General features: G+C 66.6%; 201 protein-coding genes, 2 tRNA genes and 6 pseudogenes. 118 read left to right on the top strand and 91 right to left on the bottom strand.

Going from position 1 to position 204548, the window contains the following annotated elements:
* The first annotated feature begins 116 nt into the window (after positions 1-116).
* Entirely contained in the window at positions 117-1565 is a 1449-nt protein-coding gene (cofH, locus tag C463_RS05915; RefSeq protein ID WP_008441963.1) for a 7,8-didemethyl-8-hydroxy-5-deazariboflavin synthase subunit CofH, read from the top strand.
* A 134-nt stretch (positions 1566-1699) separates the two neighbouring features.
* A complete protein-coding gene (locus C463_RS05910; RefSeq protein WP_008441954.1) occupies positions 1700-2011 on the top strand; it encodes a DUF2250 domain-containing protein in 312 nt (103 codons plus the stop codon).
* 19 nt (positions 2012-2030) lie between these two features.
* Here the strand turns inward: C463_RS05910 and hmgA are convergent, their stop codons facing one another.
* Together hmgA and C463_RS05900 are read right to left on the bottom strand one after the other, a co-directional pair.
* A complete protein-coding gene (gene hmgA / locus C463_RS05905) occupies positions 2031-3254 on the bottom strand; it encodes a hydroxymethylglutaryl-CoA reductase (NADPH) (RefSeq protein WP_008441953.1) in 1224 nt (407 codons plus the stop codon).
* Between the two features lie 103 nt (positions 3255-3357).
* Positions 3358-3831 (bottom strand): GNAT family N-acetyltransferase, encoded by a 474-nt coding sequence (locus C463_RS05900; protein ID WP_008441952.1) that lies wholly within the window; start codon positions 3829-3831, stop codon positions 3358-3360.
* 177 nt (positions 3832-4008) lie between these two features.
* Between C463_RS05900 and C463_RS05895 the strand changes: the two genes are divergently transcribed.
* The 4 genes from C463_RS05895 to C463_RS05880 all read left to right on the top strand — a co-directional run bounded on the left by C463_RS05895 (position 4009) and on the right by C463_RS05880 (position 7477).
* Entirely contained in the window at positions 4009-4821 is an 813-nt protein-coding gene (locus tag C463_RS05895; protein ID WP_008441951.1) for a DUF502 domain-containing protein, read from the top strand.
* Positions 4818-5261 (top strand): archease, encoded by a 444-nt coding sequence (locus tag C463_RS05890; protein WP_008441950.1) that lies wholly within the window; start codon positions 4818-4820, stop codon positions 5259-5261. Before C463_RS05895 ends, C463_RS05890 begins: the two co-directional genes overlap by 4 nt.
* A 67-nt stretch (positions 5262-5328) precedes the next feature.
* Positions 5329-5871 (top strand): hypothetical protein, encoded by a 543-nt coding sequence (locus C463_RS05885; RefSeq protein ID WP_008441949.1) that lies wholly within the window; start codon positions 5329-5331, stop codon positions 5869-5871.
* Between the two features lie 97 nt (positions 5872-5968).
* Positions 5969-7477: an RtcB family protein gene (locus tag C463_RS05880; RefSeq protein ID WP_008441948.1), complete on the top strand. Its 1509-nt coding sequence runs from the start codon at positions 5969-5971 to the stop codon at positions 7475-7477.
* 45 nt (positions 7478-7522) lie between these two features.
* On the opposite strand, the gene C463_RS05875 is transcribed toward C463_RS05880, so the two are convergent.
* The 3 genes from C463_RS05875 to C463_RS05865 form a co-directional block, all read right to left on the bottom strand.
* Entirely contained in the window at positions 7523-7834 is a 312-nt protein-coding gene (locus tag C463_RS05875) for an MTH1187 family thiamine-binding protein (RefSeq protein WP_008441947.1), read from the bottom strand.
* Between the two features lie 555 nt (positions 7835-8389).
* Positions 8390-9325, bottom strand: coding sequence for an alpha/beta hydrolase (locus C463_RS05870; protein WP_008441946.1), 936 nt, complete (start codon positions 9323-9325; stop codon positions 8390-8392).
* Positions 9322-9738, bottom strand: coding sequence for a hypothetical protein (locus tag C463_RS05865; protein ID WP_008441945.1), 417 nt, complete (start codon positions 9736-9738; stop codon positions 9322-9324). The genes C463_RS05870 and C463_RS05865 overlap by 4 nt, the downstream gene beginning before the upstream one ends.
* 234 nt (positions 9739-9972) lie before the next feature.
* On the opposite strand from C463_RS05865, the gene C463_RS05860 reads away from it, so the two are divergent.
* The 3 genes from C463_RS05860 (at position 9973) to C463_RS05850 (ending at position 13255) form a co-directional block, all read left to right on the top strand.
* Complete coding sequence (locus tag C463_RS05860) at positions 9973-11169, top strand: DUF4013 domain-containing protein (protein WP_008441944.1); 1197 nt, start codon at positions 9973-9975, stop codon at positions 11167-11169.
* 25 nt (positions 11170-11194) lie between these two features.
* The gene (locus tag C463_RS05855) at positions 11195-12262 is read left to right on the top strand and encodes an mRNA surveillance protein pelota (protein ID WP_008441943.1); all 1068 of its coding nucleotides are present in this window, start codon (positions 11195-11197) and stop codon (positions 12260-12262) included.
* Positions 12263-12679: 417 nt separating this feature from the next.
* Positions 12680-13255: a hypothetical protein gene (locus C463_RS05850; RefSeq protein WP_008441942.1), complete on the top strand. Its 576-nt coding sequence runs from the start codon at positions 12680-12682 to the stop codon at positions 13253-13255.
* Positions 13256-13271: 16 nt separating this feature from the next.
* On the opposite strand, the gene C463_RS05845 is transcribed toward C463_RS05850, so the two are convergent.
* Both C463_RS05845 and infB read right to left on the bottom strand, forming a co-directional pair.
* Complete coding sequence (locus C463_RS05845) at positions 13272-13460, bottom strand: hypothetical protein (protein ID WP_008441941.1); 189 nt, start codon at positions 13458-13460, stop codon at positions 13272-13274.
* A gap of 49 nt (positions 13461-13509) precedes the next feature.
* The gene (infB, locus tag C463_RS05840) at positions 13510-15303 is read right to left on the bottom strand and encodes a translation initiation factor IF-2 (protein ID WP_008441940.1); all 1794 of its coding nucleotides are present in this window, start codon (positions 15301-15303) and stop codon (positions 13510-13512) included.
* A 194-nt stretch (positions 15304-15497) separates the two neighbouring features.
* Between infB and C463_RS05835 the strand changes: the two genes are divergently transcribed.
* The 3 genes from C463_RS05835 (at position 15498) to C463_RS05825 (ending at position 17419) form a co-directional block, all read left to right on the top strand.
* The gene (locus C463_RS05835) at positions 15498-15743 is read left to right on the top strand and encodes a PRC-barrel domain-containing protein (RefSeq protein ID WP_008441939.1); all 246 of its coding nucleotides are present in this window, start codon (positions 15498-15500) and stop codon (positions 15741-15743) included.
* Positions 15743-16201, top strand: a complete 459-nt coding sequence (locus C463_RS05830; RefSeq protein WP_008441938.1) for an NOB1 family endonuclease — start codon at positions 15743-15745, stop codon at positions 16199-16201. The genes C463_RS05835 and C463_RS05830 overlap by 1 nt, the downstream gene beginning before the upstream one ends.
* A 117-nt stretch (positions 16202-16318) precedes the next feature.
* On the top strand, positions 16319-17419 hold the full coding sequence (locus C463_RS05825) for a DUF2891 domain-containing protein (RefSeq protein ID WP_008441936.1): 1101 nt from the start codon (positions 16319-16321) through the stop codon (positions 17417-17419).
* Here C463_RS05825 and uppS read toward each other — a convergent pair.
* The gene (gene uppS / locus C463_RS05820; protein ID WP_008441934.1) at positions 17416-18411 is read right to left on the bottom strand and encodes a polyprenyl diphosphate synthase; all 996 of its coding nucleotides are present in this window, start codon (positions 18409-18411) and stop codon (positions 17416-17418) included. The two genes, C463_RS05825 and uppS, sit on opposite strands and share 4 nt — an antisense overlap.
* Positions 18412-18472: 61 nt before the next feature.
* Here uppS and lwrS point away from each other — a divergent pair, with 61 nt between their 5' ends.
* The 4 genes from lwrS to C463_RS05800 all read left to right on the top strand — a co-directional run bounded on the left by lwrS (position 18473) and on the right by C463_RS05800 (position 20555).
* Positions 18473-18856: an LWR-salt protein gene (gene lwrS, locus C463_RS05815; protein ID WP_008441933.1), complete on the top strand. Its 384-nt coding sequence runs from the start codon at positions 18473-18475 to the stop codon at positions 18854-18856.
* A gap of 102 nt (positions 18857-18958) precedes the next feature.
* Positions 18959-19612, top strand: a complete 654-nt coding sequence (locus C463_RS05810) for an HAD family hydrolase (RefSeq protein WP_008441932.1) — start codon at positions 18959-18961, stop codon at positions 19610-19612.
* A gap of 34 nt (positions 19613-19646) precedes the next feature.
* Entirely contained in the window at positions 19647-20033 is a 387-nt protein-coding gene (locus C463_RS05805) for a PadR family transcriptional regulator (protein WP_008441931.1), read from the top strand.
* Positions 20034-20057: 24 nt separating this feature from the next.
* Positions 20058-20555: a CopG family ribbon-helix-helix protein gene (locus tag C463_RS05800; RefSeq protein WP_049905589.1), complete on the top strand. Its 498-nt coding sequence runs from the start codon at positions 20058-20060 to the stop codon at positions 20553-20555.
* Here the strand turns inward: C463_RS05800 and C463_RS05795 are convergent.
* Entirely contained in the window at positions 20552-22789 is a 2238-nt protein-coding gene (locus C463_RS05795) for an AAA family ATPase (RefSeq protein ID WP_008441929.1), read from the bottom strand. The genes C463_RS05800 and C463_RS05795 overlap by 4 nt on opposite strands.
* Positions 22790-23283: 494 nt before the next feature.
* Here C463_RS05795 and endA point away from each other — a divergent pair, with 494 nt between their 5' ends.
* Positions 23284-24468 carry a tRNA-intron lyase gene (gene endA, locus C463_RS05790; RefSeq protein ID WP_008441928.1) on the top strand — a complete coding sequence of 395 codons (1185 nt, stop codon included), beginning with the start codon at positions 23284-23286 and terminating at the stop codon, positions 24466-24468.
* Position 24469: 1 nt separating this feature from the next.
* On the opposite strand, the gene C463_RS05785 is transcribed toward endA, so the two are convergent.
* Positions 24470-24961, bottom strand: a complete 492-nt coding sequence (locus C463_RS05785) for a hypothetical protein (RefSeq protein WP_049905604.1) — start codon at positions 24959-24961, stop codon at positions 24470-24472.
* A gap of 130 nt (positions 24962-25091) precedes the next feature.
* On the opposite strand from C463_RS05785, the gene C463_RS05780 reads away from it, so the two are divergent.
* The gene (locus tag C463_RS05780) at positions 25092-25694 is read left to right on the top strand and encodes a hypothetical protein (protein WP_008441926.1); all 603 of its coding nucleotides are present in this window, start codon (positions 25092-25094) and stop codon (positions 25692-25694) included.
* A 26-nt stretch (positions 25695-25720) separates the two neighbouring features.
* On the opposite strand, the gene serS is transcribed toward C463_RS05780, so the two are convergent.
* From serS to C463_RS05765, 3 genes are all read right to left on the bottom strand, one after another.
* On the bottom strand, positions 25721-27091 hold the full coding sequence (gene serS, locus C463_RS05775) for a serine--tRNA ligase (RefSeq protein WP_008441924.1): 1371 nt from the start codon (positions 27089-27091) through the stop codon (positions 25721-25723).
* Between the two features lie 91 nt (positions 27092-27182).
* On the bottom strand, positions 27183-27422 hold the full coding sequence (locus tag C463_RS05770) for a hypothetical protein (RefSeq protein ID WP_008441922.1): 240 nt from the start codon (positions 27420-27422) through the stop codon (positions 27183-27185).
* Positions 27423-27512: 90 nt separating this feature from the next.
* Positions 27513-28082, bottom strand: coding sequence for a hypothetical protein (locus C463_RS05765; RefSeq protein WP_008441920.1), 570 nt, complete (start codon positions 28080-28082; stop codon positions 27513-27515).
* Positions 28083-28218: 136 nt separating this feature from the next.
* On the opposite strand from C463_RS05765, the gene C463_RS05760 reads away from it, so the two are divergent.
* The 5 genes from C463_RS05760 to yciH all read left to right on the top strand — a co-directional run bounded on the left by C463_RS05760 (position 28219) and on the right by yciH (position 34597).
* Positions 28219-29550 carry a dihydroorotase gene (locus C463_RS05760; RefSeq protein ID WP_008441919.1) on the top strand — a complete coding sequence of 444 codons (1332 nt, stop codon included), beginning with the start codon at positions 28219-28221 and terminating at the stop codon, positions 29548-29550.
* A 176-nt stretch (positions 29551-29726) separates the two neighbouring features.
* Positions 29727-30767, top strand: coding sequence for an AAA family ATPase (locus C463_RS05755; RefSeq protein WP_008441916.1), 1041 nt, complete (start codon positions 29727-29729; stop codon positions 30765-30767).
* A gap of 31 nt (positions 30768-30798) precedes the next feature.
* Entirely contained in the window at positions 30799-31959 is a 1161-nt protein-coding gene (locus C463_RS05750) for a DUF58 domain-containing protein (RefSeq protein WP_049905602.1), read from the top strand.
* Positions 31956-34250, top strand: coding sequence for a transglutaminase family protein (locus C463_RS05745; RefSeq protein WP_008441914.1), 2295 nt, complete (start codon positions 31956-31958; stop codon positions 34248-34250). Before C463_RS05750 ends, C463_RS05745 begins: the two co-directional genes overlap by 4 nt.
* Positions 34251-34303: 53 nt before the next feature.
* Positions 34304-34597: a stress response translation initiation inhibitor YciH gene (yciH, locus tag C463_RS05740; protein WP_004596695.1), complete on the top strand. Its 294-nt coding sequence runs from the start codon at positions 34304-34306 to the stop codon at positions 34595-34597.
* Between the two features lie 95 nt (positions 34598-34692).
* Here yciH and C463_RS05735 read toward each other — a convergent pair whose 3' ends face one another.
* Entirely contained in the window at positions 34693-35526 is an 834-nt protein-coding gene (locus tag C463_RS05735; RefSeq protein WP_008441913.1) for a geranylgeranylglycerol-phosphate geranylgeranyltransferase, read from the bottom strand.
* A 123-nt stretch (positions 35527-35649) separates the two neighbouring features.
* Between C463_RS05735 and C463_RS05730 the strand changes: the two genes are divergently transcribed.
* The 3 genes from C463_RS05730 (at position 35650) to C463_RS18965 (ending at position 37649) form a co-directional block, all read left to right on the top strand.
* Positions 35650-36699: a cell division FtsA domain-containing protein gene (locus C463_RS05730; RefSeq protein WP_008441912.1), complete on the top strand. Its 1050-nt coding sequence runs from the start codon at positions 35650-35652 to the stop codon at positions 36697-36699.
* Positions 36700-36811: 112 nt separating this feature from the next.
* Positions 36812-37432, top strand: coding sequence for a helix-turn-helix domain-containing protein (locus tag C463_RS05725; RefSeq protein ID WP_008441911.1), 621 nt, complete (start codon positions 36812-36814; stop codon positions 37430-37432).
* A gap of 55 nt (positions 37433-37487) precedes the next feature.
* The gene (locus tag C463_RS18965; RefSeq protein WP_158294456.1) at positions 37488-37649 is read left to right on the top strand and encodes a hypothetical protein; all 162 of its coding nucleotides are present in this window, start codon (positions 37488-37490) and stop codon (positions 37647-37649) included.
* A gap of 21 nt (positions 37650-37670) precedes the next feature.
* Here the strand turns inward: C463_RS18965 and C463_RS05720 are convergent, their stop codons facing one another.
* The 3 genes from C463_RS05720 to fer form a co-directional block, all read right to left on the bottom strand.
* Complete coding sequence (locus tag C463_RS05720) at positions 37671-38906, bottom strand: TIGR04347 family pseudo-SAM/SPASM protein (RefSeq protein ID WP_008441910.1); 1236 nt, start codon at positions 38904-38906, stop codon at positions 37671-37673.
* Positions 38903-39325, bottom strand: a complete 423-nt coding sequence (locus tag C463_RS05715) for an Htur_1727 family rSAM-partnered candidate RiPP (protein WP_008441908.1) — start codon at positions 39323-39325, stop codon at positions 38903-38905. Before C463_RS05715 ends, C463_RS05720 begins: the two co-directional genes overlap by 4 nt.
* A gap of 219 nt (positions 39326-39544) precedes the next feature.
* On the bottom strand, positions 39545-39934 hold the full coding sequence (gene fer / locus C463_RS05710; RefSeq protein ID WP_008441896.1) for a ferredoxin Fer: 390 nt from the start codon (positions 39932-39934) through the stop codon (positions 39545-39547).
* Between the two features lie 252 nt (positions 39935-40186).
* On the opposite strand from fer, the gene C463_RS05705 reads away from it, so the two are divergent.
* From C463_RS05705 to C463_RS17515, 9 genes are all read left to right on the top strand, one after another.
* Positions 40187-41056, top strand: coding sequence for a CheF family chemotaxis protein (locus tag C463_RS05705; RefSeq protein WP_008441877.1), 870 nt, complete (start codon positions 40187-40189; stop codon positions 41054-41056).
* 83 nt (positions 41057-41139) lie between these two features.
* The gene (locus C463_RS05700) at positions 41140-42057 is read left to right on the top strand and encodes a hypothetical protein (protein WP_008441859.1); all 918 of its coding nucleotides are present in this window, start codon (positions 41140-41142) and stop codon (positions 42055-42057) included.
* A gap of 257 nt (positions 42058-42314) precedes the next feature.
* Positions 42315-42710, top strand: coding sequence for a CopG family ribbon-helix-helix protein (locus C463_RS05695; RefSeq protein ID WP_008441858.1), 396 nt, complete (start codon positions 42315-42317; stop codon positions 42708-42710).
* A 64-nt stretch (positions 42711-42774) separates the two neighbouring features.
* Positions 42775-43041 carry an AbrB/MazE/SpoVT family DNA-binding domain-containing protein gene (locus C463_RS05690; protein ID WP_008441857.1) on the top strand — a complete coding sequence of 89 codons (267 nt, stop codon included), beginning with the start codon at positions 42775-42777 and terminating at the stop codon, positions 43039-43041.
* Positions 43042-43044: 3 nt separating this feature from the next.
* Positions 43045-43398 (top strand): type II toxin-antitoxin system PemK/MazF family toxin, encoded by a 354-nt coding sequence (locus C463_RS05685; protein WP_008441855.1) that lies wholly within the window; start codon positions 43045-43047, stop codon positions 43396-43398.
* 179 nt (positions 43399-43577) lie between these two features.
* The gene (locus C463_RS18525; protein ID WP_152422377.1) at positions 43578-44603 is read left to right on the top strand and encodes a hypothetical protein; all 1026 of its coding nucleotides are present in this window, start codon (positions 43578-43580) and stop codon (positions 44601-44603) included.
* A 103-nt stretch (positions 44604-44706) separates the two neighbouring features.
* Positions 44707-45261: a hypothetical protein gene (locus tag C463_RS18520; RefSeq protein WP_152422376.1), complete on the top strand. Its 555-nt coding sequence runs from the start codon at positions 44707-44709 to the stop codon at positions 45259-45261.
* 682 nt (positions 45262-45943) lie between these two features.
* Complete coding sequence (locus C463_RS18515) at positions 45944-46423, top strand: hypothetical protein (RefSeq protein ID WP_152422375.1); 480 nt, start codon at positions 45944-45946, stop codon at positions 46421-46423.
* 256 nt (positions 46424-46679) lie between these two features.
* Positions 46680-47339: an HNH endonuclease signature motif containing protein gene (locus tag C463_RS17515; RefSeq protein WP_080510776.1), complete on the top strand. Its 660-nt coding sequence runs from the start codon at positions 46680-46682 to the stop codon at positions 47337-47339.
* A 339-nt stretch (positions 47340-47678) separates the two neighbouring features.
* Here C463_RS17515 and C463_RS18510 read toward each other — a convergent pair whose 3' ends face one another.
* Positions 47679-50207, bottom strand: a complete 2529-nt coding sequence (locus C463_RS18510) for a hypothetical protein (protein ID WP_152422374.1) — start codon at positions 50205-50207, stop codon at positions 47679-47681.
* 945 nt (positions 50208-51152) lie between these two features.
* On the opposite strand from C463_RS18510, the gene C463_RS05675 reads away from it, so the two are divergent.
* Positions 51153-51734, top strand: a complete 582-nt coding sequence (locus tag C463_RS05675) for a hypothetical protein (protein ID WP_049905587.1) — start codon at positions 51153-51155, stop codon at positions 51732-51734.
* A gap of 6 nt (positions 51735-51740) precedes the next feature.
* Here the strand turns inward: C463_RS05675 and C463_RS05670 are convergent, their stop codons facing one another.
* From C463_RS05670 to C463_RS19440, 4 genes are all read right to left on the bottom strand, one after another.
* Complete coding sequence (locus tag C463_RS05670; protein WP_204365869.1) at positions 51741-53468, bottom strand: DUF262 domain-containing protein; 1728 nt, start codon at positions 53466-53468, stop codon at positions 51741-51743.
* 115 nt (positions 53469-53583) lie between these two features.
* The gene (locus C463_RS19570) at positions 53584-53889 is read right to left on the bottom strand and encodes a hypothetical protein (protein WP_239638854.1); all 306 of its coding nucleotides are present in this window, start codon (positions 53887-53889) and stop codon (positions 53584-53586) included.
* A gap of 195 nt (positions 53890-54084) precedes the next feature.
* A complete protein-coding gene (locus tag C463_RS05665; protein WP_049905585.1) occupies positions 54085-54624 on the bottom strand; it encodes a DUF7342 family protein in 540 nt (179 codons plus the stop codon).
* A 210-nt stretch (positions 54625-54834) separates the two neighbouring features.
* Positions 54835-56121, bottom strand: a complete 1287-nt coding sequence (locus C463_RS19440) for an HNH endonuclease (protein ID WP_204365868.1) — start codon at positions 56119-56121, stop codon at positions 54835-54837.
* A 281-nt stretch (positions 56122-56402) separates the two neighbouring features.
* Here C463_RS19440 and C463_RS18500 point away from each other — a divergent pair, with 281 nt between their 5' ends.
* Together C463_RS18500 and C463_RS05660 are read left to right on the top strand one after the other, a co-directional pair.
* Positions 56403-56648 carry a hypothetical protein gene (locus C463_RS18500; RefSeq protein ID WP_152422373.1) on the top strand — a complete coding sequence of 82 codons (246 nt, stop codon included), beginning with the start codon at positions 56403-56405 and terminating at the stop codon, positions 56646-56648.
* A gap of 165 nt (positions 56649-56813) precedes the next feature.
* On the top strand, positions 56814-57443 hold the full coding sequence (locus C463_RS05660; protein ID WP_049905583.1) for a site-specific integrase: 630 nt from the start codon (positions 56814-56816) through the stop codon (positions 57441-57443).
* Positions 57444-57570: 127 nt separating this feature from the next.
* Here the strand turns inward: C463_RS05660 and C463_RS05655 are convergent, their stop codons facing one another.
* Both C463_RS05655 and C463_RS18495 read right to left on the bottom strand, forming a co-directional pair.
* Positions 57571-58002, bottom strand: coding sequence for a helix-turn-helix transcriptional regulator (locus C463_RS05655; RefSeq protein WP_008441848.1), 432 nt, complete (start codon positions 58000-58002; stop codon positions 57571-57573).
* Positions 58003-58399: 397 nt separating this feature from the next.
* On the bottom strand, positions 58400-59206 hold the full coding sequence (locus C463_RS18495; RefSeq protein WP_152422372.1) for a hypothetical protein: 807 nt from the start codon (positions 59204-59206) through the stop codon (positions 58400-58402).
* A gap of 909 nt (positions 59207-60115) precedes the next feature.
* Between C463_RS18495 and C463_RS05650 the strand changes: the two genes are divergently transcribed.
* From C463_RS05650 to C463_RS05635, 4 genes are read left to right on the top strand one after another with little or no spacing between them, the layout of a single operon-like run.
* The gene (locus C463_RS05650) at positions 60116-63481 is read left to right on the top strand and encodes an ATP-binding protein (protein WP_239638853.1); all 3366 of its coding nucleotides are present in this window, start codon (positions 60116-60118) and stop codon (positions 63479-63481) included.
* Positions 63478-64113 (top strand): DUF7680 family protein, encoded by a 636-nt coding sequence (locus C463_RS05645; protein WP_008441842.1) that lies wholly within the window; start codon positions 63478-63480, stop codon positions 64111-64113. Before C463_RS05650 ends, C463_RS05645 begins: the two co-directional genes overlap by 4 nt.
* A gap of 4 nt (positions 64114-64117) precedes the next feature.
* Positions 64118-66967 (top strand): DUF1156 domain-containing protein, encoded by a 2850-nt coding sequence (locus C463_RS17500; protein ID WP_080510773.1) that lies wholly within the window; start codon positions 64118-64120, stop codon positions 66965-66967.
* 6 nt (positions 66968-66973) lie between these two features.
* Positions 66974-70606: a DEAD/DEAH box helicase gene (locus C463_RS05635; protein ID WP_008441839.1), complete on the top strand. Its 3633-nt coding sequence runs from the start codon at positions 66974-66976 to the stop codon at positions 70604-70606.
* On the opposite strand, the gene C463_RS18490 is transcribed toward C463_RS05635, so the two are convergent.
* Positions 70595-71209: a hypothetical protein gene (locus C463_RS18490; RefSeq protein WP_152422371.1), complete on the bottom strand. Its 615-nt coding sequence runs from the start codon at positions 71207-71209 to the stop codon at positions 70595-70597. The two genes, C463_RS05635 and C463_RS18490, sit on opposite strands and share 12 nt — an antisense overlap.
* A 1405-nt stretch (positions 71210-72614) precedes the next feature.
* Between C463_RS18490 and C463_RS05620 the strand changes: the two genes are divergently transcribed.
* Together C463_RS05620 and C463_RS17495 are read left to right on the top strand one after the other, a co-directional pair.
* Positions 72615-74015, top strand: a complete 1401-nt coding sequence (locus C463_RS05620; RefSeq protein WP_152422370.1) for a hypothetical protein — start codon at positions 72615-72617, stop codon at positions 74013-74015.
* 2 nt (positions 74016-74017) lie between these two features.
* Positions 74018-75769 carry a UvrD-helicase domain-containing protein gene (locus C463_RS17495; RefSeq protein ID WP_080510772.1) on the top strand — a complete coding sequence of 584 codons (1752 nt, stop codon included), beginning with the start codon at positions 74018-74020 and terminating at the stop codon, positions 75767-75769.
* Between the two features lie 90 nt (positions 75770-75859).
* Here C463_RS17495 and C463_RS19370 read toward each other — a convergent pair whose 3' ends face one another.
* The gene (locus tag C463_RS19370; RefSeq protein ID WP_193365858.1) at positions 75860-76723 is read right to left on the bottom strand and encodes a hypothetical protein; all 864 of its coding nucleotides are present in this window, start codon (positions 76721-76723) and stop codon (positions 75860-75862) included.
* A gap of 926 nt (positions 76724-77649) precedes the next feature.
* On the opposite strand from C463_RS19370, the gene C463_RS18485 reads away from it, so the two are divergent.
* The 6 genes from C463_RS18485 (at position 77650) to C463_RS18475 (ending at position 81239) form a co-directional block, all read left to right on the top strand.
* Positions 77650-77958, top strand: coding sequence for a hypothetical protein (locus C463_RS18485; RefSeq protein WP_152422369.1), 309 nt, complete (start codon positions 77650-77652; stop codon positions 77956-77958).
* Between the two features lie 95 nt (positions 77959-78053).
* Entirely contained in the window at positions 78054-78479 is a 426-nt protein-coding gene (locus tag C463_RS05610) for a hypothetical protein (RefSeq protein WP_008441829.1), read from the top strand.
* The gene (locus C463_RS05605) at positions 78476-79000 is read left to right on the top strand and encodes a hypothetical protein (protein ID WP_008441826.1); all 525 of its coding nucleotides are present in this window, start codon (positions 78476-78478) and stop codon (positions 78998-79000) included. Before C463_RS05610 ends, C463_RS05605 begins: the two co-directional genes overlap by 4 nt.
* Positions 78993-80132: a tyrosine-type recombinase/integrase gene (locus tag C463_RS17485; protein ID WP_080510771.1), complete on the top strand. Its 1140-nt coding sequence runs from the start codon at positions 78993-78995 to the stop codon at positions 80130-80132. The genes C463_RS05605 and C463_RS17485 overlap by 8 nt, the downstream gene beginning before the upstream one ends.
* 108 nt (positions 80133-80240) lie before the next feature.
* Positions 80241-80882 (top strand): hypothetical protein, encoded by a 642-nt coding sequence (locus tag C463_RS18480; RefSeq protein WP_152422368.1) that lies wholly within the window; start codon positions 80241-80243, stop codon positions 80880-80882.
* Positions 80883-81029: 147 nt separating this feature from the next.
* Positions 81030-81239, top strand: coding sequence for a hypothetical protein (locus tag C463_RS18475; RefSeq protein ID WP_152422367.1), 210 nt, complete (start codon positions 81030-81032; stop codon positions 81237-81239).
* Positions 81240-81338: 99 nt separating this feature from the next.
* Here the strand turns inward: C463_RS18475 and C463_RS05600 are convergent, their stop codons facing one another.
* The 5 genes from C463_RS05600 to C463_RS05580 all read right to left on the bottom strand — a co-directional run bounded on the left by C463_RS05600 (position 81339) and on the right by C463_RS05580 (position 85185).
* On the bottom strand, positions 81339-81641 hold the full coding sequence (locus C463_RS05600) for a chorismate mutase (RefSeq protein ID WP_008441822.1): 303 nt from the start codon (positions 81639-81641) through the stop codon (positions 81339-81341).
* Between the two features lie 31 nt (positions 81642-81672).
* Complete coding sequence (locus tag C463_RS05595) at positions 81673-82599, bottom strand: shikimate kinase (protein WP_008441819.1); 927 nt, start codon at positions 82597-82599, stop codon at positions 81673-81675.
* An 89-nt stretch (positions 82600-82688) separates the two neighbouring features.
* On the bottom strand, positions 82689-83345 hold the full coding sequence (locus C463_RS05590) for a hypothetical protein (protein WP_008441817.1): 657 nt from the start codon (positions 83343-83345) through the stop codon (positions 82689-82691).
* Positions 83342-83803, bottom strand: coding sequence for a hypothetical protein (locus tag C463_RS05585; protein WP_008441815.1), 462 nt, complete (start codon positions 83801-83803; stop codon positions 83342-83344). Before C463_RS05585 ends, C463_RS05590 begins: the two co-directional genes overlap by 4 nt.
* On the bottom strand, positions 83800-85185 hold the full coding sequence (locus C463_RS05580; RefSeq protein WP_008441813.1) for a hypothetical protein: 1386 nt from the start codon (positions 85183-85185) through the stop codon (positions 83800-83802). The genes C463_RS05585 and C463_RS05580 overlap by 4 nt, the downstream gene beginning before the upstream one ends.
* 183 nt (positions 85186-85368) lie before the next feature.
* On the opposite strand from C463_RS05580, the gene C463_RS05575 reads away from it, so the two are divergent.
* The 4 genes and pseudogenes from C463_RS05575 (at position 85369) to C463_RS05560 (ending at position 86665) form a co-directional block, all read left to right on the top strand.
* On the top strand, positions 85369-85827 hold the full coding sequence (locus tag C463_RS05575; RefSeq protein WP_008441811.1) for a DUF5796 family protein: 459 nt from the start codon (positions 85369-85371) through the stop codon (positions 85825-85827).
* A gap of 25 nt (positions 85828-85852) precedes the next feature.
* A pseudogene (locus tag C463_RS05570) lies at positions 85853-86086 on the top strand (DUF7508 domain-containing protein); the annotation flags it as partial.
* A 67-nt stretch (positions 86087-86153) separates the two neighbouring features.
* Positions 86154-86525 carry a ferredoxin gene (locus C463_RS05565; protein WP_008441808.1) on the top strand — a complete coding sequence of 124 codons (372 nt, stop codon included), beginning with the start codon at positions 86154-86156 and terminating at the stop codon, positions 86523-86525.
* Positions 86526-86580: 55 nt separating this feature from the next.
* Positions 86581-86665, top strand: a tRNA-Leu gene (locus C463_RS05560).
* Between the two features lie 319 nt (positions 86666-86984).
* Here the strand turns inward: C463_RS05560 and C463_RS05555 are convergent.
* The 5 genes from C463_RS05555 to C463_RS05535 form a co-directional block, all read right to left on the bottom strand.
* Positions 86985-87494 carry a hypothetical protein gene (locus tag C463_RS05555; RefSeq protein ID WP_049905570.1) on the bottom strand — a complete coding sequence of 170 codons (510 nt, stop codon included), beginning with the start codon at positions 87492-87494 and terminating at the stop codon, positions 86985-86987.
* A gap of 66 nt (positions 87495-87560) precedes the next feature.
* Positions 87561-88004, bottom strand: a complete 444-nt coding sequence (locus tag C463_RS05550; protein ID WP_008441806.1) for a CBS domain-containing protein — start codon at positions 88002-88004, stop codon at positions 87561-87563.
* A gap of 43 nt (positions 88005-88047) precedes the next feature.
* On the bottom strand, positions 88048-88959 hold the full coding sequence (locus C463_RS05545; protein ID WP_008441805.1) for a 1,4-dihydroxy-2-naphthoyl-CoA synthase: 912 nt from the start codon (positions 88957-88959) through the stop codon (positions 88048-88050).
* A gap of 279 nt (positions 88960-89238) precedes the next feature.
* Positions 89239-89478 (bottom strand): hypothetical protein, encoded by a 240-nt coding sequence (locus C463_RS05540; protein WP_049905569.1) that lies wholly within the window; start codon positions 89476-89478, stop codon positions 89239-89241.
* 107 nt (positions 89479-89585) lie between these two features.
* Positions 89586-90359 (bottom strand): GTP cyclohydrolase III, encoded by a 774-nt coding sequence (locus tag C463_RS05535; protein WP_049905600.1) that lies wholly within the window; start codon positions 90357-90359, stop codon positions 89586-89588.
* A 214-nt stretch (positions 90360-90573) separates the two neighbouring features.
* On the opposite strand from C463_RS05535, the gene C463_RS05530 reads away from it, so the two are divergent.
* From C463_RS05530 to C463_RS05505, 6 genes are all read left to right on the top strand, one after another.
* Complete coding sequence (locus tag C463_RS05530) at positions 90574-91353, top strand: HAD-IIA family hydrolase (protein WP_008441800.1); 780 nt, start codon at positions 90574-90576, stop codon at positions 91351-91353.
* A gap of 275 nt (positions 91354-91628) precedes the next feature.
* Positions 91629-92963, top strand: coding sequence for a DUF92 domain-containing protein (locus C463_RS05525; protein WP_008441798.1), 1335 nt, complete (start codon positions 91629-91631; stop codon positions 92961-92963).
* Positions 92964-93416: a GNAT family N-acetyltransferase gene (locus C463_RS05520; protein WP_008441797.1), complete on the top strand. Its 453-nt coding sequence runs from the start codon at positions 92964-92966 to the stop codon at positions 93414-93416.
* A gap of 74 nt (positions 93417-93490) precedes the next feature.
* The gene (hisI, locus tag C463_RS05515; RefSeq protein ID WP_008441796.1) at positions 93491-93874 is read left to right on the top strand and encodes a phosphoribosyl-AMP cyclohydrolase; all 384 of its coding nucleotides are present in this window, start codon (positions 93491-93493) and stop codon (positions 93872-93874) included.
* A 2-nt stretch (positions 93875-93876) separates the two neighbouring features.
* The gene (locus tag C463_RS05510) at positions 93877-95034 is read left to right on the top strand and encodes a DUF7118 family protein (protein WP_008441795.1); all 1158 of its coding nucleotides are present in this window, start codon (positions 93877-93879) and stop codon (positions 95032-95034) included.
* 79 nt (positions 95035-95113) lie between these two features.
* Complete coding sequence (locus tag C463_RS05505; protein WP_008441794.1) at positions 95114-95512, top strand: hypothetical protein; 399 nt, start codon at positions 95114-95116, stop codon at positions 95510-95512.
* 54 nt (positions 95513-95566) lie between these two features.
* Here the strand turns inward: C463_RS05505 and C463_RS19155 are convergent, their stop codons facing one another.
* On the bottom strand, positions 95567-95734 hold the full coding sequence (locus tag C463_RS19155; protein ID WP_008441793.1) for a hypothetical protein: 168 nt from the start codon (positions 95732-95734) through the stop codon (positions 95567-95569).
* Positions 95735-95777: 43 nt separating this feature from the next.
* Positions 95778-96329: a hypothetical protein gene (locus C463_RS05500; RefSeq protein ID WP_008441792.1), complete on the bottom strand. Its 552-nt coding sequence runs from the start codon at positions 96327-96329 to the stop codon at positions 95778-95780.
* A gap of 148 nt (positions 96330-96477) precedes the next feature.
* Here C463_RS05500 and C463_RS05495 point away from each other — a divergent pair, with 148 nt between their 5' ends.
* The gene (locus C463_RS05495; protein ID WP_008441791.1) at positions 96478-99195 is read left to right on the top strand and encodes an AAA domain-containing protein; all 2718 of its coding nucleotides are present in this window, start codon (positions 96478-96480) and stop codon (positions 99193-99195) included.
* 36 nt (positions 99196-99231) lie between these two features.
* Here C463_RS05495 and C463_RS05490 read toward each other — a convergent pair whose 3' ends face one another.
* On the bottom strand, positions 99232-99936 hold the full coding sequence (locus C463_RS05490) for a DUF47 domain-containing protein (protein WP_008441789.1): 705 nt from the start codon (positions 99934-99936) through the stop codon (positions 99232-99234).
* Positions 99937-100033: 97 nt separating this feature from the next.
* On the bottom strand, positions 100034-101074 hold the full coding sequence (locus C463_RS05485) for a phosphoribosylaminoimidazolesuccinocarboxamide synthase (RefSeq protein ID WP_008441787.1): 1041 nt from the start codon (positions 101072-101074) through the stop codon (positions 100034-100036).
* A gap of 179 nt (positions 101075-101253) precedes the next feature.
* Here C463_RS05485 and C463_RS05480 point away from each other — a divergent pair, with 179 nt between their 5' ends.
* Positions 101254-101943, top strand: a complete 690-nt coding sequence (locus C463_RS05480; RefSeq protein WP_008441785.1) for a tRNA (cytidine(56)-2'-O)-methyltransferase — start codon at positions 101254-101256, stop codon at positions 101941-101943.
* A 15-nt stretch (positions 101944-101958) separates the two neighbouring features.
* Here the strand turns inward: C463_RS05480 and C463_RS05475 are convergent, their stop codons facing one another.
* On the bottom strand, positions 101959-103449 hold the full coding sequence (locus C463_RS05475; RefSeq protein WP_008441782.1) for an ATPase domain-containing protein: 1491 nt from the start codon (positions 103447-103449) through the stop codon (positions 101959-101961).
* A 74-nt stretch (positions 103450-103523) separates the two neighbouring features.
* Between C463_RS05475 and C463_RS05470 the strand changes: the two genes are divergently transcribed.
* Entirely contained in the window at positions 103524-105047 is a 1524-nt protein-coding gene (locus tag C463_RS05470) for a PAS domain-containing protein (protein WP_008441781.1), read from the top strand.
* A 27-nt stretch (positions 105048-105074) separates the two neighbouring features.
* On the opposite strand, the gene C463_RS05465 is transcribed toward C463_RS05470, so the two are convergent.
* Complete coding sequence (locus C463_RS05465) at positions 105075-106040, bottom strand: hypothetical protein (RefSeq protein WP_008441780.1); 966 nt, start codon at positions 106038-106040, stop codon at positions 105075-105077.
* 148 nt (positions 106041-106188) lie between these two features.
* Here C463_RS05465 and C463_RS05460 point away from each other — a divergent pair, with 148 nt between their 5' ends.
* The 6 genes from C463_RS05460 to C463_RS05435 all read left to right on the top strand — a co-directional run bounded on the left by C463_RS05460 (position 106189) and on the right by C463_RS05435 (position 111035).
* Positions 106189-106713: a transcription factor TFIIE subunit alpha gene (locus C463_RS05460; RefSeq protein ID WP_008441779.1), complete on the top strand. Its 525-nt coding sequence runs from the start codon at positions 106189-106191 to the stop codon at positions 106711-106713.
* On the top strand, positions 106713-107408 hold the full coding sequence (locus tag C463_RS05455; protein ID WP_008441778.1) for a DUF2110 family protein: 696 nt from the start codon (positions 106713-106715) through the stop codon (positions 107406-107408). The genes C463_RS05460 and C463_RS05455 overlap by 1 nt, the downstream gene beginning before the upstream one ends.
* Positions 107409-107420: 12 nt before the next feature.
* Positions 107421-108203: a DUF5803 family protein gene (locus C463_RS05450; RefSeq protein WP_008441777.1), complete on the top strand. Its 783-nt coding sequence runs from the start codon at positions 107421-107423 to the stop codon at positions 108201-108203.
* A gap of 78 nt (positions 108204-108281) precedes the next feature.
* Positions 108282-108980: a competence/damage-inducible protein A gene (locus tag C463_RS05445; RefSeq protein ID WP_008441776.1), complete on the top strand. Its 699-nt coding sequence runs from the start codon at positions 108282-108284 to the stop codon at positions 108978-108980.
* 256 nt (positions 108981-109236) lie between these two features.
* On the top strand, positions 109237-110391 hold the full coding sequence (locus C463_RS05440; protein ID WP_008441775.1) for an ATP-NAD kinase family protein: 1155 nt from the start codon (positions 109237-109239) through the stop codon (positions 110389-110391).
* A 77-nt stretch (positions 110392-110468) separates the two neighbouring features.
* Positions 110469-111035: a maltose acetyltransferase domain-containing protein gene (locus tag C463_RS05435; protein WP_008441774.1), complete on the top strand. Its 567-nt coding sequence runs from the start codon at positions 110469-110471 to the stop codon at positions 111033-111035.
* Positions 111036-111054: 19 nt separating this feature from the next.
* Here C463_RS05435 and prs read toward each other — a convergent pair whose 3' ends face one another.
* Complete coding sequence (gene prs / locus C463_RS05430) at positions 111055-111915, bottom strand: ribose-phosphate diphosphokinase (RefSeq protein WP_008441772.1); 861 nt, start codon at positions 111913-111915, stop codon at positions 111055-111057.
* Positions 111916-112074: 159 nt separating this feature from the next.
* On the opposite strand from prs, the gene C463_RS05425 reads away from it, so the two are divergent.
* Positions 112075-112731 (top strand): HVO_0476 family zinc finger protein, encoded by a 657-nt coding sequence (locus C463_RS05425; RefSeq protein WP_008441771.1) that lies wholly within the window; start codon positions 112075-112077, stop codon positions 112729-112731.
* A 61-nt stretch (positions 112732-112792) separates the two neighbouring features.
* On the opposite strand, the gene C463_RS05420 is transcribed toward C463_RS05425, so the two are convergent.
* Together C463_RS05420 and C463_RS05415 are read right to left on the bottom strand one after the other, a co-directional pair.
* Positions 112793-113107 (bottom strand): hypothetical protein, encoded by a 315-nt coding sequence (locus C463_RS05420; protein WP_008441770.1) that lies wholly within the window; start codon positions 113105-113107, stop codon positions 112793-112795.
* A gap of 218 nt (positions 113108-113325) precedes the next feature.
* Positions 113326-113661: a DMT family transporter gene (locus C463_RS05415; RefSeq protein WP_008441769.1), complete on the bottom strand. Its 336-nt coding sequence runs from the start codon at positions 113659-113661 to the stop codon at positions 113326-113328.
* Positions 113662-113774: 113 nt separating this feature from the next.
* Here C463_RS05415 and C463_RS17480 point away from each other — a divergent pair, with 113 nt between their 5' ends.
* The 3 genes from C463_RS17480 (at position 113775) to C463_RS18465 (ending at position 116336) form a co-directional block, all read left to right on the top strand.
* The gene (locus C463_RS17480) at positions 113775-114557 is read left to right on the top strand and encodes a TrmB family transcriptional regulator (RefSeq protein WP_158294480.1); all 783 of its coding nucleotides are present in this window, start codon (positions 113775-113777) and stop codon (positions 114555-114557) included.
* Between the two features lie 376 nt (positions 114558-114933).
* A complete protein-coding gene (locus C463_RS18470) occupies positions 114934-115680 on the top strand; it encodes a hypothetical protein (RefSeq protein ID WP_137695583.1) in 747 nt (248 codons plus the stop codon).
* A gap of 260 nt (positions 115681-115940) precedes the next feature.
* On the top strand, positions 115941-116336 hold the full coding sequence (locus C463_RS18465; protein ID WP_137695584.1) for a hypothetical protein: 396 nt from the start codon (positions 115941-115943) through the stop codon (positions 116334-116336).
* A 45-nt stretch (positions 116337-116381) separates the two neighbouring features.
* Here the strand turns inward: C463_RS18465 and C463_RS20100 are convergent.
* A pseudogene (locus tag C463_RS20100) lies at positions 116382-116531 on the bottom strand (integrase); the annotation flags it as partial.
* 197 nt (positions 116532-116728) lie between these two features.
* On the opposite strand from C463_RS20100, the gene C463_RS05405 reads away from it, so the two are divergent.
* The 3 genes from C463_RS05405 (at position 116729) to C463_RS05395 (ending at position 120378) form a co-directional block, all read left to right on the top strand.
* Positions 116729-117034 carry a putative quinol monooxygenase gene (locus C463_RS05405; protein ID WP_008441767.1) on the top strand — a complete coding sequence of 102 codons (306 nt, stop codon included), beginning with the start codon at positions 116729-116731 and terminating at the stop codon, positions 117032-117034.
* 75 nt (positions 117035-117109) lie between these two features.
* Positions 117110-118768 (top strand): gamma-glutamyltransferase, encoded by a 1659-nt coding sequence (gene ggt, locus C463_RS05400; RefSeq protein WP_049905566.1) that lies wholly within the window; start codon positions 117110-117112, stop codon positions 118766-118768.
* A 209-nt stretch (positions 118769-118977) separates the two neighbouring features.
* Positions 118978-120378: an ABC transporter substrate-binding protein gene (locus tag C463_RS05395; RefSeq protein ID WP_008441765.1), complete on the top strand. Its 1401-nt coding sequence runs from the start codon at positions 118978-118980 to the stop codon at positions 120376-120378.
* Between the two features lie 139 nt (positions 120379-120517).
* On the opposite strand, the gene C463_RS05390 is transcribed toward C463_RS05395, so the two are convergent.
* From C463_RS05390 to C463_RS18960, 5 genes are all read right to left on the bottom strand, one after another.
* Positions 120518-120928 carry a DoxX family protein gene (locus C463_RS05390; RefSeq protein ID WP_008441764.1) on the bottom strand — a complete coding sequence of 137 codons (411 nt, stop codon included), beginning with the start codon at positions 120926-120928 and terminating at the stop codon, positions 120518-120520.
* An 82-nt stretch (positions 120929-121010) separates the two neighbouring features.
* A complete protein-coding gene (locus C463_RS05385; protein ID WP_008441763.1) occupies positions 121011-121838 on the bottom strand; it encodes an Nmad3 family putative nucleotide modification protein in 828 nt (275 codons plus the stop codon).
* Positions 121839-121856: 18 nt separating this feature from the next.
* A complete protein-coding gene (locus tag C463_RS05380; protein WP_049905565.1) occupies positions 121857-122450 on the bottom strand; it encodes a DJ-1/PfpI family protein in 594 nt (197 codons plus the stop codon).
* A gap of 284 nt (positions 122451-122734) precedes the next feature.
* A complete protein-coding gene (locus tag C463_RS05375; protein ID WP_008441761.1) occupies positions 122735-123673 on the bottom strand; it encodes an acyltransferase in 939 nt (312 codons plus the stop codon).
* A gap of 63 nt (positions 123674-123736) precedes the next feature.
* Positions 123737-123913, bottom strand: a complete 177-nt coding sequence (locus tag C463_RS18960) for a hypothetical protein (RefSeq protein WP_158294481.1) — start codon at positions 123911-123913, stop codon at positions 123737-123739.
* A gap of 143 nt (positions 123914-124056) precedes the next feature.
* On the opposite strand from C463_RS18960, the gene C463_RS05370 reads away from it, so the two are divergent.
* The 3 genes from C463_RS05370 to C463_RS05360 all read left to right on the top strand — a co-directional run bounded on the left by C463_RS05370 (position 124057) and on the right by C463_RS05360 (position 126410).
* Complete coding sequence (locus C463_RS05370; RefSeq protein ID WP_008441760.1) at positions 124057-125130, top strand: aldo/keto reductase; 1074 nt, start codon at positions 124057-124059, stop codon at positions 125128-125130.
* Between the two features lie 299 nt (positions 125131-125429).
* On the top strand, positions 125430-126170 hold the full coding sequence (locus C463_RS05365) for a helix-turn-helix domain-containing protein (RefSeq protein ID WP_008441759.1): 741 nt from the start codon (positions 125430-125432) through the stop codon (positions 126168-126170).
* Between the two features lie 48 nt (positions 126171-126218).
* Complete coding sequence (locus tag C463_RS05360) at positions 126219-126410, top strand: hypothetical protein (protein WP_008441758.1); 192 nt, start codon at positions 126219-126221, stop codon at positions 126408-126410.
* Positions 126411-126492: 82 nt separating this feature from the next.
* Here the strand turns inward: C463_RS05360 and C463_RS05355 are convergent, their stop codons facing one another.
* The 5 genes and pseudogenes from C463_RS05355 to C463_RS05335 all read right to left on the bottom strand — a co-directional run bounded on the left by C463_RS05355 (position 126493) and on the right by C463_RS05335 (position 130646).
* Positions 126493-127869 (bottom strand): M28 family peptidase, encoded by a 1377-nt coding sequence (locus tag C463_RS05355; protein WP_008441756.1) that lies wholly within the window; start codon positions 127867-127869, stop codon positions 126493-126495.
* A gap of 57 nt (positions 127870-127926) precedes the next feature.
* Positions 127927-128439 (bottom strand): annotated as a pseudogene (locus C463_RS05350) (DUF2270 domain-containing protein); the annotation flags it as partial.
* A pseudogene (locus tag C463_RS05345) lies at positions 128436-129817 on the bottom strand (RNA-guided endonuclease InsQ/TnpB family protein). The pseudogenes C463_RS05345 and C463_RS05350, both read right to left, overlap by 4 nt.
* A 195-nt stretch (positions 129818-130012) precedes the next feature.
* A pseudogene (locus C463_RS05340) lies at positions 130013-130213 on the bottom strand (DUF2270 domain-containing protein); the annotation flags it as partial.
* Between the two features lie 97 nt (positions 130214-130310).
* Entirely contained in the window at positions 130311-130646 is a 336-nt protein-coding gene (locus C463_RS05335; RefSeq protein WP_008441754.1) for a DUF7113 family protein, read from the bottom strand.
* A gap of 104 nt (positions 130647-130750) precedes the next feature.
* Here C463_RS05335 and C463_RS05330 point away from each other — a divergent pair, with 104 nt between their 5' ends.
* Positions 130751-132649, top strand: coding sequence for an ATP-binding protein (locus C463_RS05330; protein WP_008441751.1), 1899 nt, complete (start codon positions 130751-130753; stop codon positions 132647-132649).
* Between the two features lie 13 nt (positions 132650-132662).
* Here the strand turns inward: C463_RS05330 and C463_RS05325 are convergent, their stop codons facing one another.
* The gene (locus C463_RS05325) at positions 132663-133076 is read right to left on the bottom strand and encodes an RDD family protein (protein WP_008441748.1); all 414 of its coding nucleotides are present in this window, start codon (positions 133074-133076) and stop codon (positions 132663-132665) included.
* A gap of 144 nt (positions 133077-133220) precedes the next feature.
* On the opposite strand from C463_RS05325, the gene C463_RS05320 reads away from it, so the two are divergent.
* Positions 133221-133673 (top strand): universal stress protein, encoded by a 453-nt coding sequence (locus C463_RS05320; RefSeq protein WP_008441740.1) that lies wholly within the window; start codon positions 133221-133223, stop codon positions 133671-133673.
* Between the two features lie 28 nt (positions 133674-133701).
* Here C463_RS05320 and C463_RS05315 read toward each other — a convergent pair whose 3' ends face one another.
* From C463_RS05315 to C463_RS05295, 5 genes and pseudogenes are all read right to left on the bottom strand, one after another.
* Positions 133702-133989 (bottom strand): hypothetical protein, encoded by a 288-nt coding sequence (locus tag C463_RS05315; protein WP_008441738.1) that lies wholly within the window; start codon positions 133987-133989, stop codon positions 133702-133704.
* 142 nt (positions 133990-134131) lie between these two features.
* A complete protein-coding gene (locus C463_RS05310) occupies positions 134132-134608 on the bottom strand; it encodes a 50S ribosomal protein L11 (RefSeq protein WP_004596863.1) in 477 nt (158 codons plus the stop codon).
* A gap of 538 nt (positions 134609-135146) precedes the next feature.
* A pseudogene (locus C463_RS05305) lies at positions 135147-136523 on the bottom strand (MFS transporter).
* A complete protein-coding gene (locus C463_RS05300) occupies positions 136520-137230 on the bottom strand; it encodes a TetR/AcrR family transcriptional regulator (protein WP_008441736.1) in 711 nt (236 codons plus the stop codon). Before C463_RS05300 ends, C463_RS05305 begins: the two are co-directional and overlap by 4 nt.
* Positions 137231-137401: 171 nt before the next feature.
* Positions 137402-137596: a cold-shock protein gene (locus C463_RS05295; protein WP_004596869.1), complete on the bottom strand. Its 195-nt coding sequence runs from the start codon at positions 137594-137596 to the stop codon at positions 137402-137404.
* 186 nt (positions 137597-137782) lie between these two features.
* On the opposite strand from C463_RS05295, the gene sdhC reads away from it, so the two are divergent.
* The 6 genes from sdhC (at position 137783) to C463_RS05265 (ending at position 142613) form a co-directional block, all read left to right on the top strand.
* Positions 137783-138208, top strand: coding sequence for a succinate dehydrogenase, cytochrome b556 subunit (sdhC, locus tag C463_RS05290; RefSeq protein WP_008441734.1), 426 nt, complete (start codon positions 137783-137785; stop codon positions 138206-138208).
* Between the two features lies 1 nt (position 138209).
* Entirely contained in the window at positions 138210-138581 is a 372-nt protein-coding gene (locus tag C463_RS05285; protein ID WP_004596874.1) for a succinate dehydrogenase hydrophobic membrane anchor subunit, read from the top strand.
* Between the two features lie 7 nt (positions 138582-138588).
* Entirely contained in the window at positions 138589-139479 is an 891-nt protein-coding gene (locus tag C463_RS05280) for a succinate dehydrogenase/fumarate reductase iron-sulfur subunit (protein ID WP_008441732.1), read from the top strand.
* A 53-nt stretch (positions 139480-139532) separates the two neighbouring features.
* A complete protein-coding gene (locus C463_RS05275; protein WP_008441731.1) occupies positions 139533-141362 on the top strand; it encodes an FAD-binding protein in 1830 nt (609 codons plus the stop codon).
* Between the two features lie 302 nt (positions 141363-141664).
* On the top strand, positions 141665-141892 hold the full coding sequence (locus C463_RS05270) for a helix-turn-helix domain-containing protein (RefSeq protein WP_008441730.1): 228 nt from the start codon (positions 141665-141667) through the stop codon (positions 141890-141892).
* Between the two features lie 85 nt (positions 141893-141977).
* A complete protein-coding gene (locus C463_RS05265; RefSeq protein WP_008441729.1) occupies positions 141978-142613 on the top strand; it encodes a uracil-DNA glycosylase in 636 nt (211 codons plus the stop codon).
* 23 nt (positions 142614-142636) lie between these two features.
* Here C463_RS05265 and C463_RS05260 read toward each other — a convergent pair whose 3' ends face one another.
* Positions 142637-143839 (bottom strand): NAD-binding protein, encoded by a 1203-nt coding sequence (locus C463_RS05260; protein ID WP_008441727.1) that lies wholly within the window; start codon positions 143837-143839, stop codon positions 142637-142639.
* Between the two features lie 120 nt (positions 143840-143959).
* Between C463_RS05260 and C463_RS05255 the strand changes: the two genes are divergently transcribed.
* From C463_RS05255 to C463_RS05240, 4 genes are read left to right on the top strand one after another with little or no spacing between them, the layout of a single operon-like run.
* Entirely contained in the window at positions 143960-145228 is a 1269-nt protein-coding gene (locus C463_RS05255) for a potassium channel family protein (RefSeq protein WP_008441726.1), read from the top strand.
* 17 nt (positions 145229-145245) lie between these two features.
* Positions 145246-146616 (top strand): cation:proton antiporter regulatory subunit, encoded by a 1371-nt coding sequence (locus tag C463_RS05250; protein ID WP_049905598.1) that lies wholly within the window; start codon positions 145246-145248, stop codon positions 146614-146616.
* Between the two features lie 22 nt (positions 146617-146638).
* Positions 146639-146923: a ubiquitin-like small modifier protein 1 gene (locus C463_RS05245; RefSeq protein WP_008441723.1), complete on the top strand. Its 285-nt coding sequence runs from the start codon at positions 146639-146641 to the stop codon at positions 146921-146923.
* Between the two features lie 39 nt (positions 146924-146962).
* Positions 146963-148039, top strand: a complete 1077-nt coding sequence (locus tag C463_RS05240) for a deoxyhypusine synthase (RefSeq protein ID WP_008441720.1) — start codon at positions 146963-146965, stop codon at positions 148037-148039.
* Between the two features lie 332 nt (positions 148040-148371).
* On the opposite strand, the gene C463_RS05235 is transcribed toward C463_RS05240, so the two are convergent.
* The 5 genes from C463_RS05235 to C463_RS05215 all read right to left on the bottom strand — a co-directional run bounded on the left by C463_RS05235 (position 148372) and on the right by C463_RS05215 (position 152371).
* On the bottom strand, positions 148372-149406 hold the full coding sequence (locus C463_RS05235; protein WP_008441719.1) for an LLM class flavin-dependent oxidoreductase: 1035 nt from the start codon (positions 149404-149406) through the stop codon (positions 148372-148374).
* Between the two features lie 480 nt (positions 149407-149886).
* Positions 149887-150063 carry a 50S ribosomal protein L37e gene (locus C463_RS05230; RefSeq protein ID WP_006112801.1) on the bottom strand — a complete coding sequence of 59 codons (177 nt, stop codon included), beginning with the start codon at positions 150061-150063 and terminating at the stop codon, positions 149887-149889.
* Positions 150060-150302, bottom strand: coding sequence for an LSM domain-containing protein (locus tag C463_RS05225; RefSeq protein ID WP_049905556.1), 243 nt, complete (start codon positions 150300-150302; stop codon positions 150060-150062). The genes C463_RS05230 and C463_RS05225 overlap by 4 nt, the downstream gene beginning before the upstream one ends.
* 93 nt (positions 150303-150395) lie before the next feature.
* The gene (locus C463_RS05220) at positions 150396-151724 is read right to left on the bottom strand and encodes a twin-arginine translocation signal domain-containing protein (protein WP_008441716.1); all 1329 of its coding nucleotides are present in this window, start codon (positions 151722-151724) and stop codon (positions 150396-150398) included.
* Entirely contained in the window at positions 151721-152371 is a 651-nt protein-coding gene (locus C463_RS05215) for a hypothetical protein (RefSeq protein ID WP_008441714.1), read from the bottom strand. The genes C463_RS05220 and C463_RS05215 overlap by 4 nt, the downstream gene beginning before the upstream one ends.
* A 255-nt stretch (positions 152372-152626) precedes the next feature.
* On the opposite strand from C463_RS05215, the gene C463_RS05210 reads away from it, so the two are divergent.
* From C463_RS05210 to C463_RS05200, 3 genes are all read left to right on the top strand, one after another.
* The gene (locus tag C463_RS05210) at positions 152627-153979 is read left to right on the top strand and encodes a ribonuclease J (RefSeq protein WP_008441713.1); all 1353 of its coding nucleotides are present in this window, start codon (positions 152627-152629) and stop codon (positions 153977-153979) included.
* Positions 153976-155022 (top strand): geranylfarnesyl diphosphate synthase, encoded by a 1047-nt coding sequence (gene idsA3, locus C463_RS05205; RefSeq protein WP_008441711.1) that lies wholly within the window; start codon positions 153976-153978, stop codon positions 155020-155022. The genes C463_RS05210 and idsA3 overlap by 4 nt, the downstream gene beginning before the upstream one ends.
* Positions 155023-155124: 102 nt before the next feature.
* Positions 155125-156039 carry a DMT family transporter gene (locus tag C463_RS05200; protein WP_008441709.1) on the top strand — a complete coding sequence of 305 codons (915 nt, stop codon included), beginning with the start codon at positions 155125-155127 and terminating at the stop codon, positions 156037-156039.
* Between the two features lie 40 nt (positions 156040-156079).
* Here the strand turns inward: C463_RS05200 and C463_RS05195 are convergent, their stop codons facing one another.
* From C463_RS05195 to C463_RS05180, 4 genes are all read right to left on the bottom strand, one after another.
* Positions 156080-157156: a hypothetical protein gene (locus C463_RS05195; protein ID WP_008441708.1), complete on the bottom strand. Its 1077-nt coding sequence runs from the start codon at positions 157154-157156 to the stop codon at positions 156080-156082.
* A complete protein-coding gene (locus tag C463_RS05190; RefSeq protein WP_008441707.1) occupies positions 157153-158322 on the bottom strand; it encodes a S49 family peptidase in 1170 nt (389 codons plus the stop codon). Before C463_RS05190 ends, C463_RS05195 begins: the two co-directional genes overlap by 4 nt.
* A gap of 136 nt (positions 158323-158458) precedes the next feature.
* The gene (locus C463_RS05185; RefSeq protein WP_008441706.1) at positions 158459-159577 is read right to left on the bottom strand and encodes a hypothetical protein; all 1119 of its coding nucleotides are present in this window, start codon (positions 159575-159577) and stop codon (positions 158459-158461) included.
* An 81-nt stretch (positions 159578-159658) separates the two neighbouring features.
* Positions 159659-160126: a peroxiredoxin gene (locus C463_RS05180; RefSeq protein WP_008441705.1), complete on the bottom strand. Its 468-nt coding sequence runs from the start codon at positions 160124-160126 to the stop codon at positions 159659-159661.
* 74 nt (positions 160127-160200) lie between these two features.
* On the opposite strand from C463_RS05180, the gene C463_RS05175 reads away from it, so the two are divergent.
* On the top strand, positions 160201-162255 hold the full coding sequence (locus tag C463_RS05175; RefSeq protein ID WP_008441704.1) for a histidine kinase N-terminal 7TM domain-containing protein: 2055 nt from the start codon (positions 160201-160203) through the stop codon (positions 162253-162255).
* Between the two features lie 24 nt (positions 162256-162279).
* Here C463_RS05175 and C463_RS05170 read toward each other — a convergent pair whose 3' ends face one another.
* Positions 162280-162636 carry a CGCGG family putative rSAM-modified RiPP protein gene (locus tag C463_RS05170; protein WP_008441702.1) on the bottom strand — a complete coding sequence of 119 codons (357 nt, stop codon included), beginning with the start codon at positions 162634-162636 and terminating at the stop codon, positions 162280-162282.
* Here C463_RS05170 and C463_RS05165 point away from each other — a divergent pair.
* The 3 genes from C463_RS05165 to C463_RS05155 are packed head-to-tail and all read left to right on the top strand — an operon-like array spanning position 162635 to position 164362.
* Entirely contained in the window at positions 162635-162829 is a 195-nt protein-coding gene (locus C463_RS05165) for a hypothetical protein (protein WP_008441701.1), read from the top strand. The two genes, C463_RS05170 and C463_RS05165, sit on opposite strands and share 2 nt — an antisense overlap.
* Positions 162830-162878: 49 nt before the next feature.
* Positions 162879-163787 (top strand): type II methionyl aminopeptidase, encoded by a 909-nt coding sequence (gene map, locus C463_RS05160; protein WP_008441697.1) that lies wholly within the window; start codon positions 162879-162881, stop codon positions 163785-163787.
* On the top strand, positions 163787-164362 hold the full coding sequence (locus tag C463_RS05155; RefSeq protein WP_008441696.1) for an HIT family protein: 576 nt from the start codon (positions 163787-163789) through the stop codon (positions 164360-164362). Before map ends, C463_RS05155 begins: the two co-directional genes overlap by 1 nt.
* Positions 164363-164694: 332 nt before the next feature.
* Here the strand turns inward: C463_RS05155 and C463_RS05150 are convergent, their stop codons facing one another.
* From C463_RS05150 to C463_RS05140, 3 genes are read right to left on the bottom strand one after another with little or no spacing between them, the layout of a single operon-like run.
* A complete protein-coding gene (locus C463_RS05150; protein ID WP_008441695.1) occupies positions 164695-165447 on the bottom strand; it encodes an ABC transporter ATP-binding protein in 753 nt (250 codons plus the stop codon).
* Between the two features lie 45 nt (positions 165448-165492).
* The gene (locus C463_RS05145; protein ID WP_008441694.1) at positions 165493-166239 is read right to left on the bottom strand and encodes an ABC transporter permease; all 747 of its coding nucleotides are present in this window, start codon (positions 166237-166239) and stop codon (positions 165493-165495) included.
* 2 nt (positions 166240-166241) lie between these two features.
* Entirely contained in the window at positions 166242-167231 is a 990-nt protein-coding gene (locus C463_RS05140) for a substrate-binding domain-containing protein (protein WP_008441684.1), read from the bottom strand.
* A gap of 104 nt (positions 167232-167335) precedes the next feature.
* On the opposite strand from C463_RS05140, the gene C463_RS05135 reads away from it, so the two are divergent.
* Positions 167336-168145: a TOBE domain-containing protein gene (locus tag C463_RS05135; protein WP_008441682.1), complete on the top strand. Its 810-nt coding sequence runs from the start codon at positions 167336-167338 to the stop codon at positions 168143-168145.
* Between the two features lie 103 nt (positions 168146-168248).
* Positions 168249-169913 carry a tryptophan--tRNA ligase gene (locus C463_RS05130; protein WP_008441681.1) on the top strand — a complete coding sequence of 555 codons (1665 nt, stop codon included), beginning with the start codon at positions 168249-168251 and terminating at the stop codon, positions 169911-169913.
* 501 nt (positions 169914-170414) lie between these two features.
* Here the strand turns inward: C463_RS05130 and C463_RS05125 are convergent.
* The gene (locus tag C463_RS05125) at positions 170415-170777 is read right to left on the bottom strand and encodes a DUF5518 domain-containing protein (protein WP_008441680.1); all 363 of its coding nucleotides are present in this window, start codon (positions 170775-170777) and stop codon (positions 170415-170417) included.
* A 108-nt stretch (positions 170778-170885) separates the two neighbouring features.
* On the opposite strand from C463_RS05125, the gene C463_RS05120 reads away from it, so the two are divergent.
* Positions 170886-172928: a helicase HerA domain-containing protein gene (locus tag C463_RS05120; RefSeq protein ID WP_008441679.1), complete on the top strand. Its 2043-nt coding sequence runs from the start codon at positions 170886-170888 to the stop codon at positions 172926-172928.
* 56 nt (positions 172929-172984) lie between these two features.
* Here C463_RS05120 and C463_RS05115 read toward each other — a convergent pair whose 3' ends face one another.
* From C463_RS05115 to psmA, 4 genes are all read right to left on the bottom strand, one after another.
* The gene (locus C463_RS05115; protein WP_008441678.1) at positions 172985-173896 is read right to left on the bottom strand and encodes an acetamidase/formamidase family protein; all 912 of its coding nucleotides are present in this window, start codon (positions 173894-173896) and stop codon (positions 172985-172987) included.
* A gap of 89 nt (positions 173897-173985) precedes the next feature.
* Positions 173986-174243 carry a DUF7542 family protein gene (locus C463_RS05110; protein ID WP_008441677.1) on the bottom strand — a complete coding sequence of 86 codons (258 nt, stop codon included), beginning with the start codon at positions 174241-174243 and terminating at the stop codon, positions 173986-173988.
* A 123-nt stretch (positions 174244-174366) separates the two neighbouring features.
* Positions 174367-174771 (bottom strand): helix-turn-helix domain-containing protein, encoded by a 405-nt coding sequence (locus C463_RS05105; RefSeq protein WP_008441671.1) that lies wholly within the window; start codon positions 174769-174771, stop codon positions 174367-174369.
* A 180-nt stretch (positions 174772-174951) separates the two neighbouring features.
* Positions 174952-175755, bottom strand: a complete 804-nt coding sequence (gene psmA, locus C463_RS05100) for an archaeal proteasome endopeptidase complex subunit alpha (protein ID WP_193365857.1) — start codon at positions 175753-175755, stop codon at positions 174952-174954.
* Between the two features lie 190 nt (positions 175756-175945).
* Between psmA and C463_RS05095 the strand changes: the two genes are divergently transcribed.
* From C463_RS05095 to C463_RS05075, 5 genes are all read left to right on the top strand, one after another.
* On the top strand, positions 175946-177364 hold the full coding sequence (locus C463_RS05095; RefSeq protein WP_008441667.1) for a CARDB domain-containing protein: 1419 nt from the start codon (positions 175946-175948) through the stop codon (positions 177362-177364).
* A 20-nt stretch (positions 177365-177384) separates the two neighbouring features.
* Positions 177385-178200: an ABC transporter ATP-binding protein gene (locus tag C463_RS05090; RefSeq protein ID WP_049905595.1), complete on the top strand. Its 816-nt coding sequence runs from the start codon at positions 177385-177387 to the stop codon at positions 178198-178200.
* Positions 178197-179372, top strand: a complete 1176-nt coding sequence (locus tag C463_RS05085; protein WP_008441663.1) for an ABC transporter permease — start codon at positions 178197-178199, stop codon at positions 179370-179372. Before C463_RS05090 ends, C463_RS05085 begins: the two co-directional genes overlap by 4 nt.
* 407 nt (positions 179373-179779) lie before the next feature.
* Positions 179780-180214, top strand: coding sequence for a hypothetical protein (locus tag C463_RS05080; protein WP_008441662.1), 435 nt, complete (start codon positions 179780-179782; stop codon positions 180212-180214).
* A gap of 97 nt (positions 180215-180311) precedes the next feature.
* Entirely contained in the window at positions 180312-180776 is a 465-nt protein-coding gene (locus C463_RS05075; RefSeq protein WP_008441661.1) for a hypothetical protein, read from the top strand.
* A gap of 317 nt (positions 180777-181093) precedes the next feature.
* Here C463_RS05075 and pdxS read toward each other — a convergent pair whose 3' ends face one another.
* On the bottom strand, positions 181094-182002 hold the full coding sequence (gene pdxS / locus C463_RS05070) for a pyridoxal 5'-phosphate synthase lyase subunit PdxS (protein WP_008441660.1): 909 nt from the start codon (positions 182000-182002) through the stop codon (positions 181094-181096).
* A gap of 123 nt (positions 182003-182125) precedes the next feature.
* Positions 182126-182692 (bottom strand): DnaJ domain-containing protein, encoded by a 567-nt coding sequence (locus C463_RS05065; RefSeq protein WP_008441659.1) that lies wholly within the window; start codon positions 182690-182692, stop codon positions 182126-182128.
* 148 nt (positions 182693-182840) lie between these two features.
* Here C463_RS05065 and mutS point away from each other — a divergent pair, with 148 nt between their 5' ends.
* The 3 genes from mutS to C463_RS05050 all read left to right on the top strand — a co-directional run bounded on the left by mutS (position 182841) and on the right by C463_RS05050 (position 188147).
* Positions 182841-185747: a DNA mismatch repair protein MutS gene (mutS, locus tag C463_RS05060; RefSeq protein WP_049905554.1), complete on the top strand. Its 2907-nt coding sequence runs from the start codon at positions 182841-182843 to the stop codon at positions 185745-185747.
* Positions 185737-187545, top strand: coding sequence for a DNA mismatch repair endonuclease MutL (gene mutL, locus C463_RS05055; protein ID WP_008441657.1), 1809 nt, complete (start codon positions 185737-185739; stop codon positions 187543-187545). The genes mutS and mutL overlap by 11 nt, the downstream gene beginning before the upstream one ends.
* Before the next feature lie 83 nt (positions 187546-187628).
* A complete protein-coding gene (locus tag C463_RS05050) occupies positions 187629-188147 on the top strand; it encodes a hypothetical protein (RefSeq protein WP_008441656.1) in 519 nt (172 codons plus the stop codon).
* Between the two features lie 73 nt (positions 188148-188220).
* Here the strand turns inward: C463_RS05050 and C463_RS05045 are convergent, their stop codons facing one another.
* Together C463_RS05045 and C463_RS05040 are read right to left on the bottom strand one after the other, a co-directional pair.
* Positions 188221-189456 (bottom strand): mechanosensitive ion channel family protein, encoded by a 1236-nt coding sequence (locus C463_RS05045; RefSeq protein ID WP_008441654.1) that lies wholly within the window; start codon positions 189454-189456, stop codon positions 188221-188223.
* A gap of 106 nt (positions 189457-189562) precedes the next feature.
* Positions 189563-190900, bottom strand: a complete 1338-nt coding sequence (locus C463_RS05040) for a DUF7115 domain-containing protein (protein ID WP_049905553.1) — start codon at positions 190898-190900, stop codon at positions 189563-189565.
* Between the two features lie 191 nt (positions 190901-191091).
* Here C463_RS05040 and C463_RS05035 point away from each other — a divergent pair.
* Positions 191092-191245: transfer RNA gene (locus C463_RS05035), tRNA-Met, on the top strand.
* Between the two features lie 73 nt (positions 191246-191318).
* Here the strand turns inward: C463_RS05035 and C463_RS05030 are convergent.
* The gene (locus C463_RS05030; RefSeq protein WP_008441651.1) at positions 191319-191813 is read right to left on the bottom strand and encodes a metal-dependent hydrolase; all 495 of its coding nucleotides are present in this window, start codon (positions 191811-191813) and stop codon (positions 191319-191321) included.
* A gap of 108 nt (positions 191814-191921) precedes the next feature.
* Here C463_RS05030 and C463_RS05025 point away from each other — a divergent pair, with 108 nt between their 5' ends.
* The 3 genes from C463_RS05025 (at position 191922) to C463_RS05015 (ending at position 195519) form a co-directional block, all read left to right on the top strand.
* On the top strand, positions 191922-192422 hold the full coding sequence (locus C463_RS05025) for a CBS domain-containing protein (RefSeq protein WP_008441650.1): 501 nt from the start codon (positions 191922-191924) through the stop codon (positions 192420-192422).
* Between the two features lie 518 nt (positions 192423-192940).
* Positions 192941-194266 (top strand): 5'-deoxyadenosine deaminase, encoded by a 1326-nt coding sequence (locus C463_RS05020; protein WP_008441649.1) that lies wholly within the window; start codon positions 192941-192943, stop codon positions 194264-194266.
* 128 nt (positions 194267-194394) lie between these two features.
* A complete protein-coding gene (locus C463_RS05015; protein ID WP_008441648.1) occupies positions 194395-195519 on the top strand; it encodes a DUF4382 domain-containing protein in 1125 nt (374 codons plus the stop codon).
* Here the strand turns inward: C463_RS05015 and C463_RS05010 are convergent, their stop codons facing one another.
* The 4 genes from C463_RS05010 to hemC all read right to left on the bottom strand — a co-directional run bounded on the left by C463_RS05010 (position 195520) and on the right by hemC (position 199008).
* Complete coding sequence (locus C463_RS05010) at positions 195520-195921, bottom strand: hypothetical protein (RefSeq protein WP_008441647.1); 402 nt, start codon at positions 195919-195921, stop codon at positions 195520-195522.
* Between the two features lie 210 nt (positions 195922-196131).
* Positions 196132-196893, bottom strand: a complete 762-nt coding sequence (locus tag C463_RS05005; protein WP_008441645.1) for a uroporphyrinogen-III synthase — start codon at positions 196891-196893, stop codon at positions 196132-196134.
* A complete protein-coding gene (cobA, locus tag C463_RS05000) occupies positions 196890-197858 on the bottom strand; it encodes a uroporphyrinogen-III C-methyltransferase (RefSeq protein ID WP_008441643.1) in 969 nt (322 codons plus the stop codon). The genes C463_RS05005 and cobA overlap by 4 nt, the downstream gene beginning before the upstream one ends.
* Positions 197851-199008: a hydroxymethylbilane synthase gene (hemC, locus tag C463_RS04995; RefSeq protein WP_008441641.1), complete on the bottom strand. Its 1158-nt coding sequence runs from the start codon at positions 199006-199008 to the stop codon at positions 197851-197853. Before hemC ends, cobA begins: the two co-directional genes overlap by 8 nt.
* 186 nt (positions 199009-199194) lie before the next feature.
* Here hemC and C463_RS04990 point away from each other — a divergent pair, with 186 nt between their 5' ends.
* Complete coding sequence (locus C463_RS04990) at positions 199195-200283, top strand: beta-ribofuranosylaminobenzene 5'-phosphate synthase family protein (RefSeq protein ID WP_008441639.1); 1089 nt, start codon at positions 199195-199197, stop codon at positions 200281-200283.
* A 31-nt stretch (positions 200284-200314) separates the two neighbouring features.
* The gene (locus C463_RS04985) at positions 200315-201151 is read left to right on the top strand and encodes an RAD55 family ATPase (RefSeq protein WP_008441637.1); all 837 of its coding nucleotides are present in this window, start codon (positions 200315-200317) and stop codon (positions 201149-201151) included.
* 119 nt (positions 201152-201270) lie between these two features.
* On the opposite strand, the gene C463_RS04980 is transcribed toward C463_RS04985, so the two are convergent.
* Positions 201271-201450, bottom strand: coding sequence for a hypothetical protein (locus C463_RS04980; protein ID WP_049905551.1), 180 nt, complete (start codon positions 201448-201450; stop codon positions 201271-201273).
* A gap of 287 nt (positions 201451-201737) precedes the next feature.
* Here C463_RS04980 and C463_RS04975 point away from each other — a divergent pair, with 287 nt between their 5' ends.
* The 3 genes from C463_RS04975 (at position 201738) to C463_RS04965 (ending at position 204470) form a co-directional block, all read left to right on the top strand.
* On the top strand, positions 201738-202676 hold the full coding sequence (locus C463_RS04975; RefSeq protein ID WP_008441636.1) for a hypothetical protein: 939 nt from the start codon (positions 201738-201740) through the stop codon (positions 202674-202676).
* A complete protein-coding gene (locus C463_RS04970; RefSeq protein ID WP_008441635.1) occupies positions 202673-203284 on the top strand; it encodes a hypothetical protein in 612 nt (203 codons plus the stop codon). Before C463_RS04975 ends, C463_RS04970 begins: the two co-directional genes overlap by 4 nt.
* Positions 203285-203372: 88 nt before the next feature.
* Entirely contained in the window at positions 203373-204470 is a 1098-nt protein-coding gene (locus C463_RS04965) for a putative sulfate/molybdate transporter (RefSeq protein WP_049905549.1), read from the top strand.
* Positions 204471-204548 lie beyond the last annotated feature (78 nt).

Genomic DNA, 204548 nt, shown 5'->3' with positions numbered 1-204548 from the left:
CCGCCGGTGGCGGCCGCTCGGAGGCGCGCGCCACAGCTCTGTTCAATCGTCCAGTTACCACTCGAGGCCTGTCTCGACCCGCCCGTTTATCAGGGTGGAACCGAGAGCGTTAGGCGATGAGTTCGGGGGGCAATTCCGGCGCGAGCGGATCGAACGGCGGCGGGGACAGCGGGAGCGAGAGCGACGCGAACGAGTTCGACTTCGCAGCGCCCGCGACCGACCAGTCGTTCGAGAACGCGCTCGCGAAGGCCCGCGACGGCGTCCGGCTGACGGTCGACGACGCGACGGAACTGCTCGCCACCGGGACGGAGTCCGCGGAGATCGATCCGGTCCGCAAGGAGGCGGTGCTGGAGGCGGCCGACCGCCGCCGGCATGAGGAGGTGGGCGACGAGGTCACCTTCGTCGCCAACCTCAACAACAACGTCACCACGGCCTGCAACACCGGCTGCCTGTTCTGTAACTTCAAGGACTCCGCGCACGCGTTCGAGGCCGACAGCGACGTCGAACACGCCGGCTTCACCAAGCCCCCCGCGGAGTCGCGCGCGGTCGTCGAGGACGCCCTCGACATGGGGGTCTACGAGGTCTGCTCCGTCTCGGGGCTCCACCCCGCGTTCGCGCTGAACGAGGAACATCACGAGATCCTCGCCGCGTACGACGACCCCGCCAGCGAGGTGAACTACAAGCCGCCCGAGCGGTACGCGACCGACCCCGGCACCTACGTCGAGCAGATGGACGCGATGTCGGTGGGCGGCGTCCACCTCCACTCGATGACCCCGGAGGAGGCGTACCACGCGACCCGCGGCACCGACTGGACGTACGAGACCGCCTACAGCGAACTGGCGGCCGCGGGGCTCGACTCCGCGCCGGGCACCGCCGCCGAGATCCTCGTCGACGAGGTCCGCGACGTGATCTGCCCGGGGAAGATCCGCACCGACGACTGGGTGGCCGCGATGGAGGGCGCGGCCGCCGCCGGCCTCGACGTCACCTCGACGATGATGTACGGCCACGTCGAGACGGTCGCCCACAGGGCCGAACATCTGAAGGTCATTCGCGACCTCCAAGACCGCACGGGCGCGATCACGGAGTTCGTCCCCCTCTCTTTCATCCACCAGAACACCCCCCTCTACCGCCGCGGCGTCGTCGACTCCGGTCCCTCGCGCGCCGAGGACGAGCTCGTCGTCGCGGTCGCGCGGCTCTTCCTCGACAACGTCGACCACGTCCAAGCGTCGTGGGTGAAGTCGGGCGACGCCCACGGGCTGAAGCTGCTCAACTGCGGCGCCGACGACTTCATGGGCACCATCCTCTCGGAGGAGATCACCAGCCGCGCGGGCGGCGAGTACGGCGAGTACCGCTCGTTCGACGACTACGTCGAGATGATAACGGCGATCGGGCGGACCCCGGTCGAGCGCTCCACCGACTACCGCACGCGGCGCCGGATCGACCCCGACGACGGCCCGCACGGCCCGCGGCTCGGCCCGCGCGCAGACGGCTCGCCGATGCTCCCGGACCGCTCGTCGGACGGCGGCGACGCGGCCGGAACGTCCCCGGCCGACGCGGACGACTGAGTTCGCGTCACCGACCGATTCCGCGCCGACAGATCGGGGGGCGACCGAATACGTTCCGCGCGACCGCCGACGACTCTCATCGAGTGAGAACCCCCGGTATGCCCTTTATTGTGTCACACGTTATCACGTGTGAGATGACCGCACCCGACGCACGGCCGGCCGATCGGTCGGCGGGGAGCGACGGCGACGACCGCGGGGAGGGCCTCGACGCGCCGTCGCTCACGCGCTCCGACGAGCGGCTGTTGGCGTACCTCGACGACGTGGGGACGGACTACCCGGCGTTCGTCGCGAGCAACACGGGGTTGTACGCCGACCACGTCGAGTCGCGGCTGGACGCGCTCGGGGACGCCGGACTCGTCGAGCGGGTGACCGGCGAGGCCGCCTACCGCCTCACCGACGCGGGGCGCGAGGCGCTCCGCGACGACTGCCCGCGCTGGTCCGATTGAAAGGGAGAGGTCGCGGCGCTTATCGCCCGAGTTCCGCGTGCGCCGACGAGAGGTGGCGGGAGCCGAGCGCCGCGAGCAGCGACAGTTCGCCGGCGAGCGCGCAGACCGCGATCGACTCCGCGAGCGCGTCGGCGTTGCTTCCGGCCGGGTCGCCGCCGCCGGCGACGCCGAGGATCTCGAGGCTCGCCTGCTGTGTGGGGAGCTTCGTCCCGCCGCCGACCGTCCCCACTTCGAGGCTCGCCAGCGAGACGGAGACGTAGAGGTCGCCGTCGGCGGTCGTCTCGGCCGTGGTGATCGCGTTCGCGCCCTCCACGACCTGCGCCTCGTCCTGCCCGGTCGCGAGGAACATCGCCGCGACCGCGTTGGCGACGTGCGCGTTGAATCCGAGCGCGCCCGCCTTCGCGGAGCCGACGAGGTTCTTCCGCGTGTTGATCTCGGCGATGGCCTCCGGGGTCGTGTGGAGGCGCTCCTCGACGACCTGGCGCGGGACCGTCGCGTCCGCGACGACCGAGCGCCCGCGCCCCTCGACGGCGTTGATCGCGGCCGGCTTCTTGTCCGAACAGAGGTTGCCCGACAGCGCGACGAGCGAGGCCTCCGTCTCGGCCTCGACCACGTCGCAGGCCTCCCGGGTCGCGATGGTGGCCATGTTCATCCCCATCGCGTCCTTGGTGTCGTAGCGGAACCGGCAGAAGACGTTGTTGCCGACGACGTACGGCGTCACGTCGAGCAGTTCGCCGTGGCTCGTCGTCGACTCCGCGGCCTCGCGTAACGCGGGCACGTTGTCGCGCACCCAGTCGACGAGCGCCTCGGCCTCGGCGACGCCCGCGACCCGGAAGACGGGCGCGCGGGTCATCCCGCTCTCCGTCACGCGCGCCGTCGCGCCGCCGGCGTCGTCGACGACGGAGCAGCCGCGGTTGATCGACGCGACCAGCGCGCCCTCGGTGGTCGCCAGCGGCAGGTACCGCTCGCCCGAGGCCGCGCCGCCGTCGACGGTCACCGGCCCGGCGACGCCGATCGGGACTTGGACGCCGCCGAGGGTGTTCTCGATGTTCGAGCCGTGGACCGCCGCGGCGTCGAACGCGTACTCGCCGAGCGGGTCGAGGTCGGCGTCGGTCGCCTCCGCGACGAGCAGCCGGCGCGCGGCGGCCGCGGCGTCGGCGTCGGCGTGGTCTTCCAGCTCGTGGAAGCGGAGGTCGCCGTCGCGGACCCGGGCCGCGAGGTCCGCGGGAGTCGGTTGCGACATGCCGTCCTCTCCTCGCGGCGTGCGCTAAGTAGTGTCGGTTCCGGGACCCTCGGGGGTCGGACCCGCGGCGTTCGGAGACCGCGTCGTCCGGAAAATCGACCACCTATCGCCCGACGAATCCGGAGAGCCGCTCGCGGAGCGACTCGCCGCCCAGCTTGAGGTAGTAGGCGTCGCCGCCGTCCTCGTAGTAGTCGTCGATGCGGCGGATCACCTCGAAGCCGAGGTGTTCGTAGAAGCCGAGCGCCTGTCGGTTGGTCGTGCGGGCGTGGCAGGTGACCGACCGGTGGTTCTCCGCGACGTCGGCGATCAACCGCTCGGCGTGGCCGCGACCGCGGTGGTCGGGGTGGACGGCAAGAAAGAGGATGTAGCCGTCGCGCCGGACGGAGGCGAACGCGGCGAGACGGTCGTTCTCGACGAGCAGGTGGGCGGTCGACCGGCGGTACGCGTCGACGAAGAAGCCGCGTCGCTGTCGGAGGACCCCCTCGGCGGACCGAATTTGCTCTTTGAGCTCCCACGCGGCGGTCGCGTAGTCGGACTCGCCGGGGGGATCGGTCCGCTTCTCGACGTTGACGCTCACTGCGATGATCTAACACGTGGACGGAATATAACTCCACCGCCAGCGGGGACCGTTGCGGGCGGTTACGCCGCCAGCGAGGGGGTTACCGACCGCCGGTCTGCGGAGAGCGGGCCGTCGTCGGCAGCCGGGACAGCCGACGGAAACGATTTTGTCGCGGTCGCGCGTGGAGACGGATGAATGACCGACGAGTCGTCGGGAGTCGAGTTGCTCCGGCGGGCGTTCCTCACCGGCGTCGCCGTCATCGTCCCCGCGATCATCACGCTGGTCGTCCTCGCGTTCGCGTTCAACGCGGTGTACGACTACCTCGACGCCTTCTCGTCGGCCGTCGTCGCCGTCTCTCCGGGGGCCGGACTGCCGGTGATAAGCGCGGTCTCCCGCGAAGTCGCGATCGAGATCGCGACGCCGGTCGTGTTCGTGGCCGTCATCCTCCTTCTCGGCGCCGCCGTCGAGTCCTCGCGGTACGGCGAGCGCGCGGTCGACTACGTCGACGAGGCGGTCGAGCGCGTGCCCGGCGTCGGCTCCGTCTACCAGGGATTCCGACAGATGAGCGACGCCATGCTGGAGTCGGACGGCGGGAACTTCCGCGAGGTGGTCCTCGTGGAGTTCCCGACCGAGGATACGTACACCCTCGCGTTCGTCACGAGCGAGACGCCCGCCGTGATCGCGGACCACGCGGACAGCGAGGGCGGGGGCATGCGGACGCTGTTCATGCCGATGGCGCCGAACCCGGTGATGGGCGGCCACGTCGTCTTCGTCCCGGAGCGACAGATCGTCGACGTGGAGCTGACGGTCGACGAGGGGATCCGCGCGCTGGTCACGAGCGGCGTCGCGCTGGAGGAGGTCGCCGCCGACCTCGACGACGTCGACCCGGAGGACCTCCGCGCCGGCGCGCCGGAGCGGACCATCGACGCCCGGTTCCAGTCGGACGAACGCTCGGAGCGGGACGGAGACCCCCGCGACGAGACCGGCCGACGGAGCGGCGACCGATGACGTACGAACTCCGCGATCACACCGCGGACGTCGCCGTCGAGGCGAGGGCCGACACCCTCTCGGCGCTGTTCGCGTCGGTCGCGGACGGGCTCACGGCCGCGAGCGCGGAGTCGGTGCCGGCGGCCGGCGACCGGTTCGAGATCGAAGTCGCCGCCGAGAGCCGCGAGGCGCTGCTGTTCGACTACCTCGACCGGCTGATCTACGAGCGCGACGTTCGGGGCGTCCTCCCGGCTGACCACCGCTGCTCGGTCGTCGAACCGAGCGGGGCGGACCGGGGGAGCGACTCCGCGGACCCGGACGCGTGGCGGCTCGCGGCCAGCGCGCGCGGCGTCCCCCTCGACGCGATGGCCGCCCGGGAGATCAAGGCCGTCACCTACTCCGAGATGGCGCTCGAACGGCGCGGCGACGAGTGGTACGCGTACGTCGTCTTCGACGTGTGAGGCCGCGAGACCGCCCGCGCAGTACTCCGTGAGGAATCATTATACTTGTCGAGTTCGTTGGTAACGTATGTCATACTCAGAGCGGAGCGACGGGAGCGAGCCGACGATCGGGGAGCGGCGGTGGCGCGCGGGAGCGGTCGGCGGGGTGATCGCCGGCGCCGCGATGGGCGCCGTGTTACACTTCGGGCTCGGACTCATGCCGACGATCGGCGCGCTGGTCGGGATCGAAACGGTCCTCGCGGGGTGGGCCGTCCACCTGTTCAACAGCGCGCTGTTCGGCGGGCTGTTCGTCGCCCTCTTCGACCGCCCATTCTTCGCGGAGCTGCGCGGGGACGTCGGCGGCTGCCTCTCGCTCGGCGTGGTCCACTCCGCGCTGCTGGGCGTGCTCACCGGCGGCCTGCTGTTGCCGGCCGCCATCGCGATCGAGGGCGCGACCGCGCTGCCGGTGCCGACGCTCCCCGTTCCGGGGCTGACCGCCAGCTTCGAGTTCGGCGCGGTCATCGCGGTCGCGCACCTGCTGTACGGGCTCGTTCTGGGCCGGGTCTTCGCCGCGTTCACGCTCGCGGAAGGCGCGATCGGGTGGCTCCCGATCGACCCGGTCGACCGGTGAGATCGCGGGCGGGCGACCAGAATCGCCTCCGAGGGGACGCGCTCGCACCCGCGACCGCTGACGCAACGCCCTTGCCCCCCCGCGTCGAACGGCGGGTATGACCACGCGCGAGTTCGACGGGATCCGACTGGAGAAGGTGCGCGAACACGTCTGGGAGATCCCCCGCGAGGGCGACATGAACGTCCCCGCGCGGGTCCTCGCCAGCGAGTCGCTGCTCGAAGAGATCGGCGACGACGACTCGCTCCAGCAGCTGAAGAACGCCACCCACCTGCCCGGGATGGTCGAACCCGCGCTCTGTATGCCCGACGGCCATCAGGGGTACGGCTTCCCGGTCGGCGGCGTCGGCGCGATCGACGCCCGAACCGGCTGCATCTCGCCCGGCGCGGTCGGCTACGACATCAACTGCGGCGTCCGGATGGTGCGGACGAACCTCACCTACGACGACGTGCGCGGCCGGGAGGAGGAGCTGGTCGACGCGCTGTTCGAGGCCGTCCCGTCGGGACTCGGTGGCGGCGGCGTGATCGACGGCGACGCGGACGCGATCGAGGGCGCACTCGAACGCGGCGTCGAGTGGGCCGTCGAAGAGGGGTACGGGATCGAGAGTGACCTCGCGCGCTGCGAGGACGAGGGGCGTCGCCCCGACGCGCGCCCGGAGTACGTCTCCCAGAAGGCGATGGACCGCGGGCGCAACCAGATGGGCTCGCTCGGCTCGGGCAACCACTTCCTCGAAGTCCAGCGCGTCACCGACGTGTTCCGCGAGGACGTGGCCGACGCGTACGGCCTCGAAGAGGACGGCATCGTCGTCCTGATCCACTGCGGGAGTCGCGGGCTCGGCCACCAGACCTGTAACGACTACCTCCGCCGGATCGAGAAGGAACACGGCGACCTGCTCGCCGACCTGCCCGACAAGGAGCTGGCGGCCGCGCCCGCCGGCTCCGAGCTTGCCGAGGAGTACTACGGCGCGATGGGCGCGTGCATCAACTTCGCGTGGGTGAACCGCCAGCTGATCACCCACCAGGCGCGCGAGACGTTCGGCGAGGTGTTCGACGCCGACCCGATCGAGGACCTCGGGATGGAGCTCTTGTACGACGTGGCGCACAACATCGCGAAGAAGGAGACCCACGAGGTCGGCGTCGACGCCGACGGTCTCCCCGCCGTCGGCGACGAGGCCGTGGACCGCGCGGACCGAGAGCTGTACGTCCACCGCAAGGGCGCGACGCGGGCGTTCCCCGCCGGCAACGAGGACGTGCCCGAGACGTACCGCGACGTGGGGCAGCCGGTCATCATCCCCGGCAGCATGGGCGCGGGCTCGTACGTCCTCCGCGGCGGCGACGAGTCGATGTCGGTGTCGTTCGGCTCGACCGCGCACGGCGCCGGCCGGCTCATGAGCCGCACGCAGGCGAAACAGGAGTTCTGGGGCGGCGACGTTCAGGACGACCTCGAGGACGGCCAGCGGATCTACGTGAAGGCGCAGTCCGGCGCCACCATCGCGGAGGAGGCGCCCGGCGTCTACAAGGACATCGACGAGGTGATCCGCGTGAGCGACGAACTCGGCATCGGCGACAAGGTCGCGCGGACGTTCCCGGTCTGTAACATCAAGGGGTGAGGGCGGGCGCGGCCGGTCGCCCGGCGTGGCGGATGCCCCGCCGAGTCAGTTCTCCCGCTTCGCCTCGCGGCCCAGGTGTTCTTCGACGGCGTCGACCTTCTCCGCGGCGGTCCCGTCGCTCGTCCGCTTGTCGTCGATCTTGAGGACCGTCGAGACGCGGTCGCCGTCGACGGCGTCGTGGGCGGCCGCAGCGGCCGTGAACAGCGTCTCCGCGTCGTCGGCCTCGATGACGGTCCCCATCGGGTTGGTCTCGTAGCTCACGTCGAACTCGTCGAGCGCGGCGACGGCCTTCGCCACCTCCTCGCCCATGCTCCCCTCGATCACCGGCGCGACGCTCAGCATTGCGATGGCTGTCATGGACGTGGCTGGGAGGTGTGGTCACTTAATTCGTCGTCGGAGAACGAGACTGGTCGGGAGGGACTGGCCCCGGCTGTAGGCGGTCGCCCATCGATCGCTGCTCTCGTCACGACCGTGACCGCCGAAGCCCCAGCCGTTCGGCTATAATCCTCTGTCTGTGGATCGACGACGACGGACGCCTCCAAAGCCCCAGCCGCGAGGACTCGATGCGCTCGCTGTCGTTCGAAAGGCGCGGAGCGCCTTTCGTGATGACGAGAGAGCTTTGCTCTCTCGAACCACGCGCTTCAGTCGCTCGCTGCGCTCGCTCCCTCCAGTGCTTGCGTCGCGCGTCTTCGTCCTCGCGGCAGCGTGGCGCTACGCGCCACGGGCAGCCGGCGGCGAAGCCGCCGGCAACTGCCCCTTTGAGTCCCGCCCCGCACCGCAGCCTCACGCCTCCCCAGCCTCGTCGCTCCCTTCGGTCGCGACTCCCTCGCACGCGCTGCTCGCGGTCGCCAGCGGCGACCGCTCGCAGGCGCGCGCCACCGCAGATCGGTCAGAGCGAATCGCGTTGAGGGATTACTCCAGCGCGTCTTTGAGGAACGACAACTGGTGGCCGACCGCGCCCTCGAAGTCGTCGCCGAGTACCGAGAAGTGGTCCGCCGGCATGGTGACGACGGTCCCCCGCGAGAGTCGCTCGCCGGCGTCCGCGACCGCGTCGGCGTCGACGATGTTGTCGTCGGTGCCGGCCAAGAGCAGCGTCGGGGCGTCGACCTCGTCGAGCCGCGTCACCGGGCGGTAGCCGACGAGCCCGAGCAGCGACCGCGCCGGCGTCTCGTTGCGCCACGCCGACTCGCGGTCGACGAGGTCGATGTACTTCCGCTCTGCTCCGGGCTCGGTTATCGCCGCGCACTCCTCCGTCCCGCCGACGATGGGGACGGTGCGGCCGCGGCCGATCCGGTGGCCGAGCAGGTCGCGGAGCCCCGCGGCGCCGGAGCGGAGGAGGTACCGCCCGCCGCGCCGCACGGCGATGGCGCGCCCGTCGAGCATCGGGACGAGCCCCACGACGGCGTCGACGTCGCGGCGCTCCGCGGCGAGCGTCAGGACGTGCGCGGCCGACAGCGACGCACCCCACAGGACGAGGTCGTCGGCGGTGTCGTCGACGCGGTTCGCGCGGTCGATCGCGGCCTCGTACGCCGCTCGCTGGCGGTCGAGGTCGACCGCCTGCGAGTCGCCGTCCGACTCGCCGAACTCCGGGTGATCGAAGAGGAGGGCGGCGTAGCCTGCGTCGGCGAACCGCTCCGCGACGGCGGGGTAGCCGAAGGTCCGCCCCGCGCCGAGCCCGGGCGCCATCAGGACGACCGGGGGGTCGTCGGCGTCGCCGCCGGGGAGGTACAGCGTCCCGCGGCAGGTCGCGCCGTCGACGTCGAACGCGACCGCGCGGGTGGCAAACCGCTCGCGGGCCGGGCGCGCGAGCCGGCGCTGGGCCCGGTTGACAGGCTTGCGGCGGGTCACCGGTCGGCCTCCGGGTCGGTCTCGGGAGCGCCCGTGTCGTCGTCTCCCGGTAGATCCCCGTCACCGGGCTCGTGGCTGAGGGTCTCCAGTACCCGGGTCGAGAACTCCGTCTCGGATATCTCGTAGCTCGCGAGCGCCTCGAACCACTCGGCCTCTGCGTGCCAGGTGCCGAGGACGTCGCCGGGGGACCGCACGACCGTCCCCTCGACGCGGACGGGCTCCCACTCGTCGGCCTCGGCCTGGTCGATGAGCGCGTTGAGCGCGCGCCCGATCTCGCCGCGGTGGACCTCGCGGCCGGGGAAGGCGGTCATGTACGTCAGCTCCAGCGGGTCGCCCTCGTCGATCGACTCGACGCTGACGCCGTAGCTCCTGAGTTCCGGCTCCAGATCCGCCGTCCGCTCGTCGCCGGTCATACCCGATCCGTCGGCGGGGCGTAATAAATCGGTACCGGCACGCGACCGGGATGTCGCTGAAAGGGCGAATCGGTCGAAAGCCGCGGACGGGGGGCGACCGCCGAACGGCGGCCGCAGTTGGGTTGTCAGAGGCACACGATTGTCCCGCGCGGCCGGTCGGTTGTACTCCGTGGAGTGATATAAACGCTCGGGCCGGGTATCATTTATGCGGCTGCCGTTCCTTTGTCAATTCACATGCTCACCGCGGCCGCGACGGCGCTGACGCGAACCGACGACACCGCGGGCGTCGTCCTCGTCGGCGGGTCCGTGACCCTGTTGGGGTGGATCCTCGCGTCGCTGTGGCTCGTCGGCGTCCTCTTCGTCGACACGGCTATCGCCGTCGCGGCCCCGATCGCGCTCGCGCCGTCGCTCGTCGCGCGCGGCTACTTCGTCCGGGTGACGCGAGGCGCGATCCAGCAGGAGCGCTCCGGCGGCGCGGCCGGCGCGCCGTCGCTCGTCGACTGGGGCGAGTTGGTCAGGGACGGCGTCAAGTCCGCGGTGCTGTCCGCGGCGCTGCTGGCGCCCCTCGGTGGGGGCCTCGCCGTCGTCGGAGGGGCCATCGCCGCGCTCGTCGCCGGTCCCGTCGATCCGGGGTCGACCGCGGCCGCCGTCGAGTCCGCCCTCGGTCCGAACGGCCCGGCCGCCGTCGCGGTCGTCGCCGTCGGCCTCGTCGCCGCGCTCGTCGGCGCGTACCTCCTCGCGTTCGCGTACCTCCGCCCCGCCGCGCTCGCCGCGTTCGCCGCGTCCGGCCGGCTCAGGGACGGGCTGAACCCGCGGACGGTGGTCGGCGTCGCCGCGACCGGCCCGTACGCCACCGGGTGGACGCTGGCGGTCGGGGCGCTCGCGGTCGGTTACGCCGTCGCGGCCCCGACGGTGCCGCTGGTCGGCGGCGTCGCGCTCGCCTTCCTCGCTCGCGTCGTCGCGCACGGGCTCTACGGGCGGGGCGCGGCGGACGCTCTCACGTCGGAGGAGACGGAGAGCGAGGCGCAGGCGGCGGTCCGGACGGACCGCGACGCCGCGCGCTCCGGGAGCCGAACGGTTCGCCGCGCAGACGCGACTCGCGGCGCGGAGGCGACTCGCGGCGCCGACGCGGCCCGTGTCGCCGCCGCGACCGAGAAAGTCGAACGCGCGCGCGACGACCCCCCGGCCCCCATCGTGTCGGGCGACGGCGGGCAACCGGTCCGGAGCGAGCCGCCGGCCCCGGTGCAGGTCGGTCGCGGCGTTCCGGTCGACGAACAGGGGGACGCCGAGACCGATCTTGCCGATTCGGCCGACGCGATCGACGGGGTCGAGGCGGCCGACGCCGGCGACGACTCGGTCGACGCCCGCGACGATTCGACCGACGGCTTCGAGTGGGATCCCGCGCTCGCCGAGGCGGAAGACAAGAGTTGATACGGCCGCGAGCGAACGCCCGGGCATGCGCATCTCCGAGCGGGGGTACGGCGAGGAGGGCCGGGAACGGCTCACGCTGGTCCCCGAGAACGTCGACGACCTCTGGCACCTCGCGCACGTCCTCGAACCCGGGGACCTCGTCGAGGGCGACACCACCCGGCGGATCCAGCGGAACGACGACCAGATGCGGGACACCGGCGGGCAGCGCGAACATATCTTCGTCACCCTCCGAGTGGAGGACGTGGAGTTCGCGCGGTTCGCCAACCGGCTCCGCGTGTCGGGCGTCATCGTCGGCTGCTCGCGGGAGGATCAGCTCAACGCCCATCACACGCTCAACGTCGAGGAACACGACGAGATAACCGTCGAGAAGCATTTCAAGCCGGACCAGACCGAGCGGCTGGAGGAGGCCACGGAGGCCGCGGAGAACCCTGACGTGGCCATCGCGACCGTCGAGGAGGGCGCGGCGTACGTCCACACGGTCCAGCAGTACGGCACCGAGGAGTACGCCTCGTTCACGAAGCCGACCGGGAAAGGCGAGTTCTCGCGGCCGCGCGAAGAGCTGTTCGCGGAGCTGGGCGAGGCGCTCGCGCACCTCGACGCCGACGCCGTGATCCTCGCCGGCCCGGGGTTCACGAAGAACGACGCGCGCGACTACGTCGACGAGGAGTACCGCGACCTCTCCGACCGGATCACCACCGTCGACACCTCCGCGGCGGGCGACCGCGGCGTCCACGAGGTGCTCAAGCGCGGCGCGGTCGACGAGGTCCAGAAGGAGACCCGCATCTCGAAGGAGGCGAACCTCATCGACGACCTGACCGAGAACATCGCGAAAGGCGAGAAGGCGACGTACGGTCCGGACGACACCGCGGAGGCCGCCGAGTTCGGCGCGGTCGAGACGCTGCTCGTCGTCGACGAGCGCCTCCGCACCGAGCGCCAGGGCGACGGGGACTGGACCATCGACGTCAACGCGGTGATCGAGTCGGTCGAGCAGCAGGGCGGCGACGTGGTCGTCTTCTCCTCGGAGTTCGCCCCCGGCGAGCAGCTCGCCAACCTCGGCGGCATCGCGGCGATTCTCCGATACCGGCTTCAGTGAACGGCTGACAGCTGAAGTGCGGCGGCGCGTGCCGGCGAGGCCGCCCCGCGGCCGAGCAGCACGCGCGAGGGAGCCGGTCGCCGAAGCGGAGCGAGGCGACCGACGAGGCTGGGGAGGTGTGAGGTGCTGTGCGGGGCGGTGCGGGGTGGGACTCAAACGGGCAGCTGCGCGGCGGGCGCAGACGACGTAAGCACCGCACGGAGTGAGCAGAGCGAACGACTGAGGAGCGCAGCGAGTGTGCGCCCGCCTCGCGGCTGGGGCTTTGGAGACGGTCACCGCAGACTCGGAGGTCACGTGCAGCCGAGCGGCTGAGGCTTCGGCAGGCTCGGTCGGAAAGTCGTTCGCGGCGACAACAGTCACGTATCGCGTTCGAGAGCGGCCGTGAGCTTATCAGAGCGCGTCGCCAACGCCGGATCGATGGCGGACCGACCCGGCGGTGACGAGAGCGTCTCGACGACCGCCGAACGCGAAAGCACCGATGACACCGATGGCGATCCGACCTCGGACGCCGACCCGCTCCCCGACGGCCTCGACGACGCCGGCGTCGACGAGGCGGTGAAGCGCCGCCTCCGCGAGGCGTACCTCAACGACGAGGAGAACGCGCTGATCGTCACCCGGGTGCGCTCCGTCGGCGACCGCGTCGCCGTCGAGATGCGCCCGCCGCACGGCGACGCCACGCACACCGAGCGGTTCGACGCACCCCGCGACGGCTCGCTCCGGGAGTCCGAGGCGTTCCTCGAATTCTTGGAGGCCGCGGGCGTCTCGCCGCTCGACGTCGACGAACTCGTCGGAACTCGCGTGCCCGCGACGTACGACACAGAGACGGGCTGGCGGGTCGATCCGGAATTTCGCGGCGAGTCGGCGTCAACGGGCGAGAACCGGCTCGCGGACGCCCGAGACTGGCTGTGGGCCTACCGGGCGTGGCTGGTGGCGGGGCTGCTCGTCGGGGGCGAGTTGGTCTTCGTCGCGGTGTTGATTCTGCTCTACGCGTGAGGGTCGGCGGCGGCGCTCACTGCCCCGCCGCGTCGTCGCCGCGGTCGAGGTAGTTGTTCACGAGCATCGGGGCGACCGTGCCGACGAATATCAGCACGCCGATCAGCAGTTCCGACGAGAGGTCGGTCAACAGGAGGCCGCCGTACGCGAGCAGAAGCGCGGCGGCGACGAACCCGATGACGACCGTGTTCTCGCGGGAGACCATGCCGGACGCTCCTGTCCGGGAGATCAAAAAGGCGTCGTCGGTCGGCGCGTCACTTCCCCCAGAAGGGGTCGCGCTTGCGACGCGTCTCCAAGTAGCCCTGAAGCGCCTCGCGCTCGTCGGCCGTGATCTCCTCTTTCAGTTCCTGTTCGAGGATCTTCGCGTGCTTCTCGGGCACCTCGGTCCAGAGCGTGTCACCTTCCTCGATGTCGCGCCCGACGGTCGGCCCGTCGATGGCGATGCTGACGCGCTCGCCGGCGCGCGCCTCGTCGACGTCGTCGCCCTGCTTCTGGATGCCGGAGAGGCCGCCGACGCGCTCGAACTCGTTGCCCTCGAAGTAGCCGACGTTGCGGTTGTTCTGGAGGGTGCCGGAGATTATCTCGACGCCGACGACCGCGGGGTCGTTCTGTCGGAACGTGTGGTCGGGGAGGATGCGGAAGCGGGCGGGCCGGACGACCTTGTCCAGCACCGTCTCCTGTTGCGCGCGCTGCTTCTCCTCGACGTAGCGCTCGTAGTCCTCGACCAGCTGGTAGATGACCTCGTTCTTGAACAGCTTCACATCCGCGTTCTCCAGGTCCGACTCCGCGTTCTTGAGGAGGTCGACGTTGAAGCCGAGGATCGCCTTGTGTTCGTCCTGGTTCGCGGTCTCCGCGACCGCGATGTCGCGCGGCGCGATGTCGCCGACCTCGGCGCGGAGGATGGGGACCTCCGCCTCGCGGAGGGCGTTCGCCATCGCCTCCAGCGAGCCGAGGGTGTCGGCCTTGACGACGACGCCGTTGTCGGCCGTTTCGACCTCGATCTCGGCGAGTTCGGCCTTCACCTCTTCGACGACTTCCTCGACGGTGCGGTCGCGGACGACGCGGACCGGCGCGCCGGCCATCGCCCGATCGAGGTCGGGCGCGGCGATCTTCACGCCGGCCGCGGCGCCGATCTCACCGACCTTCTCGAACTCCTTCTCCGTGCGGATCTCCGCGAGCGGCCGCGGGCGGAGCAGCGCGCGGACCTCGGTGACGATCGGCTCGTCTTGGCCCCCGACGACGACGGTGTCGCCGTTGCGGATCACGCCGTCGTAGACGACGGTGTCGACCGTCGCGCCGAAGCCCCGCTCGTCTTTCACTTCGAGGACGGTCCCCTCGCCCGGTCCCGTCACGTCGATCGCCATCTCCTCTTTCATGAACCGCTGGGAGAGGCCCATGAGAACCGTCAGGAGGTCGGGGACGCCCTCGCCGGTGAGCGCCGACAGCGGGACGACGCCGATGTTCTTCTGGAAGTCCTGGACGCGCCAGTAGAGGTCGGCGGAGAAGCCGGCGTCGGACAACTGGCCGATGATCTCGTAGAGGTTCTCGTCGAGCATCGACTTCGCGCGCTCCGACTGCGCCTCCATGCTCTTCTGGATCGGCTCGCCGTCCTGCGGGTTCCAGCCTGGCGTCGTGTCGGCCTTGTTGGCCGCGACGACGAACGGGGTCCCGGTCCGCCGGAGGATATCTATCGCCTCCTCCGTCTGCGGCTGGAAGCCGTCGTTCACGTCGACGACGAGGACCGCGATGTCGGCGAGCGCGCCGCCGCGGGCGCGCAGCGTCGAGAAGGAGTGGTGGCCCGGCGTGTCGATGAAGAGGAGGCCCGGGAGGTCGAAGTCGGTCGGGTCGATGAGCTCGCCCGCCATCCCGGAGATGGTGTCGAGCGGGATGTCCGTCGCCCCGATGTGTTGGGTGATCGCGCCGGCCTCGCCCTCGCTGACGGCGGAGCCGCGGATCGTGTCGAGCAGGCTCGTCTTGCCGTGGTCGACGTGGCCCAGCACGGCGACGATGGGGGTTCGCAGGGTGTCCGCGTGTGTGTGGTCGGTCATATGTGATCGCCCCGAGAAGGTTATACCGTTCGTTCCGCCCGGGCGTCAGTTAAGCCTTTCAAAATGCCGCGACGAACCGCGGCGGCGGAGCCGACGCGTCCTGACCGTCGCGCGTCCGGCGGCGAGCGCGCCCGCGTCCGTCGCCCGTCCGACGCCCCGTGGCGTTTAAGACCGTCGCCCGGGACCGTGGAGGTATGGTCGACATCCTCGCGGAGAACCTGTCCGGCAAGGCGGTGATGAGTTCCGACGGCACGGAGCTCGGGGACCTGTACAACATCACGATGAACCTCCAGTCCGGGGAGCTGAACCACCTCCTCGTCAGCCCGCACGAGCAGCTCAGCCCCGAACGCGTCGACTTCGGCGTCGACGAGATGGGGCGGCTCCGCGTCCCGGTCGCGAAGGTCCAGGCGGTGAAAGACTACATCGTCGTCGCCCGCTGATGCAAGTCCTCGACTCGTCCGCGTTCATCCACGAGTACACGACCGACGAGGACGTGGTCTCCATCCCGGCGGTCCACGAGGAGCTGACCGGGGAGGTCGCCCTCCGCTTCGACGCGATGGAGGGCTCCGGGATGACCGTCCACGTCCCGGCGCCGGAGGCGGTGGATCGCGTTCGCCGCGCCGCGAAGGGGTCTGGCGACGCCGCGGAGCTGTCCGACACCGACATCCGGCTGATCGCGACCGCGCTGGAGCTTCACGGAACGCTCGTCACCGACGACTACGCGATGCAGAACGTCGCCGAGCGGCTCGACCTCCCGGTCGAGGCCATCGCCCGCGACGGCATCTCGGAGGAGCGGGAGTGGCGGTTCCAGTGCGTCGGCTGTAACCGCACGTTCGACGAGAACAAAGAGCGGTGCCCGATCTGCGGCAGCGACCTGACGCGGAAGAACCCGGCCTGACCGATTCCTCGCCGCTTTCGCCTGATCGCTTTCCACCTTTCTGCGGAAGGCGTGCCCACGCGGGGGTGATTCGCACGCCACCGACCGATTGAACAGGCGCCCCACAGACCGTCCGACATGAACGCATTCGAGGAGCTGTCGCCGGACGCGCTCCGGGCCGGCCGGGCGGACGCGCTCGACGACGCCGTCGCGACGGCGCTCGCCGCCCACCCGCTCGACGGTGTCGAGACCGAGTACCCGCACTATCAGGGGACGGTCGAGGGCCCCGAAGCCCCGCCGCGCCCCGCCGAGGACCACCCCGTCTTCTACGGCTGCTTCGACTGGCATTCGGCGGTCCACAGCCACTGGGCGCTCGTGCGCGCGCTGCGGCTCGTACCGGACCACCCGAACGAGGACGAAATCGCGGCCGGCATCGACGAGCGGCTGACGCCCGAGAACGTCGCTCGCGAGGTCGCGTACCTCGACGAGAACCCCGGGTTCGAGGAGCCGTACGGGTGGTCGTGGCTGCTCCGGCTCGTCGCCGAACTACACCTCTGGAACGACCCGCGCGCCGACGCGTGGCGCGAGGCGCTCCGCCCGCTCGAAGAGCGGGTCCGCAGCGGCACGCGGGAGTCGTTCCTCGAAATCGACCGCCCGCACCGCGTCGGCACGCACGGCAACACCGCGCTCGCGCTCGCCGGCGTCCTCGACTACGCGCGGGTCGTCGGCGACCCCGACCTCGAACGGGAGACGGAGGCGACCGCGCGCCGACTCTACGCGGACGACACCGCGGCGGTCGTCGGCGCGGAGCCGGTCGGCTGGGACTTCGTCTCACCGGCCCTCACCGAGGCCGACCTCGTGCGCCGTGTCCTCGACCCCGACCCGTTCGCGGCGTGGCTCGACGGCTTCCTCCCGGACCTGACCGCGCCGCCGCACGACGCGCTGCTGTCGCCCGTCGACGTGGAACCCGACGAGGGCGACGGCGCCGCGATACACCTGATCGGCCTCAACGTCTCCCGCGCGTGGTGTCTCGCCGGACTGGCCGACGCGCTGAACGGACGAGATGGCCCGGTCGCGGAGCGGCTCCGAGAACCCCTCGACGACGCCGCGCGCCGCCACGCGGAGGCGGGGGCAGCGGACGTGCTCACCGACGACTACGCGGGCTCGCACTGGCTCTCCTCGTTCGCGCTGTACCTGCTGACGCGGAACGAGGGCGGTATCGCCCCGGACGCGGCTTAGTCGGCGCCAGACGACTCGGGCGCGTTGTCACCCGTCCGACCGGTTGAGTCGCCGTCATCTGACCCGACCGCGTCGCCTTCCGCGATGCCGAGCGCGTCGGCGGAGAGGTCGCCGCGGTCGAGCCGCGGGACGCGCTCGCGGAGCCGGGCGGCCGCGGCGCGCGCCTCCTCGAACTCCACCTCGGCGAGTGCGCGCACCAGCGCGGCGGCCCGCTCCGCCCGGGCGCGCTGCCACGACGCCTCGCGGGACTCGTAGGTGCGGATCGCGCGCAGGAAGTCGGCCTCGGAGAACTCCGGCCAGTACGGCGCACAGAAGTAGACCGCGGCCTCGTTGCCGTTCGCGTGCCACGGGAGGAAGTTCGAGGTCCGCTCGTCGCCGCCGGTGCGGACGATCAGGTCGACGTCGCGGATCGGCCGGTCGTACAGCCGGGACTCGACCGCCTCGACGTCGACGTCCTCGGGGGCCATCTCGCCCGCGTCCACGTCGCGGGCGATGGCTCGCGCGGCGTCCAGTAGTTCGGTTCGGCCGCCGTACGCCAGCGCGACGTTGAGCGTAAAGCGGTCGTTCCCGGCGGTGCGTCGCTCGGCGTAGTCGACCGCGTCGCGGACGCGCGGCGGGAGTCGGGGCACGTCGCCGATGGCCCGGACGCGGACGCCCTGCTCGTGAACCCGGTCGGCGTCGGCGAACTCGCGGAGCTTGTGTTCCAGCAGGTCGAAGAGCGGCTCCAGCTCCTCGTCCGGGCGCTCGAAGTTCTCGGTGGAGAAGGCGTAGAGGGTGAGCTCCGAGACGCCGAGGTCGGCGCACCAGTCGAGGACCTGTTCGGTGGTGTCCGCGCCGGCGCGGTGCCCTTCGGGCGCGTCGTCGCCGCGTTTGCGGGCGTACCGCCGGTTCCCGTCTTGGATGACCGCGACGTGGTCGGGAACGTCGTCTATCTCGCGGCGGAGGTGTCGCCGGTACGCGCGTCCGGCGAGACCGCGGAGTCGCTGCCACATGGGCCGAGACCACGCCCCCGAGCGGTATACCTTTATGGATCGATCCGTCGAGGGGCGACCCATGGAGGCCGCTTACGTCTGCCGCGTCGCGGTCCGGTTCGACCCCCCGGACGCCGCCGTCGACCCCGACCGCTTCGAGGTGACGGTCGAACTCCCCGCGAGCGAGCCCGGAACCGACGGCTGGCTCTTTTTCCGCGACCGGCTGTGGCGCGGCGAGATCGGCGACGAGCCGTCGTTCCGTCGACTGGCTGCGGGGCGGTTGGGGATCGCGGACGCCCCGGGCGTCGAAGTCGCCGCCGTCGACTTCCGGGAGCTCCGCACCGACGAGGCCTACCGCGGCGCGCTGACGGACGCGATCGCCGCGGACCTCGGTCCGTTCAACGCCGACTCGGTCGACGAGGTCCTCCGCAAGTACCTCGGCTCGTCGGTCCACGTGCGTGACTGAACGAGGGCGCGGCGTCGGGCGAGCGGGCGGCTCCCGCCGGTGTGGGTCGCGGTCCCGCGGACCCACAACGCACTTGTCGGCCACCGGCGTAGAGGTGGATCCATGGCCGTCGCCGACTACGATTTCCACCTGTTCGACCTCGACGGGACGCTCGTCGACGCCGAGTGGGAGTACACCCGGACGGTGTTCGACCGCGTCGGCGACAGACTGGGTCGCGAGTTTTCGGACCGGGAGGCACGGGTCCTCTGGCACGGGCTCGGCGGCTCGCGAGCCGAGACGCTGCGCGGGATCGGCGTCGATCCCGACGCGTTCTGGCCGACGTTCCACGCGGTCGAGGACCCCGTGGCTCGCGCGGAGGCGACGTACCTCCACGAGGACGCCGCGCGCCTGCTCGACCACGTGAGCGAGGTCGGCGGGCCGACCGGACTCGTCACCCACTGTCAGGAGTTCCTCGCGGAGCCGGTCCTCGACCACGTCGACATCGGAGATCGGTTCGACGCGGTCGTCTGCTGCACCGACGAGACGGGGTGGAAGCCGGAACCGGACCCGATCGAGGCCGCGATGGGCGAACTCGGCGTCGACCCGGACCGCGGCCGCGGCTACTACGTCGGCGACGGCGAGAGCGACGTGGCGGCCGCGTGGAACGCCGGCCTCGACGCGGTCCACGTCGAGCGCGTCGGCCACGACGAGCGCGGGCGGTGCGTCCTCGGCGACCGGCGCGTGACTCGCCTCGACGAGCTGGTCGACGCGTCGTGAGCGATTTATCCCCTCTCGCGGCGACTCGCTATCCATGACGAAGTGGTTCCACAGCGGTCGGCGCCGCGACCTCTGCGCGCTGCTGTACGAGCACGGCGAGCTGCGCGCGCAGTCGGCGAAGAGCCGACTCGAATCACACTACGACGAGCGGATCGACCCCGGCTCCTTCTACGGCACCCTCTCCGCGCTCGTCGAGTCCGGCTACCTCGACCGCCGGACCGAGGGCATCGCCGACGTGTACGCGCTCACCGAGGCGGGCGAAACGGCGCTGCTCGACCACTACGCGTGGCTCGGCGAGCGGATCGAGAGCGGTGACGAAGGCGACGAGGGCGGTGACGGGCGCGAGAGGATTGACGTGGTCCAGAGCGGCGACGAGTCAGCGCACAAAGCGGAACGCGACCGCACGGATCTCAAAGATTAACAACTTCTCGGACTGAGTTAACATATAACCGTCGTCAGCGTGTCAATGCCGGAGGAGCTACTTGATCGGATCGACCAGTTCGCGGACGAACGCGGGTACACCGGCCGCAGCGAGGTCGTCCGGGAGGCTTCCCGGAACCTCCTCGGCGAGTTCGAGGACGCCAAACTGGAGGACCGCGCGCTGATGGCCGTGGTGACCGTCCTCTTCAACTACGAGACGACGAGCGTCGAGGAGCGGATGATGCGGCTGCGACACGAGCAGGAGGGGATCGTCGCCTCGAACTTCCACAGCCACGTCGGCTCACAGTACTGTATGGAACTGTTCGTGTTGGAGGGCGGCCTCGAAGAGATATCGACGTTCGTGGGGAAGGTCCGGGCGACGAAAGACACGCTCACGGTCGATTACAGCGTCACGCCGGTCGACGAGTTCGGCGCCGGCGCGCTCGGCGACGGCCACGGGGGCGGCGAGTCCGACGACGAGGCGGACGATGGCGCGCCGGTAGAAGCGAACGAGGACGACTAAGCGGTCTCAGGCCGGACGGATTCGAGCGCCGCGTCGAAGTCATCGCCGGTGACGCCGACGTCGTCGGCGTGGTCGTTGGCGGCCTCGCCGTGTTCGTCGGCGACGCGCTCGATGGCGCGCATCGCGGCCGCCCGCGTCAGCGAGGCGATCTCCGCGCCGGAGTACCCCTCCGTCTCGTCGGCGATCCGATTCAGGTCGACGCCGTCGGTCAGGGGTTTCTCGCGCGTGTGGACCTCCAAGATCTTCCGACGCGCTTCGCGGTCGGGCTCCGGCACCTCGACGTGCGTCTCCAAGCGGCCGGGACGGAGCAGCGCCGGGTCGAGCGCGTCGCGCCGGTTGGTCGCCGCGAGGACGACGAGATTCGGGTTGTCGCTGGCGCGGTCGAGTTCGGTCAGCAGCTGGGAGACGACGCGCTCGCTCACGCCGGAGCCGTCGCCGCCGGCCGCGTCGCGGTCGGTCGCGACCGCGTCGATCTCGTCGAAGAAGATGATCGCGGGCGCCGCCTGCCGGGCGCGGTCGAACAGCTCGCGGACCGCCTTCTCCGACTCGCCGACGTACCGGTCGAGCAGCTCCGGCCCCGCGACCTGAATGTAGTTGACGCCGCTCTCGCCGGCGATGGCGCGCGCGAGCAGCGTCTTCCCGGTCCCGGGCGGCCCGTACAGCAGGACCCCGGTCGGCGGGTCGGCGCCCGCCGCGTCGAAGAGGGGGCCGTACGACAGCGGCCACGTCACGGCGCGTTCGAGCTCCTCCTTCGCGTCGTCGAGGCCGCCGACGTCGGCGAAGTCGGTCGTCGGCTGCTCGGCGACGTACTCGCGCATCGCGCTCGGCTCGACGTTAGCGTGGGCGGCCTCGAAGTCCGCCTTGGCCACGGTCACGTCCTTCAGCGCCCTCGAATCCGACTCGCGGGCGCGCCGGAGGGCGGTCATCGCCGCCTCCTGCGCGAGCCCCTCGATGTCGGCGCCGACGAACCCGTGCGTCCGGCTCGCGATCCGGTCGAGGTCCACGTCGTCCGCGAGCGGCATCCGGCGCGTGTGCACGTCGAGGATCTGCCGGCGCCCCGCCTCGCCGGGGACGCCGATCTCGATCTCGCGGTCGAAGCGGCCGCCGCGTCGGAGGGCGGGGTCGATGGTGTCGACGCGGTTCGTCGCCCCGATGACGATCACGTCGCCGCGGGCGTCGAGGCCGTCCATCAGCGAGAGCAGCTGGCCGACGACGCGGTTCTCCACGTCGCCGCCGTCGTCGCGCTTGCCCGCGATCGAGTCGATCTCGTCGAAGAAGACGATCGCCGGTGCGTCCTCGCTCGCGCGCTCGAACACCTCCCGGAGGCGCTCCTCCGACTCCCCCTTGTACTTCGACATGATCTCCGGGCCGTCGACGGTGATGAACGTCGCGTCGACCTCGTTGGCGACGGCGCGGGCGATGAGCGTCTTCCCGGTCCCCGGCGGGCCGTGGAGGAGGACCCCCTTCGGCGGGTCGATGCCGAGCCGGGTGAACACCTCCGGCTCGGAGAGCGGGAGCTCGATCGTCTCCCGGACCAGCTCCAACTCCTCGTCGAGCCCGCCGATGTCCTCGTAGGTCGCGCCCGCGGTGTGTTCGGCGGGCGGGGAGTCGCCCTTCGGACGGGCGTCGTCGCCCGGCAGGTCGGTTCCCGAGTCGGGGTCGGTCGCGGGCCGGTCGGCGTCCGCGGTCGCCGACGCGTCGGCGCGGTCGCTCGCGGCCCCGACGTCGCCCTCGTACTCGACGGACACGTCGGTCGACGCCGTGATCCGGACGGTCCCCGACGGCGCCGTCCGAGCGACGACGAAGCGGAGCCCGCCCAGCCGTTCGACGTGGACGGCCTCCCCTTCGCTGACGGGGCGGTCGCGGAGTTCGCGGGAGAGCGCGCGCTCGACGACCTCGCGGCTCACGTCCACCTCGGCGAGGCGCCCGGGCGCGGCCAGCGTGACGCGGTCGGCGTCGGAGACGTCGACGGCGGCGATCGTGACGGTGTCGCCGACCTTCACGCCGGCGTTCGCGCGGGTGTCGGCGTCGATGAGGACGGAGCCGTCCGGGGCGTCGGGACCGCCCGGCCACACCTTCGCCACGGCGGTGCGCTCGCCGCGCACCTCGACCGTGTCGCCGCTGAGGAGGGCGAGTCGCTTGCGGGCCGACTCGGGGAGCCTGGCAATGCCCCGGCCCGCGTCCCGCTTCTCGGCGGCACGCACCGTGAGCCGGAGCCCTGCGGTGTCGTTCATACCCGTCGTTCTCGCCGGCGGCTCTTTATCCTTGTCCGGCGCCGTCGTGATCCGGCTCCGGTAGTGGATATCGATTCGGAACGACCGCGAGTGGAGCGGTGATTGCTTATATACGCCAACTGCGGTGGCGCGTGCCGGCGAGCGCCCGAAGGGCGCGAGTCGCACGCGCGAGGGACGCGGCGAACGCGAGCGGCGTAGCCGCGAAGTGTGAGCCGCGAGGCTGGGGAGGCATGAGGCGCGGTCGCGGAGCGGGGCGGGGACTCAAAGGGGCAGTCACGAGGGCGAAGGCGCGCGACGCAAGGACCGCAAGGAGCGAGCGAAGCGAGCGACTGAGGACCGCAGCGAGCGCACCGAGCCCTCGTGACTGGGGCTTCGGAGGCGGTCACCGCAGGGCCGTCGATCGGTGATAAACGTCCAACTGCTCGATCCGGTCCACCACAGTCCCGCGAGTACCGACCGCAACCCCCTTCCCTCGGCCGGCCGCGGTGACTGGTATGCAACCGACCGGACACCTGCGGGGCGACGCGGTCCGCGTCGGCGGGGACGCCCGCCAGCGCTTCTACGACGCCCGGGGGTACGGGCGGCCGCTCGACGGCAACGAGATCGCGCTCTCGCGGGTCGAGGCCGCGCACCTGCTGTTCCGCGGCGACCTCTCCGGGATCGAACTCGAATCCGGCTCAGACCCCGTCGGCTTCGAGCGCTTCTTCGTCGCGAGCGCGGCCGCGGCCGACCGCTTCGCGGTGCGCTTCCTCGTCTACTCGGACCTCCGCGACCGCGGCTTCTACCTCTCGCCCGCCCGCGAGCCGTGGCCGGGCGGGAGCGACGCGCCGAGCGACGCGGTCGACTTCGTCGCCTACGAGCGCGGCGAGACGCCCGACACGGGCAACGTGAAGTATCCGATCCAAGTCGTCGGCGAGCGCGAGTCGGTCGCGGCCGCGGAACTCTCCGGGCGCACCCTCGCGGTCGTCGACGAGGAGTCCGACATCACGTACTTCGCGGCCGAGGGAGGCCGCATCGACGGCGCGACCGACTACGAGCCCCCCGCCGACCTGACGGGCGTCCTCCTCGCCGACCGCGTCGTCGTCTGGGACGCTCCCGCGGACTTGTACGAGCGCGGCTTCTACGGGCGCCCGCTCACCGGACGGGCAGCCGACGTCGAGGGCGCCCTCCAGCTCTCGCTCGTCGAGGCCGCCTCGCTGGCCGCGGACGGGAGACTGTCGCTGTCGGCTTCGGTGGGGGTCGGAGACGTGGACGGGAAGACCGGTGACGCCGCGGCCCGCGTCGTCGCCCGCGGCCGCGACGTGGAGGGAGAGCGCTTCGACCGACGGCTCGCGGTGTACAAGCACCTCCGCGCGGCCGACGCGGTGCCGAAGACCGGCTTCAAGTTCGGCGCCGACTTCCGGACGTACCTCGACGTCGAGACGGTCGAGGATCTCCCGCACTCCGAACACCTCGTCCGCGTGGTGGGACCGGATCACGAGTTCTCGCCCCGCGAACTCTCGCTCGACGTGCGCCTCGCGGGCGGGGTCCGCAAGGAGATGGTGTTCGCGCTGACGGCGGTCGGGGAGGGGCACCCCGGCAACGACGCGCCGAGCGACGCCGGGGTGCCCGTTGACGGCGCCGACGCGCCCGTCGACGCCGACGTGGAGTGGCTCTCGGTCGACCGGCTGACGCCGTAACTCACTCCTCGATCGCGAAGGGAGCGACGTAGGTCCGGTCGTTCGCCCCGAGCGAGAAGACGTACTCGCCCGATCGGTGGACCACCGCGTCGCGGCGGTCCGACGCGTCCGGCGCGGTCGGGTCGTAGCGGATCTCCCACGTCTCCGTCTCGTCGGGAGCCAGCTCGATCACGGACAGGTTGTACGTTCCCGCCGGCGCGTTCGCCGCCGCTCGCCACTCGGGCGCCCCCGAGTCGGCGGCGTTGCGGAAGACGACCCACCGGTCCGGATTGACCGGGACCGGTTCGTCGCCCACGTTCGTGGCGACGACGCGGACGGTCCCGTCGTCCTGATCGAGGGAGAGCGAGAGACCGCCCGCCTGTTGGTCGGGACACACCGGATCGTCGATTCGCTCACCGTCCGGTCCTATCGCGGGACAGGCGGGTGAGCCGCCCGACAGACACCCGGCGACGACGACGAGGCAACCGACCGCGACGAGTGCGAGCCGAGACATCACCGACACGACGGCGCGCCGTTCGAAGAGGACTCCGAAGGCTACAACGATCCCTTGAATCACGGCTCCCGAGCGCGAACATCGTCGGAGAACAGGAGGTTTTTTCCGGCGGTGACGCCCTTCCCCACCCATGGACGATCCCTCCACCTTCTCGTCCGAATCGGGCGCGTACGACATCTCCACGGTCGACCTCAGCGACGACCGCTACGAGGTGAAACAGTCGATGGTTCGAGACAAGTACACCGTCCGCGACAGCGCCGGGAACGTCGTCCTCCGCGGGAAACAGAAGCTGTTCAAGCTGAAAGAGGAGTTCCCGTTCGTCACCGGCGACGACGAGGACGCCTTCTCGGTGAAGGCGGGCGGCATCATGGATGTCGCGGGCAACTACGCGATCACCGACGCGGGCACCGGCGAGGAGGTCGTCGTCTTGGACGAGGACTACTCGCTGTTCGTCGAGAACTGGACGGTCCGCGACCCCGAGACGGGGGAGGCGGTGGCGACGATTCGGTCGAAAAACAAGCTCCTCTCGACGCTCCGCCACCTCGTCGGCGCCGCGAACCTGATCCCGAACAAGTACGAGATATTCGACGCCGACGGCGGCCACGTCGGCGACATCGAGGGGGAGTTCTCGATGCGCGACGAGTACACGGTCACCATCGACGACGCGAGCGACGTGCCGAAGGAGGCGGTGATCGCGGCCGCCTGTATCCTCGACGCCTTGGAGAACAAGTAGCGGCCGCGACGGAGGGACGGCGCCGGCTACTCCCCGCCCAGTTTCGACTCGCCGACGGCGTCGTGGCCCTCGATGACCTCCGTGCCGCCCATGTACGGGCGCAGCGCCTCGGGGACGGTGACGGTGCCGTCGTCGTTCTGGTAGTACTCCAGAATTGCGACGACGATCCGCGGGACCGCGAGCCCCGAGCCGTTCAGCGTGTGGAGATACTCCGCGGACTCGTGGTGTTCCTCGCGGTACTGAATGCCGGCGCGGCGCGCCTGGAAGTCCTCGAAGTTCGAGACCGAGGAGACCTCGAGCCAGCGGCCGCCCTGCTCGGGACCCTCCTCCATGTCGTCGGCGGGCGCCCACACCTCGACGTCGTACTTCTTCGCCTGCGTGAACCCGAGGTCGCCCGTACACATCTCCAAGATGCGGTACGGGAGGTCGAGGCGGCGCAGCACCTCCTCGGCCTCGTCGACGAGCCCCTCGAAGCGCTCGTCGCTCTCCTCGGGCCGGACGAAGTTCACCATCTCCACCTTGTTGAACTGGTGGACGCGGACGATGCCGCGCGTCTCGGTGCCGTGTTCGCCGGCCTCCTGCCGGAAGTTGGGCGTGTACGCCTGATACTTGAGCGGGAGGTCCTCGCCGAGGAGGATCTCGTCGCGGTGGAGGTTCGTGACGGGAACTTCCGCGGTCGGGAGCAGCCAGAGGTCGTCGTCGTCGTACTCCTCCTCGTTGGTTCCCTCCACGCGGTAGGCGTCCTCGGTGAACTTCGGCAGCTGGCCGGTGCCCCGCATCGACGCGGAGTTGACGGGTATCGGCGGGAACACGTCCTCGTACCCCTGCTCGCGGTGGACGTCGAGCATGAACTGGATCAGCGCGTGTTCGAGGCGGGCGCCGTCGCCCTTCGCGACGTAGAACCCACCGCCGGCGACCTTCGCGCCGCGCTCGAAGTCGAGGATCTCCAGATCCTCGCCGAGGTCGTAGTGCGGCTCCACGTCGGCGGGGACGTCGCGCAGGTCGTCGAACCCCTCGCGGCGGCGCTCGACGTTCTCCGACTCGTCTTCGCCGATCGGGACCGACTCCTGCGGGATCTGCGGGAGTTCGAGCAGCGACTCCTCCAGTTCGGCTTCCAACTCGTCGGCTCGTTTCTCGATCGCTTGGAGTTCGGCCTTGAGGTCCTGAGAGCGTTCGATCGCCTCCTGGGCCGCCGCCTCCTCGCCGGCTCCTTTCAGCTCGCCGATCTTCGAGGAGACCTCGTTGCGCTCGTGGCGCAGGTCGTCGCCGCGCTGTTTCAGCTCTCGCCACTCCTCGTCGACGTCGAGTATCCGGTCGAGGTCGACGTCGACGCCCTTGTTTTCGAGCGCCTCGCGGACGACCTCGGGGTTCTCCCGGACGAACTGTCGAGACAGCATTTGTCGGGAGTTCCGCGGGGCGACCCAAAACCGTATCGGAGCGTCGTCACCGCGTGACAAGGATGCGGGCCGGGACGCGGAACCGCCGGCCTCAGGGAATGAACGCGAAGTTCGCGAACACCATGAGCAGCGCAAGCGCGGCGACGACCACGCCCATCACGCGCATCATGAGGATCCGCGTGTCGCTCGGCTCGATCGTCTGCGTCGAGCCGTCGGGCGAGCGGGTCTGCCAACTCGTCATCTTTCGCGGGAACGCCGCCATCGCCAGCGCGCCGGCGCTAACGAGGAGGGGGACGGCGACGAAGAACAGCCGGAATGGTGCGGGGAGCATGCGCGGTGGAGTCGCGACGCGAGTCAACAGAGCGTTACGGAATCGAGTGTGAGGCGGGGACGGACGCCGCTCCCGATGGCGGCCTCAGCGTCAGTACCCGCCCGGCAGCGCCATGCCGACCGCGAGCGCGACGAGCGGGACCGCGGCGACGAACGCGTACCAGAGGCCGGCGCCGCCGAGGAGGAGCCACGTCCCGACGCCGTATCCGGTCGGGTCCCAGTCGACGCCGACCCTCGGGAGACCGAGCGCGGCGACGGCGGGCCCGACGAGGCCGACGAGGACGCCGCCGAGCAGCGCCGTGAGCAGGAATCCGGAGCTCCAAGCGGGGCCCGCCTCGGCGGCGCGCGCGACGGTGAGAACGACCCCGACGAGGTACGGGACCGAGAGCCCGACCGCGACCGCGAGGTACGAGGGCAGGACCCGGCCCGCGGGCGGGAGCGCGCTGAACAGCGCTCGGAGCCGCGTCGACGCGAGGAACGGCGCGCACAGCCCTGCGGCGACGAGCCCGGGGAAGATCAGCAGCCCGACCGTCCACAGCAGTCCGACGAGCGAGTCGACGACCGCGGGAGCGGTGGAGAGCGGGACTGGCGAAGCGGTGGAGAGCGAGGCTGACGAACCGGAGGAGAGCGAGACCGATGGAGCGGGAAGGAGCGGGACCATAGGCGAGACGAGCCGCTCCGGGCGACAAACCTCTTGTGGTGCTCGGAGGGGGCCGCCGGCGACTCCGGCGACGCCGCCCCGACTCCGCGGCCGGAACCACCAGCGTTTATCCCGCTCGCCGCGACCGGCCGACAATATGCTCATCACGGGCGCGACGCTGGCCGACGGCCGGGTTCGGGACGTACGGATCGGCGACGACGGACGGATCGCCGCGGTCAGCGAGGGGCTCGGCGCCGACGCCGGCGAGCGCGTCCTCGAAGCGCGCGGGAGGCACCTCCTCCCGGGCGCGGTCGACGTCCACGTCCACTTCCGCGAGCCGGGCGGGAGCCACAAGGAGACGTGGACCTCTGGATCGGAGAGCGCGGCTGCGGGCGGCGTCACGACCGTCGTCGACCAGCCGAACACCTCGCCGCCCACCGTCGACGGCGCGGCCTTCTCGTCGAAGGCCGCGCTCGCGGCCGACTCGCTCGTCGATTACGGGATCAACGGCGGCGTGACGCCCGACTGGGACCCGGAGAGCCTCTTCGAGCGCCCGCTGTTCGCGCTCGGCGAGGTGTTCCTCGCCGACTCGACGGGCGACATGGGAATCGACGCCGACCTGTTCGCCGACGCGCTCGACGAGGCGAGCGCCCGCGACGTGCCGGTCACCGTCCACGCCGAGGACGCGACCCTGTTCGACGAGTCGGCGCTCGACGGCGACCTCGGGGGCGTCGGCACGGCCGCGACCGTCGACGCGTGGTCGGCCTACCGGACGGCGGACGCGGAGGTCGCCGCGGTCGAGCGCGCGCTCGCCGCGGCCGCGGACCGCGACGCGCGAGTCCACGTCGCGCACACCTCGACGCCGGAGGCGGTCGACGCCGTGGCGGACGCCGCCGAGGGCGGCACGGCGGCGACCTGCGAGGTGACGCCGCACCACCTCTACCTCTCCCGCGAGCGGGCGCGCTCGCTCGGCACGTTCGGGCGGATGAACCCGCCGCTCCGCTCCGAGGAGCGCCGCGAGGCGCTGTTCGCCCGCCTCGCGAAGGGCGCCGTCGACGTCGTCGCCACCGACCACGCGCCGCACACGGTCGGCGAGAAGCGGGCGGGGCTCGTCGACGCGCCGAGCGGCGTCCCCGGCGTCGAGACGCTGTACCCGCTGCTCCTCGAATCCGCACGGAAGGGGGAGCTCTCGCTCGAACGCGTCCGCGACGTCGTCGCCGCGAACCCCGCCGAGATATTCGGTCTCGACCGGAAGGGGGGGGTCGCGGAGGGGCGCGACGCCGACCTCGTCCTCGTCGACACCGCCGACCCGCGGGAGATAGAGGCCGCCGCGCTCCACAGCGCCCCCGCGTGGACCCCGTTCGAGGGGCTCCGAGGCGTCTTCCCCGAAATGACGCTCGTCCGCGGCGAGGTCGTCTACGAGCGCGACCCGGCGACCGGGGCGGCGTCGTTCGGCGAACCGGTCGGGCGGAACGTCAGGGAATCGTAGTTCCGACCGCCCCGCGAAGTCGACGCCTGACGGCGAAATCGGCCGCAACGACCGTATCACCGCCGGCGGAACGCATATGCCGTTGCTCTCCCTATCCGGGGTATATCGATGATCACGGGGAGCATTCGCACGGTCGTATCCGGACGGGGGCCCGACCCGGACGAGGCCGGCCGATCATGACTGACCCCGGGGAGTCGGGACCGGTCGGCGCCGGTCCCGCGGCGGACGCCGAGGCGGAGTCGGGCGGCGGCGAGGGGACGGGGGCGACGGACGGCACCACCGCGGCGGTCGAGCCAGAGACGCCCGCCGACGTCGCCGCGCTCGCGGCCCGGATCGTCGAAGAGGTCGAGGACGTGATCGTGGGCAAGCGCGACGCGGTCGAACACGTCCTCGTCACCGTGCTGGCTCGCGGGCACCTCCTCGTCGAGGACGTGCCGGGCGTCGGGAAGACGACGCTCGCGAAGTCGGTCGCCCGGTCGATCGACGGCTCGTTCAAGCGCGTCCAGTTCACGCCCGACCTCCTGCCCTCCGACGTCACCGGCGTCAACGTGTTCAACCGCCGCACCGACGAGTTCGACTTCCAGCCCGGCCCGGTGTTCGCCAACGTCGTCCTCGGCGACGAGATCAACCGCGCCCCGCCGAAGACGCAGTCGGCGCTGCTGGAGGCGATGGAGGAGAATCAGGTGACGACGGATGGAACCACCCGCAAACTGCCCGACCCGTTCTGCGTGATCGCGACCCAGAACGACGTGGAGCCCGGGCAGACGTACGAACTCCCGGTCGCGGAGGTCGACCGATTCACGAAGAAGATCCGGCTCGGCTATCCGGACGCGGAGGAGGAGGCCGCGATCCTCGGGCGGCTCGCCGGCGACCACCCGGTCGACTCGGTCGAGCCCGTGGCCACTATCGCGGACGTGCGGGCAGCCCGCCGGATCGTCGGCGAGATAGCGGCCTCGGAGGCGGTCCGGGAGTACGTGGCCCGGCTCGCGGTGTTCACCCGACACAACGCGAAGCTCGGGGCGAGTCCGCGCGGGAGCCTCGCGCTGATCCGCGCGTCGCAGGCCCGCGCCGCCCTCGACGGCCGCGGGTACGTGATCCCCGACGACGTCCAGGCGGAGGCGCCGAGCGTGCTCTCGCACCGCATCCGGACCGAGTCGGGCGGAACCGACGGCGCGGACGTCGTCGACGACGCGCTCGACCGAATCCGCGTGGAGTGACGACGATGACGTGGACACCACGATCACGGCGATGACCCCCGCACTCACCCGTCGGGGACGCGTCGCCGGCGTCGTCGGCCTCGTCGCGACCGCCAGCGCGCTCGCCGCCGGCGGGCGCGCGCTCGACGCCATCGTGATCCCGGTCGCCATCGCGCTCGCGGCCGGCTACGTCCAAGTGTCGCGGGCCGACGTCCCCGCCGTCCGCCACGTGACGCCCGCCGACGGGTTCGTCGGGGAGACGCGCGAGGTCCGCTTGGAGTTCGGTCCCGACGCTGTCGGGAGCGACGCCGCAGCGCCCTCGTTCCTCGCCGACGTGCGGGTCCGCGTGGACGACGGGCTCGACGGGCCGACGATGCCGATCCGGGCGGCCGTGGGCACCGAGCCGGTGTCGTACGCCGTGACGTACCGCGAGCGCGGCGAGCGGACGCTCGGCCCCGTCGATCTCACCGCGACCGACGTGTTCGGCCTCTTCGAGCGCGAGCTGCGCGTCGACGAGACCGACGCGGTGACGGTGTACCCGCCGCGCGACCCGATCCCGACGCGGTTCCGCCGCGAGCTGTACGCGGCCGACGCGGTCGACGTGAGCCGCCGGCGCGAGGAGTTCGACCGGCTCCGCGAGTACACCCGCGGCGACGCGGTCCGCGACGTCCACTGGGCGACGACCGCCAAGCGCGACGAGATCGTCGTCAAGGAGTTCGCGGCCGAGACCGCCCGGAACCGCGTGACGATCGCGGGCGGGACGGAGGCCCACAACGGCGAGGAACGGTCGGGGTTCGGCTGGGTCGACCGCGACGACGACGCGACCGCCGACCGCTCCGCGAGCGCGGCCGCGGCCGACGAGCTCGCGCGGGCGACGGCGAGCCTCGCGCTGGCGCTGCTCGACGACGGCGTCCCGGTCGACGTGCGGCTGCCCGGCGGTCGCGTCTCGGCGGCCCCGGGCGGCCGCGGCCGCCGCGAGGTGCTGGAGCTCGCGGCGCGGACCGGCCCGGGGGCGGTGACCGACGACGAGGCCGACGTGACGATCGTCGCCGACGCCGACGGCGCTCGCTTCCGGGCCGGCGATCGGTCCGTCTCGTTCGCCGACCTGCGGCGCGAGGCCGAGCGAGAGGGCTCGTCGGCTGACACCGTCGGTGACGACGGAGCGAGTCGGGGCGGAGACCCGCCGGACCGACGGGAGGTAGCGTCGCCGTGAGCCGCGACGCCCCGCTCCGGGAGCGACTCTCCCGGGCCGAATCCGACGGGACCGAATCAAACGGGACCGGCCGACGGATGGCCGACCCGGCGGTCGTCGGCGTCGCGGTCGTCGCCGCCGCGTACCTCGCCGTGTTCTTCCAGGTGACGAACGTCGTCGGCGGGACGGGGCGGACCGCGGCGGTGGTCGCGCTCGCGGGGCTCGGCGGGGTCGCGCTGGCGCGGGCCGTCGGCGAGCGGACCGCGCTGTGGCTGGCCGGACTGCTGTTCGCCGCGGGGCTCGCGGGGTACTTCCTCGCGATCCCGGCGAGCCAGCGCGCGCTGTTCACGGTGCGCAGCGTCGCCCTCGATCTCCTCGCGCTGTCGACCGGGCTCTCTGTGCTGCGGCTGGCGCTCGCGGACGTCTGGGTACTGGCGGTGGTCCCGGTGCCGACGTTTCTCGTCGGCTACTTCGCGGGGCGCGGGCGCCACGTCGCGGGCGCGACGGTCGCGGGCGCGACGCTCGGGTTCCTCGTGCTCACCGGCGACGCCGGGACGGGCGCCGCGGTCGCCGGTGTCGTCGGCCTCGCGCTCGCCGTGGGTCTCTCCACGCTCTCGACCCCGAGCCGGCGCCGCGGCCACGCGGGGACGTTCGCCGTGGTGGTCGCGGCGATGGTCGTCGCGAGCGCGACCGTCACCGTGATCCCGGCGGGCGCGGCGGCCCCGCTGGGGCTCGACCGCGGCTCGACGACGCTGGAGTCGAGCCTGAGCGGTGACGAGGAGCTGGAGGTCGTCGGCTCTACCCGGCTCTCTCCGGAGGTTCGGTACACGATCGAGAGCCCCGTCGAGCGGAACTGGCACACGGGCGCGTACGACACCTACACCGGCGACGGCTGGGTCAGGAGCGGTGAGCGGTCCGCGCTCAACGGCACGCTCTCGGGCCCGCCGGGAGCGAACGACAGCGTCGAGACGACGATCACCGCGGCGACCGAGTCGAGCGCGCTCCCGGCGCCGTGGAAGCCGGTCGCGGCCGCCGGCGGGGAGGCGGTCGAGGTCGACGAGCGCGGCAGCCTCCGGCTCGCCGAGCCGCTCGCCCCCAGCGAGACGGCGACCGTCGAGAGCCGCGTCCTCGACGCCGAGCCCGCGGCGCTCCGGAACGCCAGCACCGACTACCCGGCGGCGATCGAGGAGCGGTACACGCAGTTGCCCGAGAGCACGCCCGACCGGGTCGGCGACCGGACCGAGGAGATCGTCGCGGCGGCGGACGCGGAGTCGCCGTACGAGCGGGCGGCCGCGGTCGAGGCGTACCTCCGGTCGGAGTACGACTACTCGCTGACCGTCGAGCGGCCGGAGGGCGACGTCGCCGACGCGTTCCTCTTCGAGATGGACGCCGGCTACTGCGTCTACTTCGCGACGACGATGGCGGCGATGCTCCGGTCGCAGGGGATCCCCACGCGGATGGAGACCGGGTACACCTCGGGCGAGCAGGTCGGCGAGGACGAGTACGTCGTCCGCGGACAGAACGCCCACGCGTGGGTGTCGATCTACGTGCCGGACCACGGCTGGGTGGCGTTCGACCCGACCCCGTCCGACCCCCGCGACGAGGCGCGCGACACCCGGCTCGCGGAGGCGCGCGCCGACGGCGCCGAAGACGTCGACACGGAGGCGTCCGCGCCCGATCGGGAGGCGGAGGCCGACACGGACTCGGACCGCCCGAACTCGACCGACGACGAGTCGGGACCGAACGCGGACGGGAGCGACTCCTCCGGTCCGGCGGCGGTGGACACGAACGACACCAACGGCTCGCGCGGCGTCTCTCCCACCGACATCTCCCGCCTGGAAGGGTCGGGGACGGACGGCCTCTCGTCCAACGACGCCCCCGGGAGCCTCGGGACCGAAGACGGAGTCCCGCTCCCCGAACCGGAGACCGCGATCTACTGGCTGCTCGTCGCGGCCCTCGGCGTCGCGGGCGTCCGGCGAACGGGGCTCGCGAACCGGGCGGGCCGACGGATCGGTCCGGTGCTCCCCCGACGTCGCCGCGACCCGGCGGCGGACGCCGAGCGGGCGTTCGCCGACCTCGAACGGCTGCTCGCCGGGCGCTACCGCGAGCGACGACCCGGCGAGACGGCGCGAGACTACGTCGACGCGGTCCGGACGCTCGGCGCCGACGAGCGCGTCGATACCGTCGCGGCGGCGTACGAGCGCGCAGCGTACGCCGGGTCCGTGACGCGCGACGAGGCCGACGCGGCCCGCCGGGCCGTCCGGCGGCTCGCGCTGGAGCGACTGCCGCTCATCGGGCGGTTCGTCCGCTGATCGGGGGCTTCCCGACACTATTTAATACGGGCATCCTGTAGATTCGGGCTGTAATGTCGGAAGTCTGCTCGACGTGCGGACTGCCCCAGGAACTCTGCGTCTGCGAAGACGTCGCGAAAGAGTCCCAGCAGATCAGCATCCGCATCGACGAGCGCAGGTACGGTAAGGAGGTAACGGTCATCGAAGGATTCGACCCGAAGGACGTGGATCTGAGCTCACTCTCGTCGGATCTCAAGTCGAAGTTCGCCTGCGGCGGCACCGTCGAGGACGGCGCCATCGAACTCCAGGGGAACCACTCGGGTCGCGTGGAGGACTTCCTCCGCGACAAAGGTTTCAACGTCGCGTGACCGTCACCTGACCGTCCGCCGTCGAGCGCCGTTTCGAACCGCTTCCGCTCTCGTTTTTCTCCGAGTTGCGTCCGCGAGCGGCCGCACCGCCGGTCTCACGCCACCACGACCGCCCGCCCGACGACGAACGCCGCCGCCGCGAGGAACGTGCCGTACTTGAACCGTCGCTGCGCGGCGGCCGGGTCGGCGAAGGCCTCGTAGGTCGCGTACAGCATGACCGCGTCGGCGACCGCGACGACCGCGAGGTACGCCGCGCCGAGCGTTCCGGTGAGGTACGGTAGCGGGCTGACCGCGACGGCGACGACGAGCGCGGCCGCGCCGATCCACAGCGCCGTTCGCTCGCCGACCGCGATGGGGAGCGTCGCGAGCCCCTCCTCGCGGTCGCCGGCCACGTCCTCGACGTCTTTGATCACCTCGCGCGTGAACGTGGAGAGGCCGGCAAGCGCGGTGAGAACGAGGACCGCGTGCGGGTCGCCCACGGCGGCGCCGCCGAAGAGGAACGTCGAGCCGACGAGGTAGGCGACGAGGGCGTTGCCGAGGCCGGGCGTCCCCTTGAAGAGGCTCGTATAGGTGACGAGAGCGACGAGGTTCACCGCGGCGATACCGATCGCGAGCAGCGGGAGGGTGACCGCGGCCGCGACGGCGACGGCGAACCAGACGGTCGCGGTCGCGAGCGCGCCCCGGGGCGAGACGGCGCCCCGCGGGATCGGCCGGTCCGGGCGATTGACCGCGTCGATCTCGCGGTCGAAGTAGTCGTTGATCGCGTTGCCCGCGGCGACCGCGAAGGCTGTCGTGACGGCCGCGAGCGCGGTCGGGACGGCGGCGCCGCTCGCGCCGGCGACGAACGCGCCGGTGGCCGTGAGCACCCCGGCGGCGACGCAGTTGCCGAGGCGCGCGAGTTCGACGACGCCGCGGAGCGTGTCTCGCACGTCGTCCGCGTACTCCCGCCCGCGGGGAATAAACGGTGGGGATCGAAGATCCTCGCCAGCCCTCGCGCGGTACGCCACGGTCTGCCACGAACGTTTATCACGTGCGAAACGAAACCGGGGGGTATGGCGAAAGGCCTAGACGTCGGGACGATGAACATCCTCTCCGGGCGACAGGAGGGCGCGGAGACAGTGTTCGTACAGCAGCGCAACTCGTTCGTCGAGATCGAGTACAGCGACATGGCTGAGCAGATGCTCTCGCGCAGCGAAGTCCTCCACATCCGCAAGGACGACAAGGTGTACGTCGTCGGCGACGACGCCCTGAACTTCGCGAACATCTTCAACAAGGAGACCCGCCGGCCGATGCAACACGGCATCCTCTCCAGCGAGGAGGCGTCGGCCATCCCGATGATCAAGCTGATCACCGAGCAGGTGGTCGGCGAGCCCTCGAAGCCCAACGAGCGGCTGTTCTACTCCAGCCCCGCGGACCCGATCGACTCCGGGCTGACGACGCTGTATCACGAGAAGACGCTCGAATCGATGCTCGGCGACATGGGGTACGACCCCGAGCCGATCAACGAGGGGATGGCGGTCATCTACTCCGAACTCGCCGACAACAACTTCACCGGCCTCGGCATCTCCTTCGGCGCGGGGATGACGAACGTCTGTCTCGCCTACTACGCGGTCCCCGTCATGAAGTTCTCCATCGCCCGCGGGGGCGACTGGGTCGACGAGCAGACCTCGCAGGCGACGGGCACGCCCGTCGACAAGGTGACGAGCATCAAGGAGGACGACTTCGAACTCGACTTCCGCACCGACGTGGGCGGCGTCGAGGGCGCGCTCGCCATCTACTACGAGAACCTGCTCGACTACGTCATCGAGAACATCACCCGCGAGGTCGACGAGGAGGACGTCGAGGAGGGGCTCGACGTGCCCGTCGTCGTCACCGGCGGCACCTCCAGCCCGAACGGCTTCGAGGACCTGTTCGCCGACCACCTCGCGGACGCGAACATCCCGTTCTCGATCAGCGGCGTGCGCTCGGCCGACGAGCCGATGTACAGCGTCGCCAGCGGCGCGCTCGTCGCCGCGCGCTCCGAGGAGGGAGAGAGCGGCGGCGACTCGGGCGCCGCCGAGGAGCCCGCGGCCGAGGAGGCCGCGCCCGAGTCCGAGGACTGAGGCGACGACGCGACCGCGTCCGCCCGCCCGATTTTTCCGAACCGACCGAGCGCCGCGTCAGGTCCCGGGAATTCGCCGAAAGATAAAACCGACTCCGTCCGTAGCGGCTTCCATGTCCGACGCCGCCGGCGCCGAGGGGGACCGTCGCCTGCGGGTCGACCTCGACGTCGACCCGACCGGCGACCGCGGCTGTCCGATCGTTTCCGAGGCGGACGAGGCCGCCGAGGTGGCCGTCAACGCGGTCGGCGACGAGTGCGTCGTCGACGTGACGACGCCGGAGGGCGAGGTCCGCCGCGGGACCGGCGAGGTCGACGCGGACTGCCTCTGTCACGCGTTCGGTCGGCTCGGCTGCGTCCCGCACTTCCGGCGCGTCGAGGACGGAACGATACTCGTCACCGCGTACGTCGACGACCGGGCCGCCGTCCGCGGACTGGTCGAGGAGCTCCGCGGGGTCGTCGACCGGGTGCGGCTCGTCCGGCTCGCGGTCGTCGAGGGGCCGGACGCGACCGAGCAGGTCACCTTCGACCTCTCCGCGCTGACGCCGAAGCAGCGCCGCGGGCTCGAACTCGCGGTCGTCCGCGGCTACTTCGACGACGACCGCGACGTGCGCCTGAGCGACCTCGCCGACGAACTCGGGATCAGCAAGTCGGCGCTCTCCCAGCGGCTCCGCACGGCGCAGGCGAAGCTGGTCACCGACGTCTTCGACGGCGCGGAGCGGCCGGAGCCCTCTTGAAACCATACACCGGTAAAGCGGGACGCCGAGGGAGCGCGGGCGCCTCAATCCGGGCATGAGCGACGACGACGACCCGCCGGCCGTCGAGCCGGTCCACGACGACGCGGCTGTCGGACTCGTGCGCAACGCCATCGGCGTCGCCCGCGGCGAGGTGCCCGCGGAGCGCTTCTCGGCGAAGTACGATACCGGAGGCGTCTCGGAAGAGGAACGGGAGTGAGCGCCCGCCGGCGGGCGAGCCTCAGTCGTCCGCGGGCGCGGACCGGTCCCCGCCGTCGATCCGCGCGAGCGCCTCCTCGCCGGCGCGCTCCGACTCCGTGAGGTAGCACTTCGGGTCGGGCGCGAACGGGTCGCCGTGCGCCGAGAGCGCGCGGAGCCGCGAGCCGCCGCGACAGATGGATTGGTACGCGCAGTCGGCACAGCGCCCGGAGAGGCGTTCCTCCCGCTCGCGGAGCCCTGCGAGGAGCGGGTTCGACTCGTCGGACCAGATCGCGCCGAACGAGCGGTCCCGGACGTTTCCGGGGGAGTACCCCTGCCAGAACTGCGTGAGGTGGACGTTGCCGACCGGGTCGACGTCGGCGACGCGCTCGCCGGTCGGGTCGCCCCCGTTGCGTTCGAGGTACTGATAAATGAGCCGCGCGCGGTCTTCCCCCATCTCGCGGTCGGCGTACTCGACGAGGTGGCCCGCGTCGGCGTAGTTGCCGACGAGGAGCGTCTCTATCTCCTCGCCGCGGTCGTGGTACTCGCGGGTGAGGTCACAGAGGTCGGTGACCGCCTTCCGGGTCGCCTCGGGCGAGAGGTCGACGTCCGAGATGTCGGCGCCGCGGCCGCCGTAGTCGAGGTGGTAGAAGCAGAAGCGGTCGACGCCGACGTCGGCGAGCAGGTCGACGACGCCCGCGAGGTCGTCGACGTTGTGCTCGGTGATCGTGTACCGCAGCCCGGTCTTGAGCCCGACGTCGAGACAGGCCTCGATCCCCCGCACGGCGGCGTCGAACGCGCCCTCCTCGCCCCGGATGCGGTCGTTGCGCTCGGGGAGCCCGTCGACGGAGACGCCGGCGTACTTGAGCCCCGCCTCCTTCAGCTCGCGGGCGCGGTCGCGGGTGAGGAGGGTGCCGTTCGTCGAGAGGACCGGCCGGATCCCGCTGTCGGCGGCGTACGCGACCAGTTCGGTGAGGTCCTCGCGGACGAGCGGCTCGCCGCCGGAGAAGAGGAGGACCGGCACGCCGAACTCGGCGAGGTCGTCGATGAGCGCCTTCCCCTCCGCGGTCGACAGCTCGTTCGGGGCGCCCTCGCCGTCGGCGCCCGCGTAGCAGTGTTCGCAGTAGAGGTTACACCGCTTCGTGGTGTTCCAGACGACGACCGGGCGCTGCTGTTTCTCCTCCGTGATCTGCGATTCCTTCGAGCCGTCGGCCGCGTCGTACCGGAGCCCGTCGCTCTCGGCGTCGAGCCCGCACAGCAGCTTGCTGACGGAGATCATCGCGACCCCTCCGCGGGCGGCTCCGGGGCGTCTCCCCCGTCGTCGACCGGCGCGCTGCCGCACGCGACCGTCGGGGTCCCCTCCGTCTCCTCGTAGACGCGCGGCTCGTCGGCGCCGGCGGGTGGTTCGTCGCCCTCCGGCTCGTCGCCTCTTTCCCCGTCGCTCTCGCCCCCGTCACCCGCCAGCGACTCCGCGGAGTACCGGGACACCTCCGCGGCCGGACACACCCACACGTCGCGGGCGTACCACGCGAAGAGCTTGCTCGCCTCCTCGTGGGCGACGTCCGGCGTCGGCGCGGCGACGGTGCCGACGTGGCGGAGCGGGTCCGACTCCTCCTCGCGGACGAACACCTCGAACCGGCGACCGTCGGCCGACCGGGGCCCGTTCGCGCTCTCGCTTCGGTCCGTCTTCTCGACCATACCCCCGATACGGACGGTCCCCCGAACGGGGTTTCGCGCGTTTTCACGGCCGCGAAATTCGGCCGAACCTGTTCGGGAGACGGAGGTCGACGCGACCAGATTCCGAAGAGATGCGGGCGATCGGGAGGCTCGCCGCTACCGAATCGAGGTGAGATGCGAGGACCGTAAGCGGCGCGGTCCCGGGTGAGAACGGCTGCTACCGCGGAAAGGAGGGTCCGATCAGATGACGCGGTTCTGCAGGTAGTCGAGGTGTTTCGCGTTGTAGACGATTTTGACCTCGTCGGTGGCCGGGCTCCCGATACAGGTGAGGCGGACGTTCTTCTCCTCGACCTCCTCGTCGGAGAGGATCTGCTGCATGTCCATCTCGATGTCGCCCTCCTTCACGATGGACGCGCAGTTCGCGCAGGCGCCGGCGCGGCACGAGAAGGGCCAGTCGTAGCCCTGTGCCTCGGCGGATTCGAGGATGTACTCGCCCTGGTTCACTTCGAGGGTACCGTAGTCCTCGGCGTCGAGGTCGGCGTCGGCGGCCTCCTCGAAGAGGTTGTCGTCGTCCATCGCCCAGCCGTGGTCGTCGAGCACTTCGTAGTTGAGGTATTCTACTGTGGGCATCACCTGTTGGTTTGAAGCCCACCTCATTAGGCTTTGCTGTTCCCCACCCGACCGCTCCGAGATCGGACGCCGCCGACCGAACACGTTCGACTCGTCTCGGCGGCGACGGTGGGGTTCTGAGCCCACCGATCGCGGCCGTCGCCGCCGTCTTCGCCGCGGGGATCCGTCCGCAGCCGTTCGCGTGACAGTCGGTTATCACGACTGATACGGCGTGAGTAACAATAAATAGCGTACGGCGCACAGGTATCGTTGATGGCAGAGTCCGTCGTCGCCGACTTCGTCGGCCGCGTCCACGCGGCGAGTTTCGGAACCGACGACCCGGTGACGGGCCGCGTCCTGTTGAGCCAGCGGCGGCTGGTCATCGCGACGGACGACGGGAAGGAGACGGTCCCGCTCTCGCGCGTCTTCGACGTCGTCGTCGGGAGCGTCCCGGGCGACCTGCGCTCGTTTTTCAACGACAGCGTCACGGTCGCGTACGAGCGCGACGGGTCGCGCCGCTCGGCGCTCGTGGAGGGCGAGCCCGAGGACATGGACAAGTTCGTCAGGCTGCTGTTCACGGCCCTGCTGCGGAACGTGACGGTCACCGTCCGGCACCCGGCGAAGGTCGGCGGGCGCGTCACGGACGCGAGCGACCACCGGGCTTCGGTGTCGGTGTCGCCGGGCGAGATCCGGTTCGAGAACTGTCCGGAGCCGTTCACCGTCGACCTCTCCGCCGTGATCGACTACGAGCGCACCGACCGCACCCTCGGCGGAAAGAAGCGGCCCGCGCTCGTCTTCCGGCACGTCGAGGACGGTCGAACGGTCGAGTCGATCGCGACCGTGCCGAACGAGCGCGCGCTCAACATCCTCGGCCGGTACATCAAGATCGAGTACGACGAGGCGATGGAGGAGCTCGACTCGTTCGACCCGACCGAAGAGCAGCTGGAGATCCTCGTCTCCATCTACTCCGCGGGCGGCGAGGCGAACATCGCCGACGTGGTCACCGGCGACGTGGCGCAGACGTCGATGATCCTCGACACGCTCCGAGAGGAGAACCTCGTCGCCGACGGCGAGAGCGGGGCCGCGCTCACCCGCAAGGGACAGATGATCGTCAGCTCCTACCTCGAATCGGTGAACGCCTGACGACCGGACGCCCCGCATTCGAGCCCGACGCGACGCTCCGGCCCGGGGGAAGTTTCAAGCTCCTCTAACCGTAGGTATCTCTCATGGGAGACAGAGACCACCGCGGCGGCGAGACGCCGCTCGACGCCGTGGTCCGCGAACGCGGGATCGACGCGCCCGGCGAGGCGGGGGAGGGCGATTCGCCCGGCGGTGAGACGGCCCCGGGCGACGCCGTCGGGTCGGGACCGCGGATCGCCCGCGTGCCGGCGGACCACGACCACGACACGTTCTCGGTCGAGGGGATCGACACCGACCGCCGCGAGGGGCTGTTGGAGGCGGTCCTGCGCGACGTCGACGGCGTCAGCGACGCCTCGGCGACGCGGCGCAACGGGACGGTGGGCGTCCACCACGACCCGTCGCTGTCGCGCGGCGCGCTCCGCGAGGTACTCGAATCGTGCGGGCTCGTCGTCGCGTCCGGCGACGAGGCGTTCGAGTCGCGGCGCGCGGCGCAGTTCGCGTCGGCCCGCGTCGCGGTCGCGACCCTGTTCGGCCTGATGGTCGCGACGCCGTACATCGCGGTGCTGTACCCGACCCGCGTCGAGTGGCTGTTCTACGACCCCGTGACGGTCCAGTACCTCCAGTCGATCCTCGACTCGTCGATGACGACGCACTTCTTCATCAACCTCGGCGCGCTCTCGGGGATCGCGTTCCTCGTCGCCTGCGGGCCGGTGATCCGCCGCGCGGCCGCGGCGGTGCGGGACGGCGAGTTCACCAACGAGGTCGCGTTCGTCGGGGGCGTCGTCGCGCTGTACGGATACAGCACGCTCACCGCGTTCACGGGGCTGGAGGGCGCGGTCCACTACGACCTCGTCGCGTACGCGGTCGTCGTCGCCACGCTGTGGACGGAGTTCGGCGTTACGGACACCGCGACCGACCCCGCGTCGAGCGGCGAGCCCGTGGCGGAGGAGATCCCCGACGCCGACGCAGACGAACCGGTCGCGATGACCGGCGGCGGACGCTGACGGGACCGCGCGGCCCCGTCTCGGTGCGGTAGTTGCCTTCTCGCGTTCTTTCGATTCCGGTGACCCGCGGTCCCGTCGCGGTCCCCGGATCGCGTGGACCGCCCCGAGCAGAACCGCGACCGGGAACAGTCCGAGCAGTTCGCTTGAGAGCATCGTTGGTCGAGGACCGAGAACGGGACCGTTTACTGGTTGTTAGTACCGAACCGCGAGAATCGTCATAACGACCCTCTTGTGTCCGCGGGTCCGACGACGAGGTAATGAGAACGAGTTTCAACATCCCCGACGAGCTGATCGAGGAGTTCGACCGGGCGTGGCGAGACGAGGGGATAGCGAACCGGTCGCGGGCGGTGCGGGAGGCGATGCGGGAGTTCGTCGAGTCGCACTCGCGGCTCGAAGACACGTCCGGCGAGGTCGTCGCGCTCGTCGGCTTCGACTACCGCCACCACGACGTGATTCGGGAGCTCCACGGCGCCCAACACGAGTACCAGGACGTGATCCTCAACACGAGTCACACCCACCAGGGCGAGTGGTGTCTCGAATCACTGTTCTGCCGCGGGGACGCCGAGCGCGTCCGCGAGCTGACGTACCGACTCCGGGACTTCGACGCCGTTCGCCGGGTGAAGGTGATGCTGATCCGCGACGGCGACGAGTAGCCCACCGTCCAAGGCGGTCGTCGAGAGCGAAACGACCAAGTGTATGAATATGATATGAATACGTATGGGCCGACGCGAGGAACGGACGGTCGGGGAACGGGGACAGGTGACCCTCCCGAAGGAACTGCGCGAGAAGCTGGGTATCCGCGGCGGTGACGAAGTGCTCGTTCACGAGGAGGACGGAAAGATCACCATCGAAAAGCCCGTGAGCCGCGAGGAGGTCGCCGAGGGGTACCGGCGGCGCGCGGCGGAGTCGGAGGCCCTCGCCGAGGAGATGGCCGAGGCGTCTCGCGAGGCGAACGAGTACCTCGACGACGCACCGGAGTGGTAACCGATGGACGTTCGCCGCGGCGACGTCGTCATCGTCGACCTCGACCCGACGGAGGGGTCCGAACAGCGGGGGACGCGACCGTGTCTCGTCGTCCAGAACGACGTCGGGAACGAGAACGCGCCGACGACAATCGTCGTTCCGTTCACGACCGCGCAAAGAGGAGAGCTGTATCCGTTCGAAGTGGCCGTCTCGGCCGCGGAGTCACCGCTTCGAGAGGACTCGGTCGCGCTCTGTAGTCAGGTCCGGACGGTGTCGATCCGACACCGAATCGCGGACAATGTCGGCTCCGTTCCGGACGCTCGGCTGGAGGAAGTCGACGAGGCGCTCAGATACAGCCTCGGGCTGCGAGAGCTTTAGCGGTTCTCCCGCTGTTCGACCTTGTTCAGGTAGCTGAAATCCATAATATCTCTCTGTGAGATAATCCTCAACCTCACCGATATAAGATAACGAACGTAATGTTACATCTATTCCAACAGGGTGTATTCTAGTTGAATTATCGTTACTATCATTATTAGTGCCACTCAGTATCTGCTTGAATGCCAACACGTGTCGCAGGGGTGTTGGGGTCTTACGATTTCTTAGGTAAGTCTGTCCCGGGTATTGTTTTGATTACAGGGTTAGCTAGCCTTTTTCCGGGATTACCGACTCAACTGCTCTCACAAAGCCAAAATGGAGTAACCTTCACAGTTCTTGCGACAATCGCTCTCATCCTCGTATTTACAGGCCTTGTTGTCGGTCAGGCAGTTCACACACTTGCTGACAATGTTGAGAAAATACTCTACTGGGTAGGCAGAGAGACTTATAACCGATACTATATGGACGGATTTGTCCGTGAAGAGTTTCGAGAGAACCATCCGATATTCTATCTCATAGGCTACTGCTTCTATTGGCCTCTCAACTGGCTCATTCTACGCTGGATTCGATATGCTGTTAGATATATTGTAGAATCATTAACAAAATCACGGTGGTTTATTCGTAGATATTGGGGCATCCATGACTCGTTCAAAAGTCATCGCCGTCTATTTGAAGACGAGTTAGGGTGGTACTTTAGTGATGAAACAAAACGATTGTCCAGCTTCCCCAATATCTCATATGAACAGTTCAGTCAGTGTTGCGAAGATGAGTTTGGGATTAATTTAGGGAAATTAGAGGGCGTACCCGCTAATGCTGTTGTGACGCAGAAGGAGATTGAATATAGACAACTCTACTCAATGATTGCCTCGTTAGTCTCGACTGCAGAGCAAGGACGCGCTAATGGTTTTCAGGCACGCTACTCTTTCTGCCGTGGTATGTGGGTAGTGCTTCTATTTATGATACTAGCATATCTTCTAACTCTATTTCCTCCCATTGTTCCGGCTCCGCTTGATTACAATCCAATAGTGTTTGAACTACTGAATAGGGATGAATTGGGGGTCGTAATTGCCGTCATGAGCGTTATGGTCGTGATTTTTGTTGATGCGGCAGGAGATTACAAACGGAACTTCATCGAGTATCTTATCGCTGATTTTTGTACGGTTGTGAGGAATAGAACTGGTTTCTCTGATGATAGTGAAGATGACTAATCAAAACAAAAGAGCGATAACGCTGGGGATAGAACTATACCACAGCGGAATCCTGTAAGGATAAAATGGTGTAACACATATGCCATTCACACGACAAGTCTCTATGAGCGGGGACGAGCGGGAGACTCTAGAGACTGTAATAAAGCAATTTCTTAGTCTCTACGACGAACTTTACGAAACTCGAATCCAAAAGCTGGTTTTCTATACTGAAGTCTATACAATAACCAACTACAGCCGTCGCGTTACTAAGGCTGAATTTAAGCCATATAAATACGGTGCGTATTCGACCGATATCAAGCATACACTTGAGGAGATGGACGGCATAAACCGCAGAAACACCGTTAGGTATGGGAACAGAACTGTTGCCTACAGTTTACCCGACTTTTGTACGCCCTTAGAGTCTGATAGTCCTCGTGCGAAAATCATTCAGACAATCCATGATGCCACGAAAAATGTCTTAACTGAAGATTTAGCGCAGTTCAGTAAGGACAGTTGGCTCTTTGAAGAGACTGAATATAACCATCCGATGCAATTTGAGGAATTTCACGAGGCACTAGAACGTGATTCTGGGACAAAAGAACGACTTGAAAACCAACTTCCTGATAAGGAAGAGCTCAGCGAAGAAGAAATCGAATTACTCTGCCCAATCACCGATTAGTTCACAGTCACTTTTTCATTGACAATATGGCAATTGTTCGCTGTCAAGACCACCCACCTCGAAACACGAATTATGCGATTGCGGTGAAACCAGTTGGATACCCCGATACCGCACTCATCTGTGGTCGTGACGAGAGTGACCATGAAGAGATTGGATGGGTCTACCTTCTTCCCGAGGAGTACGAAGAGTATCAGGCGGGAAAGCGTGTATTCGGTCTTTGGGGTCCAGACTCATCGTCAAGTGCGGCCAAAGTGCGCGTAAGTGACGAGACTGTGGATGGATTGAACAAGTGGACTCAAGAGGAAGACAACTCGTCCTCTGGTCTCCAATCGCAGTCGAGTATCGACCGGTACTAAAGAATCTATTCGATTTGCAACAACGAGTAGCAGATTCTGCTATGTATCTGGAACTCTGTACTTAGTCACGGATATCTGAGTAAGACCGAGTCGGTTTGAGTCTGTATAGAGCATTATAGAATATTACAACGGTGTGTTGGAATTCTGGACCAAATAAACCACTTATTTCTACTGTATTATGTGACCACTTCCAAAATAATTGGGAATTCTAACGATATAGTTATATTCGGATGTACACTATCAAATTACACGTAACAGTCCTTGACCGGTATTAACTTCGGTTCGACTCCGAAGCAAGGTCTGCCCGAAAAGGGCGAACAATAGCAATGAGCAACAAAATTAAACCAGAAGAAGAAGATGAGGTTTCTCTCGAAACTCTTGTCGAAACTGTCTATGCCGAATTCGATTATATTGCTGAAATCCACGTTGACCACCTTCAAACAGCATCCGAAGTCACACAACTGATTATTACAGTTCATACGGGGGAAGCCGAATCTTATGAGGACTGGCTTGATGTCGCGCCAGCTTCACACGTATCATTGACAACTGATGATGGAATCACGTTCCGGGCACCATACTCAGTTTTGGCTTCTTTCTCTGGTCCCGGCCACATAAATGGCCCCGAGGGGACAACTGTCTACACGGCGAGCAATGTTCTTGGTTCGGAACCACGCGACCTCAGTGAAGGACTACGTATTCTACAACAGAAGCTAAACGGCTTTTGTCCAACTTGTGGTGAATCGAGTGAGAATCTCAGACAGCACTATCATGACCAACGAAAATGTGCTGAAGCAGAAATGAAGTAGAAACAAACGGCCCTGTTGAAACTTCCAGTCAATAACAAACCACTGAGTCGGGCTTGGAGCCCGAAGTCTCGATTTCGAACGTGATAGGAATGGTGTCACCCATATTCTTCCGCTCACTCTCGTTACTTTGTCACTCTACAACTCATCGATAGATGGGATGTTATACTGACTACAGCAAATCAGAACTTGTCACCTGATAAGAATTCCAAACGAGTTATGTTATTATACTGTGACTCAACAGGGAGAAAGACAAACTATGGAGCCCATCGATAAGTTTGGTAACGACATCTATTCGCATATCTATGATGAACTCTGTGAATACGGTGCGCGGTTGAAACAAGCGGGATATCGGGAGTCCCAGAACAAGCCGAATCTGTTCTACTTTCAGAAAACTGGCGGTGTTACGTTCTTTATGGATATGCGTGGAACACCGCAGGTGAAAATCTGGGAAGATACTCGTCCACTTTTTTATTGGAATATCGAACTTACAATGCCGAATTGGGCGAAACGGCGGATGCTGAAGAAAGAGCGCGGAAGGTTACTGGGTCACCGAGTCCCGCTTCGGCTGAGTTTCTACGCAGGGCTCGGTCAGGGATTCAGCTCTGCCGATGATGACACAATCTCAAACCCGCTAGGATGGCCCGATGGTTATTGCCGTGTCTGTGGGACTGACATGCGGGCAGACAAGAAATATTGTTCAGAAGAGTGTGAGCGTGAGTTTCTGCCGAGCCGTTTCTGCGAAGTTTGTGAGGACCGTCTCGAATGGGATGGAACTATCCGCCACCACGTGAGCTACTATCCCGAAGAGATTGTGACTGTCTGCCGGTCCTGCCATAATAAGATACACATGGACGAGTCGTTCTCTCCGGAACTTACACCTCCACAAGACGAGATTGACCGCTTCTATGACCGGTAGAGCTCAATATAGGTATCCACCAGTCGAAGTCACTAGGATTTGATGAGTTCATTTGAAATCAATCAACTCATCAGCGGTCTTTTCTAGGAAATTTCTACTCAAATACGTGTAAATAGAAGACGAACACGGACATCGGCCACTAGTTGTTCTCTTAGTTCGGCTTATTACCGTAGCAGACACTGCTACCACATCTCCTCTCACCGTCTACTGAGCCTATGTTTTCGTGGTTCTGAACAGTTATCGTGTGTTAACCGACTTCACAGCGCTATCATCCGGAGCGACCTCCTACAGATACACTATCTTTGAAATTCGTGCCAACGTGGCCGGCCTCTAAAGCGGCTATACTGGAATTATGTCCTCTTCAAGAAATTCTCGTAGTTCAGTAATATCAAGCCCGCTCTCCTCCATTTTGTCATCAATGCTCTCGAAGAGCGGCTCTACGTCATCTTTTGTAACGTGTACGAAGAATTCTTTATCAATATCTTGGTGGTACATTTTGCCCCCATTCAGGGTTTTGTAGAATTGTTCGTAGAAGAGATGAATATTATCTCGAATAGCCTCCGAATTCTCATTAAAGCCGATATGGAGTGCCAGTAAGAAGTCGGAATGCATTAACACTGGAACGCCATCCCAGCTCTGCATTCGATTGAGCTTTTTTGCCCCAACCGACCCGAAATTCCCGGGCTCTGCGTTGGTAATCACAACGAAATTTCGGAACTTTGTATTAGATTTCTGTACTTCTTCACTCTTATAAATTCGAAGAGCGTAATCGCTCAGAGTAGCTGCCTCTTTTGTTGGCATACTCAGTTCGTCAGAGGTGGTGAATTTACCATCATAAGCAAATGAACGGAAATAGTTCCGGTCACCCTTGTAGAAGAAGAGTTCCCCAAAACCATCTGGTTGGTTTCCTGTTCTCTTAGTTCCCCACTGCTCAAGGCTTGAGACTGTCTGTTTCAGGATATGAAAAGCATCTTGTTCAAATTCTTCTCCCCTATGGTCTTCAGGATTTGAACACACCTCTTGTATATGTTTGAATGCATCCACAGCATTATCTGTAATTCTCTGTTGTGTATTTCGAGCGACTCTTCCAACTTTCTGTGAAATGTAGTCATTACCCAATGAACCTTTCAGGTCCCTATCTATCATTTCACTCAAGTCTAATACTTCAGACGTAACCTCTTCAATTAGAGATTCGTCTATAACCGTTCCCGGATTCACCACCAAGACTGGCTGGATACTTTTTCGGAGATGGTCCGCGCTTCCAGAAGTAAGGTTTGAGTCTGGTGTATTTAGGAAAACACGAACAATATCGCTCCCAGCCCCTATCTGCAGGAAATCATATCCGTTACCATAGATTTTCTCTCGCTTTACCCCGTAATAGACTAGGTTTTCACTTTTCGCTTTCTCCCGAATATAGCTTCTAACTCCCTTCGTTGAAAGGTCCAACTCAAAAGAGGTATCAAATATTCTCAAATCATTTCCGCAATTCGGACAATCGTCATGTGCTCGATTATAGAAACGTTCACATCCCTCACACTGTGTTCTATTCACTTCCGTCCGATTCAGTACACTGAGGTCGTTAACAAGAGCGTCAGTCAATTCATCATCTTGGATATAGCGAGTTCCCCAATATGAAACGCCTTTCAGCATCCTCGAAATCAGGTCGGCCCGAGCCTTGGTAATCCAATGGAGGGGTATCTTCTTGTCGAGTGGAATCCCGAATACATCTTCGAATTTCTTTCTGATTCGACTGCTTTTTCGCTCAGAGCGGGTTTTAATAATGGAGTTTAAACGGAGATAACCGTTTTCCACATTTTCTTCAATAGTCACACGAACATCAACACCCTCACACCGGAACCAGAATCGCCGTATGTTTGTCAGCTCAATATTAATTATCTCCTCAGAGAGTGCCGATAGAACTGGCCTGATTTCCCGCTCAGCCGATTTCTTTGAGACAGAAATCGGTAATGACGGTTGAACGTTGGTATTTCTGAACTCCGTGTTTAGTAGTGTAATTTCCTCATCATCATCTATATCATGTCTTGCGAATTCTTTCTCAAACCGTGACCGAGACACGTTGTCTTCGTCATCAACTAAATCCGCCTCAGCAGTTAATATCGAGAATACCTCCTCAATCTTGGTCAGAAGTGTTTCCCTGATTCCCTTACTTTTGGTATCGATTGTGATTTGTTCTGCCTCAATATCGACCTCCAAGAACACGTTTCGAACGTCTCTTCTCCTTTGAGCGCCCGTCACATCTAATTTTTCAGTATCGGACGTTTGACGTGAAATGGCAAAGATTGTAGACTCTGTGAAGGATAGTTTACCCTTGTTGCTATACCTGAAATTCTGTGCTCTTGTTCCTCGTGAAAGACTTAATTGGATACCTCGGGCATTATCCTCGAACCGTTTCTCGTAGTCATCAGGAATCGTATTCCGGACATTATAGCGGGATTTGTTGTTACTGTCAAGCCATTCGCTATACAGCAGAATTTGATAGACGATGTTCTTATCGCCGTCAAGAATTCTCTCGATGACGTACCGGTATTCTGTTCCCTGCGTAACTTGTTCTCCCCTCTTATGCGCTAGCTCACGTGCTGAGAGCTGTTTATCGTTTAGAAACCGATACAGCGTGAATAGAAATACAGATTCTTTGCTCTTTTTCACCAGCTCGGAGAAAATCCCCCCTCCAGCCATATCAACACCGGCAAATTCACAGACTACATCAAGCGTATCCCTATCGATATCGCTCAGAATATTACTGAACTTATCGCTGTATGTCTCACTCCACTTGTCTTCGTATTTGGCATAGTCGGAGGGGACATTCTCAAGTAGTGAGTTAATGTCTCTCTTAACTCCGTCTGACATATGTCATCCGACATTCGCTTTATACTTATCAGTTGTGTGTGAAAATACAAGTTCTGTAGAGCACGGCCACAGCTAAACTCAAGATGAAATCCCGATAGAGTGTTACCGCTCTATACTATTTTGAGACCGAGATGTTTCCATAACCTCTCTTTGACTATTTTCCATACCTTTCCGTCGGAACCAAACTGTCGTAGTTATACTTCAACACTACCCCTTCTCTCCTATAGGTGGACATTGCTTGATACAGAACGATGAGACTCTCGTCTTTGTTAGCAGAAACCCAGAAGAGGCGGTCACAAACATACTCAATACAATACACAACGTATACCAACGGTTCCGTAAAAAAGCGAGAGCCCAATCCTTCGCGGAGCAGCGATGAGCGGCCACGGACACGACCGAGACAACCTCGACTCCCCCGAGCTCGGCTTATGCGACAACTGTGGGAAGGAATTAGATGGAGATGACGTGGTCGTAGAAGCACACTGGCACCGATATGAAGGCAGCGACCAATCTAGCGGGAACGGGTGGGTCCAATGGTGTAGAGAGTGCGTCCCGCCGGGAATTCCCAAACCTAAATGAAAATGGCCTGCGCAAACTGCGGCGACACCATCTACACCGATTTTGAGTACGTCGATGTAACAATCACACACTATATTGAAGATAGAAGAATCAACTCGAAACGAACCTCTCTCTGCCCCGACTGTGCCCCCGACCTATACCGACAACTAGGCCTTGGAGTCTAAACGACCCACATAATCGGACTGTCGTCGCTGGAGGTGTTTGACTCCCCGATAGATTCATCAGAATACCTCGACAGTTTGGATTATGCCTATTGTAACAGATTCACATATTCTTCGGGGCGCGTCAGTTATTGAGGACAGAGGACTAAAGAACGGGGGTGTCAAAGTTGAGTGCTTATCGTGTAGCTCAGAGACCGTATTGAGGATGGAAAACGTTGCAGGTTACTATTTTGACCGATGGATTTGCCACATCTGCAAAAACAATCTTGCCATCTACGAGGACGAGAAACTGCGAAATCCTATTGAGTATCTCCACCTTCCCGGGCACTGGATGAACGAGACGTATCTCGATGACTACGACGATATTCGCGTGGTTGTGGCTGAATATGATGATTTAAACCCACTCACAAAGGCGGTCTACCTCGCAAACCGAGGAGCGAAACATCAAGACGGTACATTTGGGGGATTTGACCTTGACGCCCACGACGCAATCTTAATTCTGGACAATATGGACGTGGTCGGCTATCTATCCTACTGCCCAACATCGAGTAATTCCGAGATGGTACTGCGTCAACTGTATCTCTCTAAATCACACCGAGAGCGCAGAATTGGCTCTGCTGTCGTCAAGTTCTGGTGGAAAAATATAGCTTCTGAGTGGTACGATGCTGACGAAGCTGACCGGTATTATGTTGAGCAGCCGAACGAGAATATGATACAGTTGATTTGTGCTATTGGACATGACGAAGACGGCGACGGACCTACAGCTCGCCGACACTCAGTTACGTAGCTGGTCTTAGACGTTATCCATACTCCAGACTTCGCAGATGATGTCGGCCATTTTTTCGCTTCGGTTTTTTATTTGCTCAATACGCCACTCCTCAAACTCTTCGGGGATTGCCTGTGTCATCAGGAAATCCGTATTATTCCGATAGATATTACATTTCTGTTCAAATGGATTGTCTGAGGCGGTCTGATTTAGCCGATTTTGTAGGAGGGTTAGGTTTCCAATTCGCTTCTTAAATTCATCAAACTCTTCTTCGGAACAGTTCAGGTACTTCTGCCATCCACTATACTTATCTGCGGTCCATACGCGCTGAGGTGCGATATGTTCAATATCAACGGTGGACCGGTCGCTGACTGTTTTTTCTTGTCCACCAGTTCTCATGTAGTGGTCTTCCTCAATTCGGTCAAGGATATATTTCGTGAAATTGTTATTTTTGAACTCTCTACTCACCACTCTCTCTTTGATAATGGTGTCATTTGGTGAGCGTTTCTCCGCCATCCGACGGAGATATTCGTTTGGCTCCTGTCGTTCGTCCATTAACGAACAGACTCTGGACCAGAAGCGGTCTCGACCTGTGTTTGAACCACGACCAACGATTTTGTCTCTTGTATTGAGTACCTCCAAAATATTGAGCGCCTCAAGGACATCATCTGCATCATCGTAGTCGATAACGATTTTTAGCAGAAGAGTACGAATACGGTCGTTCTTGATTTGTGTAGATTCCAGCTTTGAGTTGAGTTCCCGGAGTTTGCTTGGTTGGAAATTCTCGCTTACTTCGCAGTTGATTAGGTCGACGTAGACGTGTGACTTCTCCAGCATATCCTCAAGCATCTCTTCGACAGTCAACCCTTCTTTTTCTAATCCCTCATCCAGAAGCTCATCAACATAGTCGTAGAGTTTATTCTTCGAGACGTTATCTCGTGTTCCCGGCCGAGAGATAGACATGAGATAGTGAGAGAAGAATCTGTAGTTCTGGTTCAACTCCGGACGAACAACCGTCATAATTTCTTCCCAGAGATGCTTTACCCGGTCTTCATCGATGTCACTATTCTCGTTCGCTGCCATGAACAGCCGATTTTTCACGAGGTCAACCGCACCGAGGTCAAGTCCCTTGTCGTTGAGACTTTCAAAAAGCCGGAAGGCAGACACCTCGCTCCCGCAGTCAATCTGAACAAGATAGACGGAGTTAATCAGTGCGTCGTAGATTTCCTGAACCTTCTCGGTGGAGAGACCGTCCAGTTTAGACTGGTAGTATTCATAAGCATTCTTCAGTTCGGAGTTACTAACTAGGTCTACGTTCCCTGTAAGAATACGGTTAAAATCGTCGTTGTGAAACTTGTTGAGTCGTAACTTTTGATGTCGCTCTCCCGTTGTACGACTTTGAATCTGTAGAAATTCGTCCACTAAATCCGCGATTTCTACGTATTCTGCATCCGTTTCAAAACGGTCGCGTATGGCGCAAAGGAACAGAGAGATGGTCGTAAGCCGCTGTTGTCCGTCTACCAACTCTAACGTTTTCGGACTATTTTCCTTGTTTTCGATTACAACCATAGACCCCAAGAAGTGGTTATCTCTCTCCCGAGTTAGCGCGTATACGTCATCCCATAATTCAGACCACTGGTCTTTACCCCAAGAATACTCCCTCTGGTAATCTGGAACCCGTATCTGATGAGACCCTTCCAGAACCTCGCTGATGTCGTAATCATCAGCTCCGAGGTCAAATCCTGACTTAGCCATTATGCGGGTTGGTAGAGGCATGTACACATAAAATCTATCGAAATACCAATTAGCCGATATCTGTCGGTGTATTCGGTTGTAGAGGATTCAATAGAGTCTCATTAGCGTGTTTTTCCTACCAATCCACGCCAGTAGCCGTTCCGCTATCCCACGTTATCGCCTGAACCATATCTGGCAGTTGGTCCAAACGCGCTTCGACGACAGCCATTGGATGCTTATCAATATATTCCGCACTCTCACGGAGAGAGTCACTATCTGCTTGATTTAGTTGGAAATGGACTTCTCCGTACTCCGGATGGTCGTCATCTTGATGCCAACCAAAGAGAAGACTTCGTTCCGGCTCAATCCAGCTAATCCAGTACAAGTCGTTGTCGGTGCCGGTCTCGACATCAAAGCCGATTTCGAGTCGTACACTTTCCACTGGATAGTTGGAATCCTCTAGGAAGTCTCTCGGGTCCGATTTCGCTATGACTCGATACGACCCGGGTTCCCGATGAGTCGAAACACGAAGTTGAACAGAACTAAATTGTGAATCACTCTGGAGCCGGTTCTTGATTCGTCGATGGATTCGTTTGTTGTCAAGGCCATCTCTTTTAGCGAGAAATATCATTCAAGACTAGGCAATCGCGAGTCCTTCGTCCCCATCGGAATCAGAGAGTTGGGTTACGTCTGTGTAGAGTTGAAGTGCGTGTTTCGAGAGACGTATCTCTGTCTCCAGAGTCTCCCACGTTGAGGCAGCATTCCGAATGGCACGCATTTCCTCTGTAGAGAGGTTTTCTTCAACTAGCTTGTTGCGCAGTTCGGAAAGAGTCTCGACCTCGTATTCCTCTCGTAGTGATTCAACCTGAGCGGTATGCTCAACGAGGACCGATTCGAGTTCATCACGCGAATTCTCGTTAATGAGGTCAAGGACTTCTTCGATGAGTATCTGAACCGGGTTTGGCGCGTATTTCGTCTGACCGTCGACCGTATGTTCTTCCGCTTTGTTCTCTGCCATGAGGGTCTCCAGTTCGCTGTCGGCAGTCGCCCACGCGACATCCGCTCTGTCCGCGATGGAAGCAACGGTCTCGGGCTCATCGAGTATCTCGACAACCATACGGACTCTTTTACGACCGCTGTATTCCTCTTTCCAAGCCTCTACGTTTGGTTCGCTCATTTCTTGTCTCATCTACGCAGGAAAAACACAAATAATTTTGGCTCACTCAGATATGTGAGACAGAGTCTTTTTCCGTGATTCAAATAGTAGCAGAATCTGCTACTTACGACGATATACGATAATTGCCATAGTTGTCACGCCGAGCGCGAGCGGCTCGTCACGCAAGACCATTTCGCACGACCACAACAATACATCTATATCCTCAATCCGTTACCTCCTCGCTTCAACTTCGTGGAGGATGCGGCGCAGTCGTTTATTGTACTGCTCGCCGTCCGCTCCGTCATGGACGCGGTAATGACAGTTCGGACAAAGGGCTATTACGGTGTCTATGGTGTCAGTGCCACCATCGCTCAACTCGTTAACGTGGTGAGCGTGAAGGTACGGTTCCCCGGTCTTGCTCGTGAATGGTGCTGGCGAACCGCAGCCCTCGCAAATGCCTGCTGCCCGCGCCTTCACATATCGTTTGACCGCTGTCGACCGATTGTACTCAACAGACTCACTTGGCGCAGCTGTCGCTTCAGTGGGAACCTCCTCAACTGCGCTCGCCTGCGCCTCTCGCCGTAATTCCGGGAGGTTGAGGTCTCTTTCATCATCTAGAGCTTTGTCTTCTGAATCCGCACCAGAGGATACAGTTCCCACGTCCTTACTGGCACGTGATTTTGTACCATCTTGAGGCTCCTGTTGACTAGTTCCATCATCACCAGATTCAGTATCTGACTCCCTGATAGTAGTTTCCGCTCTCATGTTATCGTCCAAGTCGACAGCTTCTAACCCACTAGATTGATTTGCTTTTATTAGAAAATCCTCGACAGAAATCCCCGTTTCATCATCCAAAATAAACGCGTACGTACTGTTGACTTTCAGGGCAGTAACGTAGGTTTCCGCTGAGAATTTTGGAAACGGACCAAGATTGATGTGTCCTGTTCTACACTCAATGATGATGTTTCCACTATTACTAATTCGGTCTACTTCTGCGGTGAACACTTCACCCGGTTCTGGAGTCTGGTGGAATTGAAAGTCATCACAGAGCGGACACACCCACGCATCGTCTCTGTTCCGCATCACTGCCGCACAATTATTACAGAACCGGATGTCGCTTCCCCCACTGTCCACGTTGTACTGTGGTTCAAGTCCCAGCGTGGATACCATCCAACCGATATATTTCTCGTCTCTAGGTTCTTCATCACTAATTAGTGCGTTGCCACGTACCAGAACGGCAGTCACCTCGTCTCCAACAGCGGATTCTTGGATTGGACCTGCGTTGATATGCTGATACTCCGTTTCGATTATTCCGTGGCCATCATCATTGATGTGGTCAATTTTGGCCGCGAAGTACCCACTCTTCATCCTTGCTGAACTCTCGGACTCCGAACTCTCGAATTTAGAGCGGTTACACTTTGGACATTCCCACGAGCCGTCACGTTTCTTCATCAAGCTCCCACATTTGTCGCAGAACTTGGTGGAACCCTCAAATTTGACATTTCCACTGTCCGCCATAGCTGGAGAATACAAGATACAGCATCTAAACATTAAGCACGTTGTTAGACGCTATCGGTCAGAGATGGCGACAGCATAGGCATGAATATCTGGTGTGACAATCATGACTTCTTACCTAATGGAGGGTACAAGTTGTCGGCTTTGTCCCACAACTATGAAGACAAAAACGACGAACACGCCCAAACCCCCGAAGACACCGATATACACCGCCCCCAGAAACCCGACTCCGCTCACGAGGAAAGTATATAGGCACAATTCTTATAGACAATTGTACAGAAAACATGGAGAACCCATATTCAAAATCACAATTAGAAAAAGAGGAGAACCTGCTTCTCCGAAGACTCCGGGAAGTCCGCCGACAAATCGAAGCGTACGAAGAAGGAGAAGCCGTACACGTCGAAACCAACCACGAGTACCAGAAGCGCGCGAAGACAGCCGAAGAAATCGTCGAACTCTCCGGGGCAGACCCCGAGAAGATTCATGACGCTTTGAATGCCATTCGACTCCCTGAGACCTTCGAAGAATGAGCACGTCCAGTATCTTCTTCCCGGCTTCGTTCGGCGCATTCGCGGGGGTTCTGCTTGGTAGTATAGCTGGATTAGATATAATCGCTACAATCGGATTAGCAGCAATATGTGCAGTCCTCACCGTAGCCTTCAACTCGACTTTTGAAAGTGAAAACCCATCAGATTATGAGAATTGACGACAGCGGCGCGAGAACCAAAGTCTGGCTTGACGAAGAAGAAGCCGACAAAATCGTGCGCACCCTTGAGAAGCGAGAATGGGAACGAGGAATAGCTGGGATGCTAATGGCCCGCGTAGGTCTCCGGTCTGAAGAAACAACGACCGTGACACCGGACGACGTACTCCGCGCTAAAGACGGTGAGAGCTGGCTTCTCCGTGTTCAGGGAAAGAACACCAAGGGCGGCGAAAAGACGACTCGGAAAGCATGGCTACCCGACGACGTAGAAAAAGCCTTGTTCAACTTCGCCCGGGAACGCGGAATCGAAGACGACGAACCCTACCTACCATACGCGCCCCGGACAATCCAAAGCTGGATAACCAACGACCACGGGACAGAAAAGCAGGGGACAGGCGCGGCGGACGTACTCGCGAGAGATGAAGACGAAGACGACGAATGGGAACACGTGTCTTCGCACGATTTACGGCGACACTGGGCACATCTTCATTTGGTGGAAAAAGGCGTTCCCGTCCGCGTGATGATGTCCATAGGGGGCTGGTCAAGTTATTCAGCAATTGAGCCGTATCTCACTGAACCAAGTGAGAAGAACATTCTCGAATCAATGAAGGCCATACAATAATACGTAGTGAGTCCGTATCCTACCCAGTTAACTGATTAATTAATTATCTGGTTAATCGGCTAGTTAAGCCCTCTACTCACAAAATAAGCGATTATACAACAAACCCAGTAATCAAATAACGAATAGACTAATCTGAAAGTTGTTCTTCTAATTCGTTTATTCGCTCTTGATTCGAAGTCATGCGCTTATACACATTTTCCGTGATGTAGTCGTGTATCTCTTCAATCGTCTGGTTGAGCTCGTCCACCTCTTCGGCGAGTTCTACCACGTCGACAGTCGTTCGCTCTGGCGTCCTATCATGCGACAAGAGCGCTTCTGCTTCGTCGCGCATCTCGTCCGGGATGACCGCGACCTTCATTCGAGACCCGGACTGCGAAGGGATTTTCGAACGGTCAATCTCGATGAATCCATGGCGCTCCAGTTTTCGAAACTGATGTTGAAGCTGCCCCTCCGTCAAATCGGTGCGCCGCCGTATCTTCGCCGTTGAAGCGCTCCCGTCTTCTTCGATGATGGCCGAGATAAACTGCCGCGTTTCTTCGGTCTGTTTCATTCGATTCATACCAAATTATTGGTAAGACGACTGCAAAGGTGTGTGGGCGGTGAAGGCTTTCAAAGCATGCTAAGAGAGGCTTTGACGGGGTGAAATCCAAAGCCTTGGTAAGAGGCTTTGAAAGGGTTCGAACATGCCGCTCGACGGGTCTCTTGAGGACACCCCCCTCAAAAGAGAAACGAATACGCATAATTCGTTTTATGAGCAAAAGGAATAATCCTCTGAGCGATTACCCCGATACTGGGGGAGCGAGACTTCCCGGGTTCGAGAAGAGAACTCGTCTTACCAAGTGTAGAGGAGAGCGCGAGAAGGAATACCCCCTCACTCAAACGAACAAGGAATTACCTTTCTCACTATTCAACCTCCGTATTTAAAATCGCCAAGAAGAGTTTAGAAGCTAATGAGGCTAGGAGACACGGACCACTCCCGACTTAATGTAGGCAGACTCCCAGTATTTTTTCATAGGCTCTCTCACAATATAATCTTCAGCAGAAAGTTGCGGTGTAATAGCTTGAAGTTCTTTCACTGCCGGGAATTCGGACAGGTTTATTTTATCACCTTCCTCCAGTCCATCAGGAGCCATAGCATATCTTGAGTCACCTGAGGCCTTGAGTAGTTCAAAAACTGTACGTTCGGCGTCTGATAGATTTGTATTCGAATCAACTTTTAATACCAGTCGTGGCTGAGGAGACTCGCCCACGCGAACAGATTCGCATACAACGTGTAGGACAGAAGGTTGTTTAAGCAGATGTTCCTTCCTCTCCATATTCCACTCGTCAAATCGTTCTTCTTGTGGTGCTTTAATTTTCCAAAAATTGTCGACCACCTCAAATTTCTGCTCAGGGTCATAAACAATTTCAACTGGTTGTATTTTATTCAAAGTCTGCCCGTTAATAGATACTGGCGAAGAGAGATGAATGCCAGAGCTTCCGTATGATTGAAGCGGAACTGCAGTATTGTATTTTGGGACTCGAAGAATTGGTTGTGCATAGGGGCCTTCCTGTTCTAACACAAACACAACATCTTCATCTCCGATTTCTCTGGAGAAGCGATATTCCGCGTGTACCTCGGGCATTTCTTTCTCGAATCCCACAGGTAGTTCGTCATCGTTCAAAAGCCGCACATTTTGCTTCACACCATTAATTTCGATGGACCGAATCTTCGATTTCTCCTCTTCTGAGGGCGTGTGTTCGTTTTGTGTCTCTGAAGACATAGCGATATATTCATTTCACAAGTTGATATACATTCCTAGTTTTTATATTGATTAGGACAGGAATCCAGCGGCTCCTTGATAGCGTCTCTGCAAGGTAGTGTACCTGATATTGGTTTTAAAATAAACATCAGAACTGCTCTTTCAATAGAGCAGCCGTGTTTGGGCCACGCATAAAGCCGACATAACAGATTCTCCTAACATGGAATCCCTCCAGAACAGTCAGGGACCCCTCGTTAAGTACAGTATTGAGAGCACATTCTCCGAGATTTTTGGAGGAGTTTAGATGGTCAAAATTCACAAAGTCGGCGGGAATGCAAAAACTTCGTACGGAGTTTACGTAAATTCGTCCCTTGTTGACAATACTGGATGGGAGAACGGTGATTCCCTTCGCATCACTGTCGTTGACGGAGAGTTAATTCTGGTCACACACGAACAGATGCCGGTTGACCAATGGATTGAGCTCTACGACGCTGTAACCACAAATGAAACAATCGATGAGATGGACCCAGCCGACCTAATCAAATTGCGAGACTTCTCTGATGGTTCCGATGGCCGTCGACCATCTTCGGTGACTTCGCTGTCCCAACTTAGCGACTCAGGCCATCGAGTTCTCATCACTAACGCGGTAAACCGACTACAATTATCGTCGGACACCAGCATCCGACGCCGGACAAACTTGGGTGTACTCGTTCTAATTCCGGCCTCTATCGAGACAGAAGACGTAAATGAACGAGTTCGAGATATTTTGGATAAACGTGAATCACAATTGGGAAACAGCAGTAACCCTACCGAATAGATATGGCCTCTGACAAAGCCGGACCAAGACTCACGAATAGGACAACTACGGGCTGTTAGCTAGTAATACCACATCTTGTCGGCTTTTATCTTGATATTCAGCCGTTACACTAGGTGATAATACAGACGCAACTACTTACTAACCCCCCCACATTTGTGACAGTATCATCAATGGCTCCACAGATTCCCACACTCTTTGAGTCGTGTACTCCCCACGACGATGTGCTATCGGGAACACTGTCGGAAAATGAGTTCGCTGCGAAACTCTCCGACGTAGTGTTTCGACAGGATGAGGCCCCTGAAATCTATGGAAACCCGGATACCTTCTTCGAGAAGACGTATCCAACAGATGGACTACAGGACCTCCTCACTCTGCTTGCGAAACGATATGTCGGCAAAGAGCGAGACGAGTTCAGCGGAGAAGATGGGCTTCTCTCACTTGATACGGTATTCGGTGGTGGAAAAACCCACTCACAAATCGCCGCGTATCACTTCTCGCAGAACCCGGACGTAATCGACGACCTATCACAGTACATCGTCGACGACGAAGCACGTTCGCAGTTTGAAGAGGTTAAAGACGAACTGTCTGTTCGGACAGCCGTTTTCGAAGGCGGGTACGTCAGCGCGAGCAAGGCGAAATGCAACAAGGACGACCCCAGTGCTCCGAACACGCAGACGATGTGGGGCGAACTCGCGTATCAGCTAGCCGGTGCGGAAGGATACGCGATGTTTAGCGAGTACGACAACGACCGCGTTGCCCCCGGAGAGTCGGACGTAGTCGAACTCTTCGAGATGATGGACGACCCGGGACTGGTACTCATCGACGAGGTGGCACAATACTTCGAGCAGGCCGCAGCCGTCGGTGTCGAGGGGTCCACGCTAGCTGACCAGACGAACTCCTTCCTCTGGTCGCTCATGCGCGCTACGCAGAACACCGACGCAGTCACAGTAATCCTTTCAGTCTCTGCTACTGCGTTCGAGGACCGCGCACAGGTAGTCCAAGACCTCATCACCGACCTCGATGGCATCTCCGAACGCACCGAACACGCAGTTACACCTACCGATGACGACGAGGTCGCGGCAGTCCTCCGGCATCGATTGTTCGAGTCGGTCGACGACGATGTTGCATCTCGCGTGGCTGAATCGTACCAAAGCTACTACCGTGACTTCGAAGACGAACTCCCTGACAGGGTCACCAAGGCAGAATTCAAAGAGCAACTGGAACAAACGTACCCGTTCCACCCGACGCTCATCGACCTTCTGGGGAAAGAGATAGACACGCTACCCAACTTCCAGCGGACCCGGGGTGCACTCAAACTAGTCTCGCGAGCGGTCCATCACATCTGGAGCAACGAGGAGTCGAACGCGGACCGTCACTACGTCCGGACGTTCGATATGCATCCCTCGGACGACCACGTCTGGTCGACGCTTCTCGACCTCTTCGAACATATCGAGCAGGACCTTCGGACTGCCTCGAAGTCGGACATCTACACGAACGACGGCAAGGCAGCGTGCCAGTACGAAGACGACAACTGGACGCCGATGGGCCACCCGCCGATTGCGACTCACCTCGGGACGACCATCCTCTGGAAGAGTATTGTCTCCGGGGGGAACCGCGGTCGTGGTGTAACTCGTCGGAAGCTTTGGGAGATGATTCTGGAGCCGGGCGTCGAACTTGACCACTACCGTGACGCTCTGAAAAACCTGAACGAGACGGGCTCGAACCCGGATACAGAGGCATTCTTCCTCTACGAAACGGAGAACGGTCTCCTCCGGTTCAAGGGAGAGCCGAAGATTTCGAAGCTCATCACCAACGAGGCGCAGCAAATCGAGCCGGGTGTCGCTCGCAACCGTCTCGAACAGACGATTCGAGGTGCGCTTGGCGGTGGTGTCTTCGAGACTATCTACGACCCACAAGCACCCTACGAGGTCCCAGACGACTACGAAACAGTCCGTCTGTGTGTGATGGGCTTCGACGCGGTGACCGTCACGAGCGACCTCGACGAGCCTCCCGAACTCCTCCAGACGCTGGCGAACAAAACGGGGAACTCGCCGGGGGCCGAAAAGAAGCGAGTCTACCGGAACAACATCGTGTTCCTCGCTGCTGGCGAGCAGGAAACAGACGGGGCGCTTGACCATGCTCGCCGTGTCAAAGCGATGGAACGGGTTCTCAACGGCGAAGCATGGGAAGCCGAGCTCAACAGCGCTCAGCGTGATGACCTCGACGAGCGTCTCCAGAAGGAATCTGCTCTTCTCGGTGAATCGGTCCGGCAGTCCTACCGGCACCTCTACTACCCGGACTCTAGTGGGCTGTCGAACGAGACCATCGACTCCGTCAACGACAGCTCAGACCTCCACGACATCGTCTTCGAGAACCTCGAAAGCCTCGACAAGCTCATCACGCAGGACGAGGGGGCACTCGGGACGACGTGGTTCCGCAACCGTATCTGGCAGTCGGAGCCGGACTCGATGACGACGCTGGACATTCGCAAGCTCGTCGCGAAGCGGACGGACATCCGCATTCTGCTTGACCCGAGACCGCTTCGAGCCACCATCCGAGCCGTGACGACCAGCGATATGTCGACGTACGTCTTCTGGGACGACACGGTCGACGAGGGGTCCTGCTCGGAAGGAATGACCGTGAACACCGCCGAAGGTGAGAAAACGCTCTCCAAGGCCGAGCAGATGTCTACGGACCTTCCAATGTCGAGTGTCCTGATTAGCGACGACCACCACGTCTTCGGCGACGGGGAGAAGCTGCTCGCCGAACACGACCTCGACTTCCCCGAGGATACCGAGGAAGAAGGCGAAGACCAAGGCGGCTCGGAAGGCGGCAGCAGTGGTGGGACTGGTGGCACGGGCGGAGGAACGGGCGGTGGTGGGACTAGTGGTGGAGTCAGTCCGCCACAGCGTTCCGAGCTGTCGTTCAACGTCAGCACGGACTCCCCGAGTGCAATCACGGGCGCGTTCTCGGACGTGAACAGCGCTATCGACCAGAAGAAGATGAGCCTACGAGACAACTACGATGTGTCCAGCAGCGACATCGTCGTCGAGGTCGACACCATCGAAATCGAACTGGAGGGCGACCAAGTCTGGGAGCGAGCGTGGTTCATCTCGAACAAGCTCAAAGATTTAGATAGTATAGGGGAAGCAACCTCCATCGTGTTCGAGTACGTCGCACAAGGAACGGACACCTCTTCCAGCGTCTTCGAGGCTGGCTTCGAGGGGTCCGCAGCGGAGTTCGCCGACCACTTCGGAACGAATCATATTCCGGAGAGCTTCATCAGCGCTGGTGGGGACTCGGAAGGCGAGGCTGTCCTCATCATCGATACGGAGTCGATTCAGGACAACACCCGCGAGGCAACACTCGACGTGCTACAGGAGGCACTCGAAGGTCTCGGTGGGATTAACAACGTCGAGCTGGTGGTCTCTGGAGTTGTGAAAGAGGCGTCGGAGCAGAGTGAAGAGGTGAGCGCATGAGCATCGAGGCGGAGTCATTCGCCTACGGCAGCAGTATGTACGGCGGCCGGCCGACGTTCGCTTTGACGCGTCTGCTGGGTGACGACGCCGGCCTCACGCTGTACGAGCTAATTCCCGAAGACCTCGCTGACGGTCGCCAGAAGCGATTCAGTAAGGCGAACAGTAACCGGAAGCTCATGAGGGCCGGTATCACGGACGCGATTCCGGACGCACAGGAAGACTCAACTGGCGTCCTTGACTTCTCCAGCGTTGGGGCCCCCTCAGCCCGCGCACCTAACGACTGGCAGTGGAACGATTGGTGTGCCCTGAAAATCACGACTCTATCCGACAGCCGACAACAGGCCGTTCACCGACTGGTTCGCGACGTACTGAACGACAGTGGAGTTGACCCTGACTTCGTAATGCGCGGGGAGGGCTCGGCCGTGCTCTCGGAAAGTAGTGGAATTCGGCTGACAATCGCGTTTCTCGCGATGAAGCGGCTTCAGAAGTACGAGAAGCTGACTACCGTCGCCGACAGCATTGCCCGGATGAGTCTGGAAGAGTGCTACTACTGGCACGCGAAGTGTCGGTCTCCATCCAGTCCGAACGGTGTGAAGGCGCTACGAGTGCTGCTTGCCGACCATCTCGAATAATCCAATGTCCGAAAATACCAATGACGAGAGTGACGAGTTGAAGAATTTGAAAATCGAAGGGCCACTACCGACCAAAACGGTGGGGATAGAAAGCGTGAAGGAAGGCAATCCAGAATCGATGTCTCCCCACCGGCGGATATTCAAATGGTTCGCACGCCGGCCTACTGCGACGACTCGGCTTGCGATTCTCGCGTCTGTGCTTCCACCGGACGTTTCTAACGACAAGTTGCTCCGTTGGATGTGTATCGGCCCACGGACAAGTGGTGTATCGGATATCGACGATTATGTCGTCAAAAAATATGCTACGAAAGACGATAGAACGGGGTCAGTCGAGGACCACTTCGGCTACGAGTATCCGCACAAAAACGTCCCCTCAAAATCTGAGTTTGAGGAACTACACTCAACGCTTCGGGAGCACTGGGACGGACAGCTCCCAACTGTACTCGACCCGACCGCGGGCGGCGGAACGATTCCGCTGGAAGCTACTCGATACGGTCTTCCCACTATATCTAACGAGCTAAATCCGGTAGCGTGGTTGCTAAACAAGGTAATTCTCGAACATGCTCCAAAAGAGGGGTCCATTGAGTCAGATGTGCGGACGTGGATGAACGAGATTGAGAGCATCGTTCAGGAGCGTCTGGAACCATTCTTCCCGGAAAAGAACGGGGTTGAGCCGAACCAATACTTCCGGGCCTACAGTATTGACTGCCCTTCGTGTGGGAAACAGATTCCTGTATCCAATCGCTGGTGGTTCAATCAAAAGAAGGGGATTGCCAGCAGGCCACAGTATGAGGACGAAGGTCTCCAATTTGAGATTGTACACATACCAGAAGATGTCTCAAAGGACGAATTTGACCCAAGTGAGGGGACGGTAAGCGGTGGAGATATTGAGTGTCCCCATTGCGACGTGGTGACTGAGCGAGAGGATGTTGTATCGATATTCTCGAATGGAGAATTCTCTTATGAAGTCTGTGGTGTGAGATACTCTGAATCTGTACAGGGTTCACAGTATCACTCGCCGTCACAGGAAGACCGCGATGCGCTTGCGCGGGCGGCAGATAAGATAGAATCCGAGATTGACCTCGCGACCCTTCTCACCACAGACCGCTACGTTGGATTCTATGACCGTTCTGCCCCTTATGGAATTACCCAATGGAGGGACCTATACAGCCCCCGTCAACTCCTTTCTCACGCTACATATCTTGACGCATTTGATGAAATAAAGAAGGATATCTTGGACGAATATTCTCAGAACCGAGCAGAGGCTATCCTCACGCTTCTCTCGTTTATATCTATAAAACTGATAGAACGCAATTCCAGATTACAACCTATTGACATTCGTCGAGGGTCTCCCAGTAGTATGCTAGGTAATAATAACTTCTCATTCCAGTGGCATTTCTCTGAGAGCAACCTGATGAGTGGGACTTACAGTTACCAGTCTGAATCAGATAACGTATTGTCGAACTATGAGCATATCTCGGAGTATGTCTCACACCTTGAGGACCCGGATACAACGGTGCGGTGTGGAGATGCCTCAAATCTACCAATAGATGCCGAATCGATTGAGGCAATTGTCGTTGACCCCCCGTATGGAGACAATATCATCTACTCCGAGGTCGCCGATGCGTTCTATGTCTGGTTCCGCGAGTATCTGGGGGACATCTATCCTGAAGAGTTCAGCACACCAGAAACTAACAAAGAAGACGAGGCTGTTGAGAACCCCTCTTTGGTATCAGATACGGAGTCTGGCTCTAAGCGTGAAGTGGCACGGAATAAATACGAGAATAGAATGAGTGACATCTTCGGCGAGGCGTACCGAGTCCTCGAAGAGGGAGGTGTTCTCACAATTTACTTTACAGACAAGGAAATTGCTGCGTGGGACTCGCTCACTATGTCTATCATAAATTCCGGGTTCAATATAACGGCAACCCACACCATTACCAGCGAAATGCCACAGCGGATTGGTGTACAACAAGACGCTTCCGCAGATAGTACCCTTCTTCTAACTTGTAGGAAGCCTACTACTCAGCCCGACGACCGAATGCCAACCCTTTGGCGGGACATAAAGGATGAAACCAGACAGGTAGCCCGCGAGAAGGCAAGTTCCTTGCTCGAATCTGAACACAACTTGACTAAGACGGATACAATAATCAGCGCATTCGGCCCCACGTTACGAGTGTTCACGGAGAACTATCCCGTGGTCGATGATAAGGACGAGCTGGTTCGACCGCGAGAAGCGCTCCGTGAGGCAAGGACAGCAGTCACCGAGGTCCTGATACAACGGGAGCTGGCTGGGTCCCTCGACGATGTAGATTCCCTATCAACGTGGTACATTCTTTCATGGTTGGTCTATGAGCAGCAGTCAATCCCATACGATGAGGCACGACAACTTGGCCTCGGTGTTGGAGTCCAGATTGATGAGGTAAAGAGCGATACCAAAATCTGGAGCAAAAGTAGGGATGACGTGGTCTTATCTGGACATCAGGGCCGTGTACAGAGCTACTCTGAATTGGAAAGCGGGGTCAAAAGACGAGCCAGAAAGTATCCTGTTGACCCGAGAGAGCAGTCATTCGAGAATAGAATCGACGCAGTCCATGCGGCATTAGATGTATTGAGCACCAAAGGAAGCGACTTTGCATGGAACTGGTTGAAGGAACGTGACTTGCAGAATGACTCTGCTTTCAAGAGTACCATAGAAGGGTTACTACAAGTGCTGCCGGAGCAACACGATGATTACGACCTCTTGAAGAATTTAGTTTCGGGAGAAACCGGCGAGTTGCTGGAAATAAACATTGCTGTCCTTCAGAGTCCGGACGATGTGGAAAGCTCTCGGACCACTCTAGACGAGTTCTGAGCACGCATGCCTTTTCAGAATTTGAACTGGAACCGAATCTATGAGAGCAACTTTCGGGGTAATCAGACCCTTGTAGGCGACTTCTATCGCCCACTTCTCGCACATTCTGTCCAGTACGACCGTCTCGCCGGCTACCTGAGCCTCCAGAACCTCGCCGACGCGCTACAGGGAGTCGAATCCGCATTCGAATCTGATGGTGAAATCCGCATCATCGCCTCAAAGCGCCTAAGTCAAGAGAACAAACCGGTTCTCACCGACGACGCTCCCCTCTCCGAGGAAGGCGAGTCACGGCTCGCCCTCATCGCCCAAATGCTGGACGAGGGACGGCTTCAGCTAAAAATCGGGGAACCGCGGAATAACTCCGATTCGGGAATCTTCCATCCCAAGCTCGGCATCGCGACCGACGCCGACGGGAATCGAATCACGTTCGAGGGAAGCATCAATGAGACCTACAACGCGTGGTATCGCAACTACGAGCGATTCAAAGTCCACCGCTCGTGGGACGAGGTCGAGAACGAGTACGTCGAGGAGGACGTGAAGACTTTCGAGCGTCTCTGGAACGAGGAGCACGACGATGTCGAGGTCACGAATATTGACGATGCCATCGAGCGAGACATTCTCGACTGGCAGCCCGAGTCCGACGAGGAAGTCGAGGAGCACGTCGAACGCCTGAAGAAATCGAGCGAGCCGCCTGCCTCCGAGGCGACGGTTACCCGTATCGCCAACGAGCGTGAGCTCCTCCCCGGTGCGATGCACATCGCCGAGGACATCAGTTCGATTGAGCCGTGGCCTCACCAGCGTGTCATCGCAGACACGGCGGCGAGCATCTATCCCGAGAGTCTCCTCCTCTGTGACGAGGTCGGCCTCGGGAAGACTATCGAGGCCGGACTGACTCTCTCTCGACTCCTCACCATCGGTGAGGTGAGCGACGCCCTGCTTCTCGTGCCCGCTACGGTCCAGCCACAGTGGCAGGAGGAGCTGCTTGAGAAGTTCAACATCAACGCCTACTCTTACGAGTACAGCGGCGCACAGCGCGTCCTGCGGGACGCCTACGGCATCGAACACTCCCTGTCGGACTATGAGACCATCGACGCGTGGGAAGACTCGCACATCGGTGAGTTCGTCTCTGACCGGGACGAGCCGACAGTGGTACTTGCCTCGTGGCATACCGCACGGCGCTCAGGGAACATGGGGATGTTCTCACCCTCCGTTCACTGGCAGGAGGAGCATCCGGGCGACCCGCCGAAGGATAGCTTCGAGTGGGACCTGACGCTCGTCGACGAGGCTCACCACGGTCGCGAGGGAACGAATCTCTACGAGCTACTCACGGAGTTACAGAACGACACGGTGTGTAACTACGTGTTGACGGCGACGCCGATGCAGCTCGAAATTACTGAGCTATTCGACCTCCTGCGTCTCTGCGACCTCCCCGACGGGTGGAACGACCGCGAGTCGTTTGACACGTATTTCGAGATGCAGCAGGACCTCGCAGAGGCGCTTGACGAAATCGATGCGGATGGTTCAGAGACTGTCGAGGAAGTTCTCCCCGACCTCGCATCGAAGTGGACCTACGAACCGTATGAGGGACTCACCCATCTCCGTACATGGGCGGGGATGATTCAATCATTTGTACAGGAGCACGAGGACGTAGCTGAATGGGTCGAGGAGCAGGTCGATGATAGCGACTTCGGGCTGAGCGAACGTCGCCAACTAAATCGTGTGCTTGGTACTGGTAAGCTTGGTACTCGTGACTGGGAAACCAAATTCTCGAATCTCTCTGTCGACAGTCTCTATTTCCTTCTCGAACTTGGAGACGAGACGACCCCAGTCAAGTCTCGGGTATTCCGGAACACTCGGCAGACCCTCCGCATGTGTCAGAAGGCGGGCCTTCTTAACCAGAATATCCCTCGGCGGGACATCGAAACACGGTCGGTTGAACTCGGAGACGCTGAGCCACTCTATGACCGTGTAGAGTCGTACATTAGTGACGTATACGACCAGTCGAAGAAGCTCTTGGAGGGTAAAGAGAGAACTGCTCTCGGCTTTGTGATGACTACGTACCGGCAGCGCCTTACTTCGAGTCTCCATGCTATCGAGGAGTCTCTCAAACGTCGCCGAGAGAACCTCAGCTCCGAGCTTCAAGACGTATCGGGAGTTTCAGAAAGCGACCTTCAGACAGGAGATATCGCCGGTCGCGAGGAAGTGCTTCGGCGAGAATACGGCCTGCGTGTGGACCAAATCGGAGCTAACAGTCCTGCTGGTGAACGAGTCCGGCAGTTCGAACTGAGCGAATTAGAGGCCTTCATCGCGCAACTCTACGACGTTCCCGAGGACCCCAAGTTGGAGCAGTTGATGCAAGACCTGAACGAGCTCAGCGCGAAAGCCCGGGACACGGTTATTATCTTCACACAGTATTCAGACACGCTTGATGCAATCAAGCAGAAGGTCTCTCTCAGCCACCACGGTGTTGGTACGTACTCGGGCAGCGGTGGCGAGATATATGACGCTGCTGAGGACGAATGGTCCGGCGTGAGTAAGGAACGTGTGAAGCGCGAATTCACCGACCCTGACGGAGACCTCACTATTCTCGTTTGTACGGATTCGGCGAGTGAAGGGTTGAATCTCCAGACCTGTGATGCGATGATAAACTACGATATGCCTTGGAATCCTCAGGTCGTAGAACAGCGGATTGGCCGAATTGACCGTATTGGACAGAAAAACGAGAAGGTGCTCGTGTGGAACTACATCTACGACGATACCGTTGAGGAAGACATCTATGAGCGTCTTGGAGAGCGAATCAGTCTATTCGAGCAGGCAGTCGGACCCCTACGTCCGATTTTGGATGGGTTAGAGGGCGAGGTTCAGAGTGTCGCGATGGGAGAGTCGGTGAAGTCGGGAGAGGATATCGCCTCTGAAGCGGAAGAACAGTCGAAAGAGGCGGAACAGAAAGTCCGGCAAGTGGGATTGACACAGGACCTCGACGAGGTCCATGCAGAGGATATAATCGAAGAAGCCAAGCTCTACGGGTGGACGACTTCGCATCCTGACGTTGGTCGTATCGGATATCCCGACCGGCCGTTCGACCCCCTTATCGACCCAGACGTGGTAAAACGGCTCTTTACCCAGAGTCAGGTTCTCCGGAATAAGGGCTGGACGTTCGAAATGCTCGACCGCCAGCTAACCGAAGATGAAGATGCTCCGTACCAGAAACTCTACCGCCTGAACATCCCGGAAGATGCGAACCCACCAATATCTCGTGAACCTCCTGAAGACACGGTACAAGCGATATATGCTGATACAGATGAGGTGTTGGTCTCGTTCGACCCAGAGGTGTTGGAGTGGTATCCCTCCGTGGTGATTCCCCTCCCGCACCAGAAGCTGTTTGAGTACCTCCTCACGGAACTCAAAGAGGAACTTGACGGAACCATTGAAGGCGAAGTCGTCCGTGTTGCTGGACAACTGGATGAACACGGCACCAAGGTCTGGACCGAGCCATCTGCAGTCTCCGATGCCCGCGTTGCTACCTACGCGACAGAGGCGCAGCGTCGTTTGACGCTTGATGTACCTCTACCAGATGAATCCACTGGGAAACGAGAAATCGGTGACTGGCTGAAAAGGTACGAAACATTAGTCGAGTAAATCCACCGTCTTCGGGTGTGTATGCCGAACTTCGACTCGGCTGCTTCTGGATTTGAGGCTCTGGAGAGCTTCTTCCGTGTCTGGCCGACGAGCGAGGTCAAAGTTCGCGAAAACGAGACAGTACGTATCGACGTGATGGGGTAAGCCAGCTAATCGGTCAATGTCGTCAGCAATTAGATTATATCGCTTAGAATCTTCTCGGAGGTACTTCGCGTTCTTGATAAACTTGAATTCGACAGCAGTGACGAGGTCCTCAACTCTGAACTTCTTACTACCACCCTCCAGCGAGAGCTCTACCTCATCAGCGAAAAGCACGAGGTCAAGCTTCATCTGACTACTCCCGAGACCGAAATTTGTCCCACTCACCTCACAATGAGCACGGTCGATACCCGTTGTTGAGATGATTTCATCGGCGTACTCGCTATGGTCTGGAATATTCCCGCGTGCGTTTCCTGAGTCGTGATTTCCTGTGAGATGAGCGGACTGGAGCTGGTCATTAAGAATCTGTTTCAACTCGAAAGCGAGCTCTGCTTCGACAAGATAGTTTGCAGGCCTCTCCACGAAGCGCTGTTCAAGTTGTTGGATTGAGCCCTCAATATTCATACAGACCTATTCTAGATTTGGGATGATAGTTGTATGGCGTATCTCAACTTCCCGAGTCCACATGGCAGAGGTGCTCCTTTGCACTCTCTCCGCTTCTTGTGGGTATGGCTCGATATTGTCCAGAAGAACAGGATGAAAAACCGGAGCTTCAGATACAACCCTCTGGCTACTGGGTCTGTTCCGGATGTGGTCAGATTTTCGGTCAGAGGTATCGTCAAACAATCACACGGTGGAAAGACCACCTTGTTAGAGACGACAATTTTTGAGGAGTGGCCGGTCCCTTTCCGCCCACAAAGGGGGTGTAAAGGATAACTTAGCGGCGGGAGATTGCCCTCTCTACATATTGCGCGCAAGAGGGAGCTTACACCCACCTTCTGAGAGCTTTATTGAGCTTTGCCTGCCAGAGTCAATAGAACAATTTACGCCTCCGAATGGATGGATTGGAAGGCTCTGAAGCTCTGCTGGAAGGCTTCAGCTTTCCCAAAAAACCGTGAGACACCGCCGAGGTCACTTGCTTTGTGAGGCTGTAAGGCTCTCAACCAGTACACCCCCCCAATTTGCTTCTGAAGGGGGGTGGGTGTACGTCCACGCGCAATAATAGGGTGAATTGGCTCTGTTGAAATCCTCAGCGGGTGATTCATTCTGGCTCGGTGACGGTCAATACAGGGTACTAACTGACCCACTAGGATACCCTATAACTCACTTTATATATTCTTACGGCGTACACAGTGTGTTCCAAATTAGACGGAACCTCTGTCGTTTGGAACCACCAATGGTACCTCATGGTAGGGTTACCCCGGTAGTCGGGCGGGGTGGTAGCCGCCCGAAAATTCGTTTTATTGGTAGTCTTAGCGACCAGCTGGTTCAGACAATAATATAGTTTCAACAGAGCCGATGAATAGTGTATAGATTACGCTTGGACAGCGACTAACTAACAGATTCTTTACCTTGTTTGAGAAATTGGCTACTGTATGGAAAGACCACTAAACGCTCTATTTCGGCCTCTATAGGGTTGTTGTCAACCCGAATAGCTATAACCACTCGTGTCATCTGTCATAGTATGGCCGACACGTACAGTCGTGGTCTGCCGCCTGTGACGGCGGATGTGACCTTCAAGACAAAAGAAGGGGAGAGAGTCCGCCCACGCGGTCGTCTCCCTCCCCGTATCAGGGACGAGCTCTCCGGTCATGACCTAACGGTGGTTATGGAGGATGGGCCAACTGTCCAGTGGAGTATCGACAGCTATGGTCGAGGGACACTCCCTGCTGAGATTCGTGATATCGTGGAAGCGCGAACGTTTCGAATTGTCGTCAGCGGCGATTCAACGCTAAGATTCCACCCGGTTTCGGAATCTCACCGGCCTACCGAATAAGACCTCAGCTACCTGAGGAAGAAAAAGCCAGCAATGTCACCTATAGATACATCTACAGACAGTATAACTGTATCGCCGTCTCGACTCCTCACGGATGGAGGAGTTGATGAGAAGAGACAGTCGCCAGAAGATTCGCAGTCACGTTACCACCCTTCTACACAGGAGGTGGCAGATTCTTCGCAACCAGAGACTAATTCAGAGCCCTCTCACGAGCTTCGAGAGCCATCTGCCGAAGTCACTGGTACCGATGGGCAAAAAGACGAAGAAACTGATGTAGTGGCCAAGCCAGACCTCAAGGCTCACCGAATCATTTCGCTTGAAGAATTGGACCCTACTCTTGGGCTTGCTCAGCGTGTCCGTCGTGAGTCGTCAATTCTGATAGACGCCTACGAGACGCAGGAAGACCAAATTCTTGATATTAGGTATCCTGCCTACTCTGTTGGTAAAAACTTGGAGTTACAGATTATTCCGGCAGATGAGAATCCTCTCTTTGCTATCGTCGATACTAGTGAGGAAGAGATTGCCGTTTCAGAATACAAGGCATTTGACAAGGTTCGGTCGTCCGCTCAACTCAATCAATTTGTCCCCAAATGGGCTATGAGGTTAACTCCGGATGAGACAGAAGCAGCTAGGAAAGCTATTGAATCCGCATTTGCTGACGCGGTACAAGATTACGATGAGGGGAACATACAGAATTATATTGTGCCCTCCGCAGCTAGTTTCCTCAAGCAACAGACCGACTCTGTCCGTCTTATTGTTCCGACGGGTATCGAGGCCGATGATGCTGAGTATGAGGTGACGTTCAAGCCAGACCCTCGTCGAAACATCGGCGAATCTGGGTCTGTCCGCTTTGATGTGGCCTTCGCAAATGACCCCTCTGCGAGGGTCATCGCCGATGTATACTCTAACCGTCTTTCAGGCATGCTTCGTGGATTCGAGGCAGACTGGGCAGCAGAGTGGTTGTTCGATTACTGGGATGAAATGGCTCAGGAGGAAACGGTCGAGAATGAGCAGGAGCAAGCGCTCATTGAGCTGTTTTTGTCTCAAATGAGTAATCTAAAAATTGGGCCTCTGACGGAGCATGTGGCTACCGAATGGTGGAAACCGAACAACACGCGGGGAATCTACATCGAGCCTGACGACGGTGTTCCGTATGTCGTTGTTGGGGGACAGTACATCAAGAACTTCGTAGACCAGCATCGCCACGAGGTTCACAGGTCTATCTCTGACCTTCTGTTTCAGGATGGAGTTCTCGTTGAACGTCCCGGAAACAGAACTTCGGCGAACAAATTACTCTGTGCTGAGGGGTTGGATGCCAAACCTTCTGTATGGATGGTTTGTGCTTCTCGACTGGACTTCGACCCGGAGTCGCTCTCTGAGGATGGAAGAGATTGGAGTGGTGATGGTGAGCTGTCGCCGAATGTCTCAGTCTAATCATGACTACTGTAACTCGAATAATTGGAATGGCTGGTGCGGGTAAGTCGTGGGAGTGTAATCAGCGCCTTTTGAAGCTACTCAAGGCCGGTGTAATAGAGCCGAGCGACATTCTCATCACTTCGTTCAACAAGGCGAATACCTACGATATCATCACACGGTTGGAGGACCCTGATTTGATAGAGGGAGTCCAGAGATTGGACGCGCTAGTAGACGAAGGGGAATTCGATGACGACGGGATTACGGTCCGTACGTTCAACAGTATCTGCTACAATCTTGTTTACGGAGACGAGAAGTTCCAGTTCGACCGGTTGGTGGTAATGGACCGAGAGTCTGATGAAGAGGTCTTCCAGCAATTCTTTGAGGAATGTGCGCCTCAATTCGAATTCAAGTATGTGCCTCCGTCAAGGGTAGACGAGACTGCTGGCAGAGAAAGTCTCCCAGCAGCCAACCAGATTCTTCGGGCGTACAACTACCTCCGTGCGCTCGGGTATGGTAATACGCCGGAAGAATACCGGGCCTATTCGCGAATGGATGCACAGGTGGCAGCGCCTGAAAGTAGCGTAATTGAAGTGATGCAACAGTGGGACGAGTGGAAACAAGCGAATGGGATTGTCCAGCACGACGATTGTGTTCGCGGTGCAATCAAATTGGGGAAGGTTCCCTCAGGCTCGGTGCTTGTCATCGATGAATTTCAGGACCTTTCACCACTCCAGTATCGACTGTACAAGCTCTGGCGAGACAGTCAGGAGTTTGACCACGTCATCATTGCTGGTGACGAAGCACAGGCCATCTACGGATTCAGAGGAAGCACAGGACGATACCTTCGTGAGACCTACTGTGATAAATCAATAGAGTTGTCTGAGAGTTGGCGATGTGCTCCCGAAATCGTCGAAAAAGCGCAAGAAATCATCGCGGGATACGGGTACTTCGATGAGACGCTATCTTCGCATCGAGAAGACGTTGATGAAGTTGTAGACTCACTTCCGGTAGCTGGAAGAACTGCTGAAGACCTCCATCCGGTGGTTGAGAAACTGGTGGCTGACCTCCCAAGGAATAGGTCAGTGATGATTCTTGGACGTACCAACCTCGACGTACAGCGTGTCGCAAAGGCCCTGAATGACCTTGGATATCCGAACCAGCCTATTGTACCGGCGGATAGTGAACTTAAAAGTGGTCTCTGGTATTGGGAAACACCAGCTCCTGAAATTCTGCACACACTTCGTCGCTGGCTTGTAGGTGAACAACTCTATCCTCGATACGTTGAGAAATTGCTCTCGACTACAGATATCGACCATCCGTGGGTTGAACATGCTATTTCCGGGTCGCTCGTTAAGTATTCAAAAGCAGATGAAGGGTATCACGAGTATCCGGAACTACACGATGGAGCTCTGTATTCACCGGATATAATCGACGAGGTTTTTGATTCTCCGGAGTCCACAGAATCGGTTCTCAACAATATTCAGCTTGATGACACCCGACGCGAGGCTCTCCGACAAGCGCTCGATAACACGCACGATATTCGACCGGACCAAATTAGGGTGGGAACCATTCACTCTGCAAAGGGGCAAGAGAGCGCCCGTATTCTCTTGCTGGCTGGATATTCGTATCGGCAAGCACAACGGTATCGGAACAAACCGGGTGTTGAGAAGGAAGAGCGACGACTATACCATGTCGCGGTAACTCGTGCAGCTAACCAGTTGTACATCGTTACTAAGTGGAATGGATATGAACCGTGTCCAATTTTCCTCTGAGATAAGTTGTGCTAATGAGGCACCGTCTTGGACACGGTCGGGACATGATATACTGCTTCTAAGGTGTTAATAGCGAAGCTGATTCATTAACTATTCTTCTCCCCAGTATCGATTATTTCGGTTAGAAACGAGTGGTTTGTTTTCTCCAAGGGTGAATCGGTAAGCGTGGAGGCTTTCCGATTTCCACTCACGCTTTTCAGGACCATCTACAGGATATGGGACGTAGAACATCGCCTGTACTTGGTTTGATTTCTCTGTTGGCTCTGGATACCGTTGATAGACCGTCTGAATCTCGCGTCCAGATGTCTTGATATCGATGTTCAAATTTTCATAGAATCGGGTCACATCTTCCACCATTCCCACCTCAACGTAGAAACCAGCATTCCGACAGGCGACATCAGCAATACGACCGTCTCTCGGGTAGGTAGCTTCGTACTCAATTGATTCGCACCCTAACTGACTGAGGAGCCAGCCTCCAACCGCCTTCAAGTCAGCATGAGGTTCGCTTATTGCCTCGCTAGCGGCTGCATTTCTCCGGATACGTCGAAATTCGCTAGTAGGTATCGATGACATCTCAAAGGAACAGCAATCCACTGAAATGTAACCCTCAGCAACTAGATTTTTCAGACGGAGGTTTTCCCGTCGTGGAGGTCGTATCAGTTCCGGGACTTCATCTGGGTGGACCTGTGTACTCCACGAAATTACATTACTCGCCGGTCCTTTCAACTCCTCTTGTGAGATATTTAATAGCAGTTCGGCCTTCGGACCGACACGCCAAATCGACGAGTGTTCCGAGTCCCGTGTGAGCCACGAGTGCGACTCCATCTCACGTAGGGTTCTCCGCACGGTCGCTCTGGACCCTTCCTCAAATGGGAGGTCGGAAATTCTGAATTCCCCTCTCTCAGCTATCTGTTCAAGCACGATATTCCATGTCTCATCGCGTATCGTGGACATTTAATTCAGTAGTTTTAGCAACTACATACTCCAACACGGCTGATTTGTATATAATATAGAAACAATATTACAGATGGGAAAGTCTGAACTAAACCAAAGCTATCGGAGATTCTATCTATGATATGGATAATGGACGGGGAAAAGTTCTAACTGATGGGGATTTGTTCTATGACAGAATTGAAGGACAGTATTATCGATGTAGAGCTTGCCATTTGAAGACATCTGCACGCTCGATTGAAGAGATGATTCACTATCACAGATGTACCGGAAGAGAAGGTGCTAAACGAAACGACACTGGCGGTTCAGATGATATCTGATTTCTAAACAGTGTGTTATTGGTGAGATGCAAATACCTGTACGCGCTCGTTCTCCTGTAACCACTGGTACTCATGATGGGCTGCTCGGACAACATCTTGAACGGAGTCGTCTTTTCCTCCGATTACGACGACAGTAGTTCCGTCTTTTTGCAGGCGGCACTGTTTGTCCATATGCCCAATAGAGTTTCAGACCGATAAAAAGAACAAATATTACTACGGCTATGTGGGTGTGAACTAATTGTATCTGCTGTTTAAACGATGATGTGTCTTCTCAAGCGCAATTAGCCGAAAGAGAAGTACAGCCAACTCCGCTATTGCTTATTTTCTATTCGTAGCTACACTCTGAACAGCAAAATTCCGGAATTTTTTAAATGTCCAATAATATTTGCTACTGGGGAACGACATCAATACAGCAGAATACGCTCTGAGGTGAGATTGAGCATATTTCCAATACGGGTTATATAGGCTCAAACAGCGTCTGAAACTGATTTTGGGTACTTAAGGTCTTCTACTTTTGGAATGAACTCGAACTAGTATTTAACTATTGCTACTTTTGGGAAATTCAATATTTAGGTACACTTATGTTGACAATCAGCGTATTTACTGTTGATGAGTAATACAGAATCGGATGACGAAAATACGAGTCTGCCCAACTTAGATATTGAAGGCGCTACGAAGCCCGTTAGCAACTTTCTACCTACTGAAAATAGTGGTCAGACCAAGGATTCGGAGGTAAAAACAAATCAAGAAACCTGTGGCGGTTGGAAGGAACCTGTTCAGAGGTTTCGTGATGGGGACCTTGAACTTCTCACTGCAACGCTGGACAGTGATGACCTACGGAAACTCGGCGTTCCTCCGGGTGTGAATAGTGTAGAAGTCCAGATTGTGGGTGGGGTACTGCTGATTAATCCCGCATGAATAGTGGGCACGGTCATCCTGACTAATTATTCCACTAACTTCACCCGTGTAGTAACTGAAAACTATTATACAATCTAAAGCATCCTAGCCACTCTATGACGGAAAAACACCACATCGGCGTATATACTCCACAGGACCGGTACGAGATGTGGAAGCAGGAAGCCGACGAGTTGGGAATGTCAATGAGTCAGTGGGCGAACGCAATGGTCGAAGCGGGCTTGAAAAAATTCGACCGTGATATCCAACCTGAAGAATCGAAGAGCGACCTTCGAAAAAGGAACACACAGCTCTGGAACGATTATGAAAAAGTTCGCAAAGAACGCGATAAGCTAGAGACACAGTTACACCAAACTGAACGACGGGCGATAGTTGAGTTCGTGGAGGAGAATCAGGGATGTCGGTATAAGGAAATCGCTCAACACCTCGCGAAGAATCGTGGGTCACGGTTAACAAAGTTGCTTGACGCACTGGATGGCGAAGAAATCGAAATAGACGAAGAGGGCCGCGTAAACCGACTATGATTGAGACGAACTACGAGTACGCGTCAGGGTATCATGAGGGAACAATGGTTGAGCAGGATGCACGCGCGTTCTTGGGCGTCTACAAGAGTGTTGAAGCCGTATCTCAACGGTATCGGTTTGAGACATTCAAAGACGACATAGATGCGGAGAAAGAGTGGGAAGCCTTCGATGCGGCTGAGTTAGAAGGTATGTCGTATTCGACGCGGAAGTACAAGTATGAGAAGGCTTGGCGAGAGTGGCGCAGTTACTGTGATGAACACGGTGTCCATCCAGCGTTAGCCGACCCACAGGATATCGAGAATCACATCGCTGAACAGCTGGAATTAGTACCGTCACTAGGAACGGTACATACGGCTCGGTTCCGTCCACTCTACTTGTGGTACCGGTGGATGCAGTTCCACCCGGACTACGACCATCGATATAACCCGTGTGTGATGGCAGTGTTGCTCGGCGGAGCAGTATACGACGTGTGGGCGCTGCGGCTAGGAGACCGAAAGAACGTACCTGAGAGCTATGAATAAAGACATAGAGGAGATTGCATCAGCTCAGTTTGGCACAGAGGCTGACCCACTTCTGGAACTACAACCGCAGACGGAAGCTATTGAGCGAGAGTTGGGGGAGCCTATCTTCGATTACTACGAGCGCGAAATACTCGGTAACCGTCGACTCAAGGAAACCACGAAAGACCATTATCGCAGAGCGTACCGAGACTGGCAGGAATGGATGTCGGTGAATTCGACGCGACATCCGACCTTGCCGAGTGTGAAGAACGTCAAGGACTGGATTCAATATCTGTGCAGGTCAATGAATGAGGGAGTCGCACTGGACAAGGTCAATTATGTGAAGAAGGTATACGAATGGCTACAAGGTAAGCCTGCGTTCAAGCACCCAACGCACTATAATCCGTTTATCATCGCCAAGAATGAATACGAACTCCGGGAATCTGAACCAGATGATTATCCGAAGCTCGTGTTAGAGGATATTATTGAGCAAGTCAAGTCAATTAAGCATATTGGTGAGCGTGCAGCCACGGTATTCCAATTAAAGACTGGTGTGAGGTCAACAGAGCTGTCGAATATTCGGCTTGAAGAACTTCACCTCTCGAATGCAGATGTTCGGGCTCACTTCGACGGTCGGGACGGACAACGTCACGAGGCTATGGGCTCACATGACCAGTTAGAGGACTACGCAAATGCCGTGTATATCCCACCGGATGATGGTGCTGAGCATGCGGGAAACAAACGGAAGATGCCGACGGTTATTCCACTGGATGGAGAGACGCAGCGGGTACTGGTCGATTGGTTGTTGATTCGTCCAGACAACGGTGACCCACACGTATTCTTTACTCAGAAGGGGAAACCGTTAGGGCGCAATTCACTGCGACACGTATGGACAAAGCACTGGCATCCACAGTACCAGTATGGCGTGGAGGATGAGTTCCGCTCGATTAGTCCACATTATGCTCGGCACTGGTTCACGACGTGGTTCCGCGTGACAGCGAATATGCCTGAATTGTGGGTTCAATATCTTCGCGGTGATAGAACGGGGCATGAACACGGGTCAGGTCGAGCAGCGATTCATCGGTATATCCACACGTACTACGAAGACGTAGAGGATGCGTATGTGGAATCGGTGTTCAAACTCGGTATCTAGTGGGTGGCCTCGTCTGCTGTCTTGTCTATTTGACGTATAAATTAGAGACAACTATGTGGAAGAGACCAGCCGAACAAATAATGGGATAACACGGATTTGTATCCTCACATGGTATTCGGATTTTCGCAATTACAGGCACTCTCCGTGTTCACAACCCTGCTTATTGGAGGCTGGTGGACGTTCACACTTCGGACACGGACGACACATGAAAAGGTGAGAAGAGAGATGAGAACCCAATTCTGGATAAACCACTCTGTTGACCTACCATACGCACCCGGACAGCTATCACCAGAAGCAACCGATTCGAGATTGGTTGTGAAGGGGATTGAAATCAATGAGAACTACTGGTGGCTGCGAATCGGAGACAGAACGGACCCCTATATTCTCGCCGACCCTAAGGAGACTTATCAGCGGGTAAAACGACGAATTAAAGCATTTGCCGCGAAGGGACAATATTTGCTTTACCGAAATTTTGTCCCATATGCTGGAATAAAGACGGAGGTTGAGCTCCTCATTCAAACTGAACGGTGCCGAATACGAATGAATGAGACAGTTGAAGAAACCGATATAGGCACACTGTACGAGGGGCCAAGGGTAGGAGAGGCTGTGCCAGTTGTCGGTTCTGTAAATGAGCTGTGGGATGACCTATACCGCGTTCACGTCGAAACTGATGACTATGTTGAGGCGGATAAAGCGATGAGGGAGCTCGCCTCGTCAGATTTTATCGAATTGCGGCGAAATAACAGTTAGAATCATCAATAGGATATTCAGGTTCTGTTGAAAACCTTAGGAGGTGATACATTCTGACCGGGGTCTGGTCAGTACAGGAGATTCACCAATCAGTCGAGGTTGTTAGTATACCAAGTGCTTATTTCGATAAACAGAGAATATTGAGATATGGTCACAGGTCAACAGATTGGGGGGAGCCTTCTTTCTGTATTAGTATTTATTACGGTGTTCGCATTTCTTTGGCCATACCTCCCTAAAGAAGGAGTATTTGGAAGCCTCAGTTGGCAGCTTAAAGCCGCAGTTGTACTGATTAGTGGATTTCTTGTTATTGGGCCGGGACAAGTCGCTTGGGATATTCTGACAGACTCAGGGATTTAGACTTGATATCTAATGGGTCCGCGCAGTCTGCTGATTTTGCTGATTACTATTTAAACAGTATATAAACACCTGTTCTGAGAATCGCCAATTCGGCCGCGGTCAGTCGGTTTTCCTATTATGTCTTTGCTCTACCTTGTTCAACTCGATCAGCAGCCGGAAGATCGCCTTCACGAGGTTCGCGTCCACGTCGAAGCGCTCGGCGTTCTCTCCCGCGCGCTCCATCACGCGCTCCTCTTGGCCCTCGTCGGTGGTCGGGAGGTCGCGCTCGTCTTTCACGGCCGCGACCGTGTCGGCGACGTACGTTCGGCGGGCGATCAGTTCGACTATCTCGCGGTCGATGTCTTCGATCTCGTGTCGCAGTTCGTCGAGGCTCCGGTCCTCAGCGTTGGGTGTGTCGCTCATTGGTAGTGGGGTGGGTGGTGTTCGCGGACGGTCACTCGACGGCCGCGCCGTCGTTTCTGGTCGTCGTTCGCCGCAGCGTCCCGGGGCGGTCGCCCCACGCGTCGGCGACCGCGTCGAGGTCGGTCTCGGGGTCGTCGGAGTCGGCCACGGCGACGACGCTCGGACCGGTTCCCGACAGCGACACCGCGGTCGCGTGCGGCATCGCCTCGACGGCCGGGTCGGCGTCGAAGCCGAGCGCGGCCGAGAACGCCAGCCCGTTCACGGTCATCGCCTCGCCGTACCGGCCGTCGAGCGCGAGGTCGGCGACGAGGTCCGCCATCGGCGCCACGGCCTCGCAGCGCGCCACGTCGGCGTCCGCGCTGTACGCGCGCTCGGGCGGCGTCCAGACGAGGACGTCCCAGTCGACCGCCTCGCGGACGCGCAGTTCGTCGGCGTCGTTGTCGGTGACGGTGACGCCGCCGAGCATCGACGCGGTCGCGTCGTCGAAGGCGCCGGTGACGGTGACGCCGGCCTCACGGGCCGCCCGCACGCCGAGCCGGCAGGCCGCCAAGCGGGTGACGTCGACCGCGGGGTCGTCGGCGTCGTCGCCGACCGCGTCGTCACTTGCGCGGCCGCCGTCGCCGACCGCGAGCCCGAGCGCGTCGCAGGTCGCGAGGACGGTCGCGTTGGCGGCCGCGCTGGAGCTTTTCAGCCCCGCGGCCAGCGGCACGTCGCTGTCGGTCCGGACGCGGCCGCCCTCGCCGTCGCCCCAGCGCTCCGTCGCGAGCGCGACGCAGCGCTCGATCAGGTCGGTGTCGGCGTCGGCGTCCTCGGCGATCTTTCCCTCGACGCCGTCCGCCGCGGGGTCGAGTTCGACCGTCGCGCGCGTCTCGACGTCGATGCCGAACGCCGCGCCCGTGCCGGTCGCGAGCGCGTTCAACACCGTTCCGGCGCCGAGCGCCGCCGCCCGTCCCTCCATGGGTTCACGGCTCGCGAGCGCGGACAAAGAGGTAGCGATCACGGCGAGTCTCTCACGGGCGGACCGCGGTCGCGACGCCCCGCGCCGGCTCAGATCGGCTCGGCGCGCCTGACCGCCGCGTCGACCGCGTACCGGTCCGACTCGGGCCGAACGCTGCTCCGTCGGCTCGGGAACGTGATCTCGACGGTGAACCGGCGGGTCTGCGAGCCGCCGAACCGGTCGTCGCCCGTGAACCGCTCGGTGTCGTACTCGAACCCGACCGCCTCGCGCTCGTCGCTCCCCGCCGGCGTCGCGTACGCGTCGACCCGGAACTCGACGGTCCCGTACTCGAACCGCCCCGCGTTCTCGACGGTCAAGCGAGCCCGGACGGTCGTCCGGCTCCCGCCGTCGCTCACGTCCAGAACCGTCGCGTCGGTGACGACGAGCCCCGATCCGTCTGGACCGACCTCGTCCGGTGTGGACTCGTCGTCGCCGTCGCTTCCCGAGTCGTCACCGGATCCCCCGTCGCCGTCGGAGCCCGTTCCGTCACCGCCGTCGGCGTCCGACTCGTCGCCGCCCGCCCCGTCGCCCGTCTGTCGGGCGTCGGCCCCGTCCTCCTCCTCGGAGGTCACGAGGCAGCCGGCGAGCAGTCCGGCGGCGCCGACCGCGAGGACGCCCCGCCGCGACGCCCGTCGGCTATGTCGGTGGGTCTCTCCGCCGTCGCGGCGGTCGTCGCCACGGTCCGCGCCGCTTCGTGGGTCGGTCATCGCATCACCGTCCCGAGGACGCCGGTCGACGCGCCGACGGCGCCGGAGACGAACGCCGTCGCGAGCGTCGGCAGGGCCGCGTCCGCGAGCCCGTGGGCCTGCGCGGCGGCGTCGCCCTGCGAGACGACGATCACCGTGACCGCGATCAGTCCGTACGCCAGCGCGCCGAGGCCGGTCCCGAACCCGCAGGTCGTCGCCGCGGCGACGACGCCGCGAGCCCGCGACCCGACGAGGACGCCGAGGACGCCGGCCAGCGGGACCGCCGCGACGAGGACGGTCGCGGTCGCGGCGAGGTACGACTGCGCGATGAACACCGGCCCGAACCGCGCGGTCTCGCCGGTGGCGGCGGTCGCGAGCGCGGCCTCGGCCCAGCCCGTCGCGGCCGCGCCGACGATGCCGACGCCGGCGCCGATCAAGGCGAACACCGCGGCCACGAGACCGATCTGGTTCGCGTTCACGCGCCGGTCACCCACCCGTGCCGTAAGCTGCCGTGCCAGCCGGTCCGCTCCTCCCACGCGTCGCCGGAGAAGCCGGTCGCGAGCAGGAACTCGCCGGCCCGGACGACGTAGCCGTACTGGACGCCGGCGTGCTCGTCGAAGCCGTACCGCTCGCCCTCCGCCTCGCGGTGGTAGAACCGGTCCCAGGCGGTCGGGCCGTCGTCGGTTTCGGGCGTTTCTCCGCTCTCCGTGTCGGAACTGTTCCCGTCGGCGGTCGTACTGTTCTCGGTCGCCGAACGGTTCCCGCTGAAGTCGGAGCCGGCGAGGGTGGCCTCGGGGTCGATCGGCGCGCGCCCCTCGGTCGAGCCCTCGTCGAGCGCCGCCGACAGCCGCTCCTCGGCGGTCTCCGCGTCCGGGTACCGCTGGACGTGGACCGGGACGCCGTCGAGTTCGCGGGCCCAGCCCTCGAACGCCTCTCGGCGGCGATTGCCAACCGGGGGGCGGTCCGCGAACGCGACGAACAGCTCCTCGACTCGGTCCGCCGGCCGCGGGATCGGGCCGAGCCGAGCGCGCAGCTCTCGCCGTCGCTCGGGGCCGAACGCGTCGCCGTAGATGCGCGGGATCCGGTCGCGGTCGATCTCGTCGCGGTCGTACGGCCGGTGCGCGAACGTCGAGAAGTTCCGGCTCGCGACCGCGAGTTCGACCAGCGTTCCGGTCGTGACGCGGCCCCGCTCGGGGTCTTCGGGCGGCAGCGGCGCCAGCAGGCGTCGGAACAGCCGGTTGTGAATCGGGTTCCGAGAGAACGCCTCCTCGACGTACGTGGTCGTGCCGATGCTCGCGAGGCCGGTGCGCAGCCGGTCGAGTTCTTCGAGGGCGCGGTCGACGTCGCCGCGCGGCGCGAACTCCCGGAGGACCTCGACGTGGCGGTCGACCCGGGCGCGGATCCGCGGGCCGGGCGAGAAGTGCGGTTCGAGGGCCGCGGCCGCGCGGGACGCAGCGGCCTCCCCCGCGGCCGCGACCGCGTCGACCTGTTCGGTCGAGATCGCCGCCTCCTCGTCGACGGTCGTGCGGACCGACCGGACGGTCGAGACCGCGCCGGCGACCGCGTCGCGGTAGGTCGCCACCGCCTCCGGGTACTCGGTCGCGAACCACACCGCGTCGTCGACGACCTCACGGGTCGCGTCGGCGAGCGCGGCGTTCGTCACCGACGGGTCGCCGTCGGTCTGATCTGGCGGGTCGTCGGGAGGGCCGTCTTCGGACGGGTCGCCGGAACCGTCTCCGTCGCCCGGCGCGTCGGCGCTCTCCGGGGCGTCGGGGTACTCGACGCCTTCGACGCCGAGACACCCGGCGGTCCCGACGAGGGCGGCGCCGACGCCCAGAAGCGTCCGTCGCGTCCGTTCCATGACACGCACTCCCCGCGGCAGGGACTTAAATGTGGCACGCCGATTCTCGCGGTTGAGGGCGCCCCGTCGCGCACCGTCGCAGTCGGGTCATCTGTGGACGGGTCGTCTGCGGGCGTGGGCCGGCGCACTCCGGGGCGAGCCCCGAGCGCGTTCCTTTTGAGGCCGGCACCCCGAACGTCGCGTATGTCCGCGCCATCACGCAGCGACGTGCCGCCGACGTCGATCGGCGTCGACCTCCGCGAGGAGGGAATCGTCGTCGAGTACCTCGACGGCCGGACGACCCTCTACCGGGGCGTCCCCGAGTCAGCCGAGGGATCGGTGACCGCCGGCCCCGGCAAGGAGACCCACGTCCTCGTCACCGACCCCACGGAGACGGAGGGCGTGATGACGTACGTGAACGACTACAAGACGGACGACGAGATCCTCGAGGAGTCCGGCGTCGGCCGCGTCATCGTCGAGGACGGCGAGCGCGACGAGGTGTTCCCCGGCGTGATCGTCGGCCGCGACGGCAAGCGCAACGAGGTCGTCGCCGACCCCGAGGTCGCCGGCGGACGCGTGTTCGTCTTCGTCGAGGACGGTTGGACCGAGGGGAGCTACGAGATCGTCGAGGGTCCCGAGGACGGCCTCGACGCGCACCGGTGAGCCCGACGCCGACGGGACCGGTCAGATGAGCCTCGCGAAACCCTGGCGCGACCTCGACCGCTCGACGGTCGGGAGCGCGCCCGACCGCTACGCCCTCTACGAGCTCGGCGACGCCGACGGCGACACGGTCGGGTTCGGCACGGGCGTCCTCCGCGACGAACTGAAGGAGGCGGTCGCGTACGGCGACGCCGCGAAGGTGCGCTGGGAGCTGGCCGACTCGCCCGACCACGCCGAGCGGCTGCTCGCGGATCACGTCGAGGGATGGGGGTACCAGACGCGCGGGAACGACCGACAGACGAAAGTCCCGCGGCCGCCGAGGGAGTGACATGAGCGACGAGGCCGACGGCGACGAGGCCGCGACCGACGGCGGCGACGAGGTGCTCCGCGCCAGCGACATCGGCGGCGAGGGGCCGCCGATCGAGGAGAAGCCCTACAAGATCGTGTTCGAGGCGAACAAGTGCTTCGGGGCGGGGAAGTGCGCCGAGGTCGCGGACAACTGGGTGATGGACGTGGTGAGCGGCATGGCGAAGCCGGAGGCGTACTACATCGGCGAGGAGGACCTCGACGAGAACGTCCGCGCGGCCGAGGCGTGTCCCGCCAAGAAGGACGCCGGCGTGATCCACGTCGTCGACCGGCGGACGGACGAGGAGATCGCGCCGGATCCGCACGGCGACGGAACGCTCTCGGTCGACTGGTAGGGTTCGGTCGAACTTCCGAAAGGGGTTTCACCGCGCCGCGGGTAGCCCGACTCGCGCGGGGGTGGCTGAGCCTGGCCAAAAGCGGCGGACTTAAGATCCGCTCCTGTAGAGGTTCGAGGGTTCGAATCCCTTCCCCCGCATCGCTGTCGCGAACACACCGTGAGCGACAGCGCTCGGAACAGAAGGGATTCGAACCAAGGAGCGGGAGGTGAGCGAGCCGCGACGCGGCGAGCGAACGGGAGCGACTGTGGTTCGAATCCCTTCCCCCGCACTCCTGCGGCGAGCACTTCGCGAGCAGCAGCAATCAGCATAGAAGGGATTCGAAACAGGGAACGAAGCGAGCGCAGCGAGCGGAGTGAGTGAGGTTCGAATCCCTTCCCCCGCACTCCTGCGGCGAGCACTTCGCGAGCAGTAGGGTGAGCCTAGAATGGATTGTCGCCGTCAGCACGGGGAGGACGGTCAACGGCGCTGGTACAGCCACCCCGCGAGAGCGCAGAGCGGCACGAGGACCGCACCGACGGGAAGGCTCCAGTAGACGAGGCCACCCCGAGCGAGGACCGCGAACGCCGTGACCGGATCGCGGAAGACCGCGGGGGTCGCCCCCGCGAGCTCTCGAACGGCGAACAGCAGTCCGAACGGGACCGGAACCGCGAGGACGGTTCCGAGGGCCGTCACGGCACCCGCGATAGCACCCCGTCGGGGCGTGGACGCGGCCGACAGTCGCCGTCGCCACAGCACCCTCCCGATCGCGAACCCCGCGATCGGAGCGGCGAGGGTCGCGTAGAAGACGAACCCGGTGTACCCGAGCAGGTACAGGTCGGTGCTGAACGGAACCCTTCGGGTCGGACGAAGGATCCAGAGGGCGGCGAGGTAACAGAGCGCCGCGACGAGCGCAGAGGCGCCGGCGAGGAGCCCAGCGCCCGTCGCGTGTGCCGGCACGTGGCGCTCGACTCGACGCCACCGGCTCATATCCCTCCTACGACGCTCGCGTACATAACGGAGCGCATCGGGCGGGCGGGACCGAGTGGAGGCCGCTCAGTCGCGGAGCCGGTCGGAGCGCTCCGACCACCCCGTGGCGTCCGTCGCGAGGTCGCGGACCTCCTTGCGGATCCCCGCGTAGTTGTCGACGATGTCCTGCGTGGTGACGATCCCCTCCGGGGTCATCCCGTCGACGGCGACGAGCTTCTTCACGCCCTCCGACCGCATCCGCTTCGTCGCCGTCCGGAGCGTCGCGCTCGGGCGGACCGTGACGAGCGGGGCGCTGGCCGCCTTCCGGACCGGAATCGTCGACAGCGGGTCGTCGGTGGCGTAGCCGGCGCGGAGCACGTCGCTCTCCGTGAGGATCCCGGCCGGCGTCCCGTCGTCGGTGACGACGACGCTGCCGACCCGGTTGCGGAGCATCCGCTCGGTGGCGTCGCGGACCGTGGCGTCGACGTCGCAGGTCACGAGGTCCGTCGTCATCACCTCCTCGACGAGCATACGCCGGGTACCGCGCCGGCGCACTTGTAGGTGTCTCCGCCGCTCAGTAGTGCCACGGGTAGTCGCGGAACTGCGGCTCGCGTCCCTCCAAGAACGCGTCGCGGCCCTCCTGGGCCTCCTCCGTCATGTACGCGAGCCGCGTCGCCTCGCCAGCGAACACCTGCTGGCCGACCATTCCGTCGTCGGCCATGTTGAACGCGTACTTCAGCATCCGCATCGCGGTCGGCGACTTCCGCGTCATCTCGTCGGCCCACGCCAGCGCCACGTCCTCTAGCTCCTCGTGTTCGACGACCTCGTTGACCATCCCCATGTCCGCGGCCTCCTCGGCCGAGTAGGTCTTCCCGCGGAAGAACACCTCGCGGGCCTTCTTCTGGCCGATCTGTTTCGCGAGGTAGGCGGAGCCGAACCCGCCGTCGAACGAGCCCACGTCGGGGTCCGTCTGGAGGAACTTCCCGTATTCCTCGCTGGCGAGCGTCATGTCGCAGACGACGTGGAGCGAGTGGCCGCCGCCGACCGCCCAGCCGGGGACGACCGCGACGACCGGCTTCGGCATGAACCGGATCAGTCGCTGGACTTCGAGGATGTGGAGCCGCCCGGCGCGCGCCGAGCGGACGAGGTCGTCGTCGTCGTCGCCCGCCTCGTCGTCGTCGCGGTACTCGTAGCCGGAGCCGCCCCGCACCGACTGGTCGCCGCCGGAGCAGAACGCCCAGCCGCCGTCCTTCTCCGAGGGACCGTTCCCGGTGAGGAGGACGCAGCCCACGTCGGCCTGCTTGCGCGCGTGGTCGAGCGCGGCGTACAGCTCGTCGACCGTGCCGGGCCGGAAGGCGTTGCGGACCGCGGGGCGGTCGAAGGCGATCCGGACCGCGGGGACGTCGACGGCGCGGTGGTAGGTGATGTCGTCGAACTCGTCGGTGACGGGCTCCCACGCGTCGGGATCGAAAATCTCCGAGACCATGGAGGACCGTGGGCCCGGCCGCTAATAAACAGCGTCGGATCGAACTGAAAAGGGAACAGGGAGGGAACAGAGCGGGGAGGCAAACAGAGCACAAAAGGAGCGGAGGGGAAACGGAACGGAGCGGGGAAGGAACGGGGAGAGAATGAAAGGGGGAGCGATCGGAGGAAAGACTGGCCTGTTCAGGAGGAATGTTCTTCGCCGCGCCGCACGACGAGGACGGGGAGCCGATCCCAGCGCCTGAGACGGACGCCGGAGTCGCGGCTCGCCCGGCGAGGCTCGTCAGTCGTCCTGCGCGTACGCACCCTTCGGGTGCCCCTTATGCTGGAGGTTGCGGTTGTCGCGTTTCCGGGTCGCGGTCGCGGGGATGACCTCGCGGGTCGGGTCAATTTCCGACCGCGGCATCCCGGTGTAGCCGTGGTCCGGATGCTCGGAGCAGTGCGCCATCGCGTCGTGTGAACCTTCCCACGGTCCCTCGTCACAGCCGTCCGCCGTACAGACGAACACTATTTCCTCTGACATGCTAACCGAGGGTTCCTGCCGGGTGTATAAAAACCTCGCACCGAAATTATCAGATTTGAATTCGACATCGACGCCACCCGAACCGACCGACTGCGCGGACAGACTCGCTAGTCGCTGACCGCAGGTGCGCCGAACAGCTCGACGCTCGTCCCGTCGTGTCGGCAGTCTTCGAGCGCGTGTTTGGCCGCGAAGCCGGCCTCGTGGGCGGAGGCGCCGCGACCGACGCCGACCTGAAGCTCGATGTCGACGTTGTCTTCGACGTGCGCGACCGCCGACGCGAATGCGGATTCGGGGAGGTTGGGACAGACGGCGATGATGTTGTCGCCGCCGACGAAGAAGGAGAGGGCGCCGTGCGCCTCGCGGAGGTGGCGCATCAGCGAGCCGTACGCCCGTTCGATGTTGATGAACGTGTCGAACTCGTTGAGTCGGTCGGTGTACTTGCCGGTCGCGTTGACCACGTCGAAGTGGGCGACCTGAAGGTCCGACCGCTCCGTCTCCGAGAGGTACTCGCCGGCGAGCACCTCGGTCCGGTTCTCGTCCTGCGCGCTGCCCTCGGTCTGGAGCCGCCGGTTCGCCGCCTCGAGCGCGTCGACGGGGCGCTCGGCGACGGCGGTGCCGAGGCTGACGCTGACCGGGTAGCGGTTGCCGATCGACTCCTGAAGGGTCGCGTGGGCGGCGCCGTCGACGCCGTTGGTCACCGCGATCATGTTGTCGAACCGAGTGAAGAAGACGTAGGCGTCGCGGTGCCCGAGGAACTGGGCGACGTCGGCGAACAGCCGCGACTGGAGCGTCTGGAGGTCCATCTCCCGGCGCGGCTCCGGCGTCGTCGTCCACGGCCCGTAGTTGTCGATCTGGACGAGGGTCACCTGGGTCGTCGTCACAGTGAACATCGGTACGGAACGCTGCCGCTTTATGCTTCCGTTATCCCGAAGGTGGGACTGGTATCGGGTTCGTGATTGGTGTGGCCGGCGACGATCGTAGTCGAGGTGGCTGGCGGCGGCGCTCCGCCGTGGGTCCGGGCACAACCCCTCCACCCCGGCGCAACCCCTACGCCCCGGGCACAACCCCTACGGTTGTGGCGCCCCCACTCGGAGTATGGCATACAGCGGCGCCGTCATCGACGTCGACGGCACGGTCGTGCGCGGCGACGATCCGATTCCGGGTGCCCCGGCGGGGTACCAGCGGCTCGGCGAGGCCGGGATCGAGCCCCTGTTCGTTTCGAACAACCCGACGAAGGCGCCGCCGGCGTACGTCGACCGCCTCGGCGCGGCGGGGTACGATATCGACGCCGACCGCGTCTTCACCGCCGGCAGCGTGACGATGCGGTACCTCCGGGAACACCACGCGGACGACGACCTGCTCTGTATCGGCGCCCCGGGGCTGCTCGACCAGTTCGCGGACGCCGGCCTCTCGACGACCGACGACGTCGACGCCGCCGACGCCCTGGTCGCCTCCATCGACCGCGGGTTCGACTACGACGACCTCTGTACCGCGCTGTGGGCCCTGGAGCGCGACATCCCGTTCATCGGCACCGACCCCGACGTGGTTATCCCGGCCCCCGAGCGCGACATGCCCGGGTCGGGAGCGGTGATCAACGCGATAGCGGGCGTCGCCGAGCGCGACCCCGACGCGGTCCTCGGCAAGCCCTCGGACACCGCTATCGAGATGGTGCGCGAGCGGCTCCCCTACCCCGCCGAGGAGTGTCTGGTGATCGGCGACCGGCTCGACACGGACATCGCACTGGGCGAGCGCGCCGGGATGACGACGGTCCTCGTCCGGTCCGGCGTCACCGACGACGACGACCTCGCCGCGTCCGCGATCGACCCGGATCACGTGATCGACCACCTCGGCGAGATCGACCGCGTCGTCGGCTGAGGGCCGCACAAAGGGCCGCCAATAACGTTCATCGTGTGGGAAACAGTTATATTCCAGCGAGCGTACCGCTCGCACATGAGAGTGGTTGACTCACACGAAAGCCGGAGCGGGGACGACGAAGAGGATCCGGAGGAGTCCGTCCGCGTGCTGGAGGGACACGCGGTCCAGTTCAACGAGTACCGGTACTGAGGGCGGCGTCGCGGCCGCTCCGGTCCGCGATCGACCGCCCGACGGCTGTCGGGACCGTTAAGTGGTCGTCGGGGGTAGCCGAAGGCGTGATACGGAGGCTCCGACGCGCGAGCGTCTTCGCCGCGGTGGCCGCGCTCGCGGTCCTCGCGCCGTCGCTCGACACCGCCGCCGCCGTCCCCTTCTTCGCCGTCGCCGGCGCGGCCTTCTTCGGCGTCCGCGACGGGGAGTGGTTCGAGACGCTCGCGTTACCCGGCGACCGCGAGGCGGAGCGCCTCTACGGGCTCGTCTCCTTCGCGCTCGCCGGCGCGGGCCTCGCGCTGTTCGCCTCGCTGCCACGCGCGCCGCTCCCGTACGAGGCGTTCGCGGCCGCGACGCTCGCGGTCGGCGTCGGCCGCCTCGGTCGAACGCTCGTCTCCCGGCGGACGACCGACGAGTTCCCGCTCGTCGCGGGTTACGTCGTCGCCGGAACGGCCGCCGCCCTCGCCGGACAGATCGCGGTGCGGCTCCAGACCGGCGCCCCCGTCGACGCGGAGACGGTCCCCGTCCTCGTCTTCCTCGCCGCGGCGGCCGCGCTGACGGCCGCGCTCGTCCGTTCGCTGGTGTTCTCTCGGGACGCGCACATCACGACGATTCTCGTCGCGTTCGTGACGTGGGGGTTCCTCGTCCTGAATCCGACCGTCGACGCCCCGCTCATCGTCGTCGGCCTCGCGGTGACCGGCGCGCTCGGCTACGTCTCCTTCGCCATCGGCACCGCCTCGGTCGCCGGGATGCTCACCGGCGTCGTCTCGGCGCTGCTCGCGGTGGTCCTCGGCGGCGTCGGCTGGTTCCTCACGCTGATGTCCTTCTACGCGATCGGCGGCCTCGCCTCGAAGTACCGGTTCGACGAGAAGGCGGCCCGGGGGGTCGCCCAAGAGAACGAGGGGGCCCGCGGCACCGGCAACGTGCTGGCGAACTCCGCGGTCGCGCTCGCGGCGGTGGTCGGCTACGCGACCGCGCCGCACCTCGCCGTCCCGGCCGCGCCCTTCGGCTTCGCGTTCGCGGGCGCGACGGCGACCGCGATGGCAGACACGCTCTCCTCCGAGATCGGCGGCCTCTTCGACGGCCCGCGGCTGGTGACGACGCTCCGCCGCGTCGAACCGGGCACCGACGGCGCGATCACTTGGCAGGGCGAACTCGCCGGCCTCTCCGGCGCCCTGCTCGTCGGCGCCCTCGCCGCGGGCGGGACACCCCTCCTCGACCCGGTCGTCCCGGGCGGCGTCGCGGCGGGCGGCGCGGTCGTCGCCGCGGGCGTCGCCGGGATGACCGTCGACAGCCTCCTCGGCGCCCTGATCGAGGGAGACCGGATCGGCAACCAGACCGTGAATTTCCTCGCGACGCTGGGCGGCGGGGTCGTCGCCGTCGCCCTCTGGGCGGTGGTGTGAGTGCCGGGCGAAGACCACCCCGACACCGGGGACGGTTCCGGCTCCCGAGTCCGCCCCGGGCGCCCCGCCGACGCCGACCGGATCCGCGACCTCCAGTCGCACCTCCGGCAGCCGAGTCCGGACCTGTTGGAGTACGGGCTCGCGGTGGGCGCCGCCCGCGTGAGCGTCGCCGACGGCCGCGTCGTCGGCTACCTGCTCCCGGTGGACGCGCCGAACCGGCCGGGCGTTCACCTCGCCGAACTGGTCGTCGCGCCCGGTTTCCGGCGCGAGGGGCGCGCGAGCGGGCTCCTCCGCGCCGCGATCGCGGACGCCGACGGGCCGGTGACGCTCCAGGCGCACCCGGACAACGACGCGGCGCTCTCGCTGTACGAGTCGCTCGGCTTCGAGGTCGTCGAGCGGCGGCCGGACGCGTACGCCGACGGCGACGGGATCCTGTTGCGACGCGTCCCGTAGCGGCTCGCCGTCGACGCTCCCGCGCGGTGACCGCAGGCACAAGGACTATTCGAGCGCCACGCCTCCGGACAGCCATGAGTGACGCCGACGCGGAGGCCGAGCCGATCGACGTCGACTTCGGCGACGACGGGCTGGTGCCGGCCGTCGCCCAAGACGCCGACTCCGGCGAGGTGTTGATGCTCGCGTACGTCTCGCCCGAGGCGCTCTCGCGCACCCGCGAGACCGGCGAGGCCCACTACTACTCCCGGTCCCGCGAGGAGCTGTGGCACAAGGGGGCCACCTCGGGGCACACCCAGTCGGTCCGCGAGGTCCGGGTCGACTGCGACGCAGACACCCTCCTGTACCTCGTCGACCAGGCGGGCGGCGCCTGCCACACCGGCCACCGCTCGTGCTTCCACCGGACGATCGACGGCGAGCACGTCGGCGAGCGCGTCTTCGACCCCGACGAGGTGTACTGACCATGGCCGAGGCCGTCGCAGCGAGCGACGACGTCGACCCCGTGGCCGCGGCCGGGGAGGCGGCCGCGCGGCTCCGCGAGCGTTATGACGAGCTCCGCCGGATCGAGTCGCGGATCGACGACCGCGGCCGCGACCGCGTCGAGGCGGCAGCGGACGCGTATCGCCGCGCGCAGCGCATCCTCGACCGGTTCGAGGAGGACGCGGTCGGCTCCGGCGACTTCGAGTCGTACGTCCGGTTCCGGGGCGAGTTCGGCGACGCGGTCGACGTCGACGACGACATGCCCGCCGCGGACGCGTTCGAGGCGGCGGACGAGGCGGTCGACAAGCGGCGGCTCTCCGAGGAGGACTTCGCGGCCGCCCGCGAGGCGCTGGAGCCGGCGGGGGAGTTCGTCGACCTGTTGGAGGCGTACGACGACGCGGTCGACGACTACCGGGCCGGCCGGAAGGCGGCCAAGGAGGCCCGCAAGCGGCTGGAATCGCGGCTCGACGAACTGCGCGAGGTCGCCGAGATGGCCGACGCCGACCTCGACGCCGACCTCGACCGCCTCCGCGACCCGATCGAGGCGTACGACGAGGGGATCCGAGAGGCGTTCCGGGAGTTCTTCAAGTCGACGTCCGCCCGCGAGGTGTTCGACTTCCTCGACCGGGCCGACGGGACGCCGTTCGTCGACGCCGACGTGCCCCCGACCGACCTCGCGGAGTACGTCGAGACCCACGCGGCCGGCGAGGAGCCGCCCGCGACGCTGTTGGAGTACGCGGACTACACGAACTCCAAGCTCGAACACTACGTCGACGACCCGGGAGCGCTCCGCACCGCGGTCGCGGTCCACCGGACGTACCTCGAACGCCTCGACGGCGAGCCGCTGACGCTCGACTGGCCGCCGAAGCCCGGCGACGAGCTCGCCTACGAAATCGACGAACTCGTCCCCCTCGTCGGCCGGATCGCGGACGACGACACGGTGGCGACCCTGCGCTCGGTCCGGGAGCTCGCCCGGAGCGACGAGTACGAGCGGCTCCGGCGCGGCGCCGAGGTGCGCCACGCGCTCGACGGCGACGACCTCGCGCTGATCGAGCGCGGCGAGGCGACCGAGCGGCTCGCCGAGGCCGAGGAGACGCTCTCGGTGGTCGACGACGTGCTGGCGGAAACGGAGCGAGAGTAGGTCCGACCCGGCGCGGTCTTTGGCGGCCTCGCCGCCGCGGAGTGCGGATTTTTAAGCCCCGTCGCGGCCGAGCGGTGGTATGACCCGATTCGACGCGGCCAGCGAGGACGAGCGGCTGAAGCTGTTCGCCGACGCCGCGGCCGCGCACCGCGCGCGCTCCGGCGACGTGATGACCGTCGACGTCGACCCCGACAGCGACGACACCGAGGGCGGCGAGGTGCCGCCGTGGATCCAGCTCGCCGGGACGGAGCTCATCATGGACTGTACCGACGAGGAGCTGGAACGCCTGAAGGCGCTCCTCGACGAGTTCCCCGAGTTCCGCATCGACGAACTCGTGAGCCCGGAGGAGGCAGAGGGGACGAACGCGGTCGTCACCGCGCGGTCGGACGCGAACCGCGTCGCCGGATTCGTCGAGCGCGCCTTCCGCGAGGTGTACGACCTCGACGGGGAGTACCGGGCGTGGGTGACGGCGATCTGAGGCGGGCGGTCGGCCGGGATGTCACCGGACGACTCGCCCGTCACCGACCGCGGGTCACTTCGCGAAGTAGCTCGTGAAGTAGCCCGAGAGGAAGGAGCTGATCGCGACCGCGAGGAGGAGGTCGGTCGTGTCGTGGTCGCCGTCGCCGGCGGTGAACCAGGTGACCGCGACGCCGATGCCGAGGGAAATGATGCCGTTCGCCGTGTCTTCTTTGAATCCCATACGCCCCGTTGGGGTCGGAGCGACAAAATCGATACGGCGAGCCTCAGTGGAAGCCGCGGTCGACGTCGTCGTCCTCGATCAGGTCGTCGAGCTCGCTGGTGAGCAGCTCCTCGGCCTCCTCGAAGGTGTCGGAGAGCTCGTCGAGCTCGTCGGGCCGGCCGTCGAACTCGTACTCCATCGGGCCGAACGCGGGCGACTCGACGGCCTCCATCACGTCCTCGAAGAGGTGGTCCGGGTCGGTCGGCGCCTCGGCGTGGACCCGCAGCGCCTCCGTGAGCCGGGTCGCCATCTCCTCGGCGTGGGCCTCGTCTTCGGGCGCCGACTGAACCGCGAACCGCCCGTCGCTGTCGGCGTCCGGGAGGAGCGGGTCGAGCCCGTCGTCGACTCGCCGGGCGACCTGCGCGCCGACGCCGCGGAGGTCGCGCGGGTTCTTCGCGTACGTCTTCAGGTGGTAGAGACCGATGCTCGGGTGGCCGAAGTAGAGGTCTTCGCCGAGGCCGCCGCGGCGGGAGCCGGCGACCGCGCGCCAGCCGTCGGGATCGGTCGCGTCGCTCGCGACGTCCGCGAGGATGTCGTCCCAGTCTCGTACGCGCATGTCGGTCGAGAGTTCGGGAACCCGAGCGCAAGAGCGTGTCGGTGCCGGCGGGGCCGACGGGCGTTCGCGCCGCGACCCGTCGGCGGCGCGCGTCGCCTGCCACCCCGCCCACCGACAGCGTTTTTCGGTGCCGCCGCCGAGCGGGGACGTGAACGTTCGGGGGCCAATCGTCTCCGTCGGGGAGGCGCGGACGGTGTCGACGTCGTACGGCGAGCGCGACCTTCGCGAGGTGCGGATCCGGCCCGACCGCGGCGCGGGCGACCCGGTCGACGTGACGCTGTGGGGGAAGTGGACGGAGACCGCCGAACACGCCGAGCCGGGGATGGAACTGCTCGTCACCGACCCCGAGGAAGACGAGTACCGCGGGGAGACGGGGTACGCGACGACCGACGAGTCGTGGGTCGTCCTCGAACCCGACTTCCTCGTCGACGTGACGGGGATCCGCTCGTGGGTCCAGTGCCCGCGGATGTACTACCTGAACAAGCTCTCGGGCGTCCCGCTCAACTACCCGGTCGTCAAGGGAACCATCGTCCACGAGGTGTTCGGCGACCTGCTCCGCGGGATGGAGCTGGAGGCCTCGGTCGAAGACCGCGTCGCGGAGGCCGGCCTCGAACTCGGCCTCCTCGGCTACGAGACCGCGGAGGTGGAAGACGAGGTGCGGCGCAACGCCGCCGCCGTCGAGGGGTGGCTCGCGCAGGGCACCCTGAGCGACGAGGACACGTGGCGCTCGGAGTTCTCCCTCATCTCGCCGACGTTCGGGCTGAAGGGGCGCGCGGACGCGCTCCGGCGCGGCACGCCGGTCGAGCTGAAGACGGGGAAGAACACCAAGCGGGAGCCGCGGTTCCACGACAAGGTCCAGGCCGCCTGCTACGCGCTGATGCTCGACGAGCGCGGCGTCGACCCGGACATCGGCACGCTGCTGTACACGAAGAACACCGCCCTCGACCGCAACGAGGAGTCGGGCGACCTCGCGCCCGCCAAGGAGTTCACGGTCGGGCGCGGCTTCCTGGAGTTCGTCGTCCGCGAGCGCAACGCCCTCGCCGCGATGGAGTGGCGCGGGCTCAACGACCCCGGCGAGCGTCCCACCGTCCCGACGGGGTACGAGGCGGACGCGACGTGTAGCTACTGCTTCGAGCAGGACACGTGTATGGTCGTCTCCGGTCGGCTCGACCAGGAGTCGAAGGCGGGACAGGTCGGGACGCCGGTGCCCGACGCGGAGCGCGACTACTTCGACCGGTTCTACGTCGCCCTCGAAGAGGAGCGCCGCGAGACCCACGCCGAGTACCGGAAGCTGTGGGAGCAGACCCCCGAGGAGCGCGCCGCGGACGACCGCGCGCTGATCGGCTTGGAGCCGGTCGCGCAGACCGAGATCGACGACGCCCGGTGGGAGTTGCGCGCCCGGAAGCCGGACGACGCCGTCTCGAAGCTCCGCGAGGGCGACGTGGCGCTCGCGAGCGACGACGACCCCGTCTCCGGCCACGCGGAACTCGGCCGCATCACCCAACTCGGGAGCGACGAGGTCGTCGTCGAGACGGACGAGCCGGTCGAACTGCGCCGCCTCGACGTCTATCCCTCGGAAATATCCGTCGACCGCTCGCTCACCGCGCTCCACGGCGCCGTGCTGAAGGGCGACCCCGACCGCAAGGGCGTGATCTTCGGCCGTCGGGAGCCCGAGTTCCGGGACCCGACCGAGCGACCGCCGGGCAGTCCGGGGACCGACGATCCGGACACGGACGCCTACATCGACAACAACGACGCCCAGAACGAGGCCGTCGAGCTCGCGGTCGACGCCGAGGACTGCGCGCTGATCCACGGCCCGCCGGGCACGGGGAAGACGTACACCATCGCCCGGACGATCCGCGCGCTGGTCGCGGAGGGCAACCGCGTGCTGCTGTCGGCGTTCACGAACCGCGCGGTCGATAACGCGCTCGAAGCCCTGCGCGACCAGGGGTTCGACGAGGTGCTTCGGGTCGGGACCGAAACCGGCGTCCGCGAGGACATGCTGGACGTGCGGCTCGTCCAGCGCGGCGAGCCGAACGCGAAGGCGGCCGAGCTTCGCGAGGCGCCGGTCGTCGCCGCCACGACCGCGGCCTGCGGCTCCCGGGTCATGCGCGAGTGCGAGTTCGACGTGGCCCTCGTCGACGAGGCCTCCCAGCTCACGGAGCCGGGGACCCACGCCGCGATCAACCGCGCGGACCGGTTCGTGCTCGTCGGCGACCACGAGCAGCTTCCACCGGTCGTGCGCGCCGAGAACGACCTCCAGACCTCGCTCTTCCAGCGCCTCATCGAGGAATACCCCGACGCGAGCGTGATGCTCGACCGCCAGTACCGGATGAGCCAGCGGATACAGGCGTTCGCCTCGACGGAGTTCTACGACGGCGCGCTCCGCCCTGCGACCCCCGAGGTGGCCGGGCAGACGCTCGCGGACCTCGGCGTCGACCCCGACGCGCTCGCGCCCGACCTGACCGGCTGCGTGGGGTTCGTCGACCCGGACGGCGAGCGCGACGGCAACCGAAACGTGCGCGAGGCGGAACGCGTCGCCGCGATCGTCGACGCCTACGTCGCCGCGGGCGTCGAGCCGGACGACATCGGCGTGATCGCGCCGTTCCGCGCGCAGGTCGCGGAGATCGGTCGCCGGACCGACGTGACGGTCGACACCGTCGACCGCTTCCAAGGCTCCTCGAAGGAGGTGATCGTCGTGTCCTTGGTCGCGACCGGCGACCTCGACGGGCCCATCTTCGAGGACCACCGGCGGATGAACGTCGCGCTCACGCGGGCGAAAAAGCAGCTGACGCTGGTGGGAGACGCCGACGCGCTCGGCACGGACCCCTTCTACGCGCGGATGCTCGACTGGGCGCGGCGGTGAGCCCGGAAGCGCGACGCGGGGGCCGGCTGGGCTACGCTACGACTCGTCCGCGTCGGTGACGATCCCCGGCTCCTTGCTCGCGATCACGACGATCCGGTCGGTGAGGTCCTCGATCGTGTTCGCGAGTTCGTCCAGCAGGATCGCGAGCTCCCGGTAGACGAGCGGCTGGTCGATCGCGCCGTCGGCGAAGGCCGTCTCGATGGCGTCGTTGCGGAGGTCGTCGCACTCGCTTTCGAGGGCGCGGATCGAGTCGATTCCCTCGGCGAGCGTCTCGGTGGCGTCGGCGCGCGCGAGCCCCCTGACGAACCCCGCGACCACGTCGCCGAGGACCGCGGTCATCTCGGCGATCCGCGTCGCCATCTCCCGCATGTCGGCGAACGGTTCGACGCCCGCGTCGGGGCGCATCATCGCCACCTCCTGGACGATCCGCTCGGTGTGGTTCGCGACCACGTCGAGCTCGTTGTAGAAGTCGAGCAGCGCGGACTCGTTGAAGTTGATCCGCGTGTTCAGCAGGCCGATGTCGTCGGGTCCGGCGTCGGTGATGAGCGCCGTGAGCCCGCGGACGAGCTCGTCGCACTCGCTCTCGACGGCGGCTATCTCGTCGACCGTCTCGTCGTACGCGCCCTCGCTCGCGTACTCGTCGAGCGCCCGCGGGAGGAGGGCGACGCAGTCGTCGATCCGGTCGAGGTACGCGACGGTCTGCGTCTCCAACCGTTCCCCGAAGTTAGCATCGGTGGACATGCGCGAATCCACGCGCGTCGGCGGTAAAGAGGTTCCCTCGCGTGTCGTCGATCGTGAGGGTCCGACGGTCGCTACCATCGGTTCTCGGGACCGCGCCCTACAGCGCGTCGACGGCGTCGAGCGCCGCCTCGATATCGGGGACGTCGAACCACTCGCGGTCGGTGTACGCGTTCGTCCCGGCCGCGTACAGGTCCGAAACGGCGTCGACGACCGCAGGCGGGAGCGGGTCGGGGTCGGGGTCGCAGAGCTCGCGCCAGTCGTCCGTCTCGCGGCCCGCGACCGACTCCTTCGCCTCTTTGACGGCCGCGACCCAGTCCGGGTCGTTCGCCTTGTACCACTGGCGGACGACTTCCTTCGAGATCCCGCGGCCGCCGTAGGAGAACCGGTTCTCGTCGAAGGTGCCGACCACGTCGGCGACGCGGAGCTCGCCGTCGACGTAGAGGCACTCGATCTTGCCGTCCTCGTGGACGAACCCCGCCGCCGCGGCGCGCTCGGTGACGACGCGGTTCACGTCGCGCGCGAGCGATTCGAGCGCGTCGACGTCGGCGACGCCAGCGACCTCCTCGGCCTCGGCGCGGGAGAGGTACCGGTCCTGCTGTTCGTACTTCGTCGAGAACTCCACGACCGGCTCCGGGAGGTCGACCGGCTCGGCGGGCCACTCGCCGTGGGCGAGGTCGTCGAGGCCGAAGTCCGCGGGGTCCCGGCGGCGCCGGAGGCTGGACCCCACGGGGACCCGGTTGCGGAAGACGACCTCTAGGGGCACGAGGTAGTTCTCGCCGCCCGCGGCGTGGAAGGCGTCGTAATCGTAGCCGGCGTGGGGCCCCTCGTACGGGAGGTCCGGCACCTGCGTCAGGTCGATGGCCATCTCCGTCGGCGGGGCGGTCGCCTCGTCGAGCGGGACGATATCACCGGGGTCGGCGTCTGCGACCCCTCGGTAGTGGGTCGGGACGCCCTCGGCTTCCAGCAGTTCGAAGTTGAACGCGCCCATCGCACAGAGGCTCGCCCCCTTGTTCGGGATCGCGTCGGGCATCTGCCCCCAGTCGAACACCGAGTAGGCGTCCGTGAAGACGAACCGCCCCCGACCGAGCCCGTCGGCGGTCGCCGGCTCGTCGACGCGGAACTCCTTGACGCTCGTCATGCGTCACACCGCGACCGCCTCCCACATGAAGCTTTCAGTTACGTGGTCACCTCGCCCGATTTCGGATCGATTTGATCCACGTCTGAGGATCGATTTTCGGCTCCAGCGCGGATCCGAGGGGTCGACCGCGGGGCGCTCGCATCGAAAGCGACACCCGGGTCGGCCTCCCAGCCCGTGGCATGAACGAGACGCGCGAGGTCGTCGTCCTCCGGTACGGCCACCGGCCGGGGCGCGACGACCGCATGACGACGCACGTCGGCCTCACGGCGCGGGCGCTCGGGGCCGACCGGGTGATCTTCCCCGACAACGCCGGGCAGTCCGCCGAGACGGTCCGCGACATCACCGGCCGGTTCGGCGGGCCGTTCGCGGTCGAACTGCGCGAGGACCAGAAGGCGATCGTCCGGGACTTCGAGGGGGTCGTCGTCCACCTCACGATGTACGGCGAGCAGGTTCAGGACGTGGCGGGAGCGATCCGCGAGGCGGTCGGTCTCGACGAGCCGGACGTACTCGGGGAGGCGTCGGCGCCGCGCGACCTCCTCGTCGTGGTCGGCGGCGAGAAGGTGCCGTGGGCGCTGTACGAGCGCGCCGACTTCAACGTGGGCGTGACGAACCAGCCGCACTCGGAGGTCGCGGGGCTCGCCGTCTTCCTCGACCGCCTGTTCGACGGGGCGGAACTGGACCGCGAGTGGGCGGACGCCGACCGGCGCGTCGTGCCGGAGGCGACCGGCAAGACGGTGGTCGACGCGGACGGAGACTCGGAAGGGACTCGCGGGGACTCGGAAGGAGATGGCGAGGACTCGGAAGGAGATGGCGAGGACTCGGAAGGAGATGGCGAGGACGAGAGCGACGAGCCCGACGACCGCGACTGAGCCGCCCCTAATCGACTACTCGTCGCTGTCGCCGCCCTCCGCCCGGCGCACCGCGTCCCGCTCGACGACCTCCGGCGTCCCGCTCAGGATGCCGCGGAGCCCGGACATCGGCTCGCCGACCGTGATCCCGTGTTCCGTGATCTTGAACTCGCGGATCGTCCGCTCGAAGTCGCTCGTTCGCTTCTTCAGGACCCCGATCGCCTTGCGGAGTTCGCCGCCGACCTCCAAGTGCCGGAGGAAGACGATGTTGTCGGCGAGGTAGCTGATGTTCTCCATCGTCGCGTGGAACTCCCCGGTGACGTTCCGCGTCTCGTCGATGAAGACGCCGGTGACGCCGGCGTTCTTGAGGTAGCGACCGAGCGCGTGCATCTGCTGGAGCATCTGCTCGTCCTCGCCCCGCAGCGTCAGCCGATAGCCGGCGATGCCGTCGATCATGACGATGTCGGCCCCCTCCCCTTCGACCTCGTCGCGGACCATCCGCGCGAACTCCTGCGGCGACCGCTCCAGCGCCTCCACCTCCGTCACCTGAAGCGTCCCCTTCTCCAGCATCTCGTCGACGGGGATGTTGACCGCCCGCGACCGGGCGAGAAACGTCTCCCGGTTCTCCTCGAACAGGTAGATCACGGAGCGCTCCCCGCGGCCAGCGGCCTCCTTCATGAACTGCGTGCTGAGGGTCGTCTTCCCCACGCCGGTCGGGCCGCTCACGATGGTGACCGTGCCGCGCTCGATCCCGCCGTGGAGCAACTCGTCTATCTCGGGGATCCCCGACGAGACCTGCTCGAACGTCAGGTCCGTCTCGCGCGTGCCGGGCTGGAGCGCGGGGAACACCTCCATTCCCGCGTCGGTGATCCGGTAGGCGTGGTCCCCGCTCTGGGTCGACGACCCCCGGAACTTGGGGACGCTGACCGTCTTGCCGTACGCCCCCGCGTCGAGCCGGATCGTCCCGTCCGTGATGAACTCGAGGTCGTCGGTCGGCAGCGACGGCGTGTTCTGGACGGTGAACAGCACCGTCGCCCCCCTGTCTTTCAGGAATCGCATGAACCCGACCACCTGCTTCCGGAACTGGTAGTCGTCGGAGAGGAGAAAACGGAGCTGCGTCAGCGGGTCGACGACGACCCGGTCGGGGTCGACCGCCGTCACGCCCTCGACGATCCGGTCGGTCAGCGGCTCGCGTTCGACCTCCGAGGGCGCGAACACCTCGTACGACTCGTCCTCGACGAACGCGTCCGCGCCGGGGCTCAGGTCGAGGAACTCGATGGCGTCGGTGTCGAAGCCGAGCGAGTCGGCGTTCGCCTTCAGGTCGCGGAGATCCTCTTCGAGGTTGATGAACAGCGCCGTCTCGCCCTCCTCGATCCCCCGCTGGAGGAAGTGGAACCCCAGAATGGTCTTCCCGCTCCCGGCCTGTCCGCGGACCATGTAGCTCCGCGTCGGGACGAGCCCCCCGGACAACACTTCGTCGAGACCGTCGACGCCGGTCGATACTCGATCAGATAGCGACGTTGTCATACCGTGGTACTCGGCCGCGACCGTGATATATATGGGGTAGTTCTTAGTGCGTCCCCCCCTTCAGTTACATCGAGATGGACTCGAAGCCGGACGCGGAGTCCAGCGGCGGCGAGGCCGCGGGCCGCCCCGAAGCGAGCGCGGCCGCGGACCCCGTCGAGGGCGCCGGGGGCGCGTCCCGGACCGCGCGGGAGCCGGACGACCATCGCGCGACGGTCCTCCTCCTGATGGACGACGACCGCGACCGCGAACTCCTGTCCGAAGCGCTCTCCGAGCGATACGCCGTCCGGACCGGCGCTTCACCGGACGCGCTGGAGAGCGAGTTCGACTGCTGTCTCCTCGACGCCGGGGCCTTCGAGGCCGCTGCGGACGCGGTCGACGCCCGGCGCGGACGCGCCGACCCCGCGTTCCTCCCGTTCGTGCTGCTGGTGAGCGAGGGGTCGCGGGCCGATCTCGGCCACGCCGCGTGGGAGCGCGTCGACGACGTCGTCGAGCTCCCGGTCGGACGCCGCGCGCTCGTGACGCGCGTCTCGAACCTGATCGAGCGGCGGCGGACGTCGCTTCGGTTCCGCCGGACCGTCGCGGAACTGCGGCGCAAAGAGCGGGCGATGGACGAGGCGCCCGTCGGGATCACCCTCGCGCGGGCGGGCGACGGCGACGACAACCCCCTGATATACCACAACGAGCGGTTCGAGGAGGTGACCGGCTACGGCGACGAGGTGCTCGGTGAGGACTGCCGGTTCCTCCAAGGGCCGGACACGGGCGATGAGCCCCGGGCGAGGATACGGCGGGCGCTCGACGAGGACCGGCCGGTCGAGGTCGACATCCTCAACTACCGGGCGAACGGCCAGAAGTTCTGGAACCGGCTCTCCATCGCGCCGCTGCGCGACGCGGCAGGCGAGGTGACGGGCTACGTCGGGTTCCAGTCGGAGATCACGGAACGGAAGATCCGTGAGCGGCGGCTGGAGGTGATGGGCCGGGTACTCAACCACAACCTTCGGAACAAGATGAACCTTATCGAGGGGTACACCGACCTCCTCCAAGGCGACCCCGACGAGGAGTCGCGGCGGCGGTCGCTGGACATCATCTCCGAGACGGCCGCGGACCTCATCAGTATTGCCTCCACCGTCCAGACCGTCGACGAGACGGTCTCCGCGCCCGGGCTCGACGACCCGATCAACCTCCGGGACGAACTGGTCGAGCTCCGAGACCGGCTCCGCAGCCGCTACCCGGACGCAGAGGTGGCCCTGTCGCTCCCCGATGACGGACCGATCGAGACGACCGCCGTGGGCCTGCCCGTCGCCGTCTCCGAGGCGGCCGAGAACGCGGTGAAGCACAACGACGCGGCGACGCCGTCGGTCGTGGTGCGCGTCGAGCGCCGTCCGCCGGAGTGGATCGCGATCGAGGTCGAGGACGACGGGCCCGGGATCCCGGACCACGAGACGCAGGTGCTGGAGGCTGGCGAGACCTCGCTGACCCACGCGGACCGGCTCGGCATCTGGCTCATGTACTGGGTCGTCGCCAAGGCGGGCGGCGAGTTCGACATCGACACCGACGCTGAGGGGACGACGGTCCGTCTGGAAGTCCCGGTGCGGCCCTGAGTCGGCCGATGCTCCGAGCCGCTTCTCCTACAGCGCCCGCTTCGAACGGAGGCGCGCGAGCCGCGTCCGGGCCTCCTGCCGGCTCGTCCCGCGAACCCGCCCCGTCTCGGCGTCGGCCATGGAAACGAGGGAGAGCCGGTCGAGGAGCGGGGGCCAGTCGCCGGCGCCCGCGGCGTCGCTGGCGAACGCGACCGCGTTGCCGAGCCCCTCGCGGTCCTCGCTCCCGACCCGCGAGACCAGCGCGTCCGCGGCCCGCCGCCCGCCCGCGATGGAGAACCGATCGCCGACCGTTGCGGGGATCCACGCGGGGAGGAGCAGCAGCCAGCACAGGACGCCGGCGGCCGCGTACGCCCACGACGGGACGCGCTCGCGGTCCGGCTCGTACCCGTGGATCCGGTTGACGCGCCGGTCGGCGGCGGTGCGGTCGCCGCGGCGCCCCACGAGCAGGGTCGCGAGCAGCGCCGCGGTCTCGACGGCCGCCAGCGCCGGGAGCGTCGCCGTCGTGAGCAGCGCCTGCCGCGTCCGGAGCCTGACGAGGGCGTGGCGCAGCGCGGCGTCGCGGTCGGCCTTCGGGAGGGCGAGCAGCCGCGTGGAGACCACCAGCCGCGACCCGCGGTAGCCGTCCGCGACGGCGACGTTCGCGGCGTCGGCGCGGACCGCGGTGATCTCCGGCGCGTCGACGCCGACCTCGCCCGCGAGCGCCTCGACGCGGTCGGCGACGAAGTCGGCGCGGCGGTCGTCGAGGTCGGCGCGGGGGAGCCGCGCGATCCGCCGGTCGACGAGGACCGGGCCGAGGAGCGCGGCGGCGGCCGGGCCGACGAGGACGGCCGCGAGCAGTCCCCCGGACGCGCCGAGCGGGACGAGTCCGAGCCCGCCGGGGCCGAGCAGCGCGGCGAGCGGGACCAGCGGGACCGCCGCGAGCACCGCCGGAACCGCGAGGAGCGCGAGCGCCCCGAGCCCGCGTCGTCCCCGTCTGTCGACCGAGTCTGCCATACGGGCGAGTGTGAGCCACGGCGCGTAAAGCTCTGCCGGACCCGCGGGTCGGCCACGGGGGCGAAGGGGTGACCCTTCCGGATTCGAATGCGGTGCGCGACCGCGCCTTTCGGAGGTTTTAACCGGATTCCTCCACCAGTTTCCCGTAATGGCTTTTGAGGATCTACTGAACGACCCCGTCATCCAGAAGTACCTCCACGAGCTGGTGGGGCCGACGGGGATGCCGGTCGCGGCCGCGCCGCCCGACGGCGAGGTCACCGACGAGGAGCTGGCCGAGGAGCTGGGCCTGGAGCTCAACGACGTGCGGCGCGCGCTGTTCATCCTGTACGAGAACGACCTGGCGACGTACCGCCGCGTCCGCGACGAGGACTCCGGGTGGCTCACGTACCTGTGGACGTTCCACTACGACAACATCCCGGAGAACCTTCAGGAAGAGATGTACCGGCTGCTCGACGCCTTGGAGGAGCGCGAGGAGTACGAGCGCACCCACGAGTTCTACCTCTGTGAGGTGTGTTCGATCCGCTTCGAGTTCGGCGAGGCGATGGACTTCGGCTTCGAGTGCCCCGAGTGCGGCTCGCCGCTGGAGGCGATGGACAACGACCGGCTCCGCGACGCGATGGACCAGCGCATCGAGCGGCTCCGCGACGAACTCAACGTGGACGTGACCGGCTGATGGTCGTCCTCGCAACCAAGTGCTACGTGGAGGGCGACGCCCGCGAGCGCGCGCTCGACGGCATGAACTCGCTCGTGGCCAACGACGTCGGCGAACTCGACGTCGACTGGCAAGTGGGCGTCCGCGACGACGAGTTCGTCCAGATCGACGTGAGCGGGGAGGACGCACCGGTCGCGCGCAACGTCCTCGCGGAGACGTGGGGCGAAGTCGTCGCCCACGACGGCGGCCTCGAAGCGGGCGAGACGTACGTCGGCACCCTCGAATCGTGGGACGACGTCGGGTTCACGCTCGACGCCGGCGTCGACGTGTTCGTCCCGGCCGACGAACTCGGTCTCGGCGTCGGCTCGCCGCAACAGGTCGTCGAGCGGTTCGGGCTCGTCCAGCACCTCCCGATGCGGTTCGTCTACGGCGGCGACGCCGGCGACTCCGACGCGGAGCCGAGCCGGCTCGCCGACGCGGAGCGAGACCGCCTGTACGACTGGCAGCGCGGCGACGGCCGAGTGAACGTCAACTCGGCGACCCGCGGCGAGACGCGCGCGACGGTGAACCGCGCGGGCCACGCGCAGGACATCGTCACCGTCGAGCGGCTGGGACTCCTCGAACAGAGCATCGTCTGCGCCGAAGGGACCGACCCACCGGGGTTACTCGCCGCCATCGGCTCGTACCTCCCGGCCGAGATGCGCTGCGTCGTCTGAACCCATCCACACGTGAACAGACGCTTCGCGCTCGCGGTGGCGGCGGTCGCCCTCCTCGCGGTCAGCGCCGGCTGTCTCGGCTACGCGACCGGCGGCGGCGAGGTGACGAACGAGACCCTCGACGCCGAGCCGCCCCGCGAGTACGACTTCGACACGGACCGCGACGCCGCGTTCGACCTCTCGACGGACGTGACGTACACCGCCGTGTACGCGGTCCGCGACCGAGAGGAGATCCGGCTGTACGAGCAGACGCCGTACGCGGGCGACCAGCCGCTGGAGTTCGAGGCGTTCCGGTACCAGTACCCCGACGGCGAGGTGATCAACGGCAGCGAGTTCCGCGCCCGCGGCGGCGAAATCGAACAGACGACCGACGAGACGTGGATCCGCTTCGCGGACGACATGGCGGGCGGCAAGGCGGCGTTCTCGGGCGCCGGGTCGCCGCGCCGGTTCACGATGCGGGCGTACGTCGAGGGGTCGTACGCCGTGACGCTGCCGCCGGAGTTCAGCACCGAGGTGCCGATCGTCGGCCACGTGTCGCCGCGCGACCACAGCGTCGAGACGGTCGGCGACCGCGACCGGATCGTCTGGGAGGAGGTGTCGGGCGGCTCGATCGTCGTCCAGTCGTACCGCGAGGGCGACCTCGTGGTGTTCGGCGTCATCCTCGTCATCGCGGCGATCGCCGCGGTCGCCGGGACGGCCTACTTCCGGCGACAGCTGGAGGCGCTCCGCGAGCGCCGCCGCGACCTCGGCCTCGGCGTCTACGAGGACGACGAGGACGATGACGGGCTGCTCTGAGCGGCGGGACCGACCACCGTCGCCGCTCCGCCCGCCCGCGCCGCGGTCCTTTTTTACCGCGCGGCGCGTGCGTCCGGTATGAACGCTGCCGTCGTCACCGTCGGGGACGAACTCCTCGTCGGGGACACCGAGAACACGAACGCGACCTGGCTCTGTGACCGCCTCGACGCCCGCGGCGTCACGGTCCGGCGGGTGACCGTCGTGCCGGACGAGGTCGCCGAGATAGCGCGCGTAGTGAACGAATACCACGCCGAGTACGACGCGGTGGTCGTCACCGGCGGCCTCGGGCCGACGCACGACGACGTGACGATGGCGGCGGTCGCGGCCGCGTTCGGGCGCGACCTGACCGAGAACGAGGAGGCCGCCGCGTGGCTCGCCGAGCGCGGGTACAGCGGGAGCGACCTCGCGGCGGAGACGACGCACCTGCCCGCGGACTGCCGGCCGCTGCCGAACGAGGCCGGGGTCGCACCGGGCGCCGTCGTCGAGTCCGTCTATGTCCTGCCCGGCGTTCCGGGGGAGATGAAGGCGATGTTCGAAATAGTCGAAGCCGAGTTCGCGGGGACGCGCACCCACGTGCTCACCGTCGACGTCGACGAGCCGGAGAGCGCGCTGCTCGATCGGTTCGCGTCGCTGCGGGAGCGGTTCGACGTGCGCGTGGGCTCGTACCCGGGCGAGGTCGTGACGGTGAAGATCACCGCCGAGAGCGAGGCGGAGGCGGAACGCGCGGCGGCGTGGGTCCGCGAGCACGCGAACGCGGTCGAAGAGCGGTCCGCCTGAGATTCCGCGGAGGGCGGGAGGCCGGCAGTGGAGACGCGCGCTAACGGTACAGGTACGCGACCCACACGGCGACGAGCGCGAGGCTCGCGAGCAGGACCGCGCCCGCGGTCGCGCTGATCGGCAGCGGCTCCGTCACGGCGGCTTCGAGGATCATATCTCGGGGTTGTTCTGGGGGCATCTTAAGCGTTGATTCTCGGGCGGGCGCGCCTCGACGGGACGCGGCTCGCTTAAGAGGCCGGCGCGGTGAACGTCGGGCATGTACGTGGGGATCGTCGTGAACCCGGTCGCGGGCATGGGCGGCCGCGTCGGGCTGAAGGGAACCGATGGGAAGGTGGCCGAGGCGGTCGAGCGCGGCGCCGAGCCGCGGGCGCCGGAGCGAGCGAAGCGGATGGTCGACCGACTGGCCGCGGTCGCCCCGGACGCGGCCGTCTCGGTGGCCGCGGATCCGATGGGCGAATCCGTCGTCCGCGAGGCCGGCTTCGACCCGGTCCGCGTCGTCGACCCGTTCGGGGGCGAGGCGTCGGCGTCTGCGGCGCCCCCCGAGCCGACGGCGACGACCGCGGCCCACACCGCGGCGGTCGTCCGGGCGTTCGCTGGGACCGGCAGGGGCAAAGAGGGAGACGGAGGATCCGAAGCGGCCGACGACGACCCCGTCGACCTCGTCCTGTTCGTCGGCGGCGACGGGACCGCCGCGGACGTCGCGGACGCGCTGGAAGGGACCGACGTGCCGATGCTCGGCGTGCCCGCCGGCGTGAAGGTGTACTCGTCGGTGTTCGCGGTGTCGCCGGAGGACGTCGCCGGGGTCGCCGCGTCGTTCTCGCGGACCGAGCGCCGCGAGGTGATGGACATCGACGAGGACGCCTACCGAGAGGGCGAGGTGAACCCGACGCTCCGCGGCGTCGCGCACGTCCCCGTCGCGGACACCCTCCAGTCGTCGAAACAGACCGCGAGCGGGACCGTCGAGTCGCTGGCGGAGGGGGTCGCGGCCGACATCCGCGAGCGTGACGGCGAGGGGGTCACCTTCGTCCTCGGGCCGGGTTCGACCGTCGGCGCGATCAAGGACGAACTCGGCTTCGAGCCGTCGCCGATCGGCGTCGACGTCTGGCGCGACGGCGAGGTGATCGTCCGCGACGCGACGGAGGCGGAGATACTCGGCGCGCTCGGCGAGGAGAACGTGATCGTCGTCTCCCCCATCGGCGGGCAGGGGTTCGTCTTCGGCCGCGGCAATCCCCAGATCTCGCCGGAAGTGATCCGGCGCTGCGACCTCCGAGTCGTCGCGTCGCGCGCCAAACTCGACGACGTGCGCGCGCTCCGCGTCGACACCGACGACCCGGACCTCGACGACGAGCTGGCGGGCTGGGTCCGCGTCCGCGTCGGGAAGTTCGAGACGCGGATGATGAAGATCGTCTGACGCGGCCGCGGCGTCCGGCGGTCGGCCGGCGCGGACGCGACGGACAGGGCTTTGTCGCTGGCCGCGCCGGGAGTCGTATGGGACGCGAGAAGGAACGGATGCTGGCCGGCGAGGCGTACGATCCGTCGGCTCCCGAACTGGTCGCCGACCGCCGGCGCGCTCGGGACCGCTGCGGGCGGTACAACGAGACCGCCCAGACGGAGACCGACCGCCGGGATCGACTCCTTCGCGAACTGTTCGGGGCCGTCGAGGGCGACGCGACGGTGCTGCCGCCGTTCCACTGTGACTACGGCGAGAACATCGGCGTCGGCGACGACTTCTTCGCGAACTTCGGCTGCGTCTTCCTCGACGCCGGACCGATCGCGTTCGGCGAGAACTGTATGCTCGGGCCCGGCGTCCACGTCTACACCCCGACGCACCCGCTCGACCCCGAGGAGCGCGCGACCGGCCTTGAGTTCGGCGATCCGGTCACGGTCGGTGACGACGTCTGGGTCGGCGGGCGGGCCGTGATCACGCCCGGGGTCGAGATCGGCGACGGCGCGGTCGTCGCCGCGGGCGCAGTCGTGGTCGACGACGTGCCGGCGCGGACGGTGGTCGGCGGCAACCCGGCCGAAGTGATCCGAGAAATCGACGACGACGAGTGACCAGTTAACGAGTGATCGGTTACAGAGCGTCGAGCGCGTCGGCCACGGGGGACGCGACGCTGACGACGCTACAGCCGCGCTCGACGGTGTCGGTGCCGACGATCCGGTCGACGCCGGCGACGCTGAGCTTCGTCACCGCGTTGGCCGCGAGGACCGGGTGGACACAGGCGGTCAGCACCCGTGCGGCGCCGCGGTCGGTGAGGACCCCGACCGACTCGCTCATCGTCGATCCGGTCGCGATGATGTCGTCGACGACCACCACGTCTCGGTCGGCGACGGGCGCGTCGGAGGGCGACACAGCGACGGCACCCGTCTCGCGGTCGCGGTGCTTCTCGAAGTAGTCCGTCTCGCCGGCGCCGTACGCGTCGCGGAGGGTCGCGGCCGCGTCGATCGCCCCCTCGTCGGGCGCGAGGAAGAGCGGGTCGTCGAGGTCGGCCGGGAGCGGGTCCGCGAGGACGCCCGCGGCGTCGACCGCCTCGACGGGGACGTCGAAGAAGCCGGCGACGGTCGCCTCGTGGGGGTTGACGAGCAGGACGCGGTCGGTGCCGGTCGAGATCGCTCGCGCCATCGCGCGGGCGGAGACGGGCTCGCCGTCGCCGAAGGAGGCGTCTTGGCGCGCGTAGCCCATGTACGGGATCACCGTCGTCACGTCCGTCGCGCCGGCCTCGCGGACGGCGTCCTGAAGCTGGAGCAGTTCGACCCACGCCTCGTCAGCGTCGGTCGCGGCGACGATCACGGCCTCGTCGGCGTCGAAGTCGGGCACCGCGGCGAGCCCCTCTCCGTCGGGGAACCGGTCGTAGGTCGGGGTCGCGAGCGCCCGGTCCGTCTCCTCGGCGAGCGCGGCCGCGAGCTGCTGCGAGCTGGACCCGGGTACGATCATGGGCGACCGTTCCGCGGACTCCGGTAAACCAGTTTCCTTACCGCGCGGTGCCGTCGCGGCGCTTCCGCGGTCCGTCCCGTCGCCGCGCGCCACGCGAGCGCGACTCACACCGGCCCCACAGGGGCGGATATTTACGGGCGCGGCGGGTACGAGCGCCCAATGAGCGACACCGAAGCCGGCGCGCGCGTCGGACTCCCCTGTCCGTCGTGTTCGCCCGCCGAGCCGACCGTCCACGAGGTACTCAGCCCGGGCGGGCAGGCCACCGTCCGCTGCACCGAGTGCGACCACACCCACAAGACCGAGATCCCCGAGGAGGAGACCGTCGCCGTGACGATCGTCGTCTCGCAGGACGGCGACTCGTTCACGACGACGATGGACGTGCCCGTCGAGAGCGACGTCGGCACGGGGGAGGAGTTCGTCGTCGACACCGACGAGGCGCTGATGCAGGTGCGGATCACGGGGATCGAACTCGGGCCGGAGAACCGCGTCGAGGAGGCGGACATCACCGACGTGGAGACGCTGTGGACCCGCGCGGTCGACAACGTCGCGGTCCCGGTCACGCTCCACCCGAAGGACGGCGAGGCGGACCAGACGCGCTCGCTGCGCGTGAACGTCCCCGGCGACTACGAGTTCACTGTCGACGAGACCGTCGAGTTCGGCGAGGAGGAGTTCACCGTCGAGGGGCTCCAGATCCGCGAGGACGCGCCCGAGTACCGCCACGAGAAGCTCGACCACCCCGGCGACCTCGCCTACGCGAAGGACCTCAAGCGGGTGTACGCCCGCGACGAGACGCTCACCGCGTGGTCGGCCTGGTAGGCCGAGCGCCGCTCCGCGTCTCACCCTCGGCGGCCGCGGTACCCCCGCGGCGATCCTCATACTAACATAAACAATTATTAAGGATACGCCCTTCGGGGTAGTCGTGCCACCCGTAGTACACGACTGACGCACGCTCGACGGCGGGGACGGCGGCCGGTCCCGGCGGTCCGAGCACGCGCGAGGCGACCGAGACCGAACCGACGACCGACCGATCGGGTCCATCGACGACTCCGGACGCGGACGACGCGAGCGAGCCGACCGACGCGAGCGACGACCTGCCGACCGCCGCCGAGGCGGTCGCGGGGGCGGCGGCGACGTTCGATCCGTCCGACACCCGGCGGATCGCGAACGGGACCGACCGCTGGAACGAGTACACCGGCTCGTCGCACTGACGCCGCGGCCGGATCCTTTTATTCGACGGCGCGACTACCGACGAGCGGCCGATGACGAACTACCGCTCCGAGCCGGACTCGGCACCCGGCGACGACGAGCCCTATGAGTACCGAGGCCACCGATTTACTGGCAGTCACAGCCGACGACCGCCTCAATACCGTCGTACTGAGAGATGAATATTCGTTGTGTCCTCGCAAGGTTTCACGCGGGCTGATAGGCCTCTGAGTAGACATTGAGGAGGAAAATCCCTGCGAGGACAAGCGCAAATCCAATGATTGCGGCGATATCGATAGCCTCGTCGAAAAATACGATTCCGATGACAGCGAGTAGTAGGATACCAAATGCTGACCACGTTGCGTACACGAGGCCAACAGGTAACTCGGTGAGCGCGAGGCTCACGAAATAAAACGAGAGTATGTACAGGCCGACCGCCGAGAGAGCGAACGCGACGTTCTCGAATCCGTCCGATAGTTTCAGTACGGTTGTACCGATCACCTCGGTCACGATTGCACCGGCAAGGTAGATGTACGACGACATATTCGGAGCAGGGTGGTGCTGGGCATTAACGATGCTCAAATATGATGCAACTTGTGCCGCGTGGTTCCGACTCGAAGCTGAAGGACTATGTGCCACTGCACTCACCACCCTGTATGAACGCATTACCGGAGCTTGGCCTCTCCAGTTACGAGGAACAGACGTATCGAACACTCCTACAGACCGGAAAAGCGACTGCCCGGACGGTTGCTGCTCGAAGTGAGGTGCCGCTCGGACGTATCTACGATGTTTTCAACGGATTACAAAATCGCGGACTAGTAGAGACTCGGCCAGGGGAACCGAAGCATTACGTAGCCGTCGACCCGACGCAGGCTGTTGACCTTCTTCTTGAGGAGCGGCTCGATGAACTCGATACAAAGGCGGACCGATATCGGAAACTCGCCGCGCAAGCGCGTTCGACATTTACACCAAGTCCACCGATCGATGCGAACCTCTGGCTCGCTGATTTTGGCGTTGACGATTCGACGACACTAATCAGCGAACAGTCTTCAGTCGTTACTGAACAGATAAGAGCAGCCATCGGGCCGCCTTATACCCAAGCACCATTGTCTGAGTACATCGAGGAATATGAGCTCTTGCTCGAAAATGTCCCGCACAGTGTTACGGTCGAACTCCTTCTAGAGAGAGCTCTTCTCGAGTCTCTCGGAGGCCAGCTTGAGCTTGCAAAACGGACTGATGCTGATGTTACAGTTCGCCGGACCGATCGGCTGAAAATGACGTTCGCAGTCCTCGATGGGACAGAGACGTATATCGACATCCCATACCCCTCAGCCGAGGACCGACGGTTCGGATTCATCGAGGTTAGGAATCCGACCGTCGCGGCCGAGTTGGACGACGTTTTCGACGAGCTTTGGACCGACGCGACACCGGTGGAGTGAAGCTCGCTACCGCTTCGAAACCCGGAATGTCACTGAAGACAAATAAACGGCTGCGTATTGAGTGCTTCTCTGTGCTGTTTTCGGCAGGACGGTATCAAACCGAACGGCGGTACTGGTGTACCCCACAGGTCCGAGTGCCGAGGCCTTCGACTCTAGGACCATTATTTGGCTTGTAACTTTCAGCGCTCTCGTTAGAACGAATATAATTGCCACCTTCCAAAAATTTGTTCTGATAGATTGGTATTGCTGGCTCCGAAAACGTCCGAATGCAGCGACACAATTCTAATAGGAAGACACCAAAACTCGTGGACAATACGATTTTCTCCAAACTGTCCATTACTTCTATGACAGCTGGGAAACAAACCGATACAATTCAATGAAACGACGCATCTTCCTCCGAAACGCAGCTTTAGCCGGGATCACCGTTTCAGTAGCCGGATGCTCCACTTCTGGCAACAGCAACAACACGACAGAAGAGGAAGACGAGACTATCGAGAAGAACGGCCAGCTGTACTACTTCCAAGACGAAAGTGAAACCGGTACACTCGGACACATAGGCACAGAAAACCCGCCAGAGGACGCAGAGGACTGGCAGATCATAGAAAACACGCTGGAAGAAGACGAATGGCGGGAAAAACAAACAAACGACGTACAATTCACAGAAGAAGCCCTCAAAGACGGAACAATGCCTAACGCACAAGGACTAAACACCACAGTAGATGATATAATCCAAGACACACAGGAAATCTACCAAAACCCGGTACAACACCTGCAAACCGACCTGACACAAACACTCGGAAGAGACCTGGAACAGGAAGACGACGAAATCACATTCACAAGAGCACTAGTCAGAGCAACACAAAACGCCGGAACAACCTCATCCGGACTAGCAGACGACCTAGTCTCAAACCTTGCAGAACACGCAGTAACAGAGATCCCGGAAACCAGCTTCAACAACTATAAATTAACAACCGTAAACACAGGAAAAGCAACAGACCCTTCAACAAGCGGATACGTCAGCGAATCACGAACCGTAGAAGAAACAGGAAAAGAATATGGAAACTCAGGATTCAGACACCTAGCCGCAATACTACAGTACGAAAAAACGGGGAAACAAAAGTAAAATACGTAGAACAAACAGACGCAACCAACCAAGGAAGATTCAAATATGTAATAAGAACCCCGGAAGACAGCCTTTACCACGCCAGCCTAGACCAAGACCGAGTAACCACAATCCCACTCGAAGAAGTAGACGCAGAAACACCAGCAGAAGCCGGTACCCTAAACATCAGATTCCCTGAAAACTACGTCTCACCACTCGCCTACAGAAAAGCAAGGGAACTCGAAAGCCAGGACATACTCGGACTCGGAGATGAAGACAAGTTGGAAGAAAATGAGAACTACACAGCGGTCGGAGACTACTTCATAGAAGCAATCGACGGACTGGTAGACGACGTCGGAATACAGGGCTACGGAAAAAACCCGGACGTAGACCTAAAAGAACAAAGACCAGGAATAGGCGGAAGAGTAGTCTCACACGAATTTGGAGACTCTGTAGAAGCATACATGGAGGATCCGGACCCGGAAACAAGACAGCAACTTGAAAACATCAGCCGCGGACTCTACCAACTCCGACAACAAACAGGCCAAGGCTGGCAAACACCACTCGCAATCACAGGAACCATACAAAGCCCGGAAATCAGAGCCACCACACAAGAAACAGTAAACCAGATAAGAGTCGACCAAGCCTACGACCAAGTCAAACAAAGAGTGACTTAGAGCCTTGCTGCTATTCAGTCGATTTCAGCGGTTCCGAATGCCTATTTATAATCCGAGCGGTTTGACACAGTCCAGATACTCTTCCCGGGCTTCGTCTCTATCGACTCGCGTGTAGATGTCCATCGTCTCACTCTCCGCGTCTCCTCGAATGTAACGCAGAGTGTGAGATTTCATCCCCTGGTTCCGCATCAGCGTCCTGACATCCTCCCACGACTGAAGTCGTGGGCTTTCTCCTCAAACTACTGTAATGTGTCCCGAGTGCGGGCTGGTGCGTCACTACGCCGAGTTCGAGGAGTGACGGACCGGCGGGCCGCCCGGAACGGCCGTCGTCAGGAGCCAAAACACCCGGTTTTACCGAGGCTATACGCCTCGCAGCCCTCCGTTCGACCGAAATGTCCGACTCCGAGTACGCGCTTCAGGCACGGCTCGAAGCGAAGCCCGAGAAAGCCGACGAGGTTGCCGAGTTCCTCGAGTCCGCGCTCCCCGCGGCCGAGGCCGAGGAGCAGACGACGACGTGGTTCGCGCTGCGCCTCGACGAGACCACGTTCGGGAGCTTCGACACGTTCCCCGACGAGGCTGGCCGACAGGCGCACCTCGACGGCGAGATCGCGGCGGAGCTGCTGGAGCGCGCCGACGAACTGCTCGTCGAGGAGCCGCAGATCGACGAGATCGACGTGCTGGCCGCGAAGCACTCCTGAGCGGGACGGTCTCGTCATCGGACACCGGATAGATCCGGTCAGTGGTTTATTTTTCCGCGCGCCGGACGGGAGAGCATGGAGCCAGACTTAGACCGATTCACGTCGCGCCGGTCCACCGTGTACGGTCAGCGCGGCGTGGTGGCGACCAGTCAACCGCTCGCCAGCGAGGCGGGGATCGAGGTGTTACGCGAGGGCGGCAACGCGTTCGACGCCGCGGTGGCGACCGCCGCCGCACTCAACGTCGTCGAGCCCACCTCGACCGGGCTGGGCGGCGACGTGTTCGCGCTGTACCGGACCGCCGACGGCGAGGTCGGCGCGATGCGTTCCTGCGGCGGCGCCCCAGCGGACGCGACGATAGAGAACGTCCGGGCGGCGCTCGCGGAGGACGAGGACGCGGACTCGTACTACCCCGACGACGGCGGCTACGCGGTCGACGACGCGAGCGAGGCCGGGATGCCGTTCTACGGCCCCCACGCGGTCACGGTCCCGGGGACGGCCCGCGGCTGGGAGGCGACGGTCGAGGAGTTGGGGCGGCTCACGCTCGCCGACGCGCTCGCGCCGGCGATCCGCTACGCGACCGAGGGGTATCCGGTGTCCGAGGTGATCGCCTCCTACTGGGCGAGCGCCGACGCGCTGTTCACCGACGACCACGCTCGCGAGGCGTTCCTGTTCGACGGTGAACCGCCGAGCGTCGGCGAGACGGTGACGCTCCCGCGGCTCGGCGAGTCGATGCGTGAGATCGCCGAGGAAGGGGCCGACGTCGTGTACGAGGGCGAGATCGCCGAGGAGATCGCCGACGAGGTCCAGTCGCAGGGCGGGTTCATGACGGTCGACGACCTCGCCGACTTCGAGGTCGAGTGGCCCGACCCGGTGTCGACGACCTACAACGGCGCCGAGGTGTACGAGCTGCCGCCGAACAACCAGGGGCTCATCGCGCTGGAGGCGCTCAACGTCGCGAGCGAACTGGGCGCGGGCGAGTACGACTACGACTCGCCGGAGCGCGTCCACTACTTCGCCGAGGCGCTGAAGCGCGCCTTCCACGACGGCCACCGCTACATCACCGACCCCGAGTACGAGGAGATACCGCCGCTCGCGTCGGCGGAGTGGGCGGCCGAGCGCGCCGCCGGAATCGGTGAGACCGCATCGCACGACGTCTCCTTCGGCGTGCCGAACGCGAACGCCGAGGACGCGGACACCGTCCTCCTCACCGTCGCCGACGACGCGGGCAACGTCGTCTCGTACATCAACTCCCGGTTCGCCGGCTTCGGCTCCGGGCTGGTCGCCGGCGACACGGGCATCGCGCTCCAGAACCGCGGCGCGTCGTTCTCGCTCGACCCGGACCACCCCAACGCGCTCGAACCCGGCAAGCGTCCGTTCCACACGCTCATCCCGGGCGTCGTCAAGTTCGACGAGGACGACTGGGCCGCCTTCGGCGTGATGGGCGGGTACATGCAGCCGCAGGGACACGTCCAAGTGATCTCGAACCTCGTCGACTACGACATGCCGCTCCAGCGCGCGCTCGACGAGCCGCGGTGGCGCTACCGCGAGAGCGGCGAACTGGCGCTCGAACCCCACTTCGGCGGCGACGCCGCGGAGAAGCTCGTCCGGAAGGACCACGACGTGCGGACGCTCTCGCCGGTCATGTTCGGCGGCGCACAGATCGCGCGGAACCGGGACGGGGTCCTCTCGGCCGCTACGGAACCCCGGAAGGACGGGAACGCGCAGGGGTACTGAGGCGCCGGCGACCGCGTCCGCGATCCCCGAGAGATATCATATCAGCGGGCGGGAATAACGCCGGTTTCGCGCTCGACAGTCAATCGGTGAACGGTCCGTAGAGCGCACCTGTAGCGAATGGAACGCACCTGACGCGTGAGAATCTGATCGGCGTCGTATTTGTGGTCGTGGATACACTTATAACGACCCGTATGGTATACGCTCACAGCATGAAGCGAAGAATCCAGCGACGCGACGTACTCAAGGGCGCCGGCGCTGTCGGCATCGCGGGGATCGCCGGCTGCTCGACGGAGAGCGGCGACGGGGGCGACGGAGGCGACGGCTCCGACGGCGGCGACGGCATGGACGGCGGCGACGGGGGCGACGGCTCCGACGGCGGCGACGACATGGACGGCGGCGACGGAAGCAACGTCCCCGACGCCGTGATGGTCGTCGGGTTCCCGCAGTCCGGTATCCAACTGTTCCGCGACTTCTACTCGGACTTCGCCGACAGCGCGCCGGACCTGGACATCATCGTCCCCGACGGGCTGATCGACGGCGACCTCCCCGGCGAGGTCGACAACGACATGAACAACGTCATCGGCACCGCACCCTCCGCGGGCGGTCCCGGGGCGGAGTTCTTCACCGAGTCGTATCAGGAGGAGTACGGCGAGGAGCCCGGCGTGTTCACGGCGCAGGCGTACGACGCGATGGCGGTCGAGATCCTCGCGGCGACCGCCGCGGGCGAGAACAACGGCGAGGCGATCCGCGACCGCGTCCGCACGGTCGCGAACCCCGGCGGCGACGAGTTCGGCCCCGCGGACCTCCCGGAGGCGGTCGAGACGGTCGCGGCGGGCGATCCCGTCCACTACGTGGGCGCGTCCTCGAGCGTCAACTTCGACGTCAACGGCGACATCGCCACCGCCGCGTACGACATCATCGACTTCCAAGACGGCGAACTCGTCACCCTCGACACCGTCGAGTTCGGGAACGATCTCTCCGAGGAGGACCTGAACGCCACCGCCGCGGACCCGGTCGGCGTCGACTCCTTCACCGCTCGGATCGGCGTTCTGATGCCCGAGACCGGTGACCTCGGCCCGCTCGGCGTGCCGATCCGCGACGGCGCGCTGCTCGCGGCCACGCAGGTCAACGACGCCGGTATCAACGTCGACGTCGAGACCAGAGTGGAGGACACGCAGACCGACCCGCAGGCGGGGATTTCGGGCGCGAACGCCCTCGTCAACGCCGGCTTCGGCGCGGTCGTCGGCCCGGCGTCGTCCAACGTCAACCTTCAGGTCTCCGAGCAGGTGTTCATCCCCAACGGCGTCGTCGGCATCTCGCCGTCCTCGACCGACCCGAACGTGACGGACCTCGAGGACAACGGCTACATCTTCCGGACCGCGCCCTCCGACCTGCTTCAGGGGCCCGCGATGGCCGACCTCGCCGTGGGCGACACCGTCGGCGCCGAGAGCTCCGGCACGCTGTACCTCAACGACGCCTACGGGCAGTCGCTGGAGGAGGCGTACGTGAACGCCTTCGAGGAGCGCGACGGAACGATCGACCAGCGCGTCTCCTTCGAGCCGAACCAGGCCACGTACACCAGTCAGTGGTCGAGCGTGCTGAACGAGTAGGCGTTCACCCGAACCGTTCCCCGATTTTTCACGCTGCGCTCGTCGGTGAGCGGTGGCACGGTCGGTCCTGATCATCGAGCGCTGGATCACCGGGCGCTACGAAAGCGGGAGGAAGTTGGAGCGTCTCGGTCGCCGTCGGTTAGTTTTTGTACGCGTCGCGCAGGAACACCAGCGCTCCGCCCAGCATCGCGAGGTTGCCGAAGAAGGCGAGTCGCTCGCCGCTTTTGTCGTCCTCGTCGGCGTTCCAGAAGTCGTGCATCGTCGCGGTCACGGCGGTCAGGAACGCGACCGCCGCGCCGGTCGCGACCCGGGGGAGCCGCCAGAGCGCGATGCCGAGGCCGGCGACGACCATCATGCCGGAGGCGAACGGCGCGGCGACGTCCGGCAGCGGGACGCCCGCCGACTCGGCGTACTCGATCGTGTCGTCCATGTCGCGGAAGTCCTCCGAGGCCTGCGCGGCGAGGCCGACGCCGAGCAGGACGCGGCCGAGCCGCGACGGCGCACCGCGGCCGGTCGCTTCGTCGCTCGTATCTGTGTCTTCGTCGCTCATACTTTCCGCAACGGCGGCGAACCCCATAAATCGCGGTGGCGGCGGGAGCGGACCCCCGCCCCGCCGCGTCGCACCCGGCCCGTCAGATCCCGTCGATACGCTCCAGCACCCGACTCGTCGCCGCCGCGTCGAACGCCATCGGCCGGCGCCACCACGGCCCCTTCCCGGAGTCGCTCGACAGGTCGGTGACGAGCCGGTTCGCCTCGCTCCCGCCATCGGACGCGCTCAGCGGGACGACGCGGTCGAACGGGCCCGACGCCGCGGGATCGCCGACCGCTATCGCGCGGGCGTCGAACGGATCGCGCTTCAGGTGCGCGTTCGTCGGCGCGGCCGCGGCGGCGGCCGCGCGGTCGACGACGGCGCCGTCCCCACCGTCGTCCCCGGCCGAGAGCACCCGCTCGATCCGGATCCCCGCGAAGAGGTAGGCGCCCCAGTCGGGCGCGAGGTCGTCGTCGACGTCGACGCCGCGTTCCCGAAGCCACGCGCCGCCGCGGTCGTCGGCCCCCTCGTCGCCGGGGCGCTCTGCCCCCGGTCCGGCCCAGTCGCGCGGCCGCAGCGACAGCGTCGCGTAGAACAGGAGCCAGTCGCCGGGGTCGAGGGCCGCGATCCGCCCGGCCTTCACGCCGTGCGGGTCGCCGTACGTCGCGCGCTCGCGGCCGTGGACGCGGGGGAACTCGGGGTCGGCGTGAACGGGTGTCTCGCGCAGGGCCGCCGGAACCGCGAACGGGAGGTCGAGGTCGCCGTAGGTCGGGAGCGTCTCGTCGACCGGGAATCCCTCGCGCGAGAGCGTCGCGGCCGACTCCGGGATCGGGACGTACGCGAACGAGCCGTCGGGATAGACGGGGCCGCGGAACCCCGGTTCGTTCGTGTTGGCGGCGACGTTGACGGCGACCGCGCGGGGACCGGGCATGATGGGAAGTCGGGTGACTCAGTCCGCCGTCGCGGCGGCCCCCTCGTGTTCGATCTCGGTCCCGAGCAGGTCGAGGAACTGCGCGATCCACTCGGGGTGGTCGGGCCACGCCTGCCCGGTGACGAGGTTGCCGTCGGTGGTCACGCCGTCGACCCACGAGCAGCCGGCGGCCTCGACCTCGGGCCTGACCGCCGGGTACGCCGTCAGCTCGTAGCCGTCGAGGACGCCCGCCGCGGCGAGGATCTGGGGGCCGTGACAGATCGACGCGACCGGCTTGTCCGCCTCGAAGAAGTGCCGTACCGCGTCGAGGACCTCGTCGTAGCCGCGGAGGTACTCCGGCGCGCGCCCGCCGGGGACGACCAGCGCGTCGTACTCTGTCGGGTCCACGTCGTCGAACCCGTGCGTGAGTTCGAAGTCGTGCCCGCGCGTCTCGAGGTACGTCTGGTCGCCGCGGAAGTCGTGGATCGCGGTCTTGACGGTCTCACCCGCCTCCCGTTCGGGGCAGACGGCGTGGACCTCGTGGCCGACCGCCTGAAGCGCCTGGAACGGCACCATTATCTCGTAGTCCTCGCCGAAGTCGCCGACGATCATCAGTAGCCGCTTTCCTGTCATGTGCGTAACACCATGTGACCGTACGCGTCGCAATCTCATAACGATACTGGCGAGCGGTAGCACACCACGGAATAGCCGCGACGACCGACCGCGACCACGGCTCGCGGTGGCGCGCGCCTCTGCGGCCGCGAGCGCGGCCGGGGAGCGCATCGAGTCCTCGCGGCTGGGGCTTCGGTGGCGTTCGCTACCGATCCCGACCCACAAGCAGAACTACCGTCGACCGACCGATCGATGCGCTCGTCGATAGTCGCTACGAGGCGTTCGCGAAAACTCGTTCTGGCGTCTCAGCGGTCGCTCGAGGTCGGCGGCGAGGGGTTCTCCACGTCCGGGGGTTGAAGATCCCGCTGAAACTCGTCGAACTGTTCGAGGTCGTCCGGGAGGTCGTACTCGATCTCGCGGTCGCCTTGGTTGTCGGGGAGCCGGCCGTCCTCGATCTCCTCGGCGGCCTCCTCCCATCCCGGCTTCACGCGGACGCTGCGGGCGGGCGACCCGACGACGACGTGGTGGTCTGGCACGTCGCCTTGGACCACGGAGCGCGCGCCGACGACGCTGTTCTCGCCGACGCGGCAGCCGGCCCGGACCATCGCGTCGTAGGTGACGCGGGCGTCCTCGCCGACGATCGTGTGGAAGTTCCGGACCTCGGTCTGGTCGACGATGTCGTGGTCGTGGCTGTAGAGGTGGACGCCGTCAGAGATAGAGGCGCGGTCGCCGATCGTCAGCTTCCCGCGGTCGTCGAGATGGACGTCGTCGTGGATCACGACGTTGTCGCCGACCTCGATGTTGTGGCCGTAGGTGACGGAGATCCCCTTGAAGAAGCGGCAGCCGTCCCCGCACTCGGCGAAGAGGTGGTTGCCGAGCATCTGCCGGAAGCGGAGCGCGAACTCGACGTTGTCGGCCATGGACGTGGCGTCGAACTGGCGCCAGAGCCACTGGAGGTGTTTGGAGCGCTGGAAGCGGTCCTCGTCCTTCTCGGCGTAGTACTCCGACTCCAGCGTCGCGTTACACGGGTCGTACCCCTGGAGCCGAACGCGCTCGGCGCGCGACACCGACTCCCCGTCCTGCCACGCCTCCCACGCCTCGCGGTCGCCGTGGAGGTCGACCAGCACGTCGCGGACGACCTCGCAGGTGTCCTCGTCCGAGGAGAGCCGCTCGTCCACCTCGTCGATGAACCCGCGGACCCCGGCCTCGGCGCCGTCGGGCAGGGACACGTGTCGCTTTGTCATCGGCCCACTTTCGTCGCCATCACTCAAAGGGATTCGGTTGTGCGAACGCGACGCCTCATCAGGTCAGTACAGGCCGGCGTTGACGAATATGGCGACGAGGACGCCCGTGAAGGCGGTCAAGAAGGCGGGGCCGATCGCGCCGGCGCCGAACGAGAGCAGCAGCGCGACGACCGAGACGGTGGCGATGACCGCGAGCAGCGCGACGACGGCGTCGAGGCGTCGGCGGAGGGCGTCGTCCATGGGCGGCCGACGCGCCGCGAGCGAGTAATATCCGGCGATGCGCGGTCGCCCCCGGACTGACCCTCCCGGTCGCGGTCCCGCCCGATTCCGCCGTTCCGGGAGCGACCGCGCCCGATAAGTGTCCCGACCGCTAACCGCTGGGCATGCAACACCGCGAACTCGGTAACTCGGGCGTCGAGGTCTCGGAGATCGGCTTCGGCGCGTGGGTCGTCGGCACCGACTGGTGGGGCGACCGCTCGGACGAGCAGGCGGTCGGGATGGTCGAGGAGGCGCTCGACGCCGGCGTCACCTACGTCGACACCGGCGATGTGTACGGCCACGGCGACAGCGAGGAGATCATCGGGAGAGCGATCGACGGCCGCCGCGACGAGGTGACGCTCGCGACGAAGATCGGCTACGACTTCTACAACAACCCGCAGGCCGGACACGGCGAGCTCCCGAAAGAACTCGACCGAGAGTACCTCGAAACGGCCTTCGAGCGCTCGCTCGACCGCCTCGACACCGACTACGTCGACCTGCTCCAGTTACACAACGCGAACGTCGATGACATCACGCCCGAGGTGCGCGACCTCCTCCGCGAGTGGAAGGAGTCGGGGCGCGTCCGCGCGCTCGGCTGGGCGCTCGGCCCCTCGATCGGCTGGCTCGCCGAGGGCGACGCCGCCGTCGAGTACGAGGAGTTCGACGCGGTCCAGACCGTCTTCAACCTCTTCGAGCAGGAACCCGGTCGCCACTTCGTCGAGAGCATCCGCGAGAGCGACTCCGATACCTCCGTCATCGCCCGCGTCCCGCACTCCTCCGGCCTGCTCAACGAGCAGGTGACGCCCGACACGGTCCTCGAAGACGGCGACCACCGCTCGCACCGCCCGAAGGAGTGGTACGAGACGGGGTGGGAGAAGGTCGACGCGATCCGCTTCCTCGAAGACCCGGACGGCACCAGGGGGACGCGAACGATGGCGCAGGCCGCGATCCGCTGGCTGCTCGCGCACGACGAGGTCGCCTCCGTCACGCCCACCTTCCGCGACGGCGACGACATCGCCGAGTGGAGCGCCGCCGCCGACGTGCCGCCGATCTCCGACGCGGAGTACGAGCGTCTCGAAGAGCTGTACGCCCGCAACTTCGACGTCGACCGCGACGACGGGATGGACGTTCTCCGCACCTCCGTGGACGGCGAGGACATCGAGGCGGCCGGCCTCGACAAGCGCGCGGTCTCGTACTGAGCGGCGAGCCCCCCGCCGCGTCAGCGCGTCGACGCCCTGACGCCACCCGCTCCTTTCGCCTCGAAACCGCCCGACTGCGGACGGTTCTCGTCGAGTAGGATCACTTTCACTCCGCTCCGGTTCGGCCGCGCCGCTGGCGGACGTGGAAACGGTGGCTCGGTCGAAACCCATCGTCACAAGGGGCTCGGTGGGGGTAACCGACTCGTCATCGCCACCACGCCGACCGTAGCACGGTCGGGGGGATAAATGGCTCGCGACGGTCCGGAACCCGTTTGAACCTCGGCGACCTCGGACCGGCCATGCGGGAAGTGACGTTCCGGATCCACCACGCGGGGGAGCCGGAGTGCGAGGTGAGCGCGCGCCACCCGGAGGTGCGGTACCGCTCCGTCTCGTCGATGACCGGCAGCGGGCCCGAGCGGAAGCGGATCGCCGAACTCACCGGGCCGCCGGAAGAGATCGAGGCGTTCGTCGAGGAGTTCCGCGAGTTCGACCTGATCGTCTCCGCGGAGCCGCTCGCGCCGATCGAGGGCACCCACGCCTACGTCGCCCTGACGATCGACGCCGCGGCCGCCGACTGGGACGGGATCGGCGACCGGTTCTCGCGGATGGGGATCCACTACCGGACGGGGACGACCATCTCCGGCGGCGTGGAGCGCTGGACGGCGTACCTCGGGAACGACGACGACCTCTCGGCCGTGATGCGCGAGCTCGAACGCGGCGGCAACGAGGTCGAGCTGGCGCGGAACGTGGAGCTCGCGTCGATCGAGCGCTCGCCGCAGCTCCCGACGTCCGGGCTCCTCGACGGCCTCACCGACCGGCAGCGAGAGGTCCTCGCGACCGCCATCGCGGCGGGCTACTACGACCACGGGGGCGGCGTGGGCGTCGAAGAGGTCGCCGCCGAGCTGGGGCTCGGCTCGACGACCGTGTGGGAACACCTCTCGCGCGCCGAGTCGGCGGTGATGAACGCGCTGTTCGAACGGTTCGCGGAGGGCGAGCCGGTCGGCGCCGTCCGTGAGACGGATCGGGCGGATTCGGCCTAAATTGGACGCAGACCAACGCTTTTGTTGCTTCGGGACGGAGCGACGCGCATGGACGACGGAACCGTCTCCGTGCCGGACGAGCAGTGCGAGCGCCTCGCGGCCCTCGCCGCCGCCCGCGGCGTGAGCCCCGAGACGCAGCTGGCCCGGCTCATCGACGACGCGTACGCCGGCCTCGACGCCGACGGCGACGCTCCCGAGTCGCTCCCGCTCGGCGTCTGCGACGACTCCGACGAGGGGTGAGCCGGGCGCCGCGTCGGCGAGAGACCCGCGAGCCGCCGCGCCCGGCTCGTCCGAACCCGTCCTCGCCGCTACCTCGCTTTGTTTACTCGTCGTAGGGCCACCGCCCGCCCGTCTTCAGTTCCTCGACGTACCCCTCGTCGATGGCGTCGCGGATCGACTCCCGCGACCGGTGTTCCGCCTCGACCTCTCCCGTCGCGAACCGGTAGACCGCCGCGGTCACGAGCGTCGCCACCTCGCGGAGGTCCCGCGAGTCCAGCTTGTCGAGGGTGTCGGCGTGGGTGTGCCCCCAGCCGCGCCCGGACTGATCGCTCGTCGCCGAGGCCATCACGGCCGGGATCCCTTCTTGGACGAACGCCCACTGGTCGCCGTGCGGCGAGATCGTCTCCCCGGTCGTCAGGGGCGCGTCGAACGCGTCCGCGACCGCCTCGAACGTCGACCGCATCCCCTCGAACCCGTTCGTCCCCACGCGGAGGTTCCGCGAGCTACACGCGCCGTCGAGGTTCACCACGCAGGCGATATCCTCCTTCGGGGTCGTCTCCGCCGCGTGGTACGCCCCCCACAGCCCGATCTCTTCCGAGCCGAACGTGACGAGGCGCACCCGCGTGTCGAGGTCGTCCTCGACGCCCGCGAGCAGGTGGCCGACCTCCGCGACGAGCGCCGATCCCGCGCCGTTGTCGTTGGCGCCGTCGCTCACGTCGTGGGCGTCGACGTGGGCGGTGAGGTACACCGCCTCCTCGGTGTCCGGGCCGACCTCCGCGACCGCGTTCACCGAGGTCGTCGGCTCGTTCCGGCAGTCGACGTCGAGCGAGACGGTCGGCCGGTCTCCCTCCCAAGCACCGTCAACGTCGGCCTCCCCGGCCAGCCGGGAGAGCCGGTCCCCGACCTCCTTCGAGACGCCGACCGCGGGGATCGGCCCCGGTCGGTTGTGGTAGCCGATCTCGCCGGTCGGCGGGAGCGCCCCCTCGATGTGGTTGCGGAAGACGAACCCGACCGCGCCGCGCTCCGCCGCCGCGACGTACTTCTCCATCCGGTGGATCCACCGGTCGTGGCTCTCCGGCGTGCGCGAGGAGGCCATCGCGACCGCGCCCTCCAACGCATCGCCCGCGGCCGCGAACTCCTCGTCGGTGCCGTCGCCGACATCGACGAGCGGGGCGGTGACCTCGCCGCTCGGCGTGCCCGGCAGCGCGATCACCTCGTGGGAGTTCTCGTGGTGCCGCTCCACGGCCCCCGACACCGACAGCGACGACTCGCCGCGCCACCAGCCGGGGATCTCGAACTCGTCGAGGCCGGCGTTCCGCAGGCCGGCCGCCTCGAACGCCTCGACGACCCGCTCGGCGCCGCGGCGCTCACCGGTCGACCCCGCCATCCGGTTCCCGATGTCGGTGAGGTCTGTGAGGAGGTTCCACCCGAAGTCGCTCGTCCGCGCGTCGCCCACGACGCGGTCCGGTAACTGGGTCATACCGTTGGGTAGTACCCCGGGCGAAAAGGGGTTGCGGGAAGCGGGGACGCAGGCGGGCTACTTCCACTCGTCGATGTCTTCGGTCGTCTGCATCTCGCCTTTGGCCCGCCGCGGAGCCCGCCGGAGCGTCAGCGCCAGCGCGGCGACGTAGAACGCGGCGACGACCGCGAGCACGAGCGCACCCGGAAGCGCGCCGACCGCGGCCGTCTCGACGACGCCGCTGCCCGGGGGCGTGAACACGGTGAGCCTGACGACCCACGCGGCGACGAAGACGGAGAAGAGCGGCGCGTACACCCGACGAAGCCGCCGTGACACCGCCTCGACGGTCGGCATCTTGATCGTCGGCTCCCGGAGGTCCTCGCTCAGCAACTCCCGTCAGTTCGACTGCTCGACGCCCTCCGGATCGAGCGCGTTCGCCAACACGTTCTCCTCCAAGAGCCGGACGCGCGACCGCCACACGTCGAAGGTGCGGTACCGGCGCGTCTCGATGCCGAGGAAGACGCCGAGCATCACGAGCCCGATGAGCAGCACGTAATGCGGCCGCGACTCGTTCGAAAAGGTCCACGTCAGTGACCCACGACTGAAGTCGTGGGCTTGTCAGTGGACTCCCCTTCTGCCGTCGAATCCACGGAGGCGATAAATTCGCCGTTCAGGTTCACCGTCCCTGACGTCAGCGCACACTGACAGGGTGCGCCTCCACTCGAAGACTTCTGCCCCGAGCGGAGACGTTTCAATAGTTTCCGAGCGATGTTCTTGCTTGCGTTATAATCCGCGTTCAGCTCGTACTCGCATTTTTGACATACGAACCGGTGTTTCGAACGCCGATTCCTCTCGTGGGTAAAGCCGCACTTCGAGCACCGCTGACTCGTGTACGCCGGACTCACCTGCTCGATTTTAATATCGAGCATCTCGGCTTTGTACTCCACGTACTCGTACAAACGACGGAACGCCCACGCGTGGAATCGCTTGACACCAGCCATTCGCTCGCGAATATCCGTCAGATTCTCGAACGCGATGTGCGTACACTCGTGGTCGCGAGCCTCATCGAGAATCTGGTTTGACGCGCGGTGGAGTTCGTCTTGCATCCAGCGGTGTTCGCGGTCGTCCATCGACTGAATTGATAAGTGTGCCGACCGCGTTCCTGCCTGCTACATCGACCCGCGCGTCTTCTCGAACTCGCGGCGGCGATGGTTCATCTCGTCGGCGTTTCCGATGAATTCTCCCGTGGAAGTCACAGCAAGCGAGCCGTCCACGTTCAGATCGACGCCAAGGACTGTTCTGTGCTTGGCGTCAGAAGACACACCCGTGGACTGTTCGTGTTCGTCTGTGGTCCGGCACATTCGCGCGTGGAGGTAGAACGAGTCGGTCGAGCGGTCGTACTGAAGCGTGGACATCCGGAACTCGTAGTCCTCGTTCAGTAGGTACCCACCGATCGGTGTCTCCTCGGGATCGTCAGGAATCACGTACTCACACTCGACACGGCCGTTTACCGTTGAAAGAGACACATGATCGCGGTGGAACGTCGCACTTCTCTTATCGTAGACGACGCTCCACGCGTCGAAGTGTGGTTGACTGGTGGTCTCGCCCTTTTTGAGTCGGGCGACACCGCTTTTCATAGCCTCAATAGCGCGTCGAATCCCCTTTTGAACGAGGTTCGCAGTGAGTGCTGTTTCGTTGCGAAGGCGCTCGTAGAGCGCGTTCTCGGCTTGTTGTTTCGAGGTGACGCAGTACTCGTCGGGGTGTCTCCACGCCCACGCCGCGGTCGTGTTCGCGCAGTGGAGAAACTGGTCTTTCGTCTGATGGAGGTCGTCGCACCGCTCGTCGGGCACGNCCACGCCGCGGTCGTGTTCGCGCAGTGGAGAAACTGGTCTTTCGTCTGATGGAGGTCGTCGCACCGCTCGTCGGGCACGTCGAGTTTGACTTTGACGGTGCGGATCACATCCCCCATCTGTGTTTCACATGTTAATCTATTTATTTATAAATTCTACGGCTGGTAGTGGGGAGTCAGGGTTCTATCGCTCGTTGTATGTTGCGGGGAGTGTCGGATTCCTCCCACGTCATCAGAACTCATAGAGTTCTGATCGGCTCACGAGACGCAGCGTCTCGTGAACGGCTGAAGCCGTGGGCTTCCTCCTTGGTACTCTGTGAGCATCGACGCGGTCACCACGACCGGCCAGTTGGTGGTCCGGTCGCTCCGGGTCCGCCAGGAACTGGTCCGCCCGAGTTCGCCGCGGTAGGTGTGGGCCATCAGCGAGAGGAAGTCGGAGCGGTCGGTCGCGGCCCCGGCGGCGACCTCGCGCTCCTCCCGCGACTCGGGATCGAAGTCCTCCGGTGAGTCGGACATACCGACCCGTACCGAGGGGGGACGGGTAAAAGGGGGGTCAGCGGCCGGCGCGGCCGCGGTGGCGATGCGGTGACGTTCGCGGGCGCGGCGGCGGAACTCAGGCGGGGTCCGCCGCGGTCACCTCGACCTCGACGTCGTCGGGGTCGACGCCGATCCGGGCGAACTGCGTCCGGACGTGTTCGCGGGCCGCCGCGACCGCCTGGTCGCGCGTGTCGAACCCGCGCGGCATCGGCTCCTCGAAGGCGACGCGGATCTCCTCGCCGTCGACGACGAGCGGGGAGCCGCCGCTCTCGACCTCGTAGAAGGAGTCGCACACCCACACGTACGGCGCGTCCTCGTTCGGCGCGCCCTTGTAGGCGGGCGGCTCCTCGCCGCGCTCGAACACCGTGCCGGTGAGGTCCGTCCCGCCGCCGCTGCCGCGAACGAGTATCATGCCACGAGTAGGAGGTCGAGCGGCATAAGGGCGCCGCGGGAGGGGTTCCCGTCCCGCGCGGCGCGAGGGCAAACGCTTTCGGCCCGGCGGCCGGTGGATCCGCCATGACACTGGAGGATTTCACCGATTTTACCGGTGACGGCGACGGCGGCTCTCGGGACGAGGCCGGCGGCGCCGGGGATGGGGGCGACGGCGCCGATAGCGGGCCCGGCGGCGAGTCCGCGGCCGACGGGGGGAGCGCGGCGGGCGCGGCCCCCTCGGACGCGCCCGAACCCGACGCGGACGACGATCGCGAGGACGATACGTTCGCCGACTACGAGGCGACGCCGGCCGGCAACGATTCGGGCCTCGGCGTCGTGTCGGTCTCGCAGGGGCTCCGCGTGGCGGAGGAGGAAGAGGAGACGTCGCTGAAGGCGTTCGTCACGACGGGCAACCGCGAGTCCGTGCGGCTCGGGAAGTACCTCCTGATCCCGTACCCGGACGGCGAGCGGCTATTCTGCCGGATCACGGGGTTGGAGTACGCACAGGAGTTCCAGTCTGACGACGCGACCGAGATCCACGCCCGCCGGCAGATGCGCCGCGACGAGTTCGCCGAGCGCGACTACAAGTTCGTCGCCGACCTGGAGCCGATGTCCGTCGTCTACGGCGAGGGCGAGGGGATGAAGCGCCGCATGACCGACCGCGTGCCGAAGCCCGGCGCCGTCGTCGAGGAGGCGGCCGACGACGCCGAGATCAAGACGGGGCTGAAGATCCCCGACGACGGCGTCTTCCTCGGCCACCTCTCCGTCGGCGGCGAGAAGGTGCGGACCGCGGCGGAGCCGCCCACGGTCGACTACCGGGTGAAGGACGACTACGGCGACGGCGACCCGCTCGCGTTCCGCCACACGCTCGTCGCCGGCGGCACCGGCTCGGGGAAGACCCACGCCTCGAAGAACGTCCTGCGGCAGTACCTCGACTCGGACCGGACGTACCCGATGGGGGACGGCCGCGAGTCGCGGATGGCGGTCGTCCAGTTCGACCCGCAGGACGAGTACGCGCAGATGCACGACGACAACCCCGACCTCGACGACGCGTTCGCGCGCCGCCTGGAGCGCGAGGGGATCGCCCACGGCGGGCACGACGACACCGTCGCCCTCGTGCCCCGGGTCGCGAACGCGACGTACCCCGGCGAGGGGCACCGCGCCGAGCGCGTCGAGTTCACGATCCCCTTCTCGCTGGCGCGGGACATGCCGTGGCTGGTCGCGGGGTCGGGACTCAACGACAACCAGTACCCCGCGCTGTTGACGCTGCTCAACCGATTCTTCGACAACTACGGCGACTCGGGCACATACAGCCAGTTCCTCTCGTACCTCGACGACCCGGCGCTCAAAGAGGAGCTCCACGAGAGCGGCCGGGTCCACGAGGCGACGTTCGACGCGGTCAAGCGGCGGGTCCGCGGGGTTCCGAGCGGCGTGTTCGACCAGGACGCGAAGCCGATCACCGAGCTGGACCACACGCTGGTGCGCCCCGGCGGCCTCTCCGTCGTCCCCACCTACCACCTGCCGACCTCCCGGCAGAAGGAGATCGTCGTCCTCGCGGTCGCCGGGCTGCTCGTCGACGACAAGCTGTCGAACGACCCCACGAGCGACCGGATCAAGGAGACGCCGCTCCTCGTCGGGATGGACGAGGCGCACAACTTCCTCGCCGACGCCGACAACGTACAGGCGCAGAAGGTGGTCCAGAAGTTCACGGAGGCCGCGAAGCAGGGCCGCAAGGAGCGGTTGGGCCTGTTCCTGATCACCCAAGACCCGCAAGACGTCGCCGAATCGGTGTTCAAACAGGTGAACACGAAGATCGTCTTGAACCTCGGCGACGAGGACGCGATCTCCAGCGTCAACATCCCGACGAACCTCGCCGGGAAGGTCCCGTACATGGAGAAGGGGCAGATGGTCGTCTACTCGCCGGACAACTCCGAGCCCGTCGAGCTGATCGGGCTCTCGGAGTGCGTGACCCGCCACGACTGACGGCGGGCGCTGCCTACACCCGCACGACCAGCGTGTCCGCGAACTGATCCCCGAGCCGCTGGTTGTTCTCCGAATCTGCGATGAACACGACGCCCGCGAGGATCAACAGCAGCGAGGCCCCGCCGACGATCTTCGTGACGTTCCGCGCGACGGCGGCGCCCGCGGAGACGACCTCGCCGTCCGTCCCGACGACCTCGATCCCGACGATCCACTTCCCCAGCGTGAGGCCCCAGACCGCCTCCGGCCCGATGTACCAGCCCACCCAGACGAGGAGGAACGCGAGGTCGGCGAGGCCATCCGAGACGGCGCCGACGGCCAGCGAGACGACGGCGGCGACGGCGACGCTCGCGACGATGTCGACGAGCCACGCGCCGCCGCGAGCGGTGACCGACGCCAACTGCGACTGCGCGTACGGGGTGCTGCCCATAGCGGCCGCTGAACGGGCGCCCGGCAAGTGTCTTCTGACCGACCACCGACCGCGAGCGGTGCCGCCGTCCGCGCCTCGCGGCGGATTGTCGTCGGGTCGAACTCGGCGCTGCCCTTTTTATTTCGAGCGGGCGAACCGCCGCGTATGAGCAAGCGCATCCTGGTCGCGGTCGACGGGTCGGAGGAGGCGGCCGAGGCGCTGCGGTTCGCGGCGGCCGAGTGGCCCGACGCCGAACTCACGGCGCTCCACGTGATCAACCCCGCGGACTCGGCGACGGGCGCGGAGGGCGGGTTCCCCGGCGCCTCCGACCAGTGGTACGAGAGCGCCAAGCAGCGCGGCGAGCGGGTCCTGCGCGAGGCGGCCGAGGCAGTCGACCGGGAGGTCGAGACGAGACTGGAAGTGGGACGCCCGACGAAGACGATCCTCGACGTGGCGGGCGGCGAGGCGCCGGTCGGCGACGAGGAGGACGCCGGCGAGCCGTTCGACCACGTCGTGCTGGCGAGTCGGGGACGAACCGGGCTCTCGCGGGTCCTCCTCGGCAGCGTCGCGGAGGGTGTGGTGCGCCGCGCCGAGGTGCCCGTGACGGTCGTCCGGTGAGGCGGGTCCGCGGGCGACGGCGGTCCGACTACTCCTCTGCCCGCTCGGCCGCGACCACCTCGCCGACCATCGACCACCCCTCCTCGTCGGACCCGGAGCGACCGAGCGGGATCCGCTCGTAGTCGTCGGAGCTGATCAGCCGGAAGTCGGCGTCACGGTCGGCGTCTGTCCGGACGCCCTCGCCGCGGAACTCCCGCTGGAAGAACTCCGTCGACGAGAACTCGAAGATGCCGCTCTCGCCGGTGTCAAGTTCGAGTCGCACCGGTCGAGGTTGGACGTTGTGGATCCGTTTGGCGATCGGGTGTAGGTCCGGCATACCAGCGAGTCGGTCCGGCTCCGATAAAAGCCGTCGGCTCTGCCGTCGCAGGGGGTTCGCGGCGTAACGGAGCGGAGCGGTCCGCGGTGTAACGGGGCGGAATCGAAAGCGACGCCGAAAGCCGGAGAGCCGCGAAAAGGGATTACTCGTCGAGGACGTCGTCGTACTCGCCGGCGTCGACGCGGTCGTCGAACGTCCGGGCGTCCTCGCCCTCGATGGTGACGCCGAGGGAGGCGCAGGTGCCGCCGACCTCCTTGGCGGCGGCCTTCGTGTCGTACGCGAGCAGGTCGCTCGACTTCTGCTCGGCGACCGTCTTCACCTGCTCGATGGACATGTCGGCGACGAAGTTCTCCTGGGGCTCGCCGGAGCCGGTCTCGAAGCCGGCCTCGTCCTTGATGAGCTCCGCGGTGGGCGGCACGCCGACCTCGATGGTGAAGGAGCCGTCGTCGTCGTACTCGACGGTGACGGGCACTTCCATGCCGTCGAAGGCAGCGGTCTCATCGTTGATCTCCGCGACAACGTCCTGAACGTCCACCGGCGTCGGTCCGAGCTCGGGACCGAGCGGCGGACCGGGGTTGGCCTGCCCGCCGGGGACGAGCGCTTCGATAGTTCCAGCCATGTCCGTACGAACCCGTCGCCGACTTTTAACGGTTGTTCTTTCGGGTAGGGGGAGTCAGCGATTCGCACACCTTATACATCGCCTGACCGGCGGTGAACGACCTGTTCGACGAGCGCCGCCGGTCCAGAGCGTGTTTATAAAGAATCGTGCGATCTCGAGTAGACCATCACCGAAACACCCGCTTCTGGTTGATAAATTTCAGATGGTCAGTAGGCGGCGAACACCCCCAAAGCCCCAGTCGCGAGGGCGGCGCACGCTCGCTGCGCTCCTCACTCGGTCGCTCACTTCGTTCGCTCCCTCGTTGCGGTGCGTCCGTCGCCTGCGCCGCCCTCGCGACTGGGGCTTTGAGTCCCACCCCGCCCCGCACAGCCCCGCACCTCACACCTCCCCAGCCTCGCCGTTCGCTCCCTTCGGTCGCTCACGGCGTCCCTCGCGCGTGCTCCTCGCGGCCTCCGCTTCGCTCCGGCCGCTCGCAGGCACGCGCCACCGCTTACGATGTACATACTACGTGTCGGCGCGGGGTTGATCGCGCCGGAGACTACGGATCCGCGGCGCTCGGCTGCTCGTTCGTCCCCGTCCCGCTCGCCGTGCGTCCGGGGAGGAACGAGCCCGTCTCCCGGCGGACCCCGAGGAGGAGGGCGCCCCCCGCGAGAAGCGGCAGGGCGGCGCAGGCGGCGTAGATGGGTGTGAAGCCCACCGCCTCGATGAGGGGGAGCGACACCATCGGGCCGAGGCCGCCCCCCACGTCACCGAAGACGTTGTTCGTCCCGGAGGCGCGGCCCATCCGCTCGTCGGGCGTGAGGTCCGCGAGCAGGGCCATCATCGGACCGCTCGTCCCGCCCTGCCCGGCGCCGATGAAGACGCAGGCGAGGCCCAGCGAGAGGACCGATCCGGCCCGAGCGAGCAGCAGGAACCCGACGAACGAGACGACGAGGAAGACCAGGAGGATCGGCGTCCGCGAGTCGCGGGTGTCCGAGACCCGCCCGCCGACGAGCATGAAGAACGCCGCCGAGACGACCGTGCCGGCCATGAACAGGCCGGAGGTCCCCTGCGGGGCGAGGCCGAACAGCGAGATGTCGTTCGCCCCGAGGAAGAGCACGAGCGTGGAGAACAGCGCGCCGATGTACGCGAACATCAGCCCGAAGTTTACTAGACCGACCGTCAGCGCCGGGACGGCGGTGTCGATCTCCCACGGTTTGATCGAGTCCCCGGAGCGGTCACCGGTGACGTGCGTCTCGGGGACGTACCGATAGGCGACCACGCTGGCCATGAGCGCGAACGCGGCGGCGACGGTGAACGCGGCGACGTTGCCCGCGACCGCCGAGACGATCCCGCCGAGCACGAGGCCGGCCGGGAATCCCATCGTGATCCCGCCGCGAACGATCCCCATGTTCGTCCCCCGCGAGCCGCTGTCCGAGAGGTCGGCGGCGATGGTGTAGGCGGTCGCGAACACGGCCGCGGAACCGAGCCCTCAGAGGACGCGCGCGAGCAGGAACCACGCCTCGGGCGCGACGACGACCGAGAGCGCCGCGAACCAGTCCGCCGACCCGACGGCCAGCGGGCCGGCAGCGAGCGTCGGCAGCGAGGCGGCGAGCGGCCGGAGCGACTCGGCGGACGGCATCGCGAGCGCGACGACGTAGCCGAGCGTGGCGACCCCCTCGACGAACAGGCCGACGACGAACGACGTGCGCGTCCCGTACCGGTCGACGAGCGCGCCCGCCGGCGCGTTCGCGACGAGCCGCACCCACCGGTTCGCGGAGAGGATCGCGCCGACCATGAACGCCGAGATGCCGAGGACCGCGCCGAGGTTCGGGAGGATCGGGAAGACGACGCCGCCGCCGAAGCCGACGAAGAACGTGCTCGCGATCACCGCGAGCGGGACCGGCGGCGGGCGCTCGAACCCGAGGCGGGTCATTCGCCGGGGTCCGCGGACTCGCCGGCCGATTCGTCGTCAGTTTCGTCGGGCTCGCGACGGAGCGCGTCGATCGCGTCGTCGAGCGGCGGCAGTTCGACCCCGTCCGCGAGCAGCGGCCCGACGATCCGCCGGAGCGCCGCCTCCGCGACCTCCCGGGTGTAGCCGTCGCCTTCGGCGTCGCGCTCGGCGCCGGCGAGGGTTATCTGTCGGGTCCGCGCGCCGTCGAGCGTCGCCACGAGCAGCGCTGCCGTCTCTTCCACGTCCACGTTGCGGAAGGCCCCGGCCTCGATCCCCTCCGTGAGAATGTCAGCGACGGTGCCCCGAAGGAGCTGGTCGCTGCGAGCCAGCTGCTCGCGGATCCGCTCGTTGAACGGGCCCTGCGTGCGCAGCTCCAGCAGGGCGATGTGGAACGCCTCGCGGTCGGGCTCGTCGGGGGCGAAGACGAACCAGCCCACGAACTGGACCAACCGGTCGACCGGCGGGTCGTCGACGCGGGCCGCGATCCGCTCCTCGGAGTCGGTGACGACGTAGTCCAAGAAGGCGACGAGCAGGTCCTCCTTCGTGTCGTAGTGGTAGTGGAGCAGCGACTTGCTCTTCGAACACTCGTCGGCGATGTCCTGCATCGTCAGGTCGGCGTAGCCGTGAGCGCGGAGGGCGCTGTACACCCCGTCCATGATCTCCGCTGCCGCGCTCGGCGAGTCGCTCATTGACTGACCAGTCAGTTAACGAACGGTAAATCCCTATCGGTCGGGGTCGTCCAGCGACGGGTTCGACCGCCGCCGAGCGGTCCGTGGCTCGCGGCGAAACGCGGCTCGGCGCCGCCGCTCGGGGAATGAGAACAGTCGAAAAGCCGATTCGCCTCGGGTGTCGTCGCCGACTTACAGACGGGTGACGTTCGACGCGCGCGGACCCTTGTCCGCCTCCTCGATGTCGAACTCGACTTCCTGACCCTCTTCGAGGTCCGGGCCGCCGACGTCTTCCATGTGGAAGAACACGTCTTCGTCCGCGTCGTCAGTCGAGATGAAACCGTAGCCGCCAGTGTCGTTGAAGAAGTCAACTTCGCCTTTCGCCATTGCGACCGTAAAAGCGGGAGTGGAACATATAAGGCTTCCGCGACGGCCCGGGGCGTGGAACGGTGTCGCACGGAACCGCTCGTGGCCGCCCGCCCCGCCCGCGAGAAGGGGCCGAGTTCCGGGATGCGGGAGCGAGCAACGCCGTGTTAGTAACTACTATACGACCCCGGTTCAGAACCGTTAGGTATGAGTCAGTCGTACAATCGAGGCCTCATCGAGGACTTCGCCCGCTGGCGGGAGTTCGAGGCGGGGATGTGGGCGTGGATCTTCCACAAGTTCACCGGATGGGTGCTCATCGGGTACCTGTTCACGCACATCGCCGTGTTGAGTACGGGGATCCCGGCGGCCGGCGCCGGCGAGGCGGCGATCGCTGCGGGCAACGACGTGTACACGCAAACGATCGTCTCGCTGGAGGGGCTACTGCTCGTCCGCCTCTTGGAGGTCGGCCTGCTGGCCGTCGCCGTCTTCCACATGCTCAACGGGACCCGACTCCTCCTCACCGACCTCGGAATCGGGTTGGACGCACAGGACAAGAGCTTCTACGCGTCGCTGATCCTCACGGGAGCGATCACCGTCGCGTCCGTCCCGACGTTCATCGCGGGGGCGTTCTGAGATGGCCGAGCGCTACTCCTCGTTCCAGTCGGGCGGCCGCATGTGGTTCCTCCAGCGGGTCACGGCGGTGTTCCTGCTGGTCGTGTTGGCGTTCCACTTCTTCCTGCTCCACTTCGTCCACCACGCCGACGAGGTGTCGTTCCTCGCCAGCTCCGCCCGGATGGAGCAGCTGAGCTACTACTCGCTGATGATCCTCTTCCTCGTGACCGCGACGTTCCACGGGGTCAACGGCGTCTACAACGCCTTGGTGAACCAGGGGCTCACCGGCACGAAACGCACCGTGATCAAGTGGACGCTCGTCGCCGCGAGCGTCGTGCTGATCGCACAGGGAATCCGCACCGCGAACGCGTGGGCGGGCATCGGACTCTACTGAACCGACAATGAGCACGCAAATTCCGAAGCAGACCGAGGAATCGAGCGAGACCGAAGCCGAGACGCAGCCGGCCTCGAAGGGCGAGGAGCGCCGCGCGGAGAAGCGGCGTCGCGCGGCCGAGCGCCGCGAACAGCGGCAGGAGGAGGAGGCCGAGAAGGCCGCCGCCGACGACAGCACGGTGGAGCTGAAGGTGTTCCGCTACGACCCGCAGGTCGAGGGGAAACAGGAGCCGCGGTTCGACACGTTCCACGTCCCGTTCACGAAGGGGATGACCGTCCTCGACGCGCTGATGTACGCGCGCGACACGTACGACTCCTCGCTCACGTTCCGCCACTCCTGCCGACAGGCGGTGTGCGGCTCCGACGCGATGTTCGTCAACGGCGGGCAGAAGCTGGCGTGTAAGACGCAGATCTCTGACCTCGAAGAGCCGATCCGCGTCGAGCCGCTCCCGCACGCCGAGGTGACGAAGGACCTCGTCGTCGACATGGAGCACTTCTACGAGCAGATGGAGGCCGTCGAGCCGTACTTCCAGACGGACGAGTACCCGGACGGCGAACTCGAAGAGCAGCGACAAGACCGGGAGAACCGCGAGAAGATCAAGATGTCCACGCGCTGTATCTGGTGTGGTGCGTGTATGTCCTCGTGTAACATCGCCGCGGGCGACAACGAGTACCTCGGGCCGGCCGCGATCAACAAGGCGTACCGGTTCGCGATGGACGAGCGCGAGGGTGAGGAGATGAAACAGAAGCGCCTGGAGATCATCGAGCAGGAACACGGCGTCTGGCGGTGTCAGACCCAGTTCTCCTGCACCGAGGTGTGCCCGAAGGACATCCCCCTCACCGAACACATCCAGGAGCTGAAGCGCGAGGCGGTCAAAAACAACCTGAAGTTCTGGTAATCCCGACAGACAGTATCAAGGGACTCCGGAACTTACGAAATTACATACCAACAATGCACGAACACGACGTCGTCGTCGTCGGGGCCGGCGGGGCGGGACTCCGGGCGGCGATCGCGGCACAGGAAGCGGGCGCGGACGTGGCGATGGTGTCGAAGCTCCACCCCGTCCGGTCGCATACCGGCGCGGCGGAGGGCGGGATCAACGCGGCGCTGCGCGACGCCGACTCCTGGCAGGACCACGCGTACGACACGATGAAGGGGTCCGACTACCTCGGCGACGCGCCGGCGGTCGAGGCGCTCTGTCAAGAGAGCCCCGAGGAGGTCATCCGCCTCGAACACTGGGGGATGCCGTTCTCCCGCGAGGACGACGGCCGCGTCTCGCAGCGGCCGTTCGGCGGCCTCTCGTTCCCGCGCACGACGTACGCGGGCGCCGAGACCGGCCACCAGATGCTCCACACGATGTACGAGCAGGTGGTCAAACGGGGAATCACGGTGTACGACGAGTGGCACGTGATGGACCTCGCCGTCACCGACGAGGACGACCCGGCGGAGCGGACCTGCCACGGGGTCGTCGCGTACGACATCCAGAGCGGCGAAATCAGCGGCTTCCGCGCCAGCGACGGCGTCATCCTCGCGACCGGCGGGATGGGACAGGTGTTCGACCACACCACGAACGCGGTGGCGAACACCGGCGACGGCGTCGCGATGGCGTACCGCGCCGGCGTCCCGATGGAGGACATGGAGTTCATCCAGTTCCACCCGACGACGCTGCCGTCGACGGGCGTCCTCATCTCCGAGGGCGTCCGCGGCGAGGGCGGAATCCTCTACAACGAGGACGGCGAGCGGTTCATGTTCGAACACGGCTACGCGAACAACGACGGCGAGCTCGCCTCCCGCGACGTCGTCTCCCGCGCCGAGCTGACCGAGGTGAACGAGGGGCGCGGCATCGAGGACGAGTACGTCCACCTCGACATGCGCCACCTCGGCGAAGAGCGAATCCTCGACCGCCTTGAGAACATCCTCCACCTCGCGGAGGACTTCGAGGGCGCCGACGGGCTCACGGAGCCGATGCCGGTCAAGCCGGGCCAGCACTACGCGATGGGCGGCATCGAGACGAACGAGTTCGGCGAGACCGTCATCGACGGGCTGTACGCCGCCGGCGAGTGCGCCTGCGCCTCCGTCCACGGCGCGAACCGCCTCGGCGGCAACGCGCTGCCCGAACTCATCGTCTTCGGCAAGCGCGCCGGGCGCCACGCCGCCGGCGAGGAGATGGGCGAGGCCGAGATCGAGACCGGCCGGTCGGGCAACTGGCAGCCCGCCGACTACGAGTTCGGCGTCGAGGTCGGCGAGACGGGCGGCTCCGGCGCGGCGGCCGCCGACGGCGGCGCGGTGGTGAGCGACGCCGAGAGCGTCGTCGGGGGCGCCGTCGATCGGGCACAGGAGCGCGTCGACGAGCTGCTCTCCCGGAAGGGTCGCAACCACGCGGAGATCCGCTCGGCCGTCCAGGAAACGATGACGGCCAACGTCAACGTGTTCCGCGAGGAGGGCCGGCTGGAAGAGACGCTCGAGGACCTCCGGGAGGCCCGGGAGGCGTACAAGGACGTCGCGGTGTCGGACCCGTCGCGGACGTTCAACACCGACCTCATCCACACCATCGAGACGCGGAACATCCTCGACCTCGCCGAGGCGCTCACGATGGGCGCGCTCGCCCGTGAGGAGTTCCGCGGCGCGCACTGGCGCAAGGAACACCAAGAGCGGAAGGATGAGGACTGGCTGAAACACACGCTCATCTCGTGGAACGACGGCGAGCCGGAGCTGTGGTACAAGCCGGTCGTCCTCGAGGGCGAGAACAAGACGTACGAGCCGAAGAGCCGCTCGTACTGAGCCGACCGGCGACACACCGGCCGGCCGGGGCGTCGGTCCCGGGCTCGTCGCGTTCCGGACCCGTCGCGCCCCGTCACGGGGCCGTCTCGTTTCGTCCGATCGATCCGGATCGTTCACGGTTTCCTATCCGTCGACGGTCGAAATCGAGCGTCGATACGCGTCGATTTTCGGTTCGTCGATCGACGTTCCCGGTGCGAGATGGCGATTATCACCGCTTTTCGACGCTCTCGACCGCGTTCAAATGTTTTCGACGAACGTTGAATAGGGGGTTTATTATCGTCGAACGCAACGGATCGGACAAGATGATCGAGACGGAAACCGCGTCCGCGGCGGCCCCGGCACTGCCCCGGGAGCTCCAGTCCCCCCGAGCAAAGCTCGTCTACCTCTACCTGACCACGAACGGCGACGCCACGGTCTCGGAGATGGGCGAGTCACTCGGGATGAAGAAGCTCTCCCTGTACAGCATCCTGAAGACCCTCCGCAGCGAGGGGCTCGTCGACTGCGACGGCGACTGCTACGTCCCCAACTGACGCCGCTCTTTCTCGACGCGCGGGTCTGCGGATGCGACCCGCCTCGCGCCGGAGCGTTTAGGGGTGCCCGGCGCCCAGTCCGACCGTGGACGCGAATCAGACGGAGTTCGAGAACCCGTTCGCGATGGACCCCGACTGCGAGAACTGCGAGGAGCTGTGCGGCGCCCGCGACCGCGTCGTCCACGGCTACGGCGACGTCGGCGCCGAGTTCCTCGTCGTCGGGACCCGCCCGACAGCGGCCGCCGAGCGCAACGGCGTCCCCTTCACGGGCGCGGGCGGTGGCGAACTGGTCCAGTCGATCTTCGGCGACCTCGGCTTCGTCCGCTCCGAGCCCGACGCGGCGGAGCCCGACGTCCAGAACGTCTTCTTCACGAACCTGACGCGGTGTCGCCATCCGGACCGCGCTCCGACGGACCGGGAGGTCGACACCTGCGAGCCGTTCCTCAACGCGGAGATCCGGATGATAAACCCCCAGATCATCGTGCCGGTCGGCGAGCGACCGCTCCGCGAGCTGGCCGTCGAGTACACGACGCGCCGCCCGGACTCCTTCGACGTCGACGACGAACACGCGACGACGATCCGCGGGCGCGGGTTCGAGCTGGTGCCGATGAAGGAGCCGGCGGAGCTGACCGACGCCGAGGCCGACGCCTTCCGCGATCACATGCGCGAGAACGTGTTGAGCCGGGACTACCGGCAGACGAAGGGACGGCGGAGTCGCTGAGAGGACTGCGACGAGGACCGTCGTCAGTCGGCCGCCGGGTCGTCGAGGTCTTCCACGTCGTCGATCGCGTCGCCCAGGAGGTCGGTCGTCGCGTCGTCGCTGTCCGCGCCGAACGCGCAGTCGATGAGGATGTGCCCGCCGAGCGTCGCGGGCGAGATCACTTGGTCCGCGCCGGCTCGCCTGAGCTTGTTGACGTTCTCTCGCTGGGTCACCGCGGCGACGATCCGGACGTTCGGGTTGAGCTGTCTGGCGGTGAGGATCGCCAGCGCGTCCCGCGCGTCGTCGTTCGTCGCGACGACGACCGCGCGAGCGCCTTCGATGTTGACCCGTTCGAGCGGGTCCACGTCGCTCGGGTCCGCCGTGAAAACGGGGATTTCGCGGTCGTTCAGCCGTCTCGCGGCGTTCTCGTCGGTGGTCACGACGGCGTACTCGGTCCCGTCGCGCGCGTCGAGTTCTTCGAGTATCGGTTCGGTCAGGTCCCCGTAGCCGAGCACGAGGACGTGGTCGTCGAGGAGGTCTATCTGTTTGTCCGTCATTTTTCCGAGCGCCTTGGAGAGCTGCGCCTCGATAGCGGGGGTGAGGAGGACACCGAGCGCCACCGCGAACGCGGCGACGTTCATCACGAGCGAGGAGAGCACGAACAGCTGTGCGATGTCGGACTCCGGGCCGCTCGCCGGGTGGACGTCACCGTATCCGACGGTCGAGGCGGTGACGACGGTGAAGTAGAACGCGTCGACGATCGTCTCGACCCCCTCGAACTGGTCGCGGAGGGCGTACGATCCCACCGTGCCGTACGAGATAGCGCTTACGAGCGCCGCACCCGCCGCGAGTTGGGTCGGCGACGGCGAGTAGCTCCTGTCGAACCGCTTCCGGTTGTACAGGAGTGCGGGCAGCGACAGGACGGACAGCGCCACGAGGGGGAACGACAGCACCGACGCCTGCATCAGTCCCTGAATTGCGGTCAACGGGAGCAGAACGGCGGTAGAGTACCAGCCGACCCGGTAGCCGTTCTTCAGCGCGAAGCCGCTTCCGAGCATCGCGAAGCCGGTTATGGTCCCGGTGAATCCGACGGTCTGTCGGACCACGTCGAGGACGTACGGGGAGAGCGGGCCGTCGACCCCGAGGCCGCCGATCTGTGCGAGACCGGCGAGGATCGACAGGATCGCGACCGCGAACGTCAACGCGATCGACGCGCGGACGGTAACCCAGTCCCGGGTCAGCTCCATATCACCGGGTCGCCGAGACCGAACTTAAACCCCGCGAGCCAACCGCGGAACCGCTCCGGGCCGACCGCCGGCGCGATCCGCGCCGACACACGTTTAACCGCGCCGCCGATTGGAGGCCGTATGTCGCTGCCCGTCGAGATCGTCTTCGGCATCTACCTCGGTGTCATCACCGGCATCGTTCCCGCGCTGGTGGCCGGCGTTCTCGGGTTCGTGTTCAAGTACGTCACCGACGTGACGATCCCCGGGCTCGGGGTGGTCGTGCTGTCGCTCGCGATCGCCGGCGTCAACGGCGGGCTGCTCGCGCTCAACGACGAGACGATCCGGTCGTCGGAGCGCGCGCCGGCGATCCTCACGGCGATCGTCGTGGTCCTGATGCTCTCGATGTACGCCCACGCGCAGGGAGACCGGCTCGGGGCCAGCGTCCCCAAGCGCATCTCGCTCAAGCAGCTCCGCGACCGGACGCTCTCGACCGACGTGATCGAACTCGTCGGGGGGCGGGGGCGCGTCGCCGTCGAGGTCGCCGGCGAGGTGAACGATATGGAGGGGTACCCGCCGCTGCCGGCCGACACGCGCCGCGCGATCCTCGACGGCGACTGGACGTTCCCCGCCGACCTCCCGCTCGCGGAGCTCGAAGACCGCTTCGCGGAACGACTCCGAACCGAACTCGACCTCGCCGACGTGGCGGTCCGCATCGACGAGCAGGCGCGCGCAACGGTGTCCGCCGCCCCGCCGACCGGCGCGCTCTCGAAGCGCGTGCCCGCCGGGAAGCGCGCGGTGTCGGTGTCCGCGCTGGTCCCGACCGGCATCGCGCGCGGCGACGTCGTCCGCGTGATCACCCCCGACCTCGACGCCGAGGGCGCCGTGATCGCCGCCCGGTCGAGCGGGACCCCGGAGCCGGGAGCCGGCGCGGCGTCGAAGCCAGCGCCGGCCGCGGGCGACGACCCGGATCCGGCCGACGACGCGCGGACCGACGGCGGCGAGGAGGCCGTCGCCGCTCCACCGGCGGCGACCGCCCCGACCACGACCGGCGGCGAGGGGCGCGTGACGCTCGCGCTCGACCGATCCGAGGCGACGGCGCTACTGCGCGCCGACCGCGGGCGCGTGCTGGTCCTGTCGCGGGGGACCCGTCGGGAGTACGAGCTCACGGCCCTGCTGCGCCGAGCCGGGAAGCGGTTCCGGAAGGTCTCGGTCGTCGCCGGGGGGCCGCTGGACGGCCACACGATCGGCGAGGCCGAGGTCCGCGAGACGTACGACGTGGCCGTCCTCGCGGCCCGCCACGAGTCGTGGACGATCGCGCCCGACGGCTCGCAGGCGCTGTCGGCGGACGACGACCTGTTCGTCGTCGGAAGCCGCGACGCGCTCGACCGGTTCGCGGAGGTGGCCGCGTGAGCCACTCGCTCGCCGTCATCCCCGGCCCGGAAGCGGTCGCCGCGCTCGTCGACACTGGTACCGTCGCGGGCGTCGCCGTCGCCGCGGTCGACGTGGGCTTCGCTCGGCCCCGGCAGGCGGCGGTCACGCTCGTCACCTTCGCGGTCGTCGTCGCCCTCGCGGCCGGGGGGGCGGCGCTTGCCTATCGCTGGTACTTCCGCACGGAGATACCCGAGGGGGTGACCGCGCTGCTCGGGGTCTCCGTCGTCGCCTTGTACCTCAACACGACCTCGCTGGGGTCGGTCGCGATCGGCGACAACCCGGCACTGTTGGCGCCCGAGAGCGTCTTCTTCAACCTCGTCTCGCTCGGCGTCGCGGCGGTGACGGCGCCCGTCGGCCGGTACGCGGGCGATCGGCTCGCGGTCGACGTGTTCGCGCTCTCCGGGGCCAAACAGCTCGAGGGGGAGCTGAGCGGGGTCGTGCGCGCAGTCGGGCGGTTCACGGCGGTGACGCTGCCGCCGGCCGACGACATCGGCGACATGGACACGTACGATCCCGTCTCGCCGGAGAAGAAGGGGGAGCTCGCGGAGACGACCCTGCTGTTCCCCCGGAAGCTCTCCGAGGAGGAACTCCGGGAGCGGCTCGTCGACCGACTCAAGGAAGAGTACGGCGTCGGCTACGTCGACGTCGACCTCGACGCGGACGGGGAGGTGGAGTACTTCGCGGTCGGCTCCCGCGCGGCGGGGCTCGGCCCGACGCTCGCGCCGGGGTCGGCGGCGGTCGCGGTCGCGGCGGACCCGCCGAACAACGCCACCGTCGGCGACACGGTCCAGCTGTGGCGGGACGACTCGGAGCCGAAACGCGTCGCGACCGGCGAGCTGCGCGGCGTCGCCGGCGACGCGGTCACCGTCGCGCTCGACGAGTCGGACGCGGAACGACTGACCGAGGAGGAGAACTACCGGCTCGTGACGCTCCCCGCGGAGCCGCAGGCGGACCGCGAGTTCGCCTCACTGCTGCGCAACGCGGACGAGACGATGGCTTCCGTCGCGGTCGGGGCCGGGAGCGACCTCGACGGGAGCGCCGTCGGCGAGGTCGGAGCCGTGGTCGCCGCGGTCCGCCCGGCCGGGGAGTCCGTCCGTCCGATCCCGGCCCGAACGTACGCCTTCGCCGCCGGCGACCTGGTGTACCTCGTCGGCAGGCCGGACGCGATCCGTCGGTTCGAGGCGGCCGCCGCATCGCCGGCCGACGCGGACGGAGAAGACGGAGAGGCCGAAACGCCGGCGGCGGCCGTGCGCGACGCCGAACTCGACGACTGCGACGGCGTCACCGACCTCGGCAAGGGCGACGAGATCGGTGACTCGGGCGACGCCGACACTTCCACCGAACCCGACGGGACACAACGCTCTTGAGTCGCCCGCGCGGGGATCCGCTATGGAGTGGAAGCTGTTCGCCGACCTCGCGGAGATCGCGGGCGACCGCGTGGTGGCCGTCGGCGCGGAGCCGGGCGACACGGTCGGCGACGCGCTCGACGCGCTGCTGGACGCACACCCGGCCCTCAGGGACCGAGTGATAGAGGACGGGACCGTCGCGGACCACATCAACGTCCTCCGGAACGGCCGGAGCGTCCGCCACGACGAGGGGCTCGACGCGACGCTGGAGGCCGGGGACGAGTTCGCGCTGTTCCCCCCCGTGAGCGGCGGTTCGGTCGGTCGATAGATCGGTCGTTTCAAACGCGCGCCGCCCGCATCGAGAGCCATGACCGACAGCGACGAGGAGACCGGAGCGGGCGGGGACGACTCGGGCGAGCCGGACGGCCACGAGCCGCACCGCGAGGAGTTCCGCGAGGACCCGGTCGGCCACACGCACGCGACCGCCGGGATGACGGTGAGCGAACTCGTCGACGGCTACGGCGACGCGGGGATCGGCGCGGCGTCCGTCAACGAGGCCGGCGACGTGCTCGCGGGGATGTTCGCGAACGAGGACTGCACCGTGTTCCTCTCGCTCGCGGGCGCGATGGTGCCGGCCGGGATGCGCCGGATCGTCGCCGACCTGATCCGCGACGGCTACGTCGACGCGCTGGTGACCACCGGGGCGAACCTCACCCACGACGCCATCGAGGCCATCGGCGGGAAACACCACCACGGGCGCACCCACGACCCCGAGAAGAGCCTCCGCGAGCACGACGAGGGGCTCCGCGACGAGGGGGTCGACCGAATCTACAACGTCTACCTCCCGCAGGAACACTTCGCTGAGTTCGAAGGGCACCTCCGCGAGGAGGTGTTCCCGGCGCTGGAGGCCGACCCCGACGCGGACGGGAGCGACGCCGTCTCCATCGCCGACCTCACGCGCGAACTCGGCCGCGCGAACGCCGAGGTCAACGAGCGCGACGACGTTCCGGAGGGGCCGGGCGTCGCGGCCGCCGCCTACGAGTCCGACGTGCCGATCTACTGTCCCGCGGTCCAAGACTCCGTGCTGGGGCTTCAGGCGTGGATGTACGCGCAGACCGCCGACTTCACCCTCGACGCCCTCGCGGACATGACGGAGCTGACCGACCTCGCGTTCGACGCCGACGACGCCGGCTGCCTGCTCGTCGGCGGCGGCGTGCCGAAGAACTTCACGCTCCAGACGATGCTCGTCACGCCGCGGGCGTACGACTACGCCGTCCAGATCACGATGGACCCCGAGGCGACCGGCGGGCTCTCCGGCGCGACCCTCGAAGAGGCGCGCTCGTGGGGGAAACTGGAGAAGGACGCGCGCAACGCCTCCGTCTACGGCGACGCGACCGTGATGCTCCCGATGCTCGTCGCCGCGGCCCGCGACCGCGTAGAGTAAGCCGCGAGTACGGTTTTAATTACACCGTCGATTGATCTGCGGTGGCGCGTGTCTGAGAGGCCGCCCCGCGGCCGAACCGCGAGGCTGGGGAGGCGTGAGGTTCGGGGCGGTGCTGTGCGGGGCGGGACTCAAAGGGGCAGCCGGGAGGACGAAGCACGGCGTAGCAAGCACCGAAGCGAGGGAGCGAGCGGCGCGAGCAATTGACCGAGGCGCACAGTGAGCCGCGCGAGTCCTCCCGGCTGGGGCTTTAGATGTGGTCACCGTCGATCTACCTCGGCCGCTCTCCGGAGGGGGTTCACTGATCTACAGACAGCGACCGCACCGGAGTCAACCTACTTCCGCGGCTCCAGATCCATCGCTTCGGCGAGCAGCGCGTGCGAGTCGAGCGCGTCGTCGCGGTCCGGCACGGTGTGCTGGATCATCATCTCGTCGACGCCGACGCGGTCGGCCAACTGCTTCAGCAGCCCGCGTATCGTCTCCGGACTGCCCGAGATCGACCGCGGCCACTCGTCGTCGTCCAGCGTCGCGGGCGTCGGGTCGGGCGCCCCGCCCAACTCCTCGATCGCCTCCGCTTCGGTCGGCGTCTCGTCGCCAAGTTCGCCGCGTTGCATCCGCCGGAACGTCGCCTCCGCGGGCGCTCGCCGCCGGGCCGCGGCCTCGTCAGTCTCGGCTGCGACCGCGTTGACCGCGACCATCCCCCGCGGCTCGTCGAGCCCCCCGAGTCCACCCTCGGGGTCGAACGACTCGCGGTACGCCGCGAACGCGCGCTCGGCGAAGCCCGGACGGATGAAGCCGGCGAAGCAGTAACGCAGCCCCAGTTCGCCCGCGATCTCGCCGCTCGCGGGACTCGACCCCAGCACCCACGGGACGGCCGGTCCCTCCGCCGATCCCGGAACCGACAGGTCGCCGTACGGGTGGTCCGGCGGGTAGTCGCCGCGGAGGTGGTTCACGACCGCCGTGATCCGCTCGCGGTGGTCCTCGTTCGGGTTCTCGACCCGCCGGTCGGTGCCGAGCGCGCGGTCGGACGCGGGCGAGCCGTTGGCGCGGCCCATCCCGAGGTCGACGCGACCCGGTGCCAGCCCGTCGAGGACGCCGAACGACTCGGCCACCTTGAACGGGCTGTAGTGGTTCAACAGCACCGCTCCGCTTCCGATCCGGATCGAGTCGGTCGCGCCCGCGACCCGGCCGAGCAGCACCTCGGGGGTGGTGCCCGCGAGGCGGTCGCCCATCCCGTGGTGTTCGGCGACCCAAAACCGCTCGTACCCCAATCTCTCGGCGTGTTTCGCGGCGTCGACCGTGTTCTCGAACGCGTCCGCCGCGGTGCCGCCGCGGGGGACCGGCGAGAGGTCGACGACTGAGAGGTCCATACCTCCGGTCGGCGACTGATCCGGTTAACCGTTGGCTCGGCGGCGGAGGCGTGGGCGACCGTAACCACGGATTTTACGCGGCGGCGCGTGCCTGCGAGCGGCCGGAGCGAAGCGGAGGCCGCGAGGAGCACGCGCGAGGGAGTCGCTGGCCCCGGAGCGAAGCGGAGGGTGCCAGCGACGAGGCTGGGGAGGCGTGAGGTGCGGTGCTGTGTGTGGGGCGGGACTCAAAGGGGCAGCCGCGAGGTGGGCGCAGGCGATGTAAGCACCGCAACGAGGGAGCGTCAGCGACCGAGTGAGGAGCGCAGCGAGCGTGCGCCCACCTCGCGGCTGGGGCTTTGGCGGTGTTCACCGCTCCCCTGCCAGCAGGATTTTATAAGCGGTCGGATAGGGATTTGGCGGTGTTCGCCGTTTCTCAGTCTACTATTTACGAACGCACAGCTACGCGAGCAGAAGCGAGACAAAACCGAAGCGGCCGCGTCGTCAGTTGTCGCCGGTTTTCGACTGCCACGCGTAGTCGCGCCGGGAGGCGGACTCGCCGAAGCCGCACGAGGAGCAGCGCTCCTTCTTGACGTGGTAGGACTTCTCGCCGCAGCGTCGACACTTCACGTGAACCGTCTTGTTCTTTTTGCCTTGGGAGGGCGTACCTGCGCCGGTCATGCTTTGATGGTGATGACGTTATCGCCGCGTATAATCGTTGTGTCTTCGATCGCGACGGCGAACTCGCCGTCGAGGTCGTCGTCGACGCGGTCGTCCACGTCGGCTTCCGGCTCGATGACGACGTTCATGTGCTGGTCGTAGCCGCCTAGGACTCCGTAGTACGTCGTGCCGTCCTTCAGGTGTACCGTCACCGGCTCCTCGAGCGACGCTTCGAGCACGTCGAGGGGTCGTCCACTCATTGTCCGTACCGCCGCCCGTCGCGCTAATAAAAATACCGGGACAGTGCCCCGGAGGCCGGTCAATCTGACACGATCTCCGCCGTCCGCGGCGGATCACTCCAGCCGCTCGCGAACGAACTCGGCCGCCGCCGGGACGGCGCTCGCGTACAGGTCGACGTACGCCAACTCCGCCTGCGCCCGCCGCACCGAGCCGTACCCCTGCTCCACCCGATCGCCGACGTACCCGATCGTCTCCAGCCCGGGTCGGACGAGCCGAGTCGCCAGCGGGTCGTCGCCGGCCGCGATCCCGTCGACCGCCGCCCGCGCCCGCTCCGCGGCCGACCGGACGGACGACTCTGAGGGGGTCTCTCGGTGTTCGTCGTCCCGGATCTCGTCGACCGCCCGACGGTACGCCTCGGTCTCGGCCAGCGCGGTGCCTGCCGCGACCACCGAGGTGGCGTACTCGTCGGCGTCGACCGCCCGCTCGACGTCGTCGACCGCCGACTCGATCTGGAGTTCGCTCACGGCCAGCAGCTCCTGTGCGACCGTCCCGCTCAGGTCCTCATCGACGAACGGGCCCTCGCCCCCGGTGCGTTCGCGGACGGTCGAGCGCGTGCGGCTCACCGATCCGCGCAGCTCCTCGGCGGCCGCGACCAGCGGCTCCCACCGTGGAGCCGCCTCCTCGCGTTCGTCGAGGTAGGCGTCACGGAGCCCCGCAGCGTCGGCAGCGGCCGCCACCGCGCGCTCGACGCGACCCACCGCCTTCCCGGCCCGGAACGGCTCGGCGACCGGGTCCGCCGGGTACGTCACGCGCGGTTCGACGTATCTCGCACACTCCCCGAGCAGCGACTCGACGGGCTCGTACGCCAGGGCCGCCTCCGTCGGGGACCCGGCTCGGTACGTCAGGTCGGTTGCGAGCGCGCCGCGGTCGTCGCGGACCGCTCGGCGCCGGGCGGCCAGCTCCGACCCGTCGTCGGTTCCGGTGGCCGCGCGGTACGTCCCGCGGACCGCCGCGGCGTCCTCCCGGCGCCGGCGCCACGCGGAGAGGGCGTCGACCGGCCACTCGTCCGACACGTCCGCGTTCGCGCGCTGGAGCGCCCGCTCGCGTTCGCTCCCGATTCTCGCCGCGACGGCGGCGTTGGGGACGTCCGGGTCGCTCGGTACGGCGTCGAGCATCTCGCGAGCCCGCGTCTCGTGAACGTCCGCGAGCGACTCGGGAACGGCGGCCGGGAACGGCGACGCCGGCCACTCGACCGATCCGACGGCGTCCGACGGAATCGACGCGGGCGCCTCCCGGCGCTCCTCGTCGCCGGTGAACGGAAGTCCGGAACAGCCCGCGAGCGCCGCCGCGCCAGCCGCCGCGACCCCGGCGAGGAACCGGCGGCGCGAACTCGGCTTACGGTGTGAACTCGACTCACGACACGAGTCCGACCCGCGGGTCACGCGTCATCACCGTCCGAACCGAACGACGACGCGTTGAAGACGGCGGGCGGTTCCCTGCCCCGACAGGAGCCGCGCATGCCGCTCCCGCTCCCGGTCGATCGGTCGGCGACGACGGGGATCCGGATCGCGAACCCGACGGTGTGGGTCGCTTCCGGGTCGCACTCGACGTCCGCCGGACGGTACGCCTGACAGAAGTTGGCGTGGGGGTGGAGGTCGTCGTCCGCGAGCTCGCCCGGGTTGACGGAAACCGACCGGAACCGGATCTCCCGACACGCCCGCACGGGCATCGCGAGGAGGTACGCCGACGCCGACCCGAAGTCGGTCGCGGCGAGAAACGAGCGCAGCCGCTCGCCGGCGTCCGTCTCGGCGAAGGTCAGTTCGCTGAGGTCCTCGTCGGCGACCAAGACGCGCCGCGTGGTGCGGCGGTGGCGCGCTCGCTCGTCGGCCGAGAGGGACGGTAGCCCGTCCTCCCCGCCGACCAGCGCACCGCCGTTCTCGTCGCGCGCCTTCTCCAGTTCGTAGTCGTCGACGGGTCGACCTCTGCTCGAAACGGTGTTCGACGCGGTCTCGCTGCCGGCGCAGCCGGCCAGCGCGGCGATCCCTGACGCGGCCGCGAGGAGGGCTCGGCGGCGGGGTACGTCTGCCATCGCCGAGAGTTCGATCGAGAGCCTGAAACGCTTTGTGGGACCAGTTCGGGCGCGAATCCCCGCCGCGGGGCCGAACCCGGGAGTTTTTACCGTGCGCGGGAGTACGCCGAGGTACCACACTCCCGCGGGACACGGTGAGTCGCGGTGACTCGGCCGTAGCGGGGCCTTCAACGACGCGCGGTAGGACGTAGCGCCGACGGCTCCTTGCGGGGTTTCAGTGACCGGCGCCGACCACGGCGTCAAACCGAACACACCATGGAAATCGAAATTGCGACACTCGGCGGTTACGAAGAGGTCGGTCGACAGATGACGGCGGTCCGGGCGGGCGAGGACATCGTCATCTTCGACATGGGCCTGAACCTCAGTAAGGTCCTCATCCACGACAACGTGGAGACCGAGAGCATGCACAGCCTCGACCTGATCGACATGGGCGCCATCCCGGACGACCGGGTCATGAGCGAACTCGAAGGCGACGTCAAGGCGATCGTCCCCACCCACGGTCACCTCGACCACATCGCGGGGATCCCGAAGCTCGCCCACCGCTACGACGCGCCGATCGTCTCCGCGCCGTACACGATCGAGCTGGTCCGCCAGCAGATCGAAGACGAGGGCAAGTTCCAGGTCGACAACGACCTCGTGAAGATGAAGCCCGGCGCGTCGATGGCGATCGGCGACTCCGAGCAGGTCGAACTCGAGTTCGTCAACGTCACGCACTCGATCATCGACGCGATCAACCCGGTCCTCCACACGCCCGAGGGCGCGGTCGTCTACGGCCTCGACAAGCGACTGGACCACGACCCCGTCATCGGCGACCCGATCGATATGGATCGGTTCCGCGAGATCGGCCGCCAAGACGAGGGCGTCCTCGCGTACATCGAGGACTGTACGAACGCCGGCAGCAAGGGCCGGACCCCCTCCGAGTCGTACGCGAAGAAGCACGTCGAGGACACGCTGAAATCGATGGAAGACTACACGGGCGGCATCATCGCCACCACGTTCTCCTCGCACATCGCCCGCGTGAAGACGCTCGTCGAGTACGCCCGCGAGATCGGCCGCCAGCCCGTGCTGCTCGGCCGCTCGATGGAGAAGTACTCCGGCACCGCGGAGCGGCTCGACTTCGTCGACTTCCAGGGCGACGTCGGCATGTACGGCCACCGCAAGTCGGTCGACCGCGCGTTCAAGCGGATCATGAAGGAGGGGAAGGGGAACTTCCTCCCCATCGTGACGGGCCACCAGGGCGAGCCGCGCGCGATGCTCACCCGCATGGGTCGCGGCGAGACCCCGTACGAAATCGACGACGGCGACAAGGTCGTCTTCAGCGCGAGCGTCATTCCGGAGCCCACCAACGAGGGGCAGCGCTACCAGAGCGAACAGCTGCTCCGGATGCAGGGCGCGCGCCTCTACGACGACATCCACGTCTCCGGCCACCTCCGCGAGGAGGGCCACTACGAGATGCTTCAGGCGCTCCAGCCGCAGCACCTCATCCCCGGCCACCAGACGCTCAAGGGCCGCTCGCCGTACGTCGACCTCGCGAAGACGCAGGGGTACAAGCTCGGACGTGACGTCCACGTCACGCAGAACGGGTCCACGATCCAGCTCGTCGAATGACGAGCGAGACGAAGGAGGCGCGGGTGCTGGACGCCATCCGCGAGCGGCGTGAACTCGTCAACGCCGCTATCGACGAGGAGCTGCCGGTCCAGGAGCCGGAGCGGCTGTACGAGGCGACCCGATACATCCTCGAAGCCGGCGGGAAGCGGCTCCGCCCGACGGTGACGACGCTGGCCGCGGAGGCGGTCACCGGCACCGAGCCGATGGGCGCCGACTTCCGCGCGTTCCCGTCGCTCGACGGCGACGACGTCGACGTGATGCGGGCCGCGGTCGCCATCGAGGTGATCCAGTCGTTCACGCTGATCCACGACGACATCATGGACGAGGACGACCTGCGTCGGGGCGTCCCCGCGGTCCACGAGGCGTACGACGTCTCGACGGCGATCCTCGCGGGCGACACGCTCTACTCGAAGGCGTTCGAGTTCATGACCGAGACCGGCGCGGACCCGCAGAGCGGGCTCGAAGCGATGCGAATGCTCGCGTCGACCTGCACCGAGATCTGCGAGGGGCAGGCGCTCGACGTCGCCTTCGAGAGCCGCGACGACATCCTCCCCGACGAGTACCTAAACATGGTCGAGCTGAAGACCGCGGTGCTGTACGGCGCGTCGGCCGCGACGCCCGCCCTCCTGCTCGGCGCCGACGAGGACGTCGTCGACGCGTTATACCAGTACGGGATCGACTCCGGGCGCGCGTTCCAGATCCAAGACGACGTGCTCGACCTCACCGTCCCCTCGGAGGAGCTGGGCAAGCAGCGCGGCTCCGACCTCGTCGAGGGGAAGGAGACGCTGATCACCCTCCACGCCCGCCAGCAGGGGGTCGACGTCGACGGCCTCGTCGACGCCGACACGCCGGCCGAGGTGACTGAGGCGGCCATCGACGACGCGGTCGCGGCGCTGGAAGAGGTCGGCTCCATCGAGTACGCCCGCGACACCGCCGAGGACCTCACCGAGCGGTCGAAGGAACACCTCGAACTCCTCCCCGAGAGCGGCTCCCGGAGCCTGCTCGAAGACCTCGCGGACTACCTCATCGTCCGCGGCTACTGAGCGGACCGACCGGGCGGCGACCCCTGACGCGGCCGCGGAGCGGTCCCGGCGGTCCGGGCCGCGACGGACATCGCTTTATCCCCGGCGCGCGTTCGGCCGACCGTGTCACGGTATCGAGACGTCGCGCTGTTTTTCACGCTCGCCCTGCTGTGGGGCGGATCCTTCGTCGCCATCGAGGTCGGCCTCGACTACTACCCGCCGGTGTTGTACGCCGCCTACCGGTTCGACGTGGCCGCGCTGGCGCTGATCTCGTACGTGCTGCTCACGGAGGACGAGCCCCTGCCGCGGACCCGCGGCGACCTCGCCGCGATCGGGTTCAGCGGCGGCCTCTCCGTGGCCGCGAACAACTCCCTGCTGTTCATCGGCCAGCAGTACACCACGAGCGGCATCGCCTCGATCACCTACAGCCTCGTCCCCATCGCGACCGCGGCGGTCGCGGCCGTCTGGATCGGCGGCGCGGACCTCGACGCGCGCGGCGCGGTCGGAGTCGTCCTCGCGTTTCTCGGCGTGGGGCTCGTCGCACAGCCGGACCCCGCGAGCCTCGGCGGCGGCGTCGCGGTCGGCGTCGGGCTGATCGCGATCGGCGTCGTCGCCGTCGCGGTCGGCAGCGTCGGCCTCCGCACCGTCGAGACGTCCTTTTCGAGCGTCGCGCTCACGGGGTGGGCGATGGGGTTCGGCGCGCTCGCCATCCACGCGCTCAGCCTCGGACTGGGGGAGAGCCAACGGCTCCCCGCCGCGGCGCCGCGCGCCATCGTCGCGCTGGCGTTCCTCGGACTGCTCTCGTCGGCGGTGGCGTACACCATCTACTTCACGCTGCTCGACCGGCTCGGTCCCTTCGAGATCAACTTGGTCTCCTACGTCGTTCCGATCGTGGCGACCGTGGCGGGCGCCCTGCTGCTCGCCGAACCGGTGACGCCGTTCACCGTCGCGGGCTTCGTCGTCATCGTCCTCGGGTTCGGGCTGTTGAAACGGCAGGAGATCGCCGACGCGGCCGCCGGAATACGATTTCCGGGGTAAAAAGCAGGTCGCGGCCGCGACGTTCCTGCTCGGTGGTCGACTACGCGGTCGCGTTCCCGGACGGGTCAGTCTCGTTACCCGTCGGGTCGGTCGGTGCCGGCGGCGTCGACCCGCCCGGCGGGACCGCGCCGCCCGGCGGGACTGCCCCGCCCGGACCGGCGCCCGGGCCGAACGACACGTCCGGGCTCTCACCCGTCACGAGGAAGTCCGCGACGTTGCCGATCAGGACGCCGTTGTCGGCGCGGCCGGCGTTCTCCGGTTCGAGGAAGCTGGAGTCGCCCACCACCACGAGCGAGTCGCTCCGGACCGCGACGCCGTACGCCCCGGCCTCCCGGGTCGTCGACAGCCGCGACGTCTCGGCGGTCGTGAGCGCCGGAGAGCCGTCGGCCGCGCCGATCGGCGCGGCGCCGCGGAGGACGACCTCCTCGACGCCCTCCGTCAGCGTCCCCGGCCCGGCCGGCTCGACGAGCACGCTGAGGTAGTTCGCGTCGTTGTTCTCCATGTCGTACACGTACCCCGCCTCGCCGTAGACGCCGAACGGCGAGCCGAAGTCGGTGAGCGCGCCGGCGCCGCCCGGGTCGCTCGTGACGAGCGTCCGGCCGCCGGCGTCGACGAACGTCTCGACCGCGTCGGCGTCGGTCGCCGACAGCGCGCCGGGGCTCGTGGTGACGAACGCGTCCGCGTCCGAGAGCATCGCCGGCAACGGTTCCGCGCCCAAGGCGCCGCCGTAGAACCGGACCTCGTGGCCGTTCTCGACGAGCGCGGCGGTCAGCGGCGCGACGCCGCGTCGGACGCCGCCGAGCGATCCGATGTCGGCCTCCGCGGGCGCCTCGCCGTCTTCGATCGGGAGGATCGACGTGCCGCCGCCGAGTCCGGACGCCTCGCGACCGAGGTGGACGACGACCGTGTTCGACGGCTCGCCGCTCTCCATTTCCACCTCGCCGCCCTCGCTGACGGTCTCCGGCTCGACCGCGTCCAACTGCCAGTGGTCGTCCGCGACGGCGTCGGTCTCGGGCGCTCCGCCGTCGAGGACGACGCCGCCGACGGCGGCGACGCCGACGACCGCGAGGAAGACCAGCGCGAAGGCGCCGACCGTCGTTCGCAGGTCGACGCTCACGCCGCCTCACCCCCGTTCGCCGCGACCGCGGCGTCGATCGCCGCGGCGGAATCGTCGCCGGGCGCGGCCGACTCGTCGCCGCTCGTCGTATCCTCCGCGCTCGCCGCATCGCCGTCGGCGGGGAGCCGTCCGGTGTAGCTCGTCATGACGACGTCGTCGCCGACGGTCTCGTCCCACGCCTGCGGCGCGACCGCGAGTATCAGTCCGTCGCCGAACTCCGCTTGGGAGCCGTCGGCGACGACGACCGTCCCGTCGTCGCGCTCCAGCAGCGGAATGCCGCCGGGAACGGGGCTCTCCGTGCGTCGCGTGTCGACCGTGTAGTCGTCGATTCCCGCCTCGCTCGCGGCGTCGGCGACCGCGCCGTCGACGAAGCCGAACCGGTCTGCGAAGCCGTTCTCGACCGCTTCGGTGCCGAGGTACGCGTCGGCGTGCGCGATCGCTTCGCGGTCGAGTTCGATCTCGTCACCGCGCTGCTCGATCACGTTCTCGATGAAGAGGTTCGCGAGCGTCTGTCGGCGCTCGCGCTGGGTGTCCGGGTCGCTCCCCCGCTTGTCCGGCCCGGTCGTCCCCGCGTTGGGTCCGCTCGGCGCCGGCGCGGTGCCGGCGACGCCGACGCTGCCGACCGCCTGCGCGGAGGGCGCGACGTAGATCCGGTCGGCGGGCGCGATCGCGAGGTAGGCGCCCGACGCGCCCAGCGTGTCGACGGCGGCGTACACCGGCATCACCGACGCGGTGCGGTCGACCGCCGCGTACATCCGTTCGCTCTGTGCGGGGAGGCCGCCGCCGCTGTCGACCTCCAAGACGACCGCCTCGATCGAGTCGTTCGTCCGGGCGTCGCGGAGGTTGTCCTCGACGTGCTGGGCGGTCCCCGAGTCGATCGTGCCGTCGATCTCGATCACGGCGACCGTCCCGTCGGGCCCCGTCACGGCGCCGTACACGCCGGGCGCGACGAGCAGTCCCGCGGCCACCGCGAGTATCGCGGCGACTCCGACTGCGTGTCGGGTCTCGATCCGGTCGAGGCGGGACCCGGACGCGTCGTTCGTGGTCGGTCGATCGGCCGTCGTTCGCGGTCGGTCCGTCGTCGGGGGCGATCGATCCGGGCTCGTTGACTCCGCGTCGTCCGTCGGTTCGTTGGGTGTCCTCGAAGGAGAGTCCCCAGAACTCATCGACTCGTCCTCGTTCGATACCGCTGTCGTGACGTGGTGTCCCTCGTCGTCATCGTGGGTTCGCTCGCGGGTCGGTCACTTTTCGATACGGCTGGGGCGCTCTCGCGGTCGACACTCTCGTTGCCGGCGGCGTCGATCACGCGTCGGCCACCTCGATCGGGTCGCCGACGGTGCCGTCGAACAGCGAGGCGTGGGACGCGAACAGGTCGCTCTCGGCCGCGGCGTCGACGATCACAGTCCGCCCGTGTCGGGTGACGGTCGCGTCCGCGAGCGAGGTCTCGCCCTCGCGGGCGGCCCGCGCTATCGCCTCGGCGGTCTCCCTGTCGAGGCGTCGGGGGTCCGCGACCGCGCCGTACCGCAGCGCGACGCTCGGATCGCCGGGGGCCGCGTCCTCGGCGGATTCGTCGTCGGTGACGCGGAGCGACGCCCCGACCGCGCCCGAGGCGTCGACCGCGGTGCGGAGTTCGTCCGGCGCGTCGGCGAGTACGGTCTGGAGGTGATCGCGGGCGTCCGGCCCGAGGTCGACGCACACCGTCGCGTCGCCCCCGAGCAGCGAGGGAAGGGGGCCATAGCTCCCGGTCGTGCCCGCCCGCCGCTGCGCTCCGCCGTCGTCCCTGCCGATGCCGGCGTCGCGGTGCGCCGCGGCGACGGCGGCGGTCGGGCCGTACGCGGCCACGAGTTCACCGGCGGCCACGCCGACCGCCGACCCGAGGCTCGGCGCCCGGAATCGGGTGAATCCGGAGCCGTCGTCCGACTCGCGAGTCACCTCGGGATCGGCGTCGAGGTCGGCGACCAACGCGGTCGCGTCGACGTCGCCGACCGCGACGGCACACCCCTCCGGTCCGTCCGCGGTGAGCGCGGCGCCCCCGGTCGCCTGCCGCACGCCGTCGAGCGACGCGCTCTCGTATCTGTCGAGCAGCCGCCGGAGTCGACTTCCGACCACGCTCGGCAGGCCCGTCGCCGCCAGAGCTGCTGGGTCGACTCGGCCGGTCACGACGGTGTCGACGGCGTTCGACGCGGCCGCGGCCGGGTCGTAGGTCCCGTCGGCGACCGCCGATCGCGGTCCCTCGGCTCTGGCGCCGTCGCGGCCGCTCGTCGCGTCGTCGGTCGTTCCGGCGCCGGTCGCGGCCGGTTCGACCGCGAGGGTCGCGTCGGGCGGCGGTTCGGAGGTCAGGGCGTCGATCGGTCCGCCGACTCCCAGCCCGGTCGCCGCGAGCGCCGCTACGCGCTTCGCGAACGTTCGCTTGGAGGGCATCGTTTCACTTGAGTCATGACACGTAATAATACTGCCGAGTGGCAGTCGTCGGCGGGTTCCGCTCGCCGACGGTCATCCGGTTCAGTCGTCGAGCGCGCGGACGTCGTCGAGTATCTCGACGGCGTGGTCCTCTGGGGAGACCCCCTCGTAGGCCAAGACGACCGTGCCCTCCTCGTCGAGGACGTACGTGTTCCGGAACACGCCGTCGAAGGTGTTTCCGAACATCTGCTTTTCGCCGTAGGAGTCGTACGCGCCCGAGACCTCGCCGTCGGGGTCCGAGAGGAGGGTGAAGGGGAGGTCGTACTCGGCGGCGAACGGTTCGAGGTCATCGACGGGGTCGTCGCTGATCCCGACGACGGCGACGTCTGCGTCCTCGAACGCGCCCCACTCGTCGCGGAAGCTACACGCCTCGGCGGTACAGCCGGGCGTGTCGGCGCGCGGATAGAAGTACACGACCGTGTACTTGGCCGCCGCCGGGTCGACGGTGACCGTCTCGCCGCGGTGGTCTGTGAGCGTGATCGCGGGTGCGGAGTCGCCCGGTTCGAGCATACGGATCCACTCTCTTCAAACGGGTTAGAGGATTCGGTCCCTTTTTACGGGGCTCTCGCATCCTACCGGTATCGATGGCGTGGCAACCGACGCCGTACACGGTTCCGTTGCTCGTCGCGGCCGTCGCGTCCTTCGGGTTCGCCGCGTACGCGTTCGGGAACCGCTCGCGCGGCGGTCACGCCCTCCTGTGGAGCTTCGTCGGCGTCGCGGGCACGGCCGGCCTCTGGTCGCTGGCGTACGCGGCCCAGCTGTCCGCGACCTCGCTCGATCTCACGCTGTTTTTCAACCGCTTCGTCTGGCTCGGCTCCGCTGGACTGGCGGTGGCGTGGCCCGTCTTCGTCCTCTCGTACGTCGACCGGACCGCGTGGCTCGACCGGCGCCGCTTCGCGCTCTTCTGGGTCGTCCCCGTCGCGGTCGTGGGCGCCGCCTGGACGGTCGGCGTCGACCCGCTGTTCTACGCCGATCCTACCCTCGTCGACGCCGGCGGCTTCCGAATCCTACAGTACGCGCCGACGCCCGCGCTGCTCGGGTTCGTCGGCTACACCTACGCGGTCAACCTGTTCACCTTCGCCGTCCTCGGCTACGCCGCCGTCTCTCGCGACGGCGTGTTCCGCCGACAGGCCGCCGTCCTCTTCGTCGCCGGCGTCGCGCCGCTGACGCTCGGCGCGGCCGGCATCGCGGGGATCGTCGGTCCGGATCGCGGGTTGGTCGATTTCACGCCGATCGCCTTCAGCGGGACCTCGGCGCTGCTGGCGTGGGTCGTGTTCCGGTACCGGCTGCTCGACGTCTCGCCGATCGCCCGCGACGCGGTGTTCGCGAACCTCTCCGACGGCGTCGTCGTCTGCGACGCCGACGGCCGGGTGGTCGACAGCAACGACCCGGCCGAGGCGCTGTTCCCGGACGCGGAACTCGGCGTCCACGCCGGCGAGGCGTTCGACGGCGTCCCGGCGGTCGCCGACGCGGTGACGGGGGAGGCGTCCGACGACGAATTCCGCGTGACGGTCGGCGGCGACGACGGCGCGCCGCGGTTCCTGACGGTCGACGTCCACGACATCACCGGGCCGGGGACGAGCCGCGGCGGGACGGTCCTGCTGTTCCGCGACGTCACCGAGCGGGAAACGCTCCAGCGACGCTACCGCGCGCTCATCGAGAAATCGCCGAACGTGATCGCGATCTGTGGCGAGGACGGACTGCTCCGGTACGTGAGTCCGTCGATAGAGCGGTTGATCGGTCACAAGGCGAACGAGGTCGAGGGACGCCCGGTCATCGATCTGGTCCACCCCGAGGACCGACGCGAGGCGCAGCGGGCCTTCGAGCGCGCCTTCGAGGGCCCCGAACCGCAGTCGCTCACGCACCGGATCGCGTGCGCGGACGGTAGTTGGCGCCGGTTCGAGACGGTGATCGAGCGGCTGTTCGCCGACACGGGCGAGGTCGTCATCACCGCCACCGACGTCACGGACGCCCGCCGGTACGAACAGCGGCTTCAGGTGTTGAACCGGGTGCTGCGACACGACCTGAAGAACGACGCCAACGTCATCGGCGGGTACGCCGACCTGCTCCGCGACCACGTCGACGAGGAGGGCGACCCGTACCTCGACGTCATCGACCGGAAGGTACAGACGCTGACGCACCTCAGCGACCAGGCGCGCGAGATCGACGTCGCGCTGCACAGCGACGCCGACAAGACCGAGATCGACCTCGCCGCGCTCGTCGACCGCCTCTGCGAGTCGCTGGGCTCGTCGTTCCCGCGGGCGACGGTAACGGTGACGGTGCCCGACTCCGCCGTCGTCGCCGCGGACGAACTGCTGGAGTCCGCGGTCCGGAACGTGCTGGAGAACGCCGTCGTCCACAACGACGACGATGATCCGCACGTGGAGGCGACGGTCGTCGGCGACGGCGACCGGTTCCGGCTCGACGTGGTCGACGACGGCCCCGGCATCCCGCCGGTCGAGCGGACGGTGTTCTCGGAGGCGCGGGAGACGGCGCTCGAACACGCGAGCGGGCTCGGCCTCTGGCTCGTCCACTGGATCGTCACGGAGTCCGGCGGCGACCTCGAGATCGACACCCGCGAGCCGACCGGCACGGTGGTGCGGATGTGGCTCCCGCGAGCGGCCGAAGAGTGCGAGTAGATCCGCCGACCTTCCGGTGTCGGCTCAGACGCGGACGCGGACGACGTGCCCCCCGCAGCCGCACTGCTCGACGTACTCCCAGTCGAGGTCGCCGCCGAGCTCCGATTCGAGCGCGTCGACGAGGTACGTCTCCGGGTGGTCGTTGTCGCCGTGGGTGACGAGGTTGACGTGGTTGCCCGCGGCCGTGTGCTCGACCGCTTCGATCGCCTGTCGGACGAGCAGATCGCGGTCGTCTGCGTGTTCGGGGCCTTCGAGGTTCGCGGACCACGAGTTCTCGTGGACGTGGTCGGTCACCGGGTCCGCGTCGTGATCGTGGTCCGAGGGTGTACTCGACGTGTCCGATCCGACGCCCTCCGTTCCCCTACGTCTTCGAGCGAACATGTTCGCGCGGAGCGTCGACCGACGACCGCGGCGCGCACGCGTCTCCGGGAGAAAGGACACTCCCGCGGGACCCGGCGACCGACCCACGAGCCGCGACCCGTTCGGCGACGCGGACGAGCGCTTGGACGCCCGCGAGATAGACGGCGAACCGTTCGGCGACGCGTGGTACGTCGAGATCACGGACGAGGCGTAGTCGACCGCCCTCCGCAACCTCTTTGCGCGCCCTCGCCGAAGCCGGAGCCATGAGTCACGGACCTCTGGACGAGGACGCGGTCGAGAGCTACCGCGAGGCCGGCGCGGTGCTGGTCGAGGCGATGAACGAGGCCCGCGAGATGGTCGAGCCGGGCCGGACCCACCTCGAAGTCGCCGAGTGGACGGAGGACTTCGTCCGCGAGCAGGGGGCCGGCCTCGCGTTCCCGGTCAACATCAGCGTCGACCCCGAGGCGTCGCACGCGACGCCAAGCCGAGACGACGAGACCGAGTTCGGCGAGGAGATGGTGTGTCTCGACGTCGGCGTCCACGTCGACGGCTACATCGCCGACGCCGCGGTGACGGTCGACCACACCGGGACCCCCGAACTCGTCGAGGCCGCCGAGATGGCGCTCGAAGCCGCGCTCGACGAGGCCGGCCCGGGCGTCGAGGTCGGCGTGGTCGGGGGGGCGATCGAGGACGTGATCCGCGGGTACGGCTACACGCCGGTCCTCAACCTCTCCGGCCACGGCGTCCAGCGCTACGACGCCCACACCGGGCCCACGGTGCCGAACCGCGGCGTCGACCGCTCGGTCGAACTCGAACCGGGACAGGCGGTCGCCATCGAGCCGTTCGCCACCGACGGCCGCGGGAAGGTCGGCGAGGGGACCGACGAGGAGATCTTCGAACAGCAGGGCTCCGCGAGCGTGCGCGACCGGCGGGCGCGGCAGGCGCTCGAAGAGATCGAGGCGTTCGACGACCTCCCGTTCGCGGCGCGGTGGCTGGAGACGGACCGCGCCGAGATGGCGCTTCGCCGGCTGAAGCAGGCGAACGCGATCGAGGGGTACCCCGTCCTGACGGAGGACGACGACGCCATCGTGAGTCAGGCGGAACACACCCTGCTGGTCACCGAGGACGGCGTCGAGGTGACGACCGCGGGTATCCACGGCTTCGACGACTGATGGACCAGATCTTCGCGCCGTGGCGGATCGAGTGGGTCGAACGCGACGCGGACCCGATCGACGGCTGCCCGTTCTGCGTCCTGCCCGAGCGCGAGGACGCCCGCGAGGCGCGCGTCGTCGCCCGCAGCGAGCGTAACTACGTCCTCCTGAACAACGCGCCGTACAACCCCGGCCACGCGATGGTGATCCCCGACGAACACGTCGAGGACCCGACTGACCTCGACGACGAGACTCTCCTCGACCACGCGAAGCTGAAAGCGGCGACGCTCGCGGCGTTGCGACGCGATATGGACCCCGACGGCGTCAACACCGGGCAGAACCTCGGCGGCGACGCCGCGGGCGGGTCGATCGATCACCTCCACACCCACGTCGTCCCGCGCTGGAACGGCGACACGAACTTCATGCCCGTCACCGGCGACACGAAGGTGATCGTGGAGGCCATAGACCGCACCTACGACCACCTCCACGCGGGCTTCGCGGCCGACGAGCACGTCGTCGACCCGGGCGACGCCGAGGCGGGCGAGGCGGTCGAACTCGACTTCGAGGTCTCATTCGGCGGTGTCGATTGTTTGTAAACAACCGGTGCGGTGGCGCGTGCCGGCGAGCGGCCGAAGGCCGCGAGTCGCACGCGTGAGGGAGTCGGCGGTCCGGAGCAAAGCGGAGGACCGCCGACGAGGCTGGGGAGGTGTGAGGTGCTGTGCGGAGCGGTGCGGGGAGGGATCCAAAGGGGCAGTTGAGGACGGCGCAGGCGACGTAAGCACCGCAGGAACGAACGGAGTGAGTGACGAGGGGCGCAGCAAGCGTGCGTCGTCCTCACGACTGGGGCTTTGGAGGCGTTCTCCGCAGATCCGTCGGTCAGCCACGTCAGACTGCCGGAATCCGACCGGCTTCCCGCTCTTCCACGATATTAGTACACCAGTTCGCCCGAGATGAACTTCCGGGTGCGCTCGTCGGCGGGGTCCTCGAAGATCTCCTCGGTCGGCCCGATCTCCGTGATCCCGTCGTCGAGCAGCACCGCGACGCGGTCCGCGACCCGCTCGGCCTGATGCATGTCGTGGGTCGCGAGCGCGACCCCGATCCCCCTCGATTTCGCCTCGCCGATCGCCTCCTCGATGACGGCGGTGTTGCGCGGGTCGAGGTCGGAGGTGGGCTCGTCGAGCAGCAGCGCGTCGGGGTCGTACGCCAGCGCGCGGGCGAACGACACCCGCTGGGCCTCGCCGCCGGAGAGCGAGTCGGCCGGCTGGTCCGTCTTGTCGGTCAGTCCGACGACGTCGAGCGACTCGTGGACCGCGTCCGCCGCGCCGGAGAGTCGGACGAGCGAGGCGAGCCGCTCGCTCCACGAGCGGCGGACCCGGAGCCCGTACTCGACGTTGCGGGCGACCGACCCGCCGAAGAGGCTCGCCTCTTGGAACACCATGCCGACCCGGCGGCGGAGCGCGAGCCGCGCCGCTTCGTCGACCGCCCACGGGTCGGTCCCGTCGAGCGTCACTGTCCCCTCGTCCGGCTCCAGCGACAGCGCGAGCGTCCGCAGCAGCGTCGTCTTGCCGACGCCGGAGGGGCCGATGACCGCGACGACCTCGCCCGCGTCGACGTCGACCGTGAGGTCGCGGAACACCGTCTCGTCGCCGTACGACCGCGACACGTTCGTCGCGCGGAGCATCAGTCTGTCACCCCTCGGCGCGTCATCCTGTCACCTCCCGGCGCATCAGCCCGCCACCCCCCGGTCGCCGAAGCGGACGACGACGGCGTTGACGGTCAACACGAGCGCGACCAGCACGGCGCCCAGAATCATGGCGGTCTCGTACCGGCCCTGCCGCGCTTCGAGCTGGATCGCGGTGGTCAGGGTGCGGGTCTTCGAGATGCCGTCCGCGCTCGTGATGTTCCCGCCGACGATGAGGACGGAGCCGACCTCGCTCACCGCGCGGCCGAACCCGGCCAACACCGCGGTCGCGATCCCGTAGCGGGCCTCCTTGATCACCACCAGCGCGACGTCGATGCGCGTCCCGCCGAGGACGCGGGCGGCGTCGCGGACCCCGTCGTCGACGCCGCTCACGGCCGCGAGGCTGATCGCCGTGATCGGCGGCGTCGCGAGGACGAACTGCGACATGATCATCGCCTCGCGGGTGAAGATGAGCTCCAGCGACCCCAGCGGCCCCTGATTGGAGACCGCGAACAGCACCACCAGCCCGACGACCACGCTCGGGAACCCCATCCCGGTGTTGACGACCGACTTCACGAACCCCTTCCCGGGGAACTCCGTGAGGCCGATCGCGACGGCGGCCGGCACGCTGACCAAGGTACTCAGCGCCACGGCCGTGAGGCTCACGTACAGCGAGACCGCGATAATGCTCCCGACGTACCCCTCCCTGAACGAGGCTCCGAAGAGGGACGCGGGGCCCGCGCCCGAGTCGAGCAGGGCGGGAGCCAGCTGTGCGACCGGTTCGATCGGCACGCTTACGAGTCCGAGTCGTCGCTACTCCAGCCTTCCGGAACGTACTGCTGGAAGTCGGGGTCCTCGGAGACGGCCTCGGGGAAGAACAGCTGCTCGCCGTTCACCTGATACTCCGAGATGGCGTTCTGGACGCCCGGGCTGGTGATCCAGCCGATGTACGCCATCGCGAGGTCGTAGTTGGCGTTCTCGTGGACGCCGGGGTTGACCGCCATGACGCCGTACGGGTTCGCGAGGATCTCCGGCCCGCCCTCGATCGGTCCCTGAACGAGGATCGTCAGGTCGATCTCCGAGCGCTGCGAGATGAAGGTTCCGCGGTCGGAGAGCGTGTACGCGCCCTGCTGGTTGGCGATGTTGAGCGCCTCGCCCATCCCGGTACCGGTCTCCTGATACCAGTCGCCGCCGGGGTCCGTGCCCGCCGCCTCCCAGAGGTTCAGCTCCTTCGTGTGGGTCCCCGAGTTGTCGCCGCGGGAGACGAACTGCGCCTGCGCGTCGGCGATGGCCGTGAGCGCCTCGGTGGCGGAGCCCATCCCCTGAATTCCGGCCGGGTCGCTCTCCGGCCCGACGATCACGAAGTCGTTGAACATCAGGTCGCGGCGGTTGATCCCGTACCCGTTGCGCATGAACTCGTCTTCGAGCCCGCGGGCGTGGACCATCACGATGTCCGAGTCGCCGTTGCGGGCGGTCTCCAGCGCCGCGCCCGTCCCCTGCGCGACGGCGTCGACCGTGACGCCGTACATCTCCTCGAAGTCCGAGTGGATCTCGTCGAGCAGGCCCGTGTCGTAGGTACTCGTCGTCGTCGTGAGCGTCAGCGTCTCGCCGGCGACGCCGACGGACTCGGCGGCGCTTCCGCCGTCGGTCCCGTTACCGCCGGTCCCATCGCCACCGCCTCCGTCGCCGCCGTCGCCGCCGTCGTTCGTCGACGAGCAGCCGGCCGTACTCACGATCGCTCCGGCACCGACCGCGGCCACGAACTTGCGTCGTTGTATCGGCATAGATACAACGGTGGGTCGACACGGCATATAAGTTGTGTGCCGCGGCAAGCGACGGGCAACGGCCGGTCGAAAACGCCATCACGGCCCGCCCGCATCCTCCGGGCATGAGAGACTCGACCGGCTCCGGGGCGGACCCGGCCGCGGGCCGCGGGCGCGCCGCGCTGATCGAGGGCGGCGTCGAGTTCGACGGCCGCGACGCGGCCCTGTTGCGCGCGGTCGACGCGGCGGGGTCGGTCGCGGGCGCGGCCGAGGCCCTCGGGCGGTCCCGTGCCCGCGCCCTCACCCGGATCGAGACGCTGGAGGAGGCCTACGGCACGCTCGTCGAGCGCCGTCGCGGCGGCGAGGGCGGCGGCGGGAGCCGGCTCGCGCCGTCGGCTCGGGACCTCCTCGACCGCTACGACCGGCTCCAGGCCGTCCTCGCGGCGACGGCGTCGGTGCCCGAGACGGTCCTCCGCGGGACGGTCGAGGCGATCGACGGCGAGATCGCAGTCGTCGACACTCCGGTCGGGGAGCTCTCCGGGCTCCACGGCGGAGCCGGCGGCGAGGGGAACGACGGCGGCGACGGCGGTGACGGCGCTGCGGTCGCCGTCGGCGACGCGGTCCAGGTCCGGATCGGCGCGGACGCCGTCACCGTCAACGACGCGGCCAACGCGGTCGACCCCGACGCGACGAGCGCCCGGAATCGCCTCGACGGGCGAGTCTCCGAGATCGACTCCGGCGAGACCGTGTCGACGGTCCGGATCGAGGTCGAACCGGCCGACGGAAAGGAGACGAGCGACGTGGGTGCCGTCGACGTTGCCGCGCTGATCACCGCCGAGAGCGTCGATCGGCTCGGTCTCGCTCCCGGAGACCCGGTCTCGATCCGGTGGAAGGCGACCGCGACGCGGCTGGTGGCACAGACGGGGCGGCGCTGACCCGCGGGTTCGGACGGGGTCGGCGAGTTCGGATGGCGTCGCGCCGTGCCAACCGCTCCCGCGCAAGCGAACGGTTTTTGCGTTGACCGACGGGAGAGGTGGTATGGACGAGGACACCCCCGAGGGGGCGACGCCGGGCGGCGACGGGCGCGAGTCCGGCGACGCCCGCGGGCCGTCGACGCCCCCCCGGACCGACGGCGGGACCGACGCGGACGAGCCGACCGAGGACGTCGCGCTCGACCCGTGGGGGTCGGCGTCGGTCGGGGACTACGCGGACCTCTTCGCCGAGTTCGGCATCGAGGCGTTCGACGAGGTCGACGACGACGTGCCGGACCCGCACTACCTGATGCGCCGCGGCGTCATCTTCGGCCACCGCGAGTACGACGCGGTCGCGGAGGCGATGGCGAACGACGAGCCGTTCGCGGCGCTCTCCGGGTTCATGCCCACGGGCGACCCCCACATCGGTCACAAGCTCGTGTTTGACGAGATCATCTGGCATCAGGAGATGGGCGGCGACGCGTTCGGGCTCATCGCCGACCTCGAAGCGCACTCCGCGCGCGGCATGTCGTGGGACGAGATCGACGAGCACGCCCGCAACTACCTCCTCTCGCTGCTCGCGCTCGGCTTCGACGCCGAGGACGGGGAGCTGTACCGCCAGTCCGACAACCGCGCGGTCCAAGACCTCGGCTTCGAGCTCGGTTCGAAGGCGAACTTCTCGGAGTTCGAGGCGATCTACGGCTTCGACGGCGAGACGAACATCTCGCACATGCAGAGCGTCATCACCCAGACCGCGGACATCCTCTACCCGCAGCTCGTCGACGAGCCGAAGCCCACCGTCATCCCGGTCGGCCCAGACCAAGACCCCCACGTCCGGCTCACCCGCGACCTGGCGACCCGCGTGCGCTACTTCAAGGTGACCGAGGCGTTCGCCTCCTTCGAGCTGGACGACGAGGAGCGACAGCTCGTCCGGGCCGCGTACGACGCGCTCGCGACCGGCGAGGGTGAGGAGGCGGATTCGGACGTGCGCTGCGAGGACGCCGCCGAGTGGCTCGCGGACTACGAGCCGCCGGAGAGCGACCGCAAGAGCGTCGACCTCGCGGCTGCGAAGTCGACCGCGCTCGACAAGCTCCGCGCCGGCGGGAAGGAGCCGCTCCGCCCCCGCGTGCGCTTCTTCGACCGCAACGCGACCGACGAGGCGTTCGAGGCGCTGATCGAGGCCGTGGAGGGCGAAAAGCGCGTCTTCGAGGGGCACGTCGACGCCTTCGACCTCACCCGCGACGAGGCCGAGTCCGTCGCCCGGGAGGTCGAGATCGACCACGACGGGTTCGGCTTCCGCCAGCCATCCTCGATCTACCACCGGTTCATGACCGGGCTCACCGGCGGGAAGATGTCCTCGTCTATCCCGGCGAGCCACATCTCGCTGCTGGACGACCCCGAGGACGGCTACGACAAGGTGAAGGCGGCGACCACCGGCGGCCGCGACACCGCCGACGAGCAGCGCGAACTCGGCGGCGAGGCCGACGAGTGCCCCGTCTACGAGCTGTACGCCTACCTGCTCGCGGGCGACGACGACGAGCTGACCAAGGAGGTGTACGCCGAGTGCGTCAACGGCGAGCGCCTCTGTGGCGGCTGTAAGGAGCAGGCCGCCGAGCTGATGCGAGAGTTCCTCGAAGACCACCAGGAGAAGCGCGAGGAGGCCGAGGAACTGCTCGACGACCTCGACATCGACCTCGACTCCGACCGGCGCGGCACCGGCGGCGAACACTGAGGCGTTTCGAGGTCGGGTCGTAGGCCGATTCTCGCACACCGTTTATACACAGGTGGTGCGGTGGCGCGTGCCGGCGAGCGCCGCCTCGCGGCGCGAACCGCACGCGCGAGGGAGTCGGCGGTCCGGAGCAAAGCGGAGGACCGCCGACGAGGCTGGGGAGGCGTGAGGTGCTGGGCGGTGCCGTGGGGGCGGGACTCAAACGGCAGCCGCGAGGGCGAAGCACGGCGTAGCAAGCACCGCAGCGAAGGAGCGAGCAACGCGAGCGACCGAGCGAGGCGCGCAGCAAGCCGNAAGCACGGCGTAGCAAGCACCGCAGCGAAGGAGCGAGCAACGCGAGCGACCGAGCGAGGCGCGCAGCAAGCCGCGCGAGTCCTCGCGGCGGGGGCTTTGGGAGTGGTTATCGCCGATTTTCGGTCAAAGCATGTATAACTGAGCGGCTGAGGCTTTGGTAGCGTTCTCCGCCGATCCGGATTCAGCTATTTATAAGTAACAGCGACCGACCTACAGTTCCTCTTTCACGTACACGCCCAGCAGCCCGCCGAGCGCGCTCAACACCACGGAGTAGGCGACGCCGCCCAACACCACGACGGCCGCGACGAGGACGATTCCCCCGGCCGCGAGGCCAGCTTCGAGCGGGAAGCCGAAGAGTCCCAAGAACGGAAGGATCACCAGTACGAGCAGCAGCAGCCCGACGATCGGAATCGACGCGATGGCACCGGAGAGCGCGCCGACGCGCAGCCCGTCGTCGCCGTTCAGATACCCGGCGACGGCGCCGCCGAGGAGGGGTGAGATGCCGGTAAACGAGAGGACGGCCGACGCGATAGCGCCGACGACCGCGTTGAGGAGGGTGTTCTCGGTGTCCATGCGCGGCCAAACTCCCGGCGCCGATTTACTTCTTGTGGACGCCGCCGCCCGAGGGCGACGGGACGGGCGAGGCGATGGTTTATGAGGCGGGCGCCACCTCTCACGGGTATGAGCGAGGCAGAGACGATCCACGTCGCGGACGTCAGCGAGGGGATCGGCGGCGACGCGACGGCGGAGCCGGGGTCGCCGGTCGAGCTCCCGGTCGTCGACGTGCTCACCGGCCGGTCGTTTATTACGGGCAAGAGCGGGTCCGGGAAGAGCAACACCGCGTCCGTTGTGATAGAAAATTTGCTATCTAACGGATTTCCTGTCATTATCGTGGACACAGACGGTGAATATTACGGTTTAAAAGAAGAATATGAAATTCTTCACGCCGGCGCTGACGACGAGTGCGACATCGTCGTCTCACCCGAACACGCCGAGAAGCTCGCGACCCTCGCCTTGGAACAGAACGTCCCGATCATCCTTGACGTCTCGGGCTACCTCGAAGAGGAGACCGCGAACGAACTCCTCTTGGAGGTCGTCAAACAGCTGTTCGCGAAGGAGAAGCGCATGAAGAAGCCGTTCCTGCTCGTGATCGAGGAGTGTCACGAGTACATCCCCGAGGGCGGCGGGATGGACGAGACGGGGAAGATGCTGATCAAGGTCGGCAAGCGCGGCCGGAAGCACGGGCTCGGCATCGTCGGGATCAGCCAGCGCCCGGCCGACGTCAAGAAGGACTTCATCACCCAGTGCGACTGGCTCTGCTGGCACCGGCTCACCTGGGACAACGACACGAAGGTGGTCGGCCGCATCCTCGGCTCGAAGTACGCCAGCGCGGTCGAGGACCTCGGCGACGGCGAGGCGTTCCTGCTGACCGACTGGGACGAGTCGATCCGCCGGATCCAGTTCCACCGCAAGGAGACGTTCGACGCGGGCGCGACGCCCGGGCTCGACGACTTCGAGCGGCCCGAACTGAAGTCCGTCTCCAGCGACCTCGTCGGCGAACTCCAGTCCATCTCCGACGAGAAGGAGCGCCGCGAGTCCGAGATAGCCGACCTCAAGCAGGAGTTGGAGAAGAAGGACCGGCGGATCGCCGACCTCGAACGCGAGCTGGAGGAGGCCCGCGACCTGAGCGACATGGCCGACCAGTTCGCGCAGGCGCTGCTGGGGAAAGCCGAGGCGCCGTACCGCGGCGGCGGCCCCCGAGCAGGGCCCGAGCGGCTCGCCGGCGCCGAGCGACCAGACGACGCCCGCGAGGGCGACGACGGCGACCAGTCCGTTCTCAAGTCGTACGACGAGGCGGTCGCCGCGACCGAGGCGCACGCGGAGGACGCCGCCGAAACGGAGACCGAGACCGCGATCGAATCGGACGCCTCGGCCGCCGACGGCGGGGCCGAGATCGACGCGGACGGAGGCGCCGCAAACGGAGACGCTGCGGGCGCAAACGCTGAGGCCGCGGACACGGTCGCCGCGGACGCCGACGCCTCAAACGCGGATCCCGTAACTGAGGAGGAGACGGACCCGGCGGACGACGTGGACCCGGTCACCCGCGACGACGTCGCCGAGAGTGCGCTCCGGTTCGACGACGCGATCGAACTCGGTACCCGAGAGGCCGTCATCGAGGAGTTGCGCTCGCGGATCGGGACGCTGCCGGAGCTCTCGCGCGGCATGCTCCGCCACTACCGCCGCGAGGGCGCCAGCGACCCCGTCGCGGCCCACATCGACGCCGGCGGCGACGGCGACTCCGGGCACGCCTACAGCCGCCACCGCCCGATCCGACGCGCGGGGCTCATCCGCCACGCGGGCCGCGGAAGCTACGCTTACGCGGTCCCCGACCTCGTCCGCGAGGCGTACGCCGACCGCCTCGACGAGGAACAGGTCGACGAGATCGTCCGCGCCGTCGAGCGCGTCTTCGTCCCGCCCGCCGAATTGAGCTACCCGCCGGACGCCGACCCGTCCGAAGTCGGCGACGGCGCGGGCGCCGACAACGGTGACGGACCCACGTTCGACGACGCCGACGGCGCGACCACGGGAGACGACGGTTCCGAAGCCGCGGCCGACCGCGGCCGAAACGGAGCGGACGCCGACACACGCGAGGCCGACAGGACGGCCGCCGAGACCGGCCTGAGCGACGCCGCGCGTCGGTTCGCCGAGCGATCGGAGCGCTGAGACCGGGCGGGCGACGCCGACCGGGAGCGTCGCTGGTTTCTCGCGAATTCGTGAAGTCAGAACGCCAGCGAGAGGTACTCGCTGGGCACCGCGTTCCGGGCCGTCACCTGCGGGTCGACCACCTGACTGATCTCCAGCCCGCCGACGAGGCTAGAGAAGAGGTACGCGTCGGTACGGGAGAAGCCGTGGTCGTGCGCCAACAGATCCAGCATGTCGCCGTTCGCCAGTTCGACTGCCTCCTCCAGCGTCGCGGCGCTCGCGAGCGTCTTCACCGCGTCGCCGGTGTCGACGACGGGGCGGTCGAGCGAAACGGCCGGGTCCTCGATCACCGAGAGCGTCGCGTCGACCTCGACCGCGATCTCGGCGCCGGTCCCGCACATCTCGCCGTCGGCCATCGCGGCCTTCGCGTCGCCCATCGCCAACATCGCGCCCTCCTGAAACACCGGGAAGTAGACGGTCGTCCCGGCGGTCACGTCGGCCGTATCGAGGTTGCCGCCGTGGTCGTCTGGCGTGAGCGTCGATATCGTCTCGCCGTCCGTGGCGACGCCGATCGTCCCGATCACGGGCTCGATCGGCACGTCGATCCCCTCGAACGCTATTGTCTCACCGCCGCCGTCGACGTCGGTGATCCGCGTCGCGGGGTGGTCGATCTCGGGGTCGTCCTGACGGAGTCCGAACCCCGGTGCGGTGAGCACGCGGCCGCGGTCCTCGGCGACGCGCACGGCCGCTATCTCCACCGCGAGGACGTCGCCGGGGCTCGCACCGGCCACCGCGATCGGTCCGGTCGCGGCGTTGACCTCCTCCGGAATCGCGTCGAGCAGGTCGTCGTCCGCTTGAATCTCGCCGTTCAGGCTGTCCACCGTCTCGATCGTCAGCGACTCGCCGTCGGCGGCCTCGTAGACCGGGTCCATCTCCGGCCCGAACTCGTAGACGTGGCCGTCGCGGTATGAGACGACTTCACGTGGCATCGAATCCAACTCGGCGCGGCGGAAACAAAAATCCCCGCCGCGGGGGACGCGTCGCCGTCGGACGCCCGACTCCGTTGGCGGCCGCGCGATCAGTCGTCCGACTCCGGTTTGCGCCCGGCCTCGTGGTCGAGCAGCGGCGAGTCGGCGTTCGCACAGCCCTCCCGACCACACACGCCGGCGTCGTCACCGGCGCGCTCGACGCCGCCGGCCAGCGACCCGATCTCCCACGCGACCGCGTGGCCGGTCGCGCGCTCGTGCTCGCTCAGGGCCGTCCGCGCTCGCCGGAGGGAGTCGAACGCCGCTTCGTACGAACAGTCGTCACACCGGACGCGGACGCTCGTCGCCATACCGCTCGTACGGCGTCGAACAGCCTAACACCACCGGTTCCCGTCTCGCATCCAAGCGGTTCGGCGCAGTCGCTTCGGCGCACTCACTTCGGCGCAGTCGGCGGCGGACTCGCGTCGCTCGCGTCAGTTCTCGGCGGTGGCGGCGGCGCGCTCCGGCCGGTCGTACTTCTCTTCGAACTCGCCGATGAGCTGGCCCATCTTCGCGTACCAGTCGTTGAGCATCCGCTGCATGTCGTCGGCGATCTGCGACGGGTCCGTCGGCCTGTACACGTGGTAGTAGCCGCCCTGCTCGTAGTTTATCTGCTCTTTCTGGATGAAGCCGGCCTTGAGGAGCCGCTGAACCGCGCGGTAGGCGGTGGAGCGCTCCCGGTCGACGCGCTCCGCGACCTCGTCGATCGTGAGCGCCTCGTCGGCCGACACGAGCGCCTGATAGCAGTCCTTGTCCAACTGCTTCAGACCGTGGAAACACTCGAGTAACCCCTCACACTCCATGTCCCGTTGGAGCTGTTCAGACATCGAATCGGGCATTTTACGCCGGATATACGACTCCCGCCGTCAAAAGTGTTGTGTGAGGGATGTACAATTCCGCACAGTCGGTCGGGCGATCACCGAGCGCGGCGCGGTCGATCGAGTCGCGGTCGACCGTGGGTCGGTCGTCGCTCGGCCGTTCGCGGCGCGGACGACGCGGACGGAGCCGAGTCGCGGTCGCTACTCCTCGTCGTCCGCTTCGGACTCGTCGCCGTCCGCGTCGTCCGCGCCGGATTCGCCGTCCGCGTCCGCCTCGTCGTCGTCGTCGAGACCCGCCGCCTCGAACGCGGCCTCGACCTCCTCGACCGGCACCGTCCGGAAGCCGTCGGCCTCGGTCACGGTCGCGACCGCGAGGTCCGAGGGCTCGAACTCGTCGTCGTGGGCGGCCAGCGCCGCGACCGCGAGTTCGATGCCGTCCGCAAGCGAGAGGTCGTCGTGCCACTCGTCTTCGAGGTGGCCCTGAATGTCCTGCCGGCCGCCGCCGATGACGGTCGCCTTCCACTCGTTGGGGGTCCCCGACGGGTCGGCGGCGAACAGGCGCGGCTCGCCGTTGTCAATCCCGCCGATGAGGAGCGCGGCGCCGTAGGGGCGCGTGCCGCCGCGCTGGGTGTTCTCCTGAATGTGGTCGGTGACGAACTTCGTCAGCGTCTCGACGCCGACTGGCTCGCCGTAGCGCAGGCGGTTCCCCTGCGACTGGCGGCGCGCGAGGTCGATCAGCTGGCGGGCGTCGGCGACGTGGCCCGCGCTCGCGGTGCCGAGGTGGTCGTCGAGCTTGTGGAGCTTCTCGATGCTCTCCGCCTCCATCAGCGACGAAGAGGGGCGGGACATCGCGACGAAGACGACGCCGTCCGTCGTCCGGACGCCGACGCTCGGCGCGCCGCGCGAGACCGCCTCGCGGGCGTACTCGACTTGGTAGATGCGCCCGTCCGGCGAGAACAGCGACGTGCCGCGGTCGTACGCCTGCTGGTCGTTGTTCCCCATCATCGCCCATCACCCGCTCGCGCGGTGTCGCGTTCGCTCATTACCACTACTTACGTCGGGCCGTTGAAAAAGCATCCGTAACCGGTACGTCTCGGAGGCCGTCGACCACGGGTCCGTTGCGTTCAGTCCGAGGCGCGGAGTCAAGCCCGCTTCCGCCGGCGACGGATATATCCACGCAGGTCGCGTAGTCATCATGACTTTGAGTACCACACGAACTACAGCCGCGCTGCTGGCCGCGCTACTGGTCCTTGCGACGGTCGGCGGGGCGTTCGCGGTCGGCGGCGCGGCGGCGGTACCGGACGCGCGGATCACCGTGGGCGAGGTCGGGACGTCGCCGAGCGACCCGACCGTCGGCGAGCGGACGGCGCTGAACGTCACCGTCTCGAACTCCGGCGGCAGCGACGCGGCGGCGAACGTCACCGAGGTCCGCGTCCGGAACGCCGACGGCGACGTGCTCGACAGCGTCTCGGGCGTCGGCGCCCTCTCGGCCGGGGACTCGCTCGACGCGACGCTGTGGACGACGTTCGAGGAGCCCGGCGCGGAGCGGCTCACCGTCGAGGCCGTCGCGAACCAGTCGACGAGCGGCGAACTCGTGACCGTCTCCCGCGACGCTGTGATCGAGGTGCTTCCGACGGACGTCGCGCTCGACCTGCGGACCCGCGCGCTCGACCCCGAGGACCTCCAGAGCGACGACGAGGGCGAGGCCTCGACCGGCGACCTCGGCGTCGGCGGCATCCAAGGCATCTTCGGCGGTGGCGGCGGCCTCGACACCGGTGAGGGCGACGAGTCCGCCCCGCCCGTCGCCGACTCGCCGGTCGAAGTGACCGTCGTCAACACCGGCACGACGACCGCCGACCGCGTGAGCCTCCGCGCCGTCGGGACCGCGGTCGACGCCGGTGACGGGGACAGCGAGGCGGCCACCGAGACAGTCTCGGTCGGTCCGTTCGTCGTCGAGGACATCGCGCCCGGCGAGGAGCGGCGCGTGATCGTGGACCTCGGCCCGCTCGACCGGCGGTCGAACGTGACAGTCACCGCGGCGTTCCGCGCCGACACGGACGACCTCGGGGACGGGACGGACCGCGCCGCGACGTCGACGGTGACGTACCCGGTCCGCGAGGCGACGCCGACCGTGACCGACGCGACGGTCCGCGAGGTCGGGGACGGCGCGGTCGTCGTCGACGCCAACCTCGGAAACGCAGGGAGCGCCGAGATGACGGGCGCGGTCGTCTCGGTCGGCGACGCGCCGGGCGTCGAGCCGACGCCGACGGGCGAGGAGTACTTCGTCGGGTCGCTCGGCGCGAGCGACTTCGTCGGCTTCGACCTGTCGACCGCGGTGAACGCCTCCGTCGCCGACGAGATCCCGATCCGCGTCACCTACACCGAGCGCGGCGTCCGATACACGGAGACGCTGACCGTGGCGGCACCGGAACCCGACGACGACGCCGAGAGCGGCGGCGCGCTCGGCCGGATCGGGACCGGCGGGGTGGGCGCGGCGGGCGCGGTGGCGAGCGGCCTCGCGCTCGTCGGCCTCGCCGGCGCGGTCGGCGTCGCGGTCAGGACCGGACGGATCGGCGGTTCGACGGGCCGGCGACGCGACGGGTCGGCGCCGTGAGCGAGGACACCGGGAGCGAGGTGAACGGAGACGCCGGACGCAACGAGGATCCCGCGGACGACACGATAGCGGTCGGTGATGACACCGCGGCGGTCGGTGATGACGCGGACGCCGACGCGAGCGACGACTACGGCGTCGCGCTCCGGGCCGTCGTCAAGCGGTACACGAGCGGCGGCGGCGAGCCGGTCGTCGCGCTCGACGACGTCGACTTCGCGGTTCGGCCCGGCGAGTTCGTCGCGGTCGTCGGCCCCAGCGGTTCCGGGAAGTCGACGCTGTTGAACGTCCTCGGACTGCTCGACGACCCGACCGCGGGTCGGCGGCTGCTCGACGGCACCGACGTGACGAACCTCTCGGTCGCGGAGCGCACGCGGGCGCGAAAGGAGTCGATCGGCTTCGTCTTTCAGGACTTCCACCTGCTGCCGACGCTGACCGCGGTCGAGAACGTCGCGATGCCGACCGCGTTCGACCCGGGCGACGCGGGCGACCGGGCCGCAGACCTGCTCGCGCGGTTCGGGCTCGGCGACCGGCTCGACCACGAACCGAGCGAGCTCTCGGGCGGACAGAAGCAGCGGGTCGCTATCGCCCGCGCCCTGATCAACGAGCCGTCCGTGCTGCTCGCGGACGAGCCGACGGGGAACCTCGACACCGAGACCGGGGAGTCGATCCTCGCCGAGTTCGAGCGAGTCAAGGCCGAGGGGGTCGCCGTCGTCGCGGTGACGCACGACCCGCTCGTCGAGGAGTACGCCGACCGCGTCGTCGACCTCACCGACGGCGTGATGACCGGCGGGCTGCCGACCGACGGGCTGCCGGAGAGCGAGGAGGGCGACGACCGATGAGCGACGGCGGTGGTCGAACGGCGGGCGGACTCGCCGGCTGGCTGCGGGGCTGGCGACCGGCGGTGTCGATGGCGTCCCGGAACCTGCGGCGGAACCGGGTGCGGACGGTGCTGGCGGTTCTGGGGGTCTGTATCGGCGTCCTCGCGGTCGCTGCGCTCGGCATCTTCGGGAACGTGCTGGCGCTGGGGGCCGACGACGCCATCGGCGACATCGGCACGCAGGTCGTCGTCTCGCCGAACAACGACGCGGGCGTGGAGTCGCTGTCGGATGCGGATATCGCCTCGATCCGACGCGCGGTCGACGGTCCCGCGGTGGTCCCACTGTACTCCGACAGCGCCACGGTCGCGCGACAGGGCGACCAGACGTTCGCGACGGTGTACGGCGTCGAGGAGCCCGCGCTGGCGTACGAGGCCGCGGAGGGCCGGCTCCCCGAGCGGCACCGGCAGGGCGCGATCCTCGGCGCGGGGATCGCGGAGGACCTCGACGCCGGCGCGGGCGACACCGTCGAGATCGCCGGCTCGCAGGTCCGAGTGATCGCGGTGTTGGTCGAGAGCCAGACGTTCAGCCCGGTGGCGCCGGACGACGCCGTCTTCCTCCCGGAGTCGGCGTTCTCGGCCGACGGCTACGCGCAGGCGCTCGTCGTCTCGGACTCGGGCGCCGAGGCGCGCGCGGCCGCGGATGCGATTCGCGATGAAGTGAACGCCCGGGAAGAGCGCGTGGACCTGTTCGAACTGGCCGCACTGGTCGACGAGATAAACGAGTTCTTCGACCTCCTCTCGACGTTCCTCCTCGGGCTCGGAGCCATCTCGCTCGTGGTCGCCGGCGTCTCGATCCTCAACGTCATGCTGATGAGCACCGTCGAGCGCCGACAGGAGATCGGGGTGATGCGCGCGGTCGGCGTCGCCCGGCGCGACGTGTTGCGCGTCCTGCTCGCGGAGGCCGGGCTGATCGGCGCGGCCGGCGCCGCGGCCGGGACGCTGCTCACCGTTCTGCTCGTCGCGGGCCTCGTCGTCGCGACGCCGGCGGTCGACGCCGCACTCGTCATCGACCCGACCAACGGCTACTACCTCCTCCTCGCGCTCGTGTTCGGCGTCGGCGTCGGGCTCGTCAGCGGCGCGTACCCCGCGTGGAAGGCCGCCAACGAGCGTCCGGTCGAGGCGCTGCGGAGCTAATCTGGCGGACGACGACCGAGAAGCCGAACCGCTACGAAACAGGTACTGAACCGAACGGCGCGCCGGCGAGCGCCCGCAGGGCGCGAGCCGACCGCGAGGGAGTCAGTCGCCGGAGCGAAGCGGAGGCGACTGACAGGGCGAGAGCGAAGCTCTCGCTTGCAGCCGGACATAGTCCGGCGACGAGGCTGGGGAGGCGTGAGGTGCGGTTGCTGTGCGGTCGGGGTGGGACTCAAAGGGGCAGCCGGGAGGCGGGCGCAGACGACGGAAGCACCGCAACGAGGGAGCGAGAGCGACCGAGTGAGGAGCGCAGTGAGTGTGCGCCCGCCTCCCGGCTGGGGCTTTGGAGCTGTTTCCGTCGACTCGCCGTATCGAACTCATGATCGAATCCGGTTCGCCCAAACCCCTAATTGTCGCTGCCGTGTGCCACGAGCCATGGTGTCCCCCACGCGGCTGCCGTCCTCCTCCTCGGCGCGGGCTCGGTCGGGTTCGGCGCCATCTGGTACCGCGAACTGACGGCCTGCGAGGAGCTCGCCTGCTTCGAGTTCGAGTACCACGGCGCGGACGACGCGCCGAGTCAACTGGACATCGAACACACGAGCGGGACCGAGCGGCTCCGCGCCGGGGACGTGTTCGTCACCAACGTCAGCACCGATTACGAGGCGGGCGAGAACGACACCGTCGCGTGGGCCGAACTGGACGACGACCTCGGGCCCGAGGACGCGATCACCGGGGAGACGCTGCGGATACCGATCCGGGTCCCGGACCTCGTGACGGTCCGCTGGCGCCGGGACGACGAGGAGGAAGTCGTCGGGGCGTGGGTGTACGACGACGACGTTCGGTGAGCGTCTCGCTGTCGACTTCGTCGACCGCCCTCGCTGTGACCCGACTGACCCCTGAGCCCCAAAACGGCTTTCGGGCGCGAAGGCGCATCCGACGATCATGGTCCGCCAAGCCGTGCGCGCCTCGCCGCACGTCGTCGGCGACGCTCGGCCGAGGCGGCTGCTCGCGCTGGCGGTGGTCGGCCTCCTCCTCCTCGCCTCCGGCGGATTCGCCCTCGGGTTCGACGTCGGGCTCTCGCTCTGGTGGATCGCGCTGGCATTCGGGCTCGCCGTCGCGGCGGGCGTCGCGGGCGCGGGTCTCGTTCCGACCGTCGGCTCGCTGTGGCTCGTCGGCTGCTGGTGGTTCGCGTTCCCGCCGTTCGTCGGCTATCTCACGGGTAACTGGGCGGGAGCGGACCGATACACCTATCCACGGATGCTGGGGTGCGGGTACGAAACCGCACGCGCGGAACTGATCGGTGGATTCGAAATCGGGGTCAGACTCGGACTACAGTTCGCGGTCGTCCTCGGACTCGTCGGCTACGCTGTGGGGATGGGAATCAACCGATCACTCCTGAGCCGCTGACTGCTGATCGACGACGAACTCCGCCAAAGCCCCAGTCGGGAGGCGGGCGCAGGCGACGTAAGCACCGCAGGGAGTGAGCGAAGCGAACGACCGAGGAGCGCAGCGAGCGTGCGCCCGCCTCCCGACTGCCCCTTTGAGTCCCTCCTCGAACCGCACAGCCTCATAGCCTCACACCTCCCCAGCTTCGTCGGCCTCCCTTCGGTCGGCCGACTCCCTCGCGCGTGCTCCTCGCGGCCGCCGATGGCGGCCGCTCGCAGGCACGCGCCACCGCACAGGTTCGTTCACGAAAAGTCGCTGTCTCCCTCGAAAGCGCCTCTCTAAACGCCGCGGCCCTGGAGCTTCTCCTCTTCTGCCATGTCCTCGTTGGACTGGCCCTTCATCCCCTTGCCGGTGCCGCTGGCGATCCGGGCAAGTTCGTCGGGGTCGTCCCAGTTGTTGACGGCCTCGACGATGGCGGTGCCCATCGCCGCGGGGTCCTCCGCGCCGAAGATGCCCGAGCCGACGAAGATGCCGTCACAGCCGTGGTACATCATCAGGGCGGCGTCGGCCGGCGTCGCGATGCCGCCCGCGGCGAAGTTGACGACGGGCAGCCGCTCCGCCTCCGCGGTCTCGTGGACGAGGTCGCGCGGGGCGCCGTGCTCGCGGGCCCACTTCTCGCGCTCCTCGTGGTTGAGGCCACTGAGCGTTCGGATCTGGTTCTTGATGGTGCGCTGGTGTTTGACGGCCTGGTTCACGTCGCCCGTGCCGGCCTCGCCCTTCGTCCGGATCATCGCCGCGCCCTCGCGGATGCGGCGGAGCGCCTCGGGGAGGTTGCGCGCGCCGCAGACGAACGGGGACGTGAAGTCGCGCTTGTCGGTGTGATACTCGTCGTCGGCGGGCGTGAGTACCTCGGACTCGTCGATCATGTCGACGCCGAGCGACTCCAGGATCTCCGCCTCCTTGCGGTGGCCGATCCGGGACTTCCCCATCACCGGGATCGACACCTCGTCGATGATCTCGGGGACGCGCTCGGGGTCGGGCATCCGCGCGACGCCGCCGCGCTTCCGGATGTCCGCCGGGACGTGCTCCAGCACCATCACGGCGACCGCGCCGGCGTCCTCGGCGATACGGGCCTGTTCGCGGTTGACGACGTCCATGATCACGCCGCCCTTCTGCATCTGCGCGAAGCCGCGCTTGACCAGCTCGGTCCCCCGCTTCAGCTCCTCCAGATCCGTGGCCTCTGGCATGGATATCGGTTAGGTCGCCGGCCACTTAACGGGTCGCTTTCGGCCGGATAACCGGGCGAGCAGGCGGTTCGGGTCCGAACGGCTTCGGAGCCCAGCACACCGGACGCTCGCCCGCGCATCACGTCACTCCTTCAGGAGTTCGTACGCCTCGTTGAGTTCCTTGAACTCCTCTTCGTCGCCGTCCTCGCCGTCCGGGTGGAGCCGCTTCGCGCGCTCGCGGTACCGCCGACGCACCGTCTCGCCGTCGGCGGTCCGGTCGAGCCCGAGCGTCTCGTACGCCTCCCGCTCGCTCATTCTGTCGGCCGCCGGCGCGCGATCGCGGGGGTCTCGGGCCCCGGTTCCGCCGGGACCGCCCGGCCCGCCTCTCCCGCGGGCGCCGGCCCGCCGCCCATCGGCCGCACCGCGACCGCCGTCGGTGCCGGCGGCGCGGTACGCGCGCTCGCGGTTGGCCTCGGCCCGGGCGCGCTGTCTCGCGCGTTCGCGCTCCGTCGGCCCCGCCGCCTCGGCCGACCGCCGCGCCTGATCGTGGAGGCGCCCGCTGGCGTGGTACCAGAGGAAGTAGGAGACGGCGCCGAACGGCACCGCGAGCGCCAAGGCGATCGGGTGGAGGACGACCCCGGCGATCACGAGCAGCGCCGTCATGCCGACGAACGCCCCGGCGAGCCCCACGACGATCGTTCGGTTCGTCACGTCCGTAATGGGTGGCGGAGAACCGTAAGGGTCTCGCCGCGACCGGCCGCGCGGACCGTGCGGGTCGCCCACAGAGCGTGCTGTCCACGCCGCCTCCGTACCGCTCGCCTCCGCACCGTTTATGCCCGCGGCCGTCCGGATACTGGGTATGGAACCGGCGGACCGAGAGACGGTCACGGGGCTGCCGCCCGGGATCGCGGCCGCCCGGGAGGAACTCACGCCGATGCTCTCGCAGTACGCCGACCTCTGTGCCGCCCACGAGGACGCCTTGGTGCTGTTCCAGGTCGGCGACTTCTACGAGGCGTTCTGCGAGGCGGCCGAGACCGTGGCCCGCGTCTGCGAGGTGACGCTGACGGAGCGGTCCGACTCGACCGGCGACTACCCGATGGCCGGGATCCCGATCGACAACGCCGCTCCGTACCTCGAATCGCTGCTCGACGCGGGCTACCGCGTCGCGCTCGGCGACCAGGTCGAGGACGCCGAGCAGGCGTCCGGCCTCGTCGACCGCGCCGTCACCGAGGTGATCACGCCCGGCACCGTCGTCGAGGACGACCTCCTCGAATCGGGGACGACGAACTACGTGGCCGCCGTGGCGGCCGACGAGAGGCCCGGAACCGGGAGCGACGGCGACGACCACGGCTCCGGCCGCCGGGGGGTCGGCCTCGCCGCCGTCGACGTCTCGACCGGCGAGTGCCTCGTCACGTCGGGCGACGCGGACGCGGTCGCGGGCGAACTCGACCGGATCGCGCCGGCCGAACTCATCTCGGGACCGGACGCCCCCGACTTCGAACCGAGCGACGCGGAGCGCGGCTGGACGACCCACGACCACGACGCGGGCGCCTTCGACCGGCGGACGGCGACAGAGCGGCTGGAGCCGTACCTCCCCGCGCCCGGACGCCGGTTCGACGCGGACGCGGAGCTGCGGGCGGCGGGCGCGGTGCTCGCGTACGCCGAGTACACGCAGGGCGACGACGGCCCGCTCTCGTACGTGACCCGGATCCGGCGCTACGACCCCCGGGACCGCCTCCGGCTCGACGCGGCCGCCCAGCGCAGCCTGGAACTGTTCGAGAACCGCGGACTGGGCGCGAGCGACACGCTGTTCGACGTCCTCGACGAGACGAACTGCGCGCTCGGGCGGCGGTGTCTGGAGCGCTGGCTCCGCCGCCCGCTCGTCGACGCCGACGCGATCCGGAGCCGCCACGACGCGGTCGGCGAGGTGGCTGACCGGAGCCTCGCTCGCGAGGGAGTCGCCGACGCGCTCGCGACCGCCTACGACCTCGAACGGCTGGTGAGCCGCGTCTCGCGGGGGCGGGCCGACGCCCGCGACCTGCGGTCGCTCCACCAGACGCTCGCGGTCGTTCCGGAGCTGAAGGCGACGCTCGCGGGGGCGGACGGCGAGCGGGCCGCAAACGCGGCCGGGACGGGGCCCGCCGACGCGGACGACCCCGCCCTCCCCCGGACCGACCACCTCCGCGACCTCCGCGAGCGGCTCGACGAGCTGACCGAGGTCCGCGAGCTGATCGACGACGCGATAGCGACCGACCCGCCGCAGGAGATCACCGAGGGCGGCGTGATCCGCGAGGGGTTCGACGGCGACCTCGACGACCTGCGCGCGACCGAGCGCGAGGGGCGCGAGTGGGTCGCGGATCTGGAGGCGAGCGAGCGCGAGCGCACCGGGATCGACTCGCTGTCGGTCGGGCACAACCAAGTTCACGGCTACTACATCGAGGTGACCGACGCGAACCTCGACCGCGTCCCCGACGACTACCGGCGCCGGCAGACGCTCAAGAACAGCGAGCGGTACGTCACCCCGGAGCTGAAGGAGCGCGAAGAGGAGATCGTCGGCGCCACGGAGCGCGCGGACGCCTTGGAGTACGAGCTGTTCGTCGACGTCCGCGAGCGCGTCGCGGGCGAGACCGAGCGAATTCAGGGACTCGCGGACGCGCTCGCCGAACTCGACGCGCTCGCGTCGCTCGCGGCGGTCGCGGTCGAGCGCGACTACGTCAGGCCCGAACTGCGGGAGGACTCTACCGAGGGCGTCGCGATCGAGGGCGGCAGACACCCGGTCGTCGAGCGGACGGAGGAGTCGTTCGTGCCGAACGACGCCGACCTCCCGCGCGGCTCTGTCGCCGTGATCACGGGGCCGAACATGAGCGGGAAGTCGACGTATATGCGGTCGGTGGCGCTCGCGGTCGTGCTCGCGCAGACGGGGTCGTTCGTCCCGGCGCAGGCCGCCACGCTGCCCGTCTTCGACCGGCTGTTCACCCGCGTCGGCGCCTCCGACGACATCGCGGGCGGGCAGTCGACGTTCATGCGCGAGATGAGCGAACTGACGGAGATCCTCCACGACGCGGACGCCGACTCGCTCGTCCTGCTCGACGAGGTCGGGCGGGGGACCGCCACCACCGACGGCCGCGCCATCGCCCGCGCGGCCGCCGAGTTCCTCCACGACGAGCTGGGCGCGACCGCCCTCTTCGCGACCCACTACCACGGGCTCACCGACCTCGCCGACGAGCGCGAGCGCGTCTTCAACCTCCACTTCACCGCCACCCGCGAGGACGGCGACGTGACGTTCCTCCACCGGGTCGTCCCCGGCGCCTCATCGTCGTCGTACGGCGTCGAGGTCGCGGAACTCGCCGGGGTCCCCGGTCCGGTCGTCGAGCGCGCCCGCGACCTCGTCGCCGCCGAGGAGGCGGAGCGGGGGCGGGGTGCGAGCGGGGTCGAAGCCGACGGCGCGGTCGACGGTGAGGCGCCGTCGGACGAGACGACGGACCCGGACGCGACTGACGACGGCGACGCGTCGCTGCGCGAGTTCCTCGCGGAGGAGGCGTCGGGAGCCCGAGACGAGGACGACCCGGACGCGAGCGACTCCGCTCCCGAGACCGCGACCGAGGGCGACCGCGCGCCGACGGCCGACGCGGACGAGGGGGTCGCCGCCGGCGCGCCGCGCGACCTCGCCGCGGAACTCCGCGACCTCGACCTCGCGCGGATGACGCCGATCGAGGCGCTGAACGCGCTCCACGACCTCCAGTCGAGGCTCGACGATGGCGGGTGAGCGAGACCGCGGTCGCGGCGCGTCCGGCGCCGGTGATCCGAGAGAGGAGGCGGGTCGCGTCCGACGGCTCGATCGGGCGACGAGAGACCGGATCGCGGCCGGCGAAGTCGTCACTCGACCGGCGCGGGTCGTCGGCGAACTCGTCGACAACGCGCTCGACGCGGGCGCCTCCCGGGTCGAGATCGCCGTCGACGGCGACGGCACCGACCGGATCCGCGTCGCGGACGACGGCCGGGGGATGGCCCGCGCGGACGCGACCCGCGCCGTCGAGCGGCACGCGACGAGCAAGCTGGCGCCCGACGGCGACCCGGTCGGGGTCGAGTCGCTCGGGTTCCGCGGTGAGGCGCTCGCGGCAATCGCCGAGGCCGCCCGGCTCGAACTCGTGACGAGCCCCGGCGACGGGGTCGGGACGCGGGTCGTTGTCGACGAGACGGCGAGAAACGATGAGTCCGGCCCGGGCGCGGCGGCGGACGATCCCGCGGTCGAGCCGGCGGGCCGCGCCCGGGGGACGACGGTCGTCGTCGAGGACCTCTTCGCGACCCGGCCGGCCCGCCGGGAGTCGCTCGCGGGCGCGGACGCGGAGTTCGCGCGGATCTCTTCGCTCGTCGCCGACTACGCGCTGGCGAACCCGTCGGTCGCGTTCTCGCTCGACCACGACGGGTCGGCGACGCTGTCGACGCCCGGCACCGACCGCACGGACGCCCTCCTCGGCGTGTACGACCGCGACACCGCGAGCCGGTCGACGACCGTCGACGCGAGCGTCGACGCGGCGCCGGACGGGAAGGGCGACGCGGCGCCGGACGAGGAGAGCGACCCGGGGCCCGTCGACGTCGCGGTCGCCGGCGCGCTGGCGTACCCGTCCGTGACCCGAGCGACCCGCGACCACGTCCGCGTCTCGGTGAACGGCCGCCCGGTCCGGAACGACCGACTCGCGGCGGCGGTCCGCGACGGCTACGGACGCCTGCTCCCTGACGGCCGCGAGCCGGTCGCCGCGGTCGACGTGTCGCTTTCGCCCGCCCGCGTCGACCCGAACGTCCACCCCGCCAAGCGGGAAGTGGGACTCCGCGACGCCGACGCGGTCGCGGACGCGGTCGCGTCGGTCGTGGAGGACGCGCTCACGGGCGCGGACCTTCGACGCGCCGCCGACGTCGCCACCGACCTCAACTCCGCGCTCGCCCCGGTCGGAGAGGGCGACGGCTCGCGCCCCGGCGCGTTCGCGGACGCCGAGCCGGTCGGCGTGTTTCACGACCTGTACCTCCTCGTCGAGCGCGGCGACGAACTGCTCGTGATCGACGGCCACGCGGCCCACGAGCGCGTGAACTACGAGCGGCTCGCCCGCGCGTTCGACGGCGAGCCGGTTCCCACCGCGACGCTCGACCCGCCCGCGACCGTCTCGCTGTCGACCGACGAGGCGGCGGCCGCGAGGGCGCACGCGGACGCCCTCGCCGCGCTCGGCTTCGAGACGGAATCGTTCGGCGGCGGGACGCGCCGCCTGCGCACCGTCCCCGCGCCGTTCGGCCGGACCGCCGACGCGGACGCCTTCCGCGACGCGCTCGCGGCGCTCTCGGGGGCCGGCTCGGGGTCGGCGCGGGACGCGCGCGACGACCTGCTCGCGGACCTCGCGTGCCACCCGTCGCTGAAGCGCGGCGACTTCGCCGACCTCGCGGACGGCGACCTCCGAGCCCTCCTCGACCGCCTCGGCGAGTGCGACCGCCCGTACGCCTGCCCGCACGGCCGGCCGACCGTCCTCTCGGTCGACGAGGAAACGTTCGCCGGCGGGCTCGGTCGAGACCGGTGAGCCGCCGTCCGCGGGGCGCTGGGGGCGGTCGACGGGGGGATTCGACCGGTATCTATTAGCGTGATGGGCCCGGGGGTACTCGCATGCGAGAGCGGACCGAAGTGACGCGGGGATCGCTGCCGACGGAGCGGTCGGCCGGCCGGTTCTCCGGCCCCGACGGCCTCCGTGACGTCGTCCGGCGGATCCTCGCGTGGCTTCGGGATCGACGCGGGTCCGGCCTGAAGGGCGTCTCGACGTCGACGACCATGCGGAACGTCGTCGATACGGACGCGCTCGCCGAGGAGACGCCACAGAAGTGGAGCGTCCTCCACGACGTGGTCACCTACGGCGCGGACTCGCTCACCGACGTCCTCGTCTTCCGGCACGACCCCAGCAGACAGGACCTGGTGGTGATGCCGGAGCGGAACACCGAACCGGAAGGCGAGATCAGCTTCTACCACGCCGACCGCACGAAGGGCGCGCGCCACCTGTTGTCCATCGGCGCGGACTCGCTCACGGCGGCGCTCAGCTACGTGCTGGAGAAGATCGAGCGGTTCGAGCGCCTGTTCACCGGTCGCGGCTCGGAGCTCCCGAGCGGCTACACCGGCCCCTCGAACCGGTAAGGGCCGCCGGGTCGCGAGGAGTCAGACGGGGTCGTCCCGAGAGGAGGTTAGACAGAGTCGTCTCACAGGGAGGTTAGACGGGGTCGTCCCGCGGACGCCCGCTGCCGTTCTCGTCGGCCCGTTCGACGCGCTCGACGGTCTCGTCGGCCGCCGCCTTCTCGGGCGGGTACGAGACGGTCCGCTGCGGGTAGGGGATTGAGATGCCCGCGTCGGCGAACCGGTCTTGAATCCGCTCGACCGCGAGCGCTTTCGACCGCCACCGCGCCTGTGGGGTCGGCGGATCGATCCAGAAGCGCAGGTCGAGCAGAATCGCCGAGTCGCCGAACCCGGACGGGATCGCGTACGGCTGGGGGTTGTTCGCGATGACGCCGATGTCGTCGAGGACCTCCTCGGCGATCCCGGCCGCCTCGTCGGGGTCGTCGTCGTACCCGATCCCGACCTCCATGTGGATCCGGAGGCGCCCCTCGCGGCTCCGGTTCGTGATCGCCTGGTTGGCGACGAGGTCGTTGGGCACCACGACGTACTCCCCGTCGAAGTTGCGCATGTGAGTGTTCATGATCGTGATGTCGGTGACGAACCCCTCCTCGTCGCCGATTTCCACCCAGTCGCCGATCTCGAACGGCCGGGCGAACATCAACACGAAGCCGGCGATGAGCGACCCCAGCGTCTGCCGGGCCGCCATCCCGAGGACGATACCGAGGAAGCCCGCCCCGACGAGGAGGCCGCCGAGGTTCACGCCCCAGATCCCGAGGACCGTTATCGCGGCCAACACGAGGAGCCCGACCTGCGCGAGCCGCGTCAGGAGCTGTTCCTGGTGAGCGGTGATCCGGTCGCTGTCGGCCGACAGATCGCTCACGTACGCCTCCACGACGTCGCTGACGACGTAGGCGCCGCCGAGCAGCATCGCCGATGCGACCACCTGCGCGCCGACTCTGAAGGCGTTCTCCGCGACGGGTAACACCGCGACCACGAGTTCGAACCGCCCCCACAGCGTCAGTACGGCGACGCCTGCGAGCGCGAACAGCGCGAGCTGGAGGAGTCCGACCGAGAGCCGCAGGAGGAACGACGACGGGACGCCGTCCCGGAACGTCTCGATGGCGCCCTCGGTCGACTCCGCCAAGCGGTCGTCGACCAGCCGCTCGATCCAACTCGAGACCGTCTGCTCGCCGGCCCGGACAGCCTTCGGCAGCAGCAGCCACCCCACCGCGAGGGTCAGGAGGCCGATGGCGGCGGTGACCGCCAGCCGCCCCTCCGTGCTGGAGACGTCGCTCAACACCGCGCCGGCCCGGGCACCCAGTCCGCTGATCACGGTCGATGGTTCGCAGCCGGTCGGATAACGGATCCGACGCGAGTCTCAGCCGGGAGAATCGGGGCGGGCGCTTCCGAGGAGCGGACCACAGGGACGAGGCGGCCCGTCACCGACCCCGACGAAGCTCTTCGATCAGCTGTTCGATGAGCGCCGACTGGCGATCGAGGCGTTCGGACTGCGCCTCGACGGTGCGCCGCAGCGCGGCGACCTCGCTCGCGAGGTCGGCGTCCTCGACGCCGGCGCTCTCGAACGGCGACCCGTCGAACGCGTCATCACCGGGAACGGGACCGTCGGCGTCGGCCTCGGGCGCGGCAGTGTCGGCGTCGGTGATGGGATCCCCGGTCGTCGAGTCGGCGGCCGCCGCATCCGTCGCGAGTGCCTCCGGGTCGGCCGTCGACGCGGGCTCCGTCGCGTCCGCGTCGAGCGGGTCCGTCGCGGCCGCGTCCGCGCCGGCCGATTCGGCCGCCGTCGCGTCGTCGAGCGGATCCGCGGCCGCGTCGTCGACGCTCGCCTCCGCCGCGAGGGGGTCCGCGCCCAGCGGGTCGTCGTCGGCCGCCGACGGCTCGGCGGCCGACTCGACGGCCGACTGCGACGCCGCGGCGCCCGGGTCGGTGGCGTCGCCGGTCTCGGAAGCGGGATCGGACTCGGCGCCGAGGCCGGCGGCGCCCGTCGCACCCTCCGGATCCGTCGCGGCCCCCTCGGCGTCAGCCTCCGCGTCGGCGGCGGGGGACGCCGAGAGCGGGTCGGGCCCCTCGCCGAAGTCCGTCGTGCCGCTCGGCTCGGCGTCCGGCGTCGACTCCGCCGCCTCGGCGGTCGCGACCCGGAACTCCTCGAGGCTGTCGACACCGTGGAACGAACACACCGCGTCGGCGAGCGTCTCCTGGACCGCGCGGGCCGACTCGTTTGGGGCCTTGAACCGCTCCGAGCGGCCGCCGTGGACGAGGACGACCGCGGTGGCGACGGTCCCCTCCTCGAAGTCGAGGCCGGAGAGGTCCGCGTAGTGGAACTCCTCGAACTCGGGGTCCCAGACGGCGGAGCCGACGTGTTTGACCAGTCGCTCGCTGGTGACGATCAGGGTGAGTTCGGAGAAGCGGAAGGTGCGCACGACCGTCTCGCCGGCGTCGGTGACGCCGCTCGCGGAGAGGACGCCGGCGAGGACCGGGTGGAGGACGTCGTCGACGCGCTTGGTCGGGACCGAGAGCGTCTCGTCGCCGTCGAGGCCGTACCCGAGGATTATTTTCGCCTTGCGGCGCCCCGTCGACACCTCGATCCGCTCGACGTCGTGACCGTACTCGTCGACGGACTCGTCGGACAGGAGCCCGTCGCCGCGATAGACGAGGGTCCGGGTGGGCGTGACCGCGAGTCGATCGTCGCCGCCCAGCGGCACCTCGGCGACGACGTCCTCGTCGCCGACGGTCGCCGCGAGCAGTTCGGGGAGGCTCATACGCCCGGGATACGCCGCGCCCGGCATAAATCCGCTGGGTCGGCCGCGAGCGCGGCCCGATCGGGAGCGGCGTTGTTGGGCCCGGCGCCGAGCGAGCCCCGGAAGCGACCGCCCGCGTCGATCTGCGATCGGTTCCCAACCCTCCGACGGATGGGAAGGTTAAAGAGTCTCATCGCGGTACGAAAACGTGAGGCCGGGTGGCTTAGCTGGACATAGCGCCGCACTCATAGGGTTCAGAGATTCGGTGCGGTGACGCCTTGGAAGCGTCCGCGTCCTTCCCGTGGCTCCGCCGAGCCTCGGACCTGGGACATGCGGAGATCGTGGGTTCGGAGCCCACCCCGGCCATACCTCTCATCGTTGCTCGCAGAGCGGTGGCGCCGCCGGATTACCCGGATGCTTCGGGTCGTCAGTGGGCTGCCTACATCGGGACCGCCTCGCCCGCGACGAGCGCGGCCGCGGCGACGACGCCGCCCAGTCCCAGCAGCGCGTAGTTCGCGATCGGGTTCGCTGCGGTGAACAGGTCGAGCGTGTACTCGGTGTCTCGCAGGGGCGCGAACGGCCGGATTCCCATCGGGGTGAGCGCGTCCGCGAGAAGGTGCGAGACGATGGTCACGACGCCGAACAGGAGCCCGGCGCCGCCGAAGAGGAGCGCCTCGACGACGCCGCGCCGAAGGCCGGCCGCCAGCCCGACGACCCCGAAGGCGACGCCGACGAGCAGCGCGAACCAGACGGTGTGGGTGATTCCCCGGTGTTTGACGAAGGGGACTCGGGTGTCGAGGTCAGGGACCATTGCCAGCGAAGCGACGCCGGCGGCGCCGACGAGGCCGACCTCTATCGAGGCGAGGGCCGCGACGAGGAACCCGAACGGGGCGTAGACGACCAGCGACGCCCCGACGTGACCCTTGCGGTACATACTGGCGACTGCGTCCTCGGTCCCTAAGTCCGTTGCGTCGGCGCGTACTTCCGATGGGTCGGCGCGCTCGGGCGAAACGCCTACGGCCTCCGCCCGTGACCGTCCGGTATGACACTGACCGCCCGCGACCTGATGGAGTCGGACGTGAAGACGGTCTCGCCGGACGACGACGTCGCAGACGTGTTCAAGCGGTTCGCCCGCTACGAGTTCAGCGGCTTCCCGGTCGTCGACGACGACGAGCAGGTGGTGGGGATCATCACCGAGTCCGACCTCGTCGACCTGTTCGAACCCGAGGACGAGACGCTGTGGATCCCCATCGGGCTCCCGCCGTTCGTGGACACGCTCTCCTATCAGGTGAAGCGACCGTGGGCCGACCTCGACCTCGGCGTCGACATGATCCGCAACGCGGACCGCGCGGTCTCCGACGTGATGAGCGCCGACGTGGCGACGGTGACGCCGGACGCGAGCGTCGACGACGTGCTGGATCTCCTCGTCGGCGACGACCCGGACATCAACCGCGTGCCCGTGGTCGACGACGAGGGCCGGATCGTCGGGATCATCGCCCGGCAGGACGTGATCCGCGCGTTCCGCGACCGCCGCCTAGAATAAGTTGATACAGGCTCCCTCGGAGGTCATTTGAGCATAGTCGAGTGGGGCTCGGCGGGGAACCCCGCCAAAGCCCCAGCCGCTCGGCCGTACGTCGTCGCCGTCGATGAGCCGGTGAAGACCGCCAAAGCCCCAGCCGCGAGGACTCGCGCGGCTTGTTGCGCTCCTCGCTCGCGTTGCTCGCTGCGGTGCTTACTGCGCCGTGCTTCGTCCTCGCGGCAGCGTGGCGCGACGCGCCACGGACAACCGGCGGCTCCGCCGCCGGTGACTGCCCCTTTGAGTCCCACCCCGTACCGCCCCGCACAGCACCTCTCACCTCCCTAGCCTCGTCGCTGGCGGCTGGTGCCGCCAGCGACTCCCTCGCGCGTGCTGTCTCGCGGCCTCCGCTTCGCTCCGGCCGCTCGCAGGCACGCGCCACCGCAACATCAGGTATCGACTATCGCAGTAGCCCAAAACGCCGAGCGAACGGGGGCCATCGAACGGACAGCCTCTTACCGGTCGACCGTCAGGAACGGACGGACATGCTGATAGCCGGAACCGTCGTCGCCGACTCCGAGACCGTCATCCCCGAGGGCGCCGTCGTCGTCGAGGGGAACACGATCGCCGCGGTCGGCGAGGAGAGTACCTTGCGAGACCGCTACCCCGACCACGAGCGCCGCGCGTTCGACATCGTCGCGCCCGGCCTCGTCGGCGGCCACGTTCACTCCGTCCAGTCGCTGGGGCGGGGGATCGCCGACGACGACGCCCTCCTCGATTGGCTGTTCGACGCGGTGTTGCCGATGGAGGCCGCGATGGACGCCGAGGCCACCCGGGCCGCGGCCGAGTTGGGGTACTTGGAGTGTCTCGAATCGGGAACGACGACCGTCGTCGACCACCTCTCCGTGAACCACGCCGAGGAGGCGTTCGAGGCCGCGATCGAGACCGGCATCCGCGCGCGGCTGGGCAAGGTCCTGATGGACAAGGAGTCGCCCGACGGGCTCATCGAGGAGACCGACGCGGCGCTCGCGGCGACCGAGGCGCTCATCAAGAGGTACCACGGCGCCGCCGACGGCCGCGTCCGCTACGCGGTCACGCCGCGCTTTGCGGTCACCTGTACGGAGGCCTGCCTGCGCGGCTGCCGGGAACTGGCCGACCGGTACGACGGGGTGACGATCCACACCCACGCCAGCGAGAACGAAGACGAGATCGAGACGGTCGAGGCCGACACCGGCAAGCGGAACGTCCTGTGGCTCGACGAGGTCGGGCTCACCGGCCCGGACGTGACGCTCGCCCACTGCGTCCACACCGACGAGCGCGAGCGCGAGGTGCTCGCCGACACCGACACGGTCGTCACCCACTGCCCCTCCTCGAACATGAAACTCGCCTCGGGGATCGCCCCGGTCCAGGACTACCTCGACCGCGGGATCACCGTCGCGCTCGGCAACGACGGCCCGCCGTGCAACAACACGCTCGACCCCTTCACCGAGATGCGGCAGGCGAGCCTGCTCGGCAAGGTCGATGCCCGGGACCCGACCCGCCTCCCGGCGGCGACCGTGCTGGAGATGGCGACCGAGGGCGGCGCCCGCGCGGCCGGCTTCGACCGCCTCGGCGCCCTCCGCGAGGGCCACCGCGCAGACGTGATCGGGCTCACGACCGATCTGACCCGGGCGACACCGCTCCACGACCCGCTCTCGCACCTGGTGTACGCGGCCCACGGCGACGACGTGACCTTCGCGATGGTCGACGGGGAGGTCCGCTACGCGGACGGCGAACACGTCGGGATCGACGCGGCGGCGGTCCGCGAGCGCGCGACGCGACACGCGGAGCGCGTCGTGGAAAAGGCCGGCATCGACACCGCGGAACCGTAGCCCGCCGCGGTCGAGACCGCTTCCTCGGCCCGAATCCGGGCATCGGCGGTTAAACCGGCTTTATCGACACAAATTGGGGCGGAGTATCTCCCGTTTATACCCGTACGGGGCCCGTTCGACCGCTCACGATGACTAACCGATCGCGGACGACTGACGACGACGGATCGCGGCTGACAGACGGGGGCCTCGGCCGACGTAAATTCGTGGCCCTCGGTGCCGGCGCGAGCGCAACACTGCTCGCCGGTTGCGCCGGCGAGGGATCGCTCCCGTCGTCGGATGAGTCTGACGGCCCGGACGGCTCCGACGGTTCCAACGGGTCTCAGACGCTCACCGGCAGCTTCCGGCTCCTCATCAGCGACGCCCCGGCCGACATCGGCGACTTCGACCGGCTGGACGTCACCCTCGACCGGGCTCGGGTCTTCGAAGCCGAAAACGGCGAGGGCGCGGAGGAAGACGAAGAGACGGAAGACGAGGAAGACGATGAGGAGGAATCCGACGACGACACCGAAGAGAACGCCACCGAGACCGGCGACGACACCGGTGAAAACGTCACCGAGACCGACGGTGACGACGGGTCCCCCAACGGCACGGCGGACGACGAGGACGAGGAGGACGACGTGGGAGGGGACGAGAGCGAAGACAACGAGGGAGACACCGAAGAGGACGACGGGGAAGAAGACGACGGGGAAGACGGCGAGGAGGACCGCGGCTTCACCGTCGTCGAACTCGACGGTGCGACGGTCGATCTCACCCAGGTGATCGACGAGGACGCCGTCGCCGTCTTCGACGGCGAGATTCCGGCGGGAAGCTACGAGAAGATCGAACTGGAGGTCTCCGCTATCGAGGGGATCGTCGACGGAAGCGAGGTCGACGTGAAGCTCCCGAGCGAGAAGCTCCAGATCACGAACGGGTTCGAGGTCGCGCCCGACGAGGAGGTGAGCTTCGTCTTCGACATCAACGTCGTCAAGCGCGGGAAGAACAACGGCTACATCCTCAAACCCGTGATCTCGGGCAGCGGGGTCGCGGGTCGCGACGTCGACGTCAACGAGATCGACGACGATGACGACGAGGGCGAGGAGTCCGGTGACGACGACTCGGAGGCGGACGGGGACGACTCCGACGGCGAGGATGACGAGGACGACGGGGAGGCGACGGACGATAAGGAGGCGACGGACGACGACTCCGAAGGAGACGACGCTACCGGCGGGAACGAGACGAGCGACGCGGAGAACGAGACCGAATCCGGGAGCTAACTACGAGGAGGTCTCGACCGACGAGGGGGCCGCGGAGGGGCACTTCGCCCACCGCATCGCGGACTCGTCGTCGTTGAACGACTCGGTGTCGACTTCCTCGACGTCGATAGTGCGCTTGAGGAAGCGGCGCTTCGAGCGCTGGCCGACGACTGCGAAGCGGTCGACACCGCGCGCGACCGCTATCTGCGCGGACTCGCGGAGCGCCCGGCGGCCGGCGTCCGAACACGGGCGGCTCGTCCGCACGACGATCACGACAGCATCGATTCGGTCGGGGCCGGCCGCGTCCCGCCACCGGTCGAGCAGCGCCTCGCTGTCCGCGGGGCTCAGTCCAGTCCCGTGGGGGAACTCGACGACGAGGACCTCGTCCTCGACCCGCAGCAGCCAGCGCTCACTCGGTTCCATGATATTCCCTAACAAATGCGGTGATATAAATCACACTCCCCGAATATCTGATGTGATAATATGAGTTTCGGGCGACAGCGAAATTCGGGACGCGCATCGTTCACAACGTGGAACACGAGCGGACTGCGGCGGCGCTGCCGTCGTTATCGGCTCCAGAGATTCGGCGGGGACGCGATGACCCGCGTCGGGGGCCGGCGTCGGCCGGGGTCGTCAGTCCGTCCGAGGCGGTTTCGCGTCGAGCGCGTCGACGACCGCGGTCGCGAGCGCCTCAAACGACGCCTCGTCGGGGACCACGTCGACGTCGACGCCGCGGTCCGCGGCCGTCTCCGCGGTCGGCGGGCCGATGACGCCGACGACCGCGTCCGCGAACCCCGAGCGGGCCATGTCCTCGACGCCGCGATCGGCGGCCGCCGCGAGGAAGTTGTCGACGGTCAGCGAGGACGTGAACGCGGCCGCGTCGAGGTCGCCGGCGGCGGCCAGTTCCGCGGAGTCGCCCGCGCCGGCCGGCCGCGTGAGCCGATACAAGACGGTCTCGGTCACGTCGGCGCCGGCCTCGCGGAGGCCGTCGAGGAGGACGTCGCTGCCGTGGTCCGAGCGGGCGACGACCACGCGCTCGCCGGCGGCGCGCGACTCCAGCGCCGCGACGAGGCCGGCGGAGGTGTACTCCTCCGGGACGACGTCGACCGTCCAGCCGGCCTCGCGGGCGGCCGCCGCGGTGGCGGGGCCGATGGCCGCGAGGTCGGCGTCCCCGGGCTCCCAGCCCGCCTCGGCGGCCAGTTCGACGCCGGTCTTGCTCGTGAGGACGACGAGCGGCGCGTCGGCCGGCACCGCGCCCGTCGGCTCGACTTCGAGCATCGGGTCCGGGACCGGCTCCGCGCCGAGCGAGCGGAGCAGTTCGACGGCCGACTCGATCCGCTCGTCGTCCGGCCGGAAGACGGCCACGCGCGGGCGGCCGCTTCCGTCCGCACTCACGCCTCGTCACCCCCGTCGGTCCGGGTGTCGTCGCCGTCTCCCCCGTCGGTCCGGGTATCGTCGCCGTCTCCCCCGTCGGTCCGGGTGTCGTCGCCGTCTCCCCCCGCCTTCTCCTCATCGCTCGCCGACCGGACCGGCGCCGAGCCGGCGTTTTCGAGGAATCCCACAACGCGGTCGCGGGTCGCGGCCACGTCGCCGATCACGGTGATCGCGGGCGGCTCGATCCCCGCCTCGTCGCGGGCGTCGACGATGGTGTCGAGCGTGCCGGTCGCGACGCGCATGTCCGGCCACGTGGCGCGCTCGACGAGTGCGACCGGCGTGTCGCCGTCGAGGCCGGCGTCGCGGAGTTCGGCGGTGTACGCCGGCAGCTTGCCGACGCCCATCAGCACGACGATGGTCCCGCCGGTCGCCGCGAGCGCCTCCCAGTCGACCGCGGACTCCTCTTTCGTCGGGTCCTCGTGGCCCGTGACGAACGAGACCGAGGATGCGTGGTCGCGGTGCGTCACCGGGATGCCGGCGACCGCGGGGCCGGCGATGGCCGAGGTAACGCCGGGGACGACCTCGAAGGGAATCCCTTCGTCGGCGAGGTGTTCCGCCTCCTCGCCGCCGCGGCCGAAGACGAACGGGTCGCCGCCCTTCAGCCGGACGACGCGGTTGCCCTCGCGGGCCAGCTCCACCATGCGCCGGTTGGTGTACTCTTGGGGCGTCCACTCGCCGCCGGCGCGCTTCCCCACGTCCTCGCGCTTTGACTCGGGGATCTCGCCGAGGATCTCCGGGCCCGGGAGCTTGTCGTGGAGCACCACGTCGGCCGACTCGATCAGGCGCTTCGCCTTCACCGTGAGGAGGTCCGGGTCGCCCGGCCCCGAGCCCACGAGGAAGACGGTCCCCGCGCCGTCGTCCCGCCGGCGGGTCGGGGGCTCGTCCCCGCCCGTCTCCGGGGCCGTCCCGACCCCGTCGTCACTCATCGGCCTCCTCGCGCGCCTCGGCGATCAGGTCGTCGGCGCCGCGGTCGGCGAGGTCCGCGGCGAACTCCGCCGCGGCCGTCGCGTGCGACCGGATCGGCAGGTCGCGGGTGTCGGCCACCTCGTCGGTGCCGTCGGTCGAGAGCACCCGCGCCCGGACGTGGACGTGCTCGCCCTGAACCATCGCGGAGACGCCGATCGGCGCGACGCAGCCGCCGTTGAGCTCGCCGAGGACCGTCCGCTCGACGGTGACCGCGACGCGGGTCCGCGGGTGATCGACCGCGTCGCGGACCGCCTCGACCACGTCCGGGTCGCTCGCCGTGACCGCGATGGCGCCCTGCCCGGCCGCGGGGACGAACTCCTCGCGGGGGAGCCGCGTCGTCTCCACCTCGTAGAAGAGGTTCGAGCGGCGCAGGCCGGCCTCGGCGAGGACGACCGCGTCGTACTCGGTCTCGACCTTCCGCTCCATCGCCGCGCGTTCGAGGTCGGACAGCGAGTCGAACCACTCCTCGACAGTCTCATCGAACTCCTCGTCGATTTTCTCGTCCTCGTCGTCGGCGTCGGCGTCGCCGTCCGCGTCGCCTTCGCTGTCCGCGTCGCTCTCGTCGGCCTCCGCCGTTAGGGCGCTGTCCTCGCCTGAGGCGATCAGCCGCCGCTCGTGTTCGGCTTGGAGGCCGGGCGCGAGCAGCTTCTCCAGCCGCGTGTCGACGTTGCCCCGGATCGGCTCGACGGTGAGGTCCGGTCGGGCCGCCCGAATCTGCGCGCCCCGGCGGAGGGAACCGGTGCCGACAACCGCCCCGGCGGGGAGGTCCTCGATGCCGAGCCCGTCCGGATGGACGACCACGTCGCCGGAGGGCGCGCGTTCGGGGACGCCGGCGACGACGAGGTCCGCCATCTCCTCGGTCGGAAGGTCCTTCAGCGAGTGGACGGCGAGGTCGGCGTCGCCGGCGAGCACCTCCTCGTCGAGGGCGCGCACGAACGCCCCCGTCTTCCCGAGGCGGTGGATCAGTTCGTCGGGGATCTGGTCGCCGCGCGTCTCCACCTGCCGGAGTTCGACGTCGCGGCGCCGGCTCGACAGCGCGTCGCGGACGGTCTCGGCCTGCCGGATGGCCAAGTCCGACCCGCGGGTCGCGAGCCTGAGCGTTTCGGTCATACGCGGACCGAGGTCCCCCGCGTTCAAAAGCGCACCAGTTCGGCCGCCTCGGCGAACGCGACGCCTCGGCGCCGCGTTCGCGAGGTTCGGGGGGTTCGCGCGGTTCGCGCGTCCGCTCGCCGGGTCGGAGGCAACTCCCGCCACGGTCACGGCCCCTTTATCAGTCCGCCCCGAAACGACGACGAGATGGCACGCGCGAGCGCCGGGGCCCGGCTTCACTTCGGCTTCTGTAACCTCAGCCTCTCCCACGAGCGGCTGTACGGCGCTCTCGGCGTCGGGCTCGCCGCGCCCCGCGTCGTCGTCGACGCGGAGCCGGCGGCCGAGGTGACCGTGACGGGTCCGACGGGTTCGACCTCGGCGAGCGAGGGCGACGCCGTCCGCGACGACGCCCGCGAGTACGCGGCCGCGGCCGTCGACCTCCTCGGCGTCGACGGCGCCCGGGTCGCGGTCCGCGAGTCGCTCCCGCGGCACGCCGGGCTCGGCAGCGGGACGCAGCTGGCGGCGGCGACGCTCGCGGCCGTCGCGACCGCCCACGACCTGCCCGCCAGAGTGCGCGAGCGAGCCCCGGCGCTCGGGCGCGGCGGGCGCTCCGGCATCGGCGTCGCGACGTTCGAGGCCGGCGGCTTCGTCCTCGACGCCGGCCACCCGACCGCGCGCTTTACCACCGACCGCCCCGCGGACGGCGAGTGGACGGTCCCGCCCGTGGCCGCCCGCCACGCCGTCCCGGACGACTGGCGGTTCCTGCTGGTAGAGCCCGACGCGGACGCCGGCCGGAGCGGGGGGGCCGAGGACGACGCGATGCGGACCGCGGTCGAGCGCGCGGAGCCGGGGCTCGCCGACCGGATCGGCGGGATCGTCACCCGGCGCGTCCTCCCCGCGGCCGCGACGGGGAACGCGGAGGCGTTCGGCGCGGCCGTCGCGGAGATCGGTCGGCTCAACGGCGCGTGGTACGCCGACGAGCAGGGCGGCGTGTACCGGCCGCCGGTCGGCGAGGTCGTCGACTCGCTGTCGGGCGCCGCGTCGGTGTTCGGCGCCGGACAGTCCTCGTGGGGGCCGACCGTCTACGGTGTCACCGACGCGGACCGGGCGGACGCGGCGCTCGACGCCGGCGAGCGCGCGCTCGACGCGGTCGGCGTCGGCGGCGAGGTGTCGATCGCTCGGGCGGCGAACGAGGGCGCGCCGGTCACCGGGGGTGCTGGGAAAAGCGGGGGCGACGCGGAGCGGGGCAGAGACGACGCGGAAGGTAGCGGGGACGGCGCAGGCCGGGAGAGGTAACACTAAACCCCGCGGCGACGGGGCGTACACCATGTCCAGTGTTCCGTTCGGAGTCGCTCGCCTCGACTCGATCCTCGGGGGCGGCGCGCCGTCCGGCAGCGTCGTGCTGCTCGCGGGCGAGGCGGGCGCCGGCGCGCGGGAGTTCTGTTACACCAGCGCGGCGATGAACGCGCTGGCGGGCGCCGACGAGGAGCTGTTCGACCTGTACTACGGCGACGTCGACGCCGACGCCTCGCTGCCCGAGTCGGTCCACTACATCTCATTCACCGCCGACACCGAGGCGATCACCCGCGAGATGGGGTTCACGATGGCCGACGAGATCGTCGACGCCGCGGTCGACGAGATCTCCTTCCGCGACCTCTCGCCGGAGTACTTCCAGCTGTCGCCCGTGCCGCGCGACTGGTACGAGACGGCGACGGCCTCGATCACCGAACTCGGCGACCGCGGCGAGTACGAGGACGTACTCACCGCGTTCGGCGACTACCTCTCGGAACACGGCGAACGGAGCCTCGTCTGTATCGACTCCGTCACCGACCTCGTCTCGATGGTCTCCGACGACACCGACTGGAGCGACGTCGCCATGGTGATGAAGGGGTTGAAGAAGGCCGCTTACGAGTGGGACGCTCTCGTTCTCGTGTTGGTGAACACCGACGCGCTCCGCGATCGGGAGTTCGGCACCCTGATGGACGCCGCGGGCGGGACCCTCCAGTTCTCGTGGGAGAGCGGCGGCTCGCAGCGCGCCCGGACCATGTTCGTCCGCGAGTTCCGCGGCGTGCTCTCGCGGCTGGAGGCCGAGAACATCGTCCGCTTCGAGACCGAGATCCACGAGGGCGGGTTCGACATCAGCGACGTGCGGAAGATCCGGTAGCATCGGTCGCCGAGACGGCCTCCCAGTCCGGTGGTACGGATAAAACGGCCGCGGGACAGGCGCGTGCGTCATCATGGCGGCGCGGGCCGCTCCCTGCCGCCGATTATCGGCTCCGGCGGTCACTTCGAGGTGCCAGTTCTCAGTAGCCCGACGCCGAGGAGGAGGAGTCCCCAGCCGACGTAGCCGAGGGCGGTGTCGGGCAACTGTGGACCGGCGAACTCGAAACCCGTGTCCAGGAAGAAGATCGCGAGCCCCGTCACGGACAGCAGAATACCCGCCGAGAGACGCTTGGTTCCCATTCGCGCGTCGAGAGATGGGGTATCGTGAAATAACCCACCGCCGAAGGCAATCTCGACTGTCGTCGCCGAGCCGTTCCACAGGGTCGAACCGCTGGACGTACCGATTCGGTCGTTCACCCTACCGGCCGAACTGGGAAGCCGCGCTGACGACCACCGGTAGCGAGCGGCACCGAATCACCTGATTCGACCGCAGGACCGCGCCCCGTCCGAGTATCGATCCGGAGAACGCCGCGACAGGTTACTTAAGCCTCGCCGCTCAACGGCAGGTAGATGACGGAGGACCCGCGATGAGCGACCTCGACCCGGCGGCGGCCGCCCTCGACGCCGCGGCCGAGGACGCCGGCGTGAGCCGCGAGGAACTCCTCAGGCGCGCGCTCGTCGCGCTCGCGGAGTCCGAGGATATCGACATCCCCGACGCCGAGGAGGTGGCGGCGATCGAGGCGCGCCTCGACGACCTCGACGCGGAACTGGACGAGAAGGTCGCCGATCTCCGCGAGCGGTTCATCGACCTCTACCGGGAGGTGGAAGCGCTCGACGCCGATGAGGGAGACGCCTCCGGGGGCGACGAGGGCGCCGCAGCGACCCGTATCGACGATCTCGCCGCCGAACTGGAGGAGATCGCCGCCCGACTGGACCGCCTCGACGCGGCCGTCGCCGACGCGCCCTCGTCGGACCGGGTCGACGACCTCGGCGACCGGCTGGACGCGCTCGACGCTCGGCTCGACGAGTTGGACGCCGTCCGCGACCAGCTCGACGAGGTCGACGGGCACGTGGACGAGGTGGACGAGCGGGTCGACGACGTGGAGGCCGACCTCGCGGGGATTTCCGGAGAGGACTTGGCCGAGATCGACGGCAAGCTCTCTCGGGTCGCGAACGCGGTCGTCAGGGTAAAGCGGCGGCTCGACGCGGCCGAGCGCGACCGCGCGGACCGCGAGCGCATCGATGCGCTGACGCGGACGGCCAACCGCCACGGCGTGCGGACCGCCGACTGCGACCACTGCGGCGGCGGCGTCGAACTGGGGCTGCTGTCGGCCCCGGAGTGCCCCCACTGCGGGCGGCTATTCGAGGATATCGAGCCCAGCACGGGGTTCCTCGGCACGTCAAAGCTCCTCGTCGGCGATCGGCCGGCCATCGACGGCGACGTCGCGGACGGCGATAGCGCAGAGGGGACCCAATCGCCGGACCGGACCGCGAGTGACGGCGGAGCCGGCGGGGAGGAACGATGAGCGGCGACGACCCGTCGGACCGGGACGGCGGCGGAGACGACCCCTTCGACGAGGAGCCGAGCGACGACGTCGAGGACCCCTTCGCGGCGCTCGGCGAGGGCGTCGACGAGGACGCGGAACCGGCGGGGGCGGACGGTTCCGCCGGGGACGCCGAGGCGTCGCCCGCGGATCCGGACCCGGAACCGGCCGCGCCGGCCGACGACCCGTTCGCCGACTTGGACGCCGACGCCGCCGGTTCGCCGGCCGACGAGGACCCCTTCGAGTCGATGGGGACCGGCGACGTCGGCGACGAGGACGTCTGGGAGGCGCTCGACGAGGGGACCTCGGTCGGCGCCGACGCGACCGAGTTCGACCCCGAAGCGGGCGACGAACTCGACAGCGCGGCGGGGTGGTCGGCCGACCCGTCGACCGGCGGCCCGGCGACCGGCGACGAGCAGGTGGTCGACAAACGGAGCTACTGCCAGCGCTGTCCGCACTTCACCGCGCCCCCGGAGACGGCGTGTAGCCACGAGGGGACCGCGATCGTCGAGTCGGTCGACTTCTCGCGGTTCCGGGTCCGCAACTGTCCGATGGTCGAGGCGGAGGACCCGGCCTTCGACGGGGAGTAACCGCAGGGAGTTTCGTCAGTTCGGTCGGGTGTCCGCCAGCGATTTCTGAACACGTTCAAGCCCGGCGGGGCGATACTGCGCATATCTCGTGACCCGCTCCGGTGTGAAGGGAGGCCGATCCGTCGAGTTCGGAGCGGGTGCGCTCACCGGCGCGATAGGGGATTCGATTACGGTCATCCCGCTCGTCGTCGCGCTGGCGCTGCTGACCGACGTCTCGCTGCCGCACGCGCTCGTCGCGTTCGGGGCGTTCCAGATCGTCTGGGGGGTCCGGTACGGCCTGCCGGTGTCCGTCGAGCCGATGAAGGCGCTGGCCGCGCTCGCCATCGCGGACGCGCTCACCTACGCCGAACTCGCGCTCGCGGGCGTGATCCTCGGCGTCCTCCTCCTCGCGATCGGACTCTCGGGGACGCTCGCGTACGTGGAGCGCTGGATCGGCGAGCCGGTGATCCGCGGCGTCCAGTTCGCGGTCGGGCTGGTCCTCTTCGAGACGGGGATCGGTCTCGCGGTCGACGACCCGTTCGTGGCGCTCGTCGGGGTCGCGGTCGCCGGCGCGTTCGCGCTCGCGGGCCGCGGGAAAGCGAGCGCGCTGGGCGTCGCCCTCCTCGGGATCGCGGTCGCGGTCGTCGTCGCGGGCGTGCCGACCCCTCGACTGCCCGGCGCGCCCCCGACGCCGGCGTTCGGCGCGGCCGTCACGCGGGCCACCTTCGACGGCGTGGTCGCGCAGTTGGCGATGACCATCGGCAACGCCGCCCTCGCCACGTCGCTCCTCTTTTCGGACCTGCTCGACGCCGACGTCACGCCCGACGAGCTGTCGACGAGCATGGGCGTGACGAACCTGATCGCGGTGCCGCTCGGCGGGATCCCGATGTGTCACGGCTGCGACGGCGTGGCCGGCAAGCACGCGTTCGGCGCGCGTACCGGCGGCGCGAACGTCGTCCTCGGTGCCGGCTACCTCGTCGCCGCGCTGTTCGCGACGCCCGCGCTGATCGCGGCGTTCCCGCTGGCGATGCTCGGCGCGCTGCTCGCCATCGTCGCCGTCTCGCTCGCGCGTAACGTTACCGAGTCGGGGAATCGCGCGCTCTCGGTCGGGATCGGCGTCCTCGCGCTCGCCACCAATCTCGGCGTCGCCTTCCTCGTCGGCATCGCGGCCCACCTCGCGTGGGACCGGGTCGGTGCGAGCGACTGAACCGCTGAGAGGACGGTCGATTTATAAACGAACTGCGGTGGCGCGTGCCTGCGAGCGGCCGGAGCGAAGCGGAGGCCG

The organism is Halorubrum californiense DSM 19288 (assembly GCF_000336875.1).
Classification (GTDB): Archaea; Halobacteriota; Halobacteria; order Halobacteriales; family Haloferacaceae; genus Halorubrum; species Halorubrum californiense.
This window is presented reverse-complemented; position numbering and strand designations above follow the sequence as displayed.

Coding starts and splice junctions, on each gene's coding strand:
- cofH (WP_008441963.1), top strand. CDS start 117: ATGAGTTCGGGGGGCAATTCCGGCGCGAGCGGATCGAACGGCGGCGGG.
- C463_RS05910 (WP_008441954.1), top strand. CDS start 1,700: ATGACCGCACCCGACGCACGGCCGGCCGATCGGTCGGCGGGGAGCGAC.
- hmgA (WP_008441953.1), bottom strand. CDS start 3,254: ATGTCGCAACCGACTCCCGCGGACCTCGCGGCCCGGGTCCGCGACGGC.
- C463_RS05895 (WP_008441951.1), top strand. CDS start 4,009: ATGACCGACGAGTCGTCGGGAGTCGAGTTGCTCCGGCGGGCGTTCCTC.
- C463_RS05890 (WP_008441950.1), top strand. CDS start 4,818: ATGACGTACGAACTCCGCGATCACACCGCGGACGTCGCCGTCGAGGCG.
- C463_RS05885 (WP_008441949.1), top strand. CDS start 5,329: ATGTCATACTCAGAGCGGAGCGACGGGAGCGAGCCGACGATCGGGGAG.
- C463_RS05880 (WP_008441948.1), top strand. CDS start 5,969: ATGACCACGCGCGAGTTCGACGGGATCCGACTGGAGAAGGTGCGCGAA.
- C463_RS05875 (WP_008441947.1), bottom strand. CDS start 7,834: ATGACAGCCATCGCAATGCTGAGCGTCGCGCCGGTGATCGAGGGGAGC.
- C463_RS05865 (WP_008441945.1), bottom strand. CDS start 9,738: ATGACCGGCGACGAGCGGACGGCGGATCTGGAGCCGGAACTCAGGAGC.
- C463_RS05860 (WP_008441944.1), top strand. CDS start 9,973: ATGCTCACCGCGGCCGCGACGGCGCTGACGCGAACCGACGACACCGCG.
- C463_RS05855 (WP_008441943.1), top strand. CDS start 11,195: ATGCGCATCTCCGAGCGGGGGTACGGCGAGGAGGGCCGGGAACGGCTC.
- C463_RS05850 (WP_008441942.1), top strand. CDS start 12,680: ATGGCGGACCGACCCGGCGGTGACGAGAGCGTCTCGACGACCGCCGAA.
- C463_RS05845 (WP_008441941.1), bottom strand. CDS start 13,460: ATGGTCTCCCGCGAGAACACGGTCGTCATCGGGTTCGTCGCCGCCGCG.
- infB (WP_008441940.1), bottom strand. CDS start 15,303: ATGACCGACCACACACACGCGGACACCCTGCGAACCCCCATCGTCGCC.
- C463_RS05835 (WP_008441939.1), top strand. CDS start 15,498: ATGGTCGACATCCTCGCGGAGAACCTGTCCGGCAAGGCGGTGATGAGT.
- C463_RS05830 (WP_008441938.1), top strand. CDS start 15,743: ATGCAAGTCCTCGACTCGTCCGCGTTCATCCACGAGTACACGACCGAC.
- C463_RS05825 (WP_008441936.1), top strand. CDS start 16,319: ATGAACGCATTCGAGGAGCTGTCGCCGGACGCGCTCCGGGCCGGCCGG.
- uppS (WP_008441934.1), bottom strand. CDS start 18,411: ATGTGGCAGCGACTCCGCGGTCTCGCCGGACGCGCGTACCGGCGACAC.
- lwrS (WP_008441933.1), top strand. CDS start 18,473: ATGGAGGCCGCTTACGTCTGCCGCGTCGCGGTCCGGTTCGACCCCCCG.
- C463_RS05810 (WP_008441932.1), top strand. CDS start 18,959: ATGGCCGTCGCCGACTACGATTTCCACCTGTTCGACCTCGACGGGACG.
- C463_RS05805 (WP_008441931.1), top strand. CDS start 19,647: ATGACGAAGTGGTTCCACAGCGGTCGGCGCCGCGACCTCTGCGCGCTG.
- C463_RS05795 (WP_008441929.1), bottom strand. CDS start 22,789: ATGAACGACACCGCAGGGCTCCGGCTCACGGTGCGTGCCGCCGAGAAG.
- endA (WP_008441928.1), top strand. CDS start 23,284: ATGCAACCGACCGGACACCTGCGGGGCGACGCGGTCCGCGTCGGCGGG.
- C463_RS05785 (WP_049905604.1), bottom strand. CDS start 24,961: ATGTCTCGGCTCGCACTCGTCGCGGTCGGTTGCCTCGTCGTCGTCGCC.
- C463_RS05780 (WP_008441926.1), top strand. CDS start 25,092: ATGGACGATCCCTCCACCTTCTCGTCCGAATCGGGCGCGTACGACATC.
- serS (WP_008441924.1), bottom strand. CDS start 27,091: ATGCTGTCTCGACAGTTCGTCCGGGAGAACCCCGAGGTCGTCCGCGAG.
- C463_RS05770 (WP_008441922.1), bottom strand. CDS start 27,422: ATGCTCCCCGCACCATTCCGGCTGTTCTTCGTCGCCGTCCCCCTCCTC.
- C463_RS05765 (WP_008441920.1), bottom strand. CDS start 28,082: ATGGTCCCGCTCCTTCCCGCTCCATCGGTCTCGCTCTCCTCCGGTTCG.
- C463_RS05760 (WP_008441919.1), top strand. CDS start 28,219: ATGCTCATCACGGGCGCGACGCTGGCCGACGGCCGGGTTCGGGACGTA.
- C463_RS05755 (WP_008441916.1), top strand. CDS start 29,727: ATGACTGACCCCGGGGAGTCGGGACCGGTCGGCGCCGGTCCCGCGGCG.
- C463_RS05750 (WP_049905602.1), top strand. CDS start 30,799: ATGACCCCCGCACTCACCCGTCGGGGACGCGTCGCCGGCGTCGTCGGC.
- yciH (WP_004596695.1), top strand. CDS start 34,304: ATGTCGGAAGTCTGCTCGACGTGCGGACTGCCCCAGGAACTCTGCGTC.
- C463_RS05730 (WP_008441912.1), top strand. CDS start 35,650: ATGGCGAAAGGCCTAGACGTCGGGACGATGAACATCCTCTCCGGGCGA.
- C463_RS05725 (WP_008441911.1), top strand. CDS start 36,812: ATGTCCGACGCCGCCGGCGCCGAGGGGGACCGTCGCCTGCGGGTCGAC.
- C463_RS18965 (WP_158294456.1), top strand. CDS start 37,488: ATGAGCGACGACGACGACCCGCCGGCCGTCGAGCCGGTCCACGACGAC.
- C463_RS05720 (WP_008441910.1), bottom strand. CDS start 38,906: ATGATCTCCGTCAGCAAGCTGCTGTGCGGGCTCGACGCCGAGAGCGAC.
- C463_RS05715 (WP_008441908.1), bottom strand. CDS start 39,325: ATGGTCGAGAAGACGGACCGAAGCGAGAGCGCGAACGGGCCCCGGTCG.
- fer (WP_008441896.1), bottom strand. CDS start 39,934: ATGCCCACAGTAGAATACCTCAACTACGAAGTGCTCGACGACCACGGC.
- C463_RS05705 (WP_008441877.1), top strand. CDS start 40,187: ATGGCAGAGTCCGTCGTCGCCGACTTCGTCGGCCGCGTCCACGCGGCG.
- C463_RS05700 (WP_008441859.1), top strand. CDS start 41,140: ATGGGAGACAGAGACCACCGCGGCGGCGAGACGCCGCTCGACGCCGTG.
- C463_RS05695 (WP_008441858.1), top strand. CDS start 42,315: ATGAGAACGAGTTTCAACATCCCCGACGAGCTGATCGAGGAGTTCGAC.
- C463_RS05690 (WP_008441857.1), top strand. CDS start 42,775: ATGGGCCGACGCGAGGAACGGACGGTCGGGGAACGGGGACAGGTGACC.
- C463_RS05685 (WP_008441855.1), top strand. CDS start 43,045: ATGGACGTTCGCCGCGGCGACGTCGTCATCGTCGACCTCGACCCGACG.
- C463_RS18525 (WP_152422377.1), top strand. CDS start 43,578: ATGCCAACACGTGTCGCAGGGGTGTTGGGGTCTTACGATTTCTTAGGT.
- C463_RS18520 (WP_152422376.1), top strand. CDS start 44,707: ATGAGCGGGGACGAGCGGGAGACTCTAGAGACTGTAATAAAGCAATTT.
- C463_RS18515 (WP_152422375.1), top strand. CDS start 45,944: ATGAGCAACAAAATTAAACCAGAAGAAGAAGATGAGGTTTCTCTCGAA.
- C463_RS17515 (WP_080510776.1), top strand. CDS start 46,680: ATGGAGCCCATCGATAAGTTTGGTAACGACATCTATTCGCATATCTAT.
- C463_RS18510 (WP_152422374.1), bottom strand. CDS start 50,207: ATGTCAGACGGAGTTAAGAGAGACATTAACTCACTACTTGAGAATGTC.
- C463_RS05675 (WP_049905587.1), top strand. CDS start 51,153: ATGGAAAACGTTGCAGGTTACTATTTTGACCGATGGATTTGCCACATC.
- C463_RS05670 (WP_204365869.1), bottom strand. CDS start 53,468: ATGGCTAAGTCAGGATTTGACCTCGGAGCTGATGATTACGACATCAGC.
- C463_RS05665 (WP_049905585.1), bottom strand. CDS start 54,624: ATGAGCGAACCAAACGTAGAGGCTTGGAAAGAGGAATACAGCGGTCGT.
- C463_RS19440 (WP_204365868.1), bottom strand. CDS start 56,121: ATGGCGGACAGTGGAAATGTCAAATTTGAGGGTTCCACCAAGTTCTGC.
- C463_RS18500 (WP_152422373.1), top strand. CDS start 56,403: ATGGAGAACCCATATTCAAAATCACAATTAGAAAAAGAGGAGAACCTG.
- C463_RS05660 (WP_049905583.1), top strand. CDS start 56,814: ATGAGAATTGACGACAGCGGCGCGAGAACCAAAGTCTGGCTTGACGAA.
- C463_RS05655 (WP_008441848.1), bottom strand. CDS start 58,002: ATGAATCGAATGAAACAGACCGAAGAAACGCGGCAGTTTATCTCGGCC.
- C463_RS18495 (WP_152422372.1), bottom strand. CDS start 59,206: ATGTCTTCAGAGACACAAAACGAACACACGCCCTCAGAAGAGGAGAAA.
- C463_RS05645 (WP_008441842.1), top strand. CDS start 63,478: ATGAGCATCGAGGCGGAGTCATTCGCCTACGGCAGCAGTATGTACGGC.
- C463_RS17500 (WP_080510773.1), top strand. CDS start 64,118: ATGTCCGAAAATACCAATGACGAGAGTGACGAGTTGAAGAATTTGAAA.
- C463_RS05635 (WP_008441839.1), top strand. CDS start 66,974: ATGCCTTTTCAGAATTTGAACTGGAACCGAATCTATGAGAGCAACTTT.
- C463_RS18490 (WP_152422371.1), bottom strand. CDS start 71,209: ATGAATATTGAGGGCTCAATCCAACAACTTGAACAGCGCTTCGTGGAG.
- C463_RS05620 (WP_152422370.1), top strand. CDS start 72,615: ATGTCACCTATAGATACATCTACAGACAGTATAACTGTATCGCCGTCT.
- C463_RS17495 (WP_080510772.1), top strand. CDS start 74,018: ATGACTACTGTAACTCGAATAATTGGAATGGCTGGTGCGGGTAAGTCG.
- C463_RS19370 (WP_193365858.1), bottom strand. CDS start 76,723: ATGTCCACGATACGCGATGAGACATGGAATATCGTGCTTGAACAGATA.
- C463_RS18485 (WP_152422369.1), top strand. CDS start 77,650: ATGAGTAATACAGAATCGGATGACGAAAATACGAGTCTGCCCAACTTA.
- C463_RS05610 (WP_008441829.1), top strand. CDS start 78,054: ATGACGGAAAAACACCACATCGGCGTATATACTCCACAGGACCGGTAC.
- C463_RS05605 (WP_008441826.1), top strand. CDS start 78,476: ATGATTGAGACGAACTACGAGTACGCGTCAGGGTATCATGAGGGAACA.
- C463_RS17485 (WP_080510771.1), top strand. CDS start 78,993: ATGAATAAAGACATAGAGGAGATTGCATCAGCTCAGTTTGGCACAGAG.
- C463_RS18480 (WP_152422368.1), top strand. CDS start 80,241: ATGGTATTCGGATTTTCGCAATTACAGGCACTCTCCGTGTTCACAACC.
- C463_RS18475 (WP_152422367.1), top strand. CDS start 81,030: ATGGTCACAGGTCAACAGATTGGGGGGAGCCTTCTTTCTGTATTAGTA.
- C463_RS05600 (WP_008441822.1), bottom strand. CDS start 81,641: ATGAGCGACACACCCAACGCTGAGGACCGGAGCCTCGACGAACTGCGA.
- C463_RS05595 (WP_008441819.1), bottom strand. CDS start 82,599: ATGGAGGGACGGGCGGCGGCGCTCGGCGCCGGAACGGTGTTGAACGCG.
- C463_RS05590 (WP_008441817.1), bottom strand. CDS start 83,345: ATGACCGACCCACGAAGCGGCGCGGACCGTGGCGACGACCGCCGCGAC.
- C463_RS05580 (WP_008441813.1), bottom strand. CDS start 85,185: ATGGAACGGACGCGACGGACGCTTCTGGGCGTCGGCGCCGCCCTCGTC.
- C463_RS05575 (WP_008441811.1), top strand. CDS start 85,369: ATGTCCGCGCCATCACGCAGCGACGTGCCGCCGACGTCGATCGGCGTC.
- C463_RS05565 (WP_008441808.1), top strand. CDS start 86,154: ATGAGCGACGAGGCCGACGGCGACGAGGCCGCGACCGACGGCGGCGAC.
- C463_RS05555 (WP_049905570.1), bottom strand. CDS start 87,494: ATGAGCCGGTGGCGTCGAGTCGAGCGCCACGTGCCGGCACACGCGACG.
- C463_RS05550 (WP_008441806.1), bottom strand. CDS start 88,004: ATGCTCGTCGAGGAGGTGATGACGACGGACCTCGTGACCTGCGACGTC.
- C463_RS05545 (WP_008441805.1), bottom strand. CDS start 88,959: ATGGTCTCGGAGATTTTCGATCCCGACGCGTGGGAGCCCGTCACCGAC.
- C463_RS05540 (WP_049905569.1), bottom strand. CDS start 89,478: ATGTCAGAGGAAATAGTGTTCGTCTGTACGGCGGACGGCTGTGACGAG.
- C463_RS05530 (WP_008441800.1), top strand. CDS start 90,574: ATGGCATACAGCGGCGCCGTCATCGACGTCGACGGCACGGTCGTGCGC.
- hisI (WP_008441796.1), top strand. CDS start 93,491: ATGAGTGACGCCGACGCGGAGGCCGAGCCGATCGACGTCGACTTCGGC.
- C463_RS05510 (WP_008441795.1), top strand. CDS start 93,877: ATGGCCGAGGCCGTCGCAGCGAGCGACGACGTCGACCCCGTGGCCGCG.
- C463_RS05505 (WP_008441794.1), top strand. CDS start 95,114: ATGACCCGATTCGACGCGGCCAGCGAGGACGAGCGGCTGAAGCTGTTC.
- C463_RS19155 (WP_008441793.1), bottom strand. CDS start 95,734: ATGGGATTCAAAGAAGACACGGCGAACGGCATCATTTCCCTCGGCATC.
- C463_RS05500 (WP_008441792.1), bottom strand. CDS start 96,329: ATGCGCGTACGAGACTGGGACGACATCCTCGCGGACGTCGCGAGCGAC.
- C463_RS05490 (WP_008441789.1), bottom strand. CDS start 99,936: ATGTCCACCGATGCTAACTTCGGGGAACGGTTGGAGACGCAGACCGTC.
- C463_RS05485 (WP_008441787.1), bottom strand. CDS start 101,074: ATGACGAGCGTCAAGGAGTTCCGCGTCGACGAGCCGGCGACCGCCGAC.
- C463_RS05480 (WP_008441785.1), top strand. CDS start 101,254: ATGAACGAGACGCGCGAGGTCGTCGTCCTCCGGTACGGCCACCGGCCG.
- C463_RS05475 (WP_008441782.1), bottom strand. CDS start 103,449: ATGACAACGTCGCTATCTGATCGAGTATCGACCGGCGTCGACGGTCTC.
- C463_RS05470 (WP_008441781.1), top strand. CDS start 103,524: ATGGACTCGAAGCCGGACGCGGAGTCCAGCGGCGGCGAGGCCGCGGGC.
- C463_RS05465 (WP_008441780.1), bottom strand. CDS start 106,040: ATGGCAGACTCGGTCGACAGACGGGGACGACGCGGGCTCGGGGCGCTC.
- C463_RS05460 (WP_008441779.1), top strand. CDS start 106,189: ATGGCTTTTGAGGATCTACTGAACGACCCCGTCATCCAGAAGTACCTC.
- C463_RS05455 (WP_008441778.1), top strand. CDS start 106,713: ATGGTCGTCCTCGCAACCAAGTGCTACGTGGAGGGCGACGCCCGCGAG.
- C463_RS05445 (WP_008441776.1), top strand. CDS start 108,282: ATGAACGCTGCCGTCGTCACCGTCGGGGACGAACTCCTCGTCGGGGAC.
- C463_RS05440 (WP_008441775.1), top strand. CDS start 109,237: ATGTACGTGGGGATCGTCGTGAACCCGGTCGCGGGCATGGGCGGCCGC.
- C463_RS05435 (WP_008441774.1), top strand. CDS start 110,469: ATGGGACGCGAGAAGGAACGGATGCTGGCCGGCGAGGCGTACGATCCG.
- prs (WP_008441772.1), bottom strand. CDS start 111,915: ATGATCGTACCCGGGTCCAGCTCGCAGCAGCTCGCGGCCGCGCTCGCC.
- C463_RS05425 (WP_008441771.1), top strand. CDS start 112,075: ATGAGCGACACCGAAGCCGGCGCGCGCGTCGGACTCCCCTGTCCGTCG.
- C463_RS05415 (WP_008441769.1), bottom strand. CDS start 113,661: ATGTCGTCGTACATCTACCTTGCCGGTGCAATCGTGACCGAGGTGATC.
- C463_RS17480 (WP_158294480.1), top strand. CDS start 113,775: ATGAACGCATTACCGGAGCTTGGCCTCTCCAGTTACGAGGAACAGACG.
- C463_RS18470 (WP_137695583.1), top strand. CDS start 114,934: ATGAAACGACGCATCTTCCTCCGAAACGCAGCTTTAGCCGGGATCACC.
- C463_RS05405 (WP_008441767.1), top strand. CDS start 116,729: ATGTCCGACTCCGAGTACGCGCTTCAGGCACGGCTCGAAGCGAAGCCC.
- ggt (WP_049905566.1), top strand. CDS start 117,110: ATGGAGCCAGACTTAGACCGATTCACGTCGCGCCGGTCCACCGTGTAC.
- C463_RS05395 (WP_008441765.1), top strand. CDS start 118,978: ATGAAGCGAAGAATCCAGCGACGCGACGTACTCAAGGGCGCCGGCGCT.
- C463_RS05390 (WP_008441764.1), bottom strand. CDS start 120,928: ATGAGCGACGAAGACACAGATACGAGCGACGAAGCGACCGGCCGCGGT.
- C463_RS05385 (WP_008441763.1), bottom strand. CDS start 121,838: ATGCCCGGTCCCCGCGCGGTCGCCGTCAACGTCGCCGCCAACACGAAC.
- C463_RS05380 (WP_049905565.1), bottom strand. CDS start 122,450: ATGACAGGAAAGCGGCTACTGATGATCGTCGGCGACTTCGGCGAGGAC.
- C463_RS05375 (WP_008441761.1), bottom strand. CDS start 123,673: ATGACAAAGCGACACGTGTCCCTGCCCGACGGCGCCGAGGCCGGGGTC.
- C463_RS18960 (WP_158294481.1), bottom strand. CDS start 123,913: ATGGACGACGCCCTCCGCCGACGCCTCGACGCCGTCGTCGCGCTGCTC.
- C463_RS05370 (WP_008441760.1), top strand. CDS start 124,057: ATGCAACACCGCGAACTCGGTAACTCGGGCGTCGAGGTCTCGGAGATC.
- C463_RS05365 (WP_008441759.1), top strand. CDS start 125,430: ATGCGGGAAGTGACGTTCCGGATCCACCACGCGGGGGAGCCGGAGTGC.
- C463_RS05360 (WP_008441758.1), top strand. CDS start 126,219: ATGGACGACGGAACCGTCTCCGTGCCGGACGAGCAGTGCGAGCGCCTC.
- C463_RS05355 (WP_008441756.1), bottom strand. CDS start 127,869: ATGACCCAGTTACCGGACCGCGTCGTGGGCGACGCGCGGACGAGCGAC.
- C463_RS05335 (WP_008441754.1), bottom strand. CDS start 130,646: ATGATACTCGTTCGCGGCAGCGGCGGCGGGACGGACCTCACCGGCACG.
- C463_RS05330 (WP_008441751.1), top strand. CDS start 130,751: ATGACACTGGAGGATTTCACCGATTTTACCGGTGACGGCGACGGCGGC.
- C463_RS05325 (WP_008441748.1), bottom strand. CDS start 133,076: ATGGGCAGCACCCCGTACGCGCAGTCGCAGTTGGCGTCGGTCACCGCT.
- C463_RS05320 (WP_008441740.1), top strand. CDS start 133,221: ATGAGCAAGCGCATCCTGGTCGCGGTCGACGGGTCGGAGGAGGCGGCC.
- C463_RS05315 (WP_008441738.1), bottom strand. CDS start 133,989: ATGCCGGACCTACACCCGATCGCCAAACGGATCCACAACGTCCAACCT.
- C463_RS05310 (WP_004596863.1), bottom strand. CDS start 134,608: ATGGCTGGAACTATCGAAGCGCTCGTCCCCGGCGGGCAGGCCAACCCC.
- C463_RS05300 (WP_008441736.1), bottom strand. CDS start 137,230: ATGAGCGACTCGCCGAGCGCGGCAGCGGAGATCATGGACGGGGTGTAC.
- C463_RS05295 (WP_004596869.1), bottom strand. CDS start 137,596: ATGGCGAAAGGCGAAGTTGACTTCTTCAACGACACTGGCGGCTACGGT.
- sdhC (WP_008441734.1), top strand. CDS start 137,783: ATGAGTCAGTCGTACAATCGAGGCCTCATCGAGGACTTCGCCCGCTGG.
- C463_RS05285 (WP_004596874.1), top strand. CDS start 138,210: ATGGCCGAGCGCTACTCCTCGTTCCAGTCGGGCGGCCGCATGTGGTTC.
- C463_RS05280 (WP_008441732.1), top strand. CDS start 138,589: ATGAGCACGCAAATTCCGAAGCAGACCGAGGAATCGAGCGAGACCGAA.
- C463_RS05275 (WP_008441731.1), top strand. CDS start 139,533: ATGCACGAACACGACGTCGTCGTCGTCGGGGCCGGCGGGGCGGGACTC.
- C463_RS05270 (WP_008441730.1), top strand. CDS start 141,665: ATGATCGAGACGGAAACCGCGTCCGCGGCGGCCCCGGCACTGCCCCGG.
- C463_RS05260 (WP_008441727.1), bottom strand. CDS start 143,839: ATGGAGCTGACCCGGGACTGGGTTACCGTCCGCGCGTCGATCGCGTTG.
- C463_RS05255 (WP_008441726.1), top strand. CDS start 143,960: ATGTCGCTGCCCGTCGAGATCGTCTTCGGCATCTACCTCGGTGTCATC.
- C463_RS05245 (WP_008441723.1), top strand. CDS start 146,639: ATGGAGTGGAAGCTGTTCGCCGACCTCGCGGAGATCGCGGGCGACCGC.
- C463_RS05240 (WP_008441720.1), top strand. CDS start 146,963: ATGACCGACAGCGACGAGGAGACCGGAGCGGGCGGGGACGACTCGGGC.
- C463_RS05235 (WP_008441719.1), bottom strand. CDS start 149,406: ATGGACCTCTCAGTCGTCGACCTCTCGCCGGTCCCCCGCGGCGGCACC.
- C463_RS05230 (WP_006112801.1), bottom strand. CDS start 150,063: ATGACCGGCGCAGGTACGCCCTCCCAAGGCAAAAAGAACAAGACGGTT.
- C463_RS05225 (WP_049905556.1), bottom strand. CDS start 150,302: ATGAGTGGACGACCCCTCGACGTGCTCGAAGCGTCGCTCGAGGAGCCG.
- C463_RS05215 (WP_008441714.1), bottom strand. CDS start 152,371: ATGGCAGACGTACCCCGCCGCCGAGCCCTCCTCGCGGCCGCGTCAGGG.
- C463_RS05210 (WP_008441713.1), top strand. CDS start 152,627: ATGGAAATCGAAATTGCGACACTCGGCGGTTACGAAGAGGTCGGTCGA.
- idsA3 (WP_008441711.1), top strand. CDS start 153,976: ATGACGAGCGAGACGAAGGAGGCGCGGGTGCTGGACGCCATCCGCGAG.
- C463_RS05190 (WP_008441707.1), bottom strand. CDS start 158,322: ATGAGTTCTGGGGACTCTCCTTCGAGGACACCCAACGAACCGACGGAC.
- C463_RS05185 (WP_008441706.1), bottom strand. CDS start 159,577: ATGCCCTCCAAGCGAACGTTCGCGAAGCGCGTAGCGGCGCTCGCGGCG.
- C463_RS05180 (WP_008441705.1), bottom strand. CDS start 160,126: ATGCTCGAACCGGGCGACTCCGCACCCGCGATCACGCTCACAGACCAC.
- C463_RS05175 (WP_008441704.1), top strand. CDS start 160,201: ATGGCGTGGCAACCGACGCCGTACACGGTTCCGTTGCTCGTCGCGGCC.
- C463_RS05165 (WP_008441701.1), top strand. CDS start 162,635: ATGTTCGCGCGGAGCGTCGACCGACGACCGCGGCGCGCACGCGTCTCC.
- C463_RS05170 (WP_008441702.1), bottom strand. CDS start 162,636: ATGTTCGCTCGAAGACGTAGGGGAACGGAGGGCGTCGGATCGGACACG.
- map (WP_008441697.1), top strand. CDS start 162,879: ATGAGTCACGGACCTCTGGACGAGGACGCGGTCGAGAGCTACCGCGAG.
- C463_RS05155 (WP_008441696.1), top strand. CDS start 163,787: ATGGACCAGATCTTCGCGCCGTGGCGGATCGAGTGGGTCGAACGCGAC.
- C463_RS05150 (WP_008441695.1), bottom strand. CDS start 165,447: ATGCTCCGCGCGACGAACGTGTCGCGGTCGTACGGCGACGAGACGGTG.
- C463_RS05140 (WP_008441684.1), bottom strand. CDS start 167,231: ATGCCGATACAACGACGCAAGTTCGTGGCCGCGGTCGGTGCCGGAGCG.
- C463_RS05135 (WP_008441682.1), top strand. CDS start 167,336: ATGAGAGACTCGACCGGCTCCGGGGCGGACCCGGCCGCGGGCCGCGGG.
- C463_RS05130 (WP_008441681.1), top strand. CDS start 168,249: ATGGACGAGGACACCCCCGAGGGGGCGACGCCGGGCGGCGACGGGCGC.
- C463_RS05125 (WP_008441680.1), bottom strand. CDS start 170,777: ATGGACACCGAGAACACCCTCCTCAACGCGGTCGTCGGCGCTATCGCG.
- C463_RS05120 (WP_008441679.1), top strand. CDS start 170,886: ATGAGCGAGGCAGAGACGATCCACGTCGCGGACGTCAGCGAGGGGATC.
- C463_RS05115 (WP_008441678.1), bottom strand. CDS start 173,896: ATGCCACGTGAAGTCGTCTCATACCGCGACGGCCACGTCTACGAGTTC.
- C463_RS05110 (WP_008441677.1), bottom strand. CDS start 174,243: ATGGCGACGAGCGTCCGCGTCCGGTGTGACGACTGTTCGTACGAAGCG.
- C463_RS05105 (WP_008441671.1), bottom strand. CDS start 174,771: ATGCCCGATTCGATGTCTGAACAGCTCCAACGGGACATGGAGTGTGAG.
- psmA (WP_193365857.1), bottom strand. CDS start 175,755: ATGATGGGGAACAACGACCAGCAGGCGTACGACCGCGGCACGTCGCTG.
- C463_RS05095 (WP_008441667.1), top strand. CDS start 175,946: ATGACTTTGAGTACCACACGAACTACAGCCGCGCTGCTGGCCGCGCTA.
- C463_RS05085 (WP_008441663.1), top strand. CDS start 178,197: ATGAGCGACGGCGGTGGTCGAACGGCGGGCGGACTCGCCGGCTGGCTG.
- C463_RS05075 (WP_008441661.1), top strand. CDS start 180,312: ATGGTCCGCCAAGCCGTGCGCGCCTCGCCGCACGTCGTCGGCGACGCT.
- pdxS (WP_008441660.1), bottom strand. CDS start 182,002: ATGCCAGAGGCCACGGATCTGGAGGAGCTGAAGCGGGGGACCGAGCTG.
- mutS (WP_049905554.1), top strand. CDS start 182,841: ATGGAACCGGCGGACCGAGAGACGGTCACGGGGCTGCCGCCCGGGATC.
- mutL (WP_008441657.1), top strand. CDS start 185,737: ATGGCGGGTGAGCGAGACCGCGGTCGCGGCGCGTCCGGCGCCGGTGAT.
- C463_RS05050 (WP_008441656.1), top strand. CDS start 187,629: ATGCGAGAGCGGACCGAAGTGACGCGGGGATCGCTGCCGACGGAGCGG.
- C463_RS05040 (WP_049905553.1), bottom strand. CDS start 190,900: ATGAGCCTCCCCGAACTGCTCGCGGCGACCGTCGGCGACGAGGACGTC.
- C463_RS05030 (WP_008441651.1), bottom strand. CDS start 191,813: ATGTACCGCAAGGGTCACGTCGGGGCGTCGCTGGTCGTCTACGCCCCG.
- C463_RS05025 (WP_008441650.1), top strand. CDS start 191,922: ATGACACTGACCGCCCGCGACCTGATGGAGTCGGACGTGAAGACGGTC.
- C463_RS05020 (WP_008441649.1), top strand. CDS start 192,941: ATGCTGATAGCCGGAACCGTCGTCGCCGACTCCGAGACCGTCATCCCC.
- C463_RS05015 (WP_008441648.1), top strand. CDS start 194,395: ATGACTAACCGATCGCGGACGACTGACGACGACGGATCGCGGCTGACA.
- C463_RS05010 (WP_008441647.1), bottom strand. CDS start 195,921: ATGGAACCGAGTGAGCGCTGGCTGCTGCGGGTCGAGGACGAGGTCCTC.
- cobA (WP_008441643.1), bottom strand. CDS start 197,858: ATGAGTGACGACGGGGTCGGGACGGCCCCGGAGACGGGCGGGGACGAG.
- hemC (WP_008441641.1), bottom strand. CDS start 199,008: ATGACCGAAACGCTCAGGCTCGCGACCCGCGGGTCGGACTTGGCCATC.
- C463_RS04990 (WP_008441639.1), top strand. CDS start 199,195: ATGGCACGCGCGAGCGCCGGGGCCCGGCTTCACTTCGGCTTCTGTAAC.
- C463_RS04985 (WP_008441637.1), top strand. CDS start 200,315: ATGTCCAGTGTTCCGTTCGGAGTCGCTCGCCTCGACTCGATCCTCGGG.
- C463_RS04980 (WP_049905551.1), bottom strand. CDS start 201,450: ATGGGAACCAAGCGTCTCTCGGCGGGTATTCTGCTGTCCGTGACGGGG.
- C463_RS04975 (WP_008441636.1), top strand. CDS start 201,738: ATGAGCGACCTCGACCCGGCGGCGGCCGCCCTCGACGCCGCGGCCGAG.
- C463_RS04970 (WP_008441635.1), top strand. CDS start 202,673: ATGAGCGGCGACGACCCGTCGGACCGGGACGGCGGCGGAGACGACCCC.